This window comes from Bordetella sp. 02P26C-1, assembly GCF_009763255.1.
Taxonomy (GTDB): domain Bacteria; phylum Pseudomonadota; class Gammaproteobacteria; order Burkholderiales; family Burkholderiaceae_B; genus Bordetella_A.
Genome location: NZ_WSJB01000019.1, coordinates 57,258 through 222,522, shown reverse-complemented (window position 1 = coordinate 222,522; position 165,265 = coordinate 57,258). Strand labels below are relative to the sequence as shown.

Here is a 165,265-nt window from a genome sequence, read left to right as displayed (position 1 = left end):
CTTCAATAACCGAGCCCCAACCCCCGCCCATTTCCAGACCCATCACCCCTGACGAGCAAGCAAAGCCACAACCGTAGCCGCAATCCCTTCCTTACGCCCCAGATACCCCAAATGCTCATTCGTCTTGGCCTTGACGTTCACATCCCCCGCATCAATGCCAACATCCGCAGCAATATTCGCCACCATCGCCACCGCATGCGGCCCGATCTTAGGCGCCTGAGCATGCACGGTAGCGTCGATATTCACAGGCACCCAGCCGGCCGCACGAACCTTCGCCACCGCATCGCGTAAAAGCACGCGACTATCCGCCCCCCGATACGCCGGGTCGGTATCCGGAAAATGCCGCCCGATATCCCCCAACCCCGCCGCGCCCAATAAGGCATCCGTCACCGCATGCAGCAGCACGTCCGCGTCGGAATGCCCTTGCAACCCGTGCGTATGAGGAATCGTCACGCCGCCAATAATCAATGGCCGGCCCGTCACCAGAGCATGGACATCAAACCCCTGACCCACGCGAAAAGGGAAACTCATCAAACTCTCCCGGCCCTTACAGCCATTTTTCCATTAATTCAAAATCGTCCGGCCAGGTCACCTTGAAATTACGGACCGACCCCGGCACCAGTAACGGCGAATGACCGCTCGCCTCGATCGCAGACGCCTCATCCGTCACGCTGACCCCGTTCGCCTGCGCGTAGGCCAGCGCCTGACGCAACTGCCCTGCCCGAAACATCTGTGGCGTCTGCGCCAGCCATAAGCCGTCGCGGTCCACCGTCGCACGCACCCGCGCAACCGACGTCTCCCTGGTCGCGCTACCCTGCTCGGCGCTGCGGCTGGATTTCACCGTGTCCGCCACCGGCTGCGCCAATAGCCCTCCCACGGCGTCAGGCAAGCAGGCGTCGATTAACCGCCCCAGCGCCTCAGCCGGCAACCCCGGTCGCGCCGCATCGTGAACCAACACCCAAGCGCTATCGCGCGCACCGCAGGCCCCAAGCGCCGCCATGACGGTGTCCGCCCGAGTCGGCCCACCACAAGACCGACACTCGGTGCGCGGTAAACCCGCCAACGCCGCCTCGGCCCAAGGATCCCCCTCGGAAACCGCGACGAACACGCGAGCAATGCGAGGGTCAGCCAATAACGCCCGGACGGCGTGGCGCAGCATCGGCTCACCCGCCAACAGGCGATATTGCTTGGGCACAGCCGGGTCCCCCGCGCGCGTGGCACGCTGGCCCACCCCTGCGGCGGGGACGATTGCAATTAGAGATTCAGTCATGGCCGGGAGATTTTATAATCATCAGCCTGATGCCTGATTCCTCATTCCTCGACGCGGCCCCGCGTATTCCCGCCACGGCTGCCACGCTGTCCGCCCTCAAACCCGGCGCGCGCTATGCGCAACCGCGTCCTCCGGGATCGGCCGATGCCTGGTTGCTGGGAGATCTTGCTCGCCATAGTGGGCGTCCCCTCGTCGTCTTGACGGCCGCGCCGTTAGAAGCGCAGCGCCTCGCCGACGAGATTCCTTTATTCGCGCCAGGACTGCGCGTCAGGCAACTGCCCGATTGGGAAACCCTGCCCTACGACGCGTTTTCGCCGCATCAGGATCTGGTTTCAGAGCGGCTGGAAACGTTGCACGCGCTCATGCAGCGTACGGTAGATGTTCTGCTCGTGCCTGTGACGACGGCTTTATACCGAGTGGCTCCGCCCTCGTTTTTGGCCGCCTACACCTTCTCGTTCAAACAGAAAGACCGTCTGGACGAAGCCGCGCTACGCGCGCAGCTGACGTTGGCCAATTATTCGCATGTGACGCAGGTCACGGCGCCTGGTGAATTTTGTCTGCGCGGCGGCCTGATCGATTTGTTTCCCATGGGTTCGGCGGTGCCCTATCGGCTGGATCTGTTCGATGACGAGATCGAGTCCATCCGCGCTTTCGACGTCGACACGCAGCGCAGCCTGTATCCGGTGCGGGAAGTCCAGCTGTTGCCAGGACGCGAATTCCCGATGGATGAAGAAGCGCGTAATCGGTTCCGTGCGCGTTTTCGCGAGGTCTTCGAAGGCGACCCTTCGCGCGCCCTGCCGTACAAGGACGTCGGTAACGGCATCGCGTTCGCGGGGATCGAGTATTACCTGCCGCTGTTCTTTGATGAGACTGCAACGCTATTCGATTATCTGCCGCAGGAGGCCATCACGGTCACGCTGGGCGATATCGACGATGCCGTTCAACGCTTTAGCCACGATACGAGCAGCCGCTACAACTTTTTAAAGAGCGATCGCGAACGCCCCGTGCTGCCGCCGGCCACGCTGTTTCTCGATAGCGAGGCGCTGCACGCGCGGTTCAAAGCATTTCCGCGTCTGGCCTTGACCGAGGCCGCGTCTCATCCCGACTTCACTCGCGCGCCCGATGTCAGTGTCAGCCGGCGCGCCGAGGATCCTGTCGCTCGCTTGCGTGCGCTATTGAAGCGCGGCGAATCGCGCGTGTTGCTGTGCGCCGATTCGGCCGGGCGGCGCGAGACGCTGGTGCAGATGCTCAACGAGTTCGATCTGCCACCGGAAGCGCAGCCCGACTCTGTCCAAGATTTTCTTGCCTCGCAGTCTTCGTTCGCATTGCTGGCGGCGCCACTGACGGCGGGCTTTGGGCTGCCTTCGGCCGAGGTGCTGTTCCTCACCGAAAACGACCTGTATCCCGGTAACGCCGGGGCGCCTCGACGCGGCCGGCGCGCACAAGAAGGTGCGAGCGACGTCGAGGCCATGGTGCGCGATCTGTCCGAGCTGCGCGAGGGCGATCCGGTGGTGCACGCCCAGCATGGCATCGGGCGTTATCGCGGCCTGATCAGCATGGACATGGGCGATGGCGAGATGGAGTTTCTGCATCTCGAATATGCCAATGGCAGCACGCTCTATGTGCCCGTGTCTCAGTTGCATGTCATCGCGCGTTATAGCGGCGCGGACCCGGAAGCTGCCCCCTTGCATCAACTCGGCACCGGCCAATGGGATAAAGCGCGTCGCAAGGCAGCGCGTCAGGTGCGCGATACGGCTGCGGAACTGCTGGAGCTGTATGCCCAACGCGCGGCGCGCGAGGGATATACCTTTAACTTGCCGATCAACGACTACGAGGCATTCGCAGAGGGCTTCGGATTCGAAGAAACCGCCGATCAGGCCGCCGCGATTCAAGCCGTCATCAGCGACATGACCTCGGGCCGGCCGATGGATCGGTTGGTCTGCGGCGATGTGGGCTTCGGAAAAACGGAAGTCGCCTTGCGCGCGGCGTTTCTGGCTGTGGCCAATGGCAAGCAAGTCGCCCTGCTATGCCCCACCACGCTGCTGGCCGAACAACATGCGCAAACCTTTGCCGACCGGTTTGCCGACTGGCCGGTGCGCGTGGTCGAGCTTTCGCGTTTCCGCTCCTCGAAGGAAGTCGCCGAAGCCATTACCGGCATCAATGACGGGCGAGTCGACATCGTGATCGGCACACACAAGATCCTGTCCAAGGACGTGCGATTTAAACGCCTTGGTCTGGTCATCATCGACGAAGAGCATCGCTTTGGAGTACGCCAGAAAGAGGCCTTGAAGGCCCTGCGCGCCGAGGTCGATGTGCTGACGCTGACGGCCACGCCGATCCCGCGTACGTTGGGCATGTCGCTCGAAGGCATCCGCGATTTTTCTGTCATCGCAACGGCACCGCAGAAACGGCTGGCCATCAAGACATTTGTGCGACGCGAAGACGGCAGCACAATTCGCGAGGCCATCCTGCGCGAACTGAAGCGCGGTGGGCAGGCGTATTTCCTGCATAACGAGGTCGAGACCATCCATAACCGCCGTGCGCGGCTCGAAGAACTCGTCCCCGAGGCTCGCATCGCGGTGGCGCACGGACAGATGCCCGAGCGCGAACTGGAACAGGTGATGAAGGGCTTTTATCAGCAGCGCTTTAACGTGCTGTTGTGCACCACCATCATCGAGACCGGTATCGACGTGCCCAGTGCCAATACTATTGTGATTCACCGGGCGGACCGCTTTGGTCTGGCGCAGCTGCACCAGCTGCGCGGTCGGGTCGGTCGCTCGCACCACCAGGCTTATGCGTATTTGCTCACGCCGGGCGAAGACGCCATCACGTCGAATGCGAAGAAACGCCTGGAGGCGATTCAGGCGATGGAGGAACTCGGATCGGGCTTTTATCTGGCCATGCACGATCTGGAGATCCGCGGCACGGGCGAGGTCTTGGGTGAATCGCAGTCGGGAAATATCCAGGAAATCGGCTTCTCGATGTACAACGAGATGCTCAATGAAGCCGTGCGCGCACTCAAGGCGGGCGAAGAACCCGATCTGGATGCACCGTTTAACCTCGCCTGCGAGGTGAACCTGCACACACCGGCGCTGTTGCCCTCGGATTACTGCCCCGACGTACATGCGCGGTTGGCGATCTATAAACGCCTGTCGCATGCCAAGGATGAGGACGATCTGATTCAAATTCAGGAGGAACTCATCGACCGCTTTGGCAAGCTGCCTGAAGCGGCTCAGGCGCTGCTGACCACGCATCGATTGAGACTCGCCGCGCAACCACTGGGCGTCATCAAGATCGACGCCAGCGAGAGCCAGGCGTTGATTCAGTTTGGACCGAAGACGACGGTGGATCCGGCGCGCATCATCGAGTTGGTGCAAAAGCAACGGCACATTAAACTTGCGGGCCAAGACAAGCTGCGCATCGAGTTCACCGTCGTGAAGGTTTCCACCCGCGCCGACGCGATACGCGCTGTGCTGCGTTCATTGACTTAAGGCCGCGATAGCGACTCGCCGATGGAACACACAACGTAGGCGGTCGCAGCTGCACTATCCCCTATTTTTGGCGTCGCCGTCCCGGCGACGCCACCGTACTGATTAACACCATGTCCACCATCCATCTCGTCATTCAGTCCCCTGCCCTGGCCGCCGCCCAAATCGAACAAGTCGCGGCGCTGGCGCAAGCGCAGGGTGTGGTTCACCTGAGCGCCACCGCGGCACGCCTGTTAGATGTCGCGCAAGACAACGAGACGCGCGCACAGGTGACCCAGTGGGGCGAGCAGCACGGCGTGGACACGGCTTTTGTTCCGGCCGGCGCGCGCTTGTCGCAATGCAAGGTCCTGGCAATGGACATGGACTCCACGCTGATCAACATCGAGTGCATTGATGAGATCGCGGGCGTGGCCGGCGTCAAACCGAAGGTCGCGGAAATCACCGAAGCCGCCATGCGCGGTGAAATCAAGGACTTCTCCGAGAGCCTGCGCCGTCGCGTCGCCTTGCTGGAAGGCACGCCCGCATCCGCCCTCGAAAAGGTGTATACGGAAAAGCTGCGTCTGAATCCCGGCGCGGAACAGCTGATTTCCACCGCGCAGGCGGCGGGCATCAAAGTGTTGCTCGTGTCTGGCGGATTCACCTTTTTCACGGAACGGCTGCGCCAGCGATTGAACCTGGACAGCGCACACGCCAACACCCTGGAGATCAAAGACGGTGTACTCACGGGCAAGGTGCTGGGCGACATCCTCGACGCACAAGCCAAGCTGACGCATCTGCAGGCATTCGCGAAGGCCCTTGGCGCCACGGCGGACCAGATTATCGCGATCGGCGATGGCGCGAACGATCTCAAGATGCTGGGCTATGCGCGCTATGCGGTGGCATATCGCGCAAAACCCATCGTCCGTCAGCAAACGCCCTACGCGCTGAATGTGGCGGGCTTGGACGGCGTGCTGAACTGGTTCGAAGCCTAAATCGTCTTGCCGCGCTAGAAGGAGGACTCATGGCCGTTAAACCCGAACGCCCGGAAGTGCAGGACGAGCATCCGACGATTCGGTTTGACCTCGTTGACCTCGAAACCTTTCTCGCCGTGGCGGACCTTGAAAACTTCACATTGGCCGCGCGCCGGCTATGTATCTCCCAGCCTTCGGTGACCAGTCGCATTCAACGACTGGAAGCCATGATGCGCGTGCCCTTACTCATACGCACGACTAGAAGCGTTCATCTCTCGCCCCACGGCGTTCGCCTGCGCGAGGAAGCCGAGAAAGTGCTGCGTGGCATGCGCCTTCTGATACGCGACTTTCATGCAGAGGCGCTTTCATTACGCAATCGGGTCGTGGTCGCCGCCACGCCAGGCATTGCCGCCGTGGTGCTGCCCCCGTTGATCCGGGCGTTCGCCGACCGGCACCCGAACATTCAGCTAGAAGTGCTGGACCGCCAATATGAGGACGTCCTGGCAAGCGTCGATGCTGGCGAAGCAGACCTCGCCATTACCTCGATTGACAGCGGAGAGACTCGCTACGACTTTCACCAGCTGGCCCAGGAGTCGATGGTATTGGTATTGCCCTCGACCCATGAACTGGCCAACACCGAGCACCTGTCCTTGGACCTGCTCGTGTCATATCCCTTGATGACGCTGGAGCGCTACAAGCCGATCCGCGATCAGCTCATGACGGAAGCGGTCAAGCGTGAGCTACGCCTGTCTTCCATCCGCACTGTGGCGAATTTAACCACGCTGCTCGGCATGGTTGACGCCGGCAATGGTCTGGCATTCCTGCCGGAGTCCATGGCGCAGATCAACGCGAAAACGCGTAGAAGCACCCTGCATGTGGCGGATATTTCGCTCACCCGTAACTACGGCATCCTGCGCTCGCGCCAAACGCCGCTGAGTAGCGCAGCACAAAGCTTTGCCGCATTCCTGCAAGAGTCTTATACCGAGATTGTCGCGAAGGCTGACGAGCCGAACGCTCTGTAAGCCGTTCGGATCCCGCCTCGAAACGTGCAGGCCGCCTACGCGGCATATCCACGCAAGGTACGGGGTGGGTGTTGCGCCTAAGGTGCCACGGGATGGCGCTTGAACAAATACCGGAACACAAAGCCCGGATATCCCAACACCAGATAGAGACTGAATGTGATGGCGTAGAACTCCCAACGCTGTGCAAACGGATTGCCCAGGGCCGCTTCAAAAGCAAATCCCAGGAACATCACCACAGCGTAGTACAACAGGAGTTCCAGCAAGCGCAGCCAGAACGGCTTTGCGACACTGCCCTGTTTCCAGGGCAGTATGAGAAAAAGGCGCTCGGTCAGAAACGGGAGATTCGCACTGATGAGCGCCAAGGCAATCCACAACCAGACGGCGAGGGTCTGGCTCATGGCCAGGCCCTCGGGACGTTCGGCGCGGTGACTGCCTTGTGCATCCCCGACGTGAGCCTTACAGGCCCAGCGAGGTTTGGATGGCGTGCACGCACAGCGCCATCAGGCCGCCGGGCAGGATACCCAGCAACAGGATCAGACCGCTATTGAGCGACAACAGCGCGCAGTGGCCACTACCGGCTTCGATCTTGGGGGCATCGGCGGCCGGCTCGTCGAAGTAGACGACCTTGACCACACGCAGGTAGTAGAAGGCGCCAATCAACGAGAACAGCACTGCAACCACGGCGAGCCACACGTGACCGGCTTCGACCAGCACCTGCAGCACAGCCAGCTTGGCGTAGAAACCGACCATCGGCGGGATGCCCGTCAGCGAGAACATCAACAGCAGCAGCAAGGCGGCGTGCCACGGGCTGCGGCGGTTCAGGCCCTTGAGGTCATCGATCTGCTCGCACTCGAAGCCCTTGCGCGACAGCAGCAACACCATGCCAAACGTCGCCAACGTGGTCAGCACATAGATCAACATGTAGAAGAGCGCGGCGCCGTAGGCTTGCGCCGACGCGTCGGGCTTGCCAGCGACCACGCCCGACATCAGGCCCAGCAGCACAAAGCCCACATGCGAGATAGTCGAGTACGCCAGCATGCGCTTGAAGTTCGTCTGCACGATGGCGGTCAGGTTGCCGATGGCCAGGGACAGCACGGCCAGGATCATCAGCATCGGCTGCCAGTCGGCGGCCAGACCATGCAGGCCCTCGACCAACAGACGCAGCGTGATGGCAAAGGCAGCCAGCTTGGGCGCGGCGCCCAGGATCAGCGTCACGGCCGTGGGCGAACCTTGGTAGACGTCGGGCACCCACATGTGGAACGGCACGGCGCCCAGTTTGAACGCCAGGCCAGCCACCAGGAACACCACGCCGAAGACCAGCGCCATGTTGGCTTGGTTACCCGCCGAGATGACCTTGGAAATTTCAGCGATATCCAGATGGCCGGTGGCGCCGTACATCATCGACATGCCATACAGCAGGAAACCCGAAGCCAACGCACCCAGCACGAAGTACTTCATGGCCGATTCGGTAGCGACGACGTCGTCGCGGCGCAGGGCGATCAGGGCATAGAGGGCCAGAGACATCAGCTCCAGACCCAGGTAGACGCTGATCAGGTTACCGGCCGAGATCATCACCATCTGGCCCAGCAGCGCCATGAGCGTGAGCACATAAAGCTCGCCGCTGCGCAGCATGTCGCGGGCTTGCGCATAAACGCGGCCATACACCAAGGTGGCGGCCACGGCGATGTAGGACGCGATCTTGAGCAGATGGGCCAGATTGTCGGCTACGTACATGCCGTCGAACGTACGGCCCACCGAGCCGTCATTCCACTGCACGGCGGACACAACGGTCAACACGCCCAACGCCAATAGCGTCAGGATGAACGTAGGCTTGCGATCCGGGCTCGCGCTGAACGCATCGACCAGCAAAATCGCCAGGCCGAAGATCAGCAACAGAATCTCAGGCGTAGCCAGAGCGAAATCAATGTGAGATTGCATCATGATTCAGTCTTACAGTTTCGAGATGGCCACATGTTGCAGCAGGGCCTCGACCGAGACGTGCATGACGTCGGTAAAGGGCTTGGGATAGATACCCATGTACAACACTGCAATCGCCATCACGCCAAGAATCAGGAATTCGCGGCGATTGATGTCGGTGAGTTCACGCACATGGTCGTTGGCGATATCGCCAAAGGCCACGCGCTTGACCATCCACAGCGAATACGACGCACCCAGAATCAGCGCCGTTGCAGCCAGCAGACCGATCCAGAAATTGTGCTCGACCGCGCCCATGATGACCATGAACTCGCCCACGAAACCGCTGGTGGCCGGCAGGCCGCTGTTGGCCATCGAGAACAGCACAAAGAACGTCACGAAACGCGGCATGACATTGATCACGCCACCGTAGTCAGCGATCTTGCGCGAGTGCATGCGGTCATACAGCACGCCGATACACATAAACATCGCGCCCGACACGAAACCGTGCGAGATCATCTGAACGATCGCGCCTTCGACACCGGCGGTGTTGAAGATAAAGAAGCCCAGGGTGACAAAGCCCATGTGCGCCACGGACGAGTACGCCACCAGTTTCTTCATATCGTCCTGAACGATCGCCACCAGACCAATGTAGATCACGGCGATCAGCGACAGAGCGATCATCAGACCGGCCAGGCTATGCGAGGCGTCGGGTGTGATCGGCAGCGAGAAGCGCAGGAAGCCATAGGCGCCGAGCTTCAGCATGATCGCGGCCAGCACGATGGAACCGCCGGTTGGCGCTTCCACGTGGGCGTCCGGCAACCACGTGTGGACCGGCCACATCGGCACCTTCACGGCGAACGCCGCCAAGAGCGCGATGAAGATCAGGATCTGCGGCGTATAGCCCAGCTTGACCTGGTGCCAGGTCAGGATGTCGAACGAACCGCCCGATGCATTCCACAGATAGATGAACGCGACCAGCGTGAGCAGCGAGCCCATCAGGGTGTAGAGGAAGAACTTGAATGCCGCATACACGCGATTCGGGCCACCCCAGACACCGACGATGATGTACATCGGGATCAGAGTTGCTTCGAAGAACACGTAGAACAGCATGCCGTCGAGCGCCACGAACACACCGACCATCAAGCCCGACAGAATCAGGAAGGCGGCCATGTATTGCGACACGCGGCTCGTGATGACTTCCCAGCCCGCCAGCACCACGATGATGGTGATGAAGGCGGTCAGCAGAACGAACCACATCGAGATGCCGTCAATACCGAGGTGGTAGTTGACGTTGAACGCTTCGATCCAGGGGGCTTTCTCGACGAACTGCATCGCAGCGGTCGAGGAATCAAACCCGGTATAGAGCGGAATCGTGACCAGAAAGCCCGCGATCGCGCCAATCAGGGACAAGCCCCGGGTCAGCCCGGGCCGCTCATCGCGGCCCACGGCCAGCACCAGCAGGCCGAATACGATCGGTACGAAGATCGCAAGCGTTAGCCAGGGAAAAGTGTTGGATGCCATGTCGCTTGCCATCATTGGGGAATCAGCACAAAGAAAGTAATCAGAGCCATGATGCCGATGATCATTGCGAACGCGTAGTGATAGATGTAGCCGGATTGCAGGTGACGGCTCACCGCAGCCACCCAGCCCACGACGCGCGCGCTACCGTTGACCAAAAGACCATCGATCAAGCCCCGGTCGCCGGCTTGCCACAGGCCACGGCCCAGGCAACGCGCACCGCGAGCAATCACTTGCTCGTTGATCCAATCGACAAAGTACTTGTTCTCGAGCACTTTGTTCACACCGGACAGGCTGGACTTGATCTTGGCCGGGACCTTGGGATTGATCAGGTAGCAATACCAGGACACCACGGCGCCCGCGACCACCAACCAGAACGGCAGCGTTTGGAACGCGTGCAGGCCATATGCAACCCAACCATGCCAATGGTCTTGCAGTTCTTGCATGGACGGGTGCTTCGGCAACACTTGGATGACGCCTTCGAAGAATCCGCCAAACAGCATGGGCTCGACCACCCAGGCACCCACGAAGATCGAGGGAATAGCCAGCAACACGAGCGGCAGGGTCACCACCCAAGGCGACTCGTGCGGCGTGCCGCCATGATGCCCATGGTCGTCAGCACCGTGACCATGATCGTCCGCGCCATGACCGTGGCCATGATCGCCCGATGCGTCGAAGCGCTCTTTACCGTGGAACACCAGGAAGTACAGGCGGAACGAATACAACGAGGTCACGAAGACACCGATCAGCGTCGCATAGTAGGCGAACGAAGCGCCCCAGACCTGAGCCTGGCCAGCGGCCTCGATGACGTTTTCCTTGGAATAGAAACCCGAGAAGAACGGCGTGCCCACCAGCGCCAGCGTACCGATCAGGAACGTGATCCAGGTAATCGGCATGTACTTGCGCAGACCACCCATGTTGCGGATGTCCTGGTCATGGTGCATACCGATGATCACCGAACCCGCACCCAAGAACAGCAGTGCCTTGAAGAAGGCGTGCGTCATCAGGTGGAAGATCGCGACCGAGTAAGCCGAGGCGCCCAGCGCGACGGTCATGTAACCCAGCTGCGACAACGTGGAGTAAGCCACCACGCGCTTAATGTCGTTCTGGATGATGCCGAGGATACCGAGGAACAACGCGCCGATGGCACCGATGACGATGATGAAGGACAACGCCGTATCGGACAGTTCAAACAGCGGCGAGAAACGCGCCACCATGAAGATACCGGCCGTCACCATGGTCGCCGCGTGAATCAGCGCCGAGATGGGGGTCGGGCCTTCCATCGAATCGGGCAGCCATGCATGCAGCGGCACCTGGGCCGATTTACCCATGGCACCGATGAACAGGCAGATACATGCCACGGTCAGCAGCATCCAGTCCGAACCCGGCAGGGTCAGACCGGCGAGCTTGTCGGCTTGTTCGAACACACCGGCATAGTGCATCGTGCCGGTGTAGGCAAACAGCAAACCAATACCGAGCACGAAACCGAAGTCACCGACACGGTTGATCAGGAATGCCTTCATATTGGCGAAGATCGCGGTCGGACGGGTGTACCAGAAACCGATCAGCAGATACGACACCAGACCCACGGCTTCCCAACCGAAGAACAGCTGAACCATGTTGTTGGACATGACCAGCATCAACATCGAGAAGGTAAACAGCGAGATATAGGCGAAAAAGCGCTGATAGCCAGGATCATCGGCCATGTAGCCAATGGTGTAGATGTGCACCATCAGCGACACGGAGGTGACCACCACCATCATCATGGCCGACAGCGGATCGATCAGGAAACCGATTTCCAGCTTGGTCTGGCCGATCAGGCTCCAGGTGTAGACAGCGCCATCGAACGTATGACCGTTCAGAACATCGCGCAGCACGATCACCGATCCGATCGCGGAGATCAGAACGCCGAGAATCGTGATGATGTGCGCCCCGCGGCGGCCAATAGGACGCCCCAGGAAGCCCGTGCCGAAGAGCCCGGCGAGGATCGCGCCCGCCAGCGGCGCCAGCGCGATCAGCAAGTACAGATTGGGTGAACTAGACATTTTCTTCCAATACCCCGTTAGCCCTTCAGGCGATCGAGATCGTCAACGTTGATCGTGTTCAGGTTACGGAACAACAGCACCAGAATCGCCAACCCGATGGCGGCCTCAGCAGCGGCAACCGTCAGGATGAAGAACACGAACACCTGGCCGGCGGTGTCGCCAAACCAGCTGGAAAACGCCACGAAGTTCATATTGACGGCCAGGAGCACCAGCTCGATGGACATCAACAGAATGATCAGATTGCGGCGGTTCAGGAAAATGCCAAAGATGCCGATCGCGAACAGGATCGCCCCAAGCACCAGAAAGTGAGGCAGCGTCAACGTCATTGTTTTTCTCCTTGAGCGCCGTCGGCAGGCGTAGCGGTCCGACCCATCGCGCGATCGCTCTGGGCAGGCATGCTGACCAGACGGAAACGGTCTTTCGCACGCACGCGCACAGCGGCGGCGGGATCGTTGTACTTGGCATCGCGGCGGCGACGCAGCGTGAGCGAGATGGCGGCGATCATGCCCACCAACAGCAGCGCGGCACCGACTTCGATGGCGTACACGTATTGGGTGTACATCACTTCGCCCAGGACGCGGCTATTGTTGTAGTCACCGGCGGCGGCGACTTGCGGGCCGACATCCGACCAGGTGGTGGCCAGCACGAAAGACATCTCGAGCACCAGCACCAATCCGATCACCAGGCCCAGCGGCAGATAGGTCTTCAGCCCGCGGCGCATGCTGTCGATACGGATATCGAGCATCATCACCACGAACAGGAACAACACCATCACCGCGCCGACGTACACCAGCACGAGCAGGAGTGCGAGGAATTCCGCACCGAGCAACATCCACAGCATCGCCGCATTGGCGAACGCGAGGATCAGGTGCAGAACGGCGGTCACCGGGCTGCGCGCGGTGATGACGCGGAATGCCGCGATCACGAGAACCGCCGACAGTATGTAGAACAATACAGTAGTAAAAGTCATGAGTCAGACCTTAGGCGTCAACGGTATGGCGCGTCTTCGGCCCGGCGGCGGGCGATTTCGGCTTCGTAGCGGTCGCCGACGGCGAGCAGCATGTCTTTGGTGAAATACAGGTCGCCGCGCTTTTCACCGTGGTAATCGAGAACGTGGGTTTCCACGATCGAATCCACGGGGCAGCTTTCCTCACAGAAGCCGCAGAAAATGCACTTGGTCAGATCGATGTCGTAGCGCGTGGTGCGGCGGGTGCCGTCCTCACGCACGTCCGAATCGATCGTGATCGCCATGGCGGGACAGACTGCTTCGCACAGCTTGCATGCGATACAGCGTTCTTCGCCATTGGGATAGCGACGCAGCGCGTGCAAACCACGGAAACGCGCCGACGTGGGCGTCTTTTCCATGGGATAGCGCAACGTGACCTTGCGTTTGAAAAAGTACTTGCCCGTCAGGCGCATGCCCTTGAGCAACTCGGCTAGCATCAGGCTGCCGAAGAAATCTTTGATCGCTTCCATATCCTGCCTCAGCTTGACGCCTTAACGCCAAATGTTCCAGGGCGTCTGCATCCAGATCGCCACCACCACCAGCCACACACCGGTCAGCGGGATGAAAATTTTCCAGCCCAACCGCATGATCTGGTCATAGCGGTAACGCGGGAACGACGCGCGGAACCACACGAACAACGACACCACGCAGAAAGTCTTCAGACCCAGCCAGAGCCAGCCCGGGACCCAGGTCAGCGGCGCCACGTCCACCGGAGGCATCCAGCCGCCCAGGAACATGATCGAGGCCATCGCCGACAGCAGAATCATGTTGGCGTACTCACCCAGGAAGAACAGGGCAAATGCCATACCGGAGTATTCGACCATGTGGCCGGCCACGATTTCCGATTCGCCTTCGACCACGTCGAACGGGTGACGGTTGGTTTCCGCAACGGCCGAGATCACATAGATCACGAAGAGCGGCAAGAGCGGCAGCCAGTTCCACGACAGGAACGTCAGACCCCGCTCGGCAAACCAGCCGCGCGACTGACCCATGACGATTTCCGACATGTTCAGGCTGCCCGAAACCAGCAGCACGGTCACCAGCACGAAGCCGATGGCCAGCTCGTACGACACCATCTGCGCGGAGGCGCGCAGCGCGCCCAGGAAGGCGTACTTGGAGTTCGACGCCCAGCCCGCCACGATCACGCCATACACCCCGATCGAGGTGATGGCCATCACGTACAGCAAACCTGCGTTGACATTGGCCAGGACGACTTCGGGACCAAAGGGCACGACGGCCCAGGCCGCCAAGGCCGGCATCAGCGTAACGACCGGCGCCACGACGAACAGAACTTTGTTCGCCTGCGTCGGCACCACGACTTCTTTGGTCAGCAGCTTGAACACGTCCGCGAACGGCTGCAGCAAGCCCCGGAAACCCACACGAGTCGGGCCCAGACGCACGTGCATCCAGCCGATCATCTTGCGTTCCCAGTACGTCAGGTACGCCACACACAGAATGATGGGCACCGCAATCACGACGATCTTGATAATCGTCCAGATCACCAGCCAACCAGTCGGGCCCAGCAAGGCCTGACCGTGGCTTTCAAGAGTATTGAGCCATTCCATTGTCAGGCACGCTCCACGCTGATTTCACCGAACGCACCGCCCAGGGCGGCCGTTTGCTCAAAGCCCGCCGAAATACGCACTGCGCGCTCGGCGACGGCATCATCCTGCACCGCGACCAGCTCGACCGAGCCGCCGGCGCCCGACACACGGACTTTGTCGCCCGCCGTCAGGTTCAGGGCCGACAAGGTCTTGCCGTTGATGCGTGCCGTCGGAGCCTTCGAAGCCGGGGTGGCTTGCAGCGGCCCGGAACGGCGCACGATGGCGTCGGTACGGTAGATGGGCACATCGGCGACGCGCTCCAGACCGGCAGCCGCGCGACCCAGACCACGAGCGGCCTTGATCTCGTTGGACAGACGGCTTTCGATGCCGCCGGCCAGGGCCGTGTCACGCACCGACTCGGAAGTCTCGTCGTCGAAGCCGGCCAATTGCAGCACGTTGCCCAACACACGCAGGACCTTCCAGGCCGGACGGGTTTCGCCCACCGGCGGAACCGTGCCCTTGAAGCTTTGCGCCAGACCTTGTGCGTTGACAAACGTACCCGACGTTTCGGTAAACGGCGACACGGGCAACATCACATCCGCCCAGTCTTGCGCGGACGACGCGTACGGCGTCAATGCCACGGCAAACTCGGCGGCGCGCAACGCGGCGACGGCTTGGGGACCGTTGTCAGCGTCCAGAGCCGGCTCGGCGTGCAGAACGATGTAGGCCTTCAGCGGCTCGGCCAGCATGGCAGCGGCGGTCTTGCCACCCTGCCCCGGCACGGCGCCAGCCAGGTAACCACCCACGGTGTTACCACCGGCGGTCAGGAAACCAAAACGGGCACCCGTCACGTCAGCGATATGACGCGCGTTGGCGGCCAAGATCGAGGCGTCGGGTGCAGCAATAGCCATGTTACCGATCAGCACCGCGGCGTTGGTGCCGGACACGAGGCTCGCGGCGATTTGCTTGGCGGTCTCGTCAGGGATGACAGTCGCGAACTCGGCCGGAACGGTTTGATCCTTGGCTTGAGCCAGGGCCACCGCGACTTGCGCCAGCGCCGTTGCCAGCTGCGAGGGAGCCACCGTGATACGGGCAGCCACCGGCATCAGCGGATCATCCGCCGAGCTGTCGATCATCATCACTTGCGTGCCACGCTTGGTGGCCTGACGCAGACGTTGCGCCATCAGCGGGTGGTCCTTGCGCAGGAACGAACCCACGACCAGCACGCGATCGACCTTGTCCAGATCGGCGATCGGCATGCCCAGCCACGGCGCGCCCGTGAGCGCGGCGTCGAAATTCGGATCGGTCTGACGCAGACGGAAGTCGATGTTTTCCGAGCCCAGCGCGCGAACCAGACGGCCCAGCAGCGCGAATTCTTCGGTGGTCGCGTATTCGGCAGCCAACGCGCCGATTTGACCGGCACCGTGGCTGTTTTTCACGCGCGACAGACCTTGCGCCACGGCTTGCAGCGCATCGGCCCAGGAGGCTTGCTGCCACTTGCCATCGGTGCCCTTGATCATCGGCACGGTCAGACGGTCTTCGCTATTGAGGCCTTCGTACGAGAAACGATCGCGGTCGCTGATCCAGCATTCGTTGATCGATTCGTCTTCGAACGGCACCACGCGCATGACGCGGTCACCCTTGACCTGAACGATCAAGTTGGCGCCCAGGCTGTCATGCGGGCTGACCGTACGGCGACGGGCCAACTCCCAGGTCCGCGCCGAGTAACGGAACGGCTTGGAGGTCAGGGCGCCTACGGGACAGAGATCGATCATGTTGCCGGACAGTTCCGACTCGATCGAACGGCCCACGAAGGTCGTGATTTCGGAGTGTTCGCCGCGATTGAGCATACCCAGCTCCATCACGCCGGCGATTTCCTGACCGAAACGCACGCAGCGGGTGCAGTGAATGCAGCGCGTCATTTCCTCGGCCGAAACCAGCGGGCCGAGATCTTTGTGGAATACCACGCGCTTTTCTTCGCGATAACGCGAGGAGGAACCGCCATAGCCCACCGCCAGATCCTGCAGCTGGCACTCGCCGCCCTGATCACAGATCGGGCAATCGAGCGGGTGGTTGATGAGCAGAAACTCCATGACCGACTTCTGCGCGGCCTTGGCTTTTTCCGAGCAGGTGTGAACCACCATGCCATTGGTAGCCGGCGTTGCGCAGGCGGGCAGCGCCTTGGGCGCTTTTTCCACTTCAACCAGGCACATGCGGCAGTTCGCCGCGATGGACAGTTTCTTGTGGTAGCAGAAATGGGGCACATACAGGCCGATCTTCTGGGCCGCATGCATCACCATGCTGCCCTCGGGGACTTCGACCTGTTTGCCGTCGACGGTTAATTCAACCATTGCTGTTCCTGAGACCTACAGATATTGCGGGACCACACACGACTTGTGCTCGATGTGGTGCGCGAATTCGTCGCGATAATGCTTGAGAAAACCACGGACCGGCATAGCGGCCGCGTCACCCAGAGCGCAAATCGTGCGACCCATGATGTTGCCGGCGACGTTGTCCAGCATATCCAGGTCTTCCGGTCGACCTTGACCGTGCTCGATACGATGCACCATGCGGTACAACCAGCCCGTGCCTTCGCGGCACGGCGTGCACTGACCGCAGCTTTCCTCGTAATAGAAGTACGACAAGCGCAGCAGCGACTTCACCATGCAGCGCGTCTCGTCCATGACGATGACCGCGCCCGAACCCAACATGGACCCGGCTTTCGCGATCGAGTCGTAATCCATGGTGGTGTCCATCATGATGTCGGCGGGCAGAACCGGGGCGCTCGATCCACCAGGGATCACGGCCTTGAGCTTCTTGCCACCGCGCATGCCGCCGGCCAGCTCGAGGAGCTTCGGGAACGGCGTGCCCAGGGGGATCTCGTAGTTGCCGGGACGCTCGACATCACCGGAAATCGAAAACAGCTTGGTGCCGCCGTTGTTCGGTTTGCCGACTTCGAGGTAGGCCTGGCCACCATTGCGGATGATCCAAGGCACCGCCGCGAAGGTCTCGGTGTTGTTGATCGTCGTGGGCTTGCCGTACAGACCGAAGCTCGCCGGGAACGGCGGCTTGAAGCGCGGCTGGCCTTTTTTGCCTTCCAGCGATTCGAGCAGCGCGGTTTCTTCGCCGCAGATATAGGCGCCGTAACCGTGGAACGCATGCAGTTGGAAGCTGAAATCCGAACCCAGGATCTTGTCACCCAGGAAGCCTGCGGCGCGCGCTTCTTCCAGGGCTTCTTCGAAGCGTTGATACACCTCGAAGATTTCGCCGTGGATGTAGTTGTAACCCACGCTGATGCCCATGGCATAGGCCGCGATGGCCATGCCTTCGATCACGATATGCGGGTTAAAACGCAGAATGTCGCGGTCTTTGAACGTACCCGGTTCACCCTCGTCCGAGTTGCAGACCAGATACTTCTGACCGGGGAACGCGCGCGGCATGAAGCTCCACTTCAAGCCGGTCGGGAAGCCCGCGCCGCCACGGCCGCGCAGACCCGAGGCCTTGACCTCGGCGATCACGTCCTCGGGCTTCATGCCCGTGGTCAGGATCTTGCGCAGGGCTTCGTAGCCGCCGCGCTTGACGTAGTCCTGCAAATGCCAGTTCGCGCCATCCACATCCGCCATGATCTGCGGCGTGATATGACGGCCGTGCAGACACATGGAGTTGGACAGATCGTTTAACGGGTTGGGGTCCAGACCCTGAGCGAATCGTGAGTACAGATCGGGCGCGTTCATGCCGACTCTCCTTGTGCGCCGAGCGATTTCAGGTCTTTCACCAATGCGTCGAGCTTTTCTTCAGTCATACGCACGCACATATGTTTGTTGTTGACCAGCAGCACGGGCGAATCGCCGCAGGCGCCCATGCACTCGCCTTCGACCAGGGTAAACAGGCCGTCGGGGGTGGTCTCACTAAACTCGATACCCAGCTTGCGCTTTAAGAAGTCGCCGGCTTTTTCGCCGTCGCGCAGGGCACAGGGCAAGTTGGTGCACACAGAGATCTTGTGCTTGCCAACGGGCCGGGTGTCGAACATGTTGTAGAACGTGGCGACTTCCTGCACCGCGATGGGCGGCACGCCGATGTAGTTGGCCACATCTTCGAGCACCTCGGGGGGGAGCCAGCCCTTTTCTTCTTGCGCGATAGCAAGCGAAGCCATGATGGCCGACTGGCGCTGGTCGCCCGGGAACTTGGCAAGTTCCCGATCGATTTTCTGATAGGCCTGTGCGGAAAGCAGCATAGTTTGAATCCGGGTTATGCGGGGCGGTCGTGCTGAGGGTTCAGCGATCGATCTCGCCGAAAACGATATCCTGCGTACCGATGATAGTGACGGCGTCAGCGATCATGTGACCGCGCGACATCTCATCGAGCGATTGCAAATGGGCAAATCCTGGCGCCCGAATCTTCAGGCGATAGGGTTTATTGGCGCCGTCAGACACCAGATAAATGCCGAACTCGCCTTTCGGATGTTCGACGGAGGCATACGCCTCGCCCGGCGGAACGTGGAAACCTTCAGTGAAGAGCTTGAAATGGTGAATCAGCTCTTCCATGTTGGACTTCATGGCGGTACGGCTGGGCGGTGCGACCTTGTGGTTTTCGATCATCACCGGGCCGGGGTTGTTGCGCAGCCACTCGACGCACTGACGGATGATGCGGTTGCTCTCGCGCATCTCGGCCACACGCACCAGATAGCGGTCGTAGCAGTCGCCGTTCACGCCAACCGGCACGTCGAAATCGACCAGATCGTACACCTCGTAGGGCTGCATCTTGCGCAGATCCCACGCCACACCCGAGCCACGCAGCATCGGGCCGGTAAAGCCCAGCGCCTTGGCGCGATCGGGATCGACCACACCGATACCGACCAGACGCTGTTTCCAGATCCGGTTGTCGGTCAGCAGGGTTTCGTACTCGTCCACGCAAGCGGGGAACCGGTTGGTGAAGTCCTCGATGAAGTCCAGCAGCGAACCCGAGCGCGCTTCGTTCATGCGACGCAGCTCTTTTTCGCTACGGTATTTGTTTTCGCCACCGAACTGCGCCATCGTGTCGGGCAGATCGCGATACACGCCACCCGGACGGTAGTACGCCGCGTGCATGCGAGCACCCGAGACGGCTTCGTAGCAGTCCATCAGGTCTTCGCGTTCGCGGAAGGCGTACAGGAACACCGCCATCGCGCCCACGTCCAGCGCGTGCGAACCCAGCGACATCAGGTGGTTCAAGATACGAGTGATCTCGTCGAACATCACCCGGATGTACTGCGCGCGCAGCGGGGCTTCGATGCCCAGGAGCTTCTCGATCGCCATGCAATAGGCGTGCTCGTTGCACATCATGGACACGTAATCCAGACGGTCCATGTAGGGCAGCGCCTGGATATAGGTCTTGTGCTCGGCCAGCTTTTCCGTGGCACGGTGCAACAGCCCGATATGCGGGTCGGCGCGCTGAATGACTTCGCCGTCGAGCTCCAGCACCAGACGCAACACACCGTGCGCGGCCGGGTGCTGCGGGCCGAAGTTCAGGGTGTAATTCTTAATTTCTGCCATGATTTAACGCCCCATGCCGTAGGAATCTTCGCGCACGACACGCGGGGTAAGTTCGCGCGGTTCGATGGTGACCGGCTGATACACCACGCGCCGCTGCTCGGCGTCGTAACGCATCTCGACGTTGCCCGACAAGGGGAAGTCTTTGCGGAAAGGATGACCGATAAAGCCGTAGTCCGTCAGGATGCGGCGCAGGTCGGGGTGGCCTTCAAACACGATACCAAAGAGGTCAAACGCTTCGCGCTCGTACCAATTCACGCTCGGCCAGCACTCGATGAGCGAAGCAACGATGGGCAGGTCTTCGTTCGGCGCGTACGTACGCACGCGCAGACGCCAGTTGTGGGTGACCGAAAGCAGATGAATCACCACGGCAAAGCGCGAACCCGAGGCGGAGCCGGCGGCTTCCTGGGTTTCCCGGCGGGTGCCATTACCCCATTTCAGGTAATCCACGCCGCACAGGTCGATACAGGTTTCAAAGCGCAGACCGCTATCGGTACGCAGCTTGTTGCAGACCGTGATCCATTGATCGGCCGGCACTTCGAGCGTGAGCTCGCCAAGTGCTTCGGTCAGGGCAATATCCGCCCCCAACGCGGCCTGCAGGTTATGTTTCAGGGTTTCGAGCCTGGTCATCGTCATGTCGCTTAGGTAAACCGATATGCTGACGGGCGCCGCCTCGCTTATTGCGTGGCGGGCTGCGATCAGCGGGCAATAGTGTTGGTCAGGCGGATCTTGTTCTGCATTTGCAGCAGACCGTAGACCAAGGCCTCGGCCGTGGGCGGACAGCCCGGCACGTAGACGTCGACAGGCACAATACGATCACAGCCGCGCACCACCGAATACGAGTAGTGGTAGTAGCCACCGCCGTTGGCGCACGAACCCATGGACACTACCCAACGCGGCTCGGGCATCTGGTCGTAGACCTTGCGCAGCGCAGGCGCCATTTTGTTGCACAGCGTGCCAGCAACAATCATCAAGTCCGACTGCCGGGGGCTGGGACGGAAGATGATGCCGAACTGGTCAAGGTCGTAACGCGCCGCACCGGCGTGCATCATCTCCACGGCGCAACAGGCCAGACCAAAGGTCATGGGCCACATCGAGCCAGTCTTTGCCCAGTTCAGGAACTTGTCGGCACTGGTGGTGATAAAACCTTGCTTGAGGATGCCGTCTATAGCCATATTTGTCTCTGAAAGCGTGCAGGAAGGCTGGGATTATTCCCAATCCAGCGCGCCCTTCTTCCATTCGTAAATGAAGCCAACCGTCAGAATCGCCAGGAAGGCCATGACCGTCCAGAAACCGACGAGACCAACCGTGCCTTGCGCGATCGCCCACGGGAACAAAAACGCGATTTCGAGATCGAACAGGATGAACAGGATGGCGACCAGGTAATAGCGCACATCGAACTTCATCCGCGCGTCTTCGAAGGCCTCGAACCCGCACTCATACGGCGAAAGCTTTTCTGCATAAGGGCGACGAGGCCCGAGCAGCGAACCCGCCGTCAGCAGTGCAAACCCGATCAGGGTGGCAACCACAATAAACAGCAGGACGGGGAAATACTGTTCCAAGTTCATCTTTGGCGTCCGTCAAATGCGCAAACCTTCAGATTGTAGCATTTGCAAGGTGACTCTCCGCTGAACCCCCCACACCAAAATCGTAATACCAGGGGTGCCGCGCAGTAGGTAAAGATCATGAAAAAAGCCACCCCGAGAGGTGGCTTTTGGCGAGCGGGCACGAACCCGCTCACGCGCTCGATATCAAGCGAGGCTTGCGCCCCGCAATCGATTAGAAGCGGTGACGGACACCAACACCAACAGCGGTGCTCTTCAGATCGTCGTAGAACGCGTAGTTCTTGGCGTACGAACCGTAAGCGTACAGGTTGGTACGCTTGGACAGGTCGTAGGTGTAGCCCAGCGAGAAGATGTTCATCTTCTCGTCAGCGCCCGATCCCTTGCCGGCCAGACGGTCGTTGCTGGGATCAACCATTTGCCACGAACCGAACAGCTTCGAAGCACCACCGATCGGGGCGCTCAGGCCGACCATGTACGAGTTGGCCTTGAAGTTGTTGGCGAATTCCATGCCGTAGCCGACGCTGCTGATTTCGTCGTTGCCGTTCACGCCCATGCTGCTGAACCAGCCGTCGGTCGTGCGAGCATAAGCCAAGCCCAGCTTGACAACTTCGAAGTCATACGACGCGCCGATCGAGTACTGACGCGGCTTGACGTTGGCGTCGGTGGTGTCGCTGCCCGGGTTCAGCTGGTCGTACGCGAAAGCGACGTTCAGCGGACCGTTGACGTAGCGGATACCGGCGGTGATGGCACGGGTGTTGTTGTTGGTCTTGAAGTCGTTTTCCGACACAGCGTCAAACGCGTAGCCAACGCCAACTTGGAAGCCGCTGAACGACGGGGTTTGGTACATGACCATGTTGTCGTAGCGGACGGTGTTGGCAGCGCTCAGGCCCATACCGATGTTGGCTTGACCGAAGCCAGCGCCGAACGGGTCGATCGAACCGAAGTACTTGGAAGCGATGTTGGTTTGGCGACCCAGGTCCAGACGGCCCCAGGCTTCGCTTTGCAGACCGACGGTAGCTTGACGGCCGAACAGACGACCACCTTGAGCGGAGCGACCGTTACCCGAGTTGAAACCGCTTTCCAGTTGGAAAACAGCTTGCAGACCATCACCCAGATCTTCGGTGCCACGCAGACCCCAACGCGAGCCATTTTGCACGCCATTGATCATGCCAAAGCGGCTGCCGTTTTCGATGCCGTGCTTGGAGCCACCGCTGATTTTGTTGTAGCCGAGACCGGTATCGATGATGCCGTACAGCGTCACCGAGGTTTCTGCCTGGGCCACGCCAGCGAAGCCAGCGAGCAGAGCGGCAGCGAGCAGAGTCTTTTTCATTTAAGAAATCTCCGTTGATATGAGTGACAAGGGCACAGGACGTTGCGAATTACCTAGGCCCCCCTAACTCCGCGAAGGGAAGTTGACGCTATTGCATCAAAAATCCCTCGCACTGGCTATGGTTGCCGTCAGAAAGTAGATCAATGGCCGTCCAGATGTTGGTATCCCGCAACAAACCACTGCACTCGGCCAGTTCTGCGCCACACCGTCTACGCGTTTTCCCTAGCGGGTTTAAACCGGGTATCAGCGGCCGGATTCGCGCGCGCCAGAACGCCCGGCCCTGCCACCGCCAGACAAAGCGCGAGCCACGCCAGGCTCAGCGAAAAGCCCGCCATCACATCGCTGGCGTAATGAACCTGTAGCAACACGCGACTGACGCCTATGGCGCTGATCAGCATCGCCCCAAGAATCAGGCAAAGCCGCCGCTGTGGGGCCGGCAGATGGCGCGCGAGGATGAGGCAGATACAACCGTACACCGCCATGGACCCCGCCGAGTGGCCACTGGGGAAACTCCATCCGACCTCCACGGCATAGCCATGCAAATGCTCGGGCCGCGCTCGCTGGAGCGCGTGCTTGACGATAAGGGTGAGCATCCCCGCGCCGCCCGTGGCGACGGCGCAGGTCATCGCCAGACGCCACTCGCGCCGCAGCAGCAGCCCCAGCACCAGCACGCACGCCAGCAGCGCCAGCCAGTTCCGGTTACCCAAAGAGGTAAATAGCGCCAGGCACCGCAATAACCCGTCCGGCAATGAACTTGCAAACCCGGAAGCCAGTGCCTGATCGAAACTCGCAAGACCGCCCTGCCGGACCATCATCAGCGCCAGCATGACAAATGCGCCGGCGCCAACACCGCACACCGCCAACCAAAACGGGCGCCACCCCCACCGGAATGGCAATCCGCACGGCCCGCTGACCGCCCCGACGAGCACGCCCGCGGTCACCGGCACGCCGAACACAACCGCCCACGGATAAGTCGTGAGCCACAGCACCCATCCGCGCCACCAGGAGGGCTCGACCATCATTGCGGGACACCCGTACGCGACTTAACCGTCATCGACGCCACCTCGTGACATGCCGAGTAACACAGTCGAATGCCTTCTTGTCCTCGTCATAGTCCCACCGCTGGATCGCGCAATCGTGCCGGCCCGCCGCCACGGCGTGATCGATCACGTTGACAGAGTTCGGGATGCCCCCGCGCACTCGGCGGGACAACGCCGTGCCAGCCTGAACCACCCAGGCCTGCCGTGTTCCAGGCGGCCGCTCACTGAGCGCTTCATCCTCGGCCAGCCCGCCCTCCTCGAGAATCTCCCCGACAGGCAGCGAGGCGCTGGCCAGGCTGGTCTCGCCTAAAGCCGGCATGACGTAGGGCAGATGGATGTGCCCGCCCAGAATCAGATCAGCCCCAGCCTCCACCCAGGCGGGAACGGCCTTTTCTCGGCCGATCAGCAGATTCTTGCGATCATGCTCGACGGCGGCTCTGACGGGGTGATGCAGCACCACGATCCGTAAACAATCCGGATGGGCCCGCCGCAGACGTTGCGCGACACGGGTGATCTGGTGCGCATCGACCTGACCTCTTTCATGCCGCGTGGGCCGCGTGGAATTCACACCAATCGCCAGCAGACCCGGTGTTTCAAACACCGGCTCAAGCGTCGCGCCCATCGCCCGACGATACCCGCCATAGGGATTGAGCAATCGCGCCACCACGTTGAACAATGGGATGTCGTGATTGCCCGGTACGGCCAGGACAGGGCGTTCCAGGGCCTGGACAAAGCTGCGCACGGCGGCAAACTGACTGCGCCGCGCCCGTTGCGTCAGGTCGCCACTGAGCAGCACCAGATCCGGTTGCAAGTCATGCGACAGGTGCAGCAGCGCCTGCACGACGGGTTCGACTTCGGTACCAAAATGGGGGTCGGAAATTTGCAGAATCCGCGTCATTGATATTCCGGCAAGTTCAGGCGCGCTCGGCCTGCATGGAAGGCGGCGGCACCAGCAAATGCAGGTGCTGCTCGGCGACATTGAATTCCAGTGGCGTGTCTATCCAAAATATTTCGCCGTCCAGGGCAACCTTGACGCGCCGGCCGGGCCGCCCGACACGGACGGTCAGCTTTTCAAAGCCAAAGCTGAAGACATGCTCGGCCTCTCCCAGGCGGCTGAGCCAGCCACGCAGCACAAGGCCATAGAGCCCCCAGGTCCCAATGGGCTTGGATCCCATCGCGACGAGTTTGCCCCGATTCAGATCATCCACCTCGGGAATGCCAATCTGTTCGAGCTGCAGCGCGTTATTGCCCACCACAATGGTCGGCGTACGCAACCTGCGGGTTTGTCCCTCGTATTCCAGCACCAGGGACAATTGCCGGTGCGCGCGTGCCAGGGTGACCAACGCGGACCACACCGCCACGAGGCGACTGCGCCCATAGCGCTGTTTGTAGGCTTCGCGATCCTCAAGCAATTGGGGATACAGGCCCAGGCTGGCGTTGATGAGAAACGTACGGCCATTGACCACGCCTACCTGCACCGGCTGGGGCTGCGCTGCCAGCAGGCAGCGCGTGGCGAGTTCAGTGTCCTGCGCAATCCCGTAGGTGCGACCGAAATAGTTGAAGGTGCCCTGAGGCAGGATGCCGAACGGCAATCCACTGCCAATGACGGCCTGAGCCACCGCGCTTAACGTGCCATCGCCACCCGCGGCCACGACGATGCCGCCCTGCTCGCGAGCGCGTGTGACGGCTTGCTGCGCGACAGCAGGCAGCTTGGCCCCCTCGTCGACAGGCATCAATTCATAACGGCGTCCGGCTTCATCGAGCACCCGCTGGATGGTCACCTGAACGTCTTGCGCATCGTCCCGGCCGGAACCGGTATTGAGCACAATGAAAAACGGCTCTTGGCCGGACAGCTGAGTAGGATTCATGCCACAAAGATAGCCTGGGGTGCAACCAGCAGGCAAGCCGCATAGGACTAAAATCCTCGCTGAGCAGACTCCCCCGCTTTACCGTGCCCTCCTCCGACGCCCCATTCAGTTTTCGAAAAATCGCCATCCCGGCGTTTGGCCCTTCCATGTGCTTTGGCGTCAGCAACGGGGCGATGTTGCCCGTTGTGGCGCTCAGCGCACGCGAACTCGGCGCCTCGGTGGCGATGGCGAGTCTTATCGTCGCGCTGATCGGCATCGGATCGTTGGTCAGCAACATCCCGGCAGCGATGATCACCTCGCGTTATGGCGAGCGCCGCGCCATGATGGGCGCGGGCATGCTGAGCATGCTGGCGCTGCTGTTGTGCATCGGTGCACCAAATGCGTGGGCGCTCGCCGTCGGGGTGTTCTTTATCGGCATGGCGTCATCGATCTTCATGCTGGCGCGCCAAAGCTACATGATCGATGCGGTACCGGCCTATATGCGGGCGCGCGCGTTATCGACCTTGGCGGGGACCATGCGTATTGGCGCATTCGCGGGGCCGTTTGGCGGTGCGGCCCTAATGCACTTTCTGGGGCTGGAGGGGGCTTACTGGTTCGCAATGCTGGCGATGGGCGGCGCCACGCTGATTGCCTATCACGCGCCCGACATGGCCCCGCCGGAACGCCAGCCGGGCAACCCGAGCCGCACCAAATATCGCATCATCGACGTCGCGCGCGCGCACCATAAGGTGCTGCTCACGCTAGGCTTGGGGATTTTGATGGTCAGTGCGGTGCGTTCTTCGCGCCAGGTGGTCATCCCGTTGTGGGCGGACTACCTGGGGATGAGCCCCAGTACGACGTCGATCATCTACGGACTGGTGGCCGCCATTGATATGTCGGTGTTTTATCCCGCCGGCAGTTTGATGGACCGACGCGGACGACTCTGGGTCGCCGTGCCGTCGGCACTGCTGATGGGCGTGTCTCTGATTGGAACGTCGTTGACCACTGGCTTGGTCGGCTTTGTGTTGATGGCCTTGCTGCTGGGGATGGGCAATGGCATAGGCTCCGGGATCGTCATGACCCTGGGTGCGGACGCCGCGCCCAAGCAAGGCCGCACCGAATTTTTGGGACTATGGCGCCTCGTGTCGGATATGGGCACGAGTGTCGGACCGGTGGTATTGTCGGCTGTGACTGCGGCGTTCACGCTCACGCTGGCTGTGGCTACGATGGGCGCGTTTGGACTGGGAGCGGCGGCGGTGTTTTGGCGTTGGCTCCCGCGTTCCAATCCGTCAGCTCAAAGCTGACGAGGGAGTCGCAAAAATAAACCCCGCCAGTACGAGGCGGGGTTTGCTCGACACAAATTCGAATAACGGAAACGATCCAGACCGCGCCCGTCTGTCTTTTGACAGGCTCGGACGCGGCCAGCGGGCTGCTTACTGCTGTTGCGCCTGGTAGGCGTAGTCCGCCTCGTGTTTCGCCAGCCTCAGCAGCAGCAACATGCAAGCCAGCAAGCCCGCGCCGGCAAGCACCCACCCCGTTTGGCCCAGCGCCGGCACCGCTACCAGCGGAGCAGCCAAACCCGCCAGCGGCGCCAACAGCATAATCATCCAGAACGCCGCACCGCCTCGGCGAGCGGGCGTCGCCGCCTGCGCACGGTGCACCACCGTGGCGGTTGCCCGTTGATAGGCTTTTGCTCGCTGCGTCTTGGCGCGGTACGTCCGTATGGTCCGCCCGCCTCTGCCGCGTTCACGCACGAAATCGCCGTAAACCACTGCCATATGCGCCTCCTAGCTCTACGCCTATGCGGGCACGGCGCCCACATAGCTCTGGCCTGGCACTTCAGCGTGGCCGGGCTTCTGCCGCCCCGGTCCACTAAAACACCAGTGTGTTAGTCACCAACTGCTGTTAGGCATAGAAATACACCACATCCGCAGGATTAGCAATCCCATTGAGATCAGAAAAGCCTACAAAACGCAATGCGACAGATTGACGCACCGGTTTTCATAGGGACCGCGGCGGTGTGCGCGGAAACGTCTAGTAATTTGCCGTGACATCTCAGGAATCACGCCAGTGGGCATCCCGAGACATACTTTTACGCAAGCTTAAATAACTAGAGGAGAGCGAGCATGTCTACGCAAGATAGCCCAGAACCCACAGAATTGAAACGGGTAATGGGCCCTAAGTTGTTATTGCTGTTCATTGTCGGCGACATTCTTGGCACGGGGATCTATGCCCTGACGGGGCAAGTCGCGCAGGAGGTCGGTGGCGCGGCGTGGGCGCCGTTTTTGGTGGCGTTCGCGGTGGCGCTGCTGACGGCCTTCTCCTATTTGGAACTGGTGACCAAATACCCGCGCGCTGCAGGCGCGGCGCTATATGTGCATAAGGCTTTCGGCATCCATTTCCTGACGTTTATCGTGGCTTTTACGGTCATGTGCTCCGGTTTGACGTCGGCGGCAACCGCCTCGCGGGCATTTTCGGCCAATATGTTCGCGGTATTTGGGATGGGCGACGACGCGACACTGGTCACCATGGGTGCGTTGGGATTCATGGTACTCGTCATGATTGTCAATTTCCGCGGCGCATCCGAGAGCGTCAAGGCCAACGTCGTGCTGACGCTCATCGAGTTAAGCGGCTTGCTGCTCGTGATCCTGCTGGGTTTTTATGCAATGAGCAAAGGCCAGGCAGATTTTTCGCGGGTGGTCGCATTCGAGACGCCAGAGAATAAAAGCGTGTTTCTGGCCGTGACCTCGGCAACGGCGCTGGCATTTTTTGCCATGGTGGGCTTTGAGGACTCGGTAAACATGGCCGAGGAAGTGCATGCCCCGCACAAAATTTTCCCCAAGGTCATGCTCACCGGTCTGGGCATCACGGCGGTGATTTACGTTTTAGTATCTATTTGTGCCGTGGCGCTGATCCCCGTGGGCGAGCTGGCCGCGAGTTCTACGCCGCTGGTGCTGGTCGTGGAGCGCGCCGCGCCAGGCTTGCCGATGGATAAGATCATGCCGGTCATCTCGATGTTCGCCGTCGCGAACTCGGCGCTGATCAATATGATGATGGCTAGTCGCCTGCTCTACGGCATGTCGCGCCAAAACGTGCTGCCGAAGTTCTTGTCCTACGTGCACCGACGCAACCAGACGCCTTGGGCGGCGATCGTGTTTACGACCATCCTGGCCTTGGCGCTGATTCTGCTGGTCTCTTCGACCAACTCCAAAGCCATCAGCGCCTTGGGCGGCACCACCGCCCTGCTCTTATTGGGCGTGTTCGCGTTTGTGAATATCGCGGTATTGGTGTTGCGCCGGGACCGCGTGGAACATACGCACTTCAAAGCCAATACCGTTCTGTCGGTCGTGGGCGCGGCGGCCTGCGTGTTCCTGGTGACACCTTTGACGGGACGCGATGTCATCCAATACCAAGTGGCGGGTTGGCTGCTAGCCCTGGGCGTGGTGATGTGGGGACTGACAGTGCTGTTCCAGCGCAATCAGCCGCACCGGCTCGATCCCGAGCGATTGAACGAAAGATAAGCAGCGCACGCGATCCGAACAAGGGCGCGCGTCTACCGGGGAGGAGGCGCGCGCCTTTGTTCATTTACCGCCCACGGGGCGAGATGCTTCGGCGGGGACGCGGGCGTCACAGTGGGGATCTGCATGCGGCGTCGTGCCGCATGGCTGTGCTAGAAGCCGCACATCGCAGCTAAGGTTTCCCAATTCAGTTGCAGCTCGGGTTGGGAATACCCGAGAAAGCCCAGCGCGAGCACGGCCACGAGCAGAAAACCACCCAGCACTCGCCAGAAACGTGAGCGTTTCATCTCAGCTCGCCGCGTTCGCCATGGCGGCGCGCGGTGCCAGCGACTGTTCTTTCACCGGCAAACACAACAACGCCGCGATCAGGGCCAGCGCGATACCGATCCACCACATTAAGTCGTAGTTGCCGGTGCTCGCGTAGAGGTATCCCCCCAGCCACACGCCCACGAAGCTGCCGACCTGGTGGCCCAAAAAGACGATGCCGGACAACGTCGCCGCATATCTCAGCCCATAGATCTGACCGATAAGCCCCTGGGTCAGAGGTACGGTACCCAGCCAGAATAAGCCCATCCAGCCGGCAAATACATAGAGCACCCAGGTCGACAATGGCATTGCGAGAATCAGCAGCATGCCAAAGGCGCGCAGGCCGTACATGGCCGCCAACAAGCGCTTTTTGCTGTATTTGCCGCCGAGTTTGCCGGCATAGAACGAACCCACCACATTGAACAGACCGATCAACGCGATAGCTGTAGCGCCTTGGCTGGCCTGCAGCCCTTCGTCGGCCACGAAAGCGGGCAAGTGCAGCGTGATGAACGCCGTGTGAAATCCACAGACGAAGTAGCTGCCCGCCAGAAAATGAAATGACGGGTGGCGCAACGCTTGCCGGATCGCCGCGGTCAACGACTGCCCGCCCACCTGGGCGCCCGGTTTACCGCGCAGAAAATACGCCATCGGAATCCCGGTGGCGGCGAATAAGGACAACGCCCACAAGGCGCCCGTCCAATCCAGGCCACTGATGAGCAACTGGCCGGCCGGCACAATCAGAAACTGTCCCATCGACCCGCCGGCGCTCGCAATACCCATCGCGGTGCTGCGGTAAGCCATGGGCACCGATCGCGCCACGACGGGCAGAATCACAGGAAAGGTTGTGCCTGCCTGCCCCAGGCCCACGAGCAAGCCCGCTGTCAGATACAAGCTGGCTTCATCGGTCGCCAGACGTGTCCCGATCATACCGGCGGCATAGAGGAACGCGCCTAGGGCGATCGTACGCCCGGACCCATAACGATCCGCCAGCATCCCCATGAAGATGGACGAAATGCCCCAGACCAGGTTCTGCAGCGCGAACGCCATGGAGAACACATCGCGCCCCCACCCGTGCTCCAGCCCCATCGGCTGCATAAACAACCCAAACGTGGCCCGCACGCCCATGGCGAGCAGAACAACAAACGTGCCAAGCCACACTGTGCGCAGCGAAACGGACTGAGATTCGGACATCTGATTTACCAGAGGATGATCTGGAAACGGGGACGCGTGGCGCGCCGGCGTACCAAGGATTGATGATGTTTTTGGCGACATCATATACAACCTATCACCACGCGGGGGCTGAGCCCATGAGCCGAGCCTGGGTATCCCGCCATCCAGCACGCAATCACTTCGGCGAGATCACCACCTGCGAGCCGGCCCGCCCTTGATCGAACTCTCTGGCCCACGCGGGCGCCAACGTTGCTACCGCGATGGCGAGCTGGTTGGCGGCGTCTTGTTCGAGCCGCGCGGCCTCGCGGTCGCCGCCCTGCGTATGCTGCGCGGCGTTCTGTATCAACCGGTTCATCGCCGAGGCGAGATCACCCCCTGCATCGATGACATTCATCGCGGTATTGCGATGATGTGCCCGGGTGAGATCCATCAAAGGTTCTGCGGTGGGCAGGCCGAGCGCGATCAAGGTCTTCAAGCGGGCCAGGTTTTCCAAGTGCTGCCGGTCGTGCGCGAGGAGCTCGATCACGCCATTAACGTCCACATCGGCCACGAGCAGGAACTGCAACGCCGCCCGCTTGGCAAAATCAGGCGTGCCTTCACTTAAACGCAGGAGAGCGTCGCGCCCTAGCGCGGGATGATCGCTCAACAGCCGCTTTGCCGCCCCGATTTCGCCATAGCCCTGCGCCTGCCGCAGCGCATTGGCAAGATCGGCGCCCATGAGCATGAGCAAATGCGGGACTGTCGGATCAAAATGGCCGAAGATGTGCTCACGATGGCGATACGCCAGCATGAGCGTGACATCCAGATCGATATTCCATGCAATCAATCGGCCGGCGGCTTCGTGCCGACACCCCGCGAGCAACCTGAGCAGTGCGCGCGGACCATCCGCCCCCAGCGCGAGAAGCTGCGAGGCCAGTTCCTGATCGTTAGCGGTCGCTGCTTCGATCAGTTCGTCGCTGCCATCGGTCAAGGCAGGAATGAATGCGCGCGCCGTCTGCATGTCCCCGCCGCGCACAAGCTGGATAAGAATGTCCGTAGAAACGCCATGCGTCAACACCAGTGCGCGCGCGGTATCCATATCGCCGGCCCGCACGAGATCCAACAACACATTGCGGGTATCCATGCCCGCCTTGATCAAGACATATCTCGCCCCGACATCCCAATCGGCGTTCAGCTCCTTTAGCGCCACGGAGGGATCGGCACCCAGCTCGAGCAGCAAAGCGGCATCAGGCACGTTGCCGTTGAGGGCTACCCTCAGTAGGTGAGCATTCTTTTCGTCGGAAGACAAATTGGCAAACAAGGCCCTGCGCCGGGCCAGATCGTCCAACACTATCACGGTATCGCGGGCAGCCAGCAAGGAGGTATCGGCGCCGGCGGCGTGCAAAAGCCTTATCTTCTTATATCTCTCAGGGGAGATTTCGCGGTGTACGCCAGATGGCCCCAGCTCGCGCAGTACCTCTTGCGTGGACACACCCGCCTGAATCAAGGCTCTCGCGGCCTTGAGGTCACTCTCTCGCACGATGCTGATCAAGTCGTTGGGATTGACGCGGCCCGCGTCTATCAGCACACGTAGCGCTTCTACATTTCCGCGTTCCGCCAGGCCCCGACAATAGTGAGCACCCTCGATCATGTGCGGGGCGAGCACCTGCATGGCGGCGATCTCGCCACTGTTGGCCAGTTGTAGCATCGAGTACGAGTCGTAACCGAATGGTCGACAATGCTTGCTTTGCTGGGCCATCAGGAACGCGACGGCGTCGTTCATGCCGTCTTTGGCCAGACGCGTCAGGGCTTGCGGGACGTCTGCGCCACCTTTGATCAACGTCTCCGTAGCTGCACTGTCGTTGCGCAGCGCCGCCGCTATCAGGGCAGCGCTGCTTTGAGCGCCGAGCAACGGCAGTATCCTGATCGCCTGCAACCACCCATGCTCGACCGCGACATCCAGAGCCATGGACATGTCGGCGCCGAACGCTCGCAGGACTTTTACGGACATTGCCTGAGGGGCGACCTGCATGTGGTGTTGAACGGCCCGCGCCAGCGCAATGGAAGGATTCGCCCCCGCGCTGATGAGCTGGGCGGTGGCTTGCACATGACCGCGGGCGGCCGCCTGTACTAACGCCTCGACTCTGTCGTCATGCACGCCGGCGGTCAGCAATGCGTCGACTAAAAAAGGAAGATCATGACCCGCTTCGATCGCGATTTTTAGAGGCGTATACCCCATGTCATCGGGTTCATTGATCAGCGACAGCATCCAGGGCTCAGAGCCATGCGTGAGGTGGAGGGCAATCGCATAACAACCGCTCTGGATGGCGTGATGCAAGCAATTTTGGCCCCCATCGAATCGTAGTGTGACCATATGCTGGCCAAGGAACGTCGATGCTGCGATAAAACCCTGAAGGTCGTCGTTGGTTAGGGCATTTACCACCGCTCGGCGCGCGTCTTGGATCGCGGCTTCGATGGGATCAGGCGAGGCCGGGGCAGAAATGTACGCAGAAGGTTGAGGGAGGTGATTCAGATAGAAAGGCATGAGGTGATGCTGTAAGGAGGGTAAATCGTCTGACGAGCGATGACCAATACCCGCCCTCTCCAATCCACCATGCCGTATTGACAACAAATAGGACCAAAAGAAAGTCTAACCGTTAGCTCTTTGCCACATATCACCTCCGCATGGCGAGCAAAGCAGCATGCAAAAAGGAGGCCGTCCAAGGCCTCCTTGACGATGATTGTGATCGCTATTCGCGCTACCCGACGGTCTCAAATCCGTAAAAGGCGGCCGGATTGTCCACCAAAACACGCTTGACCATATCCGCCCCCCCAAGATGCCCCAATAGATGCATGAGCAAACTCTGGGTATCCACCTCGGAGGGAAAATTGATATGCGGCCAATCGCTGCCCCATAACAGCCTGTCGGGGTTGCAGTCCACGAACTTGGCCATGGCTTGCGCCATGTCCTCCATACCGGGGAACCGGGAGGTGTTTCGATAAGCCGTCATCTTCACCCAGATGTCGCCTCGTTTGAGGGCATCCAGCAGACTTCGGAAGGGCTGGGTTGACAAGTCCCGGTCAGGATCTACGCGTGCCATGTGATCGATCACCACTGGCACACCCGTATCGAGCACGCCCTTTTCAATATCATTCCAGCACGAAGCATGGGTCCAAAGTTGCGCGTGAAAGCCATGTTCACGCATCCGCGGGGCCAACGCATAAAAGTCCTCGAGCCCTACGGTGTTGTGATAATGACTCGCTCCGCTCGAAGGGGGCGCATGACGAAAGCGTAGACCGCGCACGCCTTGCTCCCACCAAGCATTCAGCTCATCGTCGCTCACCGTCCGATCCGTGACCACCACGCCACGGAGTTCAATCACCCGGTTGTTTTCGGAGCAATGTTTGAGTGCAGCCAGCATGGCGCGGTTGTCCGTGCCATACGCGGACGCCTGCACCAGCACCCCGCGCTGCAAGCCCAGCCGCGTCAACAGCGCATAGAAATCGTGCACCGTGGACTCCTGCGGCGTATAGGTGCGAGTGGTCGCCAACGGATATTGTTCGAATGGGCCAAAGATGTGGGCGTGACAGTCGCACGCCCCCACAGGGAGAGCGCTCAGCGCATAAGGAAGATGCATAAATAAGCTCAACAGGGATGCTTACTCAAAGGAAATCCCAAGGTTCTTGATGACGGGCGTCCATTTTCCCCGCTCTTCATCGATGAATGTCTTGAATTCAGACGGCGACATCGGCGTGACATCGATTAGCTGCAACTTGGCCTTTTCCTGAAATGCGGGCGTCTTGATGACCTCATTGATTTCATGATTAAGATAGTCAATCACTTCGGGAGGCGTCGCGGCGGCAGCAGCAAGAGCGAACCAGGAATCTGCCGAGTAGCCTTTCAATCCCAATTCCTCGAACGTAGGAATCTGGGGCAGTGTTTCCGAACGACGTTTACTAGTCACCGCGATCGGGATGATCTTGCCCTCGTTGATCAGCCCGACTCCCGCCTGTGCGACAAACGCCAACGGCAGTTGTCCACCCGCCAGATCCGTGACATAGGCGCTGGTCGCCTTATAGGGCACGTGCACCAGATTGGCGCCGGTTTCTTTGGCGAGCAATTCACCGGCGAGGTGTTGAGTCGTACCGACCCCCGAGCTGGCGTAGGAGAGCCCGCCCTTCGTCTCTTTCGCCGCGGCGAGCAACTGATCAAGCGTCTTGATGTTCGATTGAGGCGAGGCCGTCAGAATGTTGGGATAGGTGCCGATGAAGGCCACCGGCGCCAGGTCTTTTTCCGGGTTGTAGTTCAGCGTCTTGTACAGGTAGCGGTTGGTGACCAGCGGGCCCGGCGTGACGAGCAAGAGCGTCTGGCCGTCGGGTTTGGAGCGGGCCACATAGGCAGCGCCGATGTTGCCGCCCGCGCCCGGGAGATTTTCGACTACCACGGGCACCTTGATTCGCTCGCTGAGCCCTTGGGCAACAGAACGCGCGAGCACGTCGCCGCCCGACCCCGCCCCGAAGGTGACAACCAGCTTAACCGGACCGTTCAGTGTGACTGCAGCTTGGGAAGCAGGCGTGAGTGCCGTCAAGGCGGCAGCAAAGGCGGTGATACACAAAGACTTCAACTTCATTTTTCTGTCTCGTCGGTTGTTTTGTTAAGAAACGGTGAAGAAATAAGTGCAACGGAGGGCCGGTTAGTCAGTGAATTACCGTGTGTTATCCCGAGGCGCGGGCATCGCTGCCGTGAGGGATGCAATGTCATGCCTTTCTAACGAAAGGGCCGCCTTGAAGAATCGCTGGTCTGGATCCGAATAGCCACCAAAGTTCAGACAGTCAGTCCACTTTTCCTGCAGCTCCGCGTCGGATAACGGATCGGCGTGGGATCCCCTCAAAACGCGCACCTCTTTCTCGTGCCGCTGTCCATTACGCAGCGTGACGCTCACGACATTCCATCGTGGAGTGCTCGCCCCCTGCGCTTCTTCGGTCGATACCGCGGCCATCAGTCGGCGAATGGCGGGCCGTTGAACAGCCTCGTCGGTAAAACTGGCCAGTCGCACGTACCCATCCACGGCCGCGGCGGCCATGGCGTAATGCATGCTGAACTTGGCCTGCAACCCCGTTTCCGCTCCTGGATGGATCAGGGGCACCATTCCTCGGTAGTTGGAGCGCACCTCAATCTTGGCGATTTCCTCGGCACTGAATCCAAGCGTCCGCCGCAGATCGAGGATGGCGTCCAGCGATCGATGGGCCGCATAGCACATCGGATACTTCTTGATCTCCAGACCGCTACTGACCAGTTCGAGCGGTGCGCAGCCCAGGTTTTCCATTTGCTCATCAAGACTTTCGCCATTGCCATACAGCTTGATAAAGCCTTGGCGACCGTCCAACGCATCCGAGGCGGCGTCCATGCCGGCTTCTGCGAGCAAAGCCGCGCGCAACGCGGAAGCATTGCAGTGTCCAGTCTGAAAAGATTTGGCCATCGTGCCAAAACTCGCCTGGGTCCCCGAGGCTTGCGCCACCGCAAGGCCAATGGCGTTCGCTGTTTGCTCGACCGATAGCCCGATTAAATGGCTGCAAGCCGCAGCCGCGCCCACGACACCGATCGTCGTACTGGCATGCCACCCACGTGCGTAGTGATCAGACACCATGGCACGGGCGATCTTGACCATCACTTCCAGACCGACGGCATAGGCCGAGGCCAACCGGATGCCGCTGCTGCGGCGCGAAGCGCCCAGCGCCAAGAGCGCCGGAAGCATCACCACACTAGGATGTCCGCGCAATGGAGAGCTGACATCGTCGAAATCCAGTACATGCCCGATCAGCCCGTTGTAGAACGCGGCATCGGTCAACGAAGCTGACTCGTCATGCGTCCAGAGGCGGCCTTGCCCCTCGGCTTGCGGCGAGTTGGTCATCGGGTTCGCGGACCTGACATACCGCAGCGCAGTCAGACTTGCAGGCTCGTCCACCGCTGCCAAGCCTATGCCCACCGTATCCACGATCGCGCGTCCGACCGTACGGATAGCGGCTTCGGTCAGGTGTTCGACAGGGAACTGGGCGGAGAACTCCGCAATGCGCAACGCCGCGGGCGTAACGGTTTGATCTGTCATAGTAGATGGAGAGATATCGAGGTTTAGGATTTAGAAGATGTCGCGCAGCATAGCTTCGAGGCGGTCACGGTAGGCTGTCAATTCTCGGTTTCTATCGGCGTTGAAGTTTTTGGTGGCGTTATCAAGGACAGCGCGAAGCGCCTCGGGTTGCAGATCGGCATCGCGCAAACGCAAGGCCAGCCCCTGCGCCCGGAACCACGCATCAACGGCATCGGCTACCGGCTCTGTGCCACCGCGCTCATTTCGCCCATCGATTCCCAGCGCCATGGCGATTGCAGATACGGTATCCGGGCATAAGTGGCCGAAGTGCCGGATCGCGGGCCCCGTCAGCATGGCATGAGTCAGCCCCTGGTCCAACTGATCAGCTTGGTTAAAAAGCGCAGAGCCCAGGGCATATACCGTACGGGCGATCCATTGTGCGTCGAAGGGCCGCCCACCATCATCCTCGTCGCGGTTCTGTAGCAGCGCGGCAGCGCACATATCCACCCGCGCCCGCGCATTCGACGCATCGCCCATGTTGGGCAACGCCGCTTGCGCGAGCGTATAGGCATAGAGCCGTGATGCCTGGACCAAAGGATTCGCTCTTTCTATCGCGGCGACGTTCATCAGAGCCCGCCAGAACACACCCAGGCCTGTCGATATGGCCAAGGACGGCGGTGCGGTCAGCAAGGCATCCTCGTCCCAAAAGATGGCGGTGGGCCGGGTTTTCGGATCGAAAAACTCCAGTCTCGGTCCGCCGCGCGGGTGTTTTAGCGCTGCCCCGCCGCGATTCTGCGCGGAGGTGGCTGCCGTGAGAACGTTAAATATCGGCACCTTAGGGCTGGATAACCGCGGGCTAATCGGCGGCCCATCTTCCGGATATTGGGTGCACAGCGTCTCGGGCAAGCCGGATTCCGCCAGCAGAATGGCCACGACGCGCGTAGCCTTGATCACACTGCCCGCCCCAATGGCAATCAGGGCATCCGCGTCAGCCTCACGCGCCCGCTCGGCCGCAGCCACCACGTCGTCTACGGGCGCATCCTTGCCGAGATTCGTGAACGCGCCTGCATAACGCCCTTCCAGCAAAGCAGCGACGTGTTGCGTCAAGGGCGTGCGTGTAGCCACGCTGCGCCCGCAGATGACAAACGCGCGCTGCACCCCCGCTCGCTTGATCTCACGGGGCAACTGTCCCAACGCGCCCGTACCGGCATGGATGCGGACGGCGTGGCTAATGGAAGTAAAAAACTGCATGCAGGCGGATCCGAGACTCAGATTGAAGGCAAGCCGTTCTTGAGGAGATCGCGCGCGATGACCCAGCGATGCACCTCGCTGGGCCCCTCCACGATGCGCATGACCCGACACATGCGCGAGATGTATTCCAGTGGCAATTCTTTCGAGACACCCATCCCGCCGAACAACTGGATCGCTCGATCGACGACGCGGGCGATCATTTCGGTCCCTTGCAACTTGACCATCGAACCGTCCAGACGCACATTGCCGTGTCCTGTGTCCATCTTCCATGCCATCTGATAGACCAGCCAGCGCAGCATTTCGATTTCCTGGTAGCTATCAGCGATCCACCATTGGACCGCTTGACGATCGGCAAGGGGTGCGCCGAACGTCTGACGGGTATTGGCTTGCTCGATCATCATCTTCAGACAACGCGTGGCAAGGCCGAGGCAGCGTGACGCAATCTCCAACCGGCGAACTCCCAGGCGTTTGGAAATCGGAGCGAAGCCGCTGCCGACTTCCCCAAGTACCTGGCTATCATCCAGTTCTACGTTGTCCAATACGACTTCGTACGGATGGTATTCCCCAATCATAGGAAATGAAGTCGGAATGGTGAGCCCCGGCGTACCCTTGTCAACGAGGAACGTCGTGTAGGCGGACCGCTTGTCCGCTTTCGGATCGGTGACCGCCATGACGATCATGAAATCGGAGCGGCGTGCATTGCTGATCCAGAGCTTCGTGCCATTGAGCACCCATTTTCCGTTCTTGCGTTCCGCTCGCGTCTTGATCGCGGCTGCATCCGAACCGGCGCCTGGCTCGGACAGGGCTAAACAGCTTTTCTTTTCACCGCGCGAATATGGAAGTAGATAGCGATCAATCTGATCGCCCTTGCACAGTTCCTTGAGTAAAAACAGATTCGGACTTTCTGGGGGCAAGACGAATGGAACGACGCTGTGCTTGAGCTGTTCGATAACCAAACATTTATTGAACATGCCCAGGTCCTGGCCACCGAATTCCTCCGGGACGTCAATTCCCCACAGGCCAATGTCCCGGGCTTTTTGCTGGAGTTTTGCCTCGATCTCCGGCGGGATGATCGGTGTGTCCTCATACCCACGCTCCGCCTCACGGCGGATGGTCAACGGCTCGAGCGGAATCAGCTCTTCGTTGACAAAACGCGCGACGGTGTCGCGGACCATTTTCGACGATTCGGGCAACTCAAAATCCATGATGCTTCCTGTGCTGCATAGCGGCTAAATAGAGTGGGGCAAGACCTGGAGGAATTCAGCGGCCTTGGTAGTTGGGTTCGCGCTTTTCCTGAAAGGCGCGGCGGCCCTCGATGCGATCTTCGGTATCTCGAAGCAGACCGAACGCGTAACGCTCAGCCTCTAAGGCAGCGGGCAAGGGCATGTCGAGGCCGTTGTAAACCAACCGCTTCACGGCGCGCACCGATAACGGCGCATTACGTGCAATTCGACTGGCGATCGCCGTGGCGCTGGAAAGCAGATCATCGCGACGCACCACACGGCTGACCAAACCAATTCTGGCGGCTTCTTGCGCATCGATACGGTCGCCTGTCAGCAGCATCAGCATGGCATTGGATAAGCCAATCGCACGGGGCAAACGCTGCGTGCCGCCTGCACCGGGAATACTGCCGATGCGCACTTCCGACAACGCGAAGACGGCATTTTCCGAAGCAATGCGTATGTCGCATGCGAGGGCCAGCTCCATGCCACCCCCCATGGCATAACCGTTGACCGCACAGATCAAGGGTTTGTCGGTATCAAGACCAGCGAGCAAGTGATCGGATTCGGATCGGCCGAAGGTGAGTTCGGCGAAGCTCTCCTTGGGGGGCATGGTTTTCTTCAGATCCGACCCTGTGCAAAACGCCTTGTCCCCGTTACCCGTGAGAATCGCCACGCGGATACTGTCATCGTGTTTGATCCGTTTCCATGCGTCATGTAGTTCAGCCCGTGTTTCCGGATCGATGCTATTCATGGCCTCTGGCCGGTTCAGCGTAATGGTGGCGATATGGTCTTGAACATCGAACAATAGCGTCATAAGAACTCCTTCAATCCTGGGTAATCCGGCTCACGAGAGGACGCCGTCCGCCTCGAGCCGGTCGATGTCTTCTTCTTGGAGCCCCAGCAGTTCACGACAGACTTCTCGCGTGTGCTGACCGAGCAACGGTGCAGGAGCAGTAGGCGCCGATTCGGCATCGGAGTATCGGTAAGGGGCGCTGTTATAGGTGCTGGGCCCCATCTCGGGATGATTCAATGTGACCCAGTGGCCACGGGCAGCCAGTTGCGGATCACGCTCGAGCACGTCGCGGGCATCTTGCACGGGACCCGCCGTAACGCCGGCACGCTGAAGTGCCTGAGCCAAAGCCATTGCATCACGCTCAACCGTGTGACGGGTAATGGCCTCGTCAATTTGCTGCCGATCCTTCAACCGCCCTTCCACGCCAGCCCACTGGGGTTTTTGCTCCAACCCTAACTCGGTGGAAAGCGCCTGCCATTGCTCGTCACAACAAACGGAAATCGCAATCCAGCGATCATCGCCCGAGCATCGATACACCCCATAGGGCGCGTATTCAGGATGTGTGTTTCCCGCGCGCTGTTCCACGACCTCATTGACGAAATAATTCATCATCGTGGGCCCCAACATGGCCAGGGTGGGCTCCATCTGGGCGAGGTCTATCAGTTGGCCTATGCCCGTACGTCGCTGATGACGCAACGCGGCCAGAATGGCAAACGCGGCATGGCCGGGATTGGGTATATGGTCGGGATAATTTGTGCCAGTGCCCGCCGGTTCGCGCTCAGGCAAGCCGGTCAGATGCATAAACCCGGTAAGCGCTGCAATGGTCAAGCCATACCCGAGATCCGCGCGCGCCGGTCCACTGGCACCCTGCATGGACATGGCGACGAAGACCAGATCCGGTTTGATCTCTTTGAGCACCTCATAGCCCAGACCGAGCTTGTCCATCACGCCTGGCGTGAAGTTATTGCAGACCAAATGCGCGTCAGCGATCAGCCGTTTAACCATCGCCAGCCCGCGTTCGTCCTTGACGTTCAGGGTGACGCTGCGCTTACTGGAGTTGCGATCAGCGAAATAGCCGCTGCGATTGACGCCGGGGACCTTGTCTTTAAATGGCTTGGTGACCCGCAGCGTGTCCAGGCGCTGATGACTTTCAATCTTGATAACATCCGCGCCAAGATCAGCCAGGATTTTGGTCGTGTAGGAACCCGCGCCGATCCACGAGAAGTCAATCACGCGAATGCCATTGAGTAATCGTTTCATTGGTGTTCCTCGGTGGCGGCGGACAGGCCACAAGTGCGGGCATCGCGATTCAAACTGGACAGGACCTCTTGGGTGTGTTGCCCCAGCGTGGGCGCTCCGACTCGCAAACGCCAGGGCGTGGCGCTCAATTGATAGGGAGCACCTGGCATACGAAGCTCAGTCCCATCCGCGGCATTGATGTTGACGAAATAATCCCGATGCGCCCGTTGCGGATCCGCGGCAATATCACTGGCGTCGCATATAGGCGCGATAGGAATACGATGCTCGCGGCCTTTCGCTTGAAGCTGTTCTTTGGTGTGCCGTAACGCAAAGGGAGCAAACACATCACGGAAGATGCGCTTTGCTTCATCGGTGGCCAAGAAGGTCTGGTCACTCCAGCGCGAATCGCGGAATTGCTCGGCCTCCTTTAAGCCTTCGGAAATCAGCCATTCCGTGGTTACGCTCCAGAAGCGGTTGCTCCCAATGCCTCCGGCCATCAAATACACATATCCATCCTGGCAGAGAAATGCCCCCGTGCCGGCCAGTCGTTGCGTACCGGCGTTGCGTTTGCGTATCGTGCCCTCAAGGTCATAGAACTGCACCGCGTTTTCTAACCCCATGACCACGCACTCCTGCATGGCGACATCGATATGTTGGCCAGCCCCGCTCACCTCTGCGTCGTAGACGGCTGCGAGCGTGGCTACCGCTGCAAACAGATTGGCTGCACCGACCGCCTGCTCCCCGCAGGCGACCATGGGTGCAGTGTCGGGATAACCCGCGAGGTACATCATGCCGCCCATCGCCATCACTGTCAGATCGGTGGCCAGCCATTCCGCATAGGGGCCTTCCTGCCCAAACGGCGTGATGCTGGTCATGACGATCGCCGGATTCACGGCCCGGAGCGCGGCATAGTCCAAGCCATAGCGCCGCATCGTGCCAGGCGCCTCACTTTCGAGCACCACGGATGCTTTGGCGGCAAGCCGCAAGAACGTCTCGCGATCCGCCGGGTCTTCGAAATCGAGTACCACACTACGTTTGTTGGTGTTCTCGTACTGATAACGCAAACTGTGCTCGGGTGACTCGCCGCCTCGGACATAGGGACCAACATGCCGCGTGGAAGAGCCTTGCGGCGGCTCTATCAGAATGACGTCAGCCCCAAGGTCGGCGAAGAGCTTGCCGCAATAGTTGCCCAACGGTCCGCCCAAATCGAGTACGGTGATTCCGTCCAATGCCCCAAAACAGTCATGTGTGGATATCTGCATGAAATAAAGTTCGCGCTTGTATGAATATGTCGGTTAAGACGCCTGAGCTACTGCCGTACCGACGGCACTACTGCATCTGATAGATGCCGGCCTTCTTGGCCAGATCGCGCCATTTCGTGATGTTGTTTTCGGTGCTGATTCGCATTTCCTCGGGGGTGCTAGCCACCACGGTGAAGCCCTGCTGCTCCAGCGTCTTACGATTCTTTTGGAGCGCTTTGGTGATCGAATCGTTGAGCTTTTTGACGACCGCTTCATCTGCGCCGGCCGGCATGTTGAAGCCGTACCAGGTGTCGGAGTCATAGCCTTTCAAACCAAGCTCGTCAAAAGTCGCCACATCCGGTAGCGCCGCCACGCGCTTAGGGCTGCCGATACCCAATAACCGAAGCTTTCCTTGGTCCGCCAGATCTTTTGCCGAGGCGCTCTGCACAAACATCATGTCGATGTGTCCACCCAGCAGATCCGCCATCGCCGGCGCACCACCTCGGTAGGGCACGTGCGTAATGTCTACCTTGGCCATTTCCTTCATCAGTTCACCAGCCATGTGCTGGGAACTGCCTACGCCTGCTGATCCATACGAGAGTTTTTGAGGATTGGCCTTTGCGAAATCAATGAGCGCCTGCATGGACGTATACGGAGAGTCCGCGCGGACAGCCAGCACCAGCGGCGCAGCGACAGCGACCGACAAAGGTGTGAAGTCCTTCAACGAGTCGTAATTGAGCTTTTTGTAGATGGAGGGGTTCACCGACAAGATGCCGTCCGTCGTCAACATCCAGGTATAGCCATCCGGCTTTTGGCGCTTGACATAATCGGCCGCGATCGTGCCCCCTGCCCCGGCGTGATTCTCGACAATCACGCTTTGCTTTAAGTCTTCAGCCACCGCTTGTCCAACCATTCTCGCCAGCGTGTCGGTACTCGCGCCTGCCGCGTACGGGACGATGAGCTTCATCGGTCCATTAGGAAAGTCTGGTTTGGCGTGCACGCTGGTCGTGACGACGGCGGCAACAGCGACAACCAGCATGTTGGCCAGTTTCTTTAGTCTCATCCTCGGTCTCCCTTTGTCTTAGCGATTCAGTATCGCGAGTGTTGAGCTCGCCGTTTTGTTGTGGAATCTTAGAAGTGCGAGGATGAGAGGGTCAACGCTGAAACGTCCATAATGCGAACTAAATAGAATATACGGGACAATATTTTCTTTTATTAGTATCGCTATACGGACTTTTTTGGAAGCGGGCGCGAGTGCCGCGCCCGCCATGCGATATCAATCGAGGGAGACGCCGAGTTGCTTGATCAGAGTGGAGTACACCTGAGTGTCGGCTTGAATGCCGGATTCGAATGCCGCGGTGCTATCACTCAACGACAGGACGAGATTGTTATCCCGCAGCCACTTAGCAAACAGCTCCGACTTACCGAACTCCATGACCGCTTCGTTGAGTTTGTCGACGACTTGTTTTGGTGTCCCCGCGCGCGTAAAGACGCCGAACCAAGGCGTACGGTAATAATCCGGAAAACCTGATTCCTTGAACGTGGGCACGGAAGGAACGGCGTTCAAACGATCCTCGGTCACAATGGCGAGTGCCTTGAGCTTGCCTGCCTGAATATGAGGCGTCGAGGTAGAGACGTCCAGAAAACCAATGCCGATGTGGTCGCCGATGAGATCTTGCAACGCTGGCGCCGCACCCTTATATCCCACCTGGGTCATCTTGAGCCCGGCTTTGTTAAGGAAGTCTTCGAACAAGAAGTAACTCAGCGAGGTGTTGCCGAAGCTGGCGTAGGAAGCACCGGGGTTGCTCTTTACGTAGCTGATGAAGTCGTCCAACGTGTTGAGCTTGGATGAGGCTGGCACGAGTAAGCCTTGGGGGATACTCGCCAGTCGGGTAATCGGCTGCAAATTGGCGGGATCAAATGGCTGCTTCTTGTAGAGAAATGGCGCGACCGCCGGCGTGGACGTATCTAGAAGCGCAATCGTGTAGCCATTGGGCTCCGAGGAAATGACCTCACGCGCAGCGATCACTGTGCCGCCACCCGACTTATTCTCCACGACAAAGGTTTGGTTAAATTTTTCGCCAAGATAGCGCGCGAGTAAGCGAGCCAGCGAGTCAGACGACCCGCCCGGTGCATACGGAACGATGATCCGTACAGGCTTAGACGGATAGTTATCCGCCAACGCCTTGCCCACTGGGACCACGGCAATCAATGCAGAAAGCAATAAACCCGAAATAGAACGACGCAGCAAGACAGTCTCCTGTTTAATAATTGCTCTTTGAGTTTTTGATGAAATCGCTGGCGCGTTCGGCGATCATCAGGACCGAAGCCTGAATGTTCGAAGATGGAATCGCCGGAATCGCGGATGCATCCGCGACGCGCAAGGATTTCACGCCCTTGACGGTGAGGTCGCTATTGAGCACGGCGCCCTCATCATCTCCCATTCGACAGGTTCCGCATGGGTGGTAAACCGTCCCCGCCACCTGTCTGATATACCGAAGAATCTCCTCATCGGACGAATGCTCCGATAATCCGGATTGGTTCTCGGTGATAATCTCGGCAAGCGCGTGGGCTTTTGCGATTTTTAGTGCGAGCCGCACGCCTTCGATGTTTTCTTTCACATCCAACGGATCTGATAGATACGCCGCCCGAATAACTGGCGGCTCATTGAAATCCTTGCTCCGGAGAGTCAAAGACCCTTTGCTCGCCGGCCGGCATTGGCTCATGTTGAGCATGAACCCCGCAGCGTGGGGCAAACGATAGGACGGCGTGGTTGCAGTACAGAAATTGATGTACTGGATCTGAACGTTCGCCTCCTCGACCTCAGGATTCGTACGCGCAAACAGCACAGCCTCGGTGGGACCAATAGCAAGAGGTCCGTCACGCTTGACGAGATACGCCCCCACCGTCTTGGCCAACGACAGCCGCGATCGCATCTTTTCGTTCAGGGTGCCGATCTCCCGAGATCGGAATCGCATGCGTACCAGCAAGTGGTCTTGGAGATTACGGCCGACCTCGGGCTGATTCACCAGCACCTCAATGCCCAGGCGTGCAAGCGCAGTGCCATCTCCAATCCCCGACAGCATGAGCAACTGCGGCGTTCCGATCGCGCCTGCGGCAAGTACGACTTCTTTTCTAGCCCGGATCACAACACTGTCATTCGTACCGTCGTGGCGGGCAATAATGCCGGTTGCTCTGCGCTCATCGAACATCACGCGTTGTGCCGTCATGCGCGTCAGCACTGTCAGGTTGCCGCGCTTTCTGGCTTCTCTCAGATAGGCACGGGATGACGACGCTCGCCGTCCGTTCTCGATATTTGACTGAACCGGCGAAACGCCGCTCAACTGCCCGTCATTCACATCGATATGATTGTCGATGCCCACTGCGTTACAGGCGTTTATGAATCTTTGCGCGCCTTCGGATAACACCTTGGGCGTGGTGATTGCGACCTTCCCGGTTTGACCGCGCGTTGCCCCAGGGTCGCCCTGCCATTTTTCGACTTTACGGAAGTATGGGACGCAGGCATCCCACGACCAGCCTTTTGCTCCGGCTTGTTCCCACCGATCATAGTCAAACGGAGAGCCTCGCAAATAGACCAACCCATTGACCGATCCCGAGCCGCCGATCACTTTTCCACGGGGCCAGGCGATGGTCCGGTTATCCAGGTGTGGCTCCGCTTCGGTCTGGTAGTTCCAATAGTGCTTGCCAGCCTCCATGATCTTGGCATATCCCGCGGGGATATGAAACCACGGATGCGAGTCCTCTCCGCCGCTCTCGATCAGCACGACCTGAAGGTTTGGGTCTTCTGACACGCGTGCAGCAACGATGCAGCCGGCGCTTCCCGCGCCAACCACGACGATATCTGCCTCCACTATTCTGGTCATCCGCTGCACCTTATACGGCTGGGGGTGTGAACATGTTCAGCAAGGGTTTTCTCATCAACCAGTGCTCAACATTCTGAATAAAAATGTCGATCACGCGCTCCATGACGTCGCCGCTATGCGCGGCGGCGTGCGGCGTGATGAGCAGGTTGTCCAATGCCCACAAAGGCGACTCCGAAGGCAGAGGCTCGCTATGAAACACATCCAGGTATGCACCAGCGATATGTTTTTCGGACAACGCATGCAGCAGCGCCGATTCATCGAGGACGCCCCCACGTCCCACATTCACAATGTGCGCATGCGATCCAAGCGCCGCGATAATCTTTGCATCGACCAAGCCGCGGGTACGGGGAGTTAACGGACAGCAGATCACCAGCCACTCGACCCGCGCGGCAATGCGTTCGAGCTGGTCGATCGCATGAACTTCGTCAAACCTTTCGACCAGATTGCCGGTACGGTTCAGGCCGATGGTATGCATACCGAACAGGCTGGCCATTCTGGCAAGCTCCGAGCCTACATGTCCTGTTCCTATGATGACGATGCGCTGCCCCTCGAGCGCCCGGGGGAAGTCTTCCATGGCGGGCCTGACCCACTCCTTTTGGGCCTTGGCGCGGATGTAGAGCGGGAACTTTTTGTAGAGCGCCAGAATGCCGGTCAAAGCCATCAGCGCGACAGACTTACTATTGGCCCCAGCGCTGGTCGTGGTCAAAACGCCTCGGGATGCCAATTCGGAATAGACTGGCCGGTCCGCTCCCGATGAAAATATATGCAGCCATTTCAGGCCTGATGCCTCGTCGAGCAGCGAAAAGAACTGTCTGGCCGAAGACGCAAGGCCTTTCTGATTCGATCCCTCGTAAATGTCTCGGCTGAACAATGCGATGTCGATATCAGCGACTGTCTGGACCCCACCCACACGATCCGTCGATATGACTTCTATTGTCGTATCCAACCGCTTAGCCAAGGCATCGAGCCTGGCCTGCATGGCATTCTTGGCAAGTGGTGAAGCCAGTATTTTTATGGCGTGTTTGCTGTGCTGCGAATCCATGGCTACACAACTCGAAGGGAAAGAAGGAAAGCATTAAAGTGCGGGTGCGATGCCACTCAGTGCCGGAATGAGCTGTCGATCTTGTCGAGTTTGCGCAGCAAAGCGGGCCATTCCTTCATGCCATAAGCACGTCGCACCGATCGATCGAAAAGGTGCGCCGTCTTGGCCAGAACCTCGTCAGAGGGAAGACGCAGCGGGGTCTGACTGGCCATTGCGTCGATCTGGATCTGGCAGGACCGCTCCAACGCGCGCATCAGATAGAAAGCCTCGGCAATCGTCGGACCGCAAGTCAACAGACCGTGATTGCGCAGAATCAACGCGTTATGTTGGCCCAGACTTTTTTGCAGACGGGCACGCTCATCAAGGTCCACAACAGGGCCTTCATAGTCGTGGTACCCCGTCGCATTCCAGAATCGCATCCCAGTCTGATTCAAGGGCAACAAGCCGCATTCCATCGCGGCGACGGCAGCGCCGGCACGGGTGTGGGTATGCAGCACACACATCGCGTCTTCGCGCCCCTGATGCACGGCGCTATGCACCATGTATCCGGCAGGATTGATATGCAGCGACTCGTCAGCTCGCGAAATGATTTCGCCTTCGATCGACACCTTCACCAGGCTGGACGCGGTGATCTCCTCGAACAAGTAGCCATAGGGGTTGATCAGAAACTCTTCCGTGCCGGGGATCCTGGCGCTGATATGGGTGCTAATCAGATCCGACATACCAAACAAATCTATCAACCGATAGCACGCTGCCAGATCGACGCGAGTTTGCCACTCGATGTCGGTACACATCCCGCGCATGCTGGGAATTTCCACCCGGGTTTCGGTGTCGTGGTACTGCATTATCTTCATTGCACACTCCTTGTTGTTATGAGGTCGAGTGAGTCCGCGATCTATTGGCTGGAAATCTGAGCAGTCCGGATCACGCCCCCCAGGAATCCAGTTCCTGTTGCACGTATTGCTTGAACGCCGCGGGATCTCTGTAGTCGACAATCAGGGCCTCGGCTTCCAGCGCGGCAGCGAGTTTCTCATCTCGCGCGAGCTTTTCAACGGCGCGTTGCACAATCGCCACTTCCGCGTCACTCATGCCAGCCGGTCCGACCACGCCATACCACGCACTCGCGTCGAATCCGGGATAGCCGGATTCAGCGATTGTGGGAATGTCAGGCAGCATGGACAATCTTTTCGTCGAGGTCACTACCAGGGGTTTGAGCCGCCCGGCGTTCATCATCGCGAGCCCTGCCGTGGTGGAAAACGAGAAATCGAGCAGTCCCGAGACGAGGTCCTGCACGGCAGGCGTGCCGCCTCGGTACGGGACATGCAGAAACTCCACCCCGGTCCGGGTCTGAAACAGCTCGGCGGCTAAATGTTGAGAGGATCCGATACCCGCAGAGCCATACTTGAGCGGCTGGGGGCCGCTCTTGGCCCATGTCATGAACTGATCGAAGTTATTGACTGGTGTCTCCGTCCTGACGAAGAGTATGTTGGGAGAGTCCACCCATTTCGCGATATGCGTGAAGTCCTTGATCGGATCGAACGCGATATTTTTATAGATGTGAGGGTTCAAGGTAAGCATCCCGCCCGTTGTCAATAACAGGGTCGAGCCGTCGTTCTTTGCCTTGGCCACATGCGCGGCTGCAATGTTTCCGCCGGCTCCAGGTTTGTTGTCGACGATATATGTCCTACCGGTTTCTTCAGTGAGGCGCTGAGCCAGCATGCGCCCGAGTTTGTCACCCGCCCCACCCGGCGCCAATGGCACGACGACCGTTCGCGCTCCGCCGCGGCTGTCCACTTCGTTGCTCGATGCTGGGGTCGTGATGCTGCCAAGCGCGATGGATATGGCCAGCGCCGCCTTCAGTACGAATTTCATGTCTCCTCCGCTCATATTTTTTGTCATTCCACCCTGAATGCGTCAGGGCTTTGAATCGTTTTTGTGATCGGTTTTGCCCGTCACTCACCGGGCACGCATCATTAGTGATACGGACGAAGCGTTATGAGCGTGCTCAGTTCGGGTGAAAACGAGTGATCCGGTAGCCGTCCGTATGGTCGACGTATTCCACGCTGACGGGTAGATCAAGGGCCAGCCGCGGCAGATGAACGTGATCCATATAGCCGATCATGATGGGCCCTTCTTCCAGTTGCACGGCAACCACTAGATGGGGCGCCGGATAGGCAGGAAGGTATTGACGATGAAACACCGTCCAGGAAAGTATTTTCCCGTGGCCCGAGACGGGTGCCCATTCCACGTCAAAGCTCAGCGATTCGGGGCACATCGGGCCAGGCGGGTAATAAAAAACGCCTGTTTCGCGGCACCGCTGTAGTTTCAGTTGACCCTGGGAAATGCTCTCCCACATCGGGGCGTCGTACGGCGAGTATTGTCGAGGTGTCTTGCTCATGGCATCTCTTTCCTAATTTGATTAGCGTCCATAGATGATGGACATCGCCTTGCCCGCAACGTCCGACACGTACTGCACATACCGGCAATCAGGCACTTGCCGATCCCCCTCGCCTCCTCGCAGCTGACGCACGGCCTCTAATTGATGGTTCCACCCCTGCATATAGGATTCCGACAAATGTCCGCCGTGGGTATTGACCGGTAGCTTTCCGTTCACCCCTATACCGTTCTGAGCAATAAAACGCGCACCCTCTCCTTGGCCGCAAAACCCGAAGCCCTCCAGCGCGAAGAAGATATGCGGGCTGAAGCTGTCATACACCAGCAGTGCATCAATATCTTCGGGCCCCACGCCGGCAGCTGCATAAACCTGTTCTGCCGCTTTTTGCTGCGCAGGACGATAGAAATCGATGAGACGGGGACCCAAACTGGTTGCATGATGGTTGAGATCCGCGCGGCCCAGACCTTGGATCATCACCGGCTGACGGCAAGTCTTGCGAGCGCGCTCGGCTTCCATGATGATCAAGGCCACGCCGCCGTCGTTGATCAAGCAGTAATCATTCAGACGAAGCGGCTCGGCAATGTAGTTAGCAGCCAAGTACTCTTCGATTGACAGAAACTTGTTGCGCATGATCGCGTGGGGATTCATGGATGCCCACTGGCGCTGTGCTACCGCCACTTGGCCAAGATCCTTGTCCGTCACGCCCCAAAGTTCTTTGTAGCGTTGGAACATCAGCGCATACAGCGCCCCCTGGGATGTCAAACCCCAAGGGCTATGGTAGACATAAGAAAGAAAGGCCCCACCGCCCATTGCCTCGGGACCGCCGTACTGCACGGCCGCCGAACGCTGGTCGTTGCCATATACAAGCGCCACGACTTCCGCCATGCCGGAATGGATCGCGAGCACGGCCTGCATCACAGCCTGAACCGCATCGGCCTGGCCACCCCAGCGGGGGTCGATGTTTAACACCTCGCCCATGCGTTCGTAGGCAGTCGTCGGGCCAACGATCAGGCCATCAACCTCCGAGCGGTCAATCCCGGCGTCGGCCAAAGCGCGAGCAAACGCCTGCGCGGCGTAGCCATAGGAGTCATAGGGCTTCTCGCCGTTGCGGACGCGACGGTAGTCTTCCACCCAGTCGGTATGACCGATGCCGACCACCGCCGAAACGCCCGACGTACGCGTGCTGCGTGCTTGTGAAATAGTGCTCACCTTATTCCTCACTGTGGACTCTTTTGCATTGGTGTCGTATCTTAAGCGCGAACATTCCTGCCCTCTACGCCAAAATAGTCCACTTTGTGAAATTCATGACCACCGAACTACGCGCAGAAAGAACCGGTACGCAAGCCATCCACCGATGTGCCTCGTTGCTCAGGCTAATCACGACCCATAACCGCAACGGGATGCGGCTGGTTGACTTGTATCGCAGTACCGGCCTGGCCCGTCCGACCACCCATCGCTTGCTGCAAGCGCTGGTGGCCGAAGGGTTCGTGCGTCAGGACGAACGCAGCCGGCGATACTTCCTGGGATCGCTCACCTACGAGATGGGCGTCGCTGCAGCGGCGCCTTATACCTACGATCTGCGTGACACTTGTCAGCCACATTTGCGCGATGTGGCCGATCGCACGGGCGACACGGTCTTTCTCACCATCCGTTCGGGGTTTGATGGCGTCTGCATCGCACGGGCGGAAGGCGCATTCCCCATCAAAGTCTTCGTGCTGGATGTAGGGCGGCGCCGACCACTCAATGTGGGGGCGGGAGCGTTAGCGGTTCTCTCTGCGCTGACGGACGAAGAGATTTCCCGGATCACCGTGGCGAATCAAGAAAAGCTAATCCGCGACTATCCGCGTTTCGATAGCGATCAGATGTGGAAACGCATCCATCAGGCACGCCAAAATGGATACCTGATGAACCATGTCCTGGAAGTGGAATCCGTCAGGTCCATCGCCGTCCCCATTCTCGACCCGCACAACCGGCCACTGGGTGCCATCAGCATATCGGCGCTGCAGAATCGCCTGAACGGCCAAGCCATGCTCGAAAAAGTCGAGATCATCAAGGAGGCGGTCGCCGCGATACAACAAAAATTGCGCGCGCATTTGCAAGACGAAGACAACTGAGCGGGATGGGTCTGCATCTGCCATGACCGTGTCCGCCTAGGCGCGTGATTGAACTGACGATTGAACCGACCCCACCCTGACGAACGCCCCACCTTTAATGGATGCTCCCGCCAAAAATGTCGTCGCCCGTCCCGCCAAAAATTCCGCGAACCGTGTTGTCGACTTCGGCACAACGTCTCTGTATCGCCAACAGGGCATGAAAACGCATAGCAGGTATTTCCAAACCGAGTTCGGCGCTCGCAGCGATATGCCTCATCGCGGCCATTAGTTCATCCAGCGCAGCGTAAGCAGGCATAACGCCCCCTGAGAGATGGTGGAGCGTTATTCTGGTTAGCCGCGCCCAGGCTCACAATAAGTAAAAGTCAGGATGGATAGATTTGGCACTCCCATGGGCAGCATCCGCTTCGCGGTGCCACCGGGCGGCGGCCCGTTGGCCGATCACGAGACACCGCCGGCACATGCAATCCTGTCTAGCTAAGGGTATGCTTGACGACGTATCAGCAAATGGCGATTTCCGTTGCCAATGGGCAGCCGTCATCACCATCATGAATCCGCGCGGCCTCCCCTACCTCGGTCATGTCAGACAAACCTTTTTCCGCACTGCGTCCCGCCCTGCCGATCTTGATTGGCGCGTCTGTCATGCTCTCCCTGTCGATGGGACTGCGCCAGAGCCTCGGCATCTTCCTGCCACCGCTGACCCGGGACTTGGGCATCTCGGTCAGTGAATTCACCATCGCCATCTCGGTACAAAACCTGGCCTGGGGCATTCTTCAGCCATTTGCCGGCGCCCTGATCGTGAGGATGGGATTCCGGCCAATGATGGCAGGCGGTGCGCTGCTCTATCTGTTGGGCATGATTCTGCTGGCCACGGCGCAAGGCGTACTCAGCCTGATTCTGGGTGCGGGTCTGGCAGTCGGTGCCGCATTGGCCGCGACGGGCAGTGCGGTTGCCATGGCCGCGGCAACCCGACCGGTTTCACCGAAGGCGCGAAGCCTGACATTGGGCATCGTCTCGGCAGCCGGCTCTTTGGGCGCCATGCTCGCCGCGCCCCTCGGCCAGACCGTGATACAGGGATGGGGTTGGCGCGCCGGTGCAGTGTCATTCGTGATTTTGGCCGCCTTTATGATTCCCGCCGCTTGGTACGCAGGCAAGGTCGATCGTCTGCCTCGGCCCGCACCACCTGTTGGAGGTGATCTCAGTGCGGGTCAGGCACTGTCGGTCGCCATGAAGAATTTGCCCTTCGTCGTGATGGCGATCACGTATTTTGTCTGCGGTATGCAGCTCGTATTCCTCACGACGCATCTGCCTACCTATCTGGAATTATGCGGTTTGGACCCGATGCTCTCGGCGAAGGCGTTGGCCACGATCGGAGCGTTCAACGCCCTGGGCAGTCTGTTTTTTGGCTGGGCCGGGGGCCGTTGGAACAAGCTGATCCTGTTGGGGCTGATCTATGTGCTGCGTTCACTGGCCTTCGTCTGGTACTTCTACGCGGTGCCCACGCCCACGACCACGCTGGTTTTCGCGGCAGTGATCGGGTTCTTGTGGTTAGGTGTGGCGCCCCTGGTGTCCGGCTGGATCGCCGAGACTTTTGGGCTGCGATGGCAAGCGATGCTCTCGGGGGTGGCCTTCTGCCTGCATCAGCTTGGCAGCTTTACCGGCGCCATTGGCGGGGGATTGGCGTATGACCTGCTTCATAACTACACGCTGGCGTGGCAGGTGGGCGCGGGCATAGGCCTTACCGCTGGGGTGGTCCAGATACTGACTGCCTATGCGACACGCCCGCGCCGGCTGGCACCGGCGTAATCCCTGCCGTCTTCGCGTCGCTGATTAGCTTTGCGGATACAGGCCGTGAGTTCGCGCGAACAAGCGGGCAAGTCCAAAGAGCGCGTCGATATTGGGCGTCGCGACCCCGACGTGGCTTGCGATCTCGCGTACGGTGCCCACTAGCGCATCGAGCTCAAGCGGTTTGTTCGCGCCCACGTCCTGCAACATCGACGTGCGAAACGCTCCGAGGCGCCGCGTCGCCTCGAACCGCTCCTCCGGTTGGGCGTTCAGGGAGATACCCAGGCGCTCGCCAACTTCACGGGCCTCGTTCATGCAGCGCGCCATGAAGTCGCGCACCAACGGATCGTCGACGATCCGGTCACCCGTGGCGCCGGTGATGGCCGAAATCGGATTGACCGTCATATTGCCCCAGAGCTTGAACCAAATGGTTTGTTGGATGCTTGGCGCCGCATGAACATCAAGACCCGCGGCTTTCATGTCGGCCATGATAGCTGCGCATCGGTCGGAGTGTGCGCCGCCCGTCGGCTCACCGAACGTGAATTTTGGGTTGGGCGCGTAGACGACGGTGCCGGGTTGCGGCGTGCTGGCCGAGAGATTACTGACGCAGCCGACCACGCGCCCTGCGGGAATCGCCTGACTGACCAAGCCACCTGGGTCAATGGATTCGATGCGCTGGAGATAGGCGGGACTCACGTCCAAGCCATGATAAAACCACCAAGGAACGCCGTTCATGGCCGAAACCACCACGGTGCGTTCGTGCATGAGCGCCGCAATGTTTTCAGCCACCGAAGCGATCGCTGTGTTCTTGACGGTCAGAAAAATAACGTCTTGCGGACCCAGGGCCTCGGGTTGGTCGGCGACCTCGAGCCGAGCGACTTCTTCATGTCCGTCGCATATCAGCTTCAACCCGCGCTTGCGAACGGCGCTTAATGTGTCACCACGAACCAGGCCGGACACAGGCAGACCAGCCCTCGCCAACCGGCCACCGATGAGCCCCCCGACCGCACCGAGACCATAGATGCAATACTTCATTTTGACCCCATCTCATGCACTAAATATGGCGCTATTCTATTTTGGTTACCCGGAGCAGACTATCAATGGCCCACGTGCGTGAAATCGAGACAGACAGGCTGATGCTGCGTCAGTGGAGAGATTCGGATTACCCTCCCTATGCATGCATGTGTGCTGATGCAGAAACCATGTGTTATTTTCCAAGGGTTCTTTCAGAAGAAGAAAGCTTTAGCATGGCCGAGCGCAACCGCGCACTCATTGATGTGCGCGGTTGGGGGTTATGGGCAGTAGAGTACAAACCCACTAAACAATTCATCGGCTTTCTGGGGCTGCACGTTCCAACGGTTGAATTACCTTTCTCCCCATGTGTGGAGATAGGCTGGCGGCTCGAACGCCATCATTGGGGAAATGGTCTTGCGACCGAAGGGGCTAAAGCGGTTCTTGATTTCGCGTTTGATGATTTAGCTTTGCCGGAAGTTGTTTCCTTTACCTCGTTGAACAACAAGCGATCGGAACGGGTTATGCAAAAGCTTGGGATGGTCCGTGACGCGTTGACTTTTCAACATCCTGCTCTCCCTGAAGGTCATGAACTTAGAGAGCATGTTTTATATAGAAAGAAGCACCCTGGACGGTGAATTGGCACTGACCAAGACCCGTATCCGGCAGTTCACTGGCAGGACCACACACACATGACAAGCTCGTCCGACACCGTACAGCACGAAGCTGTAGCCCCGCGCGGTTCAACCTCTGAAGTCTTTGGCGCCTTTTTGAAGCTGGGGTTGACCTCCTTCGGAGGGCCGATCGCGCATCTGGGCTACTTTCGTACGGAGTTTGTGGAGCGCCGCCGCTGGCTGGATGACCGCAGTTATTCTGATCTGGTCGCGTTGTGCCAGTTTTTGCCGGGGCCGGCCAGCAGCCAAGTGGGCATGGCGCTAGGGCTGGGCCGCGCCGGCTGGTTGGGGTTGATGGCGGCGTGGGCAGGATTCACTTTTCCATCGGCCATCGCCCTGATCCTGCTCGCCTTCGGCATTGCTCAATACCAGGAACTGGCCCAGTCCGGATTTGTGCATGGTCTCAAGGTGGTCGCCGTGGCCATCGTGGCGCAAGCGGTATGGGGTATGGCCAAGTCCTTATGTCCCGATCGCCCCCGCGCTGCCATCGCTGTGTTGGCGGCACTGCTAACCCTGGCCCTACCCTCGGCGGCAGGACAGATCGCTGCGATCGTGTTGGCAGGACTGCTGGGATCGTGGATGCTAAAGATTGCGCAATTTGATGGGGTGCAAACCCACAGGTACCCGGTATCGCGCAAGCTGGGCGTTGTCGCGCTGCTGCTGTTTGCAGCATTACTGCTAGCGCTGCCCGTGTGGGCGGCTGCCACGGGCTCCTCTGTGGTCGCGCTGCTGGACGGCGTGTACCGGTCCGGCGCGTTGGTCTTCGGGGGCGGGCATGTCGTGCTACCGCTGCTGCAATCCACTGTAGTGCCCAGCGGTATCGTCAGCAACGCCGATTTCCTGGCTGGCTATGGCGCAGCGCAGGCCGTGCCGGGTCCCCTGTTCACGTTTTCGGCTTATCTGGGCGCGGTCGCCCATGGCGCCCTGCATGGCTGGCTGGGCGGCTTGGCTCTGTTGGGGACCATATTCCTCCCAGGAATGCTCATCCTGGTCGGCGCACTACCGTTCTGGGAAGCGCTTCGTCACCGCGCGGGGATTCAGACGGTCATGGCGGGTATCAATGCCGGCGTAGTGGGTATCCTGGCGTCGGCGCTGTATGACCCGGTATGGGCAAGCACGATCCACAGTAGGGCCGACTTTGGGCTGGCGTTGTTCTCGTTCGGGCTGCTGACCATCGGTCGCGTGCCGCCAGCGATCGTCGTGCTGGTCGCCGGTTTGGCGGGGTGGATGATGGCGATGGGCAATTGAAGATTGATGACTGCCGGCCTTGTTTGCGCCGGCACCAGCATTCGCTCTGTCAACGTAGATTCCTTTAGTCCGCTTTTTGGTCTAGGGCGCCAGCAGATGCAATCTATTTTTACGATATGCCTGATGATCCGCAGCGGATTGCGATAGCCCCCACCATGCTGCCGGCAGAGCGAGGTGCAAGCCGCCAACCTTGGCTCATTGACCTGTCCCCGTGATTAGCGCGAAATTGTTGTAGAGTCCGTTTACAAAGGAGCGGCAATGACGAACCACAAAAGCACTGGAATTTTTCGGTGCCTTGTATGGGCATCGAGCGAGAGGTGACCGACCTGACAGTGGATGAGCTTAAACGCGCACGACAGGCGCGCGCCAAACCGATCGCAGACACCTCGGGTCGGTGGCCGATCGCGCAGCGCCAACGCGTGCCCAACGGCTCGGGTACGCCGCGGGCCATCGATGACAGCCTCAAACGCTGGGAGCCACTGAACCCGGGTTACCTGTCCCGCCAGATGGGCCACAAGAACGCGAAAATGTTCTTCGAGGTCTACTCGAAGTGGATCGACGGCGCGGCGAATCAGCTCGAAAAGGACAAGATGCGACGCCTGCTCGCCAGGGCCGACGGGGCAGAAAAACTGCCGCCAAACTGCAATCCAGAGTCACGGCGGGACCATGATTTGGGCCCGATTTTTACTTAAGTGACTGTTTTTATGGCGTCTCCGACAGGAATCGAACCTGTATCTAGGACTTAGGAGGTCCTTGTTCTATCCATTGAACTACGGAGACGAACCAAGCGCCGGATTGTATCGCTTTTCGGCAAAACAAAACTATCCAACTCCTCAGAATCGGACGAATCGCCAGATACAATAGCAGGCGAAGTGATCGCCGTCCGTCGCCGCTGAGCCGGAACCTCGTCCTCAAGCGATTGCCGGTTCAGACACCGCGCCACCGAATGAACTGGCGCCGAGCCACGCCATCTTTCGAAATGTTGCAAACAAGGACTTGCTTTACAGTTCCAAAAACTGTTTAAATTTCGCTCGTAAGTCTATAATTTGGCTGAATTTTCCCCGGCTCCGCTCAAGCCACCCCCCTGACCCGCCCCGGTCGCGCACCCTTTTTGTTTCGGTTGTCTTATGGTGTTTTTCTGGAAACGCGCCGTTGCAGCGTCTTTAGTGCCTCTAGCGATGGCGCTCGCCAGCGCCCTGCCCGATACCGCGCAGGCGGCCAAAAACACGACATGCAAGACCAACAGTAGCGCGGCCAACTGCAAGACTGCCAGTAAAAAGACCGCCGCCAAACCGGCCAGCGGCAAGGCAACAAAATCCGTAGCCACCAAGAGCAGCGGCTCGGCTAAACCGACAAAGAAGATAGCTTCAGCCACCAACACGGCCAAGAAGAAATCTCACAAGAGCACCATCATCGCGCGTCAGCGTACGGTGGCGGCGGCCAGCGCGGCAGCCGCCCTGCCCGCTGCCGAAGCGTCGATCCGCGATGAGATCCGCGCGCTGCGCTCCAGTACCGCCTATGTACAGGACCTAGAAACGTCGACTGTCCTGTTCGCCAAGAACGAAGACGTCGTGCGCCCGATCGCCTCGATCTCGAAATTGATGACCGCGCTCGTGGTGGTCGATTCGAACCAGCCCATGGACGAGGTGCTGGAGATCACCAGCGAAGACGTCGATACGCTCAAGCACACGACGTCGCGCCTGCAGATCGGCACGCGGCTCACGCGGGGCGACATGCTGCATCTGGCGCTGATGTCCTCGGAGAACCGCGCGGCCCATGCGCTGGGGCGCAATTATCCTGGCGGCATCCCTGCTTTTGTCCGCGCAATGAACAACAAAGCGCGCTCGCTGGGTATGTCGAGCACGTACTTCATCGAGCCCACGGGGCTATCCAGCCAGAACGTCTCATCGCCGCACGATCTGGCCCGCCTGCTGCGGGCGGCGGCACAGCGGCCTTTGATTCATCGTTACTCGACGGACGACGAATATGAGGTCGATGTGGCGAATCGTACCCAGATTTTCCGCAACACGAATCTGCTCGTGCGCAAGCCGGACTGGGACATCAAGGTATCGAAGACGGGCTTTATCAACGAAGCGGGCGAATGCCTGGTGATGCTCACGCGCATCAATGGCCGTGATCTGGCGATCGTGCTGTTGGATTCGCAAGGCAAGTATTCACGCATTGGCGACGCGGTTCGACTGCGCCGCATTCTGCAGAACGACGTCGCGATGCTGAAACTGGCACGCATGTAGGCCGACGAACCGCGCGGCGTGGGCTGACGGCTAAACACATCGACCTGCCGCCAGCTCATCGGCCAGCCGCCGTCTTCCGCTAATGGGTTATCTTCGTTCCTAACAATTCCAAGAACTGTGCGATCCACGCCGGATGCGCGGGCCAGGCGGGCGCGGAGACCAAGTTGCCATCGGTGTGCGCCTGATCGATAGCGATATCGGCATAGGTGCCGCCAGCCAGCTTGACCTCGGGCGCGCAAGCCGGATACGCCGAGCATGTACGCCCCTTCAGTACACCGGCAGCCGCGAGCAACTGCGCGCCATGACATACCGCGGCAATTGGCTTGCCCGCTGAATCGAATTGCTGAATGATTTCCAGCACGCGTTTATTCAAGCGCAGATATTCGGGCGCGCGTCCACCGGGAATGACCAGCCCATCATAGGCGCCCACATCCACCTGCTCAAAATCATGCGTGAGGGTGAACTTGTGCCCGGGCTTTTCGCTATAAGTCTGGTCGCCTTCAAAGTCATGAATCGCCGTGGCGACTTTATCCCCGGCTTTTTTATCCGGGCAGACCGCGTGGACGGTATGTCCGACTGCCTGCAGGGCCTGGAACGGCACCATGGTTTCGTAGTCTTCGGCGTAATCACCCACCAGCATCAACAGTTGTTTGCCCATCGTCGTCTCCCAAGGAAATCTCGACACACTCCAGTTATATACCAGTCGTGCTCATCGCAAAATGCCCGCAAGCGGCGCGCCCAATGCTGTGGCCATACCCGCGAACGTTTACTCCAGTGCGACGGAGACGGGCTTGGCGTCGAGCAGCGTGGTTAATACTTTGGGATCGATGCCCACCAGATACCCGCGTCGGCCACCATTGATATAGACAACCGGGTAGTCGAGCACGCTAGCCTCGACCCACACGGGCATCCGTTTGCGGGTGCCGAATGGCGAGGTGCCGCCAACCTGATAACCGGAGTGCTTTTGCGCGACGTCTGGATGGCAAGGCGACACTTTTTTATGTCCCGCCTGGCGCGCGAGATTTTTGGTGGAGACTTCGCGGTCGCCGTGCATCACCACGACCAGCGGATGCGCGGCCTCGTCTTCCATGATCAGGGTTTTTACGACCGCGTGTGGCTCCAAACCCAGTTGCCGCGCCGCTTCCCCCGCGCCACCGTGATCGATGTACTCGTAGGTGTGTTCGGTATAAGCGACTTTATGCTTTTTCAGCCACTGCGTGGCCGGTGTTTCGGATACGTGGCGGGCTTTGCTCATGACAGAAATCGTGATCTAAATCAGGTAGGAGGAAGCGTAGTTGCGCGCGGATGGTGGGCCGCGTGCAGGGCCTTGAGCCGTTCGCGCGCCACGTGCGTGTAGATCTGCGTTGTCGAAATATCGGCATGGCCCAACAACAGCTGTACCACGCGCAGGTCAGCGCCATGATTGAGTAGATGGGTGGCAAAGGCATGGCGCACAACGTGCGGCGAAAGCGGCGCGTTGATCCCGGCGATGATGGCGTATTTTTTGATCAATTGCCAGAACGCTTGCCGGGACATGGGTTGACCGCGCCCAGTCAAAAACAGCGCGTCACTCACGCGCGCGCCAGCGAGTTCGGGTCTTGCTGTTTGCATGTAACGCGCGATCCAATGCGCTGCCTCCGCGCCTAGCGGCACTAGTCGGTCCTTGCCGCCCTTGCCCATCACCACTCGCAGCACGCCTTCATTGAGGCTGAGCTCTAGCACTTTGATATAGACCAGTTCGGACACGCGTACGCCAGTGGCGTACAAGGTTTCCAACATGGCGCGATCGCGTAGCCCACGAGGCGTGTTCAAGTCCGGCGCCGCGAGCAAGGCTTCGACCTGGGCTTCTGAGAGCGTTTTGGGTGTGCGAGGCGGCTGCTTCGCTGCACTAAGCGTCAAACAAGGATCTTTGTCCGTGCGCTTTTCACGGAATGCCCAGGCATAAAACCGCCGCAGCGCCGCCAGACGCCGGTTGGCGGTAGTGGCCCGGCTGTCCTCATGCCGGGCGGCGAACCATGCTTGGATATCCTCGGCTTTTACCTCGGCGAGTTGAGTTGCTTGGGTAGCACCGGCGTGTTGCGCGGGATCTTCCAGCCATTGCGCAAAGGCAGTCAGATCGCGCCGGTACGCCGACAGCGTGTTTTTCGCCAGGCCATCTTCCAGCCACACCGCATCGATAAAGGCGTCGATGTCCGCTTGCGAATTCAGAGGCGTGGGCGACATCGTCTAGGCCACCGATCGTAACCATCGCTCAAAGAGCTTCAAAGCCTCTGAGCGTTCATCGCGCTGGGAATAGCCAAAGTAATAGCCTTGGACCACGCTTAGCACCTCGGGCACGGGCTGCACGAGCTTGCCGGCTTCGAGCGCGGGCTGCGCGAGAAAATACGGCACCAACCCCACACCCAGCCCCGCTTCTGCCGCCGCCAACATCATGGTAAACAAGTCATAGCGGGGCCCCCCCGCGGCGTGCGGCCCGTAATTCAGATGATTCGCGCTATACCAAAGCCGCCAGGCATCCGGGCGTGAGCTCAAGTGCAGGTGCGTCAGACCCGTCAGACCGTCTTCCTCGCGGCGCGGCAAATGCGGTGCGCAAACCGGCACCAATTCTTTTTCAGGGAATAGCAGCACGCCTTGGGTGCCCGGCCACAGACTGCTGGCGTGATAGATGGCCCCATCAAACGGCTGATCCTTGAACTGAAACGGCAAGGTGCGCACCGACAGGCTCACGGTGATGTCGGGGTGCTGCTGCTGGAATGCGGGCAGACGCGGAATCAACCAAGTCGTCGCCAGTGTCGGGACCACGGCAATATGAATACTGCGGCCCATGCCGGTGCGGCTGACCAGGCCAAACGTATCCTTTTCAATCTGATCCAGATGGTGGCGAATGCGGCCGGCGTACTCCGCGCCATGCTCGGTCAGCACAATTCGCCGCCGCACCCGGGTGAATAGCTGCACCCCCAGACGAGCCTCCAGGCTCGCGACCTGGCGGTACACCGCGCTATGCGTCAATGAAAGCTCCTCCGCGGCGCGGGAAAAGCTTCCCAGCCGGGCGGAGGCTTCGAACGCCTGCAGGGCGCTCAGATTCGGTATGCCATTGCGCATGAGTAGAGTAAAAAGCAGCGGTGGCGCGACTGCCAGTCGGGCAATAGAACGTGCCGCCAAATCAATTTGTTGTGCAATTTTATCAATTGCCATGTGCAAGCGAGGAACATTATGCTCAACAGCCTACAATCGGGCTGTTTTATTAGCCCGTTACCTTTTTTCAGCTTGCTATGACTACTTCGACTTCTACTGCACAAGCCCGGCTGGGCGGACATATTCTGGTCGATCAGCTGGCCGCTCACGGCGTCAAACACGTGTTCTGCGTGCCGGGAGAAAGCTATCTGGCCGTGCTGGACGGCTTGCACGACGCCAAGATCGATGTGACCGTCTGCCGCCAGGAAGGCGGCGCCGCCATGATGGCCGACGCCCACGGCAAGCTGACGGGCGAGCCCGGCATCTGCATGGTCACCCGCGGCCCGGGTGCGACCAACGCGATGGCGGGCGTGCATATCGCCAAGCAAGACTCCACGCCGATGATTCTGTTCGTCGGCCAGATCGAACGCGGCATGCGCGAGCGCGAAGCGTTCCAGGAAATGGATTATCGCGCCGTCTTCGGCACGCAGGCCAAGTGGGTCACGGAAATCGATCAGATCGAGCGTATCCCCGAGCTGATTTCGCGCGCCTTTCACATCGCCACCTCGGGCCGCCCCGGTCCGGTTGTGATCGCGCTGCCCGAAGACATGCTGACCGAAACCGCGACCGTGCCGGACGCGCCGCGCTATGAAGTCATCGACAGCGCACCGACCGCGGGGCAACTCAAGCAGCTCGAACAATTGCTCGCCGAGGCCCGCTCGCCGGTCGCCATTCTGGGCGGCACGCGCTGGAGCGCCGAGGCTGTCGAACAATTCGCCGCGTTTGCCGAACGCCTGTCGCTGCCGACCGCGGTGTCGTTCCGCCGCCAAATGCTGTTCCCGGCCGATCACCCCTGCTTTATCGGTGACGTTGGCCTGGGCATCAATCCCGCGCTGCTCAAGCGCGTGGCCGATGCGGATCTGGTTTTGCTCGTCGGCGGCCGTATGTCGGAGAACCCGAGCCAAGCCTACACCCTGCTCGACATTCCCGTGCCGCGTCAGAAACTGGTGCACGTCCACCCCGACAGCGCCGAGCTGGGCCGCGTCTATCGCCCCACGCTGGCGATCAACACCTCGCCGGCCTCGTTCGCCGAGGCATTGGCCAACGTGAAAGGCCCGTCGCAGCCCGCCTGGGCCGCCGATACGCCCGCCGCGCGCGAATCGTATCTGCGTTGGAGCGATCCGACGACGATTCAAACCCCGGGTCAGCTGCAACTCGGCGGCGTGATGGCGTATCTGGAAAAGGCGTTGCCGGCCGACGCGATCATGACCAACGGCGCGGGCAACTATGCCACCTGGCTGCATCGCTTCCACCGCTTTACCCGCTATGGCACGCAATTGGCCCCAACCTCGGGCTCGATGGGCTATGGCTTGCCGGCGGCAGTCGGCGCCAAGCGCGTACAGCCTGAAAAGACCGTGGTGTGCTTCGCTGGCGATGGTTGCTTCATGATGCACGGTCAGGAGTTCGCAACGGCGGTTCAGTACGACCTGCCCATCATCGTCGTTCTGATCGACAACGGCATGTATGGCACGATCCGCATGCACCAGGAAAAGCATTATCCAGGCCGCATCTCCGCAACGCAGTTGAAGAACCCCGATTTCGCCGCCTATGCGCAGGCCTTTGGCGGCTATGGCGAGCGTGTCGAGACGACCGAACAATTCGGGCCAGCGTTCGAACGCGCAGTCGCCAGCGGCAAGCCGGCGATTCTGCACTGCCTGATCGATCCGCAAACGATTACGCCTTCGACCACTTTGGACAATATTCGCGACGCCGCGCTCAAGGCGAAAGCCTGAACGTCGTCTTCGCATTGACGTATTAACCCAGCTTACGAATTCCGTATCGCGCTACATACCGGAGACCCTTATGTCCTCGAATCCTTCTTTTCACTGGCAAGACCCTCTGTTGCTGGATCAGCAACTGACCGACGAAGAGCGCATGGTGCGCGACGCCGCCCTGGCCTATGCGCAAGACAAGCTGGCTCCGCGCGTGCTCGAAGCCTTCCGTCACGAAAAGACCGACCCGGCGATCTTCGCTGAAATGGGCGAACTCGGCCTGCTCGGCGTGACCATCCCGACCGAATACGGCGGCGCTGGCCTGAACTACGTCAGCTACGGTCTGATCGCCCGCGAAGTCGAGCGCGTGGACTCGGGCTATCGTTCGATGATGAGCGTGCAATCGTCGCTGGTGATGGTGCCGATCAATGAATTCGGCAGCGAAGCCCAAAAGCAGAAATACCTGCCCAAGCTGGCCGCTGGCGAATGGATCGGCTGCTTTGGCTTGACCGAGCCGAACCATGGTTCCGATCCCAACGGCATGGAAACCCGCGCCGTGTTCACCGGCGACAGCTACAAGCTGACCGGCAACAAGATGTGGATCACCAACTCGCCGATCGCTGACGTGTTCGTGGTGTGGGCCAAGGCCGTGGGCGGTGAGTTCGACGGCAAGATCCGCGGCTTCATCCTCGAAAAAGGCATGAAGGGTCTGTCCGCCCCCGCGATCCACGGCAAGGTGGGTCTGCGTGCCTCGATCACCGGCGAAATCGTGATGGACGAAGTCGAAGTGTCCGTCGACCAAATGATGCCGGGCGTGTCCGGCCTGCGCGGTCCCTTCACCTGCCTGAACTCGGCTCGCTACGGTATCGCCTGGGGTGCCCTGGGCGCCGCGGAAGCCTGCTGGCATACCGCCCGCCAATACACCCTGGATCGCAAGCAGTTCGGCCGCCCGCTGGCTGCCAATCAGCTGATCCAGAAGAAGCTGGCCGACATGCAGACCGAGATCACGCTCGGCCTGCAAGGCTGCCTGCGTCTGGGCCGCATGAAGGACGAAGGCACCGCCGCTGTCGAAATCACCTCCATCATGAAGCGCAACTCCTGCGGCAAGGCGCTGGACATCGCGCGACTGGCGCGTGACATGCTGGGCGGCAACGGCATCTCCGACGAATTCGGCGTGGCCCGTCACCTGGTCAACCTCGAAGTCGTCAACACCTACGAAGGCACCCATGATGTTCACGCCCTGATTCTGGGTCGTGCACAAACAGGCCTTCAGGCGTTCTGCTAATCGTAGTCGTCTGTCATGGCATTCGGATGAATTCACTGCCTGCTCAGTGATTCATCCAGCATAAAGCCCTCCGCTTTTTTGAGCGGAGGGCTTTTAATTATTTCAGCCAGCGTGGTTGGTGGCATTACCCCGCGTTACTCTTTTGCGTGCGCAACCAGGCGATGACCTCCTCGGCTCGCTCCGATTCCGCCACGTGAGCCCAAAAGTCGCGCCCGTCGTTGTCCGTGGCATATACGTCCACGGGCCGCGTCATGAGCAATGCCAACAACCCGATATTTCCGCGACGGCCGGCCACCATTAAGGGGGTCATGCCATCTCCTCGCGCGAAGTTCACTTCCGCGCCATTCTCACAAAGCGCGGCGGCAATCTCGACATGCTGCTCCTCGACTGCCGCCATGAGGGCACGCCGCCCATCGCTCTCGCGATTCACATCGACGCCGCGTGCGATCAGTTGCATCACGATTTCCAGTGCATTTTCCGACGCCGCCTCCATCAGGACCGTATGGCCAGCGTTGTCCGCGATTTCGATATCTGCCCCTCGGTCTAACAGCAGGATAAATGTCTCAGTATGTCTGGGACTGCATGCGTAGGCCAATGCGGTCATCCCCATGTCATCGCGCGCATTGACATCAGCCCCGTGGTCGAGCAGCGCTCGCGCGATATGGGTATAGCCGTTCCAGCCGGCTTCCATAAGCGCAGTCCTGCCGTAGGCGCATTTAGTATCCGGCTTCGCGCCGGCCCCCAACAGGGCCGTGACGGCATCAAGACGGCCCCTGGTGATTGCGTGAAACAAGGGGGTTTGAGAGTAAACAGGAGCGTCAACGTTGGCCTTGGCATCGATCAAGGCGTTGATCACCTCGACGTCCGCGCTTTGTATGGCCCGCATTAATGCAGTGATCCCCTCGGCGTCAATCCTATTGATATCGAGGTACGGGGCGACCTCTTTGAGAGCCCTGATCACATCGGCATTATTGTTCAATACCGCCACATGATAGGCCGAGCGTCCTTCCTCGTCCCAGATGCTGAAATCAAAGCCGGGCCGCTCGGCGGCGAGGCGCCGGATGGCGTCGGCGTCGTTGAGTGCTGGAAATAACTGTTTGCGAGACTCGGCCAGATTGCCGGATAAGTAATTCCAGGTGTAATACAGAAGTTGCGTACCCGCAGAAATAATGGTCATGGTAGCTCTGGGAAATGGATGGCGATCCATACCAGTACCAATCCGTCTCCTCTGAGTTCCATTGACCCGAGGCCCTTCAGCCCTCAGCCACGAAGCAACGCCGGGTAGTCCTACGTTCCCCCTTTAATCCCCCCAGTCGAATCTTCGCTGCAGATACCGCCTATTCCGTCACCGAATTCAATTCAAACAAACTGGTTGCATCAAGTTCCAGCACGATTTCGTCGTGCTGATTCAAGACATTCCAGCTCCAGGTGATGATGCCTAAATCGTGGCGCGAAGTGGACCGCCGCACGCCCTGGACACGTGCGTCTAGCCGCAAAGTGTCGCCCGGCCGTACGGGCACCCGCCAGCGCACTGCGCCTAGACCGGGCGAGCCAAACGATTCGGAATCATGCAGCATCGAATCGACCGCCATCCGCATGGCCAGCGCACAGGTGTGCCAGCCACTGGCAATCAGCCCGCCCCACCGGCCCTGCGTTGCCCTTTCGGGATCGGTATGGAACCACTGAGGATCGTATTGGCGGGCAAACGTGAGAATTTCCTCTTCGGTAACGGTGACCGGTCCGCCTTTGATCACCATGCCTTCCTTGAATTCTGCGAACTTCATGATCGGTCCTTCATAAAACCAGCCAATGCGCGCTGGACGGTAAAGTACGGCAAATGGCGCGCCCGCACTGAGCTACGACGACTCGGCAAAACCGGCATAGAGTGCTAGACCGCAGCCGCTTGCCCCAAACTGTCCCCCGACTCAATCTATGCAGCTAGGATAGACGACTCTATCCTCAATTGCACTGTAGGTATGATGGGGGACGGTGCCTAAACCTAGTGGCGCCTGGAGAAACCAGCAGTGAAAGAATTGAAAGCGACAACGCAACATGACGTCGAGGAAGACCGCAAGATCCACGAGCCACGGCTCTGGTGCGATGACGGCTGGACCGCCCGCGTGATCAAAAACGAGGACGACGATGGCTGGGCGGTCGAAATGATCCAAGACGGGCAAAGCGAGCCCGCACTGGTGGGCCCCTGGACGATGGGACGTGACAAGAAAAATCCGAAGCCGCTGGACCCGCCCGCTTTTTTCACACTGGTGAAGACCGCCAACGAAGTGCTGCGCCGTCACGAGCAACAGCTACACGCCTCGCTGCACAAGAGTGTGAAAATCGACGCGGCGGGCGGCCGGCTCACCGTCAAGCTGGATATCGTGCCGGACGAATACGAGCCCTATGCGGTGCTCAGCGCTTACGACGAATTGGGAGAGCAACTGGCGCAGGTCCAGGTCCCCCCGACGTACAAACTCAATGTCCAGAGCGCTTCGGAATGGGCGGCCGGCGGCTTTTGCAAACCGCGCTGACGCTCGGACATTGGCGTCTGCAACAAGCCAGACGCCAATGTCCGAGCCTAGTCGATATCGATCTAGCCATGCCCGTCGCCTCTAGCTCCCTTTATGGGTGCGACCAGTATGGGCTGCTCGCAATGCCACCCGCCTCGGCGCCGGCAACCGCGCCAGCGCCGCGCACAGCCCACTCGGGACAAACCGTAGCAGCTACTCCACAGAGATATTCAGTTGTTTGACCAGCTCGGCAAACCTTTTGGTGTCGTTTTTGATCACCGTGGCGAACTGTTCCGACGTCCCTCCCAGCGGAGTCGCGCCCAGCGAAATCAGCTTTTCACGCACTTCTGGCGTGGTCAAGGCCGCATTCAAAGCTTTATTGAGCGTCTGGACGATGTTATCGGGCAGCCCGGCCGGTCCCACCAGTCCGAACCACTGCGTGAATTCGAAGCCGGGCACGCCGACTTCCGCCATCGTGGGGACGTCAGGCAGCAAGGGCGAACGCTCATCGCTCGTGATGGCGAGCGCGCGAAGCTTGCCAGCCTGGATAAAGCTGAGCGTCGGAGGCGGTGAATCGAAATTGATGTCGATCTGACCAGACAAGAGATCGGTGACTGCCTGCGCGCTGCCCTTATAGGGAACATGTAGCATCGGCACGCCCACGGCTTGCGAGAACATCGCGGCGCCAAAATGCTGGGAGCTGCCCACACCGGAAGAGCCATGCCGTAAGCCGCCGGGTTGTTGCTTGGCGACTTGCACGAGCTCTTCCACCGTTTTCGCCTTGATCGCGGGACCCACGACCAATAACAAGGCAGTACTCGCCACGCGCGCGATGGGCGTGAAGTCCTTGACCACGTCATAGGACAGCTTCGGGTACATCGCCGGCGCCACGGCGTTGGAGTTTTGGTGGGCGAGGAGCAAGGTATATCCATCCGGGGCGGCTCTGGCCACGGCGTCGGCGCCTATCGTGCCCGTGGCGCCAGGCCGGTTTTCGACAATGACGGGCTGCCCCAGCTCCTTTTGCAAACCCTCTGCCACGAGACGCGCCGCAACATCGGTAAAGCCGCCCGGCGCGAAGCCCACGACGATACGTATCGGCTTATCGGGATAAGTGGCGGCAGCGGATGAGCCGACGACGCTGATAGCGAGAACGGCGAATGCCGCCGTGAGGGTCTTTTTAAATCTGAACATACTGTCTCCTTGTTAATAGCAAAAGGCCAAATAAATTTGGCCTTTCTTATTCACTACGTATGTTTAAGCAGCAAAACCGCTTTCTCGCGCCCGGATAATGGCGACCAGCGTTTCGTTGGTAGGCGTGGGGACACCGACCCTGGCTCCCAGCACGGGGATATAGCCGTTAATCGCGTCGATCTCGGATTTGCGATGCGCGAGGTGATCGAGCAGCATGGACGGACGCGCGTTGGGGATTTTGCTTCCCAGCGCCTTCACATGCTCGATCGGATCATGCCCGACGTCCAGGCGAATATTCATGGCGCGCGCCACGGCGATGGCCTCGCGAGAGCACGCTTCGGCGATGCGCCATGCATCCGCATTGGCCATGACCTGTCCGATCGTCAATCCCGTCGCGCAGGTGGTGCCGGAAAACGCGACATTCATGATGAGCTTTTCCCAGACCATCTGATTGACGTCGTCAAACAGTTTCACTTCAAAGCCAGAGGTGCGCCAGACATCGGCTGAACGCTCAAGGTCTTGACGTGGCAGGCCCGCGTAAGCGCCAAAGCGAATCATCTCCATGCCGTTATGATGGGCGTGACCCGAGGCCTTGATCGAGGCGCCAAAGCCTCCCACGACACCCACGGCGATACGGTCCTCGGGCAAAATCGATGCCGCGATTTCTGGCGATCCTAGCCCGTTTTGTATCGTCTGGATGACGGTCTCGGGCCCCACCAAAGACCGGCTCGCCATAGCCGCCGACTCCACGTCGAAGGACTTCGCGGCGATGATGACCAGGTCGCAGACCCCTATGCCCTCCGTGGTCGTGCTGGCCTTGATCTTTACCGTGCGGTCGCCGCTCGCGCCCTCCACACGCAAGCCATTTTCATTCATCGCTTTGACATGGTCTTCCCACAAGGTCACCGCGTAGACCTCATGACCTGCGTCTACCATGAGCCCGGCGTAGACCGAGCCCATTGCGCCACACCCTACGATCGCGACTTTAGCCATGTTGAGCTCCTTGATTCGAGGCAGCGCCGAGTTGTTCGACGATGGCGGCCGTGACCTCCTCCGTCGAGGCCTGCCCGCCGATGTCGCGCGTTTTAGGACCCGATTTCAGCACCTGTGCCACCGCCTCGCGCAATGAAGCAGCCGCCTGCGCGCAGCGCACGTCATCATGTTTGTCGGAAAGCCAGTCCAACATCATCACCGCTGACAGAATCATCGCGACCGGATTTGCTAGGCCTTTACCCGCAATGTCGGGAGCCGTGCCATGGCTAGGCTGGAACACCGCCATCTCGTCATTCACATCGGCCGAGGGCGCCACGCCGAGTCCACCGACCACGCCCGCGCCTATCTCGGAGGTGATATCGCCGAACACGTTTTCGGTCACGACCACATCGAACCGCTCGGGTTGCGTGACAAACATCATGGAGCCCGCATCGATGTAAATGCGATCCGTCTGCACATCCGGATAACGCTGCGCCACCTCATCGAATACCTTGCGCATGAAGGCATTGCTACGCAGCACATTGGCCTTATCCAATAGGGTCACATGTCCTGGCGTGCCGTGGGTTTTGCGACGGAATCGAGCCTGTTCAAAGGCGACTTTGAATAATTTCTCGCACCCTTGTCGCGTGATCACGAGCCGGTCGCTCATCGACTCGTTACTCTCGGGTATCGGATCATGCCGACCGGCGAACAAGCCTTCGGTCAGCTCGCGGATGACCAGCATGTCGACCTTGTCGGCTTGTATGCGTGACGGCACCCCGGGGAAATACTTGCAGGGGCGCAGGCTCGCCACCAAGCCATATTTTTCACGGATATCGATCTGCGGGGCGATCTCGGTACCGTCGGGTTTGCGAATGCTCGGCAGCCCCATGGCACCGAGCAGAATGGCGTGCGCATCGGCCAGGGCCGCCATGTCGGTTTCATCCATCGATTTGCCGGTCTCGCGATAGTAATCCGCGCCGGCGCGATAGGTCGTGTAGTCCAGCTTAATGCCATGCAGCGCCGATGCGCGATCGAGGACCTTGACGGCCGCGTGGGTCACCTCGGGGCCAATACCGTCTCCCGGCAACAGCACGATCTTGTAGTTTGTCTTGCTCATCCGATTCTCCGATGCCACACCCCTTGTGTGGCCCATCGAAATCATCGGATCCGCACGGGAATCTGAAAAGCAATACTTCGTTCGAGGGGGCATCACCAAACGTGATGGCCTCCACGTATCGGCCAGGCGGCCTAGAGCGAACCTCTCCTGGCTGCGGAGCAATCCTGAAGATGATCCACCAGCAGTCTAGCCACCGGCGGCAGGCTGGCCAGAGCACGCACGCATATGCTGAGCTTGCGCCGCGACCAGGGATCGTCAAGCGCAACTTCGAGCAGATTCAATTCAGCGGCATAGAACCGCGCGCAGTGTCGCGGGGCGACAGCAATACCCATTCCTGCTCCGACCATGAGGCACAACGCATCGTAGCCGGTGACGTGCACTTTGATTCGCAACGATTTGCCCAATCGTGCGGCACCTTCTTCCAGCGCCTTGTTTATGGCGCTGCCTTCTCTCAATCCGACCAAATCCCAATCCAGCAGATCATCGAATTTGACGTTGCTACGCCGGGCCAGCGGATGGTCTTTGCGGACGACGAGCACAAGGTCGTCATGCTCATAGTCCAGCGTTTCAACGTCTTCGTTATGCGCCAAGGCAGTGTAGATGCCCACATCGGCCTCGTTTTGCGCCACGGCCTTGAGAATATCCGCGCTGTTACGCTCCTCGAGCGCGATCTGGACCTGAGGGTGCAAGCGGCTGAACGTGGCCAGATCTTCGGGCAAAAACTGCGTGATCGCGGAGATGTTCGCAAATACCCGAACCTGACCGCGCACCCCGACCGCAAAATCGACCATTTGCGCGTAGGTGTCTTCCAGGGTATGCACCACGTGCCGCGCGAGTCTTAGCAAGGTCAGGCCCGCCTCGGTGGGAACCACGCCGCGATGGCTGCGCTTTAACAAAGGCGCCCGCAAGATCGCTTCCAACTCGGCCACCCGTTTACTGACGGCGGCGGCGACCAGATGCTCTCTGCGCGCGGCCTGGGCAATGCTGCCCTCCTCGACCACTGCGATGAACAGTCTCAATGACGTTGGGTCAAGCTTCATGCACCGACTCCCCCGGGGCGCACAATCTGCTTCGGATTACGTTCTATGTGGCTGACGAAAACGCCGCCGCCGCGCGGCCAATCCGATCATTCACCGCGCGCCAGGCCGCGTCAGTGGGCGGCGCTTGCACCAAAATGCGTGCGTAACCGCGGCGGTCCAGATCGCGCAGCATGGCATAGAGCGATCGGGCATAGCGCGCCGCGTCATTGCCCACCGTATGCCAGTCCACTCGCCGGTCCAGCTGGTCGGGCGCTGCGTCGAAAGCCACGATGGCGATGTGGCCCTGAGGCAGATCCACACCCTGGATCAGGTCATTGAGGCGTTGCTCGGACACCAGCTCTAGCGGCGTATGCGGCGCGTAGTGCGCTTTTAAGGTGCCCGATGCACGTGGCGCGGCCGCGTCTGGCGAGCCAACAGGTTCGCCAAGCACGGCCTCGATCTGCGCGGGCGTGATATGCCCTGGACGCAGCAGCACTGGGCCCAGCCCTTGCGACAGGCGGGACAAGTCCAGAATCGTGGACTCAATGCCAACCTCCGAGGGGCCGCCATCGAGGACCGGCATGCCCCGTGCCACTTCGTCCGGAAACTCGCTACGCACATGGTCGGCATGCGTAGGCGACACTTGTCCGAATTTGTTTGCCGAAGGCGCGGCAACGCCACCGTGGCCGCCGGGTTTACCGGCAGCGAAAGCACGCAACAGCGCCTGCGCGACGGGGTGAGAGGGGCAACGCAGCCCGATGCTGTCTTGGCCGCCGCTGACGGCTTCGCCCCGCCCCGACCTACGCGGCAGGATCAGCGTGAGCGGCCCCGGCCAGAAAGCATCGATCAGCCGCAGCGCCTGCGGCGGCACCTCGCTCGCCCAATAATGCAGGTCTGCGCCGGGCGCGACATGCACAATCACCGGGTGGTTGGCGGGGCGTCCCTTGGCTGCATAAATACGCGCCACGGCGTCGGCGTTATCGGCGTCCGCGCCGAGCCCATAGACGGTTTCGGTCGGAAATGCAACGAGTTCACCCGCCAGCAGACGCGCAGCCGCTGCCTCGATAACCGATTCGTTATCGGTAATATGCGCGTCACCAGATAGGGGCGTGGCGGGTGTCGTCATCGTGTTTACTCGGGAGCAACCATACCCAGCGCTGCGGCCACGCGAGCCGCATCGGCGCGCGCCTGTTCCAGCGTCGCGCCGACCACGGTGATATGGCCCATCTTGCGTGCGCGGCGGGCTTCGTGCTTGGCGTACAAATGCAGCTTTGCATTCGGTACGGCCAGCGCAGCGGCCCAGTTGGGCTCGCGCGGCGTGTTCGAGCCGGGTTCGAACCAGATATCGCCCAGGATATTGAGCATGACCGCCGGCGCCAGCAGATCAGTGCTACCCAGCGGCAAGCCGGCCATGACACGGGCTTGTTGTTCGAACTGGCTGCTCACGCAGGCATCGATCGTGTAGTGACCGCTGTTATGCGGACGCGGCGCGATTTCATTGACGACGAGGCTACCGTCGGTCAGGACAAAGAATTCCACACAGAGCACGCCGTGGTAACCCAGACCCTGCGCGATAGCGCGGGCGGCCTCGGTCGCCTGCGCCTGACGTTGCAGATGAGCGGGATCGTGGTCCACGGCAGCCACGGTAGAAACCGCCAGGATGCCGTCACGATGCAGGTTACGCGCCACCGGGAACACCACGTCCTGGCCATCGAAACCACGTGCCAGCACCACGGAGATTTCGTAGTCCAGCGGCATCAGGGCTTCGAGCACGCACGGCACGCCTTCGAACTGAGCGAATGCGGCTTGTGCCTCGGCACGACTGGCAACGCGCGCTTGGCCTTTGCCGTCATAGCCCAGACGAGCAACCTTCAAGATACCGGGGAACAGGCTGTCCGGCGCGTCGATCAGATCTTGCTCGGCACGGATCGCGGCATGCGGAGCGACCCGGATGCCCTGCGAGGCGATAAAGGTTTTTTCGGCGATACGATCCTGCACGACTGCTACCGCATCGCCCTTGGGGCTCACGCGGCAGCCAGCGGCGGCTAGCGCACGCAGGCTGTCGGCCGGCACATTCTCGAACTCGGTGGTCACCGCGCGGCACGAGCGCGCCAGTTCAGCCAGCCCCTCGGGATCGTCATAGGCGGCCTGAATATGGCGATCCGCCACGACAGCGGCCGGGCCGTCAGCGGCCGGGTCCAGCACCACGACGCGGTAACCCATGGCTTGCGCCGCATGACAGAACATGCGTCCGAGTTGGCCGCCACCCAGCATTCCCAGCCAGTCACCGGGAGCAATCGAAAAAGTTTCAGTAGAAGTCGTCATATACGTAGCTCGCCCAGATACGGGCAGTGGCAAGGTCAGGGCTGAGGGGGAACCACCATGTTACGGGCGGCCTCGGTCTGGCGGGCGCGGAAGGCGACCAGTTTGCGATGCAGCTCATCATCGGTGGTTGCCAGGGTCGCGATCAGGTGCAAAGCCGCGTTGGCAGCGCCCGCTTCGCCGATGGCGAAGGTGGCAACCGGAACGCCTTTAGGCATCTGCACGATGGACAAGAGGGAATCCTCGCCGCGCAGATAGCGCGACGGCACGGGTACGCCGAACACGGGCACTTCGGTCAGTGCCGCCATCATGCCGGGCAAGTGTGCCGCGCCGCCGGCGCCAGCGATAATGCCGCGCAGGCCACGCGATCGCGCGGCCGCGCCGTACTGCGCCATATCCTCGGGCATGCGGTGCGCGGAAATCACGCGCGTTTCATGAGGCACGCCAAAAGCCTCGAGCATGTCCACGGCGTTTTTCATGATGTCCCAATCACTGGAGGAACCCATGATCACGCCCACCACAGGCGTCGCGGGTGCGGAGGCAGAAGAAGTCGTCGTCATAGCTGAAAGTGGCAGAGCCAGAAGATGCCGCGCGAAAGCGCGATGCGGCGGGAAACCGCGTATTTTACCCGCCAATGCGGAGCGACCATGCGCGCCGGCAATAAACCTCGGCCGAGGGACGCCATAGTGCGGCATGCCGTGTGCGTGCGCAGCAGCCAGTCAGAGATTTTTTCACCCTCTGACCGCCACCAATAAAAACAGGGCGCGCAGCCCTGTTTTTGTGCGTTCAAACGGAAGGAACGTCAGCCGCCCTCCACTGCCCCGTCAGGCCACCAGACGATCCAGCGCCTCGCGGTATTTCGCGGCGGTTTTTTCCATCACGTCCTGCGGCAGGCGCGGTGCGGGCGGGGTCTTGTCCCAGGGTTGGGTTTCCAGCCAGTCGCGCACGAACTGCTTGTCGAACGACGGGGGGCTGATGCCTTCACGATAGCCGTCGGCCGGCCAGAAACGCGACGAATCCGGCGTGAGCACTTCGTCCATCAGGTGCAGCGTGCCATCCTCATCCAGACCGAATTCGAACTTCGTGTCGGCGATGATGATGCCCTTGGTCGCGGCGAACTCGGCGGCCTCGGTGTACAAGCGCAGCGTGACATCACGGATACGTTCGGCCATTTCCTGGCCAACTTCGTTGACCACGTGCGCGAAGTCGACATTCTCGTCATGCAGGCCAAACTCAGCCTTGGCGGCGGGCGTGAAGATGGGCTCGGGCAGCTTGCTGGCCTGCTGCAAACCTGCCGGCAGCTTGATGCCGCACACCGCGCCCGTGGCTTGGTAGTCTTTCCAGCCGGAGCCGATCAGGTAACCGCGCGCCACGGCCTCGACCAGGATCGGCTTCAGACGCTTGACCACCACCGCACGACCACGCACCTGGTCCAGCTCATCGGTGGCCACCACGTCCTCCGGTTTCACACCGGTCGAATGGTTCGGCAGGATATGCGCGAGCTTGCCGAGCCAGAAGTCGGTCAGCTCGGTCAGAACCTGGCCCTTTCCGGGAATCGGGTCGTCGAGAATCACATCGAACGCCGAAATACGGTCGGAAGCAACGATCAACAGTTTGTCGTCGCCCACGGCGTACATATCGCGGACCTTGCCGCGACCCAGGAGCGGCAGGGATTTGATGCTGGATTGGTGCAAAGCGGAAGTCACGGATCGGGCCTATGGCGAAAGAAGCATAGATTACTGTAAACGCAGACGCCGCCCAGCTGGGCGGCGTCTGCGACGAACAGCTACGGGCTTATTGTACGACTTGCGCCAACTTGCCTGCCGCGTACAGCTCGGCCATCTCGGTCAAGGGCTTGACCTTGATCTTGCTGGCGTTGCCGGCGGTGCCGAACTGCGTGTAACGCTGCACGCAGATCGCCTTGGCGGCGGCGCGGGCGGGCTTGAGGTATTCACGCGGGTCGAACTTGCTGGGGTTCTCGGCAAAGAAGCGACGGATCGCGCCGGTCATGGCCAGGCGGATATCGGTATCGATATTGACCTTGCGCACGCCGTATTTGATGGCTTCTTGGATTTCCTCGACCGGCACGCCGTAGGTTTCCTTCATGTCGCCGCCAAATTCACGGATCTCGGCCAGCAGCTCTTGCGGCACGCTGGAGCTGCCGTGCATCACCAGATGGGTGTTCGGCAGGCGCTTGTGGATTTCCTTGATGCGAGCGATCGACAGGATGTCGCCGGTGGGCTTGCGGGTGAACTTGTAGGCGCCGTGGCTGGTACCGATGGCGATGGCCAGCGCGTCCAGTTGCGTCTTGCGCACGAAATCGGCGGCTTGCTCGGGGTCGGTCAGCAGCTGTTCGCGGGTCATGGTGCCCTCGGCGCCGTGGCCGTCTTCCTTGTCGCCCATCATGGTTTCGAGCGAGCCCAGGCAGCCCAGTTCGCCTTCGACCGTCACGCCCAGCTTGTGCGCCATATCGACGACCTGCTTGGTCACGTCAACGTTGTAGTCGTAGTCGGCGATGGTTTTGCCGTCTTCTTTCAACGAACCGTCCATCATGACGCTGGAGAACCCCAGGTCGATGGCACCCTGACAGACTTTGGGCGACTGGCCGTGATCCTGGTGCATCACCACGGGGATGTGCGGATACGATTCCACGGCGGCCTGGATCAGGTACTTCAGGAAGCCTTCACCCGCGTACTTACGCGCGCCGGCGGAAGCCTGCATGATCACCGGGCTGTCGGTCTCGGCAGCCGCTTCCATAATGGCCTGAACTTGTTCCAGGTTATTGACGTTGAAAGCGGGAATGCCATAACCGTGCTCAGCAGCGTGATCGAGCAGCTGGCGCATGGAGACTAGGGCCATTGTGGTCCTCCTGAGTGATAAAAATAAGTGGGAAGCCTTGCGGAATACCGGGATTTTAGCTGGGATTGCGTCGTCCACGGCAGACCGCGTGTCACTGGAGGTGTCAAATCTGGAAAATTGTCAGGCCGGGACCAGCTCCGGGGCCATTTGGCGCACCGGCACACGGTAGTGCGAGGAAAACACCAGCCGCCCGGCTGACCAGGCGTGCGTCACCATCGGCAGATCCCGTAGCAGCGTCACAGCCACCAGATCGGCGCGCAACCCGACCGCCACCCGGCCACGATCGTTGAGCCTGCAGGCGTCGGCTGGATTGGCCGTAACCAGGGCGACCGCCTGCGGCAGTGTCAGGTCGGTGTGCGCGGCGACCAGAAAAGCCGCGGCGATGAGGGTCGAAGGCTGATAATCCGAGCACAGAATGCCGGCCACGCCAGCGCGGACCGCATCGATCGCCCGCATGGAACCGCTCTGGCTCTGGCCGCGCAGGATATTCGGCGCGCCCAGGACCGTGGGCAGGCCGCAAGAGACGGCGGCTTTGGCGGTATCCAGGTTGATGGGAAATTCGCTCATTGATACGCCCAGACTGCGCATGGCGACCACGCGCTGCACGGTATCGTCGTCATGGCTGGCGGTCGGCACGCCCCGGCCCTGCGCGTGCGCCAGCAGAACCTTGACGCGCTCCGCTGCCCCGTCACGCGATTGCAATTTCTCGCGCGCCACTTGTTCGGCCTCATCGCGGCTGTACGCGTGGTTGCCCATCATGTACTGCACATAGGATTCCAGCGATTTGAACTGCCCCTGCCCGGGAGAATGATCCATGACAGACAACAGATCGACGGCGCCCTCCTCCAGAAGACGCTCCAGCACCGGCAACGCCGCGGCGTCGGTAATTTCGTAGCGGCAATGCACGCGGTTGTCCACCAGGCCCTGGCCGCGAAAGGCGCGTATCGCCCGCACAACGCGGGCCGCTGTCTCGTTATTGCGCACGCCCCATTCGCTGTTGGAAAAAGACAGCGCATGGTAGGGGGTCATGATCCCGGCTGCCGCATTGCGGCGGTCGACTTGCGCCACCGCGAAATCCAGCGGAAACAGGACTTTCGAGCGGGGTTCGGCCTCTTTCTCGATGGCGTCGCAGTGCACATCGATCAGGCCCGGCAACAGGGTCTGCCCGCGCATATCGAGCATCGTTGCACCGCGCACGGTTTGCGGCTCGATGGCCTTGATGAAGCCGTCTTCGATCAGCAACGCGCTGTCTTCGAGCACGCTATCGGGCAGAACGATCCGGGCATGAGTCAGATACAAGGAGGACATGGCTTAATCCAGGTTGGGCGCGGCAAGGGCGGGCTGTATGGGCAGGACACGGGTCGCGACGGCGTCGCGAACCGCCTCATCGTGGAAGATGCCGATCAGGCAGCGGCCAGCGGCGACAGCTTCGCGGATGAGGGAGACGACGACGGCGCGGTTATCCGCATCCAATGAAGCCGTGGGTTCATCGAGTAACAGGACGGCGTGTCCGCCAACCAAGCCGCGCGCAATATTCACGCGCTGTTGTTCCCCCCCGGAAAACGTCGCGGGCGGCAAGTCCCACAGCCGTGCAGGCACATTCAATCGGCGCAGTAAAACGGCCGCCTCGTCCCTGGCCGTATCGGCGTCCACGCCGCGATCACGCAAGGGCTCGGCCACGATGTCCAAGGTCCTGACGCGCGGGATAACCCGTAAGAACTGACTCACATATCCAATGACGTACCGGCGCAGTCGCAGGATCTGGTGTTCAGGCGCGGTGGTCAGGTCGCACCATTGACCGCCATCGCGCACGCGAATGCTGCCTTGGGTGGCCAAGTAGTTACCGTAGAGGCAGCGCAACAAGGTGCTTTTGCCTGTGCCGGACGGGCCGGAAAGCACCAGGCATTCGCCCGATCCCACTTGGAAGTCGACCGAATTCAACACGGGGAGCTGGAGGCCGCCTTGATTGTGCAAGGTGAACGTCTTGGTCAGCCCCGCGACTTGCACCAGCGTTCGCGCCGCGGTCATCGGCGTTCGCGCCGCGGTCATCGGCGTTGAGCGCGGCATTGGCTCACCGATTGGGGCCATTGCATTGGCGGGCCCGTTCGATAGGGAAAGGGATTCGATCATGGGTCAGCTCTGTAGAATCGAAGACACGAGCAATTGGGTATAGGGATGCTGTGGATCATCCAGAATCTGGTCGGTAAGCCCGCTTTCGACCACACGTCCCTGTCGCATGACCAGCGTGCGATGCGCCAGCAGACGCGCGACAGCGAGATCGTGCGTGACCACGATGGCGGCCAGACTCAGATCGGCGACCAGATGACGCAGCAGGTCGAGTAAACGGGCTTGCACCGAGACGTCCAGCGACGCGGTGGGCTCGTCCATATAGACCAGGCGAGGCGAGGTCACCAGATTTCTTGCGATCTGCAGACGCTGCTGCATGCCTCCGGAAAAAGCCGCCGGCGCATCATCCAAACGCGCCGCATCGATCTCCATTTTTTCTAGCCAGGTGCTGGCGGTATCGCGCAGTCCGCCATAGTGGCGTTGCCCTACTGCCATGAGGCGTTCAGCGATATTGGCGCCAGCGCTGACTTGCATGCGCAGGCCGTCGCGCGCATTCTGGCGCACAAAACCCCAGTCCGTGCGTGCCAGCATACGCAGATGCGCGGCCGACAGAGACGCCAGGTCCACGAAACCGCGTTCGCGGGTGTCGTACCAGACGCTGCCGGATTCGGGCTGCACCTGCCAGGATACGGCTTGCAGCAAAGTGCTTTTGCCTGAGCCGGATTCGCCCACCACGCACAGCACTTCGCCGGGATGTAGATCGAAATGGACGTTGTGGCAACCATGTAGCCCATCCCAGGTGCAGGTCATGTCGCGAACGGAAAGCAAAGGCTGTGCGTTCATCGCGCGACCTCCGCCTGTTGCGCACCGGTATGCCCCTGTGCACGTCGTCCCGCACAAAACTCCGTGTCCGAACATACGAATCGGCGCGTGCCACGATCGTCGAGAATGATTTCGTCCAAGAAACTGTGCGTCGAGCCGCAAAGATCGCAACACTGATCCCATTGCCCGACGTCAAACGGGTGATCTTCGAAGTCCAGGCTTTTCACATCGGTGTAGGGAGGCACGGCGTACACGCGCTTTTCGCGCCCGGCGCCAAACAGCATCAAGGCCGGGTTGCGGTGCAGCTTGGGGTTATCGAACTTCGGGATGGGCGACGGCCGCATCATGTAGCGGCCATTGACGATGACGGGATAGTCGTAAGTCGTGGCGATGTGTCCGTACTGAGCGATATCCTCGTACAGCTTGACATGCATGCCCCCGTATTCCGCCAGCGCGTGCATGGTACGCGTCTCACTTTCACTGGGTTCGAGCCAACGCAGGGGCTCCGGGATAGGCACCTGATACACCATGATCTGCCCTTCGCGCAGCGGGGTTTCGGGAATCCTATGCCGCGTCTGCACAATCGTGGCGTCGCGGGTGGACTCAGTGGTGCGCACGCCCGTCACACGACCAAAAAAGCGTCGTATATTGATGGCGTTCGTCGTGTCGTCGGACCCTTGGTCAATGACTTTCAACACATCATCCGCGCCTATGATCGCGGCCGTGACCTGAATGCCGCCTGTGCCCCAACCATAGGGCAGTGGCATTTCACGACTGCCGAAGGGCACTTGATAGCCGGGGATCGCCACCGCCTTCAACAGCGCGCGGCGCAGCATGCGCTTGGTCGATTCATCCAGATAGGCGAAGTTGTAATGGGGATCGCGCGCCACCGGCGTGCTGACAGTGCTCATGTTGAAACCTCATCGACTAGAACGTTGGGCGTGGCCGTTGCCTGCGCGGCGGTATGCTCGGCGCGCAATCGGCGCAGCAATTCGAGGTTGGCCTGAAAGTCCACGTAGTGCGGCAGCTTCAAGTGCTGAACGAACCCAGACGCTTCGACGTTATCGCTGTGATAAAGCACGAATTCGTGATCATTAGCGGGTGAGTCGGCCGCCTCGCCCAAGTCAGCCGCTTTGAGCGCTCGGTCCATCAGTGCCATGGACATGGCTTTGCGCTCGCCATAGCCAAACGTCAATCCATACCCCCGGGTGAACTTTGGCGCCTCTTGATGATTGCCGCTGAACTGACTGACCATCTGGCATTCGGTCACTTCAATCTGGCCAATCGTGACCGTCAACCCGAGCTCTTCGACAAAGAGCTCCACTTCCAGGGATCCGTAGCGGATCTCGGCGGCGAAAGGATGCGTGTTGCCATAGCCACGCTGTGTGGAATAGCCCATGGACAGTAGAAAGCCTTCGTCGGCGCGCGCCAGATTTTGCAAACGGGCATCGCGCCCGGCGGGAAAGCTCAGCGGCTGCCGGGTCAGATCAAAAGGTTCTGCGTCGTTCGCTGGTCGAGACTCTTGATCGATCAGTGCTTCGTGCTGAAGTAGATCGGTGACCCGGGGCATTGAAGCCGCCACCGGTTGGCTGGCCGGCGGCAACGGGCTGGCAGATGACGCGTTGCCGTTGGCAAGCAGCGTGAAGTCCAACAGTCGCTGCGTATAGTCATAAGTGGGCCCAAGGATCTGCCCGCCCGGCACATCCTTGAATGTCGAAGAGATCCGACGAGACAAGCACATGCGTGCCGTGTCTATCGCTTGCGAGTAGCCAAATCTGGGCAACGTCGTGCGATAGGCGCGCAGCAAAAACACGGCTTCTATTAAATCGCCTGCGGCCTGTTTGATGGCCAATGCAGCCAGCTCGGGGTCGTAGAGTGCGCCCTCCGACATCACACGCGAGACAGCCAAGGGCATTTGCTCCTGAATCTGCGTCACGCTGAGTTCGGGCACATCAGTATCGCCCCGACGATAGGCATCGAGCAGACGGTAGGAGTTGAGGATCGCCCGTTCACCCCCTTTTACGGCAACGTACATATCAAGCCTCCAGGCTGACGGTTCGCGGCAGGCCGCATAGACAGTCGCCTTGGGTCAGGAAAATATCCACGCCCATGGGAAACAGACGCCGGTTGTCTTGCCATTGATCCCAAAAATCAACGGGAAGCCCGCGTACGGCAAGACGCTGACAGCTCTCGATCCCAGGCCCTTTAAGCGAGACCATCGCCCCATCTGTCGCGCTGAACGACTCGACATCCAGTAGCACGGTTGCGGAGGTATCCGGATAGGCTGCAACGCCGGGATAGCAATGTGCCAACTCGGGCATCTCATACCCAGAGGGCACCGCGACGAAGCGCGCTTGTAACGGTTCGCTGACCAGCGGGCAGCCGCAATGAAAACGCAGATACTGATGTACCGACTCGCTGATGCCAGCAGGCAGCCAGACCGGGGTATCGGCGTCGGCCAAGGTCAACAATAGCGCCGCCATCGCGGGCGAGAGGCCCGGCGGCACAGCGGGTGGCGAAGCGATATCGACAACGCGCCCGGGATAAGCCAGCGCCTGCAACGCCGACCGAAAGGTCTGCTGTGACTGCGCCACGGTATCGACAAAACCCGCCACGGGCGGCGGCGCCACCGAGGTCTGAGTGCTCAACATATCAATCCTCTCCTCGAACCATGGTGAAGAATTCCACCTGGGTTTGTGCGGCCAGACGGCCACGATGAATCTGGCGATCTTGATGCGCGCGCGCCAGCGGTTCGACGACCATGGCCTGTACGCGATCATGCCAATCGGCGCGTTGCAATAACGCATCCAACAAGGCGGCCTGTTCGGCATGACGGTGCCCTCGTCCTTGCACGTAGGCCACACCCATGGTGTCGTCCTCGAGCTTGATCGCGCAGCGCGTCACGCTCATCTCGCCAAGATTGAATTGCGCCCCCGTCCCGCCCGCGCGGGCCCGCACCATCACCATGCCCGCCTCCGGCGCGCGCAATGTGTGATGCGTGGGCAATGCCCCCAGGGACTGCATGGCATGGTTCAGCGCGTGGGAATCAGCCAGGGCGAGCACGCGCATCCAGGATGCGCGCGCGGTGTGCGATGGATCGGAAACGGCGGTGTGGCCGGTCGACGGATGCATGACAGGTGCTTCCTCTGTGAAGTCGGCTTGCATCATCGCGGTGATGATGAGTGCCGAACAATGACGAACGGCGCTTAGTACATCACCGCGACGTGAAGCTTTCATGACATCGATTCAGAGCGATGCTGTGCCGTGCGTGGCATAACCGTCATTCGGACATCCCGCTGTCATACGACAGCGATATGGTGGCGCACATGAATACACCTCTATCCGCATATCGCTATGCCGTCTATTTGGCTCCAACGGGAGCATGGCGGGACCTGGGGCGCCGATGGCTCGGCCGTTGCGAGGAAACCGGCACAGTCCTTTCTCGCATGGTTGAAGCCGACCCTCGCATCGACAGTTGGACACGCACGCCGCGCCGCTATGGCTTGCATGCCACGCTCAAGCCCCCTTTCCGGCTGCGCGACGATCAAACACCGGGCGCGTTAAACCGTGCTGTCGGGGCGCTCGCGCGACGCCAGGCACCCTTCGGCCTGCCCTTGCAACTTCAGGCTTTGCGCGGCTTTCTCGCGTGGTGCTGCGCGGATTTGCGAGGCCGTTGTCGCGTCAACGCACTGGCGCAAACCGTGGTCGCCGAATTGGACGACTTCCGTGCGCCAGCCGACGCTAATGAACTGGCCCGACGCAATTCCCTGAGGCTCAGCCCACAACAACGCAAAATGCTGGAGCGCTGGGGATATCCATACGTCTTCGATATGTTCACCTTTCACATTACGCTAACCGATCTCCTGGACGACAGATCGATGCACGCAGCGCAAACGCAATTAGCCGCACTAGGCGGTTCCACCTTACAAATACCCATGCATGTCAACGCGATCAGTGTCTATGTCGAACCTGAGCCCGGAGCCGATTTCATCGTCGCCAGGCACTATGGATTCGATGGGTCGATCCGCGACGGTTCGGGCGCGCGTTTTATGGGGGACGTTTAGAAATGTCGATTACCGGTTTCTCCGTGTCGCATGCGCCAGCGCGTTCGCTGGCCGGCCAGGGGCAGCGCCTGATTTACCTCATGGGCGCTTCCGGTAGCGGCAAAGATACGCTGCTGCGTCTGATGCGCGCGATGCTGCAACCCGATGAGCCTGTGCTCACTGCGCATCGCTACATCACGCGTGCCAGCAGCGACGATGAATCTTCGGTTCCGCTCACCCCTTCGGAGTTTCAACGCCGAAGGGAGTTAGGCTGTTTCGCCTTGCACTGGCAAAGCCATGGACTGCATTACGGCATAGGCATCGAAATCGACGCGTGGCTGGCAAGCAAAGCCTTGGTGATCGTCAACGGATCTCGTCATCATTTGCCGATCGCGCATGCGCGCTACCCCCGCCTGAACGCCATCGAGATCACCGCAAGCCCCGAAATTCTCGCCTCGCGCCTTGCCCACCGAGCGCGCGAAAACCCCGAACAGATCGCCTCGCGTCTGCGGCAGGGGATCCATCCGTACCGAGCGCCCGAGGGTTGTCGGATCAACCGGTTGGCGAATGAGGGCTCGCCACAAGACGCGGCGCAACGGTTGCTGACGACCGTCCGACACCTCCTCGCCACCTGAAGGCAAATTTTCGGCCATACGCGCAGGCATCCGCCTGCGCGTATGGCGTTCATATCAACGCTTTGCGGATCTGCGCCGACAAAAGGTCAATCGCCACGACAAACGCGATAATGATGATCATCACTGCGCAGGTTTCGGCATACTGAAAACTGCGTATGATCTCCCACAAGACAGTGCCTATACCGCCTGCGCCCACAATGCCGACGACGGAGGCCGATCGCACATTGGATTCAAATCGGTACAGCGCGAAAGAGGTCCACAACGGCAGCACTTGAGGAATGACACCGTATACGATTTCCTCCAGCGCGTTCGCCCCGGTCGCGCGCACACCCTCGACCGGACGCGGATCAATGGCTTCCACGGCTTCCGCAAAGAGCTTGGCCAGAACGCCCGTAGTGTGCACCCACAGCGCAAGCACGCCGGCGAAGGGCCCCAGGCCCACCGCCACGATAAACAGCATCGCGAACACCATTTCGTTGATGGCGCGACAAGCATCCATCAGGCGACGCACCGGCTGATAGATCCAGGCGGGCACGATATTGGCCGAGCACAGCAGCCCCAATGGAACAGCCACGACAATCGCGAGAAAAGTCCCCCACAGTGCGATCTGCACGGTCACCAGCATTTCGCTCATGTACATACGCCAATCGCGAAAATTCGGCGGAAAGAAATCCGCCGCATATGCCGCCATGTTGCCGGATTCGGCCACCAGGTCCAGCGGCCGCATATCCGCGCCGCGCCAGGACAGCATCAACAGCCCCAGCACCACTGCCCACACCAGTAAGCTCGGCAGAGAAGACCGCGCGCCACCAGGCGCCCGCGCGGGAGTCAGAACAACGCTCATAGAAGATATCCGTAGAAAGAGTTAGCCAGACACCACCGCCAGCTACGGTGCGGCAGTCTGATTCAGCGCGGCCAGGCGTTGATCCAGCTCGGCCAGGCGAACTTGCTTGTCGGACGCGCTTAAGGTGGTGTCTTTTTCTATCGCCAATTTGAGCTTGGCCAGCTCCATCTGGCGAATGGGGATCAACTGTGCATTGCTCGACTCGCGAAAGCCCTGATACGTGAGCTTGGCGAGAACTTGCTGTTCGTGCTGGGCGTTGACGCCCTTTCCATAGTTGACGAGAAACTGCTGAATCCGATTTTTCAGGTCAGCCGGGACGTCGCGGCGTATCACGATGGGATCGGCCGGAATCAAGGGCGATGTCCATAACACACGCACGCTGTCGCGAGCATCTCTGCCTGTACTGCGGTGATACCGCTCCAGCATCTCCGTATTGTTGACGGCGACATCTACCTGCTTGTTGATGACGGAAAGCAAGTTCGCCTCGTGGTTGGCCGCGCGCACGGATTTAAAGAATTTCTTTGGATCAATGCCATTGGCGGCCCACAGGAAGTAGCCCGGCACCAGCGAGCCAGAGGTGGAATTCGGATCGCCCGCGCCGTAGCTCAGTTGCCCGCCCTTCTTGAGCACATCTTCCAAGGTGTGCAGATCACTGTCCTGATGCACCAGCAGCAGCGACCAGTATCCCGGGTTGCCATCCCCGTCGATCACCGAGGCGAATACCTCGCCCTGGGCGCGGTCGACCGCTTCCATCGCCGACTTGTTGCCAAACCAAGCCAGCTGCACCTTGTTGAATCGCATGCCCTCGATGATGCCGGCATAGTCGGAGGCGAAGAATGGAACCACCGGCACACCCAACGCTTGGCTCAAATCGTCGAGCAAAGGTTGCCATGCCGATTTCAAGTTGGTCGACGACTCGGTGGAAATGAAGCCGAAATTCAAGGGCTTGACATCTGCCGACCACGCGGCCGAAGAGAATGTGGCGGCCGCGGTCAGGGCGAGGAAAGTCCTGCGTAGCATGGAATTGAGCTCCGGGAATAAATTGACGTTCACGCCGCAGCAGCCATCGGCTGCGCGGCCAAAGAGGGAGGCGAAGCCACGAGCCGCCCGCCTTCCACGGGCAGCAACTCGGCGACATCCGCGCCATACAGTTGACGTAGCATCGATTCGGTCAACGCCGCGGCCGGGCCGTCGTACACCACACGGCCGTGACGCAGGGCGACTACACGAGGGCAATATCGCAGCGCGACATCCACTTGATGCAACGACACCACCACGGCCACCTTGCGCGTGCGATTGATATGCGCGAGCGTGTCCATCACCTTGCGAGACGACTCCGGATCGAGCGAAGCAATCGGCTCATCGGCCAAAATGACGCCCGCGTTTTGCACCAAGGTGCGCGCAATCGCCGCGCGTTGCTGTTGTCCGCCCGATAGCGTTGAGGCGCGTTGGCGTGCGTAGTGATCAATGCCGACCTGAGCCAGCGCTTCCATTCCGACCCGCACCTCGTCATGGCGGAAATGGCGCAGCAGACTGCGCCACATCGGCACGCGTGGCAGCATGCCCACCAACACATTGGTGATGACGGGCAGACGCCCCACCAGGTTGAACTGTTGAAAGACAAACCCGATCTCCGCTCGGACCTGACGCACCTTCGGGTGGATCCGGCCGTTTCGCTGCACCTCGCGACCATTGACGCGCACGTAGCTGTCACCTCGGTCGGCCGCCACAAAACCGGCCAAATGCCGCAGCAAGGTCGACTTGCCAGACCCCGAAGCGCCGAGCAGGGCCACCATTTCCCCGGGTGCCACGCTCAGATTCACCTCGTCCAAAGCCTTGTGGCCGGCGCGGAAAGACTTGCTGAGGCCGCGCACCTCGATCGCATCGATCATATGAACCCCCGTTTGAACCATGGCGGTAGTCTGTTCAGCCGGCGTGACAAGGTGATGACCGACGCATGGGGCCGGCAAGGCAAATTCGGCTGCGCGGCTCCTCCGCCGCCACATCACTGTCATAGTTCCGGCGTAGTGCCCCGCCATAAAAACGACAAACAGGCAGCAAATACGGGAAAACCCTGGTCAAAAAGCCAGGATCGCGGTACCATTAGCAGTGTTCTGTGTGAAAGCGTCCCGGCTGGATTTTCAGCCCCGCGAATGGCGGTATGGGTACCACACAGGGCGTTCGACCCCGCTTCTTCCGATGACGCGCCTCTTTAGTGCCATCGCGACCAAGCCGCGCATTTCGCGCGTTTCGCCCTAGACGGACGTGTGTACCCGCCCCGGGTTCCGCCAGGAATTCCGGCCCGTACCCGACCTGCCGGGACGATAGCTGTCCCATTTAGCCCGAGCTTGTTCGGGCCCACGCGTTCACAGCCGATTACGCGGCCTACGCGCGTATAGACCAAGGAGATTCATACATGGCAAAAGAAGAACTGATCGAACTTGACGGCATTGTGGACGAAGTTCTGCCTGATAGCCGCTATCGCGTGAAACTGGACAATGGTATCGAAGTCGGCGCTTACGCCTCGGGCCGTATCCGTAAACACCGTATTCGTATCCTGGCTGGCGATCGCGTCACGCTAGAAATGTCGCCCTACGATTTGACCAAGGGCCGCATTAATTTCCGTCACAAAGACGAGCGCGCGCCCAGCACCCCGCGTCCCGCGCACCACCGCCCCCATCGTTAATCTCGGGCGTCGTGACGGTGGCCCGGCGACGCGGGCGCACCTCACACATCGGCGAGGCTCAAGCGCCCTGCTAGGGTTTCCACGCGCCGATGAAAATCGCGGGATCCACCCGCGCGTCATTCAAGCTCACGTTCCAATGCAAATGCGGCCCGGTCGCGCGACCGGTGGCGCCGACTTTCGCTATGGTCTGCCCGCGAGCGACCTCGTCGCCGACCCTCACGTCGATCGCGGACAAGTGGCAGAACATGCTGATAAAGCCCTGGCCATGGTCGACGAAAACGGTTTTCCCGTTGAAGAAATAATCGCCGACCAGCACGACCCGCCCGGCCGCGGGCGCTTTGACGGGCGTACCGGTGGGCACGGCGAAGTCCAGCCCTGAATGAGGATTGCGTTCCTCGCCGTTGAAAAACCGCCGTAGCCCGAACGGGCTCGACAGCCGTCCGCCCTCCACGGGCCGGTCCAATATCACGTTGCTAGGCGTGACCCCGTCCCTGAAGGTGCGATACGCGGCCAACTGCGCGTGAAGTTCGCGTTCAATACGCTTGAGATCTTCGGGATCGGGCGAGACCTGCCGCTTATTCTTTAGTTTGATGTGCTGCGCGACATATTCCTTGGCGCGCACGTCGAAGGGCAATGCGCTGCCGCCCTGAACCTGCACAGTCTGCCGTCCCGGGCGCACGCTTAATGGAATGCCAACGACCGCGATCCATTGCTCGTCGCTATCGCGCAGCACCATCACGCGGCGGCCGTCATAGTTGACGGTCGGCGCATGCGGCGCCGCGCCCAACGGCACGACGGCCACGCCCCCAGGCACCGGCGTATTGAGCTTGCGGCTGATATAGCCTTCGGCCAGCGCCGCTGTCGTAGACGTCAGCAGCGTCAATCCCACCAGCGCCCGCGCCAGCCAAGCGAATCGTTTACTGACCGTCGTCGCGCGCATTCGGCTCACAGACACAGGTTTGCCGCCTCGGCCAAGGCCGTGCTCAGACGCGGAACGCGGGTGTACATCTTGGCCTCGGTCTTGCCCTTCCATGTCTCGGCCTTCAACACAACCTCGACGCCCGCCATGCCTTCCACGACGAGCTGGTAACCATTATGGATAGGCTGGCGTATGGCCTGAGTATCCAGCCCCTTCCAGGCTGAATCCACGCACTGCACATAGTCGGCAGCAGTCCGCGTGGTGGAGCCAAAAAACACGGGTTCGCGTTTGGCGACGTCTTTGACCGAAGCGCAACCGGCCAGGATCAGCAAGCCGGCGATGGCGACAGGGGCTCTGAAATTCATAAAGCAGTCTTCCCAATGGATGTGGCGGCGCGGTCCAAAATGGCCATCCGGCCAACTATAGCGCACGGGGGACGTGCCCCACGCCGGTCAGCCGGCCGGGCACTGGCGTGGATCACTGCGCCGGCGGGCGACGCGCGGACTTCGGGCGGAAGGCCTTGACCACAGCGTCATGCGTTTCCGAATAAGGCCCGCCAATAAGATCAATACAGTATGGCACCGCGGCGAACACGCCTTGCACCAGCACATTGCCCTCGGCATCTCGCAGGCCCTCTAGCGTCTCGCGGATGGCCTTGGGTTGGCCGGGCAAATTGATGATCAGGGCCGCATGGTCGGCCGTCTCACGTATCACGGCCACCTGCCGCGACAAAATGGCGGTGGGGACAAAATGCAGGCTGACTTGCCGCATTTGTTCGCCAAATCCCGGCATTTCTTTGGTCGCTACCGCCAGCGTCGCCTCGGGCGTCACGTCGCGGCGCGCGGGGCCGGTGCCCCCGGTAGTCAGCACCAGGTCGCAGCCAACTACATCGACAAGCTCGATCAGGGCCGCCGAAATGGCCGAGGCCTCGTCGGGCACCAGACGTTCACTGGCCTGCCAGGACGACGACAGAGCAGTTCCCAGCCACGATTTCAAGGCTGGAATGCCCTCATCTTGATACACGCCTGAGGTGGCACGATCGGAAATCGAGACCAGCCCCACCAGAAGGTCGTCGGGATGGCGGCGGACTAACGGTTGTGTGGTCAATGACATAGCCAGCGTAAAAAATCGAAAACGAAATGCTAGCGCATTATCCGGGCAGCGGGTCAGCGGCTCGTTCTGAGTCAGGAAACCGTAAGTGACTGCCCATAAATCTGCAATAATTCAGCCTACGCTCACCGCCCGATCATCCCCCTCCCCCATGTTTCATCTCTTCTCCGGCTTAGAGTTCTGGATTGGCGTCAGCCTGGTCCTAGCCCTCACTTTCGTCCTGGCCTTCGAATTCATTAATGGTTTTCACGACACGGCGAACGCTGTGGCCACTGTGATTTACACCAAGGCGATGCCACCGCATCTGGCGGTGATGATGTCCGGGATTTTTAACTTTCTGGGCGTGTTGTTGGGTGGCGTCGGCGTGGCTTATGCGATTGTGCATTTGCTACCCGTGGAGCTGCTTATCAACGTGGACACAGGCCGCGGACTGGCGATGGTGTTCGCGATGCTGGCCGCGGCGATCGCGTGGAATCTGGGCACGTGGTATTTCGGTATCCCGGCCTCCAGCTCGCACACGTTGATCGGCTCGATTCTGGGCGTGGGCCTGGCGAATGCGCTGATCACCGATGTGCCCATCGCAGATGGGGTGAATTGGGGCAAGGCCATGGACATCGGCCTGTCCCTGGTCGTCTCGCCAATTGCCGGATTCCTGGTGGCCGGCTGCCTGCTGCTGCTGTTCAAACGCTGGTGGCCAACGTCCAAAATGCACAAGACGCCCGAGCAGCGCAAGCAAATGGATTCCAAAAAACACCCACCATTCTGGAACCGCCTGGTGCTGGTGTTGTCCGCCATGGGCGTGAGCTTTGTGCACGGATCGAACGACGGTCAGAAAGGGATCGGCCTGATCATGTTGGTGCTGATTGGGATCGTGCCGGCGCAGTTTGTGCTGAACGAAAACAGCACGTCGTATCAGATCGACCGTACGCGCGATGCCGCCACACACTTACAGGCGTTTTACATGCGCAATCAGAACGCCGTCGACCACTTGCTCGCGGTGTCGAGCAACCGTCACGACAGCAGCCATCTGCCGGAGCAGTTTCATTGCGATCCTCAGCTTACACTGGCGACGATCGACGCGCTGCGTAAAGAGCTGACGGGGGTCACACGTTATCAAGAGCTACCCGCCGACAAGCGCATCACCGTTCGTCGCTACCTGCTGTGCCTGGATGACACCGCCAAGAAAGTCGCCTCGCTCGAAGGCCTGGAAAGCCATGACCGCGAGGACCTGAACCGTCTGCGCGCCGATCTGACGGCGACCACCGAGTATGCGCCGTTTTGGGTGATCGTCGCCGTCGCGCTGGCGCTCGGAAGCGGCACCATGGTCGGCTGGCGCCGTGTGGTGCTGACCGTGGGCGAGAAAATTGGCAAACAGGGTATGACCTACGCGCAAGGTATGTCGGCACAACTGACTGCCGTGGGCGCCATCGGATTGGCGAACGTATTCAGCCTGCCGGTTTCGACCACGCACGTCTTGTCTTCGGGCGTGGCCGGCACCATGGTCGCCAACAAGAGCGGTCTGCATAGCAGCACGATACGCACCATCCTGCTGGCTTGGGTGTTGACCTTACCGGCGTCGATGCTGCTGGCCGCCGGCTTGTTCTGGGTCGGTTTGCAGATCGCGGGCTAGCAATGGGCGGGCGAATCTGCCCGCCGCGCGGCACTCAGCTCGCCAGCACCACCAGGACGCCGTAGACGATCACGCCAAAGATCACGGCCAGCCCGGCGTTTCCCAAGCGCTTGACGCACAGCGCTGTGGCGAGCAGTCCGCCCACATAGGGCAGAATCTCGCCACCCGGTTCGAGCGCGAGAATATCCGGCACGATGACCGCGGTCGCGATGCCCGCTAGCAGGGCCGGACCTAACGCGGTGAACATAGAGCGTCCAGCCGCGCCAGGCAGCGGCTGGCGGCGCCGCGATAACAAAAAAGGCAGCGAACGCGTCAGATACGTGATCACGGCCATCGCGACCACCGCGACCCAGAATTCAAGCGTATTGCCCATCATCATGCGTTTTGCAAACGGAAAGTCACGCAGCCCGCGATAGCCGCGGCCACGATGCCCAGCGTGGTGTATCCCAGCGCCGCGCACACAGCACCCACCGCCAGGGCCGCCAAAATCGAGGCGCGCAACTCGCGTGTGACCGTCTGGCAAACCAGGGCCATGAACAAGGCGGGCAAGGCAAATCGCATCACCTGAGCCACCACCGGGAAGTGGTGTTCCAGACTGTCGCCGGCAAACACACCCACGGCCGTTCCGGTGATCCAAGTCAGCCATGCGCCCAACCCGAGCATCACCATCCAGCGTCCTCGATGCTCAGGCGTCACGTGTTCTAAGCGGTGCAAGGCCGTGGCAAAGACCTCATCGGTCAACAGAAAAGCGATCCGCAGCCGCGTGGCGAGCCGTGGGGGCAGGAACCGCGACAACAACGGCCCATATAGCAAGTGGCGCGCGTTCAAGAGCGAGCACAATGCCACCACCCATAGCCACGGCGTGCCGGCTTTGATCGACGCCAGCAGCAAAAACTGACTCGCCCCGGCATAGACGATGACCGAGATCAACACCACTTGTAGCGGCGACAACCCGGTGGCGGAACCCGCGATACCGAACGTCACCGCCACGGGAAAGTAGCCGATCATGATGGGCACACAGGCTTTGAGTCCGGACCAGCCAGGGCCGGTTACCGGCACGGCGGGCTGCGGCTGCCGGGCAGGCGATCGAGACATGAAACACTCCAGGCACAACAGAAGCAAACGGACAGGTACGATCCGGGACACGCACGGATGATCGACCTGAACATGCGAGGCATACGGTCACAAGCAGTTTACCCGCCAGGGGCGGCATAATACGCGCTCTGCCCCACTAGCGGATTTTCGCGTACGCGGCTGTTATTTCGGATTTCATCTTGCTCACCATTATTCACGCTGATTTCAATCTTCGCGCCCATGGCGACATGGTGCTGGCCTTGCTCGACGAGTACGCGCGCGATCCCATGGGCGGCAGCGAGCCGCTGTCGGACTATGCACGCGCAAACCTGATCCAGGAGCTGGCGAAACGCCCCACCGCGGGCGCACTGATCGCCTTGCAAAACGGCGAACCGGCAGGCCTGGCCATCTATTTCGAGGGTTTCTCGACGTTTGCTTGCCGGCCGTTGTTGAACCTGCATGACTTCATGGTAGCCACGCGCTTTCGGGGCATGGGAATTGCTCAAGCGCTACTGTCGAAGTTGGACGAGGTCGCGCAAGCCCGTGGCTGCTGCAAGATCACGCTCGAAGTCCTGCAAGGTAATGAACCTGCCAAAGCGCTGTATCGCAAGGCAGGCTTTGAAGGCTATGCCCTGGCCGAGGAAACCGGACAAGCCATGTTCTGGCAAAAGAAATTTCCCGCATAACTTTGGAATCGCAACATGAAAATGCAAGAAATTCCGTTCGGCACGACGGACTGGCACACGATCGAACCCACTGAGCACCCCGGCCAAACCGGCATGGCGTATTGGCGGACTTGCCAGTTCGGCGATATCCGCGTGCGCATGGTGGACTATTCCGCCGGTTATCTGGCGGATCACTGGTGCAGCAAGGGACACATTTTGTTTTGCCTGGAGGGCGAGCTGCACACCGAGCTCGAAGATGGCCGCCGTTTCGTGCTGGTGCCCGGCATGAGCTACCAAGTCGCCGATGAGGCCGAGGCACACCGTTCGTCCACGCCCATCGGCGCGCGTCTATTCATCGTAGATTGACACAGGCATTTTCGTTTACCCTCTAACTTAGCGCGCGAGACGGATGCGGCCGTCTCGCGGCCATGAGGGGACCTCGCCGCGAACGATACGGTAACTTTGCCTGAAATGTCTGATGCGCCCTTGACGCTTTACGTGGATGCCCGATTGCTCAGTCCTTATGCCATGAGCGCTTACGTCGCGCTGGCCGGAAAAGGACTGCCCGTGGAACTGCGGATGATCGATCTGCAAGCCGGCGAACAGCGGCTGCGGCCGTATGCGAGCCGCGCCCTGACGGCGCGTGTGCCAGCGTTGACGCACCAGGGGTTTCATCTGACCGAATCGAGCGCGATCATCGAGTACGTGGAAGAGGTATTCCCGGCTCCGCAATATGCGGCGCTATTCCCGGACAGTGCCCAGGCACGCGCCCGTATGCGTCAGATTCAAGCCTGGTTGCGCAGCGATCTGGGCGCGCTACGCGAGGAACGGCCGACGGAGGTGGTGTTTCACGGCGCAGCTGTCGAGCCACTGAGCGCTGCGGCCGAAGCGGCGGCCGCGAAGCTGCTGCGCGTGGCCCAGACGCTGTTGCCGGAGGGCCAGCCGTCGTTATTCGATCGGTGGACCATCGCCGATACCGAACTCGCCCTTATGCTGCGACGCCTCGCAGGCGACGATGAGCTGCCCCCTGCATTGCAGCGTTATGCCGACGAGCAATGGCAGCGTCCGCCCGTTCAGGCTTGGCTGAAGCTCAATCAGGAAGCCCGGTAAGCCGGAGCTCAATCCTCCACCCGCTAAGCCCGGGAGCGCGTGCGCGCCGCGCCTCAGAGCGGCGCCCCTTCGCGACGCCGATGGCGCTCTGCGATACCTGCCTCACCCCCATGTTGCAACGCAGCATTTATTGCGCTGTAATGGTGTTTGTCCGTAAAGTGTCCATCCCCCTATAGCCGCGTCCCGCGTCTATACCAATCGGAGATCGCCGTGGCCAAACCCACCAACGATCAACAGTCTCCTGCCTCGCCGTCCGCCAATCCTTGGACGGCCGCCTACGATTACACAGTAGATACGCTGCAACGCAGTGTGCTGTACGCCGATGTCATGCGTCAGCGCGGCAATCAGTATCAGCGCCACATGGCCAAGCGTCATCCCAACGTGCTGAGTATGAAGTCCGAGCTGGTGCTGGATGCCCGGGAATTCGAGCGACCGGTGAATTATGGACTCCTGCGCATCGTGCCGCCTGATGACGTGCCGGCCGATCCGCTGAAACGGCCCTTCTTGGTGGTGGACCCGCGCGCGGGGCACGGCCCGGGCATTGGGGGGTTCAAACCGGAAAGCGAAATCGGCGTCGCGGTGCGAGCAGGTCACCCCTGCTATTTCGCCTCGTTTCTGCCGCAGCCCACCGAAACCCAGACGGTCGAGGATGTCATGCGGGCAGAAGCGCGATTCCTTGAGGAAATCATCGCACTGCACCCCGAATCCGAGGGCAAGCCTGTCGTGGTCGGGAATTGCCAGGCCGGCTGGCAAATCATGATGACCGCGGCGATGCGACCGGAGCTGTTTGGGCCAATTATTGTCGCGGGGGCGCCCCTATCGTATTGGGCCGGTTGGCGCGGCATGAACCCGATGCGGTATAGCGGCGGGTTGCTGGGAGGTAGCTGGCTGACGGCCATGACCAGCGATCTGGGCAACGGCCAGTTTGATGGCGCCTGGCTTGTACAAAATTTCGAGAATCTCAATCCGGCCAATACGCTATGGAGTAAACAGTACAACCTGTACGCCAAAGTGGACACCGAGGCGTCGCGATACCTGGACTTCGAGCGCTGGTGGGGCGGCCATGTGTTTCTGAATGGCCCCGAGATTCAGTACATCGTCGACAACCTGTTTATCGGTAACCGTCTGTCCACGGCGGGGCTGGTGACCTCTGACGGCATCCGCATCGACCTGCGCAATATCCGGTCGCCAATCATCGTGTTTTGCTCCAAGGGCGATAACATCACGCCGCCGCCGCAGGCGCTGGGCTGGATCCCCGATCTGTACCAGGACGATGCGGAAGTCGTGGCCCATGGGCAGACCATCGTCTACGCCGTTCACGAAAGCATTGGCCACCTGGGCATCTTCGTTTCCGGCTCGGTCGCGCGTAAGGAACATACCGAATTCACCGCGAACATCGATTTGATCGATGTGTTGCCACCTGGCATTTATCAGGCCGAAATCGCGGACAAGACGCCCGAGACGCTTAATGCCGATCTGGCGCCGGGTGATTACGTGGTGTCGTTCGCGCGGCGCAAGCTCGACGATGTGCGTGCCATCGTCGATCGGAATGAGGAAGACGACCGGCGCTTTGCGGCGGTGTCGCGGATTTCCGATATCAACCTGGGTCTGTACCGCAGCTTTGTTCAACCGTGGGTACGCGCGATGGTCACGCCGCAAAGCGCGGAATGGATGCAGCGCATGCATCCGCTGCGTCTGCCCTATGAACTGATTTCCGATCGCAACCCGTGGGTCGCGCCGGTCGCCCAGATGGCGCAGCAGGCACGTGAAAACCGCCGGCCGGTGGCAGCCGACAACCCGTTCGTCGTCATGGAGCGGATGATGTCGAACAGCATCGTGACGGGCCTTAATTTCTGGCAGGAACTGCGCGATGCGGCGGGCGAACAATGGTTCATGGGCATCTATGGCTCGCCGTTGGTGCAGGATTGGGCCGGCCTGAACGGTGCCAAGCGCGATGACCCACCACGCAGGCATCCAGGCGTTTCGCCAGAACACCGTGAATTCATGGACCAGCGCGCGGCCGAATTGCGCTCGCAGCTGGATAAAGGTGGCGTGCGCGAGGCGGCGATCCGCATGATGCTCTATGTCTCCAGCGCGGAGGGCAGCTTCGACGAACGCAGTTTCGCGATGCTGCGCAAAATGCGCGCTGACGCCGATGCCAATCTCGCGCTGCAGGAATTCAAAGACGTGGCACGCGATCAGGCGCTGATGATGCGCCTGGACCGTCAGGGCGCGCTGCAAGCGATGCCCAAGCTGTTGGAGGGTGCGTCGGCTGACGAGATCCGCCATGCGTTTGGCACGATGCGTCATGTGCTGGAAGCGACGGGACCATTGAGCGAACGCGCACGCGCCTGCCTGGAGGAAGTCGAGACGATATTCCGCGAGGCAGCGCAACGCGCCTTGGCGCGCGAACAGATGGCGAGTGGCAGTCCCACCGGCAAAAAGCGGGCATCACGTCATACGAAGAACGCGCCGCTCGGGTCCGAGACCGCCGAAGCCGTGCCCAGCCCGGAACTCACGGCCGAGGGTGCAGCAGTGTCCAAGCGCCGCGCATCCGCGTCCCCACGTAAGACGACAGTGCGCAAACGTACGAAAAGTTAGGCCGTTGCGCGCAATAAAAAACCAGGCACACAGTGCCTGGTTTTTTAACGCCTGCCGGACGCTCGAAGCGCCCGTGCGCGATCAATCCGCGCGCTCTTCCAGAATCGCCACGGCGGGCAAGGATTTACCCTCCAGGAATTCGAGGAAGGCGCCGCCGCCGGTCGAGATGTAGCCCACTTGCTCGGCGATCTCGTACTTGGCGATGGCAGCCAGCGTATCGCCGCCACCCGCGATCGAAAACGCGGGCGATTCAGCGATGGCCTGAGCCAGCACCTTGGTGCCATTGGCGAACGCATCGAACTCGAACACGCCTACCGGACCGTTCCAGACGATGGTGCCAGCCTGTTGCAGAATCTCGGCGAGCCGCTGCGCGGTCTGAGGACCGATATCCAGAATCATGTCATCGGCTTCAACTGCGTCGGCCGCCTTGACGGTGGCTTCGGCATCCGCCGCGAACGACTTGGCGCACACCACATCCGTGGGGATGGGCACGTCGGCGCCGCGCTTTTTCATGATCTCGATGACGGCGCGAGCCTCTTCGACCTGATCCGGCTCGGCCAGCGATTTGCCAATCGACAAGCCAGCCGCCAGCATGAACGTGTTGGCGATACCGCCGCCCACGACCAGCTGATCGACCTTGTCGGCCAAGGACTGAAGAATGGACAGCTTGGTCGAGACCTTGGAGCCACCGACGATGGCAACCAGCGGACGCTTGGGCTCATGCAGCGCACGACCCAGGGCATCGAGTTCGGCTTCGAGCAGCGGGCCGGCGCAGGCGATCGGCGCAAAGCGTGCGATACCGTGCGTGGTGGCCTCGGCGCGATGGGCCGTACCGAACGCATCGTTGACATAGACGTCGCACAATGCCGCCATCTTGCGCGACAAGGCTTCGTCGTTCTTCTTTTCGCCAGCGTTGACGCGGCAGTTTTCCAGCAGCACGACCTGGCCCGGATGAACCGTCACGCCGTCGACCCAGTTCTGAACCAGCTGCACGGGCATGCCCAGCAACTGCGACAGACGCTGGCCCACGCGGGCCAGCGAGTCGGCTTCGGTCAGCACGCCCTCTTTCGGGCGTCCCAGGTGCGAGGTCACCATGACAGCGGCGCCGCTGTCGAGCGCCAGGCGGATGCCCGGCACCGAGGCGCGGATACGCGTGTCTTCGCTGATCTGGCCGGCGTCGTTAAACGGCACGTTCAGATCGGCGCGGATAAACACCCGCTTGCCATGCAGCGCGCCAGACTTGGCCAGCGCGGACAGGGTATTGACCTTGGCCATGATGGATTACTTGGCCGACATCAGCGCGACGGTGGTGTCGAGCATACGGTTGGAGAAGCCCCACTCGTTGTCGTACCACGACGAGACCTTGACCAGCTTGCCGGACACTTTGGTCAGCGTAGCGTCGAAGTTGCTCGAGGCCGGGTTGTGGTTGAAGTCCACCGAGACGAGGGGCTCGGTGTTGTAGGTCAGGATGCCCTTGAGTTCGCCTTCGGAAGCAGCCTTCAGGATGCTGTTGACTTCTTCAACGGTGGTGTCGCGGCTGGCCACGAACGACAGGTCGACGAGCGACACGTTGATGGTCGGAACGCGAATCGCGAAGCCGTCGAGCTTGCCGTTCAATTCCGGCAGTACCAGGCCAACAGCGGCGGCAGCGCCGGTCTTGGTCGGGATCATGCTCATCGTGGCCGAACGGGCGCGACGCAGGTCTTCGTGGTAGACGTCGGTCAGCACCTGATCGTTGGTGTAGGCGTGCACGGTGGTCATCAGGCCGGTTTCGAGGCCGAGCTTGTCGTGCAAGGGCTTGACCAGCGGAGCCAGGCAGTTGGTGGTGCACGAAGCGTTGGAGATGACGGTGTCGCTAGCCTTGAGCACGTTGTGGTTCACGCCGTACACGACGGTTGCGTCCACGTCCTTGCCGCCGGGAGCCGAGATGATGACTTTCTTGGCGCCGCCCTTGAGGTGGGCGCTGGCTTTTTCCTTCGAGGTGAAAAAGCCCGTGCATTCCAGCACCACGTCCACGTTCAGCTCGCCCCAGGGCAGCTCGGCGGGATTGCGGTTGGCCAGCACGCGGATCTTGTCGCCATTGACGACCATGTAGTCGCCGTCGACTTCGACGGTGCCGGGGAATTTGCCGTGGGCGGTGTCGTAGCGCGTCAGGTGCGCGTTGGTCTTGGGATCACCCAGATCGTTGATCGCAACGATCTCGATGTCGTGCTTCTTACCGGCCTCGTAGTGGGCGCGCAGGATGTTGCGGCCGATACGGCCGTACCCGTTAATGGCGACACGAATGGTCATGACTAGAGCTCCTTTTACAAAACTTGCTTGACAGTCTCGGCTACCTTGTCGGCAGTCAGACCGAAGAACTTGAACAAGGCTCCCGCGGGTGCCGATTCGCCATAACGGTCGATGCCGACCACGGCGCCTTCCAGCCCCACGTATTTATGCCACAGGCCCGTCGTGCCGGCCTCGACAGCCACGCGCGGCAGCCCCGGGGGCAGCACGGCGCGCTTCCATTCGGCATCCTGACGATCAAACACGTCGGTGCTCGGCATGGAAACAACACGTACCGCGATGCCCTGCTCGGCGAGCTGCTCCTGTGCGGCCAATGCGATGGCGACTTCGGAACCGGTAGCGATGATAACGGCACGCGCATCGTTTGCGTCGCGCAGAACGTAACCACCGCGTTCGATTGCTTTCAAGGTGTCGGCATCGCGCGCCACGAACGGCAAGTTCTGACGCGACAGCAACAGCGCGGTCGGGCCGCCATCGTGCACATCCATGCCGATACTGGCCGGACGCGAAACGGCATAGGCCCAGGCCACCGCGGTTTCGGTCGTGTCGCACGGACGCCAGACAGACAGATTCGGGATCAGGCGCAGGCTGGCGGCGTGTTCGATGGATTGGTGCGTCGGGCCGTCTTCGCCCAGGCCGATCGAGTCGTGCGTGAAGACATGCACGACGCGCTGCTTCATCAACGCGGCCATGCGGATTGCATTACGCGAGTAATCGGAGAAGGTCAGGAACGTGCCGCCAAACGGCAGATAGCCGCCATGCAGCGCGACGCCGTTCATGACAGCGGCCATGCCGAATTCGCGCACACCGTAGTTGATGTGCCGGCCGAATTGAATGCCGTCCTTGCCCGCGCGCACCGGAGCCACGCCCTTCCAGTCAGTGTAGTTCGAGCCGGTCAGGTCGGCCGAACCGCCCAGCATTTCGGGCAGGATCTCGGCCAGCGCGGTGATGGCGAACTGCGAGGCCTTGCGGGTCGCGACGGTTTCCGCTTTGTCGTTGGTGGCCTGGATGAAGGCTTGGATCTTGTCGGCGGCATCGGCGGGCAGATCGCCCTTCATGCGGCGCGTGAATTCGGCGGCTTCGACCGGATATTGCGCGGCGTAGTCGTCGAAAACGGCCTGCCAGGCGGCTTGCGCCTGCGCGCCGGCTTCGCGCGAATCCCAGCCTTCGGTGACGGCCTGCGGGATTTCAAACGGGGCGGCAGTCCAACCCAGCGCGGCACGCGTCGCGGCGATTTCGCCCGCGCCCAGCGGAGCGCCGTGCACGTTGTGCGTGCCCGCCATGGTGGGCGCGCCCTTGCCGATGATGGTGCGGCAGACGATCAAGGTCGGCTTTTCGGATTGCGCGCGTGCTTGGGCGATCGCGGCCTCCACAGCGGCGACGTCATGCCCGTCCACGCCGCGAATCACATTCCAGCCGTAGCCTTCGAAACGCTTGGCCGTGTCATCGCCAAACCAGTGTTCCACATGGCCGTCGATCGAGATGCCATTGTCGTCGTACAGCACGACGAGTTTGGAGAGCTTGAGCGTGCCGGCCAGCGAACACGCCTCGTGCGAGATGCCTTCCATCAGGCAGCCATCGCCCGCGAACGCATACGTGTAGTGGTCCACGATGGGCAAGCCGGGCTTGTTAAACTCGGCAGCCAGCAAGGCCTCGGCCAGCGCCATGCCGACCGCGTTGGCCAAGCCTTGGCCCAAGGGGCCGGTAGTCGTTTCGACCCCGGGGGTGATACCCACCTCGGGGTGACCCGGCGTGCGCGAATGCAGCTGGCGGAACTGCTTGAGCTCCTCGATCGGCAGATCGTAGCCAGTCAGATGCAGCAACGCATAAATCAGCATCGAGCCATGACCGTTGGACAACACGAAACGGTCGCGGTTGGCCCAGGCCGGATCGGCGGGATTGTGACGCAGATGACCCAGCCACAGTGCTTGGGCGATTTCCGCCATTCCCATCGGTGCGCCGGGATGCCCCGAATTAGCTTGTTGGACAGCATCCATGGCGAGGACGCGAATCGCGTCGGCCAGGGCCAGGGGTTGGGCAGTGGATGAGCTCATGCGGAAAGACTCGTAGACTCCGGCCGCTAGAAAACGTGGCCAGGTGAGAGGTTTGTAAAGCGGATGATTTTAGCATCCGGGGATACCCCAGGCGATCGCGGCCCTGCCTGACGGGTCGCATGATGCAGCCACTTATCGCTATGCGCTAGAGCGCGGCGCGCAGAATGGTAGGCTACGCGTTTTGCAGTCGGCAATGGGCCATCCTCGTACAAGCCGACTGTTCCCTTTGCACGCCTTTCATTCCACCGCTGTACGATCTGCCGCACTATGTCTTTACCGAGATTCTTTTGCGATGCCCCGCTCTCCCCGAGGACCCGCATCGCCCTGCCGGACGCGTTGGCTCATCATGCCGTGCGCGTATTACGACTACGCGACGGTGCCGATATCGTGTTGTTCGATGGGCAGGGAGGCGAATATCCGGCGACGCTGACCATGGAGGGGAAAACCACCAACGCGCAGCTTGGTGAGCATTTGCCCCGCGAGGCCGAACTAGCGGGTCGGATTACGCTGGCGCAAGGATTGCCCTCCGGCGACAAGATGGATTGGGTGGTGGAAAAGGCCGTCGAACTGGGGGCCAGCCGGGTGACGCCGATTACCGCACAGCGCAGCGTGCTGCAGCTCAGCGGCGCGCGATTGGAAAAGCGGGTTGCGCACTGGTCACGCGTCGCGCAAGCGGCGGCGGAGCAATGCGGACGCAATCGACTGATGCCCGTGGACGCGCCCATGGGGCTACAGGAATGGCTGGCACTGCCTGAGCCCGGCCTGCGCCTCTTGTGCCACCCCGAAGCTGCCGGAACGCTAACCGAGGTGCTGCAGCAAGCGCGCGAACAGGGGCCATTGGAATCCATCAGTCTGCTGATTGGCCCGGAAGGCGGCTGGTCGGACGCCGAGCTTGAGCTGGCCGCCCGCCACGGTGTACGTAGCGTACGTTACGGCCCGCGCGTGCTGCGCACCGAGACTGCGGGCGTGGCGCTGATCGCCGCCATTACTGCTTTACTCGGCTGGTGACCCTCGCCGCCCGTCAACGCCCCCACCCGCTTTAGTTGCGGATTTCCCTGACGTATTTCCACTTTTTGGTGGACGGATCGAAGTCGAAAATCATCGGAATCGACGTCCCCAGTGCCTTGTTATCGATTTGACACTGGTATTGGCTGCCCTGGGGCACACAGGGCCCCACCGCCACCTCGGTCCGTAACGCATTACGCAGCTGGCCGGCGCTTTGCGAGATCGCGTATCTGTCATACAGGGCCTGTTTGACCTCCTCCGAGGTAGGGGCCTGGGCATGCGCGCCGGCTGCCAATGTGTAGATAAACAACGCTAAAAACGCCTTTTTAAGCATGCATATTCCTTTTAGGTGGGATGAGCCGACGTTAAACGTGTGACACCATTCTACGTAACGAAATCTTTTGCTACTATTCAAAAAGAGAAATTGTCGCGCGGCGAAGTTGCAAAACGGCAGCCCGGCAATGTGCGATACCTCGCGGGATCATGCTGCGGTTCGCGGGCATAGTCGCACTTTGATCGCGTTGCGGCAAGCACGATCAAATTTGCCACTCTGTACCTGAATGGATCCGTGCGGAACTTGCCAGGACAGGCGTCGATTCGACGTTTGAAAGTGCAGTTTTAAAGCGCAGAGAGGAGGTGACCATGGCTACGCGTTTCACCAGGCGACAGTTCATCAAACTGGGGACGTTCGGCGGGATCACCGTCATGTTTGGCCGTTTGCCATCCGTGCAGGCTCGCGAAGTCCATTCGGGCGTTGAAAGCGACGATTGGCTGGCGCCGGACGGCAGTGTCAAATACCGTTGGGATGCGGTCCGCAAAGTCACTGGGGACAAGGTTTTCGCTCGCGACTTCCGAGCACGGGATCTGCCAGGCTGGCCGGAGCAACAGGCTCACGGATTTTTCCTGAAAGCCACCGATGTCGAGCATGCGTTCGAGGACATCGACCTTTCCGTCTTGGGGCCCGATCTGCAGCCTGACCGCGTCGTCCGCTACGAGGACATGGAGCGCGACCAGGTCAGCGTGCCTCAGCCCGCAGACCTGGGTCAGGGGTTTTATGGCGAGTACTTCCTGCTGCCACGAGGCAAGACCGCCCCACTCTACGGCCATCCCGTTGCGTTGTTGATCTATCACGACGCGGATCGCTATGAAGCGGCTAAGCGGCGCTTGCGTTTCGAGCAAAGCGCGGTCAAGTATGGGCAATACACCGGCTTGAAACCCCCGCCAAACTACGGGGCGGCGCGCTATGTGCGCGTGGGTGGTGCGGCACCCGATGACTCCGCCGCCTTCTCGCCGATGCAGGACGCGGTGATCTGGGGCAATTTCGACGGTGACACGCCGACTTGGCCCGAACCCGCTGCCGGCGGCATGTTCGTGCCGCGCTCGGTCATGCTGCCGCATCGCGGCGGCGGCGCGGTACGCGATGCGGAGCAAGTGGCCCGGGAAACCTACGAGCCCATGAAACGCGGCATGGCGGCGGCAAAGGATATCGAAGCGCAGATCGAAGCCGCCCGGAAAGACCCGTCAAAACTCGTCCTCCATCGCCAAGGCTTTTCGCAGTCGATCGACCCCAGTGCCATGGAGCCGGATAACGGCAACGCCTGGTACGACGCCGCCACGCGCACGCTGCACGTGCTGATCGCGGCGCAGTCGCCCTATGAAGTGGCGCGCGTGGCCGCCTACATGGTCAAGGACAATGCCCGCTTTCCGGTTGAACGAATCGAGATCCTGTCTGGCACGACGGTAGGCTACGGGTCCAAGGACCACTCGATCTTTCCGTTCTACACCATCGCCGCCTGTTTTTACGGCGAGGGCGCGCCGGTGCGGCTGGCCAATGATCGCTACGAGCAGTTCCAGCTGGGCATGAAGCGCCACAGCATCGAGGTCGATATCACGCTGGTTGCGGACCGCGCCACGGGCAAATTCGAGATTCTGAAAGGCTTCTATAACTGCAATGGCGGCGGGCGCGCGAACTTCTCGTTCTCGGTCGCGCAGGTCGCCGCGACGGCCGCACAGTCGATTTATTACTTCCCCAAATCCGATCTGGCGACCGCGGCGATCGCCACGGCCGCGGTCGAGGCCGGCTCGATGCGTGGTTATGGCACGATCCAGGCCATGTCGATCACGGAGCTGCTGGTCGATGAAGCGGCGGCCGAACTGGGTATCGACCCTATCGAGCTGCGCCGCCGCAATGCCCTGCGGGCCGGCGATGCGAACACGCAAGGCGCCGTGCAACTGGGCGACCCGCGCAACGTGGAGATGCTGGAACGCGCCGCCCGGCACCCGCTGTGGCAGAACCGCGAGCAAGCCAAGGTCAAATACGAAGCCGCCAACCCCGGGCGACGCTATGGCGTAGGCTTTGCGCAGGTTCAGAAGGACTATGGCACCGGCGCCGACACGACGGCCCTGGTGCTGGAGTTCGACACCAACGGCAAACTGACGATGCGCCACTGCGTGCAAGAAATCGGCACCGGGGCGACAACGGCGCAACAAGTCATGGTGCAGCGCCTGCTCGGCAAAGCGCCAGACGTGGCGATCTTTGGCGAGACGGATTTCCAACAGCTGCCGCTCAAGAGCAATTTCGAGCCGTTTACCATCACGCAGCAACAGCAGGACGAACTGGCGCGCGATCCGTACTGGGTGCCCTACATACTGCCGGCGATGAGCGCCTCCAATAGCGTTTATTTCATTGGCTTCGGCACCCGCCAGGCGGCCCAGTTCCTGCTCGAAAACACGATCTGGCCCGCCGCGCGCGCCATCTGGAGCAGCGGCCCGGCCGGTGGACAGTTGGCCAGCGGCTACATGACGGCCAAAGATCTGCGCGCGGTGCCCGGCGGCATCGGTGGCGGCGGCATGGCCACGATCCCTTTCGAAGACATTGCCCGCAAAGCGCACGAGATGGGCCTGATCACCGGCGTGGCGGTGCACTGCTTCAGCCGCTGGGAATGGGCGCGCGCGGACTTCGACATCCCGGGCATCGGCATGAAAACACTGCCGGTCGACGCGTTGGCCGTGCGTTACGGCGACGGTGCGCCGGCCACGCTGAAAGCGCGCATGCAAACCGGCGGTTACGACTTTATTGAACGCAGCGCGGTGCATTTTCCGCCGGTGCAGCGTAATAACGCGGGCGTCACGACCTACACGCCGGCCGCCTGTCTGGTGGAAGTCAACGTGAACACGTTCACGGGCGCCGTGGAGGTGATGAGCCACCACAGTTTGCTCGACCCGGGCAACGTCGTGGTGCCAGCACTCGTGTCGGGCCAGCAGCAAGGCGGCGTGGCCATGGGTATTGGCCATGCCCTCATGGAAGATCTGCCGTTGTATGGCGATGGCCCCGGCAACGGGACGTGGAACTTCAACCGCTATACGCTGCCGCGCGCCAAAGACGTGGCGGTGTGGACACAGACGGCGGAATATCTGGAGCCTCTCACTCAGACTTCGCCGCCCAAAGGGCTGGCTGAGGTGGTGATGATTCCGGTGGTCGCGGCCATTGGCAATGCGATCACCCACGCGACCGGGCAGCGGTTCTATCACCTGCCCGTGACGCCCACCAAAATCAAAAAGGCGATGACGCTATGAGCCTCGAAAAACGGCCCCTGTCTCTCACGATCAATGGCCAGAAAGTCGGGCCCGTGGATGTCCCGGTCGGTCTGCCGATGATCGATTTCCTGCACGAACATCTGAACCTGACCGGCACCCGCTTCGGCTGCGGTCAGGGCATTTGCCACGCCTGTACGATCATGGAGATTCAGCCGGACGGCCCGCCGATCGAATCCCGAACCTGTATTTTCGACGCCCATTTCTTCAATGGCAAAACGCTGATCACCATTGAAGGCCAGGCCAAGCGGGATGAAAACGGCAAAGTGCGCGAGCTCACGCCCGTGCAGCAAGCCTTTATCGAGCACTTTTCCTTCCAGTGCGGCTACTGCACGCCGGGGTTCGTGGCCGCCGCCACGGTGTTCATTGAGACCCTCAAGCGCCAACCGGTCAAACGCGCCGACCTGCAAAGCCGCATCGAGGACGCCTTGAACGACCATATCTGCCGCTGCACCGGCTACGTGCGCTATTACCAGGCGGTGCAGGACGTGGCGTTGAAAACGCCCGGCTGCGTCATCGACTGAGGGAGACGATGATGAAACGTCGCGGCTTGCGCAATACGATTCTTATCATTCTGGCGGTGCTTATCGTAGCGACGCTGGCCGTTTTGCTTGGAGCGTTCCGAACCTCCAGCGTGGCGCCAGGGGTCGACCAACCGTTGACCGAGGACCAGAAGCGAGAATTGCTGCCACGTGGACGCGAACTTGCACTGGCTGGGGATTGCTTTGGTTGCCACTCCAAGCCGCAAGGGCCCAGAGCCTCGGGCGGCGTGCCGCTGGACACGCCGTTTGGCACCCTGCACTCCACCAACATCACCCCCGACACCACCTACGGGATCGGTAACTACACGCGCGCAGATTTCCATCGCGTGCTGCGCGACGGTATCGCGCCCGGCGGACGCAACCTTTATCCCGCCATGCCGTTTGTCTTCACGCACATGACGCGTCCCGAAGACATTGATGCGCTGTATGCGTATTTCATGAGCTTGCCGCCCATCGCAGAGCCGAACGTCCCGAACACCGGGGTGTTCGAATTCCCGGTGCGGCCCTTCATGAATTTCTGGACCTTGATCAATTTCCCGGATCGCCAGCCCCCCGCACGCGAGGGCGCATCGGAACAATGGCTGCGCGGCGGCTATCTTGTCGAGGGCCTGGGGCATTGCGGCGCATGCCATACCCCGCTTACGGAGACGATGGGCAACGATTTCTCCCGGTCTCTGGAAGGCGGCAACGTCATCGATGGGCTGGTCGTTCCCAACATTACGGCCGAGATGCTGGCGCAGCGCGGATTCGACGCCAAATCGCTGAGCCAGTATCTACAAACCGGGATATCTGCCCAGGGTACCGCGTTCGGTGGCATGTACACCGTGGTGCATTTCTCGACCAGCGCTATGCAAACCGCGGATGTAGACGCCATTGCGACGTATCTGATGACCGACAGGCAGGGCAAGCTGCTGACGCCCGCCCCGGGGCCTGAGCCGCTGCCGCGCGCCTCGGACGCCGCGCTGCAACCAGGCCGTCACGCGTATATTTCCGCCTGCGCGGGTTGCCATGGCATGCAGGGCGAAGGCATTCCGAACGTCGCGCCGCCAATGAAGGGCAATGCCACGGTAATGATGGATAGCCCGGCGAATCTATTGACCGTCGTGCTGCACGGCATAGAGACGCAGACATTCTCTGGCAATCAACGCATGTACGCCATGCCCGGATTCGAAAAGCGCCTGAGCGACGAGGAAATCGCCGGACTGGCCACTTGGATGCGAGCCCAATGGGGCGGCCAGGATAAAGACGTCAAAGCCGAGGAAGTGCGAGCGCTGGGAACCCGGCAATGATGGTTAAACCGTTTAATCGATTGGGCGTGATCACCCCCGCCGCGAAACCATAACACCTACAAACGCGTAACGAGAACTTTATGAAATTCATCCCGACTCTGCTATCCGGCGCGATGCTGGTGACGGCTGCGGCCGGCTGCACCGCCCGCGACGAACAACTGGCAAAAGATCTCGAGAATATGCCCGGCGTGACCTGCACATTTGACAATGGTCAACGACATTGCGGACCGGATAGTCTAAAAGACACCGCTTCACCCGGTCGTTGATCACCTGCACACCGCGCCAAAGCGGCCTGCCGCAGCGCCGGCTCGCGCCTGCGGACCAACACTTCCCCAACGATTCCGATTTCTCTCATATCACTAGGAAACTGCCATGGTTGATGATTTAGTCGTCGATTTATCGCGTTACCAATTCGCGGCGACGGCGCTCTACCATTTTCTGTTCGTACCATTGACGTTGGGCCTGTCTTTCATCATCGCCACGATGGAGACGGTCTACGTGACCACCGGCAAGCTGATCTACAAGCAGATGGCCCAGTTCTGGGGCAAGCTGCTGCTGATCAACTTCGCGCTCGGCGTGGCCACGGGTCTGACCATGGAATTCCAGTTCGGGATGAACTGGTCGTTCTATTCCAGCTTTGTGGGCGATACCTTCGGTACGCTGCTCGCCGTGGAAGGCCTGATGGCGTTCTTCATGGAATCGACGTTTGTCGGGCTGATGGTGTTCGGCTGGGATCGTCTGAGCAAGGTGCAGCATTTGGTGGTGACCTTCCTCGTGGCGATCGGCAGCAACTTGTCGGCGCTGTGGATTCTGGTGGCCAACTCGTTCATGCAGCATCCTCAGGGCGCGGAGTTCAACCCCATCACGATGCGAATGGAGCTGGATAACTTTGGCGCGCTGTTCTTCAACCCCGACGCGCAGGCCAAGTTCGTGCACACCGTGCTGGCCGGTTACGTGACCGCCGCGATCTTTGTGTGTGGCGTGAGCGCCTTCTACATGCTGCGCAACCGTCACGTGCAACTGGCGCGCCGCTCGTTCCGTGTCGCGGCGCTGTTTGGCGTGCTGGGCACCGCGGGCGTGCTGACGCTGGGCGATGCGCTGGGTTATGTGGGTGCGCATACTCAACCGACCAAGCTGGTCGCGATGGAAGCCCTGTGGACCTCGGAAAAAGCGCCGATGGCCTTTAACGCCATCGCGATTCCGTCGCAAAGCGAAGAGCGCAACATCTTCGAAATCCAGGTGCCGGCGGCGCTGTCGATCCTGGTTACCCACTCGCTGGATGGCACGCTGCCGGCCGCCGATGTGCTGCAAGAGCAGGCCAAGGTGCGCATCCGTAACGGCATCCCCGCCGTTCAAGCGATGGAACGCCTGAGCGCCAATCCGCACGATCAAGAGGCCCTGGCTCAGTTCGAGAAACACAAGGCCGATATCGGCTACGGGTTCCTCGTGCAACGCTATGCCCCCGAAGGCGACGTGACGCGCGTCACGGACGCCGATATCGCGCGCGCGGCCAAAGACACGATTCCGGAAGTCTGGCTGGTGTTCTGGTCGTTCCGCATCATGGTGGCCGCGGGTCTGCTGATGCTCGCGTTCTTTGTGTTGGCCACGGTCTATACGCTGACCAACAAGGTGCAGGATCGCAAGCGTTTCCTGAAGTTCTGCGTATGGATGATCCCTGTGCCCTTCATCGCCTGCGAGGCGGGCTGGATCGTGGCGGAAGTCGGCCGTCAGCCGTGGACCGTGTACGAGGTGCTGCCGACCTGGCTGTCCGCCTCCACGCATAGCGTGAGCTACATGGTGTTCTCGATCGTAGGCTTTGTGCTGCTCTATACGATTTTCATCGTGATCGAGATGTTCCTGATGCTGCGTGCCATCCGCAAGGGTCCCGATGACTCCGAGGACGGCCATCACACGCCCGCCCCCGCCTTTGGCCCTGCCACTACGACTGTCCGGAGCTAAACACATGGAACTTTCATTGGTCTTTACGCTGATCTGGTGGCTGCTGCTTGGCGTGCTGCTGATGGGGCTGGCCATCATGGTCGGTATGGATATGGGCGTGGGCACGCTGCTGCGATTCGTCGGTCGCACCGACGAAGACCGCCGCGTGGCGCTCAACATCATTGGCCCGCACTGGGACGGCAATCAGGTGTGGTTCATCCTGGGTGGCGGCGCGATCTTTGCCGCGTGGCCGCTGGTCTACGCCACGGCCTTCTCCGGCTTTTACATCGTCATGCTCGTGCTGCTATGGAGCATGATCGTGCGGCCGCTGGGTTTCGAGTATCGCAGCAAGATCTCGGTCGCCCGCTGGCGCAATGCCTGGGACTGGACGCTGTTTGTCTCGGGCTGCGTGCCGATGATCATCTACGGCGCGGCGATCGGTAACGTGCTGCAGGGCGTGCCGTTCCATTTCGACTGGAGAATGACGTCCTACTACACCGGTAGCTTCTGGGAACTGTTGAACCCGTTTGCGATCCTGTGTGGCCTGACCTCGCTGTCGCTGTCGATCTATATGGGCGGCAATATCCTGATGCGTAGCGGCGAATGGGGCTTGGCGCATCGCGCGCGCAACGCCTCGACGCTGGGCGGCATCGTGTTCCTGGTGCTTTTTGTGGTGGGTGGATTCTGGGCATCTCAGCTGGACGGTTATCGTCTGGTCAAGTACCCCGGCGACGGCGTGCCGCAGACCCCGCTGCATCAGGTGGTGGAACGCACGGCCGGCGGCTTGCTCGATAACTTTGCGGCGCATCCGGTGCTGTGGGCCCTGCCCATCATTGCCTTGGCCGCCATGGTGCTGGGTCTGATCGCCACGCGCATGAATCGTCGTCTGGCCGCCTGGTGGCTCGGTGCGCTGACCTGGATCGGCGTGCTGGCTACCGCGGGCGCGGCGATGTTCCCCTTCATCATGCCGTCGGTGACCAACCCGTCGCATAGCCTGACGGTATGGAATTCGGGCGCCAGCACGCTCACGCAAGGCTGGATGCTCGGCTTTACCATCATCTATATCCCGCTGATCCTCACCTACACCAGCTGGGCTTTCTGGGTGATGCGTGGCAAGGTCGACTCCAAGAGCGTCGAATCCAACGAACACGCGTATTGAGGAAACAACGATGAAGCTACTTTTTAAATTCGGTCTGAGCTTCGTATTGGCCGTGGTCGCGATTGTGCTGGGGGTGTTGCTGGGCGATTATGGCCCCTGGTATCTGTCCTGGGCGCTGGGTACCGGGTTGATGATCCTGGTGGCAGCCGTCGGCGGCGTGCTCTTCGAGGCGCAAGAGGACGAGCAGGCTCAACAGCCAAAATCTTCGGGTGGCGGCTTCGGGGCCAGCGGCTCTCGCTGATCGCATAGCAAAGCGCCTCACAGTAAAAAGCGCGGGCAGTTCACACTGTCCGCGCTTTTTTATGCCTATCGATCGCGCGCCAAGCACGCCTCTTGCCAGCGCCGCCCACGGGCCGCTCCGGCTGGTGCCTTCATCGCGTGCATCTTGAAGTCGCCTCCTGCGGGCGCCTCCTGCGGGCGCCACGGGCCAGGGTGCCTGGCAGCACCGCCGCAAGCCGCCCTATCTGTGATCAACTCTCGCCATAGCGCGCCGCTGCAACGCCGGGCTCGGGGTCCGGATGTTTGCCAGCGTGCTCGATGATGTAACCGAAGCTGCGGCCATTTTCGGCCGCAAACGTGACCACGTCCGCGCACACCGAAGCAATTTGCGCCGCATCGTCAGTCAGCGTCGGATCGCCCGAATGCAGCTTCGATAGCCAGAGAACGACACCGGTCTTCTGATCCAGCACCGTGTCGCACAAACAATCGTACAGCGCGTCGAAATTCCCGCCGAAATACTCGGGAAAATCCACGGCTTTGGCAATGGCCCGCAGCACCGCGGATCGGCTACGAGCGCGATCGCACTCGGCCACCATGAATGCCAAGCCCAACTCGCGCGCGGCCTGATCCACGGCCTCTTTTTGCAGATCGCCATGTTCGATAGCGCCACCGCTAGTCAACTGGCGCTGCAACGTAGACTGGCCATTTTGCGTCATGCCTGGCCCTCCCTGAAAAAACCTAAGACATCTTCGCTACGCCGCATCGTATCGGCATAGCCCAATTCGATCAATCTCCGCGTGTACGTGCCTTCGAACAGCAAATAGGACATTAGGGCACCACCGCTCGCATGGTCAGGGTCGGACGATACACCGAGTACGCGGAAAAGGGTACGGGCTTCGATTGGCATATCGGATAAATAATCGAGCGCCAGCAGGTCGAGCGACTGGCTGGGCGTCAGGGTCAGCACGTTCACCCGGCGGACGCCGCCGCCCACGGCGGGGTCATGGCCGATATAGCCGACCAGCTCATTAATGCGCTCGAGCCGCTCTACGTCCATCGACAGCCCATCCAGGAAAATCGTCGAAAGCACATGGCCGCCCACCTGCGCGAGACTGGGATACGGCGGCGCAGCGTCGCGGTTCTCAGGATGGGTTTCGTCGAGAAAATTGGTGCCGATGACCAATACGCGCGTGGCCCCCAAGTGAATCGCCGGACTGATCGGCGCAAGCTGGCGGATGGAACCATCGCCACACCATTCACGTTGGCCTTGCACATCCACGGCCTGGGCGGGAAAGATAAAGGGAATGGACGATGACGCGAGCAGATGTTCTACGCCGAGCGGCACCGGCAAGGCCCGCCGTAGCGAACGACGCCATGGATCGATCGTGCGTTTGGCCTGGTAGAAGGTCAGATGTTCGCCACTATTGAACCCGAGCGCCGTGATCGCCAGCGCATTGAGCGCGCCTTGGTCCAGATTCGTCTGTAAATGCTCGAAATCCAGCGCCCCAGTCAGCAGTTCGGCCAACGGTCCATTGTCCAGCAATGAGCGCGGCCGCTCTCGTCCGAAGCCGGCAAACATCCATCCCAAGGCCATGAGCCCCAGCCAGCGAACGCCGGTCTTAATCAGACCAGGTGCATCGGCGCGATACACCATGCCGGTATGCAATGTTTCCCAGAGTTGCTGCATGCGCTCCACGGCGGCATGAGGCTGATCAGCGCGGCACCCAAAGGCCGCCGCATTGATTGAACCAGCCGAGGTCCCGCAGATAATAGGAAACGGATTGGGAAACCCCGGGTCCCTGACGGGGTTCAGGATGTCCATGATGGCGCGCAGCACGCCGACCTGATACGCGGCGCGCGCGCCACCGCCTGTCATGACCAGCCCCGTCTGGGCACGGGGCGGGTCGGAAGCGGACTCCAAATTACTTGGGAACGTTGGCATCCACAACGACCAAAGCGGTCATGTTGACGATACGGCGCACGGTCGCACTGGAAGTCAAAATGTGCACCGGTGCATTCGCGCCCAGCAGGAACGGCCCCACGGCCACGTTGCCGCCCGCTGCCGTCTTCAGCAGGTTGTAGGCGATATTTCCGGAGTCCACGTTCGGGCAAACCAGCAGGTTCGCGGCCCCCTTGAGCGTCGACGACGGGAGAATGCGCGTGCGCAGCGCTTCGTCCAACGCGCAATCGCCGTGCATTTCGCCATCGATCTCCAATTCAGGGTCGGCTTCGCGTACCAGCGCCAGGGCTTCGCGCATCTTGGTGCCCGACGACGAGCTGCCCGTGCCGAAGTTCGAACGCGACAGCAACGCGACCTTGGGCGCCAGGTTCAGGCGGCGCATTTGCTCGGCGGCCAGCAACGTGATTTCGGCAATCTGCTCGGCGGTCGGATTGTCGTTGACGTGCGTGTCGACCAAGGCCACCACACGCTCGTCCAGCAGCAGCACATTCATGGCCGCATAGACGTTGGTGGCAGGGCGCTTGCCGATGACTTCATCGATGAAACGCAGGTGCTCGGCATAGGAGCTCACCACGCCGCAGATCATGCCGTCGGCTTCGCCACGATGCAGCATCATCGCGCCAATCAAGGTCAGGCGGCGGCGCATTTCCACGCGGGCCATTTCCTTGGTGATGCCGCGACGGCACATCATTTCCCAGTAGGTCGTCCAGTACTGATGGAAACGCTCGTCGTATTCGGGGTTGGTGACTTCGACGTCCTCGCCCAGGCGCAGGCGCAGGCCGTATTTCTCGATACGCGCGGCCAGCACGGCGGGGCGGCCCACCAGCACGGGCTTGGCCAGACCTTCGTCCACCACCACTTGCACCGCACGCAACACGCGTTCGTCTTCGCCCTCGGTGAAGACGATGCGCGCCTTGCCGCCATCGCGCACGAAGCTCTTGGCGGTCGAGTACAGGGGCTTCATGAATGCGCCCGAATGGTAGACGAATTGTTGCAGCTGTTCGACGTAGGCTTCCAGATCATTGAGCGGACGCGTGGCCACGCCGCAGTCCATGGCGGCCTTGGCCACAGCGGGCGCAATGCGCGTGATCAGGCGCGGGTCGAAGGGCTTGGGAATCAGGTACTGCGGCCCGAAGCTGATGTCATAAGTGCCATAAGCCGCGGCCACCACTTCGTTTTGCTCTTCCTGCGCGAGTTTGGCGATGGCGTGTACCGCGGCCAGCTCCATTTCGCGCGTAATGGTCGTCGCCCCGACATCCAGCGCGCCACGGAAAATATAGGGGAAGCACAGGACGTTGTTGACCTGGTTCGGGTAGTCCGAACGGCCGGTCGCCATGACGATATCGTCGCGCACGGCGTAGGCGTCTTCGGGCAGGATTTCCGGGTTGGGGTTGGCCAGCGCCAGGATGACCGGACGCGGCGCCATCTTGGCGACCATTTCGGGCTTGAGCACGCCACCGGCCGACAGGCCCAGGAACACATCCGCGCCGTCAATCACGTCGGCGAGTTTACGGTGCTCGGTTTTTTGCGCGAAGCGGGCCTTGTCCGGGTCCATCAACGCGACACGGCCCTCGTAGACCACGCCCTCGATGTCAGTGACCCAGATATTTTCCACGGGCACGCCCAGATCCACGATCAAATCCAGACAGGCCAGCGCCGCCGCGCCCGCGCCGGAGGTCACGATCTTGACCTTGTCGATGTCCTTGCCAACGACCTTCAGGCCATTGATGAAGGCGGCCGACACACAGATGGCGGTGCCATGCTGATCGTCGTGAAAGACGGGGATTTTCATCCGCTCGCGCAGCCTGCGTTCCACGGTAAAGCACTCGGGGGCCTTGATGTCCTCGAGGTTGATGCCACCGAACGTCGGCTCCAGGCCGGCAATGATTTCCACCAACTTGTCGGGGTCGGTTTCATTGATCTCGATATCGAACACGTCCAGGCCGGCGAACTTCTTGAATAGCACCGCCTTGCCTTCCATCACGGGTTTGGAGGCGAGCGCGCCGATATTGCCCAGACCCAACACCGCCGTGCCGTTGGTGATCACGCCCACCAGGTTGCCGCGCGCCGTGTAGCGCACGGCGTTGACCGGATCGTTAACGATTTCTTCGCATGCCGCCGCCACGCCGGGGGAATACGCCAGCGCCAGATCGCGCTGGTTAGACAGTTGCTTGGTCGGCGTGACCGAGATTTTGCCGGGGCGGCCGGACTCATGATAAGCAAGTGCGGCTTGGCGAAGGTTAGCGTCCATTTTGCGGGCTATGTAGTTGATCCACGAAGGGGGAATTCTAGCTTACAGCTTGGAATATCTTACTCCTGGCGGTGGGGCAGCCGGGGATGGCCGGACGATACATTATCTTCGCAGTTGCGATCGGATGGGCCTGAAAGTCGCAGCGCTTGCGCCCCCTGGATCAAACCCCGGCGCCCAAATCCAGAAACAAACCCGAGGGGTCGAATGCATCCTTGATTTGCCTTTGCAGCCGTTGCGCCATCGCGATGGTCTCAGGTGCCTCCCGATGGGCGGATGGCACAGCATCTGTGTGCGACGACACGCTGGACCAAACCTCTTCGGACACAACCAGCGTGACCGCCTCCACCCAAGCCAGCTCACCGTGATGGCCAAGCAAGAGATGCGCCAGATTAACCTCGGCAGGCGCGGCGGGCAGCATCGCGTCCAGCCGGTATCGACATGGCCAGACATCGGCGCTACGGCAGGCGCGTGCGTCAGCGCCAGCGGCCAGTTGAAACAGAAACGGGATCAGCTTCTGCACCGTGGCGGACCGCAGCGGCCGGGAGTCGCATTCACCGAACGGCCCGAGCGTTTCCATCGTGCCGTCTGATAACAACACGTCGATGGCTACCACCCCGCTTTCTGCCGTTGCTCCCGGCCGCCAGTCATAGGCCGTGGCGAGCCACACCCCCACGGAGCAATCGGGCGGCGCATCGCGAAACTGACTCAATCCCGCAGCAACGAGATCACCCAAACGACACCCGGGCTCGGCGATCACATGACCCGCAATGGCGCCGGGCGACATACCTGTCAATAGACGTGTATCCATGCTGAGCACGGGCCCGTCGATTTGTTGGGAAAGCCTTTCGGACTCGACCGGATTCAAATCAAAGGCTCCGGCGCCTGTCTTGTTAAAAGCGCCATCCTCATGGTCGGAAAGCGCTCCCCTTTTGTTGAGCCGATCGTCTGCCCAGGACATTAGCCTCAGCCGCACACCGAACTCGGCGCACAGTGCGCGCGCGTGACGGGCGTCCGCGCGATGCGCGGGGATCAAGGTCGCGCGGCCTGGCTGATTGGCGTCGTGGCGAACACGCCCCTCGACCCCGCGCTCCAGTCCCTGGACAAAAGCTTCCCAACGCGTACGAGGGCGCTGGCGGCCGAACAGAAACGCGCGCCGCGATGGCTGCATCTACAATTCCTTTTTTGCTTTGAGAATCACCATGCCACGCCTTGCCCACCGTTCACAAGACTTCCTCACGTTTCATGCCGTCGAGGTGTTCAAGGAGGCGCAGGCACTGCAGGCGGCTGGCCGGGACATCGTCAGTCTGGGCATCGGTGAGCCGGACTTTACCGCGCCCCCGCAAGTCGTGGAAGCCCTGGACCGCGCCGCGCGCGCCGGTTTAAGCGGCTATAGCGCCCCGGCCGGGCTATGGAGCCTGCGCGAAGCCATCGCCAGGTTTTACGCGACCAAATTCGGCGCCGAGATCGACCCGGCGCGCGTGATCGTCACCTCCGGCGCCTCGGGGGCCTTATCGCTGGCGTGCTCCGTCTTGGTGGACGCCGGCGCGGAGGTGTTGATGCCCGACCCCTCGTACCCCGCCAACAGCAATTTCATCCTGGCCGCCGGGGGCCGTCCGCGGTTGATCCCCAGCACGGCGGAAAAACGGTTTCAGCTGTCCGCCGACGATGTGCGCCAGCATTGGACCGCCCAGACGCGCGGCGTGCTGATTGCCTCTCCCAGCAACCCCACAGGCACCAGTGTCACCCACGAGGAAATGGCGACTCTGCTGGACGCGGTGCGCGAACGCCAAGGCTTCGCCATCGTGGATGAAATTTATCTCGGACTCAGCTACGAACAGGACCCGCGCTCGGCGTTGACGCTGGATGACAACGTCATCGTGATCAACAGCTTTTCGAAGTACTTTCATATGACCGGCTGGCGCCTGGGCTGGATGATCGCCCCGGCGCACCTGGCCGGCGAGATCGAGAAAATCGCCGCCAGCCTGCAGATCTGCGCCCCGACGCCGGGTCAGTATGCCGCCTTGGCCTGCTTCGAGCCCGATACGCTCAAGATCTATGAACACCGTCGCGAGGCGTTCAAACAACGGCGCGACTACCTGCTGCCCGAATTCGAGCGCCTGGGACTGCACGTGCCGGTAAAACCGGATGGTGCTTTTTACATCTACGCGGATATTTCGGCGCAGGGCGTCGACAGCATGACGTTTGCGCACCGACTGTTGCACGAGGCGGGCGTAGCCGCCGTGCCCGGCCTGGACTTCGGCCCCGCGCATGGCGATCGCACCATGCGTTTTTCCTACGCGACCGGTTTGGACCGCCTGGAAGAGGCCGTGCGGCGCATTGCGCAAGTGGTGTGACCGAATCGGGAACGTAACAGAGCACGCGCTGGCCATGAGCCATGGCCAGCGCGTCGGAAACCCTAGGCATTAGTCGCGTGCCAACGCGATCCCTGCCGCCAACGCCAGGCGCCGGCGCTCTGCCTGCACCTTGGCGCCGTACCCACCGTCGCTGGGGCCAGTCGCCCCAACATAGCAAGCCAAGCCACCCTCGAGCGAGCCTCGACGGTTGATGCAGTCCTTCAGGATAGTGCTGCCCACGCGGATATTGGAAACCGGGTCCAACGCGTGCGCGCCGTCGCCAAGTTTTTCAAATTTGTCCTTATGCACGCGCGTCATGACCTGCATCAGGCCTTGTGCGCCCACCGAACTTTCCGCGAATGGGTTATAGCGGGATTCGATCGCGATGACGGCCAGCAACAGCAGCGGGTCCAGATCTTTCTCGCGCGCCACCTTGTACACGGCATTCACCAGCACGCCGGTGGCGTCATAGGCCACGCGATACTTGCGCGAAATATAGTTGCGCAAGGCCTCGGCCTGAGAGCTCGACATCAGCTTGGACGAACCTTTCTTTGGGGCCGGAGGCAGTTCGCTGCGCAAGGGACCCAGAAAACCCGTGGCGTGGCTCGTCGGCGCAGCGGGGATGGCCATCGCTATGGCCGACGGGGGGGTTTCATAGAAAAGGTCACCGACTTCGGCCAGCGGACCGGAGGTGACGGAGGAAGGCGCTAAGGCGGTCAACAAGGCTTTGTGCACGTGCAGGGCCTGGTCGCGCAAACCAGGCAAAGCAAGACTCATGCTGATGGTGACGATGACTGCGATACCGAGGTAGGTACAGCAGATGCGAGACCATTCTGCAAGACGGTGATGCACTCCTTGGGCGGACTGTCGCAACAACCCTGCCACTGACGCATCGGGCATGGAGACCTCCTGCGTGGTTAAAAAAGACAAGCCTTAGATGTTAACCTCTCTTCTCAGTTGAATCTGTAACTAAATTACGTGGATCTGTCGTGAAATACCGTGACCTGAGAGATTTTCTGCAGCAGCTGGAGCAGCGCGGCGAGCTCAAGCGCATTGCTACGCCCGTGTCGACGAACCTCGAAATGACCGAGATTGCCGACCGTGTGCTGCGTGCGGAGGGTCCGGCACTGCTGTTCGAGCGGGCCACGCACAACGGCGCCCCGGCGACGATGCCTGTCTTGGCGAACCTGTTCGGCACGCCCAAGCGGGTGGCCTGGGGCATGGGCGCTGAAGACGTCAGCGCCCTGCGCGATACCGGCGAACTGCTGGCGTCCCTGCGCGAACCGGAAGCCCCGCGCAGCCTGCGCGACGCCTTTGGCAAGGTCGCCATGCTGAAGTCGGCTCTGTGGGACATGGCGCCCAAGCGCGTGCGCAGCCCTGCCTGCCAGGAAATCGTTTGGGAAGGCGATGACGTGGACCTCAGCCGCCTGCCCATCCAGACTTGCTGGCCGGGCGATGTCGCGCCGCTCTTGACCTGGGGCCTGGTCGTCACGCGTGGCCCGAATGCCAAACGGCAGAACCTGGGCATCTATCGCCAGCAGCCCATTGCGCGCAACAAGCTGATCATGCGTTGGCTGTCGCACCGCGGCGGCGCGCTGGATTTTCGCGAACATGCCAAGGCGTATCCCGGCAAACCTTTTCCCATCGCGGTAGCGTTGGGTGCCGACCCGGCGACGATCCTGGGCGCCGTAACGCCTGTCCCGGATAGCTTGTCCGAATATCAGTTCGCCGGACTCTTGCGCGGCTCTCGTACCGAGGTCGCGCAGGCGATTGGCAGCGACCTGTCGGTGCCTGCCTTCGCCGAGATCGTGCTGGAAGGCCATCTGCTGCCCGCCAGCGATCCGCGGGCCGTGGCGCCTACGCCGCCCGATGGTGCGCCCCCCTGCCCCGATACGGGTTACGAGATGGCCCTCGAAGGCCCCTACGGCGATCACACGGGCTACTACAACGAGCAGGACTGGTTCCCCGTCTTTACCGTTGACCGCATCACGATGCGGCGCGACCCGATTTATCACTCCACCTACACGGGCAAACCGCCAGATGAACCGGCCGTGCTCGGGGTCGCGCTCAACGAGGTCTTTGTCCCCTTGTTGCGTCGTCAGCTTCCGGAAATCGTCGATTTCTACCTGCCGCCCGAGGGGTGCAGCTACCGTCTGGCCGTCGTCTCAATCCGCAAGCAGTATCCCGGCCACGCCAAACGCGTGATGTTCGGCCTGTGGAGCGTGTTGCGCCAGTTCATGTACACGAAATTCATTGTCGTGGTGGACGAGGATATCAACCCGCGTGACTGGAAAGAAGTCGTGTGGGCCATCACCACCCGGATGGATCCGGTGCGCGATACGGTCATGGTGGAACGCACACCGATCGACTACCTCGATTTTGCCTCGCCGGTATCAGGACTGGGCGGCAAAATGGGCATGGATGCCACCAACAAGTGGCCCGGCGAAACCGACCGCGAATGGGGCCGGCCGATCACCATGAACGATGAGGTCAAGCGCCGCGTTGATGCGATGTGGGGAGAGTTGGGGCTATAAGCCAGAGCGCGCCTGATGCGGCGCCCCCATACTATCGACGACCAGAAAGACGGAACACAGCGCCCCAGACGATCACGATCGCGGCACCGATGACGGTGTCGCCCATTCGCTGCAGACTGTAATTGACGTTATGGTCACCGGGTATAATCGTATCCACCAAGAGCAACACCAGCGGCGTCAGCGTGACGGCCTGCAGTGCGTACGACTTAGCCATACACCACGGCAACACGCCAGCGAACACAGCGATCAGCGCGGCAAGCCATAGGTCCTTCGGAAAGTGGATCAAAATAACCGAGGCGATCGCCACCCCCAGCGCGGTGCCCAGGCACCGCAGGATGGCACGATCAAAAATATTGCCCAGATCCGGCTTCATGATGAGACCTACCGTGAGCGGAACCCAAAACCAGTGGCTCGCGTCCAGAATGAGCTTAAAGGCATACGCTGTAGCCAGACAAAGCGCCAGCGCTATGGAAGGCGTTTCGCGCGCCTCCAGTGCAGCAGGGGCGACAGTAGTCCCCGGTAGGCTGTGGATGCCGCCACCGGTCGCCGCATTCGCAGCCGACACCTTAGACGCAGACCCTTTCGCCGCGTGACCGGCTGCACCCGACCGGCCGCCGTGGCGGGTAAATTCTGCCACCACGAATGCTTCGATAGCGAGCACGGCGGCGTAAATCAGCGCTCCCACGAGGTACAACAACGCTGGCCACCAGAAGTTCCCGATACTCGGCACGCCAATCGCAATCGAGGCGGTAAGTAACAGCTGCAGGCAACCAATCGACCAGTCAGGCCCCCTACGGCTGAGCGTGCAAGCAGCGTAACCCACACCCGCCATGACAATCAGGGTGCAAGCAAAAGGCAACGACCCGAGGTAGCCCAACAAATAGCCCGCCGCGCCCAAGAGAGATGTGCCGAGCAAAGAAGGAATCCGCTGCCGGTAAGCAATTTTTCGCTCGCCGGTGGTCATCATCAGCGTGCCCATCGCGATCCACATCCAGGGCATGATGTCGCGCTGATACATCCCCAGCCCGAAAGGCACCCCGACGCAAATCGCCGCGCGCAGGAATCGCCCCCAATCCCATCGCGCGGGCTTCAGGCGAAACATTCGATGGATGAATGGGCCGATCGGTAGGTATTGGGAGCTCATCTGTGCGTGAACGATCTGGGGGCCGCGAAAGCATAGACCATTCATCTCAAACTGCCCAGAGAGGAGCGCGCCCCAGGCTTATCAAGCCTGGGGCGCCGTTCACAGCTTAGTCAGAATTTTCCTTCAGACGTCCCGAGACGCAGCGTCGCTCGCGTGCCGCCAGGCCCGGAACGCTTGCCAGCCCAAGAACGCACCGCCGGCCAGTTTGAGCAGGCCAAGCTTTTTGCCCCGTTTCATCAAAAAAGCGGACACGGTGGAGCTGATCACGGGATAGCGCCGCGCCAGGGACACGCCCTGCCAGAGCAGCCCCGTCACATTGCTGCGCCCGACGCTGGGTATCCAGCGTTTGACGAGGTTGCCCGGAGACAACGAGCGCGTGGTCGCCGCGATATCGTAAGCAAGCGACTCGCGTTCGAGGGCTGCGCGTGCGCGCAGCAACTCGATCCGTACGGCGCGTTCGATTGCAGGTGATTTGGACATAGATCAGCTCCCCACCTGACGCGCTGCCGCGACACGGCGGGCGCGCGCGCTTTGCTCACTGTGTGCAACGCCCTCATCAGAGGCGTCGTCCGAATCCTCGTCACCCTCTTCGCGCGCGGCACGTACGCGAGCCAGCAAATCGGCGTCGCGGCCCAGCTCTTCGATCGTTGCCGCGAATGGCACCGGGCCGAAAAGCAATTGACGGCGTAACGCGAGTAGCAAGCCGATGCCTAGGACCGCGTATACCGCCGCCAACACACCCAGGGCCATATAGCGGTTCTCGGTCGGCCAGAACGCCACGGCGACCATTACGGTAAACACCAGCACGGCGAGCGTCACGAACAGCAACGCTGCAAATGCCATCCCCAGCACTTTGACCAGGCGCGTTTTTTCCTCGGCTGCTTCCAGCGCGAGCAATTCCAGACGTGTGCGCAGCAGCCCGATGAGACTGCTGGCCACGCCGCTAACAGAGGTACGTAATCCCATAGTCGAGAGCCGGCCGGCTGTCGAAGCCGGCCCCGGCTATTAACGACGCGAAATCAAAAGACCCAGGAGCAGACCGGCCACGCCAGCCAGCCCGATGGCCTGCCATGGATTGTCGTGCACATAGTCGTCAGTCGCACGCGCAGCCTTGCGGCCGCGCTCCATGACCGCATCCTGCGCGTCGTAGAGGGCTTCGCGGGTGCGTCGCAGGGAAGCCATCGCGCGATCGCGCAATTCCGAGGCTTTATCACCCGAACTAGCGGCCGCCTCGCGCAGGAGTTCTTCCGCATCGTTCAAGCTGCTTTTCACGCTGTCGATGAGTTTTTCTTTCGCAGCGTCGTCCGAACGTCGTGTCAGCATAAGAGCTCCTTATGAAGTAAGTCGATGACAAGTTGATCATACCAGCCTGTTACAAAAACCGCAGCAGCGGCGCCAACTGGCTGGCAACTAAATATGAACGGTGGTTTGTAGCGCAAGCCGTCACTTGATACTGGTGATTTCCACCGCGGATTTCAAGCCACCCTGATCGATGTCTTGGCGCATGACCAGGTCCACCTCGGGGCAGAACCAGTCGGTCACCGTGGTATTCATGCCAGGAATCGGCAAGCTCAGGCCTTTAAAGGTCGCCATGGTCGGATCCGTGTCGCGCGTGTAGCGGATCGGCCAGCAGGCTTTGCGACCCAGCGCGGTGTCGATTGACTCGCGCGAACCCACGGTCTTCTCGCCAATGCGCACCACAGTGCTCGGCTGCCCGCCTACCGGAGCTGCCTTGCCGATATTGAGACGATATGTCGCCCCCGGCATGCGCTGCCCCGCTTTGAGCGTTTTGCCGTCATAGGCGAATAACCCGAGCATGCGCAGATCGAACTGCCCATCGCCGGAAGGACGCTCTCCCGCATCGGCGTACCGGACAAAGCTGGCTTGGCCCTGCTTGATTGTCATCAGGTAGTCCAATTTGGACTTGCTGGGCGGCAATCCCGCGTAGCTGAACGTTGCGTCGCCCCGCACACGGGCGCGGCAGTTGGTGGCATCGGTCTTTGAGACGTCCGAGAAGCTCAGATCGGCGCCGAGTTTGAGGTTCCCCGTGCCGGTCAATTGCACGGCGCCGCCGTTGTGCATGAATGGGGCATCGCATACCCCTGCCATGGCGTTGGTCGTCACGCCGGCACAGGCTGCCAGCAGCCATAAAGAAAAGGATTTCGCCGCCACCGGGACTCCAGACTAAAGAAAGAGATAAAGGATGCTACACCGGTTTCCCGAGACGCCGCGTTTCAAGCCGTGTGTAATTCGAGCCGGTTGCAAAGGGGGTTACGGCACGGAACGCGCCAGGGCCGCTGCCTAGGCCGTCGTAGTCCCCACCGGTGCTCCTTTAGCGCTTAATCACTCACAGCTATATCAATCCAAAAAATCAGACGTTGTAGGCAGGATACCGCCTCCCTATGATCGAACCTGTATGCGGGCTCGTCCCGCCAGGCTGATCATTCATGAAGCTTTTCCCCCTATTTGCCGATTTGCAGGGCCGTCGCGTGCTTGTTGTGGGCGGCGGCGAGGTCGCGGCGCGCAAGGTACAGGTACTACTGGAAGCGTCTGCCGATGTGCTGGTCGGCGCGCCGCAGTTCATCCCCGAGCTGGCCGAACTCGCCGCCGAGGGCCGCATCCGCCTGGTCGTGGGTGCGTTTGAGCCGGAATGGCTAGACGATGCCTGGTTGGCCATCGCGGCCACGGATGACCGCGCCGTGAATGCCGCTGTGTCCGCCGCTGCCGAGGCAAGGCGAATCTTCAGCAATGTCGTGGATGATGCCGAACTGTCTGCGTTTCAGGTGCCGGCCATTGTGGATCGATCGCCACTGATCGTCGCGATTTCGTCATCTGGCGTCGCGCCCGTGCTGGCCCGGCGTTTACGCGAACGCATCGAGTCGCTGTTCGATCATTCGTTGGGCACACTTGCTATGCTGGCCGCGCGCCATCGCGCCCGGATCCGCGAGCGCCGCCCCGACTTAAAGCAGCGGCGCCGTTTCTACGACTGGCTCATGGACGGCCCGGTCGCCACGGCGCTGCGGCAACAGCAACCCGCCGAGGCCGAGCGGCTGCTGAAGGCGGAACTGGATCAGCCGCAAGCGTGCAGTCAGGGCAGCGTGGTTCTGGTCGGTGCGGGTCCTGGCGATCCGGGGTTGCTGACGCTCAAGGCACTGCGCGCACTGAACGAGGCCGACGTTATTTTGTACGACCGGCTCGTCAGCCCCGCCGTCATGTCGCTGGCGCGTCGCGATGCGGAGCGCATTCCCGTTGGCAAGCTGCCCGGTGAGGATCACAACGCCACGCAGGCGCGGATCCACGCGTTATTGGTCGAACATGCCCAGGCTGGACAGCGTGTGGTGCGTCTAAAGGGCGGTGACGCGTTTATCTTTGGCCGGGGTGGCGAAGAGCTGGAGCATCTGCGCGCGCACGGCGTGCGTTACGAGGTCGTGCCCGGGATCACCGCCGCGCTGGCCTGCGCGGCCTACGCGGGGATTCCGCTCACCCATCGCGACCATGCGCAGTCGGTGCGTCTGGTGACCGCACATTGCCGTGACGAGGAAGACAACCTGGATTGGACAGGCCTGGCCCGCGCCCATCAGACGCTAGCGTTCTATATGGGCGTGGGACAACTCGAGAATTTGACTGCGCGGCTGATCGGTCACGGCCGCTCGCCAGCCACGCCTTTCGCGTTGATCGAAAACGGCAGCCGGCCACAGCAGCGTGTCATCGCTGGCCGGCTAGACGAGCTGGCCGCCGTGGCGCGTAGCCACGACGTCAAGGCGCCGGCTTTGCTCGTTGTAGGTGAAGTCGCGGCGCTTGCGCGCGAGCTGCATTGGTTCGGCCAATACGAGGAAGGTCGCCGCGTGGCGCTGGCGGCTTAAGGCGCGCCATGACGCGCGCCGAACCCGTTATACCTGCTTCTGCGTGGTGCCAAAAATACGGTCGCCGGCATCGCCCAGGCCCGGCACGATGTAGCCGTCCTCATTAAGGCCCTCATCGATCGACGCGGTGTAGATATTGACGTCGGGGTGACGATCCAGCACGGCCTTGATGCCAACGGGTGCGGCGACCAGCACCAGTGCGCGGATCTCGCGGCAGCCGGCGCGTTTGAGCATATCGATCGTGGCGAGCATCGATCCGCCGGTAGCCAACATCGGGTCAACGATGAGCGCCAGACGCTGATCGAGTTCGCCAACCAGCCGTTCCAGATAGGTGTGGGCCTGCAGGGTTTCCTCGTTACGGGCCACACCGACCACGCTCACCTTCGCGCCGGGAATCAGGCTCAGTACGCCATCGAGCATGCCGATACCGGCGCGCAAAATCGGCACGACGGTAACTTTTTTACCGGCGATTTTTTCGACCTCGACACTGCCACACCAGCCTTCGATGGTGGCAGGCGCCAGCGGCAGGTCCTTGGAAGCCTCATAGGTCAGCAGCGCGCCGACTTCCTGGGACAACTCGCGAAAACTCTTGGTGCTGAGGTCAGCGCGACGCATGATGCCAAGCTTGTGGCGAATCAGCGGGTGACGAATTTCATGCACGGGCATGTGCGAAGGTCTCCAAAAACAGGGGGTGGCGTAGCGGCCAGGGCAATTCCGTGGAATTTTAGCGCGCCCGCAACGGATACGACCGATGCCGCGCGCACGGTACGATTCGCGGGCAGCGGCAAGTACAGCCACTGTGTCGGCTATTTCGACGTCAACCAACCGATCAGCGCATCGTTAAACGCCCGGACCGCCGCTGCCTTGGGATCATTGACCATGCTGACCACGACGTAGCGCTTGCCACTGGCGCCCTGTACATAGCCGGCTACCGCTCGCACGTCGCGCAGCGAACCCGTTTTCAAATGCGCCATGCCCAAGGTTCCATCGTCGCGCAGGCGGCGGCGCATCGTGCCGTCGATCCCGGCGATTGCGAGCGAGGACATGAATTCGGGCATCAACGGAGACTGCCATGCGGCCGTCAGCATCGAGGCCAGACTTTGCGCCGACACCTGGCCATTGCGCGACAGGCCGGAACCATTATCCAGAATCAGTTCCGGCATGCTTAAGCCCTGCGACGCCAGCACCGACTTGGCGACGATTTCGCTGGTCTGCGGCGTGGCGGGTCGAGCGCCGCGCTCGGCGCCCAGCGTGAGCAGCACCGTGCGCGCCATGACATTGTTGCTTTGCTTGTTGATCTGGCGGATCGCTTCGGTCAGAGGCGGGGATTCATGCGAGGCGAGCACGACCGCATCGGCCGGCACCTTGCCCGCGCGGACCTTGCCGGTGAACGAGCCACCCAGTTCGCGCCACAGCAGGCGAAACAGCGCTTCGGCGAGTTCGGGTTGCGACAGCGCCAGGCGATACAGGCTGAATTCGCCACAGGATCCCGCGACGGTGCCTCCTAAACGGATCGTGACGCCCTGCTGGGTCAACACCGGCTCGGTCGTGACCGCAGGGGGCCCCGGGCAGCGCGCGGTACTCCAATTCACCTGTCCCTCCAGCCGCAGCCCCGGCAAGGGAGGATCGATCACGGGAATCCATTTTTGCGCGACAGGGTCCGGGGCGAAGAGCAAGCGCAGTGCGCCAAAGCCCACCATGAACGCGTCCGGGCTGGCGTTATAGGCGCGATCCCCCGCGCCATCGAAAGCGCCGGGGTCAATGGACACGTCGCCAAAAATACTGCGATCAACCACCAGATCGTTGATCATCTTCACGCCACGCAAACGCAGCTCGCGCAAAAGGACCCACAGATCTTTCATCATCAGATACGGATCGCCGCCCGCACGCAGGTAAAGCGGCCCTTTGAGCACGCCATCGGTGTTATAGCGGTCGCCGGGCTCGATCAGAAAGTCGGTGCGCCAGATGTAATTCGGGCCCAGCTCAGACAGCGCCGCCCAGGTGGTGACCAGTTTCATGACCGAGGCCGGATTGCGCGGCTCGTCGGCGTTGATTGCCATCAGGCGCGGGCCACCGAGTTCCTGCACGACGACCGATAGCGCGGAGTCGGGCAAGCCTGATGCCTTCCAGGTGCTGGCGAGCTCGGCGGGCATCGCATCCTGGGCGCGCGCAAACCCTGGAACTATCGCCGCGAAACTCGCGAATAGCACTACGCCCGCCCCCATCCATCGGGTGATGCGCTTTCTGCTCTGGCTGATCCAACTTGTCATGCTTTGCCCGCCGCGATACGAATAAGATCGAAACCGCAAGCATACTCAACCTGCCGATACAATATGCCCCAATCCGCGCCCTCCGCCCTGCTTAGTCGGGCGGCGTCCTGGCGCCTTACCTGAATGTCCTCGCGTGTCCACCACTTTTACCGTTTCCGACTTTGATTACCACCTGCCGCCCGAGCTGATCGCTCAGACGCCCGCGGCGCAGCGCGCCGGCAGCCGTCTCTTGCATCTGGATCCGCAAGGCGCGCTGCATGACCGCCAGTTCCCGGATCTGGCCAGTTTGCTGCGCGCCGGCGATCTGCTGGTGTTTAACGATACCCGCGTGATCAAGGCCCGATTGACCGGGCAGAAAGCCACTGGCGGCAAGGTAGAAGTCCTGGTCGAACGCATCGTGGAACCGAACCGGGCGCTCGCGCACGTGCGGGCGAGCAAATCACCTGGGCCCGGCACGACGCTGCGCCTGGCCGATGCGTTTGACGTCACGGTGCTGGGCCGTGCGGGAGAGTTGTTCGATCTACGCTTTCCCGAACCGGTCCTGAATTTACTCGACGCCCACGGCGCGACACCCCTGCCGCCTTACATCACACACGCGGCCGACGCCACGGACGAAGATCGCTACCAAACGGTTTACGCCCGCGAGCCGGGCGCGGTAGCGGCGCCGACCGCCGGCCTGCATTTTGATGAACCCATGCTGGAACGCCTGGCCCAGCTGGGCGTGGAGCGCGCATTCGTCACCCTGCACGTAGGCGCGGGCACGTTCCAGCCGGTGCGGGTCGAGAACATTTCCGACCACATCATGCACGCGGAGTGGTACACCGTCAGTCAACCGGTGATCGACGCCATCGCCCGGACGCGCGCCCGTGGCGGCCGCGTCATCGCTGTCGGCACGACCAGCGTGCGCGCGCTGGAATCGGCGGCCGCGCAGAATCCCGCCGGTCCGGATGCGCCCTTGACCCCGATTCAAGGAGACACCCGGCTGTTCATCACGCCCGGCTATCAGTACCGCGTGGTGGAAGCCCTGGTCACCAACTTCCACCTGCCGCAATCGACGCTCTTGATGCTGGTGTCGGCGCTGGCGGGTATCGAACCGATCCGCCGCGCCTATGCGCACGCAGTCGCCGAACGCTATCGCTTCTTTAGCTACGGCGATGCGATGTTTATCGAATCCCCTGCTGCCTGATCTCATGACTGGACTGAATTTTGAACTGCTGGCCACCGACGGCCAGGCGCGCCGCGGCCGCATGACGCTGAACCATGGCGTGGTCGAAACACCCATCTTCATGCCGGTAGGCACCTATGGCAGCGTCAAGGCCATGCTGCCGCACGAGCTGAAAGAAGTCGGCTCGCAAATCGTACTGGGTAACACGTTCCATCTGTGGCTGCGCCCGGGCACCGAGATCATGGAGCGCCATGGCGGCCTGCATGGCTTTATGCAGTGGGACAAGCCGATTCTGACCGACTCGGGCGGGTTCCAGGTCTTTAGCCTGCAAGGCATGCGCAAGATCACCGAGGAAGGCGTGAAATTCGCCTCGCCCATTGACGGTGCCAAGTTGTTTCTGACGCCCGAGGAATCCATGCGCATTCAGCGCTCGCTGAACTCGGACATCGTCATGGTCTTCGACGAATGCACGCCCTATCAGATCGAAGGCCGCCCGGCCACGACCGAGGAGGCCGCGCGTTCGATGCGTATGTCGCTGCGCTGGGCCCGCCGCTCGCGCGATGAATTCGACCGGCTGGAAAACCCGAACTCGCTGTTTGGCATCGTGCAGGGCGGCATGTACGAGTCCCTGCGTGACGAATCGCTGGCGGGCCTGACGGATATCGGCTTTCACGGCTACGCGATCGGCGGTCTGTCGGTGGGCGAACCCAAGGAAGACATGATGCGTATCCTGGCGCATGTCACGCCGCGTCTGCCCCAGCACGCCCCGCGTTATCTGATGGGCGTGGGCACACCCGAGGATCTGGTCGAAGGTGTCTCGCGTGGCGTGGACATGTTCGACTGCGTCATGCCGACCCGCAACGCCCGTAACGGCTGGCTATTCACCCGCTACGGCGACGTGAAGATTCGCAACGCCAAATACCGCGACGACACGCGGCCGCTGGACCCCAGCTGCAGCTGCCACACCTGCCAGCATTTCTCGCGGGCCTATTTGCATCACCTGCAGCGCGCCAATGAAATCACTGGCGCGCGTCTGAACACGCTGCACAATTTGCACTTCTATTTGACCATCATGGGCGAGATGCGCGAAGCCATCGCCAGTGGGACGTTCGATGCCTGGCGTGCCAAATTTGCGGCTGACCGGGCACGTGGGATCGATTAGCGAATAACCTCGCTACAATAGTCGGCTTGCCCGGTCCAAGGCTCGCGCGGGGGACGGGCGCCTACAACAACCTTTCATAATTCGACCCGAACCATTCAATCAGGAGATTTTCCATGTCCGTTCTCGATACCGCCGGCGTCATTCTGGCCCAGGCTGCCCCCGAAGGGGGTGGCGCGCTGATGGGCATGCTGCCCATCGTGCTGATGTTCGTGATCCTCTATTTCTTGATGATCCGTCCGCAGATGAAGCGTCAGAAAGAACACCGCAACCTGGTTGCCAACCTGGCCAAGGGCGACGAAGTCCTCACCGCTGGCGGCCTGTTGGGCAAAGTCTCCAAGGTGACCGACACCTACCTCACGCTGGAAGTCGCCGAACTGGCCGACAAGCCCGTGGAAATCCTGGTGCAGAAAACCTCGGTCTCGACCGTGCTGCCCAAGGGAACTATCAAGTCCCTGTAAGTGTCTGACCCGGCCCCCTGTGTTCCAGGGGGCCGTTTTCCGTTACCTCGCATGAACTAGCTGCCAATGAACCGCTATCCTCTCTGGAAGTACATCACGGTGCTGGTCGCGGTCATTATCGGCCTGCTTTATACCCTGCCCAATTTCTACGGCGAGTCCCCCGCCGTGCAGGTGTCGAGCGCCAAGGCCACGATCAAAGTCGACGAAGCCATGCTCGGCCGGATCGACCAGATTCTGACTGCCGGCCATATTGCGCCCGAGAGCGTCTATTACGAACAAAACGGCACGCTGGGCACGATACGCGCCCGCTTCGCGTCGACCGATATTCAGCTCCAGGCGCGTGACCTGCTCGATCGGTCGTTGAACCCGAATCAGGACGACCCGCAATACACCGTGGCGCTTAACCTGCTGCCCGCTTCGCCGCCGTGGATGCGCGCGCTGGGGTGGTTCGAGCCCAAGCCGATGTACCTGGGTCTGGATTTGCGTGGCGGCGTGCACTTCCTACTGCAAGTCGATATGCAGGGCGCGCTGCAAGCCCGCTACGACTCGCTGGCCGCCGACGTGCGCACCACGCTGCGGGATCAAAAAATACCGGCGCAGGGCGTCGAGCGCGTGGGTGACTCCGTCGTTGCCACGTTTGCCACCGCCAGCGAGCGTGATCGTGCCGAGAGCGCATTGCGCGGCCGGCTCGTTGACCTGGAGTTCACGACCGGCGAGGAAAACAATCGCTTCACGCTGACCGGCATGCTGAGTCCCACCGCCGTGGCTCGCGTGCAAGAATCGGCGCTCAAGCAGAACATCAACACCTTGCACAACCGGATTAACGAACTGGGCGTGGCTGAACCGGTGATCCAGCAACAAGGCTCGGATCGCATCATCGTCCAGTTGCCGGGCGTGCAGGATGTGGCCAAGGCCAAGGAACTGCTGGGCCGGACCGCCACCCTGGAAATCCGCATGGTGGACGACTCGCCCGCGGCGCAATCTGCGCTGATGGGCGGCACCGTGCCGTTTGGGCTGGAGCGTTACAACGACCGCGATGGCCGTCCCATTCTGGTGCGCCGTCAGGTCGTGCTCACGGGTGAAAACCTGCAGGACGCCCAGCCGGGCCGCGACTCGCAAACCCAGCAAGCCGCCGTGCACCTGACCCTGGATGGCAAGGGCGCGCGTATTTTCCGCGACATCACGCGCGATAACGTGGGCAAGCGCATGGCCATCTTGCTGTTCGAAAACGGCAAGGGCGAAGTCGTCACCGCCCCGGTCATCCGCAGCGAGATCGCCGGTGGTCAAGTACAGATTTCCGGCAGCATGACCGCCGAGCAAGCCGCCGACACGGCGCTACTGCTGCGCGCGGGCGCCTTGGCCGCCCCGATGTCCATCATCGAAGAGCGCACCATCGGCCCCAGCCTGGGCGCGGAGAACATCGAAAAGGGCTTTGACTCCACGCTGTATGGCTTCCTGGCCATCGTCGTGTTCATCATTCTGTACTACCACTTGTTCGGCGTTTTCTCGGCCATCGGCCTGACGATGAACGTGTTGCTGCTATTGGCGCTGTTGTCGATGCTGCAGGCGACGCTGACGCTGCCGGGTATCGCCGCTATCGCTCTGACGCTCGGTATGGCGATTGACTCAAACGTGCTCATCAACGAGCGGATTCGTGAAGAACTGCGTAACGGCGCCACGCCGCAGCAGGCGATCCATCACGGTTTCGAACGGGCGTGGGGCACGATTCTGGACTCGAACCTCACCACCCTGATCGTGGGCGTGGCGCTGCTGGCGTTTGGTTCCGGTCCGATTCGCGGCTTCGCCGTGGTGCACTGCCTGGGTATTCTGACTTCGATGTTCTCATCGGTGGTCGGCGTGCGCGCGCTGGCTAACTTGTGGTACGGCCGCAAGAAAAAGCTCACCAGCCTGTCGATCGGCACTGTCTGGAAACCCGAGCAGAAACACTGACCTGTGCGGGCGGCTCAGGCTGCCCCACATCGATAAGAATCAAGGCGAAACATGGAATTTTTCCGTATCCATCGCACCATCCCGTTCATGCGCCATGCGCTGGTGCTGAACATCATCAGTCTGGTGACGTTCATCGCGGCGGTGTTTTTCATCATTACTCGCGGCTTTCACCTGTCGATCGAATTCACTGGCGGTACGGTGATGGAGGTCAGCTACGCGCAAACCGCCCAGCTCGACAATGTGCGCTCGGCGGTGTCGGAACTGGGCTATAGCGATTTTCAGGTGCAGAATTTTGGCACCTCGCGCGACGTGATGATCCGCTTGCCGGTCACCGAAGGCCAGACCTCGGCCACGCAGAGCGAGGCTGTCATGGGCGCGCTCAAGGCCGCGGATCCCTCAGCCGAGCTGCGGCGCGTCGAATTCGTGGGTCCGCAAGTCGGTCAGGAGCTGCTGCACAATGGCCTGATGGCGTTGCTGTTCGTGGTGATCGGCATCATGGTCTATCTGGGCTTCCGGTTCGAGTGGAAGTTCGCGGTCGCTGGTGTGATTGCCAACCTGCACGACGTGGTCATCATTCTGGGCTTTTTCGCCTTCTTCCAGTGGGAATTTTCCCTCTCGGTGTTGGCGGGCGTCTTGGCAGTGCTGGGCTACTCGGTCAACGAATCGGTCGTGATCATGGACCGGATCCGCGAGAACTTCCGCAAGTACCGCAAGGCGAACGTGCAAGAGGTGATTAACAGCGCCATTACGCAAACCATTTCGCGAACCATCATCACCCACGGTTCGACGCAGATGATGGTGCTGGCCATGCTGTTTTTCGGCGGCCCGTCGTTGCACTACTTCGCACTGGCACTGACGATCGGGATTTGGTTTGGTATTTACTCCTCGGTCTTCGTGGCAGCCGCATTGGCAATGTGGATGGGCGTCAAGCGCGAGGATCTGGTCAAGCCGGTCAAGAAAGAGGGCGAAGTCGAGGTCGAAGTCGGCTGATCGTTTGCGAGCACATCGCATGAAAAAGGCGCCGGGGCGAAATCCCGGCGCCTTTAATTTTTTCTCTAGATAGCCAATGGACGTGCACCGTCGAACCGCCGCTTCGCCGATTCCATTGCCTGCTTGAGCACTTCAACTGCCTCGGTGTTCCCGCCGTTCACCAAGGTTCTCATAGCGCCCCTGGTAGCGCTACCAGCGAAGATCAACTGCTCCACGGCTGACAATTCGCCGCGCTTAGCAAGAGCCACCAGCGCGTTTTCGCTCGGCGCACCCAGAGACAGAATGTGCCGTAGCACAGAAAGCGTCGTCGAATCCCGGGCCAACTCCTCCAAAGCACCGGCTAAAGTTAAGCTTCCAAATCTCCACTCCTGCACTATGTCTCGTTTTTCCCATTCGGCTAAAGCCGGATCCGAGGACACCCTGATCAACACTTCACGCACGAGAGATTCGTCAATCTCAACAATGGCCTCTACAATGTGGTCATGCCCTTCCTTCGCGGCCAGAAATAGTGCATTCGAAAGTTTTGCTCCAACGAGTTCCAGTACTTTGTAACCGTCGGTATGCGAGAACCCGTCGATCGCCCACATCAGCGCAAGATCAAAGTCTACCTTGGCTTCTTGTTCCAGTATCCTACCGGCTGCCTCGACTTGCTTCTTCTGTATTAGTGTGCCGACAGCAAGCGAAACGTCGGCACCCGCCTCGACCAGCGATGTCACCATACCCATATCATTAATGCTGGCTGCCTGCGCGAGAGCGGACTCGCCTGAGGTCAGGGATGGCATGAATTTTTTTGCGGTCCCCAAGTCTCCATTCTGGATGAGATTAAATAGCACCGGCGTGCATACGTTCTCGAAATCGCTCAAGCGAGCATTCCGCATGGCGCGCAGAAGTTTTTTCGCATCGTTCATTTGGTCCGACTTAACGAGGTCAACGAGCAGCGACTCGGCATCGACCAAACCTGAACGAAGGAGGCTCGAGCATATCTTCTCCCCGTCCGCCCGCCGTGCCGCCTGCTTCAAGAGGCTCTGCGGATCCTTCGCTGCCGTAAGAAGCCAAGCTACAAGCCCAGTTTTACCCTGCGCCACAATGTCCGCTATGGCCTGCAACTGGTCTTCCGAGCTAAGCTTTCCAAAAACTTGTCGCTGGCGCTGCTGGTCCCTAGTTGAAGAGACGTTATTGCCGCCCCCGACGTCAACGCCTGCGGCTTTCAGCGCCAAAACGCGCTTTTCGTCCCCCGACAAGTTAGAGCCAGCAGCCTTAATCATCATAGAGGGTGGGACTCCAGCATCCAGCAACTTTTTCATCGCCCCAACGTGCTCCAAATCTACTAGCGTTTTCAGCGTCCCGTTCGGCACAGTCAGTCCCAGCGACATTATTCCTTTCAAGGTGCTGGCGTCGCAGCGAGTAATAAGCTCTTCCCAAAGTGAACGATTTGACCTTATTTCTGTATTAAATAACGGCGCCATTCGGCTTAGGGTCTTCATATCCCCCTTTTCAGCAAGTTGTATCACTGCACCAGCCACCGTGTCGTTCGTGACGAAGCGCTTTGCAAGACCTAGCACCTGGCTCGCTTTGGATAGATCGCCGCGCTGCACGAGGCCGATGATCGCCTGAGGAAGATCAAGCCCCGATTTAAGCAAAGTCGTCAGCGCATTGCCCTCAAGCGTGCCGTGTGACGCCATGTTCAAGAGTACCCGCGAGCCACTCGCTCCGTGTATCTGGAGTGCTGCGGCAACGTGAGAGTCGCCAGTATGCGCAACGGCGCTCAGTACGTCATGGATGCTATCGGGCTCGAAGGATTGCAAGATGCAGGTGCCCCGCCAGCTTTCTTCCGCGGGGATATTGGCATCGCATAGCTTAGGCAAGGCGAGGTTAAGATCCGCGCCCGCTTCGATTAGCTGTACTGCAATGTTCTCGTGACCATTGCGGGCAGCAGCCAAGAGTGGCGCAATCAAATCTTCCCGCGTACCGGCCCGTAACAATTGGACAACCAGATCGGCATTATCCTGGGGCCCAGCGCAGACATACGTCAATGGCGTATGACCGTGATCATCGCGGGCGTTGACAAGATCTGAGGTCCATTCTGGGCAGCGCTGGAGGAAGTCGCGAGCGACCGCATAACTCTGCGAAGCGGTGGCCAGATGAAGTATATTTTGTCCATTATCGAATACGGCATTAGCGCACGCTTGAGGGTGTTTTGACGAGATCGCCTGGAATTCGGCCAGATTGTTCCGCGTTACTGCCTTCGCTAGCGCGGCGTGTTCAGCGACAGACAACCCACTCGAATCCAGATGTGTTCCGCCGATGCTCGCACTGGAAAGCGAGTTTGATGAGAGTGACGAGATTGGCTTCATAGAGGGGCACCCAGGTTAGGAATTAAGACATTGGCAAGGCCATCGGCCATGTCGACAGTCATCGTGGGTAACTTTGAAGCCACACAAGTTCCGCATTCCCATCAACAACGATGGAACGCTTCGAGGAAGATTGGGATACCGCGGCGGCACACATCTATTGAAAGGCGCCACCGAAAGCGGAACGTATTCCGAATACGCGTGAGCGCGGGCGTCGATCTGGACGCCTGGCTAGACAGGTTGGCGGTGCGGCGCGCTACCGACGCCAGCGCGCGAAAAACATCCAGCGTCGACGGGAGTCGAGCACATACGGCGCGAGGTAATACGCGACCAGAATGCCTATGGCTGCCGCGGCTGTCACGTCAGACAGATAATGATCGCGATTTATCACGCGGCTGATGGCCACCAGCGCCGCAATCAAAAGCGCCGGAATGCGCCAGCGCGGGGCAATTTCGCCAATCGCCGCGGCAACCGCGAAGGCCGTCAGCGTGTGGCTCGACGGAAAGGAGTTGTAGTCATTGCCGCGTGTAAACGGCGCGACCAGGCCATGCCAGCCGTCTTCGATCAACACCTCCGGACGCGTGCGGGCCACCACCTTTTTCAACACCAGGGTAATGAGGCCGCCGACAGCCATGCTGCCCACGACCAAGACGGCGCCGCGCGCCATGCGATCAAAGCCCGCGCGCAGCGGACACGCCCATCCACGACGCAGGCCGATCAGCGACACCACGTAAACCGCCAACGCCGCGAGGATATAGAACTCGCTATCGCCCAGATTACCGATTTTGTCGAAGACCTTATTCACCCCGTCCGAAACATGCTGTTGGATCGCCAGCGTCAGCGGCTGATCGATCCATCGGCTCATCATCAGCAATGCGAGCGCGAGGCACGCCACCAATACCGCACCACCATAGGGCCGCGGCGCAATAGGGGTGTCGGTGGCCAGAGGAACCGAAGCGGTATCCGGAACCGCCGAAGCCCCCGCGGAAGCCTGCGGCGTAGGATCGGGGAGCAAGTCTTGAGGAGACGTCATGAAAGGCAAAGGAAATGTCGAGCCGGGCGCGAGGGCGACATGGTAATCGCCAATTCCGGCGAAACCAAGACCGGATTTGCCCTACGCGGTAAAATGCCCGCTTTCCTTCGCTCATCGCCCCCGGGATCTACACCCGTCACGGCGCACATCATGCAAGAAACCACACTCAAACGTGCCGGCGCGCCCGCGTCGCCTACTCTCCCCGCCACGCCGACGGCAGCCGCCGCGCAAGATGCCGATTCCGGCGCATCCGCTGGCGTACGCAAGCTCTACATCCGTACCTTTGGCTGTCAGATGAACGAGTATGACTCGGACAAGATGGCCGATGTGCTGCGCGGCGACCAGGGGCTCGAGATCACCAACGATCCCGAGCAAGCCGATGTCATTCTGTTCAATACCTGTTCGGTGCGCGAAAAAGCGCAGGAAAAGGTGTTTTCCGATCTGGGCCGCGTCCAGCATCTGAAAAAGATCAACCCCAACCTCGTCATCGGCGTAGGCGGCTGTGTGGCTAGCCAGGAAGGCGAAGCCATCGTCAAGCGCGCGCCCTATGTGGACGTGGTGTTTGGCCCGCAAACGCTGCACCGCCTGCCGGAGCTGATCCAGCGCCGCCGTGCCTCGGGCAAGTCGCAGGTGGACATCAGCTTTCCCGAGATCGAAAAATTCGACGCCCTGCCCCCGCCGCGCGTCGATGGCGCCTCGGCGTTTGTCTCGATCATGGAAGGCTGCAGCAAATACTGCAGCTTCTGTGTCGTGCCCTATACGCGCGGCGCGGAGGTCTCGCGTCCGTTCGACGACGTGCTCGTCGAAGTCGCCGATCTGGCCGATCAAGGTGTCAAGGAAGTCACGCTGCTAGGCCAGAACGTCAACGCTTATCGCGGACCGATGGGCGATACCGGCGAAATCGCGGATTTCGCCATGCTGCTGGAGTATGTGCACGAAATCCCCGGCATCGAGCGTATCCGCTACACGACCTCGCACCCCAAGGAAATGACGCAACGCATGGTGGACGCCTACGCGCGTCTGCCTAAATTGGTGTCGTTCCTGCATTTGCCGGTGCAGGCTGGCAGCGACCGTGTGCTGGCGGCCATGAAGCGCGGCTACACCGCCCTGGAATTCAAGTCTGTCGTGCGCCGCCTGCGCGCCGCGCGCCCCGGACTGACCCTGTCCTCCGACTTCATCGTGGGTTTCCCCGGCGAGACCGAGGAAGATTTCCAGAAAACGATGAAGCTCATTCAAGACGTGGGCTTCGATACCTCGTTCTCGTTTGTCTATTCGCGCCGCCCGGGCACGCCGGCTGCCGATCTGCACGACGATACCCCGCAAGAGGTGAAGTTGCGCCGCCTGCAACAGTTGCAGGCCCTGATCAACCAGCAAGCCGCCGAGATCGCACGATCCATGGTGGGCACGCGCCAGCGTCTGCTGGTCGAAGGCCCATCGCGGCGCGACCCGAATGAACTGATGGGCCGCACCGAAAACAACCGGATCGTGAATTTCCCGGCGCCGTCCCGGCTGATCGGCCAGATGGTGGATGTCATCATCACCGAGGCGTATCCGAACTCTCTCCGCGCCCGCGTCGCCGATGTCGACGGCGTGGACCTCGATGCCACGGCGCTTGCCGCCGTGGCACGCCACTGAACAAGGCCTCGCATGACGAATCCCCGTAGCCGCACCCGACGCACCATGCCGACTATCGTCAACCTCGAGGGCGATAACACCCATCTGGCCAATCTTTGTGGCCCGCTGGATGAAAACCTGCGTCAGCTGGCCGACGGCATGGGCGTGAACCTGTCGCGCCGCGGCAATCGCGTCACGCTGGAAGGCGAACGCGCCGAGCTGGCCGGACGCGCCTTGCAGCGTTTTCACGATCAGGCCGTGCATCGCGCGCTGTCGGTCGATGATATCCAGCTGGGTTTGGTGGAAATGGGCGTGGGCCGCAGCGAAGCCGCTCCGGTCGATCCACGCGGCATTGAACCCAACGCCTTACCCACGACCGCCGAAGAAGGCCACATCGCCCTGCGTACCCGCCGCAGCGATCTGCGCCCGCGCACGCCGCGCCAGCGCGAATACCTGGAAAACATCCTCAAGCACGACATCACGTTCGGCATCGGCCCGGCCGGCACCGGCAAAACCTGGCTGGCCGTCGCTTGCGCCATCGACGCAATGGAACGCGATTCCGTGCAGCGCCTTGTGTTGACCCGCCCAGCCGTCGAGGCCGGTGAACGCCTGGGTTTTCTGCCCGGCGATCTGGCGCAAAAGGTCGACCCGTATCTGCGTCCGCTTTACGACGCGCTCTACGACCTGATGGGCTTTGACAAGGTCCAGCGCCTGTTCGAAAAGCAGACCATCGAGATCGCCCCGCTGGCCTATATGCGTGGCCGTACGCTGAACCACGCTTTTGTGATTTTGGACGAAGCCCAGAACACCACGCCGGAACAGATGAAGATGTTCCTCACGCGTATTGGCTTCGGCAGCAAGGCGGTCATCACCGGCGACCCGTCGCAGGTGGATTTGCCCCGCGGCCAGCAAAGCGGCCTCGCGCACGCCGTCGGTGTGTTGGAAGACGTGCAAGGCATCGCGACGACGCGCTTTACCAGCCGTGACGTGGTGCGCCATCCCTTGGTGGCGCGTATCGTCGATGCCTACGACCGCGCGGCTGAAGAGTCTTAAGTCAGGATCGGCATGCCGCCGAGCCCTGCCCATTTTTATTCATGAACGCTGAACCTGCCCTTCCCGAACTTTCCCTTTCCGTGCAGTACGGTGTCGCCGAGCCGCGCCTGCCTCGCTGGCGACTGCGCCGCTGGGCACGCCGCGCCCTGGACGGCGCCGCTCGCGACGGCCTGATCGACTGTGCGCGCGCCGAATTCAGCCTGCGTCTGGTCGGGCAAGCCGAAGGCCGCAAATTGAACCGCGCCTATCGCGAGAAAGACTACGCCACCAATGTCCTCACCTTCGAATACGGCACCGATCCGCTCGGGACGGCGCGCGGTGACATCGTCATCTGCGTGCCGGTGCTGGTACGCGAGGCGCGCGAGCAAGGCAAAACGCTGCTCGATCACGCGGCGCACCTGACCATACACGGCGTGCTTCACGCGCTGGGCTACGACCACCTCAACGCCCGCGACGCGAAGCGCATGGAGTCGCTGGAGACGGCCATTCTGGCCGACATGCGCATCGCCGATCCCTACGCCTGAGGGCGAGGTATACAAATTTCCGACCAAATTCGGTTATCCTGAAGCATCTTTAACTTGTCCGACGGGACGATGTCCGACCCTTACCCTACTACCGAGGCGCACGCGTCGCGCGCGCCCAAGCCCACTAAATCCCTGTTAGACCGCATGCTGGCGCTCGTGCGACGACGCGAGCCCGAGGACCGCGAAGGCATTAAAGCCGTCCTGGATGCCGCGCATGACCGGCACCTGCTCGATGTTGAAGCCTATGGCATGATCAAGGGCGCGCTGGCCGTGTCCGAGCGTACCGTTGCCGACATCATGGTGCCGCGTTCGCGCATGGATTTGCTCGACGTGTCGCTGTCGGTGCCGCAATTGGTGGCCCTGATAATCGACGCCGGCCACTCCCGCTTTCCCGTCTACGAAGACGATCGCGACAACATCATCGGTATTTTGCTCGCCAAGGATCTGCTGCGCAGCATGCTGGATCCGAGCATCGAGCTGCGTTCGCTGGTACGCCCGGCCGTGTTCATTCCTGAAACCAAGCGCCTGAACGTGTTGCTGCGCGAGTTCCGCGCCAGCCACAACCATCTGGCGATTGTGATTGACGAACATGGTGGCATCTCCGGCCTGGTCACTATGGAAGATGTCCTCGAGCAGATCGTCGGCGACATCGAAGACGAATTCGACGAGGAAGACGAACAAAGCATCTTCCCCGAGGGCGAGAACCAATGGCGCCTGATGGCTGCCACAGAGATCAGTCACTTCAACGAAGCCTTCCAAACCGATCTGCCCGACGACGAATATGACAGCGTTGGCGGATGGGTGGGTGGCCAACTCGGGCGCATCCCGCGCCGCGGCGACAGCGCCACGCATGGCGACATCGTGATCGAAGTCATCCGCGCGGACGCCCGCCGGGCTTTGTGGTTGCGCGCCAAGCGTAACCCGGCCGCGCACGCCAATGGCACCGATAACGGCGCATCTTCCAACACTTGATCGTGACTCGCCTTTGCGGCGAGGCCGTTCGGAGCCTCTGATGACGTTTGGCCGCGCCCCTCGCTGGGCTCTTGTGGGTTTGGTCGCGGCGGGCGCCGTGCATGCCATGACGTTTGCGCCGGGACCACTGCCGGTGTGGTCGCTCGCGCTCGTGGAAATCCTCACGCTGGCTTGTCTGGCGTATACCTCCATGCAGGCACCTCGGGTCGCGACGGCGTTTCTGCGGGGGTGGGTATTCAATTTCGCCAGCTATTCGTTGGGGTTGTACTGGATCTTCGTCAGCCTGCATCACTATGGCGGCCTGGCCGCGCCATTGGCGGTGGCGGGTGTATTGGCGTTGGCGGCTTTTCTGGCGCTCTTTCCCGCAGTCGCATGTGCGCTCGCGCGATGGCTGACTCCGCCGCTGCCCAGTGGCGAGGACGCACCCTCGTCGTGGCCTCGCGTGTTGATGGCGCCGCTCTGCTTTGCCGCGGCGTGGGGATTGCTGGAATGGTTGCGGGCCACGGTGCTGACCGGGTTCCCTTGGCTGAACATCGGGTATGCGCATGTCGATAGTCCGATTGCAGGATGGGCGCCGGTGCTGGGCGTGCATGGCATGGCGTTTTTTGCGGCCTTTGCCGCGGCGGCACTGGCCGGGTTATGGCGCCCTCAGAGTCTGAAAACAGACCGCCCCGATGTGCCGCGCAATCTGGTTTGTGCGCTTGCGCTGCTGCTGGTGTTAGCGGGCTGGCCCCTGGCGAATATCACGTGGTCGCGCCCCACGGGCGAGCCGCTGCGGGTGCGCCTGGTGCAAGGCAATGTCGAGCAATCGCAGAAGTTTGATCCCCAGCTATTGGAATCTGGCATTCAGCGCCACCTGGAATTGGCCGCGCTGCCCACCCCCGCGGCGCAGCTGATCATCCTGCCAGAAACTGTTCTGCCCATCTTTCAGGACCGGCTCGATCCCGCGATATGGCAAGCTTGGCGCAGCATTGCGGCCCGACACACGGCCGTTATTGCCATGGGGGTGCCATTACGCACGCGTGGTGCGGATGGGCGTGACAGCTTTACCAATAGCGTGATTGGTTTTACGGCGGAAACGCCGCTCGAGCAGCTGCGTTCGGGCACGCCCGCGCTGCGTTACGACAAGCAGCACCTCGTGCCTTGGGGCGAATACGTGCCTCCCGGGTTCCGCTGGTTTATCGACATGCTCAACATCCCCTTGGGGGATTTCGACCGCGGTGCCGAGCGCCAGCCGCCCTTTCACGTGGGCGATCAATATGTGGCGTTCAACATCTGCTACGAAGACCTGTTCGGCATCGAGCTGCTGCCCGCACTGCACCCCAGCGACAATGGCGAGCCGGGAGCCACGATTCTGGCCAATGTGAGCAATCTAGGCTGGTTCGGCAACACCTGGGCGCTGCGCCAGCATCTACAGATCGGCCGACTGCGCACGCTGGAAACGGCACGTCCGATGTTGGCTGCGACGAACACTGGCATTACCGCCGCCATCGATGCTCAAGGCCAGGTGGCGGCACAGCTGCCCCCGCACCAGGCGGGTATCCTGCCCGTCTCCGTGCAAGGCATGACTGGCCTCACGCCCTATGCGCGTTGGGGCGACAAGCCGGTGCTGGGCATATTGGCTTTGATCCTCGTCGTGGCGGGGATCGCACGTCGCAGGCAAAGAAATTTATAAATTTTCCGCCATTGACTTGCACACAAAAAAAAACTCGTGCATAATCTCGTTTCTTCGCCAACGGCACTAAACAAACGCCGCAACGACAGAGTTAACACCTCCAAATTGCAGCCTTGTTTTAGCGAAAACGGGGGTATAGCTCAGCTGGGAGAGCGCTTGCATGGCATGCAAGAGGTCAGCGGTTCGATCCCGCTTACCTCCACCAGTCGAAAGCGAAGTTGCAGTACAGTTAGTCCAAGTCCCCTTCGTCTAGAGGCCTAGGACATCACCCTTTCACGGTGAGTACAGGGGTTCGAATCCCCTAGGGGACGCCAACTTTTTAGTTGGTTGCAGTAAATGTAGTACCGCTGCGGAGCGGTAGTTCAGTTGGTTAGAATACCGGCCTGTCACGCCGGGGGTCGCGGGTTCGAGCCCCGTCCGCTCCGCCAAAATTCTAGGGCCAGCGCGCTAATGCCGCTGGCCCTTCGCAGTAACGGAAGTTTGGGGGTATAGCTCAGCTGGGAGAGCGCTTGCATGGCATGCAAGAGGTCAGCGGTTCGATCCCGCTTACCTCCACCAGTTTTGTAGTCCGAGTCCCCTTCGTCTAGAGGCCTAGGACATCACCCTTTCACGGTGAGTACAGGGGTTCGAATCCCCTAGGGGACGCCAACTTTTAGTTGGTTGCAGTAAATGTAATACCGCTGCGGAGCGGTAGTTCAGTTGGTTAGAATACCGGCCTGTCACGCCGGGGGTCGCGGGTTCGAGCCCCGTCCGCTCCGCCAAATAATTCCGAAAAAAAGCACTTACCTCGTAAGTGCTTTTTTTTTCGCCTGCTGTCTGCCTTCTGTCTCAGTAGCCAGTAGCCAGTAGCCAGTAGCCACCATAAATTTTTCTTTAAACAGAAAATTTTCGCTATAGTTACCGCGACCTTACCTCAATGGACGACGCGGCGCGATGGCATACGATTCAGGCATTCAGGCATATGTAGAACAAGCACGGCAGACGCTGGGCAACATGGCGGGATTGAAGATCACGCTCAGCCAACGCCGCACGCGAGCGGATCAGTATGCCGCCTTGGTGCGCGAGCCCTACCCGGCGTTTCTCGAAGTCTCGGATACCTATATCGTTAAACCGGGTTATGAAATTCCGGTGCGTATCTACCGCCCGAAGCGCTCCGGCCCGCTGCCCACGATTGTCTACCTGCATGGCGGCAGTTTTGTCGCCGGAAGCCCGCAGGGACATGATTTCATCACCGCGAGCCTGGCATGCAATACCGGCGCGCAGGTGTTGAGCGTGCATTACCGGCGCGCACCCGAGAACCCCTACCCCGCGCCCACACAGGATGCCTATGATGCTTTGTGCTGGGCACTGGAAGAGGCCGAACTGCTCAATGTCGATCCCGAGCGTATCGCGGTGGCGGGCGACAGCGCGGGCGGCAACCTTGCAGCGGCATGCGCATTGATGGCGCGAGACAAGAACGGACCGGCGCTGCGTATGCAAGCGTTGATTTACCCGACGCTGGATGCCGACCTGGATACGCCCAGCTATCTGAACAACACAGAAGACGCATTCCTGACGCGGGATGCGATGACGTTCGCGTTGAATGCGTTCCTGGAAAACGATTTGAGCACGCAGGATGGGTATGCGCTACCTATGCGTGCGGCGGATCATTCGCGCCTGCCGCCTGCGTTTATGCTGTTGGCCGATCATGACCCCTTGCTGGACGATGGCTTGCGTTATGCAGAAAAGCTGAGGGCGGCCGGGACCGATGCGCAGACACGTGTCGGCAAAGGAATGATCCATGGATTCCTGCGTGCACGTCGATTCAGCGAAGTCGCAGAATCCGAATTCCAAGCGCTATGCGATGCATTGCGCAAGGCATTGAATCTGCCCGAGCCCGCGCAACGCTGGTGACGTTTTCACAGAATTTGCGAGCCTGCGCAGCGCTGGCAACTCGCTCGCGATTCGCTTTACCCACGTAGCGCTGGTCGCACGTTCGCGTTCACAGGTGCCGGCCGGCGGCCGGCTCGTGGGCAATGATCCACATCAGGCTCGCCGGCTCCTCGTACGGATTACTGAAGGTATGCGGTGTCGCTCCATCGAATTGAAAGCTATCACCCGCGCGCAGCTGCAAGACCTTGCCTGCCAGCGTCAATTCGAACGCGCCTGCTAGCACCAAGCCGCCCTTTTCTGCCGGATAGCTCAAGGGCGAAGGCCCGGAGGTGCCACCGGGTTGGATGTTCAACACCATGAACTGCAACCGCTGGCCGGCAGGCGGCGAGAGCATCTCTTTGGTCATCAGCGGCGTGCCAAACTGCACCGCACGCCGGGATGTTGCATGGCGCACGTGATGGGCCAGATCATCCTGCGAAATCTTGGCATCGCCCTCGCCATCCGCATCGAACAATGCGCTCAACGGCACATCCAGCGCCTGCTGGATGCGCATCAAGGTTTTTAACGAAGGATTTCCCAGATCGCGTTCGATCTGGCTCAGCATGCCTATGGCGACCCCGGATGTGGACGATAAGGCCTGCAACGAAATGTGCTTGTTCTTCCGTATGCGACGGATGGCCTGTCCGATAGAGCCGGTGTCGTCCTGTGTCATATGCGTGTTGTGGCCAGGTTCAGGATTTGGGCTTCAAGCCCATGTTGTCGAGAATCGGCAACCAGTTCGCATAGTCTACTTCGAAGAGCTGCTTGGCATCGGCCAGCGTACCGGGCATCGGGATCAGGCCCAGCTGGCGCAGTTTGGCCTGGAACTCCGGGTCCGACACGGCGGAGTTCACCGCATCGTGAATCTTGGCCTCGACTTCCGGAGGTGTGCCCGCAGGCACGAAGATCCCTTGCCAGGGCTGCAGCATATGCTTGACGACATCCGCCATTCCGGCTTCGGCGACGGTGGGCACATCGGGCAGTTCCTCGAGGCGGTTTTCGCTGAACACGGCCAGCGCACGGATCTTGCCGCCCTTGACCAGTTCTTTGACCACGGGCGGCGTATCGACGAGGTAGGCGTTACGGCCTTCGACCAGATCCACCAAGGCGGGAGAGCTGCCGCGATACGGGACGTGCACGACGTCCGCGCCGATGGCGTTGGCGAAGTATTGCGACGTGATGTGGCCCGAGGTGCCCGTGCCGGCGGAGCTGAAGTTGTACTTACCGGGCGACTTCTTCAGATATTCGGCAAAGCTCTTCAAATCGGTGGCCGGCGACGTCGCGGGCACCACTAACACCAGCGGCACTTTCGAGATCAGCGCGACCGAAGAAAAGCTGTTGACCGGGTCGTAGGGCAACTCCGGCGCGGTGCCGGCCAATAGCACCTGGGTCGACATGCCGCCTAATAGCATCGTGTAACCGTCGGGCTTGGCGCGCGCCACGGCCTGATTACCCACCATGCCGCCCGCGCCAGTACGGTTTTCGACGATGACCGGCTGCCCGAGCTTGGTGGAGATTTTCTCGGCGATCTGCCGCCCCACGATGTCGGAATTTCCGCCGGTGGGGAAAGGCACGACCAGAGTCACCGGACGGTCCGGATAATCAGCGTATGCGGTGGCGCTGACGCATACCAGCGCGGCAGGTACAACGCGCGCGAGCGCGCGGGCAAACCGGGTAGACAAGGAGCGGAGCATGTGGTTTCTCGTAGTGGGTGAAGGAATTTTTCTATATATCGAAAAATCGTAAAACGAACCTTCGCCAATTTCGAAACTTCACGCTATTCGGGATAGCCCCAGCTTGTCGCCCCCGCTGGCACACGCAGGAGGGCAATCCGCCCCCGCCTGTCGGTCAGGCCTCAGCGGCGGGCAGCAGCACGTAGACCTTGCGTACCGTCTCTTGGATTTCCCAGACGCCTTGGGTCAGCGGCGACATCATGATGGTGTCTCCGGCTTGGAACACGGTGGCTTCGCCGTTGTCGGAGGTAAAGACGCCTTTGCCAGACAAGATATGCATCACCTCGGCCGATTTCACCTCGCGGCGGAACTTACCGGGTGAGCATTCCCAGATGCCCTGCCCCAGTGATGACGCGCCCGCGATATCGAACTCGCGCAGGCGCAATTGGCAGGCCGGTTCGGATAGCGGTTTTCCAACCGGGCCAATCGGCTCGATATCCGAGATGTCAGCGGTTTGTGCAACGTGTATAACAGCCATAGAAGCTCCATGAGTGGCGACCAGCGCGGGTTAGCTGGATACTGGCCGCGCCGATTATTACCGACTTCGAGATATGCGTGCAGATCAAAACGGTTGAAAAGGTGAGCTATGACGCCAGAACCGCCTCCACCACCCGGTGTACCGCGCGCACCGCCGCGTCTTCCGCGCGTGGCGGATAGGTCACCAGATTGATTGTGCGCGTGATGGGGGGATCGACGATTGGCGTGATCGCCAGCTCACCATGAGCGATTTCATCGCCCACGGAATGCGCCGACAGGATGCTCTGACCTTTACCCGCGGACACGAGCTTTTTGATGGCGTATGTGGAATCCACATCCAACATGACCGTGGGCGCGCGGCCCAGGTTTTCCGAGAACGTACGCTCGACCATCAGACGCAGCGTCTGGGGAAATGCCGGCAACAGTAATGGCAGATCGGCGATATCCGCCAGAGACACGGTGTCCGGTAGCGTGTGTTTAAACGCGGGGTCGGAGACCAGATATAAATCTTCCTTGCCCAGATGATGCACTGCCAGTGGTGTATTGCCCGGTACGTCGTAGACCACGGCCAGATCGACGCGGCCGCTTTGTGCCCATTCGAGCAGCGTGCCGCTCATATGTTCGGTCAGCGTCAGGCGAATATGGGGATACAGACTGGCTGCTTGTTCCAGGACCGCGACGCAGAATTTGGTATTGACCGCCGTGGACATCGCCAACGTCACGCGGCCTCTGGGACTGACATCCGAGGATTTGAAATCATCGTGGACGGAATCGACGCGGCGCAATATTTCCACCGCGTGGGCTTTGAGATGATGACCGGCGGCCGTTAGCTCAATACCGCGCGGCAGGCGGTGAAAAAGTACCTGTCCGAGCTCATCCTCGAGCTGACGCAGCCGTTGCGAGATCGCCGGCTGCGCGACATGAATCTGCGCCGCGGCGCCCGATATGCTGCCGCAACGAATGACGGCCAAGAAATAGCGCAACTGCGTCAATGTCATGCATCGTCCCCTCGCCCGGCCATATATAAAGATATATACAACCCATATTTTTATACTATTTTACCTATAACAAAATCGGTCCAAAAATAGCCGGATAACTTTAGAGGGGACAACCACCATGTTTATCAAACGTCTGGCCATTTCGGCCGTTGCCGCAGCAACTTTCAGTCTGGGGGGCGCAGGCGCCCATGCTGCTTATCCTGACAAGCCCGTCACCGTGATCGTGCCGCAATCACCGGGCGGCACCAACGATATCGTGGCGCGCCTGATATCCGACAAACTGGCACAAAAGCTTGGCCAGCCCTTCGTGGTGCAGAACAAGCCGGGCGCGGGCGGCAATATTGGTACTGCTCAGACGGCGCGTGAGGCGCCAGATGGTTATACCGTGCTGTTCACGGTGAGCAGCGCGCAGGCGATCAATCCGGCGCTGTACAAGGATCCGGGCTTTGATCCCGTCAAGGACTTTGCGCCTGTGGCGGCAGTGGGCACCGTACCAAACGTGTTGATTGTTCACCCCTCGTTTCCCGCCAATACGCTGGAAGAGTTCATCAAGGTCATAAAGGCCAATCCCGGCAAATATCAGTATGCCTCGGCCGGCAACGGCACGCTGAACCACCTGCTAGGCGCGATGCTGGATGAGAAAGGCGGCTTGAAGCTTCAGCATATTCCCTATCGTGGGGTGGCGCCGGCGATGACCGATGTGCTGGGCGGTCAGGTGCCGATGTTTTTTGCCAGCCTGCCCTCCTCGATCGCGACGATCAAATCCGGCAAGCTGCGCGCATTGGGTGTAAGCACCAAGGATCGCAACCCCGCGCTGCCCGATGTGCCCGCGATCGGCGAACAAATCCCAGGCTTTGCCGGCGAATTGTGGATCGCCATGTATGTGCCCAAGAACACCCCTAAAGACGTCATCGACACCCTGTATAAGGCTACCCAGGATGTACTGGCCGACCCAGACGTGAAGAAGAAATACGCCGAGCTGGGCGTTGAGATGCTCACCGATGATCCGGAGCAGCTCGCGAAGCGCCAGCAAGCCGATCTGGAGCTGTGGGGCAACATTGTCAAGTCCACGGGCGCGCAGTTGAACTGAGTCCGTATTCTCCATTCCGCAACACCGTCGCGCGTCCCCTTCTTTCCATATTGGCTGGAATCCGGCGCGCGACATCCCCCCTGCTACATCTGCAAATCGCATGCACACTGCTACTACCCACGCCTTTACTCCCGAACATGATGGTCCGCTGAAAGACATACGTGTCGTCGATCTGTCGCGTCTGGTCGCCGGCAATATGCTGTCCTTATATCTGGCCGACTTTGGCGCGGATGTCATCAAGGTGGAACGCCCCGAGCGCGGAGATGACCTGCGCCACTGGCGCGAAGGTGGGCAGGCGGTTTACTGGAAGGTCTATGGCCGCAATAAACGGTCTTTAACCTTGGATATCAAGTCGGACACGGGGCTGATTCAACTGAAAAAGCTGATCAAGTGCTCACACATATTGATTGAAAACTTCGTCCCCGGCGGCCTGGAAAAAATGGGCCTGTCGCCTGACGAGCTGCACAAGTTGAACCCGGCGCTGGTCATCGCACGCGTTTCGGGCTGGGGCCAGACCGGTCCGTATAGCCATAAACCCGGCTTTGGCACCTTGGTGGAAGCGATGTCGGGCTACGCCCATTTGAACGGCTTTCCGGACAAACCGCCCGCGCTGCCGCCGCTGGCCATGGCCGACATGGTGGCCGGCATTTATGGTGCGGCTGGCGTGCTGACGGCATTGCGTTCCGCCGAGAAAACCGGTGTCGGGCAAGTGGTGGACCTGTCGCTGTTTGAACCAATTTTCTCGCTGATTTCTTCCGAGGCCGCGAAATTCCAGGCGACCGGCACGCCCACGATGCGCTCGGGTAATCAATCGGCCCATACGGCACCGCGCAATGTCTATCTGTGCAAGGACGGCCAGCACATCGCCATGTCGGGATCGATGCAATCCATGGCGATGCGGATTTTTGACACGATCGGCCGACCCGAGCTCAAAACCGATCCGCGTTTTGAAAACAACGATGCACGCGTGCAGAACAAGGACGAGCTCGATGAGATCATCCAGTCCTTCGTGGCACAGCGCACGCAGGAAGAAAACCTTGCATTGTTCGAGCGTGCCGGTGTGACGGCGGGGCCGGTGTATTCGGTGGCCGACCTGATCGATCACCCGTATGTGACCGGACGCGAGGCAATCGTGCATGTGCCTGATGCGGATATGGGCAGTGTGCCCATGCACAATATTATTCCGCGCCTGTCGGGCAGCCCAGGCGCGCTGCGCCGCCCTGCTCCGGCCTTGGGCGAGCATACGGCGGACATTCTGGCCAAATTGGAAAGCGTGTCGCTGGACTGAACGAATACGCGCGGGCGTTGCTTTCCAGCCAGGTGGCGCTGGTCTGCCCGCCCTCCGGCTCACGTAAACTCAATCCTCACTTTCTAAGGAAGACGCACCATGAAGCAGGTCTTTGCATGGCGATCCATGCTGTTTGTTCCCATCACCAATGATCGCTTCATTCAAAGCGGGCTGAAGCAGCCAGCCGACGCCATCCAGCTCGACTTGGAAGACAGCGTCGCGCTGGACCTGAAAGCCGAAGCACGCGCACGCGTGGCGGAAGTCTCTAAACAGTGTCACGAGCAGGGCAAGGACGTCATCGTGCGCGTGAATCGCCCGTGGCGCCATCTGGTGCGCGACATCGAGGCCAGCGTGGGCCCCCATGTGCATGCGCTGACCTTGCCCAAGGTGCCCGACGCGGGTTTCGTGCGCTCGGTGGCCGAGATTATCGAGGAAGTCGAAATCGAACGAGGCATGACGCCCGGCCATACGCGGTTGATCGTCATGGTCGAAGACGCCGAGGGTCTGCACAATATGAACGAGATCGCGGCCGCGCATCCCCGTATCTGCGCCATGATCGTCGGCGCCGAGGATCTGGCGGTGTCGCTGCAGATGGCGGTGACGCCGGATTCGCTGTACGTCCCCAACGTCATGGCGGTGGCCGCGTGCCGTCGCGCGGGCATTGCGCCTATCGGATTTGTGGGCTCGGTGGCGGATTTCGCCGACCGCGAGGCGTTTCAGAAAACCGTCGAGCGGGCCGCCGCGCTGGGTTTCGAGGGCGCGTTCTGCATCCATCCCAGCCAGGTGCCGGCCGCCAATGCGGCGTTCGCACCTTCCGCCGAGGCCGTGGATCGCGCGCGCCGACTGATCAAGGTATTCGAGGAAGAAAAAGCCCTGGGCCGCTGGGCCTGCACGTTCGAAGGCCGCATGGTCGACGCGCCGGTGGTGAAACAGGCGCAGCGCGTGGTGGAAAAAGGCGAGGCGTTCGGGCTCTGAGCGCTGCGGCCGGCGCGCTGTCTTGCGCCGGCCGCAGCACGCGCGGGCTCGTCTTTTACGCACCGACCGCAACTCGCACGGGTCCGTCCAGATTCCTCAGACGCGCCCGATATACGTTGCGGCGCGTTAAACGCTGGCGGCGCGCTGCTGCTCCTCTTCCAGGCGCTGCTCTTCGCCTAGCGCGGCGACATCTTCGACCATGGCGACTTCCCCGCCCGTATGACCTTCCTCCTCGGAGACAGGCGCCTGCACGACATCCGGCTCCGGAGAAACCATCTCCATGCCGGCGTCGGCCTCGATATCCACACGAGGGTCCAAGGTCACCGAAGCAGGAGAACTTTGCAAACTGTCCGGCATGGGGACGAACTGCGTCGGCGCCTCGTCCACCTGATGCGCCCCCGTGACCTTCGCCGGCCGGACAAAGATCACCAGCACCAGCGCGCAGACCGAGACAAAGATGTAATACATGTTCGGGCTCAGCGACGACATCAAGATGCCCGCGATCATTGGGCCCAGACACGCGCCCACGCCATAGGTCATCAGCAAAATCGCGCTCAGGCTCACGCGGCGTTCGGATTCCACGTGGTCATTGGCGAATGCCGCGCCCAGCGGATACAACGTGAACTGCAAGACGCCAAACACGCAGGACAACAACACCAACGCCCAGAACGGCAGCTCAAGCCAGCCCCATAGCAACGCGGGCAGCACCACCAGGATCATGGCGTTGAAACGAATCAGGCCCGCGCGGTTGATCCGATCGGACAACCAGCCCATGGGCCATTGCGATAACAACCCGGCAGTGACGCCCGCCGCGACAAAGAGCGCCGATTCGGCCGTGGTCATGCCGTATTTGGAAGCGAACACGGGCGCCAGACCATAGAATGCGCCTGACAAATTGCCCGCGATAAAAATAACAGTCAACGACAGCGGCACGCGCTGGCGAAAGAATCGGATATCCAGCGGTGCCGGCACGGGCGTGGGCGGGTGGGAACGGGCCGTCAGCGCGATGGGCACGAGGCACAAGGTCAGGCATGCCGCCACGACCACCAGCGGCTGCTGGTCCAGGGTCGCGTAAGCGCTCAGAATCAACTGGCCCAGCACCGTGCCCAGGCCCGACACCACCATGTAGACGGAAAACACACGCCCGCGCTGGTGGTTTTCGGTTTGTTCGTTGAGCCAGCTTTCGATGACCATCAGCTCGGTCACCATCACGATCCCCGACACCAGGCGAAACACCAGCCAGACCGGCATCGAATCGACCACCATCTGCGCCAGAATCATGCAGGTGGATATCGCCGCGCACGCGACGAACGCGCGGATATGGCCCACGCGGATGATGAGTTTGTGCCCCATCCGGGCACCGCACACCAGCCCCAGGTAATAGCCGGCAATCAGCGCGCCGACCCATATTTCGCTAACGGACTCTGCGGTCAGCTTCAGGCCCATATAAGTATTGAACAGGCCGGTGCCGATGAGCATCAGCAGCGTCGCCACATAGAGCGACGAAAAGGAGGAGATGGTGGTCAACATGAGAACAAACCAAACGCATACGGCGCGGCGCTTGTGGTGCCACGCCGTTGACTATCACGGCATTAAATCTGCGACAGCAGGGTGGCTGCGTCGCTGACTTCGAATTTGCCGGCTTCTTCGATATTCAATTGGGTAACGACGCCGTCTTTCAAGAGCGCCGAATAGCGCTGCGAACGCACGCCCATACCGCGCGCGATCAGATCCAGCTCCAGGCCCAGGGCACGCGTCCATAGCGCGGAACCATCGGCCATCATGCGCACTTTACCGGCGGTCTTTTGCTCGCGGCCCCAGGCGCCCATTACGAACGCATCATTGACGGCCACGCACCAGATTTCATCCACGCCCTTGTCTTTGAGGGCTTGCGCCTGCTCGACATAGCCGGGCAGATGCTTGGCCGAGCAAGTCGGGGTAAAGGCGCCAGGCACGGCGAACACGGCAATCGTCTTGCCCTTGACCAGGTCTGCGACCTGAAACGCATTGGGGCCGACGGAACAGCCATTGCCCTCGGTTTCAAAAAACTCGGTCAGGGTGCCATCAGGCACGCGATCGCCGACTTTGATCGTCATACATTCTCTCCAGGTGGACGCAAAAATGCGGAGCGACCATCGCTCCGCCAACCCTCATCATAGTGCTAACCCAAGACCTTGAGGGATCCTGGAACAATTTCAGCCCAACGGCGAGATCCCTACGCAACACCTTTCAGGACGCCGCATCATGACCCTGTATGGTGAAGGGTTATCGGACCGCGCCCCCGGCTCGCGCGCCTCGACTATCATAGGGCGCATGCGCAAGGCGAAATCCAGGCGCTTCCGCGTTCAATTTTTAATGTCATGTTGCTGTCCATGTCCTCTGAATCCCCTACGCTTAGTCATCTGGACGAGTCCGGTCAAATCCGCATGGTCGATGTCGGCGCCAAGACCGAAACCGATCGCGTCGCCATTGCCGCCGGCCGGGTCCGGATGAACGCCGTCGCCTACGGGCTGCTGACCCAGCCCGGCCAGGGCAAGGGCGAAGTCCTCAATACCGCGCGGGTGGCCGCCGTGCTTGCCGCAAAACGCTGCGCCGAGCTGATCCCGCTGTGCCACAGCTTGCCACTGGCTTTCGTCGGGGTGGATTTCGCGCTGGATGACGAGAGCCACACCGTCGAGGTCCGCGCCACTTGCCGCACCCGTTACAAGACTGGTGTGGAGATGGAAGCGATGACCGCATGCAGCGTCGCGGCGCTGACGATCTACGATATGTGCAAGGCGGCCGATAAGGGCATCGTGATCGAAAACGTCCATTTGGAATACAAAGCCGGAGGAAAAAGCGGTGAATGGCGCAACGGTTAATCTTCTGTATTTCGCCCGCGTCGCGGAGTTAGTCGGTAAGCGCGGCGAGAGCTGGCCGCTTGCTACGCCCACGACAGGCGCGCAGCTGCTGGAGGCCTTGCAGGAACGCTATCCAGATCTCGCCCCTGCTGCACGCTTGAAACTCGCGATCAATCAAATGCACGCGAAGGCAAACGCGACCATCGCTCCAGGAGACGAAGTCGCGATTTTCGAACCCGTGACCGGAGGTTGACCATGGTCATTGTTCAAGAAGCCGATTTCGATAGCGCGGCCTTGCTGGCCGGACTGCGTGAGCAGGTGGGTGGGCAGGCTGGCGCCATCGTGACCTTTACCGGCTATGTGCGCGATTTCGCGCCGGGCCAGGAAACCGACACTTTGTTCCTGGAACACTATCCCGGCATGTGCGAACGCGAGCTGGAAACCATCGCGGCCACGGCGCGCGAGCGTTGGCAGCTCGCCGGCACGGTGATCGCGCATCGTGTGGGTGCGCTGACCCGGAGCGCGCAAATCGTGTTTGTCGCGGCGGCGAGCGCGCATCGAGGTGATGCGTTTCGCGGATGCGAATACATGATCGATGCGCTCAAGACGCGCGCGCCTTTCTGGAAACGCGAGACGCTGGCCGATGGCAAGAGCTTTTGGGTGGAGCAGCGCGCGGCCGACCATGAACGCACCGAATCCTGGGAATCGCCTGCCGCCGCGCCGCGTGCAAACCAGTGAGCCTTTAATACGTAAGACGCATGAATAACGATCTGCTCGATTTCGAACGTGCCCAGGCGCTGTTGGCGCAGGCGGCATCGCCCCTCGGCGGGCAAGAAACCGTGACCCTGATGCAAGCCGTGGGACGCGTGCTGGCACAAGACGTGACGGCCACCCTGGATTTGCCGCCGGCCGACAACAGCGCGATGGACGGCTATGCCATCCGATTCGCCGACTATCAGCCCGGCGCACGGCTACCCGTTCAACAACGCGTTTTTGCCGGTGAAATGCCTGCGCCATTGGAGGCGGGCCAAGCCACGCGTTTATTCACCGGCAGCCTGATTCCGCCGGGCGCCGATACCGTGGTTATTCAGGAAATAACCCGCGAGGCCGACGGCCACGTGGAGATCCTGCAAGCGCCCACGCAAGGCGAATTCGTGCGCAAGCGCGGGATGGATACCACCGCGGGCAAGACCTTGCTCACGAGCGGCACCCTGCTGGAGGCCGCGCATATCGCGTTACTGGCCTCGCAAGGTCTGACCGAGGTTCCCGTGTTCAAACAGGTACGCGTCGGCGTGTTGACCACGGGCGACGAATTGGTCAACCCCGGTGAAGCGCGCGCGGCGCAACAGATCTACAACTGCAATGGGCCCATGCTCGCTGCCTTGGTGCAAAAGACCGGGGCGCAAGTCATACACGTACTGCACGCACGCGATAACGAAGCAGACCTACGCACGGCGATTCAAACCATACTCGCCGACTGCGATCTGTTGTTGAGCATCGGCGGCGTATCCGTGGGCGAGAAGGACCTGGTCAAGCCCGTGCTGGAATCGCTGGGTGGACAACTGTCGCTGTGGAAAGTGCGCATGAAACCGGGCAAGCCGGTCGCGCTCGCGCATATCGACGGCAAACCCATTGTGTGCCTGCCCGGCAATCCGGTGTCGGTGTATGCCGTCTACACCATGCTGGTATCACCGCTGGTGCGGCGCATGCAGGGTCGCGCCAACCTGTTTCCTCAGGTCACGCAAGCACCGATCCGGCTGGCGCGCCCGCATAAGGACAGCCGCGAGGAATTTCTGCGCGTGCAATGCCGTCAGACCGCGCAAGGCACTACCGAGCTGATCCCGTATCCGAATCAGGATTCCTCGGTCATCAGTTCTATGCCATGGGCCACGGGTCTGGCTCGCACCCCGGCGGGCGAAACCGTCAACGATGGGGATATCGTGCGGTATTACGACGTCGCGCACTGGCTGGCGTAATGTCCTCGACCGGGGCGCGTTAGACCGGGGCGCGTGACGTCAATGTCATCCGCCCCGGTCAGCCCGGCGCCGCGGCCTCCACGTTAGCCGCCGATATAGCTCATTTCGACCTTGCGTTCGCCCACGGGCAGAACCGGAGCGCCTTCCGAACGCAGTTCCGAATAACGGTCCTCGCGCTGGCTCCAGATGCCAGCCATCGCGCGGGCAACTTCCTCATCGTCGGCGCCGCTACGCAACAGACCGCGCAGATCATGCCCCTCCGAGCCAAACAGGCAGAGAAAAATCTTGCCCTCCGGCGACAGGCGCGCACGGGTACAGCCGCTGCAGAACGCCTGCGTGACGCTAGAAATGACGCCGATCTCACCGCCACCATCGGTATAGGCCCAGCGCTCGGCCACACGGCCCATCACGTCGGCTTCCAAGGCGGTCAACGGAAATTCCTGGCCGATGCGCTGCAGCACCTCGCTGCTGGGCACGACTTCCTTCATGTTCCAGCCGTTCGTGTTGCCCACGTCCATATATTCGATGAAACGCAGCACCTGCCCGGTATGACGGAAATGACGCGCCATGGGCACGATCTGATCGTCGTTCAGACCACGACGCACGACCATATTGACCTTGACCGGCTGCAAGCCCGCCTCGGATGCGGCCGCGATACCGTCCAGCACATCCACGGGCGTGTATTTGCTGTCGCTCAGGCGCGCGAACATCTCGGCGTCCAGTGCATCCAGGCTGACGGTGACCCGGTTCAACCCCGCGGCCTTGAGCGCGGCGGCTTTACGACGCAGCAAAATGCCATTGGTGGTCAATGTCAGCTCTAGCGGCTTGCCGGCAGGCGTACGCAGCTCGGCCAACATACCGATCAACACTTCAATATTCTTGCGCAGCAGCGGCTCGCCGCCGGTGAGCCGGATTTTCTCTACGCCCAGTTGCGCGGCCAACCCTGCCACACGCGTGATTTCCTCGAACGACAGCAAGGCCGAGTGCGGCATGAAGGTGTAGTTCCCGTCAAACACCTCGCGCGGCATGCAGTAGGTACAGCGAAAGTTACAGCGGTCCGTGACGGAAATACGCAGATCGCGCATCGGACGCGCGAGCCGGTCCAGCACCGGTTGCCCGGCGGCGGGCAGCGTCCCCTGCGGCACAGTCGCAGTACGAAGCGCAGTATGGTCGGCGAGGAAAATCACTTTGCTCATGTAACTATCATATCGCGCAATGGCCGGTGGGCCATCAGACGCCAAATGCCTCTTTCAAGGTGACGATACGCCCCGTATCGCCGGTGTCATAACCCGGCAACTGGCCGACATAGGCGAGGTATTCTTCGCCGCGCAGGATTTTCAACAGATCCTGCATGGCCGGCGTGTCCAAAGACGTACGGCGAATCGCGAAGAAATACCGTTCTCGCACCAGCGGCACAAAATCCAGCCCAAACCGCCCCGCAGCCGTCTGCACGCCCACACCCGTATCGGCCATGCCACTGGCAATATGCGCGGCAATCGCCATATGGGTGAACTCATTGGTCTCGTAACCCTGCACCGCGCTGGTCGAGATTCCCGCGCGTTCCAACATCAGTTCCACCAACAGGCGCGTACTCGAACCGATCTGGCGGTTCACAAAACGCACGTCCGGGCGTGCGAGATCGGCCATGCCGTGAATCTGTTTCGGGTTGCCCGGCATCACGAAGAGACCAGTATCGCGTATGGCCAAGTGGATCAGCAGATAGTCATCAGAGGACAGCCATTGCGCATAACGCGTAAGAATAGGCCGCTCGAATTCGCCCATCGGAATCTGAAAGCCCGCCAGATCGCATTCGTGACGCTCGAGCGCGGCCAGGGCTTCGATGGCGGTGCGATACCGTAGCTCCAGGCCCGGTTCGCGCGCATTCATGTGCTGCATCAGCGTCTCGACGGCAAAGCCATGGCTGGCGTGCAGCCGCAGATACGGCACAGTTTCGGGTAGCAGCTTCTCCAGTTCTTTTTGCAGCTCGGACGCGAGACTATCCAGCGTGGGCATGAGCCGGGCCTCGATGCGGCGATTGGCCCACAGCAAGCGCTGGGCAAAAGTGGATAGCTTGGTGCCCTGCCGGCGATTCGTGATGAGCAACGCCGTACCAAAAAGCCCCTCGAATCGCCGCAGCACACCCCAGGCGTGGCGGTATGACAGCTCGCATTCCTTGCACGCGCCGGCGATGTTGCCACTGGCGTCGATGGCCGATAGCAATCTCAATAGGTCGTGCAGCGATTGCGGTGCCTCGTCGGGCCCGCTTTCCAGGACCCACGACGGCCGCAGGGCAACCCGGAACTTATATGTCATACATTTCCTATTGAACTACGCCGATCGGCCGGTTAGAGTACGCGAAATACGCGGTCCCGCTCGAATTAATGTGATTTTAAAAGCATATTATCAAAACGCGGGCGTGCGATTGAATTGATTTGCTTGAGACTGTCCCAGGAGACCAGCATGCTCAGTGCGCAGGCACACCCCCATTCCCCCGGCAGCGCCGGCGCCCATGGGGGCGCATCGACGCTCGCGGCAGCGCGCGCGTCCGCCTCGCCCGCCGTGGTCACGGCAGCGGAAGTGGCCTCGCGCTGGCGCGATCAGCCGGGCGCGCTGTTGCCCATCCTGCATGAAATACAGCATGCGCTGGGCTGTATTCCGGCCGACGCGGTGCCTGTCATCGCCGAGGCCTTGAATCTGTCTCGCGCCGAAGTGCATGGGGTCATCACGTTTTATCCGCATTTCCGCACCGAGCCGGCAGGCCGTCACATGCTGGAGGTCTGCCGCGCTGAAGCCTGTCAGTCCATGGGCACGGATCGCCTGATCGCGCATGCAAAGCAGCATCTGGGCTGCGACTTTCATCAAACCACGGCCGACGGCGAATTTACCCTTGAACCCGTCTACTGTCTGGGACTGTGTGCACAGTCGCCCGCGGTCATGTTGGATGGTCAGCCGCATGCACGCGTGAGCGCGGAGAAACTGGTGCGCCTGCTGAATCAAGCGCGGCAAAGCAAAGCGGAGGTGCAGGCATGAGCACCGGTGTTCTCCATTCGAATGCGACGGATACCCAGGACGCCGTCACGATCTATTTACCGCGCGACGCCGCTGCCCTGGCGATGGATGCCGATGCCGTCGCGCACGCTATCGAAGCCGAAGCACAACGTCGCGGCGTGCCAGTCCGGCTGGTGCGCAACGGTTCGCGCGGTCTGTTGTGGCTGGAGCCCTTAGCAGAAGTCGTCACTCCGGCGGGTCGTGCCGCTTATGGTCCTGTGCAGGTTGAAGACGTGGCTGAGCTCTTCGACGCAGGCTGGTTGCAAGGCGGCGACCATCGCCTGCATCTCGGTCTGACTGAAGAAATTCCGTATCTGAAAAAGCAGCAGCGCCTGACTTTCGCGCGCGTGGGCGTGATCGATCCACTGTCGCTGGATGACTATGTATCGCACGAGGGCATGCAGGGCCTGCGCCGTGCCTTGACACTGTCGCCCGAGCAGATCGTCACCGAAGTGACAGACTCGGGCCTGCGCGGGCGCGGCGGCGCGGCATTTCCCACCGGCATCAAATGGAAAACGGTGCTGACGACGCCGGCCGAACAGAAGTACATCGTTTGCAATGCGGACGAAGGCGACTCCGGCACGTTTTCGGATCGCTTGTTGATGGAAGGCGATCCATTCACCCTGATCGAAGGCATGGCCATCGCCGGGCTGGCCGTGGGTGCCACCTATGGCTATATCTATGTGCGTTCGGAATATCCGCATGCGATTGCCACGCTAAGCGAGGCGATCGCCCGGGCGCGCGCGGCGGGATGGCTAGGCGATGATATCCAAGGCTCAGGCAAACGCTTCGACCTGGAAGTCCGCACCGGCGCGGGCGCCTACATCTGCGGCGAAGAGACCTCGCTCTTGGAAAGCCTGGAGGGCAAACGCGGCGTGGTGCGCGCTAAACCTCCGCTGCCCGCCATTGCGGGTCTGTTCGGAAAGCCCACGGTCATCAACAACGTCATCTCGCTAGCATCGGTGCCTGTCATCCTGGCCCGTGGCGCGCAGTACTACCGCGACTATGGCATGGGCCGCTCGCGCGGTACCCTGCCTTTTCAACTGGCCGGCAATCTCAAGCACGGCGGTCTGGTGGAGTTGGCGTTTGGCGTGACTTTGCGCGAGCTGCTGGTCGACTTCGGCGGCGGCAGCGCCTCGGGACGGCCGCTACGCGCGGTGCAGGTGGGCGGCCCGTTGGGTGCGTATCTGCCGGAATCGCAATGGGATGTGCCGTTGGACTATGAGGCCTACATCAATATCTCCGCCATGGTGGGCCATGGCGGCATCGTTGCATTCGACGATACCGTCGATATGAGCCATATGGCGCGTTATGCGATGGAGTTTTGCGCAGTGGAGTCCTGTGGCAAATGCACGCCCTGCCGCATCGGCGCGGTGCGCGGCAAAGAGACCGTGGACAAGATTCGCGCGGGTGGTCCGCAGCGCGAGCAACATATCCATCTGCTGCGCGAGTTGTGCGACACCATGCTGGGTGGCTCCTTATGCGCGCTGGGCGGCATGACACCCTACCCCGTGTTGTCCGCGCTGAATCATTTCCCGCAAGACTTCGGCATCGTCCAAGACTCGCCGTCCGCCCATCAAACCGCCTCTCATCAGGCCTGATCCGAACGAGAACCGCCATGCTCGAAACCGTTATCAAACGCGAACGCGATATGGGCACGCCCGCCCGGGATTTGAACCCGGACGCGCGCCTGATCACCCTGACGATCGACGGCCAGGAAATCTCCGTACCGGAAGGCACGTCCGTGATGCGCGCGGCCGCCGAGGCCGGCATCAATATTCCCAAACTCTGCGCGACCGACAGCCTGGAGCCGTTCGGCTCGTGCCGGCTGTGCCTGGTGCAGATCGACGGACGTCGAGGCTATCCCGCATCGTGCACCACGCCGGTCGAAGACGGCATGGTGGTCTACACCGAAACGCCGAAGCTGCACGACCTGCGCCGTGGCGTGATGGAGCTTTATATCTCCGATCACCCGCTCGACTGCCTGACCTGTCCCGCCAATGGCGACTGCGAACTGCAGGACATGGCGGGCGTCGTGGGTCTGCGCGCGGTGCGCTATGGCTATGAGGGCGAGAACCATCTGAAAGCCGAGACGGATGCCTCGAACCCGTATTTCTCCTACGACCCGTCCAAGTGCATTGTCTGCAATCGCTGCGTGCGCGCTTGCGAGGAAACCCAGGGCACGTTTGCGCTGACCATCTCCGGCAAGGGTTTCGCATCACGCGTGACAGCGGGCCAGAATCAATCGTTCCTGGAAAGCGATTGCGTGTCCTGTGGCGCCTGTGTGCAGGCTTGCCCCACCTCTACCCTGCAAGAAAAGTCCGTCATCATGATGGGCCAGGCCGAGCATTCCGTCATCACGACCTGCGCGTATTGTGGCGTGGGCTGCGGCTTCAAGGCCGAGATGAAGGGGCAGGAAGTCGTGCGCATGGTGCCGTGGAAAGACGGCAAGGCCAACCGGGGCCACGCCTGCGTGAAAGGCCGGTTTGCCTGGGGCTACACGACGCATAAGGAACGCGTGCTCAAGCCCATGATCCGCGAGCGTATCACTGACCCCTGGCGCGAAGTTTCCTGGGAAGAGGCGCTGGCCTACACCGCATCGGAGTTTCGCCGCATTCAGAACAAGTATGGCCGTGACTCGGTGGGTGGCATCACGTCCTCGCGTTGCACCAATGAAGAAACCTGGCTCGTGCAAAAGCTCGTGCGTGCGGCCTTCGGCACCAACAACGTGGATACCTGCGCGCGCGTATGTCACTCGCCGACAGGTTATGGCTTGAAGCAGACGCTGGGCGAATCGGCCGGCACGCAGACGTTTGATTCCGTCATGCATACGGACGTGGTGGTGTTGATGGGCTCGAACCCCAGCAGCGCACACCCAGTTTTTGCGTCGCGCCTGAAACGCCGCCTGCGCCAAGGCGCGCGGTTGATCGTCATCGACCCGCGTCGTATCGAGCTGGTGGATTCCCCGCACATCAAGGCGGACTATCACCTGCCCGTTCGCCCCGGCACAAACGTCGCGCTGTTGACGGCGATGGCGCATGTGATCGTCACCGAGGGCCTGGTCGCCGAAGACTTCGTCGCCCAACGCTGCGAAGCCAAGGCCTTTAACGAGTGGCGCGCATTCGTGGCGCGCCCCGAGAACTCGCCCGAAGCGACGGCAGAGGTCACAGGCGTCCCCGCCGCCGACGTGCGCGGCGCGGCACGCCTGTACGCAACGGGCGGCAACGGATCGTTCTACTACGGTCTGGGCGTGACGGAGCATAGTCAGGGTTCTACCGCGGTGATGGCGATTGCCAACCTCGCGATGGCCACGGGCAACATCGGCCGCGAAGGCGTGGGTGTGAATCCGATGCGCGGTCAGAACAATGTGCAGGGTTCCTGCGATATGGGTTCGTTCCCGCACGAGTTGCCCGGCTACCGCCATGTGTCGGACGACGCTGCGCGTGCGCTCTTCGAGGCGGACTGGGGCGTGACGATCCAGCCCGAGCCCGGCTTGCGTATTCCCAATATGTTCGAGGCAGCGCTGGCAGGATCGTTCAAGGGCCTGTACTGCCAGGGCGAAGACATCGTGCAGTCGGATCCCAACACGCAGCACGTCGCCGCCGCGCTGTCCGAGATGGAATGCATCGTGGTTCAAGACCTGTTCTTGAACGAGACGGCGAAGTATGCGCACGTCTTCCTGCCGGGCTCTTCGTTCCTGGAAAAAGATGGCACCTTTACCAACGCCGAGCGCCGCATCTCGCGCGTGCGCAAAGTAATGGAACCGCGCAACGGCATGGCGGACTGGGAAATCACCATGGCGCTGGCCAACGCGCTGGGCTATCCCATGAATTATCGTCATCCCAGCGAGATCATGGACGAGATCGCGCGCCTGACACCCACGTTCTCGGGCGTTAGCTACGCCAAACTTGATCGCATGGGTAGCCTGCAATGGCCCTGCAATGACGAAGCCCCCGAAGGCACGCCCATCATGCACATCGACGCGTTCGTGCGTGGCAAGGGCAAATTCATGATTACCCAATACATCCCCACGGAAGAACGCAGCACGCGCAAGTACCCGCTCCTGCTGACTACGGGACGCATCCTGTCGCAGTACAACGTGGGTGCGCAAACGCGGCGCACGCCTAACGTGGCCTGGCATAGCGAGGACGTGCTGGAGATGCATCCACAGGACGCCGAGGACCGTGGTGTCACAGAAGGCGATTGGGTTGGCATACAAAGCCGCTCGGGCGAAACGGTGCTGCGCGCGACGATCACCGATCGGGTACAACCGGGTGTGGTATATACCACCTTCCATTTCCCAGAATCGGGCGCGAATGTCGTGACCACGGACAATTCGGATTGGGCCACTAACTGCCCTGAATACAAGGTCACCGCGGTTCAGGTGTTGAAAGTCTCCCAGCCATCCGAGTGGCAACGCGAGTGGTCGCGCTTTACCGATACGCAGCAACAGCTGCTACACGGTCGCGAGCGCGGATCCGAACTGGCGATGGTGACCAAATAACCTCTCACACGCCCCGCGCCATGGACCACCACCCGCCTAGCTCTCAGTCGCGCATCGACTTTGCACAGACCTCTGTGCGCCGTATCCGCGCGGGCGAGATCGAGGCGGCCACGCAAACCGAGCGCGTTGCCGAGGAAACACCGATCGCGTTGGAGTACAACGGCATCAGTCATGCGACGATGCTGGCTTCGCCTGCCGATCTGGAAGACTTCGCGCTGGGTTTCTCCTTGACCGAGGGCATCATCGGGCGCGCCAGCGATGTGCGCGGCATCGATGTCGTGGCGCTCCCTGACGGGATGATCGTGCAGATCGAAATATCGAGCGCATGCGAAGTCCGGCTGAAAGAACGACGCCGCGCCATGGCCGGACGAACGGGTTGCGGGTTGTGTGGGGTGGAAACCTTGCCGGAAGTACTACGTCCAGTTCAGCCGGTCGCCGACACTGCACCCATCAGCATCGCGTCGGTATTGCATGCGATGCGCAGCCTGCGCGCGCACCAGCCCCTGCACGACCTGACGGGCGCCACGCACGTGGCTGCCTGGGCGGATTCGGAGGGCCAGATACGGCTGGCGCGCGAGGACGTGGGCCGCCACAATGCCTTGGACAAGTTGATCGGCGCCCTGTCGCGTAACAACGTTTCCTCATTGCACGGCATGGTCCTGGTATCTAGCCGCGCGAGCTTTGAGATGGTGCAGAAATGTGCATCCGCTGGCGTAGGCGTGCTGGCTGCCGTCTCGGCGCCTACCGCGCTGGCGATCCGAGTTGCGCACAACGCCAACGTGGCATTGCTGGGCTTTGTCCGCGATGCCGACGCTACCCTTTATACCCACGCTGAACGCATTCAGAACTGACGCATCATGGACATCGCCAACTTGATCCGCATGGCCAACCGCATTGGCGATTACTTCGCCGCCTATCCTGATCGCGAGGAGGCCATGGAGGGCGCGGCCACCCATATCCAGAAGTTCTGGGAACCGCGTATGCGCGTGGCATTATTGGATTTTCTCGCGGCGCATGAGGATGGTCAGAGCGATGACATCCAACTGCATGCGCTGATGCGTGATGCCGTGGTCAAGTACCAGGCGCGCCTGACGCCCGCCCGGGCTGTTTGACGATAAATATCGCGGCACGAGGCGTGATTCACGCCCGAGCCAAACGCCACAACGAGGTGATCTCCGCCGCCCGCGCGCTGTGCAAGGGATCGCCGGGATCGGACGCGCGGCCATGCGTGGGGCGCGCATCTAATCGATCCACGACAGACAGGCCCGCGTCTTCGATAAGCGACAATAGCTCGCCCGGTTGACGCAG

Annotated in this window: 154 protein-coding genes, 7 tRNA genes and 1 pseudogene (1 of these 162 running past the window's edge); 62 read left to right on the top strand and 100 right to left on the bottom strand. The window is 60.8% G+C overall.

Going from position 1 to position 165,265, the window contains the following annotated elements; all coding sequences use genetic code 11:
* Positions 1-42: 42 nt before the first annotated feature.
* Complete coding sequence (ispF, locus tag GOQ28_RS12080) at positions 43-531, bottom strand: 2-C-methyl-D-erythritol 2,4-cyclodiphosphate synthase (protein ID WP_160351477.1); 489 nt, start codon at positions 529-531, stop codon at positions 43-45.
* 16 nt (positions 532-547) lie between these two features.
* Positions 548-1,270 (bottom strand): 2-C-methyl-D-erythritol 4-phosphate cytidylyltransferase, encoded by a 723-nt coding sequence (ispD, locus tag GOQ28_RS12075; RefSeq protein ID WP_160351476.1) that lies wholly within the window; start codon positions 1,268-1,270, stop codon positions 548-550.
* A gap of 29 nt (positions 1,271-1,299) precedes the next feature.
* On the opposite strand from ispD, the gene mfd reads away from it, so the two are divergent.
* The 3 genes from mfd to GOQ28_RS12060 all read left to right on the top strand — a co-directional run bounded on the left by mfd (position 1,300) and on the right by GOQ28_RS12060 (position 6,730).
* Complete coding sequence (mfd, locus tag GOQ28_RS12070; protein ID WP_160351475.1) at positions 1,300-4,761, top strand: transcription-repair coupling factor; 3,462 nt, start codon at positions 1,300-1,302, stop codon at positions 4,759-4,761.
* A 110-nt stretch (positions 4,762-4,871) separates the two neighbouring features.
* A complete protein-coding gene (serB, locus tag GOQ28_RS12065; RefSeq protein ID WP_160356616.1) occupies positions 4,872-5,729 on the top strand; it encodes a phosphoserine phosphatase SerB in 858 nt (285 codons plus the stop codon).
* A gap of 29 nt (positions 5,730-5,758) precedes the next feature.
* Positions 5,759-6,730: a LysR family transcriptional regulator gene (locus GOQ28_RS12060; protein WP_160356615.1), complete on the top strand. Its 972-nt coding sequence runs from the start codon at positions 5,759-5,761 to the stop codon at positions 6,728-6,730.
* A gap of 77 nt (positions 6,731-6,807) precedes the next feature.
* On the opposite strand, the gene GOQ28_RS12055 is transcribed toward GOQ28_RS12060, so the two are convergent.
* The 19 genes from GOQ28_RS12055 to GOQ28_RS11965 all read right to left on the bottom strand — a co-directional run bounded on the left by GOQ28_RS12055 (position 6,808) and on the right by GOQ28_RS11965 (position 26,091).
* Positions 6,808-7,128, bottom strand: coding sequence for a DUF2818 family protein (locus GOQ28_RS12055; protein WP_160356614.1), 321 nt, complete (start codon positions 7,126-7,128; stop codon positions 6,808-6,810).
* A gap of 58 nt (positions 7,129-7,186) precedes the next feature.
* Complete coding sequence (gene nuoN, locus GOQ28_RS12050; RefSeq protein ID WP_160356613.1) at positions 7,187-8,671, bottom strand: NADH-quinone oxidoreductase subunit NuoN; 1,485 nt, start codon at positions 8,669-8,671, stop codon at positions 7,187-7,189.
* Between the two features lie 9 nt (positions 8,672-8,680).
* The gene (locus GOQ28_RS12045; RefSeq protein WP_160351464.1) at positions 8,681-10,183 is read right to left on the bottom strand and encodes an NADH-quinone oxidoreductase subunit M; all 1,503 of its coding nucleotides are present in this window, start codon (positions 10,181-10,183) and stop codon (positions 8,681-8,683) included.
* Complete coding sequence (nuoL, locus tag GOQ28_RS12040) at positions 10,180-12,210, bottom strand: NADH-quinone oxidoreductase subunit L (RefSeq protein WP_160351463.1); 2,031 nt, start codon at positions 12,208-12,210, stop codon at positions 10,180-10,182. Before nuoL ends, GOQ28_RS12045 begins: the two co-directional genes overlap by 4 nt.
* 17 nt (positions 12,211-12,227) lie before the next feature.
* On the bottom strand, positions 12,228-12,536 hold the full coding sequence (gene nuoK / locus GOQ28_RS12035) for an NADH-quinone oxidoreductase subunit NuoK (protein WP_160351462.1): 309 nt from the start codon (positions 12,534-12,536) through the stop codon (positions 12,228-12,230).
* Positions 12,533-13,180 carry an NADH-quinone oxidoreductase subunit J gene (locus GOQ28_RS12030; RefSeq protein ID WP_160351461.1) on the bottom strand — a complete coding sequence of 216 codons (648 nt, stop codon included), beginning with the start codon at positions 13,178-13,180 and terminating at the stop codon, positions 12,533-12,535. The genes nuoK and GOQ28_RS12030 overlap by 4 nt, the downstream gene beginning before the upstream one ends.
* Before the next feature lie 17 nt (positions 13,181-13,197).
* Positions 13,198-13,686, bottom strand: coding sequence for an NADH-quinone oxidoreductase subunit NuoI (gene nuoI, locus GOQ28_RS12025; protein WP_160351460.1), 489 nt, complete (start codon positions 13,684-13,686; stop codon positions 13,198-13,200).
* 21 nt (positions 13,687-13,707) lie between these two features.
* The gene (nuoH, locus tag GOQ28_RS12020) at positions 13,708-14,781 is read right to left on the bottom strand and encodes an NADH-quinone oxidoreductase subunit NuoH (RefSeq protein WP_160351459.1); all 1,074 of its coding nucleotides are present in this window, start codon (positions 14,779-14,781) and stop codon (positions 13,708-13,710) included.
* 2 nt (positions 14,782-14,783) lie between these two features.
* Positions 14,784-17,111 carry an NADH-quinone oxidoreductase subunit NuoG gene (gene nuoG, locus GOQ28_RS12015; RefSeq protein ID WP_160351458.1) on the bottom strand — a complete coding sequence of 776 codons (2,328 nt, stop codon included), beginning with the start codon at positions 17,109-17,111 and terminating at the stop codon, positions 14,784-14,786.
* A gap of 15 nt (positions 17,112-17,126) precedes the next feature.
* On the bottom strand, positions 17,127-18,494 hold the full coding sequence (gene nuoF, locus GOQ28_RS12010) for an NADH-quinone oxidoreductase subunit NuoF (RefSeq protein WP_160351457.1): 1,368 nt from the start codon (positions 18,492-18,494) through the stop codon (positions 17,127-17,129).
* Positions 18,491-18,994 carry an NADH-quinone oxidoreductase subunit NuoE gene (nuoE, locus tag GOQ28_RS12005; protein WP_160351456.1) on the bottom strand — a complete coding sequence of 168 codons (504 nt, stop codon included), beginning with the start codon at positions 18,992-18,994 and terminating at the stop codon, positions 18,491-18,493. Before nuoE ends, nuoF begins: the two co-directional genes overlap by 4 nt.
* A 40-nt stretch (positions 18,995-19,034) precedes the next feature.
* Complete coding sequence (locus GOQ28_RS12000; RefSeq protein ID WP_160356612.1) at positions 19,035-20,291, bottom strand: NADH-quinone oxidoreductase subunit D; 1,257 nt, start codon at positions 20,289-20,291, stop codon at positions 19,035-19,037.
* Between the two features lie 3 nt (positions 20,292-20,294).
* Positions 20,295-20,924 (bottom strand): NADH-quinone oxidoreductase subunit C, encoded by a 630-nt coding sequence (locus GOQ28_RS11995; RefSeq protein WP_160351454.1) that lies wholly within the window; start codon positions 20,922-20,924, stop codon positions 20,295-20,297.
* 62 nt (positions 20,925-20,986) lie between these two features.
* A complete protein-coding gene (locus tag GOQ28_RS11990) occupies positions 20,987-21,463 on the bottom strand; it encodes a NuoB/complex I 20 kDa subunit family protein (RefSeq protein WP_006217960.1) in 477 nt (158 codons plus the stop codon).
* 33 nt (positions 21,464-21,496) lie between these two features.
* Positions 21,497-21,856, bottom strand: coding sequence for an NADH-quinone oxidoreductase subunit A (locus GOQ28_RS11985; RefSeq protein WP_160351453.1), 360 nt, complete (start codon positions 21,854-21,856; stop codon positions 21,497-21,499).
* Between the two features lie 211 nt (positions 21,857-22,067).
* Entirely contained in the window at positions 22,068-23,183 is a 1,116-nt protein-coding gene (locus GOQ28_RS11980; protein ID WP_160356611.1) for a porin, read from the bottom strand.
* Positions 23,184-23,392: 209 nt separating this feature from the next.
* Positions 23,393-24,205, bottom strand: a complete 813-nt coding sequence (locus tag GOQ28_RS11975) for a phosphatase PAP2 family protein (RefSeq protein ID WP_236844318.1) — start codon at positions 24,203-24,205, stop codon at positions 23,393-23,395.
* Between the two features lie 28 nt (positions 24,206-24,233).
* Positions 24,234-25,121: a metallophosphoesterase family protein gene (locus GOQ28_RS11970; protein WP_160356610.1), complete on the bottom strand. Its 888-nt coding sequence runs from the start codon at positions 25,119-25,121 to the stop codon at positions 24,234-24,236.
* Between the two features lie 16 nt (positions 25,122-25,137).
* Complete coding sequence (locus GOQ28_RS11965; RefSeq protein ID WP_160356609.1) at positions 25,138-26,091, bottom strand: diacylglycerol/lipid kinase family protein; 954 nt, start codon at positions 26,089-26,091, stop codon at positions 25,138-25,140.
* Positions 26,092-26,237: 146 nt separating this feature from the next.
* Here GOQ28_RS11965 and GOQ28_RS11960 point away from each other — a divergent pair, with 146 nt between their 5' ends.
* Positions 26,238-27,374 carry an MFS transporter gene (locus tag GOQ28_RS11960; RefSeq protein ID WP_202109705.1) on the top strand — a complete coding sequence of 379 codons (1,137 nt, stop codon included), beginning with the start codon at positions 26,238-26,240 and terminating at the stop codon, positions 27,372-27,374.
* Between the two features lie 129 nt (positions 27,375-27,503).
* On the opposite strand, the gene GOQ28_RS11955 is transcribed toward GOQ28_RS11960, so the two are convergent.
* Positions 27,504-27,848 (bottom strand): hypothetical protein, encoded by a 345-nt coding sequence (locus GOQ28_RS11955; RefSeq protein ID WP_160351448.1) that lies wholly within the window; start codon positions 27,846-27,848, stop codon positions 27,504-27,506.
* 348 nt (positions 27,849-28,196) lie between these two features.
* Between GOQ28_RS11955 and GOQ28_RS11950 the strand changes: the two genes are divergently transcribed.
* On the top strand, positions 28,197-29,591 hold the full coding sequence (locus GOQ28_RS11950) for an APC family permease (protein WP_160356607.1): 1,395 nt from the start codon (positions 28,197-28,199) through the stop codon (positions 29,589-29,591).
* Positions 29,592-29,740: 149 nt separating this feature from the next.
* On the opposite strand, the gene GOQ28_RS18730 is transcribed toward GOQ28_RS11950, so the two are convergent.
* From GOQ28_RS18730 to GOQ28_RS11860, 19 genes are all read right to left on the bottom strand, one after another.
* Positions 29,741-29,875 (bottom strand): hypothetical protein, encoded by a 135-nt coding sequence (locus tag GOQ28_RS18730; RefSeq protein ID WP_255448252.1) that lies wholly within the window; start codon positions 29,873-29,875, stop codon positions 29,741-29,743.
* Position 29,876: 1 nt separating this feature from the next.
* A complete protein-coding gene (locus GOQ28_RS11945) occupies positions 29,877-31,085 on the bottom strand; it encodes an MFS transporter (RefSeq protein WP_160356606.1) in 1,209 nt (402 codons plus the stop codon).
* Between the two features lie 154 nt (positions 31,086-31,239).
* On the bottom strand, positions 31,240-33,312 hold the full coding sequence (locus GOQ28_RS11940) for a hypothetical protein (RefSeq protein ID WP_160356605.1): 2,073 nt from the start codon (positions 33,310-33,312) through the stop codon (positions 31,240-31,242).
* A 490-nt stretch (positions 33,313-33,802) separates the two neighbouring features.
* The gene (locus tag GOQ28_RS11935) at positions 33,803-34,681 is read right to left on the bottom strand and encodes an amidohydrolase family protein (protein ID WP_160356604.1); all 879 of its coding nucleotides are present in this window, start codon (positions 34,679-34,681) and stop codon (positions 33,803-33,805) included.
* 21 nt (positions 34,682-34,702) lie between these two features.
* A complete protein-coding gene (locus GOQ28_RS11930) occupies positions 34,703-35,674 on the bottom strand; it encodes a Bug family tripartite tricarboxylate transporter substrate binding protein (protein WP_160356603.1) in 972 nt (323 codons plus the stop codon).
* A gap of 75 nt (positions 35,675-35,749) precedes the next feature.
* Positions 35,750-37,150 (bottom strand): MmgE/PrpD family protein, encoded by a 1,401-nt coding sequence (locus GOQ28_RS11925; RefSeq protein ID WP_160356602.1) that lies wholly within the window; start codon positions 37,148-37,150, stop codon positions 35,750-35,752.
* Positions 37,151-37,180: 30 nt separating this feature from the next.
* Positions 37,181-38,380 carry an iron-containing alcohol dehydrogenase gene (locus tag GOQ28_RS11920; protein ID WP_160356601.1) on the bottom strand — a complete coding sequence of 400 codons (1,200 nt, stop codon included), beginning with the start codon at positions 38,378-38,380 and terminating at the stop codon, positions 37,181-37,183.
* 17 nt (positions 38,381-38,397) lie between these two features.
* Positions 38,398-39,585, bottom strand: coding sequence for an acyl-CoA dehydrogenase family protein (locus GOQ28_RS11915; RefSeq protein WP_160356600.1), 1,188 nt, complete (start codon positions 39,583-39,585; stop codon positions 38,398-38,400).
* 55 nt (positions 39,586-39,640) lie between these two features.
* A complete protein-coding gene (locus tag GOQ28_RS11910; protein ID WP_160356599.1) occupies positions 39,641-40,417 on the bottom strand; it encodes an enoyl-CoA hydratase/isomerase family protein in 777 nt (258 codons plus the stop codon).
* A 30-nt stretch (positions 40,418-40,447) separates the two neighbouring features.
* Entirely contained in the window at positions 40,448-41,656 is a 1,209-nt protein-coding gene (locus GOQ28_RS11905) for a CaiB/BaiF CoA transferase family protein (RefSeq protein WP_160356598.1), read from the bottom strand.
* A complete protein-coding gene (locus GOQ28_RS11900; RefSeq protein ID WP_160356597.1) occupies positions 41,653-42,897 on the bottom strand; it encodes a CaiB/BaiF CoA transferase family protein in 1,245 nt (414 codons plus the stop codon). The genes GOQ28_RS11905 and GOQ28_RS11900 overlap by 4 nt, the downstream gene beginning before the upstream one ends.
* Positions 42,898-42,964: 67 nt before the next feature.
* Positions 42,965-43,939 carry a Bug family tripartite tricarboxylate transporter substrate binding protein gene (locus tag GOQ28_RS11895; RefSeq protein WP_160356596.1) on the bottom strand — a complete coding sequence of 325 codons (975 nt, stop codon included), beginning with the start codon at positions 43,937-43,939 and terminating at the stop codon, positions 42,965-42,967.
* 213 nt (positions 43,940-44,152) lie between these two features.
* Positions 44,153-45,127: a Bug family tripartite tricarboxylate transporter substrate binding protein gene (locus tag GOQ28_RS11890; protein WP_160356595.1), complete on the bottom strand. Its 975-nt coding sequence runs from the start codon at positions 45,125-45,127 to the stop codon at positions 44,153-44,155.
* 13 nt (positions 45,128-45,140) lie between these two features.
* On the bottom strand, positions 45,141-46,760 hold the full coding sequence (locus tag GOQ28_RS11885) for a GMC family oxidoreductase (protein WP_160356594.1): 1,620 nt from the start codon (positions 46,758-46,760) through the stop codon (positions 45,141-45,143).
* Positions 46,761-46,770: 10 nt separating this feature from the next.
* On the bottom strand, positions 46,771-47,802 hold the full coding sequence (locus GOQ28_RS11880; RefSeq protein WP_160356593.1) for a D-2-hydroxyacid dehydrogenase: 1,032 nt from the start codon (positions 47,800-47,802) through the stop codon (positions 46,771-46,773).
* 56 nt (positions 47,803-47,858) lie between these two features.
* On the bottom strand, positions 47,859-48,647 hold the full coding sequence (locus tag GOQ28_RS11875) for a class II aldolase/adducin family protein (RefSeq protein ID WP_160356631.1): 789 nt from the start codon (positions 48,645-48,647) through the stop codon (positions 47,859-47,861).
* A gap of 79 nt (positions 48,648-48,726) precedes the next feature.
* Positions 48,727-49,674: a Bug family tripartite tricarboxylate transporter substrate binding protein gene (locus tag GOQ28_RS11870; protein ID WP_160356592.1), complete on the bottom strand. Its 948-nt coding sequence runs from the start codon at positions 49,672-49,674 to the stop codon at positions 48,727-48,729.
* Positions 49,675-49,807: 133 nt separating this feature from the next.
* Positions 49,808-50,200, bottom strand: a complete 393-nt coding sequence (locus GOQ28_RS11865; RefSeq protein WP_160356591.1) for a Zn-ribbon domain-containing OB-fold protein — start codon at positions 50,198-50,200, stop codon at positions 49,808-49,810.
* A gap of 21 nt (positions 50,201-50,221) precedes the next feature.
* Complete coding sequence (locus GOQ28_RS11860; RefSeq protein WP_236844317.1) at positions 50,222-51,406, bottom strand: thiolase family protein; 1,185 nt, start codon at positions 51,404-51,406, stop codon at positions 50,222-50,224.
* Positions 51,407-51,501: 95 nt separating this feature from the next.
* Between GOQ28_RS11860 and GOQ28_RS11855 the strand changes: the two genes are divergently transcribed.
* Both GOQ28_RS11855 and GOQ28_RS11850 read left to right on the top strand, forming a co-directional pair.
* On the top strand, positions 51,502-52,311 hold the full coding sequence (locus tag GOQ28_RS11855) for an IclR family transcriptional regulator (protein WP_160356590.1): 810 nt from the start codon (positions 51,502-51,504) through the stop codon (positions 52,309-52,311).
* Positions 52,312-52,887: 576 nt separating this feature from the next.
* A complete protein-coding gene (locus tag GOQ28_RS11850) occupies positions 52,888-54,114 on the top strand; it encodes an MFS transporter (RefSeq protein WP_160356589.1) in 1,227 nt (408 codons plus the stop codon).
* A gap of 24 nt (positions 54,115-54,138) precedes the next feature.
* On the opposite strand, the gene GOQ28_RS11845 is transcribed toward GOQ28_RS11850, so the two are convergent.
* Positions 54,139-55,128 (bottom strand): 2-dehydropantoate 2-reductase, encoded by a 990-nt coding sequence (locus GOQ28_RS11845; RefSeq protein WP_160356588.1) that lies wholly within the window; start codon positions 55,126-55,128, stop codon positions 54,139-54,141.
* Between the two features lie 65 nt (positions 55,129-55,193).
* On the opposite strand from GOQ28_RS11845, the gene GOQ28_RS11840 reads away from it, so the two are divergent.
* The 3 genes from GOQ28_RS11840 (at position 55,194) to GOQ28_RS11830 (ending at position 57,718) form a co-directional block, all read left to right on the top strand.
* Entirely contained in the window at positions 55,194-55,742 is a 549-nt protein-coding gene (locus GOQ28_RS11840; RefSeq protein WP_160356587.1) for a GNAT family N-acetyltransferase, read from the top strand.
* Between the two features lie 54 nt (positions 55,743-55,796).
* Positions 55,797-57,026, top strand: a complete 1,230-nt coding sequence (gene chrA / locus GOQ28_RS11835) for a chromate efflux transporter (protein ID WP_160356586.1) — start codon at positions 55,797-55,799, stop codon at positions 57,024-57,026.
* Positions 57,027-57,325: 299 nt separating this feature from the next.
* Complete coding sequence (locus tag GOQ28_RS11830; RefSeq protein WP_160356585.1) at positions 57,326-57,718, top strand: transposase; 393 nt, start codon at positions 57,326-57,328, stop codon at positions 57,716-57,718.
* A 13-nt stretch (positions 57,719-57,731) separates the two neighbouring features.
* Here GOQ28_RS11830 and GOQ28_RS11825 read toward each other — a convergent pair.
* Positions 57,732-57,806: transfer RNA gene (locus GOQ28_RS11825), tRNA-Arg, on the bottom strand.
* Between the two features lie 347 nt (positions 57,807-58,153).
* On the opposite strand from GOQ28_RS11825, the gene pbpG reads away from it, so the two are divergent.
* Positions 58,154-59,278 carry a D-alanyl-D-alanine endopeptidase gene (pbpG, locus tag GOQ28_RS11820; protein WP_160351438.1) on the top strand — a complete coding sequence of 375 codons (1,125 nt, stop codon included), beginning with the start codon at positions 58,154-58,156 and terminating at the stop codon, positions 59,276-59,278.
* Between the two features lie 79 nt (positions 59,279-59,357).
* On the opposite strand, the gene GOQ28_RS11815 is transcribed toward pbpG, so the two are convergent.
* The 4 genes from GOQ28_RS11815 to GOQ28_RS11800 all read right to left on the bottom strand — a co-directional run bounded on the left by GOQ28_RS11815 (position 59,358) and on the right by GOQ28_RS11800 (position 62,380).
* Positions 59,358-59,936, bottom strand: coding sequence for a DJ-1/PfpI family protein (locus GOQ28_RS11815; RefSeq protein ID WP_160356584.1), 579 nt, complete (start codon positions 59,934-59,936; stop codon positions 59,358-59,360).
* Positions 59,937-60,044: 108 nt separating this feature from the next.
* Positions 60,045-60,533, bottom strand: coding sequence for a Cys-tRNA(Pro) deacylase (ybaK, locus tag GOQ28_RS11810; RefSeq protein WP_160356583.1), 489 nt, complete (start codon positions 60,531-60,533; stop codon positions 60,045-60,047).
* A gap of 20 nt (positions 60,534-60,553) precedes the next feature.
* The gene (gene xerD, locus GOQ28_RS11805; protein ID WP_160356582.1) at positions 60,554-61,501 is read right to left on the bottom strand and encodes a site-specific tyrosine recombinase XerD; all 948 of its coding nucleotides are present in this window, start codon (positions 61,499-61,501) and stop codon (positions 60,554-60,556) included.
* Positions 61,502-61,504: 3 nt separating this feature from the next.
* A complete protein-coding gene (locus GOQ28_RS11800; RefSeq protein ID WP_160356629.1) occupies positions 61,505-62,380 on the bottom strand; it encodes a LysR substrate-binding domain-containing protein in 876 nt (291 codons plus the stop codon).
* Positions 62,381-62,550: 170 nt separating this feature from the next.
* On the opposite strand from GOQ28_RS11800, the gene GOQ28_RS11795 reads away from it, so the two are divergent.
* Together GOQ28_RS11795 and GOQ28_RS11790 are read left to right on the top strand one after the other, a co-directional pair.
* Positions 62,551-64,245, top strand: a complete 1,695-nt coding sequence (locus GOQ28_RS11795; protein WP_160356581.1) for a thiamine pyrophosphate-binding protein — start codon at positions 62,551-62,553, stop codon at positions 64,243-64,245.
* Between the two features lie 70 nt (positions 64,246-64,315).
* On the top strand, positions 64,316-65,509 hold the full coding sequence (locus GOQ28_RS11790) for an acyl-CoA dehydrogenase (RefSeq protein ID WP_160349275.1): 1,194 nt from the start codon (positions 64,316-64,318) through the stop codon (positions 65,507-65,509).
* Between the two features lie 124 nt (positions 65,510-65,633).
* On the opposite strand, the gene GOQ28_RS11785 is transcribed toward GOQ28_RS11790, so the two are convergent.
* Together GOQ28_RS11785 and GOQ28_RS11780 are read right to left on the bottom strand one after the other, a co-directional pair.
* On the bottom strand, positions 65,634-66,686 hold the full coding sequence (locus tag GOQ28_RS11785) for an ankyrin repeat domain-containing protein (protein ID WP_160356580.1): 1,053 nt from the start codon (positions 66,684-66,686) through the stop codon (positions 65,634-65,636).
* Between the two features lie 160 nt (positions 66,687-66,846).
* Positions 66,847-67,293: a MaoC family dehydratase gene (locus GOQ28_RS11780; protein ID WP_160356579.1), complete on the bottom strand. Its 447-nt coding sequence runs from the start codon at positions 67,291-67,293 to the stop codon at positions 66,847-66,849.
* 249 nt (positions 67,294-67,542) lie between these two features.
* Between GOQ28_RS11780 and GOQ28_RS11775 the strand changes: the two genes are divergently transcribed.
* A complete protein-coding gene (locus GOQ28_RS11775; RefSeq protein WP_160356628.1) occupies positions 67,543-68,037 on the top strand; it encodes a hypothetical protein in 495 nt (164 codons plus the stop codon).
* 192 nt (positions 68,038-68,229) lie between these two features.
* Here GOQ28_RS11775 and GOQ28_RS11770 read toward each other — a convergent pair whose 3' ends face one another.
* The 16 genes from GOQ28_RS11770 to phnG form a co-directional block, all read right to left on the bottom strand.
* Positions 68,230-69,207, bottom strand: coding sequence for a Bug family tripartite tricarboxylate transporter substrate binding protein (locus tag GOQ28_RS11770; RefSeq protein WP_160356578.1), 978 nt, complete (start codon positions 69,205-69,207; stop codon positions 68,230-68,232).
* A 63-nt stretch (positions 69,208-69,270) separates the two neighbouring features.
* Positions 69,271-70,200, bottom strand: a complete 930-nt coding sequence (locus GOQ28_RS11765) for a ketopantoate reductase family protein (RefSeq protein WP_160356577.1) — start codon at positions 70,198-70,200, stop codon at positions 69,271-69,273.
* Positions 70,193-71,299 carry an isocitrate/isopropylmalate dehydrogenase family protein gene (locus tag GOQ28_RS11760; protein WP_160356576.1) on the bottom strand — a complete coding sequence of 369 codons (1,107 nt, stop codon included), beginning with the start codon at positions 71,297-71,299 and terminating at the stop codon, positions 70,193-70,195. The genes GOQ28_RS11765 and GOQ28_RS11760 overlap by 8 nt, the downstream gene beginning before the upstream one ends.
* 131 nt (positions 71,300-71,430) lie before the next feature.
* Entirely contained in the window at positions 71,431-72,339 is a 909-nt protein-coding gene (locus tag GOQ28_RS11755) for a LysR family transcriptional regulator (protein WP_160356575.1), read from the bottom strand.
* A 43-nt stretch (positions 72,340-72,382) separates the two neighbouring features.
* On the bottom strand, positions 72,383-73,444 hold the full coding sequence (locus tag GOQ28_RS11750; RefSeq protein ID WP_160356574.1) for an L-threonylcarbamoyladenylate synthase: 1,062 nt from the start codon (positions 73,442-73,444) through the stop codon (positions 72,383-72,385).
* A gap of 5 nt (positions 73,445-73,449) precedes the next feature.
* Positions 73,450-74,643, bottom strand: a complete 1,194-nt coding sequence (locus GOQ28_RS11745) for a 5-(carboxyamino)imidazole ribonucleotide synthase (protein WP_160349283.1) — start codon at positions 74,641-74,643, stop codon at positions 73,450-73,452.
* A gap of 35 nt (positions 74,644-74,678) precedes the next feature.
* Positions 74,679-75,200 carry a 5-(carboxyamino)imidazole ribonucleotide mutase gene (gene purE, locus GOQ28_RS11740; RefSeq protein WP_160349284.1) on the bottom strand — a complete coding sequence of 174 codons (522 nt, stop codon included), beginning with the start codon at positions 75,198-75,200 and terminating at the stop codon, positions 74,679-74,681.
* 264 nt (positions 75,201-75,464) lie between these two features.
* On the bottom strand, positions 75,465-76,346 hold the full coding sequence (locus GOQ28_RS11735; RefSeq protein WP_160356573.1) for a phosphoribosylaminoimidazolesuccinocarboxamide synthase: 882 nt from the start codon (positions 76,344-76,346) through the stop codon (positions 75,465-75,467).
* An 88-nt stretch (positions 76,347-76,434) separates the two neighbouring features.
* Positions 76,435-77,499, bottom strand: a complete 1,065-nt coding sequence (gene fba, locus GOQ28_RS11730; RefSeq protein WP_160356572.1) for a class II fructose-bisphosphate aldolase — start codon at positions 77,497-77,499, stop codon at positions 76,435-76,437.
* Between the two features lie 120 nt (positions 77,500-77,619).
* Positions 77,620-78,807 carry an alpha-D-ribose 1-methylphosphonate 5-triphosphate diphosphatase gene (locus tag GOQ28_RS11725; protein ID WP_160356571.1) on the bottom strand — a complete coding sequence of 396 codons (1,188 nt, stop codon included), beginning with the start codon at positions 78,805-78,807 and terminating at the stop codon, positions 77,620-77,622.
* 3 nt (positions 78,808-78,810) lie between these two features.
* Entirely contained in the window at positions 78,811-79,527 is a 717-nt protein-coding gene (gene phnL / locus GOQ28_RS11720) for a phosphonate C-P lyase system protein PhnL (protein ID WP_160356627.1), read from the bottom strand.
* Positions 79,528-79,632: 105 nt separating this feature from the next.
* Positions 79,633-80,409 carry a phosphonate C-P lyase system protein PhnK gene (phnK, locus tag GOQ28_RS11715; protein ID WP_160356570.1) on the bottom strand — a complete coding sequence of 259 codons (777 nt, stop codon included), beginning with the start codon at positions 80,407-80,409 and terminating at the stop codon, positions 79,633-79,635.
* On the bottom strand, positions 80,406-81,299 hold the full coding sequence (locus tag GOQ28_RS11710) for an alpha-D-ribose 1-methylphosphonate 5-phosphate C-P-lyase PhnJ (RefSeq protein WP_160356569.1): 894 nt from the start codon (positions 81,297-81,299) through the stop codon (positions 80,406-80,408). The genes phnK and GOQ28_RS11710 overlap by 4 nt, the downstream gene beginning before the upstream one ends.
* Positions 81,296-82,423: a carbon-phosphorus lyase complex subunit PhnI gene (locus GOQ28_RS11705; RefSeq protein ID WP_160356568.1), complete on the bottom strand. Its 1,128-nt coding sequence runs from the start codon at positions 82,421-82,423 to the stop codon at positions 81,296-81,298. The genes GOQ28_RS11710 and GOQ28_RS11705 overlap by 4 nt, the downstream gene beginning before the upstream one ends.
* 1 nt (position 82,424) lies before the next feature.
* Positions 82,425-83,039 carry a phosphonate C-P lyase system protein PhnH gene (phnH, locus tag GOQ28_RS11700; RefSeq protein WP_160356567.1) on the bottom strand — a complete coding sequence of 205 codons (615 nt, stop codon included), beginning with the start codon at positions 83,037-83,039 and terminating at the stop codon, positions 82,425-82,427.
* 1 nt (position 83,040) lies between these two features.
* Positions 83,041-83,520 (bottom strand): phosphonate C-P lyase system protein PhnG, encoded by a 480-nt coding sequence (gene phnG / locus GOQ28_RS11695; RefSeq protein ID WP_160356626.1) that lies wholly within the window; start codon positions 83,518-83,520, stop codon positions 83,041-83,043.
* A 194-nt stretch (positions 83,521-83,714) separates the two neighbouring features.
* On the opposite strand from phnG, the gene GOQ28_RS11690 reads away from it, so the two are divergent.
* Both GOQ28_RS11690 and phnN read left to right on the top strand, forming a co-directional pair.
* A complete protein-coding gene (locus tag GOQ28_RS11690; protein WP_160356566.1) occupies positions 83,715-84,452 on the top strand; it encodes a DUF1045 domain-containing protein in 738 nt (245 codons plus the stop codon).
* Between the two features lie 2 nt (positions 84,453-84,454).
* Entirely contained in the window at positions 84,455-85,066 is a 612-nt protein-coding gene (gene phnN, locus GOQ28_RS11685) for a phosphonate metabolism protein/1,5-bisphosphokinase (PRPP-forming) PhnN (protein ID WP_160356565.1), read from the top strand.
* A gap of 49 nt (positions 85,067-85,115) precedes the next feature.
* Here phnN and phnE read toward each other — a convergent pair whose 3' ends face one another.
* The 3 genes from phnE to phnC are packed head-to-tail and all read right to left on the bottom strand — an operon-like array spanning position 85,116 to position 87,802.
* On the bottom strand, positions 85,116-85,910 hold the full coding sequence (gene phnE, locus GOQ28_RS11680; protein WP_160356564.1) for a phosphonate ABC transporter, permease protein PhnE: 795 nt from the start codon (positions 85,908-85,910) through the stop codon (positions 85,116-85,118).
* 42 nt (positions 85,911-85,952) lie between these two features.
* Positions 85,953-86,930: a phosphonate ABC transporter substrate-binding protein gene (phnD, locus tag GOQ28_RS11675; protein WP_160356563.1), complete on the bottom strand. Its 978-nt coding sequence runs from the start codon at positions 86,928-86,930 to the stop codon at positions 85,953-85,955.
* A 29-nt stretch (positions 86,931-86,959) separates the two neighbouring features.
* A complete protein-coding gene (gene phnC, locus GOQ28_RS11670) occupies positions 86,960-87,802 on the bottom strand; it encodes a phosphonate ABC transporter ATP-binding protein (protein WP_160356562.1) in 843 nt (280 codons plus the stop codon).
* Positions 87,803-88,326: 524 nt separating this feature from the next.
* Between phnC and infA the strand changes: the two genes are divergently transcribed.
* Complete coding sequence (gene infA, locus GOQ28_RS11665) at positions 88,327-88,596, top strand: translation initiation factor IF-1 (RefSeq protein WP_160356561.1); 270 nt, start codon at positions 88,327-88,329, stop codon at positions 88,594-88,596.
* Between the two features lie 70 nt (positions 88,597-88,666).
* Here the strand turns inward: infA and GOQ28_RS11660 are convergent, their stop codons facing one another.
* From GOQ28_RS11660 to mog, 3 genes are all read right to left on the bottom strand, one after another.
* Positions 88,667-89,536: a peptidoglycan DD-metalloendopeptidase family protein gene (locus GOQ28_RS11660; RefSeq protein WP_160356625.1), complete on the bottom strand. Its 870-nt coding sequence runs from the start codon at positions 89,534-89,536 to the stop codon at positions 88,667-88,669.
* Positions 89,537-89,541: 5 nt separating this feature from the next.
* Positions 89,542-89,880 carry a hypothetical protein gene (locus GOQ28_RS11655; protein ID WP_160349297.1) on the bottom strand — a complete coding sequence of 113 codons (339 nt, stop codon included), beginning with the start codon at positions 89,878-89,880 and terminating at the stop codon, positions 89,542-89,544.
* Positions 89,881-89,992: 112 nt separating this feature from the next.
* Positions 89,993-90,628 carry a molybdopterin adenylyltransferase gene (gene mog, locus GOQ28_RS11650; protein ID WP_160356560.1) on the bottom strand — a complete coding sequence of 212 codons (636 nt, stop codon included), beginning with the start codon at positions 90,626-90,628 and terminating at the stop codon, positions 89,993-89,995.
* Positions 90,629-90,776: 148 nt separating this feature from the next.
* Between mog and GOQ28_RS11645 the strand changes: the two genes are divergently transcribed.
* Positions 90,777-92,255 (top strand): inorganic phosphate transporter, encoded by a 1,479-nt coding sequence (locus tag GOQ28_RS11645; RefSeq protein WP_160356559.1) that lies wholly within the window; start codon positions 90,777-90,779, stop codon positions 92,253-92,255.
* A gap of 34 nt (positions 92,256-92,289) precedes the next feature.
* On the opposite strand, the gene GOQ28_RS11640 is transcribed toward GOQ28_RS11645, so the two are convergent.
* Both GOQ28_RS11640 and GOQ28_RS11635 read right to left on the bottom strand, forming a co-directional pair.
* The gene (locus GOQ28_RS11640) at positions 92,290-92,634 is read right to left on the bottom strand and encodes an AzlD domain-containing protein (protein WP_442862100.1); all 345 of its coding nucleotides are present in this window, start codon (positions 92,632-92,634) and stop codon (positions 92,290-92,292) included.
* Complete coding sequence (locus GOQ28_RS11635; protein WP_160356558.1) at positions 92,631-93,350, bottom strand: AzlC family ABC transporter permease; 720 nt, start codon at positions 93,348-93,350, stop codon at positions 92,631-92,633. Before GOQ28_RS11635 ends, GOQ28_RS11640 begins: the two co-directional genes overlap by 4 nt.
* Before the next feature lie 179 nt (positions 93,351-93,529).
* Here GOQ28_RS11635 and GOQ28_RS11630 point away from each other — a divergent pair, with 179 nt between their 5' ends.
* The 4 genes from GOQ28_RS11630 (at position 93,530) to GOQ28_RS11615 (ending at position 97,705) form a co-directional block, all read left to right on the top strand.
* A complete protein-coding gene (locus GOQ28_RS11630) occupies positions 93,530-94,015 on the top strand; it encodes a GNAT family N-acetyltransferase (protein ID WP_202109699.1) in 486 nt (161 codons plus the stop codon).
* A 15-nt stretch (positions 94,016-94,030) separates the two neighbouring features.
* Positions 94,031-94,360: a DHCW motif cupin fold protein gene (locus tag GOQ28_RS11625; RefSeq protein ID WP_160356557.1), complete on the top strand. Its 330-nt coding sequence runs from the start codon at positions 94,031-94,033 to the stop codon at positions 94,358-94,360.
* Positions 94,361-94,465: 105 nt separating this feature from the next.
* Positions 94,466-95,104, top strand: coding sequence for a glutathione transferase (gene yfcF / locus GOQ28_RS11620; RefSeq protein ID WP_160356622.1), 639 nt, complete (start codon positions 94,466-94,468; stop codon positions 95,102-95,104).
* A gap of 210 nt (positions 95,105-95,314) precedes the next feature.
* On the top strand, positions 95,315-97,705 hold the full coding sequence (locus GOQ28_RS11615) for a DUF3141 domain-containing protein (protein ID WP_160356556.1): 2,391 nt from the start codon (positions 95,315-95,317) through the stop codon (positions 97,703-97,705).
* An 81-nt stretch (positions 97,706-97,786) separates the two neighbouring features.
* Here the strand turns inward: GOQ28_RS11615 and GOQ28_RS11610 are convergent, their stop codons facing one another.
* From GOQ28_RS11610 to tkt, 3 genes are read right to left on the bottom strand one after another with little or no spacing between them, the layout of a single operon-like run.
* Positions 97,787-98,980: a phosphoglycerate kinase gene (locus tag GOQ28_RS11610; protein ID WP_160356555.1), complete on the bottom strand. Its 1,194-nt coding sequence runs from the start codon at positions 98,978-98,980 to the stop codon at positions 97,787-97,789.
* Between the two features lie 6 nt (positions 98,981-98,986).
* Positions 98,987-99,997, bottom strand: a complete 1,011-nt coding sequence (gene gap, locus GOQ28_RS11605) for a type I glyceraldehyde-3-phosphate dehydrogenase (RefSeq protein ID WP_160356554.1) — start codon at positions 99,995-99,997, stop codon at positions 98,987-98,989.
* A gap of 14 nt (positions 99,998-100,011) precedes the next feature.
* Positions 100,012-102,048 (bottom strand): transketolase, encoded by a 2,037-nt coding sequence (gene tkt / locus GOQ28_RS11600; RefSeq protein WP_160356553.1) that lies wholly within the window; start codon positions 102,046-102,048, stop codon positions 100,012-100,014.
* Between the two features lie 267 nt (positions 102,049-102,315).
* Here tkt and GOQ28_RS11595 point away from each other — a divergent pair, with 267 nt between their 5' ends.
* Entirely contained in the window at positions 102,316-103,056 is a 741-nt protein-coding gene (locus GOQ28_RS11595; RefSeq protein WP_160356552.1) for a 16S rRNA (uracil(1498)-N(3))-methyltransferase, read from the top strand.
* 31 nt (positions 103,057-103,087) lie between these two features.
* Here the strand turns inward: GOQ28_RS11595 and GOQ28_RS11590 are convergent, their stop codons facing one another.
* Positions 103,088-103,387, bottom strand: coding sequence for a hypothetical protein (locus GOQ28_RS11590; protein WP_160356551.1), 300 nt, complete (start codon positions 103,385-103,387; stop codon positions 103,088-103,090).
* Positions 103,388-103,695: 308 nt separating this feature from the next.
* Between GOQ28_RS11590 and GOQ28_RS11585 the strand changes: the two genes are divergently transcribed.
* From GOQ28_RS11585 to GOQ28_RS11555, 7 genes are all read left to right on the top strand, one after another.
* Positions 103,696-106,629, top strand: coding sequence for a xanthine dehydrogenase family protein molybdopterin-binding subunit (locus tag GOQ28_RS11585; protein WP_160356550.1), 2,934 nt, complete (start codon positions 103,696-103,698; stop codon positions 106,627-106,629).
* Positions 106,626-107,171 (top strand): (2Fe-2S)-binding protein, encoded by a 546-nt coding sequence (locus GOQ28_RS11580; protein WP_160349308.1) that lies wholly within the window; start codon positions 106,626-106,628, stop codon positions 107,169-107,171. Before GOQ28_RS11585 ends, GOQ28_RS11580 begins: the two co-directional genes overlap by 4 nt.
* 8 nt (positions 107,172-107,179) lie before the next feature.
* Positions 107,180-108,478: a cytochrome c gene (locus GOQ28_RS11575; protein WP_236844316.1), complete on the top strand. Its 1,299-nt coding sequence runs from the start codon at positions 107,180-107,182 to the stop codon at positions 108,476-108,478.
* An 80-nt stretch (positions 108,479-108,558) separates the two neighbouring features.
* Complete coding sequence (locus GOQ28_RS11570; protein ID WP_160349309.1) at positions 108,559-108,744, top strand: hypothetical protein; 186 nt, start codon at positions 108,559-108,561, stop codon at positions 108,742-108,744.
* Positions 108,745-108,850: 106 nt separating this feature from the next.
* A complete protein-coding gene (locus GOQ28_RS11565; protein WP_160349310.1) occupies positions 108,851-110,437 on the top strand; it encodes a cytochrome ubiquinol oxidase subunit I in 1,587 nt (528 codons plus the stop codon).
* Positions 110,438-110,441: 4 nt separating this feature from the next.
* Positions 110,442-111,575 carry a cytochrome d ubiquinol oxidase subunit II gene (cydB, locus tag GOQ28_RS11560; protein WP_160356549.1) on the top strand — a complete coding sequence of 378 codons (1,134 nt, stop codon included), beginning with the start codon at positions 110,442-110,444 and terminating at the stop codon, positions 111,573-111,575.
* A gap of 10 nt (positions 111,576-111,585) precedes the next feature.
* Positions 111,586-111,816: a hypothetical protein gene (locus GOQ28_RS11555; RefSeq protein ID WP_160356548.1), complete on the top strand. Its 231-nt coding sequence runs from the start codon at positions 111,586-111,588 to the stop codon at positions 111,814-111,816.
* Positions 111,817-112,045: 229 nt separating this feature from the next.
* Here GOQ28_RS11555 and GOQ28_RS11550 read toward each other — a convergent pair whose 3' ends face one another.
* The 4 genes from GOQ28_RS11550 to GOQ28_RS11535 all read right to left on the bottom strand — a co-directional run bounded on the left by GOQ28_RS11550 (position 112,046) and on the right by GOQ28_RS11535 (position 117,173).
* A complete protein-coding gene (locus GOQ28_RS11550) occupies positions 112,046-112,510 on the bottom strand; it encodes a barstar family protein (RefSeq protein WP_160356547.1) in 465 nt (154 codons plus the stop codon).
* Positions 112,507-113,670 carry a patatin-like phospholipase family protein gene (locus GOQ28_RS11545; protein ID WP_160356546.1) on the bottom strand — a complete coding sequence of 388 codons (1,164 nt, stop codon included), beginning with the start codon at positions 113,668-113,670 and terminating at the stop codon, positions 112,507-112,509. The genes GOQ28_RS11550 and GOQ28_RS11545 overlap by 4 nt, the downstream gene beginning before the upstream one ends.
* A 46-nt stretch (positions 113,671-113,716) precedes the next feature.
* Complete coding sequence (locus GOQ28_RS11540) at positions 113,717-116,005, bottom strand: NADP-dependent malic enzyme (protein ID WP_160356545.1); 2,289 nt, start codon at positions 116,003-116,005, stop codon at positions 113,717-113,719.
* 160 nt (positions 116,006-116,165) lie between these two features.
* Entirely contained in the window at positions 116,166-117,173 is a 1,008-nt protein-coding gene (locus tag GOQ28_RS11535) for a hypothetical protein (RefSeq protein ID WP_160356544.1), read from the bottom strand.
* A 31-nt stretch (positions 117,174-117,204) separates the two neighbouring features.
* On the opposite strand from GOQ28_RS11535, the gene GOQ28_RS11530 reads away from it, so the two are divergent.
* Positions 117,205-118,359 (top strand): pyridoxal phosphate-dependent aminotransferase, encoded by a 1,155-nt coding sequence (locus GOQ28_RS11530; protein ID WP_160356543.1) that lies wholly within the window; start codon positions 117,205-117,207, stop codon positions 118,357-118,359.
* 69 nt (positions 118,360-118,428) lie between these two features.
* On the opposite strand, the gene GOQ28_RS11525 is transcribed toward GOQ28_RS11530, so the two are convergent.
* Entirely contained in the window at positions 118,429-119,259 is an 831-nt protein-coding gene (locus GOQ28_RS11525; protein WP_160356542.1) for a lytic transglycosylase domain-containing protein, read from the bottom strand.
* Between the two features lie 89 nt (positions 119,260-119,348).
* Here GOQ28_RS11525 and ubiD point away from each other — a divergent pair, with 89 nt between their 5' ends.
* Positions 119,349-120,893 (top strand): 4-hydroxy-3-polyprenylbenzoate decarboxylase, encoded by a 1,545-nt coding sequence (gene ubiD, locus GOQ28_RS11520; RefSeq protein ID WP_160356541.1) that lies wholly within the window; start codon positions 119,349-119,351, stop codon positions 120,891-120,893.
* A 31-nt stretch (positions 120,894-120,924) separates the two neighbouring features.
* Here the strand turns inward: ubiD and GOQ28_RS11515 are convergent, their stop codons facing one another.
* The 5 genes and pseudogenes from GOQ28_RS11515 to GOQ28_RS11495 all read right to left on the bottom strand — a co-directional run bounded on the left by GOQ28_RS11515 (position 120,925) and on the right by GOQ28_RS11495 (position 124,146).
* Entirely contained in the window at positions 120,925-122,037 is a 1,113-nt protein-coding gene (locus GOQ28_RS11515; protein ID WP_160356540.1) for an FUSC family protein, read from the bottom strand.
* A gap of 123 nt (positions 122,038-122,160) precedes the next feature.
* Positions 122,161-122,517, bottom strand: a complete 357-nt coding sequence (locus GOQ28_RS11510) for a hypothetical protein (RefSeq protein ID WP_160349319.1) — start codon at positions 122,515-122,517, stop codon at positions 122,161-122,163.
* Positions 122,518-122,592: 75 nt separating this feature from the next.
* Positions 122,593-123,003, bottom strand: a pseudogene (locus tag GOQ28_RS11505) (phage holin family protein); the annotation flags it as partial.
* 39 nt (positions 123,004-123,042) lie between these two features.
* Positions 123,043-123,360: a DUF883 family protein gene (locus GOQ28_RS11500; RefSeq protein ID WP_160349321.1), complete on the bottom strand. Its 318-nt coding sequence runs from the start codon at positions 123,358-123,360 to the stop codon at positions 123,043-123,045.
* Positions 123,361-123,480: 120 nt separating this feature from the next.
* Positions 123,481-124,146 (bottom strand): hypothetical protein, encoded by a 666-nt coding sequence (locus GOQ28_RS11495; protein WP_160356621.1) that lies wholly within the window; start codon positions 124,144-124,146, stop codon positions 123,481-123,483.
* 338 nt (positions 124,147-124,484) lie between these two features.
* On the opposite strand from GOQ28_RS11495, the gene cysG reads away from it, so the two are divergent.
* Positions 124,485-125,900 (top strand): siroheme synthase CysG, encoded by a 1,416-nt coding sequence (cysG, locus tag GOQ28_RS11490; protein WP_160356538.1) that lies wholly within the window; start codon positions 124,485-124,487, stop codon positions 125,898-125,900.
* Between the two features lie 27 nt (positions 125,901-125,927).
* Here the strand turns inward: cysG and upp are convergent, their stop codons facing one another.
* Both upp and dacB read right to left on the bottom strand, forming a co-directional pair.
* Entirely contained in the window at positions 125,928-126,566 is a 639-nt protein-coding gene (gene upp, locus GOQ28_RS11485; protein WP_160349323.1) for a uracil phosphoribosyltransferase, read from the bottom strand.
* A gap of 140 nt (positions 126,567-126,706) precedes the next feature.
* A complete protein-coding gene (gene dacB / locus GOQ28_RS11480) occupies positions 126,707-128,170 on the bottom strand; it encodes a D-alanyl-D-alanine carboxypeptidase/D-alanyl-D-alanine endopeptidase (protein WP_442862099.1) in 1,464 nt (487 codons plus the stop codon).
* A gap of 133 nt (positions 128,171-128,303) precedes the next feature.
* Between dacB and queA the strand changes: the two genes are divergently transcribed.
* The 5 genes from queA (at position 128,304) to secF (ending at position 133,895) form a co-directional block, all read left to right on the top strand.
* Positions 128,304-129,356: a tRNA preQ1(34) S-adenosylmethionine ribosyltransferase-isomerase QueA gene (gene queA, locus GOQ28_RS11475; RefSeq protein ID WP_160356537.1), complete on the top strand. Its 1,053-nt coding sequence runs from the start codon at positions 128,304-128,306 to the stop codon at positions 129,354-129,356.
* Positions 129,357-129,360: 4 nt separating this feature from the next.
* Entirely contained in the window at positions 129,361-130,497 is a 1,137-nt protein-coding gene (gene tgt / locus GOQ28_RS11470; RefSeq protein WP_160356536.1) for a tRNA guanosine(34) transglycosylase Tgt, read from the top strand.
* A 113-nt stretch (positions 130,498-130,610) separates the two neighbouring features.
* A complete protein-coding gene (gene yajC, locus GOQ28_RS11465) occupies positions 130,611-130,955 on the top strand; it encodes a preprotein translocase subunit YajC (protein ID WP_160349326.1) in 345 nt (114 codons plus the stop codon).
* Between the two features lie 66 nt (positions 130,956-131,021).
* Complete coding sequence (gene secD / locus GOQ28_RS11460; protein ID WP_160356535.1) at positions 131,022-132,905, top strand: protein translocase subunit SecD; 1,884 nt, start codon at positions 131,022-131,024, stop codon at positions 132,903-132,905.
* 51 nt (positions 132,906-132,956) lie between these two features.
* Positions 132,957-133,895 (top strand): protein translocase subunit SecF, encoded by a 939-nt coding sequence (gene secF, locus GOQ28_RS11455; RefSeq protein ID WP_160356534.1) that lies wholly within the window; start codon positions 132,957-132,959, stop codon positions 133,893-133,895.
* A 65-nt stretch (positions 133,896-133,960) separates the two neighbouring features.
* Here secF and GOQ28_RS11450 read toward each other — a convergent pair whose 3' ends face one another.
* Both GOQ28_RS11450 and GOQ28_RS11445 read right to left on the bottom strand, forming a co-directional pair.
* A complete protein-coding gene (locus GOQ28_RS11450) occupies positions 133,961-136,249 on the bottom strand; it encodes an ankyrin repeat domain-containing protein (RefSeq protein WP_160356533.1) in 2,289 nt (762 codons plus the stop codon).
* Between the two features lie 253 nt (positions 136,250-136,502).
* A complete protein-coding gene (locus tag GOQ28_RS11445; protein WP_160356532.1) occupies positions 136,503-137,279 on the bottom strand; it encodes a phosphatase PAP2 family protein in 777 nt (258 codons plus the stop codon).
* Positions 137,280-137,429: 150 nt separating this feature from the next.
* Here GOQ28_RS11445 and miaB point away from each other — a divergent pair, with 150 nt between their 5' ends.
* From miaB to GOQ28_RS11385, 12 genes are all read left to right on the top strand, one after another.
* Positions 137,430-138,914, top strand: coding sequence for a tRNA (N6-isopentenyl adenosine(37)-C2)-methylthiotransferase MiaB (gene miaB / locus GOQ28_RS11440; protein ID WP_160356531.1), 1,485 nt, complete (start codon positions 137,430-137,432; stop codon positions 138,912-138,914).
* A gap of 12 nt (positions 138,915-138,926) precedes the next feature.
* On the top strand, positions 138,927-139,946 hold the full coding sequence (locus GOQ28_RS11435; protein ID WP_160356530.1) for a PhoH family protein: 1,020 nt from the start codon (positions 138,927-138,929) through the stop codon (positions 139,944-139,946).
* A gap of 41 nt (positions 139,947-139,987) precedes the next feature.
* Entirely contained in the window at positions 139,988-140,470 is a 483-nt protein-coding gene (ybeY, locus tag GOQ28_RS11430) for an rRNA maturation RNase YbeY (RefSeq protein ID WP_160349333.1), read from the top strand.
* A gap of 69 nt (positions 140,471-140,539) precedes the next feature.
* Positions 140,540-141,442: an HlyC/CorC family transporter gene (locus GOQ28_RS11425; protein ID WP_160356529.1), complete on the top strand. Its 903-nt coding sequence runs from the start codon at positions 140,540-140,542 to the stop codon at positions 141,440-141,442.
* A 37-nt stretch (positions 141,443-141,479) separates the two neighbouring features.
* On the top strand, positions 141,480-143,117 hold the full coding sequence (gene lnt / locus GOQ28_RS11420; RefSeq protein ID WP_442862101.1) for an apolipoprotein N-acyltransferase: 1,638 nt from the start codon (positions 141,480-141,482) through the stop codon (positions 143,115-143,117).
* Positions 143,118-143,246: 129 nt separating this feature from the next.
* Positions 143,247-143,322: transfer RNA gene (locus GOQ28_RS11415), tRNA-Ala, on the top strand.
* A 33-nt stretch (positions 143,323-143,355) separates the two neighbouring features.
* Positions 143,356-143,431: transfer RNA gene (locus GOQ28_RS11410), tRNA-Glu, on the top strand.
* 37 nt (positions 143,432-143,468) lie between these two features.
* A tRNA-Asp gene (locus tag GOQ28_RS11405) sits at positions 143,469-143,545 on the top strand.
* A gap of 54 nt (positions 143,546-143,599) precedes the next feature.
* Positions 143,600-143,675: transfer RNA gene (locus tag GOQ28_RS11400), tRNA-Ala, on the top strand.
* 14 nt (positions 143,676-143,689) lie between these two features.
* Positions 143,690-143,765 (top strand) — tRNA-Glu (locus GOQ28_RS11395).
* 36 nt (positions 143,766-143,801) lie between these two features.
* Positions 143,802-143,878, top strand: a tRNA-Asp gene (locus GOQ28_RS11390).
* 172 nt (positions 143,879-144,050) lie between these two features.
* On the top strand, positions 144,051-145,010 hold the full coding sequence (locus GOQ28_RS11385; protein WP_160356527.1) for an alpha/beta hydrolase: 960 nt from the start codon (positions 144,051-144,053) through the stop codon (positions 145,008-145,010).
* A gap of 88 nt (positions 145,011-145,098) precedes the next feature.
* On the opposite strand, the gene GOQ28_RS11380 is transcribed toward GOQ28_RS11385, so the two are convergent.
* The 4 genes from GOQ28_RS11380 to GOQ28_RS11365 form a co-directional block, all read right to left on the bottom strand.
* The gene (locus tag GOQ28_RS11380; RefSeq protein WP_160356526.1) at positions 145,099-145,701 is read right to left on the bottom strand and encodes a cupin domain-containing protein; all 603 of its coding nucleotides are present in this window, start codon (positions 145,699-145,701) and stop codon (positions 145,099-145,101) included.
* 19 nt (positions 145,702-145,720) lie between these two features.
* Entirely contained in the window at positions 145,721-146,722 is a 1,002-nt protein-coding gene (locus GOQ28_RS11375; protein WP_160356525.1) for a tripartite tricarboxylate transporter substrate binding protein BugE, read from the bottom strand.
* Between the two features lie 154 nt (positions 146,723-146,876).
* A complete protein-coding gene (locus GOQ28_RS11370) occupies positions 146,877-147,239 on the bottom strand; it encodes a cupin domain-containing protein (protein WP_160356524.1) in 363 nt (120 codons plus the stop codon).
* 106 nt (positions 147,240-147,345) lie between these two features.
* Positions 147,346-148,236 carry a LysR family transcriptional regulator gene (locus tag GOQ28_RS11365; protein ID WP_160356523.1) on the bottom strand — a complete coding sequence of 297 codons (891 nt, stop codon included), beginning with the start codon at positions 148,234-148,236 and terminating at the stop codon, positions 147,346-147,348.
* Between the two features lie 118 nt (positions 148,237-148,354).
* Between GOQ28_RS11365 and GOQ28_RS11360 the strand changes: the two genes are divergently transcribed.
* The 3 genes from GOQ28_RS11360 to GOQ28_RS11350 all read left to right on the top strand — a co-directional run bounded on the left by GOQ28_RS11360 (position 148,355) and on the right by GOQ28_RS11350 (position 151,589).
* Positions 148,355-149,326 carry a Bug family tripartite tricarboxylate transporter substrate binding protein gene (locus tag GOQ28_RS11360; protein WP_160356522.1) on the top strand — a complete coding sequence of 324 codons (972 nt, stop codon included), beginning with the start codon at positions 148,355-148,357 and terminating at the stop codon, positions 149,324-149,326.
* A 100-nt stretch (positions 149,327-149,426) separates the two neighbouring features.
* Positions 149,427-150,614 (top strand): CaiB/BaiF CoA transferase family protein, encoded by a 1,188-nt coding sequence (locus GOQ28_RS11355; protein ID WP_160356521.1) that lies wholly within the window; start codon positions 149,427-149,429, stop codon positions 150,612-150,614.
* A gap of 99 nt (positions 150,615-150,713) precedes the next feature.
* A complete protein-coding gene (locus GOQ28_RS11350; protein WP_160356520.1) occupies positions 150,714-151,589 on the top strand; it encodes an HpcH/HpaI aldolase/citrate lyase family protein in 876 nt (291 codons plus the stop codon).
* Positions 151,590-151,715: 126 nt separating this feature from the next.
* On the opposite strand, the gene GOQ28_RS11345 is transcribed toward GOQ28_RS11350, so the two are convergent.
* Together GOQ28_RS11345 and GOQ28_RS11340 are read right to left on the bottom strand one after the other, a co-directional pair.
* Entirely contained in the window at positions 151,716-153,119 is a 1,404-nt protein-coding gene (locus GOQ28_RS11345) for an MFS transporter (protein ID WP_160356519.1), read from the bottom strand.
* Between the two features lie 62 nt (positions 153,120-153,181).
* The gene (locus GOQ28_RS11340; protein WP_160349345.1) at positions 153,182-153,685 is read right to left on the bottom strand and encodes a peroxiredoxin; all 504 of its coding nucleotides are present in this window, start codon (positions 153,683-153,685) and stop codon (positions 153,182-153,184) included.
* Between the two features lie 276 nt (positions 153,686-153,961).
* On the opposite strand from GOQ28_RS11340, the gene moaC reads away from it, so the two are divergent.
* From moaC to GOQ28_RS11320, 4 genes are read left to right on the top strand one after another with little or no spacing between them, the layout of a single operon-like run.
* On the top strand, positions 153,962-154,450 hold the full coding sequence (moaC, locus tag GOQ28_RS11335; protein WP_160349346.1) for a cyclic pyranopterin monophosphate synthase MoaC: 489 nt from the start codon (positions 153,962-153,964) through the stop codon (positions 154,448-154,450).
* Complete coding sequence (locus tag GOQ28_RS11330) at positions 154,431-154,682, top strand: MoaD/ThiS family protein (protein ID WP_160349347.1); 252 nt, start codon at positions 154,431-154,433, stop codon at positions 154,680-154,682. Before moaC ends, GOQ28_RS11330 begins: the two co-directional genes overlap by 20 nt.
* A gap of 2 nt (positions 154,683-154,684) precedes the next feature.
* Entirely contained in the window at positions 154,685-155,167 is a 483-nt protein-coding gene (locus GOQ28_RS11325) for a molybdenum cofactor biosynthesis protein MoaE (protein ID WP_160349348.1), read from the top strand.
* Between the two features lie 32 nt (positions 155,168-155,199).
* Positions 155,200-156,405, top strand: a complete 1,206-nt coding sequence (locus GOQ28_RS11320) for a molybdopterin molybdotransferase MoeA (protein ID WP_160356619.1) — start codon at positions 155,200-155,202, stop codon at positions 156,403-156,405.
* Between the two features lie 83 nt (positions 156,406-156,488).
* On the opposite strand, the gene moaA is transcribed toward GOQ28_RS11320, so the two are convergent.
* Both moaA and GOQ28_RS11310 read right to left on the bottom strand, forming a co-directional pair.
* A complete protein-coding gene (gene moaA / locus GOQ28_RS11315; RefSeq protein ID WP_160349349.1) occupies positions 156,489-157,601 on the bottom strand; it encodes a GTP 3',8-cyclase MoaA in 1,113 nt (370 codons plus the stop codon).
* A 34-nt stretch (positions 157,602-157,635) separates the two neighbouring features.
* Positions 157,636-158,718, bottom strand: coding sequence for a substrate-binding domain-containing protein (locus GOQ28_RS11310; protein ID WP_160356518.1), 1,083 nt, complete (start codon positions 158,716-158,718; stop codon positions 157,636-157,638).
* Positions 158,719-158,865: 147 nt separating this feature from the next.
* Between GOQ28_RS11310 and GOQ28_RS11305 the strand changes: the two genes are divergently transcribed.
* Genes GOQ28_RS11305 through GOQ28_RS11285 form a run of 5 tightly spaced genes read left to right on the top strand, consistent with a single transcriptional unit; the run spans position 158,866 to position 165,069 of the window.
* A complete protein-coding gene (locus GOQ28_RS11305; protein WP_160356517.1) occupies positions 158,866-159,435 on the top strand; it encodes a formate dehydrogenase subunit gamma in 570 nt (189 codons plus the stop codon).
* On the top strand, positions 159,432-161,054 hold the full coding sequence (locus GOQ28_RS11300) for a formate dehydrogenase beta subunit (RefSeq protein ID WP_160356516.1): 1,623 nt from the start codon (positions 159,432-159,434) through the stop codon (positions 161,052-161,054). Before GOQ28_RS11305 ends, GOQ28_RS11300 begins: the two co-directional genes overlap by 4 nt.
* Before the next feature lie 17 nt (positions 161,055-161,071).
* On the top strand, positions 161,072-163,957 hold the full coding sequence (fdhF, locus tag GOQ28_RS11295; RefSeq protein ID WP_160356515.1) for a formate dehydrogenase subunit alpha: 2,886 nt from the start codon (positions 161,072-161,074) through the stop codon (positions 163,955-163,957).
* A 20-nt stretch (positions 163,958-163,977) separates the two neighbouring features.
* Positions 163,978-164,808, top strand: coding sequence for a formate dehydrogenase accessory sulfurtransferase FdhD (gene fdhD / locus GOQ28_RS11290; protein WP_160356514.1), 831 nt, complete (start codon positions 163,978-163,980; stop codon positions 164,806-164,808).
* A 6-nt stretch (positions 164,809-164,814) separates the two neighbouring features.
* Positions 164,815-165,069 carry a formate dehydrogenase subunit delta gene (locus GOQ28_RS11285; protein WP_160349355.1) on the top strand — a complete coding sequence of 85 codons (255 nt, stop codon included), beginning with the start codon at positions 164,815-164,817 and terminating at the stop codon, positions 165,067-165,069.
* A 28-nt stretch (positions 165,070-165,097) separates the two neighbouring features.
* Here GOQ28_RS11285 and GOQ28_RS11280 read toward each other — a convergent pair whose 3' ends face one another.
* Positions 165,098-165,265, bottom strand: the 3' portion of a protein-coding gene (locus GOQ28_RS11280; protein ID WP_160356513.1) for a methyltransferase. 957 nt of this gene lie beyond the right edge of the window; only the last 168 of its 1,125 coding nucleotides appear in the window; its start codon lies off the right edge, out of view; its stop codon occupies positions 165,098-165,100.

Coding starts and splice junctions, on each gene's coding strand:
- GOQ28_RS11340 (WP_160349345.1), bottom strand. CDS start 153,685: ATGACGATCAAAGTCGGCGATCGCGTGCCTGATGGCACCCTGACCGAG.
- GOQ28_RS11575 (WP_236844316.1), top strand. CDS start 107,180: ATGATGAAACGTCGCGGCTTGCGCAATACGATTCTTATCATTCTGGCG.
- GOQ28_RS12045 (WP_160351464.1), bottom strand. CDS start 10,183: ATGATGGCAAGCGACATGGCATCCAACACTTTTCCCTGGCTAACGCTT.
- GOQ28_RS11690 (WP_160356566.1), top strand. CDS start 83,715: ATGAATACACCTCTATCCGCATATCGCTATGCCGTCTATTTGGCTCCA.
- GOQ28_RS11515 (WP_160356540.1), bottom strand. CDS start 122,037: ATGAGCTCCCAATACCTACCGATCGGCCCATTCATCCATCGAATGTTT.
- nuoI (WP_160351460.1), bottom strand. CDS start 13,686: ATGGAAGCGATCAAAGATTTCTTCGGCAGCCTGATGCTAGCCGAGTTG.
- GOQ28_RS11590 (WP_160356551.1), bottom strand. CDS start 103,387: ATGCTTAAAAAGGCGTTTTTAGCGTTGTTTATCTACACATTGGCAGCC.
- fba (WP_160356572.1), bottom strand. CDS start 77,499: ATGGCCCTAGTCTCCATGCGCCAGCTGCTCGATCACGCTGCTGAGCAC.
- GOQ28_RS11970 (WP_160356610.1), bottom strand. CDS start 25,121: ATGACGCGGATTCTGCAAATTTCCGACCCCCATTTTGGTACCGAAGTC.
- GOQ28_RS11845 (WP_160356588.1), bottom strand. CDS start 55,128: ATGAAGTATTGCATCTATGGTCTCGGTGCGGTCGGGGGGCTCATCGGT.
- phnE (WP_160356564.1), bottom strand. CDS start 85,910: ATGAGCGTTGTTCTGACTCCCGCGCGGGCGCCTGGTGGCGCGCGGTCT.
- phnK (WP_160356570.1), bottom strand. CDS start 80,409: ATGAACGCACAGCCTTTGCTTTCCGTTCGCGACATGACCTGCACCTGG.
- nuoN (WP_160356613.1), bottom strand. CDS start 8,671: ATGATGCAATCTCACATTGATTTCGCTCTGGCTACGCCTGAGATTCTG.
- GOQ28_RS11350 (WP_160356520.1), top strand. CDS start 150,714: ATGAAGCAGGTCTTTGCATGGCGATCCATGCTGTTTGTTCCCATCACC.
- GOQ28_RS11795 (WP_160356581.1), top strand. CDS start 62,551: ATGACTACTTCGACTTCTACTGCACAAGCCCGGCTGGGCGGACATATT.
- GOQ28_RS11935 (WP_160356604.1), bottom strand. CDS start 34,681: ATGCATCTTCCTTATGCGCTGAGCGCTCTCCCTGTGGGGGCGTGCGAC.
- GOQ28_RS11545 (WP_160356546.1), bottom strand. CDS start 113,670: ATGACAGGCGGTGGCGCGCGCGCCGCGTATCAGGTCGGCGTGCTGCGC.
- yajC (WP_160349326.1), top strand. CDS start 130,611: ATGTCCGTTCTCGATACCGCCGGCGTCATTCTGGCCCAGGCTGCCCCC.
- GOQ28_RS11955 (WP_160351448.1), bottom strand. CDS start 27,848: ATGGCAGTGGTTTACGGCGATTTCGTGCGTGAACGCGGCAGAGGCGGG.
- GOQ28_RS11960 (WP_202109705.1), top strand. CDS start 26,238: ATGTGCTTTGGCGTCAGCAACGGGGCGATGTTGCCCGTTGTGGCGCTC.
- GOQ28_RS11940 (WP_160356605.1), bottom strand. CDS start 33,312: ATGCTGTCGCTGATCAATGAACCCGATGACATGGGGTATACGCCTCTA.
- GOQ28_RS11980 (WP_160356611.1), bottom strand. CDS start 23,183: ATGAAAAAGACTCTGCTCGCTGCCGCTCTGCTCGCTGGCTTCGCTGGC.
- secF (WP_160356534.1), top strand. CDS start 132,957: ATGGAATTTTTCCGTATCCATCGCACCATCCCGTTCATGCGCCATGCG.
- GOQ28_RS11325 (WP_160349348.1), top strand. CDS start 154,685: ATGGTCATTGTTCAAGAAGCCGATTTCGATAGCGCGGCCTTGCTGGCC.
- upp (WP_160349323.1), bottom strand. CDS start 126,566: ATGCCCGTGCATGAAATTCGTCACCCGCTGATTCGCCACAAGCTTGGC.
- GOQ28_RS11975 (WP_236844318.1), bottom strand. CDS start 24,205: ATGATGGTCGAGCCCTCCTGGTGGCGCGGATGGGTGCTGTGGCTCACG.
- miaB (WP_160356531.1), top strand. CDS start 137,430: ATGCAAGAAACCACACTCAAACGTGCCGGCGCGCCCGCGTCGCCTACT.
- GOQ28_RS11965 (WP_160356609.1), bottom strand. CDS start 26,091: ATGAATCCTACTCAGCTGTCCGGCCAAGAGCCGTTTTTCATTGTGCTC.
- cysG (WP_160356538.1), top strand. CDS start 124,485: ATGAAGCTTTTCCCCCTATTTGCCGATTTGCAGGGCCGTCGCGTGCTT.
- GOQ28_RS11745 (WP_160349283.1), bottom strand. CDS start 74,643: ATGACGACTTCTACTGAAACTTTTTCGATTGCTCCCGGTGACTGGCTG.
- mog (WP_160356560.1), bottom strand. CDS start 90,628: ATGTCATTGACCACACAACCGTTAGTCCGCCGCCATCCCGACGACCTT.
- GOQ28_RS11585 (WP_160356550.1), top strand. CDS start 103,696: ATGGCTACGCGTTTCACCAGGCGACAGTTCATCAAACTGGGGACGTTC.
- GOQ28_RS11285 (WP_160349355.1), top strand. CDS start 164,815: ATGGACATCGCCAACTTGATCCGCATGGCCAACCGCATTGGCGATTAC.
- GOQ28_RS11725 (WP_160356571.1), bottom strand. CDS start 78,807: ATGTCCTCCTTGTATCTGACTCATGCCCGGATCGTTCTGCCCGATAGC.
- nuoL (WP_160351463.1), bottom strand. CDS start 12,210: ATGTCTAGTTCACCCAATCTGTACTTGCTGATCGCGCTGGCGCCGCTG.
- ybeY (WP_160349333.1), top strand. CDS start 139,988: ATGAACGCTGAACCTGCCCTTCCCGAACTTTCCCTTTCCGTGCAGTAC.
- GOQ28_RS11380 (WP_160356526.1), bottom strand. CDS start 145,701: ATGACACAGGACGACACCGGCTCTATCGGACAGGCCATCCGTCGCATA.
- infA (WP_160356561.1), top strand. CDS start 88,327: ATGGCAAAAGAAGAACTGATCGAACTTGACGGCATTGTGGACGAAGTT.
- GOQ28_RS11435 (WP_160356530.1), top strand. CDS start 138,927: ATGACGAATCCCCGTAGCCGCACCCGACGCACCATGCCGACTATCGTC.
- GOQ28_RS11385 (WP_160356527.1), top strand. CDS start 144,051: ATGGCATACGATTCAGGCATTCAGGCATATGTAGAACAAGCACGGCAG.
- GOQ28_RS11425 (WP_160356529.1), top strand. CDS start 140,540: ATGTCCGACCCTTACCCTACTACCGAGGCGCACGCGTCGCGCGCGCCC.
- serB (WP_160356616.1), top strand. CDS start 4,872: ATGTCCACCATCCATCTCGTCATTCAGTCCCCTGCCCTGGCCGCCGCC.
- phnD (WP_160356563.1), bottom strand. CDS start 86,930: ATGCTACGCAGGACTTTCCTCGCCCTGACCGCGGCCGCCACATTCTCT.
- GOQ28_RS11865 (WP_160356591.1), bottom strand. CDS start 50,200: ATGAGCAAGACACCTCGACAATACTCGCCGTACGACGCCCCGATGTGG.
- GOQ28_RS11905 (WP_160356598.1), bottom strand. CDS start 41,656: ATGAAACGATTACTCAATGGCATTCGCGTGATTGACTTCTCGTGGATC.
- chrA (WP_160356586.1), top strand. CDS start 55,797: ATGACAAGCTCGTCCGACACCGTACAGCACGAAGCTGTAGCCCCGCGC.
- GOQ28_RS11500 (WP_160349321.1), bottom strand. CDS start 123,360: ATGCTGACACGACGTTCGGACGACGCTGCGAAAGAAAAACTCATCGAC.
- GOQ28_RS11900 (WP_160356597.1), bottom strand. CDS start 42,897: ATGCAGATATCCACACATGACTGTTTTGGGGCATTGGACGGAATCACC.
- ybaK (WP_160356583.1), bottom strand. CDS start 60,533: ATGAGCAAAGCCCGCCACGTATCCGAAACACCGGCCACGCAGTGGCTG.
- cydB (WP_160356549.1), top strand. CDS start 110,442: ATGGAACTTTCATTGGTCTTTACGCTGATCTGGTGGCTGCTGCTTGGC.
- GOQ28_RS11300 (WP_160356516.1), top strand. CDS start 159,432: ATGAGCACCGGTGTTCTCCATTCGAATGCGACGGATACCCAGGACGCC.
- GOQ28_RS11345 (WP_160356519.1), bottom strand. CDS start 153,119: ATGTTGACCACCATCTCCTCCTTTTCGTCGCTCTATGTGGCGACGCTG.
- yfcF (WP_160356622.1), top strand. CDS start 94,466: ATGTCTGATGCGCCCTTGACGCTTTACGTGGATGCCCGATTGCTCAGT.
- phnL (WP_160356627.1), bottom strand. CDS start 79,527: ATGACCGCGGCGCGAACGCTGGTGCAAGTCGCGGGGCTGACCAAGACG.
- GOQ28_RS11985 (WP_160351453.1), bottom strand. CDS start 21,856: ATGAACTTGGAACAGTATTTCCCCGTCCTGCTGTTTATTGTGGTTGCC.
- pbpG (WP_160351438.1), top strand. CDS start 58,154: ATGGTGTTTTTCTGGAAACGCGCCGTTGCAGCGTCTTTAGTGCCTCTA.
- GOQ28_RS11495 (WP_160356621.1), bottom strand. CDS start 124,146: ATGGCAGGGGTATGCGATGCCCCATTCATGCACAACGGCGGCGCCGTG.
- GOQ28_RS11645 (WP_160356559.1), top strand. CDS start 90,777: ATGTTTCATCTCTTCTCCGGCTTAGAGTTCTGGATTGGCGTCAGCCTG.
- GOQ28_RS11915 (WP_160356600.1), bottom strand. CDS start 39,585: ATGGATTTTGAGTTGCCCGAATCGTCGAAAATGGTCCGCGACACCGTC.
- GOQ28_RS11870 (WP_160356592.1), bottom strand. CDS start 49,674: ATGAAATTCGTACTGAAGGCGGCGCTGGCCATATCCATCGCGCTTGGC.
- GOQ28_RS18730 (WP_255448252.1), bottom strand. CDS start 29,875: ATGAAACGCTCACGTTTCTGGCGAGTGCTGGGTGGTTTTCTGCTCGTG.
- GOQ28_RS11360 (WP_160356522.1), top strand. CDS start 148,355: ATGTTTATCAAACGTCTGGCCATTTCGGCCGTTGCCGCAGCAACTTTC.
- gap (WP_160356554.1), bottom strand. CDS start 99,997: ATGACCATTCGTGTCGCCATTAACGGGTACGGCCGTATCGGCCGCAAC.
- GOQ28_RS12060 (WP_160356615.1), top strand. CDS start 5,759: ATGGCCGTTAAACCCGAACGCCCGGAAGTGCAGGACGAGCATCCGACG.
- GOQ28_RS11790 (WP_160349275.1), top strand. CDS start 64,316: ATGTCCTCGAATCCTTCTTTTCACTGGCAAGACCCTCTGTTGCTGGAT.
- GOQ28_RS12000 (WP_160356612.1), bottom strand. CDS start 20,291: ATGGCAGAAATTAAGAATTACACCCTGAACTTCGGCCCGCAGCACCCG.
- GOQ28_RS11765 (WP_160356577.1), bottom strand. CDS start 70,200: ATGGCTAAAGTCGCGATCGTAGGGTGTGGCGCAATGGGCTCGGTCTAC.
- GOQ28_RS11550 (WP_160356547.1), bottom strand. CDS start 112,510: ATGACGCAAAATGGCCAGTCTACGTTGCAGCGCCAGTTGACTAGCGGT.
- GOQ28_RS11705 (WP_160356568.1), bottom strand. CDS start 82,423: ATGTACGTTGCCGTAAAAGGGGGTGAACGGGCGATCCTCAACTCCTAC.
- GOQ28_RS11635 (WP_160356558.1), bottom strand. CDS start 93,350: ATGTCTCGATCGCCTGCCCGGCAGCCGCAGCCCGCCGTGCCGGTAACC.
- GOQ28_RS11595 (WP_160356552.1), top strand. CDS start 102,316: ATGTCTTTACCGAGATTCTTTTGCGATGCCCCGCTCTCCCCGAGGACC.
- GOQ28_RS11570 (WP_160349309.1), top strand. CDS start 108,559: ATGAAATTCATCCCGACTCTGCTATCCGGCGCGATGCTGGTGACGGCT.
- GOQ28_RS11780 (WP_160356579.1), bottom strand. CDS start 67,293: ATGAAGTTCGCAGAATTCAAGGAAGGCATGGTGATCAAAGGCGGACCG.
- GOQ28_RS11510 (WP_160349319.1), bottom strand. CDS start 122,517: ATGTCCAAATCACCTGCAATCGAACGCGCCGTACGGATCGAGTTGCTG.
- fdhD (WP_160356514.1), top strand. CDS start 163,978: ATGGACCACCACCCGCCTAGCTCTCAGTCGCGCATCGACTTTGCACAG.
- GOQ28_RS11925 (WP_160356602.1), bottom strand. CDS start 37,150: ATGACAGATCAAACCGTTACGCCCGCGGCGTTGCGCATTGCGGAGTTC.
- GOQ28_RS11815 (WP_160356584.1), bottom strand. CDS start 59,936: ATGGGCAAACAACTGTTGATGCTGGTGGGTGATTACGCCGAAGACTAC.
- GOQ28_RS11355 (WP_160356521.1), top strand. CDS start 149,427: ATGCACACTGCTACTACCCACGCCTTTACTCCCGAACATGATGGTCCG.
- GOQ28_RS11995 (WP_160351454.1), bottom strand. CDS start 20,924: ATGACGATGACCAGGCTCGAAACCCTGAAACATAACCTGCAGGCCGCG.
- GOQ28_RS11785 (WP_160356580.1), bottom strand. CDS start 66,686: ATGACCATTATTTCTGCGGGTACGCAACTTCTGTATTACACCTGGAAT.
- GOQ28_RS11920 (WP_160356601.1), bottom strand. CDS start 38,380: ATGCAGTTTTTTACTTCCATTAGCCACGCCGTCCGCATCCATGCCGGT.
- GOQ28_RS11930 (WP_160356603.1), bottom strand. CDS start 35,674: ATGAAGTTGAAGTCTTTGTGTATCACCGCCTTTGCTGCCGCCTTGACG.
- GOQ28_RS11950 (WP_160356607.1), top strand. CDS start 28,197: ATGTCTACGCAAGATAGCCCAGAACCCACAGAATTGAAACGGGTAATG.
- phnN (WP_160356565.1), top strand. CDS start 84,455: ATGTCGATTACCGGTTTCTCCGTGTCGCATGCGCCAGCGCGTTCGCTG.
- GOQ28_RS12030 (WP_160351461.1), bottom strand. CDS start 13,180: ATGACTTTTACTACTGTATTGTTCTACATACTGTCGGCGGTTCTCGTG.
- phnH (WP_160356567.1), bottom strand. CDS start 83,039: ATGTTGAGCACTCAGACCTCGGTGGCGCCGCCGCCCGTGGCGGGTTTT.
- secD (WP_160356535.1), top strand. CDS start 131,022: ATGAACCGCTATCCTCTCTGGAAGTACATCACGGTGCTGGTCGCGGTC.
- GOQ28_RS11540 (WP_160356545.1), bottom strand. CDS start 116,005: ATGGACGCTAACCTTCGCCAAGCCGCACTTGCTTATCATGAGTCCGGC.
- GOQ28_RS11830 (WP_160356585.1), top strand. CDS start 57,326: ATGGGCATCGAGCGAGAGGTGACCGACCTGACAGTGGATGAGCTTAAA.
- nuoH (WP_160351459.1), bottom strand. CDS start 14,781: ATGGAATGGCTCAATACTCTTGAAAGCCACGGTCAGGCCTTGCTGGGC.
- purE (WP_160349284.1), bottom strand. CDS start 75,200: ATGACGACGACTTCTTCTGCCTCCGCACCCGCGACGCCTGTGGTGGGC.
- nuoG (WP_160351458.1), bottom strand. CDS start 17,111: ATGGTTGAATTAACCGTCGACGGCAAACAGGTCGAAGTCCCCGAGGGC.
- GOQ28_RS11755 (WP_160356575.1), bottom strand. CDS start 72,339: ATGAAGCTTGACCCAACGTCATTGAGACTGTTCATCGCAGTGGTCGAG.
- GOQ28_RS11710 (WP_160356569.1), bottom strand. CDS start 81,299: ATGAGCACTGTCAGCACGCCGGTGGCGCGCGATCCCCATTACAACTTC.
- nuoK (WP_160351462.1), bottom strand. CDS start 12,536: ATGACGTTGACGCTGCCTCACTTTCTGGTGCTTGGGGCGATCCTGTTC.
- GOQ28_RS11365 (WP_160356523.1), bottom strand. CDS start 148,236: ATGACATTGACGCAGTTGCGCTATTTCTTGGCCGTCATTCGTTGCGGC.
- xerD (WP_160356582.1), bottom strand. CDS start 61,501: ATGTCGCCCACGCCTCTGAATTCGCAAGCGGACATCGACGCCTTTATC.
- mfd (WP_160351475.1), top strand. CDS start 1,300: ATGCCTGATTCCTCATTCCTCGACGCGGCCCCGCGTATTCCCGCCACG.
- GOQ28_RS11880 (WP_160356593.1), bottom strand. CDS start 47,802: ATGGATTCGCAGCACAGCAAACACGCCATAAAAATACTGGCTTCACCA.
- GOQ28_RS11770 (WP_160356578.1), bottom strand. CDS start 69,207: ATGTTCAGATTTAAAAAGACCCTCACGGCGGCATTCGCCGTTCTCGCT.
- fdhF (WP_160356515.1), top strand. CDS start 161,072: ATGCTCGAAACCGTTATCAAACGCGAACGCGATATGGGCACGCCCGCC.
- GOQ28_RS11370 (WP_160356524.1), bottom strand. CDS start 147,239: ATGGCTGTTATACACGTTGCACAAACCGCTGACATCTCGGATATCGAG.
- GOQ28_RS11750 (WP_160356574.1), bottom strand. CDS start 73,444: ATGACGACACCCGCCACGCCCCTATCTGGTGACGCGCATATTACCGAT.
- moaC (WP_160349346.1), top strand. CDS start 153,962: ATGTCCTCTGAATCCCCTACGCTTAGTCATCTGGACGAGTCCGGTCAA.
- GOQ28_RS11910 (WP_160356599.1), bottom strand. CDS start 40,417: ATGACGCTATTGTTCGATGTTCAAGACCATATCGCCACCATTACGCTG.
- dacB (WP_442862099.1), bottom strand. CDS start 128,170: ATGACAAGTTGGATCAGCCAGAGCAGAAAGCGCATCACCCGATGGATG.
- GOQ28_RS11655 (WP_160349297.1), bottom strand. CDS start 89,880: ATGAATTTCAGAGCCCCTGTCGCCATCGCCGGCTTGCTGATCCTGGCC.
- GOQ28_RS11375 (WP_160356525.1), bottom strand. CDS start 146,722: ATGCTCCGCTCCTTGTCTACCCGGTTTGCCCGCGCGCTCGCGCGCGTT.
- GOQ28_RS11555 (WP_160356548.1), top strand. CDS start 111,586: ATGAAGCTACTTTTTAAATTCGGTCTGAGCTTCGTATTGGCCGTGGTC.
- GOQ28_RS11530 (WP_160356543.1), top strand. CDS start 117,205: ATGCCACGCCTTGCCCACCGTTCACAAGACTTCCTCACGTTTCATGCC.
- nuoF (WP_160351457.1), bottom strand. CDS start 18,494: ATGAACGCGCCCGATCTGTACTCACGATTCGCTCAGGGTCTGGACCCC.
- GOQ28_RS11990 (WP_006217960.1), bottom strand. CDS start 21,463: ATGGCTATAGACGGCATCCTCAAGCAAGGTTTTATCACCACCAGTGCC.
- GOQ28_RS11580 (WP_160349308.1), top strand. CDS start 106,626: ATGAGCCTCGAAAAACGGCCCCTGTCTCTCACGATCAATGGCCAGAAA.
- GOQ28_RS11305 (WP_160356517.1), top strand. CDS start 158,866: ATGCTCAGTGCGCAGGCACACCCCCATTCCCCCGGCAGCGCCGGCGCC.
- GOQ28_RS11525 (WP_160356542.1), bottom strand. CDS start 119,259: ATGCCCGATGCGTCAGTGGCAGGGTTGTTGCGACAGTCCGCCCAAGGA.
- ispF (WP_160351477.1), bottom strand. CDS start 531: ATGAGTTTCCCTTTTCGCGTGGGTCAGGGGTTTGATGTCCATGCTCTG.
- GOQ28_RS11640 (WP_442862100.1), bottom strand. CDS start 92,634: ATGATGATGGGCAATACGCTTGAATTCTGGGTCGCGGTGGTCGCGATG.
- GOQ28_RS11450 (WP_160356533.1), bottom strand. CDS start 136,249: ATGAAGCCAATCTCGTCACTCTCATCAAACTCGCTTTCCAGTGCGAGC.
- GOQ28_RS11850 (WP_160356589.1), top strand. CDS start 52,888: ATGTCAGACAAACCTTTTTCCGCACTGCGTCCCGCCCTGCCGATCTTG.
- GOQ28_RS11945 (WP_160356606.1), bottom strand. CDS start 31,085: ATGTCCGAATCTCAGTCCGTTTCGCTGCGCACAGTGTGGCTTGGCACG.
- GOQ28_RS11625 (WP_160356557.1), top strand. CDS start 94,031: ATGAAAATGCAAGAAATTCCGTTCGGCACGACGGACTGGCACACGATC.
- GOQ28_RS11445 (WP_160356532.1), bottom strand. CDS start 137,279: ATGACGTCTCCTCAAGACTTGCTCCCCGATCCTACGCCGCAGGCTTCC.
- GOQ28_RS11535 (WP_160356544.1), bottom strand. CDS start 117,173: ATGCAGCCATCGCGGCGCGCGTTTCTGTTCGGCCGCCAGCGCCCTCGT.
- GOQ28_RS11895 (WP_160356596.1), bottom strand. CDS start 43,939: ATGAGACTAAAGAAACTGGCCAACATGCTGGTTGTCGCTGTTGCCGCC.
- GOQ28_RS11565 (WP_160349310.1), top strand. CDS start 108,851: ATGGTTGATGATTTAGTCGTCGATTTATCGCGTTACCAATTCGCGGCG.
- ispD (WP_160351476.1), bottom strand. CDS start 1,270: ATGACTGAATCTCTAATTGCAATCGTCCCCGCCGCAGGGGTGGGCCAG.
- moaA (WP_160349349.1), bottom strand. CDS start 157,601: ATGAGCAAAGTGATTTTCCTCGCCGACCATACTGCGCTTCGTACTGCG.
- phnC (WP_160356562.1), bottom strand. CDS start 87,802: ATGATCGATGCGATCGAGGTGCGCGGCCTCAGCAAGTCTTTCCGCGCC.
- GOQ28_RS11610 (WP_160356555.1), bottom strand. CDS start 98,980: ATGGCCAAGGTCAATACCCTGTCCGCGCTGGCCAAGTCTGGCGCGCTG.
- GOQ28_RS11310 (WP_160356518.1), bottom strand. CDS start 158,718: ATGACATATAAGTTCCGGGTTGCCCTGCGGCCGTCGTGGGTCCTGGAA.
- tgt (WP_160356536.1), top strand. CDS start 129,361: ATGACTGGACTGAATTTTGAACTGCTGGCCACCGACGGCCAGGCGCGC.
- GOQ28_RS11875 (WP_160356631.1), bottom strand. CDS start 48,647: ATGCAGTACCACGACACCGAAACCCGGGTGGAAATTCCCAGCATGCGC.
- GOQ28_RS11855 (WP_160356590.1), top strand. CDS start 51,502: ATGACCACCGAACTACGCGCAGAAAGAACCGGTACGCAAGCCATCCAC.
- GOQ28_RS11840 (WP_160356587.1), top strand. CDS start 55,194: ATGGCCCACGTGCGTGAAATCGAGACAGACAGGCTGATGCTGCGTCAG.
- nuoE (WP_160351456.1), bottom strand. CDS start 18,994: ATGCTGCTTTCCGCACAGGCCTATCAGAAAATCGATCGGGAACTTGCC.
- phnG (WP_160356626.1), bottom strand. CDS start 83,520: ATGCATCCGTCGACCGGCCACACCGCCGTTTCCGATCCATCGCACACC.
- GOQ28_RS12055 (WP_160356614.1), bottom strand. CDS start 7,128: ATGAGCCAGACCCTCGCCGTCTGGTTGTGGATTGCCTTGGCGCTCATC.
- GOQ28_RS11760 (WP_160356576.1), bottom strand. CDS start 71,299: ATGAGCAAGACAAACTACAAGATCGTGCTGTTGCCGGGAGACGGTATT.
- GOQ28_RS11660 (WP_160356625.1), bottom strand. CDS start 89,536: ATGCGCGCGACGACGGTCAGTAAACGATTCGCTTGGCTGGCGCGGGCG.
- GOQ28_RS11800 (WP_160356629.1), bottom strand. CDS start 62,380: ATGCGCAATGGCATACCGAATCTGAGCGCCCTGCAGGCGTTCGAAGCC.
- GOQ28_RS11885 (WP_160356594.1), bottom strand. CDS start 46,760: ATGACCAGAATAGTGGAGGCAGATATCGTCGTGGTTGGCGCGGGAAGC.
- tkt (WP_160356553.1), bottom strand. CDS start 102,048: ATGAGCTCATCCACTGCCCAACCCCTGGCCCTGGCCGACGCGATTCGC.